Raw genomic sequence first — 170,240 nt, forward strand, 5'->3', positions numbered from 1 at the left:
CGGACGCGCCCGTGGTGGCCCGCGAACTGATCGCCACCTCGATCGCCAGCGACGGCGACGGCTACCGCGACCGCACCTGGATCGCCGAGTCCCTGGCGGAGAATCCGCACATCTCGTACATGGACCAGCGGCGCGGGTACCTCATGGCCCGGCTGACGGGCGACGAGCTGTCGGTCGACTTCCGCACCCTGGACTACGTCTCCCGCCGCGGCGCCCCCGCCCGCACCTCCCACCGCACCACCATCCCGGCCGAGTCCGCCTGAACGCCGCGGCCGCCGGTCACCGGGCGCCCAGCGCGTATCCGTACAACCCCTCGCCGGAGCCCATCTCGCGCGCCCTGCCGAACCGCGGCGCCGCCCTCTCGCCGCGCCTCCCGGGCAGGGACGTCACGACGCCCCTGCCCGGCGCGGCCACCACCAGCGTGGCGGGCCCCCCGCCCGGCGCGGGCAGCACCGACACCGTGCTGCCCTTCTCCTTGATCCGTACGTCCCCGTACCGGGACAGGCCGCCCCGCGGCGAGCCCGGCATCACCTGCACCGAGTCCTCGCCGGGCACCCCCACCGCCAGCTCGTCGTCCCCGTCGCCGTCGAGGTCGCCCGCCGCCAGCGACGCCCCGAACCGGTCGTAGTAGCGCGGCTCGCCCTTCAGCAGCCGCTGCGTCCACATCTCCGACCGGGCGCCGCGCAGCCCGTTCCGGGTCCCGTACACCACGTGCAGGGCGCCGTCGCCGTAGTCCATCGCCCGCTGCCCGGCGGTGAGCCCCTCGCCAGGGACGCCGATGGCCAGGTCGTCGCGCCCGTCGCCGTCGAAGTCGCCGGTCGCCAGCGCCGCGCCGAACGCGTCCCACTTCTCCGCCGAGCCCGCGACCCCCGGCGAGCTCTGGGTCAGCCGCAGCGCCCGCCGCCGGCGCGGGTCCAGCACGGTGACCGAGCCCTGGCCGTCCTTCGTGACCGTGTCGGCGGGCGCGCCCACCACCAGCTCGTCGCGCCCGTCGCCGTCGAAGTCGCCCGCGGCGAGCGTCTCTCCCCACCCGTCGGTGGATCGCGCCGCCTGCCGCACCCAGCCGGTGCGCTGGGTGATCGGGTACGGTTCGCGCCCCTTCATCCAGTACACCGTCACCCCGCCGCCCCGGCCGCGCCCGGGAGCGCCCACGGCCAGCTCGTCCCGGCCGTCGCCGTCGAAGTCGCCGGCGGCCAGCGACGCCCCGAACCGGTCGCTCGACGGTTCGTCCAGCGACAGCTCCTCGCCGGGCCGCAGCCCGCCGGGGGAGCCGTGGTAGAGCCGCACCACCCCGTTCCCGTCCGCGCCGGGCACCCGGTCGCCGAGGAACTCGTCCGGCACCCCCACCGCCAGGTCGGCGCACCGGTCGCCGTCGAAGTGGCCCACGGCCAGCGACGCGCCGAACGCGTCACCCGGCTCGGGCTCGTCCTGGGCCAGCCGCTGTTCGCGTCCCGACCCGTACAGGATGGTCACGGAACCGGACCGCCGGTCGTCGTACGGGGCGGCCACGGCCAGGTCCGGACGGCCGTCGCCGTCGAAGTCGGAGGGGGCGCCGGAACACGCCGGGAGCGCCGCGCCCGTACCGGTGACGAGGGGAAGAATCAGGCACGCGGAGAGCAGAACATTCACACCTCAAGTCATGTCGCGCCCAGCCGAACCCGGATTGAACGCCCCGGGAACGTGCCAGGATAGGCACGTGGACATCGACCTCGCTGATCTTGACTTCTGGCGCAGGCCGCTCAAGGAGCGGCACGAGGCGTTCGCCCGGCTCCGGCAGCTGGACCATCCGGTGTTCTTCCCGGAGAAGAAGGTGCCGTTCCTGCGCTCCGGCGCCGGCTTCTACGCCCTGGTGCGCCACGCCGACGTGGTCGAGGCCAGCCGCAACGCCAAGGTCTTCTCCAGCGAGCCGGCCGTCACCAACCCCGAGCCGCCCGGCTGGGTCAAGCAGGTGTTCGGCGAGTCGATGGTCAACATGGACGACCCGCGACACGCCCGGCTGCGCCGCATCGTGACCCGCTCGTTCAGCCCCAAGATGCTCGCGGGGCTGCAGTCCGACATCGAGTCGGCCTGCGGGCGCATCGTCGACGACGCCGTCGCGCAGGGGCCGCGCGACTTCGTCCAGCAAGTCGCCGCCCGGCTGCCCATCCACGTCATCTGCGACATGCTCGACATCCCGCAAGAGTGGCGCGAACGGGTCCACAAGCACGTCGACATCTCCACCGCCTACACCGGCATCCGGCCCAGCCTGGCCCGCACCGTCCAGATGGCCGGGCAGAACATGCTGGCCCTGCTCGCCCTCCAGCGCATGGTGATCAAGCTGGGCCACGAACGCGCCGCCGACCCCAAGGGCGACCTGGTCTCCCTCCTGGTCACCGCCAACCCCGACGGCGAGAAGCTCACCTACCGCGAGCTCGGCTCGTTCTTCGCGCTGCTGCTGGTCGCCGGCAACGAGACCGCGCGCAACACCATGGCCCACGGCATCAAGCTGCTCACCGACAACCCGGCGCAGCGCGAGCTGCTCATGAGCGACTTCGACGCGCACATCGGCAACACCATCGAGGAGATGGTGCGCCACGTCTCGCCGATCATGCAGTTCCGGCGCACGCTCACGCAGGACTACTCGCTGCGCGGGCTGGAGCTGAAGAAGGGCGACAAGGTCGTGCTCTTCTACGGCTCGGCCAACCGCGACGAGTCCGTCTTCCCCGACCCCGACCGGTTCGACATCACCCGCGACACCAAGCCGCACGTCGGCTTCGGCGGCCCCGGCCCTCACTTCTGCCTCGGCGCCAACCTGGCCAGGCAGGAGCTGCGCACCATGTTCAGGACGCTGCTGACGAGGCTGCCCGGCATCCGCACCGTCGGGGAGCCGGAGCTGCTGGAGTCCAACTTCGACAACAGCGTCCGCAGTCAGGCCTTCACCTTCTGAGGGTCGAGCACGTTCTCCCTGACGGCGACGGCCGTCACCAGCGCCGCCACGCCCATCATCACCGCGCTGACCAGCATCGCCCGGCGGAACCCCGCGTCGAACACCGCCGGGTTCCGGAAGGCGTCCCCGACCAGCCCCACCAGGGGCGGCACCGCGGCCACCGCGAGCAGCCCGCCGGTGCGCGCCACCGCGTTGTTGATCCCGCTCGCGGTGCCCGCGTGACGGTCGTCGGCGGTGGCCAGCACGGTCGCGGTCAGCGGCGCGACCGCCGCCGACAGCCCCAGCCCGAACACGGTGACCGCCGGAAGCACGACCAGCGCGTACGACACGTCGGCGCCGATCGTGCTCATGAGCACGAACCCCACGCCAGCCAGCAGGATCCCGCCCGTCATCGGCCAGCGCGGCCCGTGCCGCTTGGCCAGCTCGCCGGCGCGCGGCGACAGCAGCAGCATCAGCACGGTCACCGGCAGCAGCGCCGACGCCGCCGCCAGCGGCGAGAACCCCGACACCACCTGCAACTGCACGGCCAGCAGGAAGAACACCACGCCCATCGCCCCGTACATGACGAGCGTGACCGCGTTCACCGCCGAGAACACCCGGTCGGCGAACAGGCCGACCGGCACCAGCGCGTCCGGCGACCGGCGCCACTCCAGCACCACGAACGCCGCTCCCAGCACCACGCCCGCGACCAGCGGCACCGGCGCGTCCAGCTCGATCAGCCCGTACGTGATCCCGGCCAGCGACAGCGCGGCCAGCACCGACCCCAGCACGTCGAAACGGCCCGCCGCCTGCTCGTCCCTGCTCTCCGGCACGTGCCGGGCCGCCACCAGCAGCGCCGGCGCCGCGAGCGGCAGGTTGATCAGGAACGCCCACCGCCAGCCGGCCGTCTGCACCATCGCCCCGCCCAGCAGCGGCCCCACCGCGCTCGCCACCCCGCCCAGCCCCGACCAGACGCCGATCGCCCGCGGCCGGTCCGCCTTGGAGAACGACGCCTGGATGATCGCCAGCGAGCCCGGCGTGAGCAGCGCCCCACCCACCCCCTGCAGGGCGCGGGCCGCGATGAGGAACTCGATCGTCGGCGCCGCCGCGCACAGCGCCGACGCCAGCGCGAACCAGACCATCCCGATCAGGAACACCCGGCGCCTGCCGAACCGGTCGCCCAGTGAGCCGCCCAGCAGGATCAGACCGGCGAGCGTGAGCGTGTAGGCGTTCACCGTCCACTGCAGGCCCGCCATGCCGGCCCCCAACTCGGCGCCGAGGAAGGGCAGCGCCACGTTGACCACCGTGCTGTCGAGCATCGCCAGCCCCGACCCCAGCACGGTCGCCGCCAGCACCCACCGGCCACGCGCCGATCGGAGCTCGATGTGCCCGTCGTCCATTGCGAACCTCCCCAGGCAGCAGCACAGCCGGCGGCCTCAGGCATTCCCCGCAGCTCAACCCCGGGCACCAGGATCACGGGCGGCGTCCCTCGCGCATACGTCTCAGAGCCGGGCCGCCACTTTCGCGCAGGCGCGGCGGTATGCGGCTGAGAGCTGGGCCGTCACCTCGCGCAGGGGGGCGAAGGCGGCATGCGGCTCAAAGCCGGGCCGCCGCCTCGCGGAGGCGGCTAGCGGCTCAGAGCCGGGCCGCGACCTCGCGCAGGCGTCGCCGGAAATCGGGTCGCCGTGCCCGACGCAGACCAGGCCCAGGTCCAGGTCGGCCAGCCGACGGAAGGACGCGGCCGTCCTGGCCCGATCGGCGTTGAACACGCCCAGGATGACCTGCCCGTTCACGTTCGCGACGGTGTCGCCGGCGAACAGCAGCCGGTGCGCCGGCAGGTGCAGCGCGATGCTGCCGTCGGTGTGTCCCGGAATGGGGATCACCTCGGTGCCGCCCCCGAAGTCGATCACCTCGCCGCCCTCCAGCTCCCGGTCCACCCGGGCCGCGGGCACGGGAGGCATCGGAGGCAGGCTGTCGTAGATCTCCCGCTCCGACTCGGGCATGTCCGCCCGCTCCGGCGTCTGCTGCGCGGCCTCTCCCCGCACCACCGGCGCGTCGGCCCGGTGGACCATGACGGTGGCATCGGCCGCGATCTCCGCCAGCGCGCCGTGGTGGTCGTCGTGCCCGTGCGTCACGATCACGTGCCGCAGGTCGGCGAGGGTGAAGCCGAGGGAGCGGATCGCGCCTTCGACGTCCTTGCCCGACCCCGCCACGCCGGTGTCGATCTGGGTCAGCGCGTCGCGCTCGTGCCACAGGTAGGCGTTGCCGACGGGGAAACGGAGGAGACGCAACTGAGGGGTCAGCTCGATCAGTTCCATGCGGGCAACGTACGTCCGCCTCTCCGGTCCCGAGAGCTTCTTCACTAACGGCGATCCATTCCCTATCACTCCCTGGGATAGGGTAGGTTGAGGAAGTATATGGAACGATATACCGTCGAGCAGGTGGCCAACCTGCTCGACCTGCACGTCAAGACCGTCCGCGCGTACGTCCGTGACGGCCGGTTGAAGGCCGTAAAGATCGGCAAGCAGTATCGGATCGCCCGCGAAGACCTTGAGGCGTTCACCGGCCTGCCGATCGCCCCACCCCCTGCCGGTCGGCACGCCGAGGCGTCGGCCATCGTCAACATCGACGGCATCGACCGTGCCGAGATGGACCGGGTCAGCACCATGCTCCTGGCCTCGCTCGGCGGCCGGCCCACCGGCGTCCGCGCCGAATGCGTGTACGACGAGGAACGCGGCCGGCTGAAAGTCGTCGTCCTGGGCGACCTCGAGGCGACCGCCCAGGTCCTCCGGCTGATCGACGCCCTGGTCAAGCAGTAGCCCCGACCGACCGGCGTCACGACCGGCCCAGCCCACCAGGCGCATTATCGATCCGCCCGCCAGGCCACCGACCCGTCCGTTAGTCGCATTACAGCCCCGTCCGTTAGCCGCATCACCGACCCGCCCGTTGGGCGCATGACCTGCCCGGCCCGTGACCGGCCGTGACCTACTCCTGGAGATCCCACATGCCTGACCATCCCGCCCCCGCCACCCCGATGCCCGGTGTCCTGCTGTGTGAGGCGGACGGCCCGCCGGTGCGGACGGAGCGCGACGCCCTCGACCTGATCGGCGACGCCTGGTATCACCGCGCGCACTTCGTGGCCATCCCCGCAGGCAGGCTGCACGAGGATTTCTGGCGTCTCAGCACCCGCGTCGCCGGCGAGATCATCCAGAAGTTCGCCAACTACCGCATCAAGGTCGCCGTCATCGGCGACATCTCCGAATACGTGGCCTCCAGCGGTGCCCTCAGGGACTGGGTACGCGAAGCCAACCGAGGCGACGAGCTCTGGTTCCTCCCCGACCTGGAAGCCCTTCGCGCCCGGCTTCCCGACGAGCCCGCGGCTACGAACCTGTAGGGACGCCCTGGTGCGTACCGGCGGCTGCGGACGCCGGGTCTGGCCTTACTGGGCTCACCGGCCTTACTGGGCTCACCGGCCTTACTGGGCTCACCGGCCTTACTGGGCTCAGCAGGCTCAGCGGGCTCACCGGGCTCGTCAGGCCCACCGCCGACCCTCAGGGGTTCTCCGCAACTGGCCCGGCGAAGACGTCCCGTAGGCGTACTCAACGGCGTTGAACACTACGGCAGGCGGGTCGCCGCGGCGGCGGACAGGACATAGGTGACGCCGGTCAGCCGTTCGGAGCCGCCAGAGGTGAGCGGCCGTGGCGGTGTCGTGGATGGCGCGCTCGCGAGTACGGGGAGTCGGCTCGCCGCGCAGTTGCAGCGGCCCGTCCGGAACGATGTAGCTGCCGCCGGGCAGATCGGGCACGGTCGCCGCGTACAGGGAGGTCTTCGCGCCCTCCAGAGTGGGCAAGAAGGCGACGCGGACCAGCAGGCGCGTACGAGTCGCATGCAGCCGTTCTCTGCTGCCGTCGGCGCCTCCGGTGAGCACGTTGGTGCGGGTCAGCCCGGGCGCCACGGCCATGCTGCGCAGCTTCAGCCGGGCGGCGTCGGCCCGGCGCTGCAGTTCGACGGCGAAGTAGAGGTTGGCCCGCTTGGACTGCACATAGGCGAACGCCGTGCGGTAGCGGCGTTCGGCGTTGAGGTTGTCCAGGTCGAAGCGGGCGAAGCGTTGCCCCTCACTGCTGACGGTGACCACCCGTGGATCGGGTGCGGCGAGCAGGTGCGGCAGAAGCACGCCGCTCCAGTCGGCCAGCAGGATGTCGACCCCCGATCTCGCCGAGCGAACCGTCATGATGCGGACGTCGAGGACGGCATCGGTCATGGTGTGGGCCGACATACTCCAACTCATCGCCGTGCTCACTCGGATCGAGGCCGCGAGCACAGCAAGCATGGCCGGTCGGAGTAAGGACTGCACCCTCCAGTGGTGGCCTGCCGGGAACGGTGCCGCGTGTGCCGGAGGCAAGCGGTGGCCTGCCGGAACAGCGCCGCATGCAAGCGATGGCCGTCCGGGGGACGGCGCTCCATGTGCCGGAGGCAAGCGATGGTCTGTCGGGGACGGCGCTGCATGTGCCGGAGGCAAGCGGTGGCCTGCCGGAACAGCGCTGCATGTAAGCGGTGGCCGTCCGGGGGACGGTGCCGCATGCGCCCGGAGAGGTGATCGCGCGGGTCATGGCCCAGTGGTCGTCTTCCCGGGCGGAGGACGGCCGACCTCCTCAATGTGGCCGAGAGCTATCCGGGTGAGGTTGCGGAGGGACGTGGAGCCGGGGCGGAAGTAGTCGCTGTGGCCGGCCTCGCCCGCGTCGAACAGCCGGGCGCCGTAGGCGGGGTCCGTCGGGTCCTGGCCGAAACCCAGGGGGCCCAGCTTGGTCTTCGGGACGAACCTCATCCAGTCGTCCGAGCCCAGGCCGGCCCAGACCCGCGCGGGGCTGAACGTGGCGGCGGGGAACTCCACGCCGGGGCTGGCGACGAGGGCCAGATCCGCGATCGGGAGGCCGGAGGCGGCGGCTTCGGCGCAGACCACCGAGCCGTAGCTGTGGCACAGGAGCGCGATCGGGGCCGCGGTCCGGCGGCGGAGGTCGGTGACCATGCCGCGGAGCGCCCGCGCGCCCTCACCGGCCGATGAGTCGGTCATGACCTTCAGGCTCCAGGTCGGTGGGGAGTCGTATCCCAGCCAGGCGACGACCGCCAGGCGCGTGCCCGGTGACTGGTCGGCCGCCTCGGCCAGGAGGGCGCGGGCCGAGCCGCCCGGCCGGTGGCTGCCGGTGTCGAAGGTCTCCGCCGTGATGTCGGCGCCCGGCACGATGACCGCCACCCGGTCGGCCGTGGCCACATCGCCGTAGACCCGGACCAGCCGTCCGCTGGACTGGGCGGGTGGGGCCAGCAGCGCGCCGAGCGCCAGCATGCCGAGGATCCCGTGCCTGAATCGCATGGCGTCGAAGGTACGGATCCGGACCCGGATTCCGCGTCACCGCACGGGCTGATCTTGCGGGTAGTACCGGAGTCGGATCGCGACGCCGGAAGGATGACCGGCCGGCCCCCGCGTCAGGGGTGGGGCCCGCCACCTCCGGGACGCCAGCGGGTGTGGCGGTGCTTGGCCTCCGGGGGAGTCAGCGGGTGTGGCGGTGCTTGGCCTCCGGAGGAGTCAGCGGGTGTAGCGGTGCTTGGCCCCCGGGGGGAAGTAGTCAGGGTCGCCGGTCTCCCGCAGCCGGATCACCGGCGTCTGGCGCACCTCCGGCACGTAGTGGGCGAACTCGCTGTTGAGCCGCCGCAGCTGGGACAGGATCGACGCGCCCACGGCCTCGGCCGTGCCGTCCGACGGCTTCTCGCCGGGGGCCAGCTCCACCGTCACCGTCAGGTGCCGGTCGCGCCGCTCGTCCTCCGCCACCTCCATCACGAACTTGCCCGTCACCAGCCCGGCCACCTCCGGCTGCTCCAGCCCCACGGAGATGTTCTCGGGGTACACGTTCGCCCCGTAGTACGACACGGTGAAGCGGCTGCGTCCGAAGACGTACGCGAAGGGCCGTTCGGGGCCGGGCGCCGACGGCTCCAGCCCGTGGTCGCGGACGAAGGCCAGCATCCGCTCGTACGGGATCAGGCCGCCGTCGTCGGCGATGTGGTAGCGGATCAGCGGGATGCCGTTGTCGCCGGAGAACAGCAGGGTCCCCTCGTGCTCCTCGAAGAAGCGCGCCCCCGGGTCGTACTGGACCAGCGTGGGCAGCCGCGACTCGCCGAACAGCTCACGCGCGACCGTCGGCCGCTCCGCCAGGAAGCGGCGGATCTCCACCGACAGCGGCGTCTCGTTGCCGAGCACGCCCGCGTCGGCCGTCCCGTACAGGGAGGCGATCCCGCGCACCGGATCGGCGATGCCGGCGCGGGAGGCCACCAGCGTGCGCCACTCCTCGCTGAAGACCTCGCCGGCGGTGACCAGCTTGACCTGCCAGCGGGACCAGGGCAGCCCGGCGTCGATCACGTCCTTGAGGAAGGGCGGGTAGCCGAGCAGCACCACCTGGTCGAAGTGCGGCGCCAGCTCGGGCACCACCCGCAGGATCTCCCGCTTGTCGCCGCCCGGCGCCACCACCGTCACCGGGTAGCCGAGCTCGGCCAGCCGGCGGCAGCAGGCGAGCGTGAACAGCCCGCCCACCCAGGTGCCGAGCGCGAAGCAGACCACCGCCAGCGTGCGCCGCTCGTGGGCGGCGAAGGAGTCGCGGAACACCTCCTCGAAGCGGGCCGCGACGGCGTGCTCGTCGGCGGCGGTGCGCGGCCAGAACGCGGGCTCACCCGTCGACCCGGACGACACCGCGACGATGTCACCGATCACCCCATGACGGCACAGGTCAGGGAGCGGGTGGCGTCGCGTGTACGTGTCCTTGCTTGTCATCGGCAAGCCCACAAAATCCTGAAATGTCCGGATCTGGGCGGGGTCGATGTCGTGCTCCGCCAGGAACGCCCGGTACGCGGGCACCGTCTCCACCACGTCATGGAACAGCTTGACCAGGTCCACCAGCCGACTGTACGACCGGAACCCCGGCCCGTCACTCGCCCGGCCGCACCAGCCCGGTCTCGTAGGCGTACACGATCGCCTGAGCGCGGTCGCGCAGCCCCAGCTTCATCAGCACCCGCCCGACGTGCGTCTTGACCGTCTGCTCGGCCAGCACCAGCTTCCGCGCGATCTCCTGGTTGGACAGCGCCTGCGCGACCAGCGTGAGCACCTCGCTCTCGCGCTCGGTCAGCAGGCTCAGCCGGACGGCCGAAGGCGCGGGCCGCGGCCCCAGCCGGGCGAACTCGTGGATGAGCCGCCTGGTCACGCCCGGTGAGATGAGCGCGTCGCCGGCCGCCACCACCCGGACGGCCTCGGCGAGCTGGGCGGCCGAGGCGTCCTTCAGCAGGAACCCGCTGGCGCCGGCCCGCAGCGCCTCGTAGACGTAGTCGTCGAGGTCGAACGTGGTCAGGATGAGCACCTTGGACCGCGAGCCGGGCGAGCACAGCCGCCGGGTGGCCTCCAGCCCGTCCATCACCGGCATCCGCACGTCCATCAGCACCACGTCGGGCGCCAGCTCGGCGGCCCGCTCGATCGCCTCCCGCCCGTCGGCCGCCTCGCCCACGACCACGATGTCGGGCTGGGAGCTCAGGAACACGGTGAAGCCCGTGCGCACCATGCCCTGGTCGTCGGCGATCAGAACCCGTATCACCCTGAACCCCGTCCGGTCGGCAGCACCGCGGTCACCTGGAAGCCTCCCACCGGGACCGGCCCCGCCTCCAGTGTGCCGCCGAGCAGCGCCGCCCGCTCACGCATGCCGACGAGCCCGTGACCGGCGCCCGGCGAGTGGGCGGGGGAGGAGCCGGGGCCGTTGGTGATGTGCAGGCGCACGCCGTGGTCGTCGCGGCCGATGTCGAGCACGACGGTCGCGCCGGGGGCGTGGCGCATCGCGTTGCTCAGCGACTCCTGCACGATCCGGTAGGCGGACATGCCCACCGCCTGGGGCACTCCCTCCAGCGACTCGGGCCGCCTGACCAGCACGGACAGCCCGGCCGCCCGCGCGTTGGCCACCAGGTCGTCCACCTGCTCCAGGCCGGGCTGCGGGGCGGTGTCGGTGCGGCCCTCCTCGTCGCGCAGCACGCCGAGCACCTGCCGGAGCTGGGCGATCGCCTCCAGCGACAGCGCGCGGATGCCGGCCAGCCCCGCCTCCAGCTGGGCTGGGTCGCCCGCCGCCTTGAGCGGCACCGCCTCGGCCTGGATCGCGATCACCGACATGTGGTGGGCCACCACGTCGTGCAGCTCGCGGGCGATGCGGGCGCGCTCCTCCAGCACGGCCTGCGCGCCCATGGCCTCCTGGCTGCGGCGCTCCTCCAGGGCGAGCCGCTCGGTGGCGCTGCGCCGCACCCGGACGTTGTAGCCGAGGAGCATGACGGCGCCCACGATGACCGACCCGAGCGGCATGCCGTTGGGGAAGGCGATCCACATCACCAGCACGCTGATCACCCAGGCGGCGCCGGTGATCCGCCGATCGCAGCGCACCGCCACCGAGTAGGCCACGAGCAGGTAGGAGATCACCATCTCCGGGGTGTAGGGGTTGTCCTCGTAGTCGATGCCCAGCTCGAAGGAGACCCAGAGCCCGGCGGGCAGCAGGGCCAGCGAGGCGCGCCAGGCCGCCAGCGGCCTGCGGTCGCGCAGCACGAGCGGCACCGCGACCCCCAGCGCGGCCAGATAGGCGACGGCCAGGCGTCCGTCATGCTGGAGGACCCGGTCGTAGGTGGTCAGGAACAGGACGAGGGCCAGCAGCGCGTCGGCCGTCCGCACCAGGTCGAGCGTGCGGAACGGCAGCAGCCCGAGCCAGCGCGGCACCGGCATGGCCAGCCGGCGGGACCGGGGCGTGGGCGGGTCGGCCTCGCCCTTGTAGAGCACGAGAGGGATGGGGCGCAGCACGGCCGAGAACACGGTTGAAGACTACGAGCCGGGTGCGCGCCGCGCGTCGCACCCAGGTCTGATCCGCTCTCACCCTTAGGTATCGCTTACATGATTACGCTCGCTCTGAGCGAACATCGGCAAGCAAGGGAACATTACGAGGCTCCGATGAATTGAGTCGGTATAACTCAACCCTTTGGAGTTCGCATGAGTGAGAGCTTGATCCTGCCGGTTCTGCCGCTGGACGACGCCGTCGTGCTGCCGGGCATGGTGGTTCCCCTGGACCTGTCCGACTCCGAGGTGCGCGCCGCGATCGACGCGGCCCAGGCATCCGGTGGCAACAAGCCCCAGGTGCTCCTCGTTCCCCGCATCGACGGCCGCTACGGCGCCGTCGGCGTGCGCGCCGTCGTCGAGCAGGTCGGGCGGCTGCCCGGCGGCGAGCCCGCCGCCGTGGTCCGCGGCGTCGACCGGGTGCGCATGGGCGCCGGCACGACCGGCCCCGGCGCGGCGCTGTGGGTGGAGGCCGTGACCGTGGACGCGGTCCCCGCCGGTGAGCGCGCCACCGAGCTGGCCAAGGAGTACAAGGCCCTGGCCACCACCATCCTGCAGAAGCGCGGCGCCTGGCAGGTGGTCGACCAGGTCAACCAGATCGACGACCCCTCGGTGCTGGCCGACAGCTCCGGCTACACCCCGTGGCTGTCCACCGCCCAGAAGGTGGAGCTGCTGGAGGCCGGCGATCCCGCCGACCGGCTGGCCAAGCTGGTCGAATGGTCCCGCGAGCACCTGGCCGAGCTGGACGTGGCCGAGACGATCCGCAAGGACGTCCAGGAGGGCATGGAGAAGCAGCAGCGCGAGTTCCTGCTGCGCCAGCAGCTCGCCGCCGTCCGCAAGGAGCTGAAGGAGCTCAACGGCGACTCGGCCGAGACCGAGGAGGAGGACTACCGCGCCCGCGTCGAGGCGGCCGACCTGCCCGGGAAGGTGCGCGAGGCCGCACTCAAGGAGGTCGACAAGCTGGAGCGGACCTCCGACCAGTCCCCGGAGACCGGCTGGATCCGCACCTGGCTCGACACGGTCCTCGACCTGCCGTGGAACGTGCGTACCGAGGACAACTACGACATCGTCGGCGCCCGCGAGGTGCTGGACGCCGACCACACGGGCCTGTCCGACGTGAAGGACCGCATCATCGAGCACCTGGCCGTGCGCAAGCGCCGCCAGGAGAAGGGGCTCGGCGTGGTGGGCGGCCGGCGCAGCGGCGCCGTGCTCGCCCTGGCCGGCCCTCCCGGCGTCGGCAAGACCTCGCTCGGCGAGTCGGTCGCCCGCGCCATGGGCCGCAAGTTCGTCCGCGTCGCGCTCGGCGGCGTCCGCGACGAGGCGGAGATCCGCGGCCACCGGCGCACCTACGTGGGCGCGCTGCCCGGCCGCATCGTCCGCGCCGTCCGCGAGGCCGGCTCGATGAACCCGGTCGTGCTGCTCGACGAGGTCGACAAGGTCGGCGCCGACTACCGCGGCGACCCGACGGCCGCGCTGCTGGAGGTGCTCGACCCGGCGCAGAACCACACGTTCCGCGACCACTACCTGGAGGTCGAGCTCGACCTGAGCGACGTGCTCTTCCTGGCCACGGCCAACGTCCTGGAGGCGATCCCCGGCCCGCTGCTCGACCGGATGGAGGTCGTCACGCTCGACGGCTACACCGAGGACGAGAAGGTCGCCATCGCCCGCGACCACCTGGTGCCCCGCCAGCTCGGGCTGGCCGGCCTGACGGCCGAGGAGGTCACCGTCGAGGACGAGGCGCTGCGCAGGCTGGCCACCGAGTACACCCGCGAGGCCGGCGTCCGCTCCCTGGAGCGGTCGGTCGCCCGCATCCTGCGCAAGGTCGCGGCCGGAGACGAGCTCCCGGTCACGGTCGGCGCCGACGGCCTGACCGCCTATCTGGGCAGGCCCAGGTTCGTGCCGGAGTCGTCGCTGCCGGAGAACGCCCAGCGCACCTCGGTGCCGGGCGTGGCCACCGGCCTGGCGGTCACCGGCGCGGGCGGCGACGTGCTCTACGTGGAGGCGTCGCTGGCCGACCCGGAGACCGGCGAGACCGGCCTGACCCTGACCGGCCAGCTCGGCGACGTGATGAAGGAGTCGGCCAGGATCGCGATGTCCTACCTGCGCTCCCACGGCGCGGAGCTGGAGCTGCCGGTCACCGCGCTGAAGGACCGCTCGGTGCACGTCCACTTCCCGGCGGGCGCCGTGCCCAAGGACGGCCCGTCGGCGGGCGTGACGCTGACGACCGCGCTGGCCTCGCTGCTGTCGGGCCGGCAGGTCCGCGGGGACGTGGCGATGACCGGCGAGATCTCGCTCACCGGCCGGGTGCTGCCGATCGGCGGCGTCAAGCAGAAGCTGCTGGCGGCGCACCGGGCGGGCATCTCCACGGTGCTCATCCCGGCGCGCAACGAGCCGGACCTGGACGACGTGCCCCAGGAGGTCCGCGACGAGCTGACCATCCACGCGGTCAGCGACGTGCGCGAGGTCCTGGACATCGCGCTCGTCCCGGCTCAGGTGGCCGGCAGCGTCGCCGCCTGATCCCGTACGAGGACGCCCCGCTCCGGCGGGGCGTCTTCCGTATGGGGAGGTCTCAAGGGAGGGAGGCGGTGAACTCCAGCACGCTCTCGTTCACCTCGGCCGCGAAGTGGCCGGAGATCGAGTGCGTCGCCTCCGGCCACAGCTCGGCGCGCACGCCGGGGATGAGGTCGCGCGCCCGCCGGATCGCCAGGGCCGGGTCGTGGATGACGCTGCGCCCGGCCACCAGCACCAGCGCGGGCACCGTGATGGAGCGCAGCTGCTCGTCGGTGAAGCGCGCGGGAGGCGGGAGCGCGGGCCGGTAGTGCGCCATCGTCGCGGAGATGAGCCGGGCCACGGGGTCGTCCGGCGCGATCTCGCCGCCGGTGCCGTCGATCCACCTGAGAAAGCGCGGCCGCGCCCAGCGCGAGACGAACGGCAGCATGACCGGGATCGTCCGCAGGATCAGCCCGGCCGGTATCGGGGCCAGCGTGCCGGCCGGGTCGATCAGGCTGATCGAGGCCACGCGGCGCGGATCCCGCACGGCCTGGTTGCACGCCAGCCAGCCGCCGATCGACATGCCGACCAGGTGGGCGGCGCCGATCCCGAGCCCGTCGAGCGCGGCCGACAGCCAGGCGGCCTGGTCGCGGGCGTCCTTGATCGGCGCGGTCTGCTCGCTGCGGCCGCCCTCGCCGAGCAGGTCGAGCACGAACACGGGGCGGGCCGCGGCCAGCCCGGGGAGGTTCGGCAGCCACATGACGCCGGTCGCCGACTTGCCGTGCAGCAGCACCAGCGGCGTGCCGCCGCCCTCGCCGAACCGGTACGCGCGCACCCGCCCGAACGGCGTCGCCACGTCATGCGTCCCGGCCGGTGACGGCAGCGCGGCCAGCGTCTCGTCATAGACCTTCTCGTACGCCGCCCGCGCGGCGGGCGTGGCGAAGCGGCCGATCTCCGGCATCTCACCCTCCTTTGCCATACGATCATATTGCGTTCTTTGTCGTACGATCATATGGCGAAAATCGGGAAGGCGGGCGGATGCCGAAGAAGGTCGACCACGAGCAGCGGCGCGAGCAGATCACCGAGGCGCTGTGGGGCATCGCCGCCTCGCGCGGCCTGGAGGCGGTCAGCATGCGCGAGGTGGCCGCGGCGGCGGGCATGTCCATCGGGCTGGTCCAGCACTACTTCGCGAGCAAGGACGAGATGCTCCTGTACGCGACCGCCCGCCTGCGCGATCAGCTGAGGGAACGCCTCGGGCGCAGCTTGGCGGGGATGGAGTCCGCCACGCCCCGCGACCTGGTGCGCGCCCTGCTCCTGGCGATGCTGCCGCTGGACGCCGAGGCCCGGACGGCGACGCTGGTCGGGGTGGCGGTCTTCTTCCGCGCGCTCAACGACGACACCATGGCCGCCCGCTACCGGGAGGGCCGCGCCCTGCTGTCCGCGGCGGTGGCCGAGCGCCTGGAAGGGCTCACCGCCGATCCCGCGACGGCCGCGGACGCCCTCCTGGCGCTGACCGACGGGCTGGCCTCCGACCTGTTGCTCGGTCACCTCACGGCGGATCGCGCGATACGCATCCTCGATCGACAGATCTCCCAAATGACCGAATCATCCGCTCATTTGACCGAATGATTCGGTCATGCTTCCATGGTTCCATGCTGTACGGGACGCCCGAGCTGGAGCCGGCCGACAAGGCCGTGCTGGTGGAGATCGAGGACATGCGCCGCGATCTCAAATACCGGCTGGCCGAGACCCACCGCTGGGACGGCCAGTTGCGCCGCCAGCTGCGGGCGCGGGCGATCCAGGGCTCCAACTCGATCGAGGGCTACCACGCCAGCGTCGAGGACATCGAGTCGATCATGTCCGGTGAAGACCCGCTGGAGGCGTCAGGTCAGGTGGCGCGCGAGATCGCGGGCTACCAGCAGGCGCTCACCTATATCCAGCTCCTGTCGAGGGCCCCGGTGTTCCGCTACGACATCGGCCTGCTCAACGCGCTCAATTTCATGATGATCGGCCACCACCGTGACAAGACCCCGGGGGTGGTGCGCCTGGGCGGCATCTACGTCCGCAGTGCCGCGACGGGCGAGGTGGTGTACGAGGGGCCGGACGTCGAGGAGGTGCCCGGCCTGCTCGACGAGCTCGTCGACTGGCTCAACTCCGGAGATCTCGACGCGCCGAGCTATGTCCGGGCTGCCATGTCGCACTTCAACCTGGTGGCGATCCACCCCTGGCGTGACGGGAACGGCAGGATGTCACGGGCCCTGCAAACCCTGGTGCTGGGGCGCGACCAGATTCTCACGCCCGAATTCTCCTCGATCGAGGAATGGCTCGGCACGGGCGAGAACACGACCGACTACTACCGCGCGCTCCGGGAAGTGCAGCACGGGGCGTGGGGGCCGCACGGCGACACCCACTCCTGGGTGCGGTTCTGCCTGCGTGCCCACCACATGCAGGCCCAGCGCGTCCGTCAGCGGCTCACCCAGGCAGGGGAGATCTGGATGCTCCTCGAAGAGCGGGTCGACGCCGACGGGCTCAACACCCGCTCCGTGTCCGCGCTTTACGAGGTGTTCGTCAACCGCAGGCTGCGCCGGAGCCGCTACCAGGCCGACGAGGGGCTCAGCCAGGGGCAGGCCGCCCGCGACCTGCGGGAGCTGGCCGCGAAGGGCTGGCTCCAGCCGTACGGGGAGACCAAGGGACGCTTCTACGAGCCGGGCCCGCGCATGCGCGCGATCAAGGCCGACTTCGCCCGGCGGGCCGAGCCGCTCCGCGACCCCTACCGAGTGAGCGACGTCACCCCCTGAGTCAGGAATAGCCGCGCCGCGGGGCGTCGTTGGCATGAGCATGACCGAGGGACACGAGCATCGCCGATCCGGCCGGTGTTGTCGCCTGCGCATGGGGCGGATGACCGCCCGCCAGGCCCGATAACCGCCCGCCCTCCCTCGAAGGTCTTCCCGTGATCATGCCCTGTTACGTGCTGCGCCGGCTGAGCCATCTGCCGTTCCATCCGGGTTCGCGATAGAGCGACCGGCTCTCGTACGGGATCGTTTCCAGCTCCGCGGCCATGGGCCGCCTTTCAGCCATGGGGAAGTGTCGTGATCGAGGTTTCCGGCCTGCGCAAGGCGTACGGCCGCACCGTCGCGCTGGACGGCGTGGACCTGAGCGTGCGCGAAGGCGAGGTCTACGGCGTGGTGGGGCGCAGCGGCGCCGGCAAGAGCACGCTGCTGCGCTGCGTCAACCTGCTGGAACGGCCCGACTCCGGCACGGTGAGGGTGGCCGGCCAGGAGCTCACCGGGCTCGGCGGCCGTGACCTCAACCGCGCCCGCCGCCGCATCGGCATGATCCACCAGCATTTCGCGCTGCTCTCCTCGCGGACCGTGGCGGGCAACGTGGCCTTCCCGCTGGAGGTCATGGGCGTGCCCAGGGCGGAGCGCCGCCGCCGCGTCGCCGAGCTGCTGGAGCTGGTGGGGCTGAACGGGCGCGAGCGCGACCACCCGCACCAGCTCTCCGGCGGGCAGAAGCAGCGCGTCGGCATCGCCAGGGCGCTCGCCGGCAAGCCGGCCGTGCTGCTGTCGGACGAGGCCACCTCCGCGCTCGACCCTGCCACCACCCAGTCGATCCTGGACCTGCTGAAGCGGCTCAACACGGAGCTGGGCCTGACGATCCTGCTCATCACGCACGAGATGGACGTCATCAAGAGCGTCTGCGACTCGGCCGCCATCATGTCCGGCGGGCGCGTCGAGGAGTCGGGCGCCGTCGCCGACCTCATCAGGACCCCCGGCTCGCGCCTCACCCGGGAGATCTTCCCGCTGCCCGGTCCCGCGCCCGCGGGCTCGGTGACGCTCACCTTCACCGGCGACCCGCAGCGGCCGCTGGTGTCGGAGGTGGTGCGCAAGTTCGACGTGGACGTGAGCATCCTGGGCGGCGCGATCGAGGAGATCGCCGGCGGCTCGGCCGGCCGGCTGCGGGTCGCGCTCACCGGTGACGAGGCTCCGGCCGCGCTCGACTATCTCCGCGAGAGCGGGCTGCTGGTGGAGGTGTCATGACCTGGGAAGAGATGGCGCCCCTGCTGGTGGAGGCCACCGTCGAGACCGCGATCATGGTCGGCTGGTCGGCGCTGCTGACCGTGCTGCTCGGGCTGCCGCTGGGCGTGGCGCTGGTGGTGTTCGACCGCGGCGGGCTGCGGCCGCTGCCCGCTCTTAAGTCCGTGCTCGGGATGGTCGTGAACGTGGGCCGGTCGCTGCCGTTCATCGTGCTGATGATCGCCATCATCCCGTTCACCCGGCTGGTCGTCGGCACCACCATCGGGACCGCCGCCGTGGTGGTGCCGCTCACCGTCGGCGCCGTGCCGTTCTTCGCCCGGCTGGTGGAGACCTCGCTGCGCGAGGTGGACCGGGACGTGATCCAGGCCGCGCAGGCGATGGGGGCGGGCCGCGCCACCGTCGTGGCCAAGGTGCTGCTGCCCGAGGCGCTGCCCGGGATCGTCGCCGGGATCACGGTGACGGTGGTCGCGCTCATCGGCTACACGGCCATGGCCGGGACCATCGGCGGAGGCGGGCTGGGCGACCTGGCCATCCGGTACGGCTACCAGCGGTTCGAGACCGGCGTGATGGTGGCGACCGTCGTGCTGCTGGTCGTGATCGTGCAACTCATGCAGAGCCTGGGCGACTACGCCGCCCGGCGTCTATCGCACAAGTAAAGGAAAGATCATGAAATTTGGTCGAATAGTGGGTGCTGCTGCGCTGGCTCTGTCGCTCGCCGCATGCGGTGCGTCGCAGTCCGCGACCAGCGAGCCGGACGGCGCGCTCAAGGTCGGCGCCAGCCCGGTGCCGCACGGCGAGATCCTCGCCTACATCGACGAGAACCTCGCCCAGGCCGCCGGCCTGGACCTGGAGATCGTCGAGTTCACCGACTACGTGCAGCCGAACGTCCAGCTCAGCGAGGGCAAGCTGGACGCCAACTTCTTCCAGCACAAGCCGTACCTGGACGACTTCAACGCCTCCAAGGGCACCGACCTGGCCTTCGTCACGCCGGTCCACCTGGAGCCGCTCGGCCTGTACTCCAAGAAGGTGACCGAGCTCGGCGGCCTGGCCGACGGCGCCACCGTGGCCGTGCCGAACGACGCCACCAACCTGGGCCGCGCGCTCAAGCTGCTCGCCGACAACGGCGTGGTGACGCTCAAGGAGGGCGCGGGCACCGCCGCCACCGAGCGCGACGTCACCGGCAACCCGAAGAACCTGAAGTTCGAGCCGCTGGAGGCCGCGCAGCTGCCGCGCTCCCTGGACGACGTGGACGCGGCCGTGATCAACGGCAACTACGCCATGGAGGCCGGACTCAAGCCCGCGTCCGACGCCCTGACCCTGGAGAAGGGCGAGGACAACCCGTACGTGAACGGCCTGGTCGTCGCCGCCGGGCAGGAGCGGGACCCGGACATCGTCACGTTGGGCAAACTGCTCCAGGACCAGAAGGTGAAGGACTTCATCGCGCAGAAGTACGCGGGTTCGGTGACCGCCGCCGGATAAGGCGACGTTAAAGCGGCTTGCAAGCCGGGGGCAATCGGTTCCGCTTATCAATGACCCGACAGCAGAACCGACCTCTTCCCGAGGAGCCCTCAAGTGCGATTCGCAACTCGAATCCTGATCGGCGTCGCGGCCGCCTCCATGGTGGCCGTCGCCGCCCCCGCCGCGGCGAGCGCGACGACGACGACCAGTGCCTCCGCCTCCTACGACAGCTGGGGCCCGTACCACTCCAGTGACCACAACGCCAAGGCCGAGGGTCATGTGAAGGTGGAGAAGAAGACCTACAAGCACTGGTACTGGAAGACCGTCTGGACCCCCAAGAAGGTCTGCAAGTGGCACGACGGGGAAAAGAAGTGCTGGTGGGTGAAGAAGAAGGACAAGAAGCGTGTGTGGGTGTGGAAGCACGTCGACACCTTCGACGTCCACAGCAAGCTCCACAACGACAAGTGGTGGGGCAAGAACAAGTGCGCGTGGGAGACCTTCAAGGTCGTCACCAACGACGGCGACACCTCCTTCGAGCGGTTCAAGAACTGCCACAAGCACCCGAAGCACTTCTCGTTCTCCGGTAAGGACGTCGCTCACATCTACGTGAACGTGAGCCGCGGCGACCACTGGGGCCCGAAGGGCTGGCACTCCGGCTGGCAGGACGTCTACCACGCCGTCTGATCCATGACAGCGAGCCGCGGCCTCGAAGGCGAGGTCGCGGCTTCGCCCTGTGCGGAGGCTGGCGTTTCCCGGCGAGAACAGAATACTGTTCGGTCATGTACCCGGGAGCCATCGCAGCCGTCACCCCCGACAAGCCCGCTGTGATCATGGCGGGCTCCGGTCAGGTCGTCACCTATCGCCAGCTCGACGAGGAGTCGAACCGGCTGGCCCACCTGTTCCGCGCCGCGGGCCTGCGGCCGGGCGACCACATCGCCTTCATGTTGCCCAACCATCCGCTCTTCCTGGCCATCGCCTGGGCCGCGCACCGGTCCGGCCTCTACTACACGGCGATCAGCTCGCGGCTGCAACGCGAGGAGCTGGCCTACATCGTCGACAACTGCGGCGCCCGGGTGTTCGTCTCCAGCGCCGCCCTCGCCGAGGTCGCCACCTCCATCACCGCCGACACGCCGGGCGTGGAGCTGCGGCTGATGCTCGACGGCACCGCCGAGGGCTTCCAGTCGTACGAGGAAGCCGTCGCGGACCATCCGGTCACCCCGATCGACGACGAGGTGCAGGGCACCGACATGCTCTACTCCTCCGGCACCACCGGCAGGCCCAAGGGCGTCAAGCCCGCCCTGGCGCTGGAGCCGCTGACCGAGCCGGGCGCCCTGTTCGGCCTCATCCAGTTCCTGTTCGCGCCGTCGGCCGACAGCGTCTACCTGTCGCCCGCCCCGCTCTACCACGCGGCCCCGCTGCGTTACTGCATGACGTTCCAGCGCATCGGCGCCACCCTCGTGGTCATGGAGCGCTTCGACCCCGAGGAGTACCTGCGGCTGGTCGAGAAGTACCGGGTGACGCACTCGCAGCTGGTGCCGACCATGTTCATCAAGATGCTCAAGCTGCCGGAGGAGACCCGGGCGAGATACGACCTGTCGTCGCTGGAGGCCGCCATCCACGCGGCCGCGCCCTGCCCGATCCCGGTCAAGGAGAAGATGATCGAGTGGTGGGGCCCGATCATCCACGAGTACTACGCGGGCACCGAGGGCAACGGCTTCCTGTACGTCGGATCGAAGGACTGGCTGGAGCACAAGGGCACGGTCGGCCGTTCCCTGCTGGGCCCGGTGCACATCTGCGACGAGGAGGGCGAGGAACTGCCGCCGGGCGAGCACGGCACGATCTACTTCGAGAGCGCCGCCGCCTTCGAGTACCACGGCGACCCGGACAAGACCCGCTCGGTGCAGGACCCCCGGGGTCGCGGCTGGACCACCCTCGGCGACATCGGCTACCTGGACGAGGAGGGCTTCCTCTATCTCACCGACCGCCGCTCGTACATGATCATCTCCGGCGGGGTGAACATCTACCCGCAGGAGGCCGAGAACGTCCTGTGCGTGCACCCCAAGGTCGCCGACGTGGCCGTGCTGGGCGTGCCGGACGAGGAGATGGGGGAGCAGGTCAAGGCCGTGGTGCAGCCGGTGTCGATGGACGAGGCGGGGCCGGAGCTGGAGAAGGAGCTGATCGAGTACTGCCGTTCGCAGCTGGCTCACTACAAGTGTCCCAAGTCGGTCGACTTCAGGGCGGAGCTGCCCCGGCATCCCACGGGCAAGCTCTACAAGCGGCTGCTCAAGGACGAGTACGGGAAGTGATTTTTCCGCGCCGGGCAACGGGCTTCGAGCAGGGAGGATAAAGTCGTCGTTTACGAGTTCAGCCGCCGTCGATCATCGGCTTAACCAGGACTTACGCCTGCTGCGGCACCCTTGGGTAAGAGGAACTCGAGGGAGATGACGATGAACGCGAACGAGCCTCGCGAGCAGGGCGCCGGCGGCTGGAGCCAGTTCGGCGACACGCCGCCCTCCGCCGGGGGCTTCCCCCGGCGGGACACCATGATCATGGGTCAGCCGGTGCCTCCGCCTCCGCCTCCGCCGAAGAAGCCCGGCTTCACGGCCGGGCGGAAGGCGATCGCCGGGCTGGCCCTGGCGGCCGTGGCCGTCGGCGGCGGCGTAGTGGGCGCCACCGTCGCCACCGCGTTCCAGGATCCCGTCGTGACGACCGTCAGCGCCCCGAGCCCCACGTTCAGCCAGGCGTCCAACTCGCTCAGCGTGGCGCAGGTCGCGGAGAAGGTGCAGCCCTCGGTCGTGATGATCCAGGGCTCGACGGGCGAGGGCTCCGGAGTGGTCCTCACCGCCGACGGGCTGATCCTCACCAACAACCACGTGGTGGAGGGCGCCGGCCAGGGCGGCGGCCGGATGAGCGTGAAGTTCAGCGACGGCAGGACCGCCGCCGCCACCGTCGTCGGCACCGACCCGGCCACCGACCTGGCCGTGATCAGGGCCGAGGACGTGTCGGGGCTGTCCCCGGCCACCCTCGGCGACAGCGGCAAGCTCAAGGTGGGCGACTCCGTGCTCGCCCTCGGCAGCCCGCTCGGCCTCGACGGGTCGGTCACCCTCGGCATCGTCAGCGCGCTCGACCGCACGCTCACCGTCGGCGGCGAGCAGGAGCAGGCCCCGCCCGGCTGGCCGCAACAGCAGCGCGGAGGCGGCGGCGCGGTCTCCACGATCGGCGGCGCCATCCAGACCGACGCCGCGATCAACCCGGGCAACTCGGGCGGCGCGCTGGTCAACGCCGCGGGGGAGGTCGTGGGCATCAACACGGCGATCGCCACCGCGGGCAGCAACGGCAGCATCGGCCTCGGCTTCGCGATCCCGATCAACACCGCCAAGCACGTGTCCGACCAGCTGATCAGCACCGGCAAGGTGACCCACGCGTTCCTGGGCGTGAGCGTCACCGACGCCACCGGCGACGTGCCCGGCGCGCTGGTCCGGCAGATCACCGCGGGAAGCCCCGCGGAGAAGGCCGGACTGCAGTCGGCCGACCTCATCACCAAGATCGACGGCAAGGCCGTCGACGGCGGAGATGACGTCGTCGGGCAGATCAGAGGTTTCAAACCGGGCCAACAGGTTCAGATCACATATATGAGGGACGGCGCGGAGAAGACCGTCACCGCCACCCTCGCTGAAATGCAATAACAGGACCCCCACACGGACGGGTGTGCCGTCGAGATCGCTGCGGACTCGGCGGCACACCCCCTTCCGTTCACCGGGAAATCCCGGCCGATCAGGTGAACCGGCGGCCCTCGTCACGCCGGTAGGCCCACGCGGCGGCGGCCCCGGCCACCACGGTCCACCCGGCCAGCACCACCAGCGCGAGAGTGTCCGGGGCGGCTCCGGTGCCGGCCCACCAGACCAGCTCGCCGCCGCCCCGGCTCGGCACGTACGGGGAGATCGCGGTCAGGAACTCGGGCATGACCTGCGGCGGCAGCATCAGCCCGCCCACGATCGCGAACGGGAAGAACAGGATCTGCGACACCGCGATCGCCGCCTTCGACGGCAGCACCAGCCCGAGGAACAGCCCGATGAGCATGAACGGCAGCGACCCGGCCAGCGCCGCGCCCACGATCGCGGCCAGCCGCGCCGGGGCGAGGTCGGCCTCGGTGAACAGCCCCGCCACCAGGATGACGGGGAACGTCGAGACCACCATGAGCGCCGTCGTGGTGAGGATCCGCCCGGCGAAGTGCGGGAACGGCCCCGCGGGGAGCGTGCGCAGGTAGGGGTTGAACGGCTGCTCGCGGTCCATCGCCACCGAGATCGACAGCCCCATCAGCGCCGCCGACATGGCGCCCACCAGCATCATCGAGCCCATCGACAGGGTCGAGGCCACCGGGTCGTCGCCGACGAACGGCACCGCGAACGCCAGCATCGCGATGGCCGGGAACAGCCCGCTGGCCAGCAGGCCGATCGGCACCCGGATCTGCTCGATGACCTGATAGCGGGTGTGGGCCAGGACGAGGCTAGGCATGGGCGTGCTCCTTCGCGGCGGTGATGGTCAGGAAGGCCTCCTCCAGGGAGGTGGGCCTGATCTCCAGGCCCGAGAACGGCGTGCCGCTGCGCACCAGCTCGACCACGAGCCGGTCGGGGTCGGGGGTCACCAGGTGGACCCGGCCGCCCTCGCGCTGGACGCCGGCCACGCCGGGCAGCTCCGGCAGCTCGCCCGCGTCGAACGAGACCCGCCGCGCGCCGACCACGTCACGCACGGCCGCCACGGTGTCGTCGGCGAGCACGCGGCCGTGGCCGACGACCACCACCCGCTCCGCCAGCGCCTCGATCTCCTCCAGGTAGTGGCTGGTCAGCAGGATGGTGCCGCCGCCCTCGTGGAAGGCCCTGATGCCGTCCCACAGCGTACGCCTGGCCTCGACGTCCAGCCCGGTGGTCGGCTCGTCCAGGAACACCAGTCTCGGGTCGCCGGCGAACGCCAGCGCCACGGCCAGCCGCCGCTTCTGGCCGCCGGACAGGCCGCCGATCTGCCGCTTGACCAGCTCGCCCAGGCCGAACCTGTCCAGCAGCTCGGCCTTGGCCACCGGCTTCGGGAAGTGGGAGGAGACGAAGTCCACGACCTCGCCCACCCGCAGCACCTCGGGCAGCCCGGTCTCCTGCGGGGTGACGCCGATGCCGCGCCGCACAGCCGGGTCGGACGGCGAGCCGCCGAGCAGCTCGACCGTGCCGGAAGTGGGCCGGCGCAGCCCCACGAACAGGTTCATCAGCGTGGACTTGCCCGCGCCGTTGGGGCCCAGCAGGCCCACCAGCTCGCCGGCCCGGATCTCGACGGAGACCCGGTCGAGCGCGACCACGTCGCCGTAGCGCCGGGTGGCCTCGACCGTTCTGGCGAGGACTGTCATGGATTTCCTCCTGCGGAGTCCAGTAGGGAACGGATGGCCTTGGTGTAGTCCTCGAGCGCGAGCCGCCCCCGCGTGGTCATCGAGACGTAGGTGACGGGGGTGCGGCCCCTGTGGGTCTTGGTGATGCGCACGTAGCCCGCTTCTTCGAGCTTGGTCAGATGGACGGACAGGTTGCCCGCGGTCATGCCGAGCAGGTCCTTGAGTGAGGGGAAGGCGATCTCGTCGCCCTCGCCGAGGGCGCTGAGCGTGACCATCACCCTCAGCCTGGCCTGGGCGTGGATGACCGGGTCGAGCTCGGGCGCGGCGTCGCCGGAGGTCATGCGCGCCGCCGCAGCAGGATCCCGGTGACGATCTGGCCGCCGCCGAGGAGGACTGCGGTGAGCAGCGCGTGCCAGCCCGGCCCCAGGATGACGCCCAGGCCGTTGACGGCGGCGACCCACACCCCCATGAAGAACATCGGCCACTGCGTGTAGAGGGCGCCGCAGGCCATGTAGAGCACGGCCACCACGAGCAGCGACACGCCCGACCACATCAGGCCCCTCTCCTCAGGGGGCAGCATGGAGCTGAACCGGATGTTGATCACGGTCATCAGCACCATGCCGACGAACCAGGCGTAGCCATACATCATGCCCTTGGCCGAGCTCTCACCGCGGATGGCGGAGCTCAACCTGACGAGCCCGGTCGCCATGAACGCGCCCGCCACCAGCTGCGCGGCGAGGAGGATGCCCAGCGCGAGCTGCCAGGTGATGGGCGCGTAGGGCACGCCGTGCAGCCCGTAGTGCAGGAAGAACGCCCCGAAACCGAGCAGCCAGGCGACGCCCCACGGCGTGTAGAGCAGCAGCGGGTCGCCGTTCAGCGCCTTCACCGCGGCGGCGCGCTGCCGCTCGATCAGCCGGAGCGTCTCCTCGGGGGAGGAGGCCCGCTCGCCGTCGTCTGTCATCGCAAACTCCTCGGAACACCAAACTGGTTTGTACTGTAAACCAGTTTGCCATGCCCGTACAACGGGCGGCGGGCCCGCGGAGTTCCCTAACGCCGGGTGAGCACCTCCGACTCCCACAGATCCCGGTAGTAGCCGGGCCGGGAGACCAGGTCGTCGTGGGCGCCGCGCTGGATCACGCGGCCGTCCTCCAGCACCACGATCTCGTCCACCTGCTCCAGCCCCTTGAGGCGGTGGGTGACGAGCAGCGTGGTCCGGTCGTGCGTGACGTCGAGCAGGTCGGCCATCAGCTCGTCGGCCGTCTCCTCGTCCAGCGCCTCGGCCGGCTCGTCCAGCAGCAGCACGGGCGGGTCGAACAGCAGCGCCCTGGCCAGCGCCAGCCGCTGGAGCTGGCCGCCGGACACGGTGCTGCCGTCCTCGCCCAGCTCGGCGTCCCAGCCGGTGCGCTCCACCCAGTGCTCCAGCCGCGCGTCCCGCACGGCCCGCGCGAGCCGCTCGTCGTCGGCCTCCGGGCCCGCCAGGCGCAGGTTGTCGCGGAGCGAGGTACGGAAGAGGTACGGGTCCTGCGTGAGGCCGGTCATCATGGCCCGCACGTCGTCGGAGTCCAGGTCGGCGATGTCCACACCGTTGATCCTGATATTTCCGGACTCGGGCTCGACGAGCCGCATGAGCGCCGCCAGGATCGTGCTCTTCCCCGCGCCGCTCGGCCCCACCAGCGCCACCCGCCTGCCCGGGGCCAGCGTGAGCGACACCCCGTCCACGGCCGGCCTGCCGCCGGGCGCGTGCCGTACCACGAGATCCTCGACCTCGACCGTCAGCGGCGGCGACGGGGGAGCGGCGGGCGTGGCCGGCTCCGTGACGGCCGGGGAGGCGGAGCGGACCTCGCGCAGGCGGCGCAGCGCCGCCGCGATGCCCGCGTACCGCTCGCCGGCGGCGGCCAGCGGCAGCACCGGCTCGAACGCCACCAGCGCCGTCAGCGCGAGCACGGCCGTGCCGACCGTCCCCACGCCGCCCGCCTGCGCGACCAGCACGATCGCGACCACGGTCAGCACCTGCACCAGCGTGCCGCCGGCCAGCGCGGTGGCGTGCACCCGGGCCTGGCGGCGCTCCAGCCGGCCCAGCGCGTCGCCCGCCTCCCCGGCGTCCCGCAACGCCCGGTCCCCGGCCCCGTACGCGGACAGGTCGGCCGCGCCGTGCACCAGGTCGGCGACCCGGCCGGCCAGCTCGGCCCGCGCCGGCGCCATCCGCGCCGACCAGCGGCGCGCCGCGGCGGCGGTGGCCGCCGGCAGCAGCGCCCCGGCCAGCAGCAGCCCGGCCAGCAGGACGAGCGCCGTGACGGGCAGGATCGTCAGGCCGATCACCACCGCGGTGAGGCCCGCGATGGCGGCCGCCGCGGCGGGCAGCAGGCAGCGCACGAGCAGGTCCTGCACCGCGTCGGTGTCGTCGACCATGCGGCTGAGCAGGTCGGCGCCGCCCACCCTGGGCCGCTGCGGCGGGATCAGCGACTCGTACAGCCGCTCCCGCGTGCCGGCCTGCGCCCGCAGGGCCACGTCGTGGCCGGTCAGCCGCTCGGCGTAGCGGAACACGCCGCGCCCGGTGGCGAACGCCCGGGTGGCCACGATCGCCACGCTGAGCGCGGCCAGCGGCGGCTGCTCCGCCGCCCGCGTGATCAGCCAGGCGGCCGCGGCGATCAGCCCGAGGCCCGCGAGATCGGCCGCGGCCCCGGCCAGCACCGCGTACACCAGCCGGGCCCGCATCTGCCCCTTCATCGCTCCACCCGCCCGCTCGTCGGAATCTCGTCGCCGGTCTTCTCCTGCTGAGGCGAGGCCGCGCCGGGACCCGGGGGAGCGAGGGCGGGTTCCGTGCGGGTGGTGTCCGCGACGACGCGGCCCTCGTGGACGCGGATGACCCGGTCGGCCAGCTCGATCATGGCCGGGCGGTGGGCCACGATGACGGCGGTGCGGTCCTTGCTCAGCTCCGCGGTCGCCGCCACCACGGCGGCCTCACTGCGGCCGTCCAGCCGGGCCGTCGGCTCGTCCAGCAGCAGAACCGAGGTCGACGGGCGGCAGAAGGCGCGGGCCAGGGCGATGCGCTGGCGCTGGCCGGCCGAGAGGTTGGCGCCCCGCTCGCCGACCCGGGTCTCGTAGCCGTCGGGCAGCTCCCCGACGAACTCGTCGGCGTAGGCGGCGCGGGCGGCCCGCCGCACCTCGTCCATGGAGGCGGCGGGCGCGCCGAGCCGGATGTTGTCCGCCACCGAGGTGGTGAACAGGTGCGCGCGCTGCGGCACGAACGCCAGCCGGGCCCGCCACGTCTCCAGGTCCAGCGTCCGCAGGTCGGCCCCGTCGACCAGCACCCGGCCCTCCGACGGCGGCACGAAGCCGAGCAGCAGGTTGAGCAGCGTGCTCTTGCCGCTGCCGCTCTCACCCACCAGCGCCACCCGCTCGCCGGGCTCGATGGTGAGCGTGACACCGTCCAGCGCCGGGTCGGCACGGCCGGGATAGCGCACGGTGACGTTCTCCAGCTCGATCCGCGGCCGCCCGGACACGGCCGCGGTGCGTCCCGGGGCCGGCGCGGCGGGGTCGTCCGAGCGGTCCAGGACGGAGAAGGCGGCGTCGGCGGCGGCCACCCCCTCCATCGAGGCGTGGAAGCGCGTGCCCATCGCGCGCAGCGGCAGATAGGCCTCCGGCGCCAGCAGCAGCACCAGCAGCGCCGTGGACAGGTCCAGCGTGCCGCCGAGCAGCCGCAGCCCGATCGGCACCGCCACCAGCGCCAGCGACAGCGACGCGCACAGCTCCAGCACCAGCGACGACAGGAAGGCGACCCGGAGCGTGCGCATGGTGGCCGAGCGGTGCGCGCCGGCCACCTCCCGGATCACCGTCGCCTGGTAGCGGGCCCGGCCGAAGGCGCGCAGCGTGGGCAGGCCGCGCACCACGTCCAGGAAGTGGCCGCCGAGCCGGGTCAGCGCCCGGTACTGCCGCTCGGTGACGGCTTTGGTGGTCATGCCCACCAGCGCCCCGAAGATCGGGATCAGCGGCAGCGTGACCAGCACGATGACGGCGCTGGCCAGGTCGGCGGCGAACAACCGGACCAGCACCGCCAGCGGCACCACCGCGGCCACCGCGATCGACGGCAGGTAGCCGGTCAGGTAGTCGTCCAGCCCGTCCAGGCCGCGCCCGGTGAGCGTGACCAGCTCCCCGGAGCGGTGACCGGCCAGCCGGACGGGGCCGAGCTCGCGGAACCTGGCCAGCAGGCGGTGCCGCAGCGCCGACTTGACGCCGGTGGCGGTGCGCCCGGCGAAGACGCCCTGCGTCCAGGCCAGCAGCGCCCGCAGCGCCACCACGCCGGCCACGGCCGCCAGCGCGACCGCGGTGAACCTGCCGGACAGCACCCCGGCCAGCAGCTCCGCCTGCACGAGGACGAGCAGCCCGGCCGCCATCGCGGCCGCGAACGTGACGGCCAGATGACGCAGGACCGGCTGCTCTCCCCGGATCAGGCGGAGTAGATCCTTGTGCACGGGCGCCTCAGAAGAAGGATGGGTTCAGGTCGGCGCCCTTGCCGGGACGGAAAGTGCGCCATATCCATACTTGCGCGCCCACCATGATGGGTGCGAACGGCAGGACCATGAGACTGAGCACATTCAGCGTGGCCGCCGGCGCGCTGTGCTCCAGCATGTAGGACATCCCCCCGCCGAGCAGGGCGAGCGCCGGCGTCGCGGCCAGCGCCCCCGACGCCAGCAGGGCCCGGCCGGTACGCGCCGGTCCGGCGAACCCGGGCAGCCGCCAGCCCAGGAACACGCGGCCGTGCCAGGCGAACAGCAGGGTCACCGCCGCGCCGAGCAGCAGCCCCAGCGGGTGCATGAGCGGCCCGTCGAACCCGGTGGCCGCCGCGTAGATCACCAGCCCCCAGCCGAACGACAGCCAGAGCGAGCCCAGCACGATCATCAGGTCCCAGAACGCCCGCCACCGGGCACCGCCGATCCTGCGCCGGAACCACAGCCCGGCGTCCCGCACGATCCACGCCAGCAGCATGGCCACCACCAGCGGGTAGATCGCGGGCAGCAACTCGCCCTCCAGCAGCGGGTAGACGCCGAACAGCGTCCCGGCGACGGCGACCAGCCACACCTCGTTCGCGAGCACGTACGGCCCGATCGCGGCGACCATGCGGTCCCGGTCGTCGCGGTTCCTGCCGAGGACCGGCAGCAGCAGCCCGACCCCGAGGTCGAAGCCTTCCAGCGCGAAGTAGCCGGCCAGCAGCAGGGCGAAGACGGCGAACCAGATCAGCTCCATCGGGGCACTCCTAGTGGCTCAGCGCGGGCGAGCGCTGTTCGGTGGCGGTGGCGCCGAGGGCGAGGTCGCGCGGTCCGCGCCTGACCACCCGGGCGATGAGCACGTAGTCGACGACGGCCAGCAGCCCCAGCACGGCCACGAACCCGGTGAGCGAGGCGGTGACCATGCCGGTCGTGAGCCCCGGCGTCATGGCGTCGGCCACGGTCAGCTTCTCCCAGATCATCCACGGCTGCCGCCCCAGCTCCCTGGCCAGCCAGCCGAGGATGGCCAGCACGAACGGCACCGGCGTCAGCGCCATCAGCAGGGGATGCGCCCACCGCCAGCGCGGCAGCTTCCTGATCAGCGGCAGCATGAAGAGCAGCACCACCATGGACAGCAGGTTGCCGCCCTCCATCATCAGCCCCAGCGGCACCGCGGCGGCCGGGTTGTCGTCGAACTTGCCGTCCTGGATCCCGCCGAACTGGGCGTAGCCGTACGCCACGGTCAGCGTGATGCCGACGGCCGCGGCCACGATCCCCGTCTTCATCGACCTGGTGAAGAACTCCTGCTCGTGGGTGCGCCGCCGCAACTGGTAGGCGCTGGCCCCGACGAGCACCATCGCCCCGGTGAACAGCCCGGCGCCCAGCACGTGCGGCAGCGCGAACACCAGCGTCTTGTTGGTGAACAGCGCGCCGGCGTCCACCAGGGCCAGCCGGTCGCCCGCGTCCACCGCGCCGGCCGGGTTCTGCAGGAACGAGTTGGCCACCATGATGAAGAACGCGCTGGCGTACGCGGTCGCGGTGACCGCCCAGATGCAGGCCACGTGCGCCCATTTCGGCAGCCGCCCCCAGCCGAAGATCCACAACCCCAGGAACGTCGACTCCAGGAAGAACGCCACCAGCGTCTCCATGGCCAGCGGCGCCCCGAACACGTCGCCCGCGTAGTGGGACAGACCGCTCCACGACAGGCCGAACTGGAACTCCATCACCAGGCCGGTGACGATGCCCAGGGCGTAGTTGATGACGTAGATCTGCCCCCAGAAGCGGGTCATCCGCTCGAACAGCGGCCTGCCGGTGCGCGCCCACCGGGTATTCATGATCGCCACCAGCGGCGCCAGCCCGAGCGTGAGCACGACGAACAGGAAGTGCAGGCTCCCCGTCAGGGCGAACTGTAAGCGGGCCAGATCGAGTGCGTCCATCTCTCCACTCCGTCGTTGTGCCTGTCTACATATAGACAGCCTACATGTAGACTGCCTACATGCGAGACGGTGCTTAGGATCGTTGCCATGAACCCCGACGCGCTGCGCGGCCACATGGACGCTCTGCTGCTCTCCGTGCTGGAGCGGGAGCCGCTGCACGGCTACGCCATCATCGAGGCCCTGCAGGAGCGGAGCGGGGGAGCGCTCAACGTGCCGACCGGCACCGTCTACCCGGCGCTGCGCAGGCTGGAGCGCACCGGCCACCTGGTGAGCGAGTGGGCGACGGTGGGCGGGCGCAGGCGGCGCACCTACCGGCTCACCGACTCCGGCAGGAAACAGCTGGAGGGGGAGCGGTCGGCCTGGCAGGCGTTCACCAGCGCCATCGGGAGCGTGCTGGGGCCCGGGGAGGTCAGGCCCTCCGGGTCAGCCTGACGCACCGGGTCGCGCAGTAGAGCTGCAGCCCGGCGAAGGCGTAGGTCATCAGGTTGGCGAGGACGACGGGAAGGGAGAGCCCCATGCTCGCCGACACGTACGAGCCCTGCGAGAGCACCAGGCCGAGCAGCGAGGTCAGCGGCAGCATCAGCCAGACCGCCAGGCCGAGCGAGCGCGTCACCAGCCGCGCCTTCGGGATCCAGCGGGCGCCCCGGCCCAGCGCCAGCAGCGCGAGCCCGCCGTACAGGCCGGTGGCGAGCTGGATGACGTCGAGCAGCCGGGAAGCGGGCATGAACCAGCTCGGCCGGCTCTCCCACACGACCGGATCGGCGGGGGCGAAGTTCCAGACCAGGCCCCACGCCAGCACGGTCGCCGGCACGCTGACGAACAGCAGCAGCCCCAGCCTGCGCCCCGCAGAGGCGGTCAGCTCCTCCTGGTAGCCCGGCGCCACCTCCTGGACCGGCCCGAACTCCTCGACCGCCCGCCGCTCCGCGTCGGCCCGGCGCAGCCCTTCGGCCTCGTAGGCCTCGGCGCAGTCGACCAGACTGTCGCGCGCCTCGACGACCATGTCATGTTTCGGCCCGTACGGACCCGACAGGGACCGGCGCAGCTCGGTCACGTAGTCGTCGATGAGCATGGAATCAAGTCTACGAAGCGGCACCCCGGGGCCCCATCGGGGATCTCCCTGATATGCGGTCACGCTAGCCGTGCTGCGCCGGCGCGCGGCGGCGGGAGAACCAGCGCAGCATGGGCAGGCGCATGCTCACCCGCATGCCGCGCGGGGTGAGCGCGAACGTGCACTCCTTCAGCCGCACCCCCGCCGGATGCGCCAGCCCGGTGAAGAGGCAGGCCGACAGGTCGAGCCCCGTCAGGGCCAGGCTGGCCGCGTCCACCTCGCGCAGCGACGTCAGCGTGGACGTGCCGCCCCCGGTGACCGTCGCGGGGCCGCGCAGGACCGCGCCCTCCAGGTCGGCCTGCGAGTCGGTCAGCCGCACCGTCGTGGCCCCCGCCACCACCAGCCGCCGCAGGTCGACCCCGCACCCGCGGACGGCCAAGTCCAGGGTGCCGCCCGCCTGCGCCCGCGTGGCCGAGAACCTGCCGGTGGCCGACAGGTAGGCGTCGGCGGCGAAGCGCACCGAGTCGAACCCGGCGCTGCCGCTCACCTTGCGGAACGAGAGCGTGCGGCCGAACCGGGCGCCGCGGAAGTGCGCCGCCTCGCCCATCCGGGCCCCGTCGAAGGTCGCGTACCCCTCGAACCTGGCGGCCTCGCAGGACAGCCCGTGCTCGAACACCGCCTGGCTGAACAGCGCGTCCCTGGTCATCACCGCCCCGTCGAGCGAGGCGTGCCCGCGCACCGTCACCCCGTGGAACGACAGCTCCCTGGCGAACCTGGCGCTCGCCAGCGACACGTTGCCCTCGAAGCGGGCGCCGAAGAACGACGCGAGCCGCTCGAACCGGGCGCCGTCGAGCGACACGTCGCCCGTGAACGTCACCCCCGCCAGCCGCACGTCGCCGGTGAAGCGGGCGCGGTCGAGCCGGGCGCGACCGGGCCGGCCGAGGGTGGCCTCCACGACCCTGCCCAGCAGGTCGCCGCTGAGCGTCGTGCCGCGCAGGTCGAGCAGCCGGCCCGGAGCCATGCCCGCCAGCACGGCGGAGACCTGGTCGGGGGAGAGGTGGGCGAGGCAGAGGCCGTACGGCCGGCGGGCGATCCCTGTGCAGGCCGCCGATTGCGCGCAGGTGACCCAGTCCATGCCCTGCTCATACCCGGTGGGCCGCACTGTCAAGGTTCGGCGATGGAAGCTTGAGGTCACATCTCTGTAGACACCTGTCACGGACCCTGGCTCTAGAGTGCGGCTTATGCATGCTTTACCCCGGGCTTCCTGGGCCGCGATCACCGCGGCCGCACTCACCGCCGGCCTCCTGTCGGCCCCCGCCGCCGCGACGCCCGCCGGCCCCTGCGACACCCCGCCCGACCGGGAGATCGCCGAGGTCCAGGGCAGCGGCGCCGCCACCCCGCTCGCCGGGCAGACCGTCCGCGTCGAGGGCGTGGTCACCGCCGACTTCCAGCGCACCGACCAGCTCAGCGGCTTCTTCCTGCAGGACCCGACGCCGGACGCCGATCCGGCCACCTCCGACGCGCTGTTCGCCTTCGCCCGCGAGTCCTTCAAGGACGTCAAGGTCGGCGACCGCGTGCTCGTCACCGGCCGGGCGATCGAGTTCAACGGCTGGACCGAGCTGTCGCCCGTCACCGCCGTCGACGTGTGCGGCACCGGCTCCATCGCGCCACAGCGCCACCGGCTGCCCAGCGCCGACCTGGAGCCGGTGGAGAACATGCTGCTCACCTTCCCCCAGCGGCTGACCGTCAACGACAACTACAACCTGGGCCGCTTCGGTGAGGTCACGCTGTCCTCCGGCGGCAGGCTCTTCCAGCCGACCGACCGGCCGGGCGTGACCGCCGACGCCAACGCCCGCCGCTCCCTGCTCGTCGACGACGGCTCCAACCAGCAGAACCCGGCCACGCTGCCGCCCGTCGTGCGCGCCGGGGACAGCGCCGCCGGCATCGCCGGCGTGCTCGGCTACGGCTTCGACCGCTACCGGCTGCAGCCCACCGAGCCGATCCGCTACCAGAGCACCAACCCGCGCCTGCCCCGGCCGTTCCCGGTGATCGGCAACGTCACGGTGGCCTCCTTCAACACGCTCAACTGGTTCACCACGATCGGCTCGCGCGGCGCGAGCACCGCCGAGGAGCAGCAGCGCCAGCTCGCCAAGCTCGTCTCCGCGCTCAAGGGACTCAACGCCGACGCCGTCGGCCTCATGGAGGTCGAGAACAACGGCCAGACCGCCCTGCAGGCCCTGGTCGACGCGGTCAACGCCGAGATGGGCGCGGGCACGTACGCGGCGCTCACCCACCCCTACCCGGGCACCGACGCGATCCAGGTCGGGCTCATCTACAAGCCGGGCAAGCTGACCCCGGTGGGTCAGGCCCGCTCATCAGAGGACCCGGTGTTCAGCCGCCCGCCGCTCGTCCAGAGCTTCCGCCGCAAGCACGGCGGCCAGCCGTTCACGATGGTGGTCAACCACCTCAAGTCCAAGGGCTCCTGCCCTGACAGCGGGCCCGACGCCGACCAGGGCGACGGCCAGGGCTGCTGGAACCCCACCCGGGTGGCGCAGGCACAGGCGCTGCTCGGCCTCATCGAGGACCTGCCGGCCCCGCTGGTGCTCGGCGACCTCAACGCCTACGGCGAGGAGGACCCGATCGAGACCCTCGAAGCGGGCGGCCTCACCAGCCTCACCAAGCGGTACGTGCCCGCCCCGCTGCGCTACAGCTACCTCTTCGACGGGCTGGCCGGCGAGCTCGACCACATGATGGCGAGCAAGCAGCTGCTCAGGCGCGTCACCAGCGCGGCCATCTGGCACGTCAACGCGGACGAGCCGCGCATCCGCGACTACAACACCGAGTTCAACCCGCCCCACCTCTACCGGCCGGACGCCTACCGGTCCTCCGACCACGACCCCCTGGTCGTCGGCCTCACCCTGCCCGGCCGCTGAGCCGCGCCCGTCCCCGTGCCCGTCCCCTGGCCGGGCCGCGTGCGCGCGGCCCGGCCCGGAGCATGGAATGCTGGTGAAGGGTACGTGGTTGTCACGGAGACAATCACCGGAAGCGGACCGACGTCAGAGGAGCCACTTGTGGCGACCATCGAAGTAACCGAGACCAACTTCAACGACATCGCCGACAAGGGGATCGTCCTGCTCGACTTCTGGGCGGAGTGGTGCGGTCCTTGCAAGATGTTCGGGCCGATCTTTGAGAAGGCCTCCGAGAAGCACGAGGACATCACGTTCGGCAAGATCGACACCGACCAGGAGCAGGCGCTCGCGCAGGGCTTCGAGATCAGGTCGATCCCGACCCTGATGGCCATCCGCGACGGCATCGTGGTCTTCGCGCAGCCCGGCGCCATTCCCGCGCCGGCCCTCGACGACCTGATCCGTCAGGTGCGCGCGCTCGACATGGACGAGATCAGGGCGGAGCTCGACAAGGAGCTCAAGAACGCCCAGAAGAACTGACCCACTCCGGCACGGCCCCGCCCTCGGGCGGGGCCGCCGTGCTTTTTAGGCCTTGCGGCCGACGCCCGCGTATCCAGGGCTGCGCCGTCCCGAGGCGGCCAGCTCGTCGTCCGGACGCCAGTCCTTCGGGTCCACCAGGCCGGGCTCCAGCAGCTCGTAGCCCTCGAAGAAGCGCAGGATCTCCTCGTGCGTGCGCAGGTTGAGCGCCGCCGTGGACTGCTTGTAGACCTCGAGCGCCTGCGGCGTGAGATCGGTGTTGTCGTCGATCGCGTGGCTGATCACCAGGTGGCTGCCGGGCACGCTGACCTCGCGCAGCCGGGCGATGAGCCCGAACGCCTCCTCGTCCGACAGGAAGTGGAGGATCGTCAGCATCATGAACGCGACCGGCCGGTCGAAATCGATCAAGGGCTTGAGCTGCTCCAGCAGCTCATCCGGCTTGCGCGCGTCACCCTGGAGGAAGTCGACGTCGTCGCCGCGCGCCAGCAGCGCCCGGCCGTGCGTGCACACCACCGGGTCGTTGTCGACGTACACCACCCGCGAGCCCACCGCGATCTCGTGCGTGTTGCCCTGGGTCGGCAACCCCGCCCCCAGGTCCACGATCTGGTCGACACCGTTCTCGGTCACCAGGCGTACGGCCCTGCGCAGGAAACCGCGGTTGACCGCGGCCGAGGTCTTGGTGTTGGGGAACAGCTTCAGGATGCGCTCGGCCGCCTCCCGATCCGCCGCGAAGTTGTCCTTGCCGTCGAGGTAATAGTCGTACATCCTCGCGACGTTGGGCACGTTCGGATCGACGCCATCTGGAGCTCTGTCCACCACATCTCCCAATATTCCCGGCCTTTAGCCGCTGATCATAGAAGATGTTCCGGGCCACCGCTCGGCGATGGCCCGGAAAGGTGAGAGTCACTCAGCCGCGGTACAGCTCGGCCACCCGGAAGGCCAGATCGAGCGACTGGCTCCGGTTGAGCCGCGGGTCGCAGGCCGTCTCGTAGCGGGTCGCCAGGTCGCCCTCGGCGATCTCGTGGCCGCCGCCGACGCACTCGGTCACGTCGTCGCCGGTGAACTCGATGTGGATGCCGCCGGGGTGCGTGCCGAGCGCGCGGTGCACCTCGAAGAACCCGGCCACCTCGTCGAGCACGTTGTCGAAGCGCCGGGTCTTGTGGCCGCTCGGCGCCTCGAAGGTGTTGCCGTGCATCGGGTCGCACACCCAGGCCACCTGCGCGCCCGCGGCCGTGACCTCCTTGACCAGCGGCGGCAGATGCTCGCGGATCTTGGACGCGCCCATCCGCGTGACGAACGTGAGCCGCCCCGGCACGTTGTCCGGGTTGAGCTTCTCCACCAGCGCCAGCGCGTCCTCAGGAGAGGTGGACGGGCCCAGCTTGACGCCGATCGGGTTGCGGATCCTGGAGAAGAACTCCACGTGCGCGCCGTCGAGCTGGCGGGTGCGCTCGCCGATCCAGACCATGTGCGCCGACACGTCGTAGGGCAGGCCCGTGCGCGAGTCGATGCGGGTGAGCGCCTGGTCGTAGTCGAGGATCAGCGCCTCGTGGGAGGAGTAGAACTCCACCGACTGGAACTCCTCCGGCTCGGCCCCGCAGGCCCGCATGAAGGCCAGCGCCTGGTCGATCTCGCGGGCCAGCCGCTCGTAGCGCTGACCGGCCGGCGACCCGGCCACGAAGTCCTGGTTCCAGGCGTGCACCTGGCGCAGGTCGGCGTAGCCGCCCTTGGTGAACGCCCGGGCGAGGTTGAGCGTCACCGCCGAGGAGTGGTAGGCCTTGAGCAGCCGCCACGGGTCGGGCCTGCGCGACTCCGGGGTGAAGTCGAACCCGTTGACCATGTCGCCCCGGTAGGCGGGCAGCTCCACGCCGTCGCGCACTTCGGTGCCCTTGGACCGCGGCTTGGCGAACTGGCCGGCGAGCCGGCCGATCTTGACCACCGGCACCTTGCCCGCGTAGGTGAGCACGATCGCCATCTGCAGCAGCGTCTTGAGCTTGTTGCGCACGTTGTCGGCCGTGGCGCCGGCGAACGTCTCGGCGCAGTCGCCGCCCTGCAGGACGAACGCCTCGCCCCGGGTGACGGCCGCCAGCTCCTCCTTGAGCTGGTCACACTCTCCCGCGAAGACCAGCGGGGGCAGGCCGCCGAGCTCGGCGACGACCTTCTCGAGCTCGTCGCGCTCAGGCCAGTCAGGCTGCTGGGCCGCGGACAGGGCTCGCCAGGAATCGAGATTCAGCGAATTGCTCAATGCGCTCACGAGATACGAGGGTATTCCACCGGATCCCTCTGGCCGACCTCCATGTCCACGTTGTGAGAAGGCGGTCAAAGCTTGACGGCATCCATGAGCGCCGAGCGCCCGAATCACCGGGTGTGAGCCGCCTCTCACCACCTCGGGAGTGGACATGGACGACGAACTCCACGCCCTGTCCGGCGCCTACGCCGCGCACGCGTTGCCGCCGGCCGACGTGGCGTCGTTCGAGGAGCACCTGTCGAGCTGCCGCACCTGCCCGTCCGAGGTGAGCCGCCTCCGGGAGACCGCCTCCCGCCTGGCCCTCGCCGTCGCCACCCCGCCGCCCGCCTCCCTGCGCCCCCGCGTCCTGACCGCCGCCCACCGGCGGCACGACACGGTCCGCCCGGCGGCGGACCGGACTCCGCGTGCCGACGTCCTTCCCCCGCGGCGCGAGTGGCGGGCCAAGGCGGTGGCGGGGCTCGCCGCCGTGTCCGCGGCCGCCGCCGTCGCGCTCGGCGTGGTCGCCTTCGACGCCCGCCGCGACCTGGGCGACCTGCGGGCCGGGCACGGCGCGCTGGTCACGGAGGTGGCCGCCGTCCTGGCCGCCCCGGACGCCCGTACGGTACGGCACCGCATCGCCTCGGGCGGCACCGGCGTCGCCGTCGTCTCCCGCGAGCGGGGACGGATACTGTTCACTTCATCGGGAATGCCGGAGTTGCCGCCGTCCAAGGTCTACGCTCTGTGGCTGATGAACCCGGACGGCGTCCGCCCGGCCGGGCTGCTCGACCGGGGGGAGGACGGCCTCACCGCACCCGTCGTCGCCGACCTCCGCGACGACGTCCGCCTCGGCCTCACCGTCGAGCCCGCGGGCGGCTCCGACCGGCCGACCACCCGCCCCATCCTGTTCGCCGAGCTTCCCGCGGCCTGAGCCGGACCGTCGCCCAGGCCGCGGGGAACCCCAGCCCGAGTTGTGACCATGAAAGGTGAAGACGAGACGCGTTTTCTGGCGGATAGTGCGGTGCATGCGGATCTTAGCGGTGCTGGTGATGATGCTCGCCGCCGCCGTCCTGGGCGTGTCCCCGGCCGGAGGAGTGCTCGCCGACGCGGCGGAGCCGGGCGCGGCGACCGTGGTGCCCGTCCAGGTGACGGGCGCGCCGGAGAAGCGGTTCAACCTGATCGTCATGGGAGACGGCTACACCGGGGCGGAACAGGAGAAGTTCCGCCAGGACGTGGACCGCCACGTCAACGTGATGTGGTCCATCGAGCCGTTCAAGTCCTACCGGAATTACCTGAACGTCTACCGGATCGACATCGTCTCCGGCGAGTCCGGCATCAGCTGCGACCCCGGCCTGTCCTCGCCGCGCAGGACCACCCCGCTCAGCATGGGATTCTGGGGCCGCTGCAACCCCGGCAGCGTCCAGCGCCTCATCACCATGGACAACACCGCCGCCACCCGCTACGCGAACCTGGTCACCGGCACCTCCTCCGCCAACCGCCAGATCCTCGCCCTGGGCAACAGCGGCACGTACGGGGGAGCGGGCGGCGCGTACGCGACCGCCTCCGGCAGCAACGCCATGTCCGCCCTGATCAGCCCGCACGAGCTGGGCCACTCGCTGGGCGGGCTGCAGGACGAGTACGACTACTACCAGCGCGGCGTCCCCGGCGGCCCGTACACCGGCCGGGAGCCGGACTCGGCCCATCACACGCTGCTGACCGAGCGGGAGATGCTCGACCGGCGCGCGAAGTGGTGGCGCTGGCTGGGCGAGCCCAGCGAGTCGGGCGGCCCGATCGCCCGCTACGAGGGCGGCCTGTACGCGGGCACCGGCGTGTGGCGGCCCAGCGCCCACTCGATCATGAAGAGCCTCGGCTATTACTTCGACCAGGTCGGCCGCGAGGTCATGACCGAGCGGATCACCGCCAAGACCATGGTCATCCAGGACGCCACGCCCACCGGCGCCCCGGTCGGCGCCGACCGGGTGCTCTGGGCCGAGCCGATGCGCCCCGTCAGCCACGGCCTGGTCACCACCTGGACGGTCGACGGCGAGGAACTGGACGGCGACCGCGACGCCCTCGACCTGCGCACCCTCGGCCTGGCCCCCGGCACGCACACCGTCACCGCCACGGTCACCGACCCGACGGACTTCGTCCGCGACCCCGCCGTCCGCGACTCCATGACGCGCACCCGTACCTGGACCGTGGACACCTCGCTCACCACCCCGCCGGACGGCGTCGAGCCGGGGTTCGTCTCCTCCACCCCGGTGCACCGGCCGGTCGGCAGGGACGAGGTCGTGTACGTGGAGACCACCCACCCGGTCGCGACCGTGCCCGAGGTCACCTGGCGGCTCGACGGCGAGCGCGTCGGCGGCTCCGGCACCGACCTCGACCTGGGCGCGCTCGCCCTGAGCGCCGGCGCCCACGAGCTGACCGCCTCGCTCGGCGGCGACACCCTCACCTGGACGGTCGACGCCACCCCGCCCACCACCGCCTACGAGCTGTCGGAGCCGCTGGCCCGGGCGGGCGACACCTACGTCTACAACGGCCCGTTCACCATGCGGCTCACCGGCGCCGACGACCGCGACGGCCACGTGGTGCCGGAGTCACGGGTGGACGGAGACGGCTGGTTCAATTACTTCGGCTGGCCCACCTCATCCGAGCTGCCGTGGACGTTCAGCGAGGACGGCACCGTCATCGACCACCTCGTCTTCGGCAAGTTGCCGCGCGGCCGGCACACGGTCGAGTACCGCTCGATCGACGCGGCCGGCAACCACGGCGAGCCGGGGGAGTTCACCGTCACCACGATCGCGCCGCCGCCCGCCTGCACCCGCACGATCACCGGCGAGCACCGCGGGCCGCTGGCCGTCACCGGCGGCGTCACCTGCCTGGACGGCGCCCGCGTGACCGGCCCGGTCGTCGTGGGGCGCGGCGCGTCCCTCGTGGTCACCGGCGGGCGCGTCACCGGCACACTCACCGCGTCGGAGGCCGCCGCCGTGCACCTGCTCGGCGCCCGCCTGGACGGCGCGTTCAGCGCCGACCGCACCGGCTCGCTGCACATCGTCTCCGCCGACGTGCGCGGCGCCGTCCTGCTCACCGGGAACGACGCGCCGGTCCTGTCGGGCAGCACCGTCAGGGGCGCGCTCGCCTGCACCGGCAACACGCCCGCGCCCGCCGACCTGGGCGTGCCCAACGCGCTGCGCGGCGCGGGCGCCGGGCAGTGCCGCGAGCTACGCGACGGTGCCAGGGGCGAGAGGTACGAGGCGGTCCAGCACCTCGGCGAGTGAGGCCGTGGCCTGGTCGCGCACGCGGGCGTACTCGGCCTCCGGATACTGCCGGGGGCCGTTCTCCACCAGCAGGATCAGGTAGAGGTACGCCCGGTACAGGTCGAGCCGTACATGCGCGGCCGGGGTGAGCTCGAACGGGGTCACCTCGCGGTAGCCCGCCACCAGCGGGTCGTCCTCACGCAGCTCGGCGAAGATCGTCGGGGTGATGAACTCGGCCAGCGGGTCGCCCCAGAACGCCCGCTCGTGGTCGATGATCGCCTGGATGCGGGGCGGCCCCGACAGGTCCAGGAACACGTTGCCCGGCCAGATGTCGAAGTGGACCAGGTGGGGCGTGGTCACCTCGTCGAGCGCGGGCGCGGCCGCCGCCAGCAGCGCGCGGATGCGCGGCACCGGCGCGGGCAGCGCCGTCGGGTAGCGGACGGTGTCGCCGAGCAGCGCGTCGACCATGGCGAGGTACGCCTCGCGCCAGGTCGAGCCGGTGATGCCGGCGTGCGGGTAGCCGAACACGGGGCCGGTGACCGCGTTCAGCCGGGCCAGGAGGCGGCCCAGCTCGCGGCGGAGCCTCGCCTCGTCCTCGGGCGTGACCTTCGGAGAGCCCTCGCCCAGGGAGCCGTCGCGCCGTGAGACGTGGTTCCAGGAGACGCCGTCGAGCGCCGCCAGCATGAGGTAGTCGCCGCCCAGCACCGGGTCGTCGAACCCGGCCCGCAGCAGCGCCGCCACCGGCACGCCCGCCGCCGCGGCCAGCTCGCAGGCCGCCGCCTCCGTCCGCAGCAGATCGCGCTCGTAGCTCAGCTGGTCGAGCTCCGGCGGCGGCGACAGCTTGCAGACCACGTCGCGGCCGTCGTCCAGGCGCAGCCGCCACACCGCGTTCGCGAAGCCATCGGTCAGCTCGGCGTGATCGAGCACGCCCGCGCCGAGCGCCCTGCGGGCCAGCGCGTCGAGCTCCTGCCGCGATAAGCGGCGCTTGGTCCTGCTGTCCACCCGCGCCCTCCTCAGACCGGCCCTCGCCGCACCAAGCTCATCCGCGCTACTCGCGCCGCGCCTCAGGCCGACTCGCGCCGCACCAGGTGGGTGTCGAGGATCACGACCGGCTGGCGCAGCTCCTCGCCGTTGATGCGGGCCACCAGCAGCAGCGCCATCTGGCGGCCCATCGCCTCCGTCGGCTGGTGGACGGTCGTCAGCGGCGGGTCGGCGTGCAGGGCGGCCTTCGAGTCGTCGAACCCGATCACCGCCACGTCGCCGGGGATCGCCCGGCCCGCCGCCTTCAGCACCCGGACCGCGCCCAGCGCCATCGGGTCGGAGGCGGCGAACACCGCGTCGAGGTCGGGATGGGCGGCCAGCAGCTCGGCCATCGCCGCCTCCCCGCTCTCCTCGGAGAAGTCGCCGTACGCGACCAGCTCGGGAAAGCCGGAAGGCAGCAGCGCGTCGCGGTAACCCGCCAGCCGGTCGACGCCCACGCCCATGTCCTGCGAGCCCGCGATGGCGGCGATGCGGGTGCGGCCGAGGCCCAGCAGGTGTTTGACCGCCTGCCGGGCCCCTGCCCTGTTGTCCATGTCGACGTAGCTGTAGGGGGACAGGCCGACGGGGCGGCCGCCCAGTACGGTCGGCACGCCCATCGCCTCCAGCCTGCCCGGCAGCGGGTCGGCGCCGTGCAGTGACAGGAGCAGCACGCCGTCGACGTGCTGCCCCGTCAGGTAGTGCTGCAGCCTGGCGTGCTCCTGGGGGGTGCGCGCCATGGCCAGCAGGAGTTGCAGGCCGGTCTCCGACAGCGCCGAGCCGATGCCCCGGATGGTGCCGGCGAAGTAGGGCTCGTCGAAGAGCCGGCCTTCGGACTCGGAGACGACCAGCGCGACGGTGTCGGTGCGGCGGGTCACCAGGGTGCGGGCCGCCCGGTTGGGGACGTAGCCCAGCTCCTGGATCGCCGCCTGCACCGCGTCGCGCGCTCGCTGGCTCACATTGGGGGAGCCGTTGATGACTCTCGACACCGTGCCTCGGCCGACCCCGGCCCGGGCGGCGACTGCCTCAAGAGTCGGTCGGTTCATGGTTCCTATTCTGCCGGATGATCTCGGCATACCATGTCGCGCTGTCCTTGGGCAGCCGCTCCTGCGTCTCGTAGTCGACCCGGACGATGCCGAAGCGCTTGCCGTAGCCCCAGGCCCACTCGAAGTTGTCCATGAGCGACCAGGCGAAATAGCCCTCCAGCGGCACTCCGGCGTCGATCGCCTCGCGGCAGGCGCCCAGGTGGGCCTCGAAGTAGGCCCGCCGCTCCTCGTCGCGCACCCGGCCGTCGGCCAGGACGTCCTCGAACGCGGCGCCGTTCTCCGAGACGACCAGCGGGATCCGCGGGTAGTCGCGGGCCACCCTGGCGAGCACCTCCACCAGGCCGTCCTCGTCGATCTCCCAGCCCATCGCGGTGACCGGGCGGCCGCCGTTCACGAACGAGACGTGCTCGCTGCCCACCCAGGGCGAGGCCGAGTCGGTCGGCGCGGCCGCCGCCGAGGCCCTGCCGCCCGGCGCCCCGGACACCGTGAACCGGCTGTAGTAGTTGACCAGCAGCACGTCGATCGGCGCGTTGATGGTCTTCAGGTCGCCGTCCTCGATGAAGGCCAGGTCCATCCGCAGGTCGTCGAGGACGTCCTGCGGATAGCGGCCGGTCAGCAGCGCGTCGAGGAAGAACCGGTTCTGCAGCCCGTCGATGCGACGTGCCGCGTCCTGGTCAGCCTCGCTGGCCGTGGCCGGGGTGATCGCGTAAAGGTTCACGCAACCTCCCACCCGGCGCGCGCCCATGGCCTGGACCCCTAGTCCATGGGCGAGGTTCAAGTGGTGCGCGGCCCGGATGGCGTTCTCGGGCTCGCGGCGTCCCGGAGCATGCTCACCCGAGGCGTATCCGAGGAAGGCCGCGCACCACGGCTCATTGACGGTGCTCCACGTGTGCACCCTGTCGTGCAGCGCTTCGTGCACGATCGCCGCGTAGTCGGCGAAGCGCAGCGCCGTGTCCCTGGCCGGCCAGCCGCCTCTGTCCTCTAGGGCCTGCGGCAGGTCCCAGTGGTAGAGCGTCAGCCACGGGTCGATCCCGTGCGACAGCAGCTCGTCGACCAGGCGCTTGTAGAAGTCCAGCCCCTTCTGGTTGACGGCCCCGGATCCGTCCGGCTGCACGCGCGGCCAGGACACCGAGAAGCGGTAGGCGCTCAGACCCAGATCCGCCATGATCCGTACGTCGTCGCGGTAGCGGTTGTAGTGGTCGATGGCGACGTCCGCGTGTTCGCCGCCCACCACCCTGCCCGGCGTCTTGGTGAACGTGTCCCAGATCGACGTGCCGCGGCCGTCCGCCGTCACCGCGCCCTCGATCTGATAGGCCGAGGTTGCCGCGCCCCACGCGAACCCGGTAGGGAATCGCAGCTCGGAGCGGGTCTGTTCCTCCTGAGTCGTCACGCCTTGACCGCACCTTCCATCAGGCCGCCCACGATCTGACGGCCGAACAGTACGAAAACTACGAAGAGAGGGAGTACCGAGGCGGCGGTGCCGGTGAACAGCATCACGTAGTCGGTGCCGTGGGCCTGGTTCAGCGCCGCGATCGAGGTCTGCACCACCGGGTTCTCCGGCAGCAGCACGATGAGCGGCCACATGAACTCGTTCCACGTCTGCATGAACACCAGCAGCGCGAGCACCGCCATGCCCGGCCGGAGCGCGGGCAGGATGACCTTGCGATAGATGCCCAGTGTTGACGCCCCGTCGACCCTGGCCGCCTCGACCAGCTCGTCCGGCACCGCCTGGGAGGCGTACTGGGTCATCATGAACACGCCGAACCCGTTGACCAGGAACGGCAGGATCACCGCCTGGAGCTGGCCGGTCCAGCCGAGCGTCACCATGAGCTCGTACAACGGCACGATGCCCATCTGCTGCAGCGGCACCATCATGGTGACCAGGATCAGCCCGAGCAGGATCTTCGAGCCGCGGAAGCGCAGCTTGGAGAAGGCGAAGCCGGCCAGGGTGGAGATGAACACCACCGACACGGTCACGGTCGTCGCCACGATCGCCGAGTTGATGAGGCCGGTGAGGAAGTAGGCGTCCTCGGTGGCGAGCAGCCGCTCGACGTTCTCGCCCAGATGGCCGCCCGGCAGCATCGGCGGCGGGGTGTCGAGCGCGTCGTCGTTGGTCCGCGTCGCCATGATGAACATGTAGTAGACGGGATAGGCCGACAGCAGCAGCGCCAGGGCGAGCACGACCTTAGTGAGAGCCCCCGCGTCCCACAGCCGGTTGACCGGTTGCCTGGTGGTCATCGTGCACCCCCGATGCGGCGCGTGAACCAGTAGTTGATCATGGTGCCGAAGAGGATCAGCACGAACAGCAGCCAGGCGGCGGCCGAGGCGTAGCCGATCTCGAACCCGCCGCGGAAGGCGGCCTCGACGATGAACATCGCCACGGTCTGGTACTGGCCGGTGGTGCCGCCGGTCATCATCTGCTCGCCCTCGAACATCACCGGCTCGGTGAACAGCGTCAGGCCGCCGATGGTGGAGATGAAGACGACGAACACGATGGTCGGCCGCAGCATCGGCAGCGTGATCTGCCAGAACTGCCGGCGCGCCGAGGCGCCGTCGATGGCGGCGGCCTCGTACAGGTCCTTGGGGATCGTCTGCATGGCGGCGAGCAGGATGATCGCGTTGTAGCCGGTCCACCGCCAGTCGACCATGGTGGCGATGGCGATCCAGGCGGACCACTTCTCGTTCTGCCAGGCGATCGGCTCGATGCCGGCGAACCCGAGTATCCAGTTGAACAGGCCGTAGTCACGGCTGTAGAGCTGGCTGAAGACGACCGCCACCGCGACCACCGAGGTGACCATCGGCAGCAGCACGCCCAGGCGCAGCAGCAGCCTGCCGCGCAGGCGCTTGTTCAGCGCGTTGGCCAGCACCAGGGCCATGATGATCTGCGGCACGGTGGCCAGCACGAACATGCCGACCGTGTTGAACACCGCGTTCCAGAACTCCGCGTCGGCGATCAGCTCGGCGTAGTTCGCGAGGCCGGCGAACTCCCGCTTGCCGGCCAGCTCGGCGTCGTGCAGCGACAGCCAGAGGGTGTAGAGAAGAGGGAAGACGCCGAAGACGGCGAACAGCAGGAAGTAGGGCGAGACCAGGAGGTAGGGCATGCCCCTGAGGTCGAAGCGCCCGGCCCGCCTGCTCGGCCTCGCCCGCCTGGGCGACGCGTGCCGGGGCGGCGGCGCGAGTTGGAGAGTCATGGAAGCCTTTCGAGCCAGATCGGGAGTGGCGCCCGCCCGGAGCGGGCGCCACCCGGTCCAGTGGGAGCGTCAGCCCGCTGCCTTGACGCCCGCCTCGACGAACTTCGTCCAGGCCTCGTCGTAACCCACCGCGCCCTGGTCCATGCCCTCCAGCACCTTCTCCACCGAGGTCTTCACCTGGGCGTGCTTCTCACCCAGGAAGACCGGCTGCAGGTCCTTGACCGAGGCCGAGAAGATCTCGCCGGTCGGCACGTCGTTGAAGTACTCGTTCTTGAGGCCCGCGACCTCGGGGTCCTGCTGGGCGGGGATGGAGCTCGGGAAGGCGCCCGCCTCCTTGAAGGCCGCGATGTGGCCGTCCTTGCCCGTCAGGTAGTTGAGCACCTCGGCGGCTTCCTTCGGGTGCTTGGTCTGCTTGGGGACGGCCAGCCACGAGCCGCCCCAGTTGCCCGTGCCGCCCGGCACCGCCGCGACGTCCCAGTTGCCCTTGTTCTCCTCGCCGGCCGCGCCGGAGATCACGCCGAGCATCCACGACGGGCAGCCCATGGTGGCGAAGTCGCCGCCCTTGATGGCCTTGTTCCACGGCGGGGTGAACGCCTGGAGCTTGGCCGTCAGGCCCTGCTGGCTGAACTTCTGCACCCAGTCGAAGGAGGTCTTGACGGCCGGGTTCGTCTCCAGGACGAGGTTGTTCTCCTTGTCGAAGTACGAGATGTTGCCGTTCTTCGGCGCCTCCTGCGACAGGATCACGTTGTAGATGGTGTTCGGGCCGTCCATCCACTTCGCGCCGGTGTCGGCGGCCGAGAACTTCTTGCCGGCCTCGAGGTAGGCGTCCCAGGTCGGCCAGAGCTTGGCGACCTCCTCACGGTCGGTCGGCAGCCCGGCCTTCTCGAACAGGTCCTTGCGGTAGCACATGGTCATGCCGCCGATGTCGGTGCCCAGCGCGAACAGCTTGCCCTCGGCGTTGACGCCCGTCTCCCACTTGGCCGCGGGGAAGTCGGCCTTGCGGTCCTGCAGGCCGTACTCGCCCAGGTCGGTGAAGAACTGCGGGCGGGCGGCCATCAGGCCCATCGCGCCCTCGTCGATGCCGACGATGTCGCCGGCGCCGCTGCCCGCCTGCAGGCGCTGGAGCAGCTGCGGCAGATAGACGTCTTCGAACCTGTCGGTCAGGTTCGAGTACTTGACCTGGATGTTCGGGTGCTCGGCGTTCCACTTCTTCACGGCCTCGTCGTAGCCGAAGTTCTCGCCGCCGCCGAAGGTGTGCACGTTGATGGTGACGGGCTCCGCCGGCGTGCTCGCATCGGCTGAGGGGGCCGGAGCCTCACCGCCACCACAGGCGGCGGTCATCGCGGCCAGGGCTGTGACCAGGACTCCGGTTACTGCAAAGCGCTTGTGGTTCGTCATACCGTACCCCTCTTGGGTGTGGATCTTGGGAGGTGCATCGCGACAGTCCCGCGATTGGAGTGTCTTTGGGAGCGCTCCCACAAAGAGTGCCCGTAGCGCGTCCAGGCGTCAACGTCCCGAAACTCAACCGTTACCTCTGGGGTATTTTGTGACCCTAGAAGTAGCCGTACGGGGATATATCGCCCAAAGCGCTACTTGGGAGCGCTCCCATCCCACGGGCACCGTTTCTCCCGCACACCGGCACAAAAGCGCACCAGAACCAGAGGCGTCTCACCGGCAGGCCGCGGCCCGCGCCTCCATGAGAACGCGTTCGCGCTCGTTGCGGGTCAGCGCGGCCGCGCGCTCGAACTCGGCGCGGGCCTCGCCGAGCCGGCCCAGTTTGAACAGCAGGTCGCCGCGTACGCCCGGCAGCAGGTGGTAGTCCCGCATGGCCGGCTCGCCGGCGATCTGGTCGACCAGCTCCAGGCCCACCTCGGGGCCGTACGCCATGGCCAGGGCCACCGCGCGGTTGAGCTCGACCACCGGCGAGCCCGACAGGGCCGCGAGCCGCGCGTACAGGTCGGCGATGCGGACCCAGTCGGTCTCCCCGGGCGTGAACGCGCGGGCGTGGCAGGCCGCGATGGCGGCCTGGAGCGTGTACGGGCCCATGGTGCCGGTCAGCTCCTCGGCCCGCTCCAGCGCGGCCAGGCCGCGGCGGATGAGCAGCCGGTCCCACCGGGCGCGGTTCTGCTCCAGCAGCAGGATCGGCTCGCCGGACGGGCCCAGCCTGGCGGCCGAGCGGGACGCCTGGATCTCCATGAGCGCCACCAGGCCGAACACCTCGGGCTCCTTCGGCATCAGCCCGGCCAGCACCCGGCCCAGGCGCAGCGCGTCCTCGCAGAGGCCGGGCCGCATCCAGTCGTCGCCGGCGGTGGCCGAGTAGCCCTCGTTGAAGATCAGGTAGATGACCTCCAGCACGGACGACAGCCGTCCGGCCAGCTCCTCGCCCGCGGGGACCTCGAACGGCACCTTCCGCGTGGCCAGGGTCCGCTTCGCGCGGACGATCCGCTGCGCCACCGTCGGCTCGGGCGTCAGGAACGCGCGCGCGATCTCGTCGGTGGACAGGCCGCCCAGCACCCGCAGCGTCAGCGCGACCCGGGCCTCGGTGGACAGCACCGGATGGCACGCGGTGAACACCAGCCGCAGCAGGTCGTCCTCGATCTCCTCGGGGCCGGGCGGCTCCTGCCCGGGGTCGTCCTCCAGGGCGCGGCCGATCTCGGCGAGCTTGCGCTCGTAGCGTTCCCTGCGGCGGATCAGGTCGACGCCCCGGCGCTTGGCCACGGTCATCAGCCAGGCGCCCGGATTGCGTGGCACGCCCTCGCGGGGCCACTGCTCCAGCGCCGCGACCAGCGCGTCCTGTGCCAGCTCCTCGGCCAGGCCGACGTCGCGCACCAGCCGGGCCAGCCCGGCGATCAGCCGCGCCGCCTCGATCCGCCACACGGCCTCGATGGCCCCATGCGTCTCCGAAGCTGTCACGGGCCCATCGTATGGTCACCCCGTCCGGGACATGCCCGGCACTCACCTCAGCGCGGGAAGCGAGAAACGCTTTCAACAAGGAGCGGCGTCCCGGGCATGTGTGCCGGGCTCCTGGCTGAAGCGGTGATGGTCGTCCACGGCGGGCGTGGGTGGCGCGTTTCCGGCAGGCGTGCGGGGGGTCGCCCTGGGCCGTCAGGCGTCCGGGGGGTTGGTCTCCAGGGACTCGCGGAGGGCTTTGTCGCGCTCGGCGGTCTCCGGGGTGAGGGAGGTCTCCGGCATGTCGGCCGCGTCGAAGACCTCCCAGAGCTCCAGGCCGACCCCTTCGCCGCCCTCGGGGACGGGGACGCGCAGGGCCCATTCGACGGCCTCTTCGCGGGACTTGACCTGGATCAGCCAGAAGCCGGCGATGATCTCCTTGGTCTCCGCGAAGGGCCCGTCGATGACCTTGGGCTTGCCGGGGCCGTAGGCGATGCGGGCGGCGCGGGAGCTGGGGGCCAGCCCTTCCGCCGCCAGCAGGACACCGGCCTTGGCCAGCGACTCGTTGTAGGCCATCATGTCGTCGACGAGTTGCCGGCTCGGCATGACGCCCGCCTCCGTCTCGGCGCTGCCCTTTCCGATGATCATGAACTTCACGGTGCTTCTCCTTCGAATCCCGGTCTCGCCGACGCGTCGAACGAGCGGCGCCCGCATCGACACCTCAGGGATTCTTCCGGACAATCAGGCGGCGTACTCGGGGTAGCCGTAGCCGACGACCTGAGACTTGGGACGGATGCGCTCCTCGACGAGCCCGTTGCCGGTGTTGCCCTCGATCGTGGAGATCGTCCCGTCGCGGTTGTCCTTGACCACGAAGCCGACGTGCTGGATGGAGCCGAGGCTCTTGCTGCCGTTCCAGGCGAAGAAGACCACGGCGCCCGGCTTGGCCAGGGTGCCCCAGCGGCCGTTGTTCTGGAACCACCGCGCGTGCGTCACCGTGTAGGCGTCCCAGCCCACCTGCGCGCGGGCGCCGGTCTGCTCGCCGACCCAGGAGACGAACATCGCGCACCAGGGGGCGTTCAGGTAGGCGGCGGGGTGGCCGCCGTCACGGGCGATGGTCTCCTGGGCGCGCTGCGAGTTCGCGTACCACTCCTGGAACTTCGTGCCGCCACCCCGCGCGTTCTCCCTGATGCCGATCTGCTCCCTGGCCAGGGCGAGCACCTGGGCCGCGGTGACGTCGATCTTGTCCTTCTCGGCGGGCTTCGCCTCCTGGGAGGCGGTCTGGCCGGTCTCCGCCTGGGCCGTCAGCGAGAGATCGTCTCCGTTGACGGGGTCGGCGTGGGCGGGGAGGGCGGAGCCCATGAAGCAGGCGACGAAGGTGGCGCCGAGGGCGGCGCGGACGTAATGCGGTTGGGTGGCACGGGGGAGGCGATGCATGACCATCGAGGGGATGTACTCCTTGCTTCCATGCCGCTTACCGGGTTAGCTGACGGGTTCGGGCGTGGAAGCTGCCCTACGGCGCGCGAGGCGCCGATTCACCCCGGAAGAAGTGGGTCCCCGGTTCCGCGCAAGGCGGATTCAGCGGTCGCAGGACGATCCTGCGATACGACGGTGTTCTCGGACACGACCGGACAAATCGGACGTATGCCGTGAATGCGGAGTAAAGTAACGCATCTGGCAAGAAACTGGCAAGTCTTCAAAGCCGCGGCTAGCGGATCTGCGCCCGCGCCTCCGCCAGAACCCGCATGATGGCAAGGCTCTCGTCAAGCGGCATGATCGCGCTCTCGGTACGACCCCGCGCCAGGCAGTCGCGGACCTCGCGCAGCTCGCCCGCGTACCCGTTGTCCGCCGGATCGTCGAGCACGTGCTCCTCCGGCTCCATCCCCGGCCCGCTGAGCACGACCCGCCGCGGAGCCCAGAACGGGGCGTCGATGTCGGCCCGCATCCCGGTGCCGACGACGGTGGCGTCGTTGGAGTAGGCGCCGAGCAGCGAGCACTCCACCAGCGCCCGCCTGCCGCCCGGATAGCTCATCAGCCCGCCCGCCTCGGCGTCGACGCCGCCCGGGGACAGCGACCCGGTGAGGTGCGTGCTCTCCGGCGTCCCGAGGAACAACTGGGCCAGCCCCATGGGGTAGATTCCCAGGTCGAGCAGGGCGCCGCCGCCCAGCTCCGGCGCCCAGAGCCGGTGCGCGGGATCGTACGGGTGCGCGAAGCCGAACGAGGCGCGCACCGAGCGGATCTCGCCGAAACGCCCGTCGCCGGCGAGCATGCGGATCAGCGGGTTGAACCGCATCCACATCGCTTCCATCAGGAAGACCCCGGCCTCGCGGGCCAGCCGGACCATCCGCTCGGCGTCGGCCGTGGTGGCGGCGAGCGGCTTCTCGCACAGCACGGCCTTGCCCGCCGCGATGGCCGCCTCGGCCACCTCCAGGTGCTGGGCGTGCGGGGTGGCGACGTAGACGGCGTCCACGGCCGGATCGGCGCACAGCTCGGCGTAGGAGCCGTGGGCGGACTCGGCGCCCAGCGTCGCGGCCAGCGCCTTGGCCCGGCCCAGGTCGCGGGAGCCGACCGCGGCCACCCTCATCCCCGGCTCGGCGGCGATGACGGCGCCCACTGTCCTGGCGATGCCGCCGGTCGCCGCGATGCCCCACGATAAGTCACGCACGCGGAAGATCGTACAGATTCATCCGCGAAAGCGATATGTGAGGCGAATTCACCCGCTGGTCTCGGGGTCGAGCCCCAGGCGGCGGCCGGCGTTCATCGCCCCGATCGCGGCCATGTCCTCGCGGTCCAGGATGAAGTCGAACACGTCGATGTTCTCCTTGATCCGCGACGGGGTGACCGACTTCGGGATCACCACGTTGCCGATCTGGATGTGCCAGCGCAGCACGATCTGCGCGGGCGTGCGGTTGTGCTTGTCCGACAGCACCGCCAGCGCCGGGTCCTCCAGCAGGCCCCGGCCGGAGCCGAGCGGGCTCCACGCCTCGGTGAGGATCCCGTTCTTGTCGTGGAACTCGCGCATCTCGTGCTGCTGGAAGTACGGGTGCAGCTCGATCTGGTTGATGCAGGGGACGATGTCGGTCTCGTCCATGAGCCGGGTGAGCGTGCCGACCGTGAAGTTGGACACGCCGATGGCCCTGGCCCGGCCGTCCCGGTAGATCTTCTCCAGGCCACGCCAGGCCTGGACGTACTTGTTCTGCTTCGGCGCCGGCCAGTGGATCAGGTAGAGGTCGACGTGGTCGAGGCCGAGCCTGGCCAGGCTCTCGTCGAAGGCCCGCTCCACCCGGTCGTGGTCGGAGTTCCACAGCTTGGTGGTGACGAAGAGCTTCTCGCGCGGGATGCCGGAGGCGCGCACGGCCCGGCCGACGCCCTCCTCGTTGCGGTAGAGCGTGGCCGTGTCGATGTGGCGGTAGCCGGCCTCGAGCGCGGTCAGCACGGCCCGCTCCGCCTCGTCGTCGGTCACCTTCCAGACGCCGAGGCCGAGTTGCGGGATCTCGACACCGTCTCTGTAAAGCCGTAGCGAGTTCATACTTCCCATTGTTCACGTCTCGTTCCGCACGGCTTAAGCCGCCCGGGCTAGCTTGAAGCGGTCGTGAACGGGCCATCACCTGGCTGGGAGAGCAAACGTGGTCAAACAGGCGTCGGCCTGGGTGGAATCCCCGCTCCAGATGCTGTGCGCCGTCGAGGCCCATCACGCGGGGCTGCTCGGCCCGGCCACCATCGTGGTGCCGCGGGCGCGGCTGCGCGCCCTCAAGGCGACCGGGCGCGAGCTGCGCGGCCTCGACCTGCCCGCCGGGCTGGAGCTGGCCGAGCCGAGCGAGCGCATGCCGCGCCGGCCGGCCGCCGTCGGCGACGCCTTCTCCGGCCGGGTGCAGCTGCGCTGGCTCGCCGCCTTCCCCGGCAGGGTCGTCGTGGTGGACGACGGCATGGCCACGATCCGGCTGCTGGAACTGCTCGCCGCGAAACCGTACCGGCCGCTGCTGCGGGCCCGCGCCCAGCCGGGCGCGCTGCGCGCGGCGCTCGGGCTGGCCGCCGCGATCAGGCTGCGCGCGGGCGGGGTCACGGTCTTCACCGCGCTGCCCGTCCCGCCTCACCTGGCGGAGGCGGTTCGCCGGGCGGGCGTCGACCTGGTACGGCACGAGTTCGCATGGCTGCGCGGCCAGCCGCCCAGCGAGCCGGGGCCCGCCGAGCGGACGGTCGTGCTCGGCACCTCGCTGGTGCGCAACGGGCTGGTGCACCGCGAGCGCTACCTGCGCTGGCTGACCGACCTGGCGGCCGAGGAGCCGCTCGCGTACTACCCGCACCGGCGGGAGGACCCGGTCGACGTCGCGGTCATCCGCGAGCGGCCCGGCATCACCGTGCACGACGCCGGCGCGCCCGCCGAGCTGACGCTGCGCGGCCTCGACCCGGGCCAGCGGGTGGTCAGCCTGCCGTCGACCGCGATCTCCTCGCTGCGGGTGCTGCTCGGCCCGCGCGGAGTGGCGGTGGAGCCGGTGGACGTGCCCGACGACTGGTGGACGAGCAGGGCGGCCCCCGCGCTGCGCTCGCATCTGACAGGAGTGACAGGAGTGACCGGTTGAGAGTGCTGGCGGTGGCCGACTCCGACTCGTACCTGAAGTGGGCGGCCTGCCTGCTCCAGGACCTGCCGGACGGCTGTGACACCGAACTGGTGGTGGTGCGCACCCCGATCGCGCCGTCGGCCGAGCAGATCGCCGCCGCCGTGGGGGACCGGCCCGCGCCGCCGGTGCTGAGCGCCCGCGCGCTGCGCCGCCTGGCGGAACGGTCCAGGCCTGACGTGATCCTGGTGTCCTGCACGGGTCCGGTCGTGGACGTGCTGGTGTCCGGCGTGCTGGACGGGCTGCGCCCGCGGCCGGTGTTCGCCACCGGGCTGCCCGGCATCTCGGTGCCCGCGACGGAGAAGGCGTGGCTGTTCCGCAGCGGCTGCGACCTGTTCGTGGTGCACAGCGAGCGCGAGGTGGCCGAGTTCGCGGCCATCGCGGCCCGGCTCGGCGGGGGAGGGGCGGTCGGCCTGGCCAGGCTGCCGTTCCTGCGGCCCCGGCAGGAGCGGTCCGGCGGCGACCGGGTGGTCTTCGCCACCCAGGCCAAGGTGCCGAAGGCGCGCGAGGACCGCGAGCGGATCCTGCTCGCGCTGGCCGAGCTGGCCGTCCGCGAACCCGGCCTGGACGTCGTGGTCAAGCTGCGCGCGCTCGAAGGCGAGCGGCAGACCCACCGCGAGCGCCACCACTACCAGAAGCTCTGGCGGGAGCTGGGCGAGCCGGGCCGGCTGCGGTTCGCCGCCGGGTCGATGCAGGACCAGCTCTCCCGGGCGGCCGGGTTCGTCACCGTCAGCTCCACGGCGGCGCTGGAGGCCATCGCCATGGGCGTGCCGTCGCTGGTGCTGAGCGACTTCGGGGTGAACGCGGAGATGATCAACCTGGTGTTCGAGGACAGCGGCCTGCTCGGCACGCTCGACGACCTGGCCGAGGGCGGCTTCCGGCAGGCGGACCCGCGGTGGTGCGCGGCCAACTACTTCCACCCGGACGAGCGCGGCGACTGGACCGGGCTGCTGACCGGGCTGGTGCTCTCCCGCTCCCGGGTGCCGGCCGCGTCCCTGCTGGACGGCCCCGAGCACGCCGCCGCCCGCCGCCGCGCCCGGCTGCGGGTCGAGGTGCCGCCGAACATGCTGCGCGCCGGCTACCGCGCCAAGCGACGCGTCCGCCGCTACCTCAAAGTCCTGACCTGACGCGGACGGCGCGGAGGTCGCCACAGGTGGAGCGGGGTCAGCGGGTGGTTCGGAGTTTTCTGCGCAGGCGGTCCAGCGGGCCCGGCGGGGCCTGCTCGGGCTTGCCGGGCTTTTCGGGCTTGTCGGGTTTGTCGACGAGGCCCAGGGCCTCCAGGCGCCTGCGCTTGAAGTAGCGGGCGTCGAAGGAGAAGCCGTCGGGCCGCAGGTCCGGGTACGCCTCGGCCTGCATGCAGTAGCCCACCGCGCGGACCAGCTCCGGCAGGTCGGCCGCGGGCGGCTCGTCGACGAAGCCGTCCTCCGACAGCCGGGGGAGCAGCGCGTCCACGATCGTGGCAGGGATCCGGTTGCTGTTCTCGTACGGGGTCAGCCGCTCCAGCACCAGGCCGGTGCCGTGGGAGACGGCGCGCAGCCCGTAGTGGCGGCGCGCCGTCACCAGGGCGGTGGAGAAGCAGCCCACCACCAGCTCCGGCCGGAGCGTGGCGAAGCAGACTTCGGCGGGCACGCTCTCCCCGGCCACCGTCACCTGGACGCCGAGCGGCCCGGCGGCGGCGCGCAGCAGCCGGGCGTGCTCACGCCCCGCCGAGGGATGCGGCTTGAACAGCACGCCCGTGTAGCCGCGGGCGGCCAGGCCGCGCAGCATCGCCTCGTGCAGCCCGGCCTCCTCCTCGGGGGTGACGACGCCGAGCGCCGACAGGTACTGCCCGAGGATCATCGCCTGGCCGCCCGCCATGGCCGGCGCGGTCGCGGCCACCTCGCGGACGACCGACAGGAACGGCTCCTCCGGCAGCCTCACGGCCGGCACCCCGTACTCGCTCAGCAGCAGCGGCGCCAGCCCCGCCACCAGGTCGAGGTGGAGCAGGCGGGTGACGCGGTGGGAGATCTCGGCGGGCAGCGGGTCACGGGTCGGTCCGTAGCTCATCAGCCCGTCGGAGTAGACGGTGATCGGGCAGTCGCGGACCAGCCCGGCGATCGTGCGGGCGGGCGCGACCGCGATCGACTCGACCACCAGCTCGTCGACCACGTCCAGCCGCAGGTGGGAGCGGACCAGCCGCTCCAGCATCGGCGCCTCCACGATCCTGGGCCGCCACTCCGCCGGATGCAGCGGCGCGATCAGCTCGTTCCACGAGCGCACCTCGTCGAACCGGGAGGCGAGCGCGGCGAAGCCCGGGGTCGCGTCCAGCGGCGTGGAGACCTCGGGGACCGGCGTGTTCGAGGACACCAGCAGCACCTTGCGGCCGTCCCCGAACAGGCCGGCGTCGATGCCCGCCGCCAGCGACATCGCGCCGAACAGCGTCGAGGCGTAGAAGACCGTCGTCGGGTGGCTCGTCATGAATCCTCCCCATCGGGGCGCGGCCCGCGGGCCGGGACGGGCAGACCGGGCAGCAGCTCGCGCAGCACGGCCGAACGCTCGGCGGGCATCGCCGCCGCGGCCTCCGCCACCAGCTCACGCGGCAGCGCCTGCGCCATCCGCGCGCCGCGCTCGGTGAACCGGGCCCGCAGCTCCGGCGGGAACCGGTCCGCGAGCTCCAGGTGGTGGGCGAGCAGACCGCAGAAGTTGCGCACCGCCTTCGGCAGGTACTTCTCCTCCAGGTCCGCGAAGACCAGCTCGAACGCGTCGAAGAAGTGCAGCTGCCGCTCGTCGCCCACCTGGGTGAGCGAGCCGGCCACCTGCCGCCGGTAGAACACGCCCGCCATCGACACCGCGGCGAACGTCACCGCCTCCCGGTGCAGCCGCCAGATCCACGGCCGGTCCTCGGCGGTGTGCAGCCCGGAGGGGAAGCGCAGCAGGTCACCCAGCGACCGCCGGTAGACGCCCGCCCAGGCGTACGGGTAGTCCACCATCGTGCGCGCGCCCGCCGGCAGGATCGCCCCGCGCGGGTCGAGCACCGCGCCCCGCCGCGCCGCGGGGGCCCGGTGCACGACCCGCTTGCGGCCCTCGACCTGTACGTGGTCGGCGCGTACGAAGTCGCAGCCGAGCCCGTCGATGACCGCGACCAGCCGCGCCAGGTAACCGGGAGCCAGCCAGTCGTCGCCGTCCAGGAACGTGACGTACCGGCCGGAGACGGCCGCAAGCCCGGCGTTGCGCGCGTCCGCCAGCCCGAGCGGCTCGGGGTTGCGGATCACGGCGAGTCCGGGCAGGTCGGCGCGGAAGTCCTCGACGACGGCGGCGGTGCCGTCCACCGACCCGTCGTCGACCACGACGAACTCGAAGCCGGGCCGGAAGTTGCGGGCCAGCGAGGCGAGCGCGTCGGAGATGAAGCGCTCGCCGTCGCGGACCGGCACGATGACCGAGAGGGTGATCACCGAGGTCAGACGGTGATCCGGCGCAGCCGCGCCTTCGGGGCCTCCTCGCCGGGGAAGACCCGCTTGACGCCGTCGCCCATGGCCTGCTCGATGATCCGGATGTCGCGCACCAGGTGCTCCAGGCCCGACGGCTCCAGCGAGGCGGCGTGGTCGGAGCCCCACATGGTGCGGTCGAGGGTGATGTGCCGCTCCACGCAGACCGCGCCGAGCGTCACCGCGGCCAGCGAGATCTGCAGGCCCCGCTCGTGCCCCGAGTAGCCGACCGGCACCCCGTACCGCTCCTTGAGGGTGGTGATCGTGCGCAGGTTGGCCTCCTCGGGAGGCAGCGGGTACGTGGACGTCGCGTGCATCATGATCAGCTTGTCGGTGCCGAGGATCTCCACGGCCTCGTCGATCTCCCGCAGCGTGGACATCCCGGTCGACAGGATGATCGGCTTGCCGGTGGCGGCCAGCGCGCGCAGCAGCTGGTGGTCGGCGACGCCGGCCGAGGCCACCTTGTGCGTCAGGACGTCCATGTCCTCCAGGAACTCCACCGACGGCACGTCCCACGGGGAGGCGAACCAGTGCAGGCCGCGCTCGTCGCAGTACTCGGCGATCTGCCGGTACTCGTCGGCGCCGAACTCGGTGCGCTCCTTGTACTCCAGGTAGGTCATCTCGCCCCACGGCGTCTGCCGGATCTGCCCCTTCTGCGCCTCGGGCACGCAGATGGCCGGGGTGCGCTTCTGGAACTTCACCGCCTGGCAGCCGGCGTCGGCCGCCACGTCGATGAGCCGGCGGGCGATGTCGAGGTCGCCGTTGTGGTTGATGCCGATCTCGCCGATCACGTACACCGGCTCGCCGTCGCCGACCGGCACGTCCCCGATGGACACCGGGCGGAACCTGAGCCGCGGCGGCGCGGCCGGAGCCGGCTCCTCCGGGACCGGCCGGGCCGCGACCACCCGGTCGCACAGCTCGCGCACCGCGCCGTCGCCGCCCGCCCTGGTCAGCACCACCCGGGCCGCGGCGCGCACCCGCGGGTGCGCGTCCGGCACCGCGACCGGCCAGCCCACCTCGGCCATCGGGCCCAGGTCGTTGACGTCGTTGCCGACGTACGCCACGCGGGCCGGGTCGAGGTTCTCGATGGCGAGCCAGTCGCGCAGCACCGTCCGCTTGTCGGCCAGCCCCTGCAGCACCGGCACGCCGAGCTTGCGCGCCCTGGCCGCCACCACCGGGTTGTGCTCGGTCGACATGACCAGCACCTTCACCCCGGCGCGGCGCAGCAGCGACACGCCCATCCCGTCCGAGCGGCTGACCAGCACCATCTCGCGGCCCTCGGAGTCGACGTAGGCGCGGTCGTCGGTGTGCACGCCGTCGAAGTCGGTGATGACCGCGTCCACGTCGATCGGCTCGGGCGCGTCCACGAACGGGGCCAGCGCCCTTACGATCTCCAGGTCCTCGGGCGTGTCCACCTCGACCGCGTGCCGGGCCGGCACCGCCTGCACGGCCACGTCGCCGAAGAAGCGGTGACCGCGCTCGCGGAACCCCGCCGCGCGCATCACGTAGAAGGCGCCGGTCTCGCGGAACTGCGGCTCCATGTCCTGCCTGCGCGGCCGGGACGCCGGGTCGTGGTTGACGCCCGCGCCGGCCGGGGTCCACAGGAACTCGTGCGTCGGCGTACCGGAGAAGACCGCGTCGGCCTCGCCGTCGAGCACCCGGCGCACGGCCGCCGACAGGTCGGCGGGATCGATGAACGCGCTCGTGCACTGCACGAGCACGACGACCTCGGGGTCCTCGCCCAGGGCGTCGAGGGCGTGCAGCACGGCCGACTCGCTGGAGGCCGTGGCGCCGCTCAGCTCGGCCGGCCGCTCCACCACCCGCGCGCCCGCCCGCTCGGCGGCCTCGGCGATGCCCGGGTGATCGGTGCTCACCACCACCTCGTCTACCAGCTCGGCCTGCAGGCACGCGCGGACCGCGCGGGCCACGAGCGGGGTGCCCCCGACGGGGGCGAGGTTCTTCAGTGGTACGCCCGCCGAACCTCCACGGGCGGGAACTACGGCCAGGACTCGCAACGTATCTCCTCTATCCTCCGGGTTGCATCCAGAAGCTAGAGGCGCTGGTTGAACTGGCAGCGTCCCCGTTCTTAACTTTCCGGGGGCATCGGGTTGCGTCACCCGGGCCAGGTGGCCGGCAGGCGCAGCACGAACCTGGCGCCGTGCGGGCTGTCCTCCACCCGGATCTGCCCGCCGTGCGCGAGCGCCACGTCGCGGGCGATCGCCAGGCCCAGCCCGGTGCCGCCCGCGTCCCGGCTGCGGGCGGCGTCCAGCCGGGTGAACCGCTCGAAGATGCGCTTGCGGTCGCCGACGGCGATCGGCGCGCCGTCGTTCTCCACGCAGAGCACGGCCTGGCCGTCCTGCCGCCGCACCTCGACGGACACCTGCTTCTCGGCGTGCCGCTGGGCGTTGTCCAGCAGGTTCGTCAGCACCCTGGCCAGCTGGAGCCGGACGCCGTGCACGGTGACGCCCTCGGCGAGCTCGGTCCTCACCGGGACCCTGTCCGTGCGCCTGGCGAGCTCCTGGCGGACCAGCTCGGCCAGGTCCACCTGCTCCCTGGCGGCGGCGTCCTCGCCGGAGCCGATCCTGGCCAGCAGCAGCAGGTCGGTGATGATGGCCTCCAGCCGGTCGGTGTCGCGCAGCGCGGACTTCACCAGCGTCCGCACGTCGGCCTCGTCCGGGTAGAGCTGGGCGCTCTCCAGCTGGGCGCGCAGCCCGGCGATCGGGGTGCGCAGCTCGTGCGAGGCGTCGGCGGCGAACTGGCGCTGCTGCAGCCCGGCGCGTTCCAGGCGGGCCAGGGTGCCGTTGACGGAGCGGGCGAGCTGCGCCACCTCGTCGTCACCCGGCGGCTCCGTCACACGGCGGCTCAGGTCGCGGGCGGTGATGTGGTCCAGCTCCCGCCGCATCCGCGCCACCGGGCGCAGGGCCGAGCCGGTGACCACCCAGGTCGCCCAGGCGGTGAGCGCGAGGATCGCGGCGAGCTGGACGGCCGCGCTGATCTCCATGCTCCGGGTGGAGAGCAGGGGCGGGGTGCGCCGCGCCGCGTAGACGATCGGCGCCTCGGCGGTCAGGCCGGCCCGCATCACGGTGATGTGCATACACATGGCGGGCAGGCAAGCGGTGACGTCGACGTCCCGGCCGCCCGGCCGCGGCCGCACGCCGCTCAGCATCGGCAGTTTCCTGGCCGCGTCGCTCGCCGCGAGGATCCGGCCGTCGTGCGCGACCAGCTGGATCAGGTCGACGTCGCTGTCGAGCACCGGCAGCCCGTGGCCGGCCCCCAGCTCGCCGCCGCGCACCCGGGCGGCGATGCGGGCGGCGGTGTCTCCCGTGGAGTCCCAGGTCGCCTGCGCGATCAGATGGCGGGTGATGAGGACGCCCGCGATCGCCACGGGGGTGAGCACGAGCGCGGCGACGACCGTGGCGATGATGGTGACGCGTCCCCGCAGGGATCGGGCCCACAGGCGCACCTCACCGACGCTACCGACCGTATTCTTCGCGGACTGCCGCGCCGAGGGAAAGAAAGGTCAAATGCTCCCGATCCTCATCAAAGGCGGGCCCGCACCGGCCGGCGCGGGAGAATCGGGTGGGACCCCGCCGGCTTCCGCCGGGTGGGGATGCAAGCTTGCCGAAACTTGCACACCGGTCGGACGCTGGAGGTTGAGCCTCCCCGGAATGCCTCTGGATGAGGATCGGGTAACGCCCTCTTGCAAAATCTTCCAAAAATTGCAAAATCCAGCTAACGTCCCGGAAACAAGAGCCGCGAAAGCGGTCGATCACTGATCTTTCGGGAGGTCTCATGAGCAAGCGAGCCCTGGGCGTGGCCGCTCTCGCGACGCTGGCCTTAACCGCCTGTGGCGGCTCCGACCCCGCTGCCCCCTCCGCGGCGCCGAGCGAGTCCGCCTCGGCCGCCCCCGCGTCGGGCAACCTCGTCATCTGGGCCGACCCCAACCGGGTCAAGGCCCTCACCCCCTTCGCCGATCAGTTCGGCACCGAGAACGGCGTGACCGTCGAGGTGAAGGAGATCAGCAAGGACAACCAGCAGACCTTCCTGACCGCCTCCCAGCAGGGCAGCGGCCCCGACGTCATGGTCGGCGCGCACGACTGGATCGGCAACCTGGTGCAGAACGGCGCCATCGAGCCGGTCAACCTGACCGAGGAGCAGAAGGCGGCGTTCTCCGACATCGCGATCAAGGCGGTCACCTTCGACGGCCAGATCTACGGCGCCCCGTACGCCGTCGAGAACATCGCCCTGATCCGCAACACCGACCTGGCCCCCGACGCGCCCGCCACGATCGAGGACATGGTGGCGACCGGCAAGAAGCTCAAGGACGACGGCAAGGTCCAGGAGATCCTCTGCCTGCCCGTGGCCCAGAAGGGCGACGCCTTCCACGTCTACCCGCTGTTCGCCGCCGGCGGCGGCAAGCTGTTCGGCTCCACCCCGGCCGGTGACCCCGACCCCAAGCAGGTGCTGGTCGGCTCCGAGGGCTCGGTCAAGGCCTTCGGGAAGCTGCGCGAGCTGGGGGAGAAGGGCGACGGCGCGCTCAAGACGTCGATCACCAACGAGAACTACATCCCCAGCTTCGCCGGCAAGAAGTGCGCCTTCCTGATCTCCGGCCCGTGGGCCATGACCGACGTCAAGAAGGGCGGCTTCGGCTACGACATCACGCCCGTCCCGTCGTTCGAGGGCGGCGAGCCCGCCACCCCGTTCGTCGGCGTCCAGTCGTTCTTCGTCGCGGCCAAGGGCCGGAACAAGACGCTCGCCCAGGAGTTCGTCACCAACTACGTGACCAACAAGGACGTGGCCAAGGCGCTGTACGACGCCGACCCCCGGCCCCCGGCGCTGACCGCCGCCCTGGAGGAGGTCAAGGCGGCCGACGCCGACGCCGGCAAGTTCATGGACGCGGGCAAGGACGGCATGCCGATGCCCGCCATCCCGGAGATGCAGGCCGTGTGGGAGCCGTTCGGCATCGCCGAGGCGGGCGTGGTCAAGGGCGGCGACCCGGCCAAGGCGGCCGCCGCCGCGCAGAAGACCATCGACGGCTCGCTCAAGAACTGACGCCCCATGTCGCTCGACGTGCGCGAGACCGCGGAGGCGTCACAGGCTCCGCGGCCCCGCCGCAACATCACCACCGCCTTCGTGGTGAGCAGGATCGCGGTGCTCGCCGTCGCCGCCGCGATCCTGCTCTACGCCGCGCCGCCGCTGGTCGCCACCGGGTCGTGGATCGGGCTGGCCGTGCTGCTCGGGGCCACCGCCGTCATCGGCTACCTCTACCTGACCCGGCGGTACGTCCCGGCCAAGTATCTCGTCCCCGGCACCGTCTTCCTCATCGCCTTCCAGGTGTTCCCGGTGCTCTACACGGTGACCACCGCCTTCACCAACTTCGGCGACGGCCACCGCGGTGACAAGGCGGCGGCGATCACCGCCATCGAGCGCGGCTCCGTACGGCAGGCGCCCGGCTCGCCCGAGTACCAGCTCACCACCGCGCTGCGCGGCGGCGAACTGGTGTTCCTGCTCGTCGACCCCGCCACCAAGCAGGTCCGGCTCGGCGACGCGGGCGGGCTGTCGCCGCTGCCCGGCGCCGAGGTCGGCGTCACCGGCAAGGTGCTGCGCGCGCCCGGCGTCACCGTGCTGACCGCGCCGCAGGCCGCCGCCCGCGGCGAGGAGATCGCCGCGCTGACCGTGCCCACCGACGGCGGGGCCATCAAGGCCAACGGGCTCAGCCGCGCCGTCGAGGGCAGGGCGGCGCTCGTCTACGACGCGGGCTGCGACTGCATGCGGGGCGAGGGCGGCCCGTGGCGCGCCGACGGGTCGCAGGGCTACTTCGTCAACGCCGCCGGCGAGCACCTGGCCCAGGGCTGGCAGGTCAACGTCGGCCTGGCCAACTTCGCCAGGGTGCTGACCAACCCCACGATCTCCGGCTACTTCCTCGGCGTGTTCGGCTGGAACGCGGTCTTCGCGCTGGCCTCCGTAGCCGGCACGTTCGGGCTCGGCATGGCCGTCGCGCTGGCCCTGCACCACCCGCGCATGCGCGGCACCAAGGCCTACCGGATCGCGCTCATCCTGCCGTACGCCATGCCGTCGTTCGCGATGCTGCTGGTCTGGCGTGACATGTTCAACCGCGACTTCGGGCTGGTCAACCAGATGCTCGGGCTGAACGTGGACTGGCTCGGCGAGGTGACCACCGCCCGGCTCGCCGTCGTCCTGGTCAACCTGTGGCTGGGCTTCCCGTACATGTTCCTGGTCACGACCGGGGCGCTGCAGGCGATCCCGCGGGAGCTGACCGAGGCCGCCGCCATCGACGGGGCCACCCCGTGGAAGGCGTTCCGGCGGGTGACGCTGCCGCTGCTGCTGGTGGCGCTGACGCCGCTGCTCATCTCGTCGTTCGCGTACAACTTCAACAACTTCAACGCCATCCAGCTCACCACCGAGGGCGGGCCGTTCCCGCCGGAGAACCCGCAGGTGGGGGGCACCGACCTGCTCATCACCTACACGTTCAGGCTGGCCTTCGGCACCGGCGGCGCGCAGTTCGGCTTCGCGGCCGCGATCTCGGTGTTCATCTTCGCCATCGTGGCGATCGTCTCGGCCGTGGCGTTCCGCCGTACCCGCAAGCAGGAGGAGGTGTACGCGTGAAGCTGGCGCTCAGGCACGCGTTCGTGCTCGCCGTGTGCGCGTTCGCGATCTTCCCCATCCTGTTCGTCGTCTCGGCGGCGATCAACCCGCTGGGCACCCTCGCCTCGACCGAGCTGCTGCCGACCGGAGCCGGCCTGGACAACTTCGGCGAGCTGATGACCTCGGACGTCTACCCGTTCGGCCGGTGGTTCTTCAACTCGGTGTTCATCGCGCTGCTGTCGTCGTTCGCCAGCCTGCTGCTGTCGATGTTCGCCGCCTACGCCTTCAGCCGGATGCGCTTCGCCGGGCGCCGGGTCGGGCTGCTGGCGCTGCTGCTCATCCAGATGTTCCCGCAGTTCCTGGCCATCGTGACGATCTTCATGATCTTCACCAGGGTGACCGAGCTGTACCCGGCGTTCGGCTTCGACACCGTGTGGGGGCTCATGCTGCTCTACCTGGGCGGCGCGCTCGGCGTGAACACCTGGCTGATGAAGGGCTTCCTGGACACCGTGCCGAAGGAGCTCGACGAGGCCGCCACCGTGGACGGCGCCACGCACGCGCAGGTCTTCTGGAAGGTCATCATGCCGCTGGTCACGCCGATCCTCGCGGTGACCGCGCTGCTGGCGTTCATCACCACCATGAGCGAGTTCCTCATGGCGAACGTCTTCCTGCGCGACCCGGAGAGCAAGACGCTCGCCGTGGGCATGTACGGGATGATCGCCGGCGACCGGCGCAACGAGAACTTCGGCATGTTCGCCGCCGCCACGCTGCTCACCGCGATCCCGACCGTCAGCGTCTTCCTCTGGCTGCAGAAGTACATCGTCTCCGGACTCACCTCCGGCGCCGTCAAGGGGTGACTCATGCGCTTCCTGGATCTGCCGCACCACGACGGCTCCCCGCTGTACGTCTCCACGCAGGCGCCCGAGCCCGGCGCCCCGGTGACGCTCTGGCTGCGCGCCCCGCGCGCCGCCGGGGTCACCGCCGCGCACGTGCGCGCCGTCCACGACGGCGAGCCGCGCTACGCCCGCGCCGCGCCCGACCCCGCCAGGACCGGCCGCCCCGTCGGCGGGTACGGTGCCGGCGACGACTGGTGGCGGGCCGAGGTCACCCCGGTGAACCCGGTCACCCGCTACCGCTTCCTGCTGGAGACCACCGGCGGCCAGGCGTGGCTGACCGCCGCCGGGCTGTTCGCGCACGACCTGCCCGACTCCGGGGACTTCCGCCTGGTCTGCCACGAGCCGCCCCCCGCGTGGATGGCCGGCTCGATCGTCTACCAGATCTTCCCCGACCGGTTCGCCCGCTCGGGCCCCATGCCGGACCCGGCCCCGGCATGGGCGCTGCCCCGCGACTGGGACCGCGACCCGGTCATCCCCAGCGGCCCCGGCACCGCCGAGCAGTTCTACGGCGGCGACCTCGACGGCGTCGTCCGCCACCTCGGCCACATCGAGAGCCTCGGCGCCGACACCGTCTACCTGACCCCGATCTTCCCGGCCCGCTCCAACCACCGCTACGACGCCGCCGACTTCGACCGCGTCGACCCGCTGCTCGGCGGCGACGCCGCGCTGCGCCGGCTGGCGGACGCGCTGCACGGGCGCGGCATGCGGCTGCTCGGCGACATCACCGCCAACCACACCGGCGACGCCCACGCCTGGTTCACCGCCGCCGTCTCCGACGTGCGCGCCCCCGAACGGGACATGTACTACTTCGACCCCGACACCGGCGACTACGAGTCCTGGTGGGGCTTCAAGTCGCTGCCCAAGCTCAACTGGGGCAGCCCGCTCGTCCGCGACCGCATGCGCCAGGTGCTCACCCGCTGGACCGGGCCGTTCGACGGCTGGCGGGTGGACGTGGCCAACATGACCGGCCGGTTCGGCGCCGACGACCACAACCACGAGGCCGCGGCCCTGCTGCGCCGCGCCCTGCCGCCCGGCGCCGCGTTCGTCGCCGAGCACAACCACGACGCCTCGTCCGACCTGGACCGCGACGGCTGGCACGGCACGATGAACTACGGCGGCTTCACCCGCCCCGTCTGGTCCTGGCTGCGCGCCGGCACGCTCGGCCTGGAGCACTTCCTCGGCGTGCCCGGCGGCGTGCCCCGCCGCGACGGCCTCGCCGCCCTGGCCACGCTGCGGTCCTTCGCCTCGCACATGTCGTGGCGCTCGCTCGTGCACTCCTGGCAGCTGCTCGACTCGCACGACACGCCGCGGATCCGCACCGTCACCGGCTCGCGCGAGCGCCACCTCGTCGCGCTCGGCCTGCAGGCCACGCTGCCCGGCACGCCCATGGTGTTCGCCGGCAGCGAGTTCGGCCTCACCGGCGTCAACGGCGAGCACTCCCGCACCCCCATGCCCTGGAACCGCCCCGCAGACCGGGACCCGGCCACCCTCGCCGCCTACCGCGACCTGCTCGGCCTGCGCCGCCGCGAGCCCGCGCTGCGCCACGGCGGGCTGCGCTGGCTGCACGCCGACGCCGACTGCCTGGTGTTCGCGCGCGAGACGTACGAGGAGACGCTGCTCGTGTGCGCCCGCCGCGCGCCGGGGGCTCCGCTGGCCCTGCCCGCCCGCGCCGACCTCGTCCATAACGGCGGCGACACGAATGACGGAACAGGTGATGGACCGTCGCTGTCCGTGTGGCGGGTCATCGGCCGATGACGCTACGGTTGGGGCCGCCCCGTCAGAGTTGATCGAGTTATAGGTGTGCCCGATGAGGTTGCTGTCCGTGGCCGTCCTGGCTTCGCTCCTGCCCGCCCTGCCGCTGCCGGCCCAGGCGGCCGCCCACGCCGGCACCACCTACTACGTGGACTCCAAGGCGGGTGACGACGCCGCCGACGGCACCGCCGCCGACCGGGCGTGGCGGTCGCTCGACGCGGTCAACGCCGCCGACCTCAAGCCCGGCGACACCGTCGCCGTCAAGCGGGGCAGCAGCTTCACCGGCTCGCTCGTACTCGCCGCGAAGGGCACCGCCCGATCGCCCATCACCGTCAAGGCCTACGGCAAGGGCGCGCTGCCCAGGATCGGCGGCCGGGACGCCAACTGCGTGGTCGTCTCCGGCGACCACTGGCGCATCAGCGGCCTGCGCGCCAGCAACTGCGCCTGGGCGGGGTTCGAGATCAAGGGCGACCACAACGTGCTGTCCAAGGTGCAGGCCGACCGCAACGTGACCGGCGCGACCGTCACCCCCAGCGGGTCCCGCAACACGATCAAGGACAGCACCTTCACCAGGAACAACCGGATGAGCGTCAACGACAAGGGCGGCGACAACGACTCCGGCGCCTTCGGCATCCTGCTCAACGGCGACGACAACCTCGTCACCGGCAACACGATCACCGGCAGCCACGCCAAGAGCTACGACTACGGCGTCGACGGCGCCGCCATCGAGATCTTCGGCGGCAACCGCAACCGGATCACCCACAACCGCACCCACGACAACAACACCTTCAGCGAGCTCGGCGCCAAGAAGGGCGACACCGCCACGGGCAACGTGTTCGCCTTCAACGTCGTCACCTCCTCGCTGAAGACCGGCTCCTTCCTCGTCACCCGCGGCGCCCGCCACGTCGTCGGCCCGGTCAAGGGCACCACGGCCGTGCACAACTCCGTCTACATGCCGGCCCGCGACACCATCGGCTGGTCCTGCCACGACGGCTGCTCCCCGTCGATCCTGAAGCTGCGCAACAACGTCATCGTGGTGGGCGGCACGGCCGGCTACGAGGACGCCAAGGGCGCCGACGAGGCGAGCAGCGTCTACAAGGCGCGCAAGGCCGAGTTCAAGCTCGGCTCCGGCTCCGTCATGGCCGACCCGCGCTTCGTCTCGCGGACCAACCTGCGCCTGGCGCCCTCGTCGCCGGCCCGTGGCCGCGCGGTCCGCCTCGGCCCGTCGTGGTTCGGCGGCGCCGCGCTGGCCAAGGACATCACCGGCAAGCCGCTGCCCTCCTCCACCCGCCACGCGGGCGCCTACCAGTAACGTCAGCCGATGCCGTAACGGCTCGACATCCAGTCGTAGACCTGGCGGGCGGCGGGCTCGTCGCCGCCCAGCAGGGTGATCAGCCTGCCGGTGCGGCGGGTCAGCACGCACGCGAAGCTCTCCGCGAACAGCTCCGACACGTCCTGCCGGTACGGCGACTCCAGCCGGGGCCGGCGCAGCGCGTGCAGGAAGGTCCACCAGCGGTCGGCCGAGGGCCGGCCGTCGGAGTGGTCGATGGCGTGGCCCAGCTCGTGACCGCACACGTTGACCGACGGCGAGGGTACGCTGCCGACCGCGATGCGGCGCAGGACCGGGTCGTAGACGCCGGCGCTCCGCTCCCACGTGCCCTCCTGCTGCGGCAGCGGGATGGCGCGCAGCTTCTCGAAGGCCGGCAGGTCAGGAACGGAGCCGGGGCCCACCACCAGGCCGCCGTCGAGGTGGTCGGCCAGGCGGGCGCCCAGGGCGCGCGGCACCGCCGCGAGCGTCATGACGGCCACGAGTGACTCCGGCGGCGGCAGCGTCCCCGGCTCCCACATCCGCGTCAGCCTGTGCTCCAGCACGCCGACATGCAGCCATCCAGGCCATCCTCTGCGCCTCACCGTACCGCGCTCTCTGCAACCGTTCTCAGGCCACCCTCGTGACCGAGATCAATGATTACCTATCCGCGACCCTGTGGTGGTGTCGAAACGGGCGCGATCCGCACGACGCTTCCTGTGAAAGCGACGAGAGGGAGACCCATGGGCTGGAAGATCGAAGTCGTCCCCATCCCCGTCGCCGACGTGGAGAAGGCCAAGGGGTTCTCCAGCGAGCGGCCGGGGTTCAATGTGGACCACGACTCGCGGGTGAACGAGGAGACGCGGGTGGTCCGGCTGACGCCGCCCGGCTCGGGCTGCTCCATGTGAGCGCGGTCAAGCACTACGAGCGGGACGGCACGCTCGCCGAAGGGCGGGGCGGCCGCTGGAACTCGTGTTCTTCGACGACCTCGACGGCGACGGCCGGGTGCTGCAGGAGCGCGCCTGACGGCGGCTTGGCGCAATACGCGGTCAGTCTTGCCCGGTTCTTGGCGGCGTGAACCGGTATGGAAGCTGCATGCTGGGATTAAGCGCAGCAAGCGTGACATATCCGTGGAACATGCCGGAAACCTCTCCGCGGCACTGTGAAAGCCTCGGAAAAGGGGAGGGGCAATGCTGCTGCGACTGAGGGTGTCGCTAGCCGACCGGCCGGGAGGGCTCGGCCAGGTCGCCAAGGTGCTGGGCACGCTGGGCGCCGACATCCTCCAGGTCACCGTGCTCGAACGTGAGATGGGCAGGGCGGTGGACGACTTCGTGGTGTCCTGGCCGGGCCCGGCGGGCGCGGACGAGGTGCGGGAGCGGTTCTCCGCCGTGCCAGGCGTGCGGGTGGAGGGCGTGTGGCCGACCCGCGAGGTCCCCGGCTCCGCGCCCGACTACGACCTGCTCATGCACGTGGCCGCCGAGCCGTCGCGCGGCCTCGCCACGCTGGTGGACGCGCTGCCTGGCCTGTGCGGCGCGGAATGGTCGGTGGCCTACGCCGGCGGCTCGGTGGTGCACAGCTCCATCGCCGCGCCCGAACTCGTCGACCTGCCCGAGCCGCCGCCGCGCGCCGCCACGCTGGACGGCGAGAAGGTGCGGCTCATGCTGCTGCCCATGACCGCGTACCAGCTGCACCTGCTCGTGGCCCGGGCCGACGGGCCCGGGTTCCACCGCGCCGAGCTGGAACGGGCCGTGCGCATCGTGGACGTCGTCTCCGCCCTGGCCGCCCGCGTCTGACCGCCCGTACGCCCGCGGGCCCGTCCACACGCTCCGGACGGCCCTCCGGCACCGTCCACCCACCGCTGACGCGGATCCGGAAGTCGGACGGTCCTCCGCCACCGACCACCCCGCCTTTTCGTCCACCCACCGCTGAGGCGGACCCGGTAGTTCGTCCGGGATGGGAAGACTGTGGCTTTAGGGAGAAGATTTCGGGGTTGTTGTTGATCGCCGAGCATTTCTCCTATGGGTACGGGTAGGTTTGGGCGGGTGTCAGAAGCCTCCGCTCCGGCCCAGCCACGCCTGGCGTGGCTGGACGCGCTGCGTGGCATCGGCGCGCTGGCCGTGGTCGCCGAGCACATGACCCCGTGGTTCCTGCCTTCCGTGCGCCCGCAGTGGTTCCATCTCGGCGTGTACGGGATCTTCGTGTTCTTCCTGGTCAGCGGCTACATCATCCCGGCGTCGCTGGAGCGGCACGGCGACGTGCGCACGTTCTGGCTCAGCCGCGTGTTCCGCCTCTACCCGCTCTTCCTGGCCGTCGGCCTGCTGGTGGTCGCGCTCCACTGGTGGGTGCCGGTCCGCGAGGCGGTCGAGCGCGACTGGGCGTCGGTCGCCGGCCACGCCACCATGCTGCTCGACGTCGTGGACGTGGCCGGGGTCGCCGACACCATGTGGACGCTCTCGTACGAGATGGTGTTCTACCTGATGGTCACGGCCCTGTTCATGGTCCGGCTGCACCACCGCAGCGGGCTGCTGGCGATGCTGTTCGCGGCCGGGGCGGTGGCGACCGGGGTGCTGATGACGCGGGGGGTGCTGACCGGCGGCTGGGTCGCGTACGTGTCGTGCGCGGTGTTCGTGACCGGCCTCGTCTGCCTGATCACCGGGCGGTTCCGCCGGACGGCCGCGGCCGTGCTGGGCGTGATGGCGCTGACGCTGCTGGTGCTGGGCAGCCGGGTGCCATGGGTGGGGGTGGCGGTGCTGGCGCTGATGTTCGCCGGCACCGCGATCTACCGCTGGGAGCGGGGCGAGGGCCGGTTGTGGCCGGTGGCGGTCACGCTCGTGGCGGTCGCCTGCGTGCCGTTCTGGGCGATCATGGCCGGGTGGTGGTGGGTCCAGCCCGACATCTGGATCACCACGATCGTGCTCGTGGCCGCCACGTTCGCGGCGGGTATGGCGCTGCGCGGGCGGCGGGTGCCCCGGGTGCTCGTCTGGCTGGGGCTCGTCAGCTACTCGCTCTATCTGGTGCACCACCCGCTGCTGAGGTACTTCACCTGGGTGTCCGGCGACCTCCGGGCGGAGCCGCTGCCCTACCAGCTCGCCATGACGGCGCTGGCGCTGACGATGGTGGTGCTGGTGAGCGCGTTCACGTACCGCTTCGTGGAGCGGCCCATGCAGGAGCTGGGCCGGCGGATCGCGCGGTCGAGGTCGTCCACCGTTCCAGCGCGGGGGCCAGCAGAGGATGCCTCAGCAACGTCCGCCGCACGATAGGGTCCTCCGTCATCAGGAACGCCAGGTGGCGGACCGCGTGCGCGGCCACGTGGGCCACCTCCACCCGCTCCGGCGAGGGCCGGGCGGGAGCCGCGCCCATGGCGAGCTCCAGCCGGGGCAGCGCGACGGCGGGCAGCCACGGCGCGGGGTCGGGGCACACCGCGTAGGTGAGCACGATCTCGCCGCCCGGCAGGTGGCGCCAGCTCGTGGAGTGGACGACGGTGAGCGGGTCGCCGGCGGAGATCCCGCAGGCGCGGCGCGCGGCCTCGTCGGGGCTCTCGCCGGGCTCCGGACGCGTCTCGGCGCGCCGGTAAGCCCACGAACTGTCGGCGTCCGCCCTTAGCATGAGCGTCTCGACCCAGACCACGTGTCTTCCCGTCACCGTCCGCAGCTTACTGCCAATCATACGCAATAACGTAAATCCCGCATGTGTGTCGCCTCTCTTGCGGTAGTGGTCGGGAGGCGGACGACGGAAGGGGGAGGGCCCATGCCCGGCTTGCTCGTGCTGATGGGATCGGGAGAGACGAGCCCGACCATGGTGGAGGTGCACCGCGCCGCCGCGCGCCGGCTGCGGCCGGGGGCGCGGGCCGTGCTGCTCGACACGCCGTACGCGTTCCAGGAGAACGCGGCCGACATCTCCGCGCGCGCCCGCCGCTACTTCGCCCGCAGTGTCGGCCTGGACGTCGAGGTGGCACCCGGCGTCGCCGGGGCCGACTGGGTGTTCTCCGGGCCGGGCAGCCCCACCTACGCGCTCGACCGCTGGACCCACTCCGGCGTGGCCGGCGACCTGCGGGCCAGGGTGCGGGCGCGGTCCGGGGTGACCGTGCTCGCCTCCGCCGCCGCCTGCACGGCCGGCCTGGCGACGGTGCCGGTGTACGAGATCTACAAGGTCGGCGCCGAGCCCTGCTGGCGCGAGGGCATCGACCTGCTGGAGCCGCTCGGGCTGCACGCCGTGCTGATCCCCCACTTCGACAACGCCGAGGGCGGCACCCACGACACCCGCTACTGCTACCTGGGGGAGCGGCGGCTGTCGCGGATGGAGCGCGAGCTGCCGCCGGGCACCGCCGTGCTCGGCGTCGACGAGCACACCGCGCTCGTCATCGACCTGGAGACGGAGGCCGTCGAGGTGGCGGGCCGCGGCGGCGTCACGGTCCGGCTGCCCGGCTCGGTCACCGTGCTGCCCGCGGGCACCCGCACCGGGCTCGCCGAGCTGCGCCGCCTCGCCGAGGGCGGCGCCGGCGCGCCCGTCCCGGCCCCGCCGCCGGCGGTCCGGCAGGCCGGGGTGACGCTGGAGGAGACCATGAGTGCCGCCGAGCGCGCCTTCGCCGCGGCGGTGGCCGCGCCCGACCTGGCAGCGGCCGCCCGCGCGGTGCTGGAGCTGGAGGCCGGGATCGTCTCCTGGGCGGCCGACACCGAGGAAGACGCGGGCGGCGTCGACCAGGCCAGAGAGCTGATGCGGCTGCTGATCGCCCGGCTCGGCGAGCAGGCGGCCACGGCGGGCGTCCACACCGTCATGGGCCCGCTCCTGGCGCTCCGCGGCGAGCTGCGCGCCCAGGGCCGCTACGAGGTGGCCGACGCGCTGCGCGAGGCCCTGCTGGAGGGCGGCGTGCTGGTGGAAGACACCCCCGACGGCCCGCGCTGGTCGGTCGTGCCCCCGCCGCGCCCTCGGTGAGCCATCGCGGGATCGAACCCCGGGGCGCGCGGGCGCGTACCTGTCTGCGAGGGCTCCGGCGAGGGAGGCGGCGACGTGCGGTGGCTAGCGGCGCGGCTTGTCGATGCGGGCGCCGTCGGGGGTGAAGATCATCAACCGGCTCATGTCCACGCCCACCTTGGCCGCGTCGCCCGTACGCCACACCGGGCGGTTGCCCAGCCGGACCGTCAGGTCGGCGCGGCGGTGCACGCCGTTGCCGACGTTCTGGCCGACCTGCTCCTGTTCCTGCGGCTCCTCCTCCCGCTGCGGGAACATGCGCCGCATCAGCGCGCCGATCCCGCCCGAGGCGGCGTGATGGCCGTTGCGCCCCTCGCGCGGGTCCGGCGGCTCGGGCACCGGCACGGCCGGCACCCCGCACTCGATGTAGGCCATCCACTCGTGGCCGTGATACTCCAGCGTGCGCACCCGCCCGTAGAAGGCCGGTCCGTCGTACGACTCCGGCACCGGCGCCAGCCCGTCCGGCCGCATGCCGACCAGCACCTGCCCGCCGGTGTGCTGCGAGATCGCGTACGCGCGCGGGTCGCTCCACGGGATGGACAGCCGGTGCGGGCCGAAGTCCAGCAGGACGAACTGGTTCTGCGGCGTGTGCACATTGGCCGAGAGCAGGTTGAGCTGCTGGGAGTTGAGGAACGCGGCGACGAAGGCGGTCGCTGGATCGTTGTAAATCTGGGCCGGAGTGCCGACGTCCTGCAGCACGCCGCGGTTCAGGATCGCGATGCGGTCGGCCAGCGTCAGCGCCTCCACCTGGTCGTGCGTCACGTAGATGGTGGTGATGCCGAGCGACCTGACCAGCGCGGAGATCTCCATGCGCAACTCGGTCCGCATCCCCGCGTCCAGGTTCGACAGCGGCTCGTCCATCAGGAACAGCTTGGGCTGCCTGACGATCGCGCGGCCCATGGCCACCCGCTGGCGCTGGCCGCCGGAGAGCGTTCCCGGCCGCCGCTCCAGGGTCTCGTCGATGTGCAGGGCCTTGGACAACTCGGTGACGCGGTCGCGCACCATCTGCGGATCCGCCTTGGCGATCTCCAGGGGGAAGGCGATGTTGCCGCGCACGGTCCGGTGCGGGTAGAGCGCGCCGCTCTGGAACACCATGGCCACGTCGCGGTCGCGGGGGGCCACGTGGTTGGCGAGCTGGCCGTCGAGCCAGAGCTCGCCCTCGGTGATGTCCTCAAGGCCGGCGATCATGCGCAGCAGTGTGGACTTGCCGCAACCGGACGGGCCGAGGAGGACGAGGAACTCGCCGTCCTCGGCCCTAAGGCTCAGCTTGTCGACCGCCAGGTAATCACCTGGATACACCTTGGTCACGTTGTCGAGAACGACTGAGCTCATGGGCCCACACCTTGCGCGCGTGTCACCTGTGACGGGGACGGATTGAAGAGGTAGTACATCGCGCATTAACACTGCATGTCCACCCTTGACATAAAAGTTCTGCTGATACCTGGTTTCGGTCGAGAGTTTTGGGGTGCCTTACGCCGTTATTTCCGAAATGTGTTACTTGGAAGGGCTTGCGAAAACTTGCGGTAAGGTCTTTCAATGGTCGGGACTCAGGGGGTGGCTTATGGCGACGTGGTGGCGGGACGCCGCGATCTACCAGGTGTACGTGCGTAGTTTCGCCGACGGCGACGGCGACGGGGTCGGCGACCTGATAGGCGTCCGTGATCGCCTGCCCTACCTCGCCGCGCTCGGCGTGGACGCGATCTGGCTGACGCCCTTCTACCCCTCGCCGATGGCCGACTTCGGCTACGACGTCGCCGACTACCGCGACGTAGACCCGCTCTTCGGCACGCTCGGCGACGCCAAGGCGCTGATCGACGAGTCGCACGGGCTCGGCCTGCGGGTGATCGTCGACATCGTGCCCAACCACACCTCCGACCAGCACCCCTGGTTCCAGGAGGCGCTGCGCGGGGCCAACCGCGACCGCTACGTCTTCCGCGACCGGCCCAACGACTGGGAGTCCATCTTCGGCGGCCCGGCCTGGACCCAGGTCGCCGACGGCCAGTGGTACCTCCACCTGTTCGACCCCTCCCAGCCCGACCTCAACTGGGAGCATCCCGAGGTGCGGGCCGAGTTCGAGTCGATCCTGCGCTTCTGGCTCGACCTGGGCGTCGACGGCTTCCGGATCGACGTGGCGCACGGCATGGTCAAACCGGCCGGCCTGCCCGACATCGGTCACTCCGGGCAGACCCGGCTCATCGGCAACGACGTGGTGCCGTACTTCGACAATGACGGCGTGCACGAGATCCACCGGTCGTGGCGGCGCATCCTCGACTCGTACCCGGGGGAGCGGATCGGCGTGGCCGAGGCCTGGGCGCCCACCCCCGAGCGCCTGGCCCTCTACGTGCGGCCGGACGAGCTGCACCAGGCGTTCAACTTCCACTACCTGTTCGCCCCCTGGGAGGCTCGGGCGCTGCGCGAGGTGATCGACAGCTCGCTCGCCACCGCCGCCTCGGTCGGCGCGCCGACCACCTGGGTGCTGTCCAACCACGACGTCAAGCGTCACGTCACCCGCTACGGCAGCCTGGCCAGGGCCCGCGCCGCCGCCCTGCTCACGCTCGCCCTGCCCGGCTCCGCCTACATCTACCAGGGCGACGAGCTGGGCCTGCCGGAGGTGCTCGACCTGCCGGAGGAGGTCCTGCGCGACCCGCAGCGGCTGCGCGACCCCGACAGCGGCCGCGACGGCTGCCGGGTGCCGCTGCCCTGGACGCGCGACCTCGGCTGGCGTGAGCCGTGGCTGCCCATCCCCGCCGCGTGGGCCGGGCTCAGCGTGGAGGCCCAGCAGGGCGTGCCCGGCTCCACCCTGGAGCTCTACCGGGAGGCGCTCCGGCTGCGCCGCTCCTTCGACGGCGACCTGACCTGGCACGACTCTCCCGAGGGGACCCTCGTGCTGTCGCGGGGCGACCTGCTGTGCACCGTCAACCTGACCGGGTCACCGGTCGGCTTCGCCGTCGACGGCGACCTCCTGCTGGCCTCGGACGAGCCCGGCGCGCCCGATTCGGCGGCCTGGTGGAGAATGAGGCATCCGGCCTGACGGGTTCCCGCTTCACGGCCCGTCGCCCGCGCGAGAGGATTCTCGTTGAGGTCCCACACCGGCTCCACAGGCCTTCCGGCGCTCCGCCGGCCCGTCGGCGAGCGCCTCGGACCGTCTGCCGGACGATCGAGGCCGGTTCGCACTGCTGTTCGATATGAGACGATGTGCCGGACCGTGAATCGCCTGCCTCTTGTGATGCTCCGCAAGGGTCCGATTCCTCCCTCGCCTGAAGGCGGGGGCTTACTCGGAGGTTTCTGATGAACGGACCCGCCCGCCTTGCCGACATCGCGGCCCAGGCCGGGGTGAGCGAGGCCACGGTCAGCCGCGTGCTCAACGGCAAGCCGGGCGTCTCGGCGACGACCCGCCAGGCGGTCATGACCGCGCTCGACCTCATGGGCTACGAGCGGCCGCCCCGGCTGCGCCAGCGCAGCAACGGCCTCATCGGGCTGGTCACCCCCGAGCTCGACAATCCGATCTTCCCGGCGTTCGCGCAGGCCATCGAGAAGGCGCTGACCCAGCACGGCTACACGCCCGTGCTCTGCACGCAGCTGCCCGGCGGCGCCCCCGAGGACGAGTTCACCGAACTGCTGGTCGACCGCGGGGTGAGCGGCATCGTGTTCGTGTCAGGGTTACACGCCGACACCACCGCCCGCATGGACCGCTACACCCGGCTCACCGACCGCGGCCTGCCGATCGTGCTGGTCGACGGCTACAACGAGCACATCGACGCCCCGTTCATCTCGGCCGACGACCGCATGGCCGCCCGCCTCGCCGTCCGTCACCTGGCCGACCTCGGCCACGAGCGCATCGGGCTGGCGCTCGGGCCGCGCCGGTTCGTCCCCGTCATCCGCAAGATCGAAGGCTTCCGCGAGGCCATGAGGGTGCTCCTCGGCGCCGACGACGTGGACGACCTCATCACCCACTCGCTGTTCTCCGTCGAGGGCGGCCAGGCCGCCGCCACGCAGCTCCTCGACCGCGGCTGCACCGGCATCGTGTGCGCCAGCGACCTGATGGCGCTGGGCGCGATCCGCGCCTGCCGCCAGCGCGGGCTCACCGTGCCGGGCGAGGTGTCGGTGGTCGGCTTCGACGACTCGCCGCTCATCGCCTTCACCGACCCGCCGCTGACCACCGTGCGCAAACCGATCGGCCCGATGGCCACGGCCGCCGTGCAGACCCTCCTCGAAGAGGTCGGCGGCGCGTCCGCCAAGCACGTCGAGCTCATCTTCCAGCCCGAGCTGGTGGTCCGCGGCTCCACAGGCTCCGGCCCGCTGGTCAACCGGTGATGGTTCTGGCAACCCCTGGCCGGGTGCCGCTCCTTGTGTCCGGTGGCTCGCTGTCGGTTTCGGGTGATGCTTCCGGAGGGTGCCGCTCCTGGTGTCCAGGAGCTCGCCGTCAGGGGAGTTGAGGGTTTTGCGGGTGATGGTTCTGGCAATCTCCGGCCGGGGGACAGCCGCCGGGGCATTTGAGGGTCTTTTCGGGTGATTCTTCGGGGAACTTCCGGCTGGGTGCCGCTTCGGGTGGCCGCGGACCGTCGTCGGGGCAGGCAAGGGCTTTTTGGGAAACCCCTCGGGCCGGGCGCCGTCATGCGTGCCTTACGGCCCGCTGTGCCCGCCGTAAGTGCGCGTGCGAGGAGGAGGGCGGGACTGTGACGTGTGACGTGCTCGTGCTGGGTGGGGCGGGGGTCGACACCACCGTTTACGTGCCGGAGCTGCCGCTGCCCTACCGTGACACCTACCCGGTGCCGCCCGTGGTCGATCGGATCGGGAACACCGGGTCAGGGGTGAGCCTCGGGTGCGCGGCCCTCGGGATGGACGTCGCCTTCGCCGACCTGATCGGTGACGATCCGCAGGGCGCGCTCGTCCGTGACGCGCTGCGCCACGTCGCCTGCGCGTGGGGCACCGCCGCCGGGGGCACCCGGCGCAGCGTCCTGCTGGTCGCCCCCGACGGCCGCCGCACGTCGTTCTTCGACGCCAAGGCCACCCCCGGCGAGCGCCTGCCCCGCGCGCTCTACGCCGGCGTCCAGGCCCGTCACGTGCACGTGTCGCTCTCCGACATCTGCCGCGACGTCTTCGATGACCTCGGCGGCGTGCCCGTCTCCACCGACCTGCACGACTGGGACGGGGCCGACGACTTCCACCGGGACTTCGCGTACCGCTCCGACCTGGTGTTCCTGTCAGCCACCGCGCTGGAGGACCCGGTGGCGGCGATGCGCGGCATCCTGGCCCGCGGGCGTGCCCGCACCGTCGTCTGCACCCGCGGTGCCGGCGGCTGCCTCGTCCTGACGCGCGGCGGCGAGGTGCGCGCCTTCCCCGCCGCCCCGCTGCCGGCACCGGTCGCCGACAGCAACGGCGCGGGGGACGCGTTCGTCTCCGGCTTCCTGTACGGGACGCTCAACGGGCTGCCGCTGGAGCGGTGCGTGACGCTGGGGGCGGTCGCCGGGGCGCACGCCTGCACGGTGCCGGGCACCCACGAGTCCCCGATCACCGAGCCCGTCCTCCTGGCTCGCGCCTCAGCAGACACCTGAGCCTCGGTCGAGACCTTAGCGTCCGCCGATCACCTGACTCGGTCGAGTGCTACGCGGCAGGCGGGCGGCATCCCGGACGAGGGCGGCTCGGCGCACTCGGTGTCGCTGACGGTTAAGGTCAGCTTGCCGTCCTGCACCGGGTTGCCCGCCTCGCCCGCCGACGGGCCGCGGGACATCCACACCAGCACGGCGACCAGCAGCGCGAGCAGCACCAGCATGATCACCACGGCGGCCAGGCAGCCGGTGAACAGGTTCCGGCCCGGCTTGGCGGGCCGGGCGCCCGGCGGCAGCGGGCCACGGCGGGGCAGCGGGCCCTGCCCGGTCTGATGCGGACCCAACTGCGGCGCCTGACGCCCCGGCCGCGGGAAACGCCCGGACGTCTCGGCGGGCGCCATGGGCGCCGCCTGCCGCGGCCCCTGGAAGGTCCCCGTCTCGCCGGGCGGCCCCTGACGCGGCCCACGCCCCCCGGACCTCGGCACGTTCCCCGACGTCTCCGCAGGCGGCACGGCGGGGCGCGGCCCCTGATGCGGCCCACCCGGCCCCGGCCGCGGCACGTTCCCGGACGTCTCGGCAGGCGGCGCCTGGTACGGCCCCCCGGGCCCGGAGCGCCGGAAGTTCCCCGACGTCTCGGCAGGCGGAACGGTGGGGCGCGGCCCTTGATGCGGCCCGCCCGGCCCCGGCCGCGGCACGTTCCCGGACGTCTCGGCAGGCGGCGCCTGATGCCCGCCCGGCCCGGAGCCTGGGAAGTGTCCGGGTGCTTCGGCGGGCGGCGCCTGGTGCGCGCCCTGCCCCGAGCCTGGGAAGTGCCCGGACGTCTCGGCAGGCGGTGCCTGGTGCGCGCCCGGGATGTTTCCGGGGGTTTCGGCTGGGGGTGGGGCTTCGGTGGTTCTCGGGGCGGGGCCTGCGGGAGCCGGTTGACGGGACGCGTCGGGAGCCGGCATGGGGAAGCGGCCGGAGGTGTCGGCGGGCGGGGGGCCGCTGGGGGCGCCCGGCAGGGGCTGGTGGGGCGCGCCGGGCTCGGGGCGGGCGAAACGGCCGGAGGTCTCGGGGTGCGGCTCCGCCCTGCCGCCCTGGTGCGGGGCACGCGGGCCCGGGTGAGGGTGCGCGCCGGGACGGTGGGCCAGCGGGGGGAACTCCGCGGGGTTCCAGGAGTCCGTGAGATGGCGGGAGGCCGCGAGCTGGGCCGTCGGCTCGTCGGTGGCGCTCACCAGCTCCAGCAGCAGCTGCTTGGCCGTCGGCCGCCGCGCCGGGTCGGGATGGATGGCCGCGGCCACCAGCCGGTCGAGCGGCGCGGGCAGCCCGCGCAGGTCGGGCGGGGCGGTGCGGGCCCTGGCCGCCATGACGTAGGCGTCGCCCTCGCCGAACGGATGCCCGCCCAGCCCCGCGTACGCGATCAGCGACCCCCACGCGAACACGTCGCCCGCCGGGCTGGTGCGGCCCTCGAAGACCTGCTCGGGAGCGATCCACCCCGGCGTGCCCATCACCATGCCGGCGTTCGTGTGACGCGAGCTGACGTGCGTGGACCTGGCCAGCCCGAAGTCGATCACCCGCGGCCCGGCCAGCGTCAGCATCACGTTGGCCGGCTTGAGGTCGCGGTGGACCAGCCCGGTCGCGTGGATGGCGGTCAGCGCCGCGGCCACCCCCACGGCCGCGGAGTGGAGCATCGACGGCGACAGCCGGCCGTGCTCGATGAGGTGGTCCTCCAGCGAGACGCCGTCGATGAACTCGGTGACGAGGTAGAGCACCCCGTCGTGCTCACCGTGGTCGAGCACCCGGGCCGTGCAGAACGACGCGACCTTGCGCGCGTTCGACACCTCCTCGTGGAAGCGCGCCCGGTAGACGGGGTCGGCGGTGAAGTCACGCCGGATCGCCTTGAGCGCCACCGTCGCGCCGTCCGGCCCCTTCGCCAGATAGACGGTGCCCATGCCACCGGACCCGAGCCGGCCGGCCAGCTCGTACGGCCCGATCGCGGGCGGGTCCTCTGGCGTCAGCGGAGTGCCAGCGGAGCGGCCCTGCTGCCCCAACGTCGCTGTCCTCTCGCCGTCGTCATCCCGTCGACTCAACCGACCGTTTCCTCCGCCCGGCATGCCTTTGTGCACCCCAGACTCTAACGGAGTAAGGGCCTGCCCGCTGGCCGGGAGCTAGGACCGGACGCCGAGCTGGATGATCTCCGCGTGGACCGACACCGCCACCTCTCCCGGCGTCCGCGCGCCGATGTCCAGCCCGGCCGGCACGCGCACCCGGTCGCCGCCGTCCACCCCTGCCAGCACGCCTGCTCCCCGCCTGCGGCTGGCGATGAGACCCACGTACGGGACGCCGGCCGCCAGCGCGGCCCGCAGCACCGGTTCCTCGGACACGCCGTGCGAGGCCACCAGCACCGCGGTGGTGTCGGCGGCGATCGCGGCCCACGGGTCGGCCGACGCCTCCACCTGGTAGCCGAGCGCCCGCCCGACCTCGGCGAACGCCCGCGCGATCGGCCCGTCACCGTACACGTGCACGAGCACCGGCGGCAGCACGGCCTCCAGGAAGATCTCCAGCGTGCCGCCGGACAGGCACGGCTGGCCGACGGCGACCAGCCCCTCCTCCTCGCGCGGCTCGCCCTCCTCGGGCGTGATGCGCAGCAGCGTCGAGTGCCCGGTGCGCCTCGGCTCCAGCAGCCGCAGCCCCTGGGCCCGTACCGTGTCGAGCGCGCAGTGCCCGCCGACGAACCCCTCCACGGTCCCGTCGGCCAGCACCAGCGCCCGGTCGCCGGCCTTCGCGCTGGTCGGCCGCTGCGCGCGCACGACCGTGGCCAGCACGTACGGCTCCCGCCCCGACCGCAGCTCGGCGGCCCGCTCCCGCACGTCACGCGGCGGGGCCGGCGCCCCGCCCGTCCGATCACGGCGGCGGGGCGCCGGCATGCCGATGAACTCGCTCATGAGATGGCCAGATCCGTCCTGAACGGCCGCCCGTCGATGGTCCGCCACACGTTCGCCGGGGTCAGCGGCATGTCCGCGTGCCGGATCCCGTACGGCGCGAGCGCGTCCACCACGGCGTTGACCACGGCGGCGGGGGAGCCGACGGTGGCCGACTCGCCGACGCCCTTGGCCCCGATCGGGTGGAACGGCGACGGGCTGACCGTCTCGCCCAGCTCCCACGACGGGCACTCCATGGACGTGGGCAGCAGGTAGTCCATGAAGGAGGCGCCCAGGTGGTTGCCGTCCTCGTCGAACGCCATCACCTGCATGAGCGCCATGCCGACCCCGTCGGCCAGGCCGCCGTGCACCTGCCCTTCGACGATCATGGGGTTGATGCGCACCCCGCAGTCGTCCACCGCCACGAACCGGCGCACCTTCACCTGCCCGGTGCCCGGGTCGACGTCGACCACGCAGATGTAGGCGCCGAACGGGTAGGTGAGGTTCGGCGGGTTGTAGACGGTCACCGCGTCCAGGTGCCCTTCGACGCCCTCGGGCAGCTCCAGGTTCGAGTGCGCGGCCAGCGCGATCTCCGCGAGCGACTTGGCGGTCGACGGGTCGCCGACCACCGACCACTTGCCGTCCTGCCACTCCAGGTCGTCCGGGCTGGCCTCCAGCATGGCCGCGGCCACCAGCTTGGCCCGGTCGCGCACCTTCCTGGCCACCACCGCGGTCGCCGCGCCCGACACCGGCGTCGAGCGCGACCCGTACGTGCCGAGACCGAACGGCGTCTGGTCGGTGTCGCCGTGCACCACCTCCACGTCGTCGGCCGGGATGCCCAGCTCGTTGCCGACGATCTGGGCGAACGTGGTCTCGTGCCCCTGGCCCTGCGACTGGCACGACACCCGCAGCACCGCCTTGCCCGTCGGGTGCACGCGCAGCTCGGCGCCGTCGGCCATGCCGAGGCCGAGGATGTCCATGTGCTTGCGCGGCCCGGCGCCGACCGCCTCGGTGAAGAAGCTGATGCCGATGCCCATCAGCTCGCCCCTGGCCCGCTTGGCGGCCTGCTCGGCGCGGAGCTCGTCGTAGCCGGCCATGTCCAGCGCCAGCCTCAGCGTCTTGGGGTAGTCGCCCGAGTCGTACTCCCAGCCGGTGGGTGAGGTGTAGGGGAACTGGTCGGGCTTGAGCAGGTTGCGCATGCGCAGCTCGGCCGGGTCCACGCCCAGCTCGGCCGCCAGCACGTCCATCAGGCGCTCCACCAGGTAGACGGCCTCGGTGATGCGGAACGAGCACGCGTACGCGACGCCTCCTGGCGCCTTGTTCGTGTAGACGCCGGTGACCTCGCAGTGGGCGGCTTCGAGGTCGTACGAGCCGGTGAAGACGTGGAAGAACCCGGCGGGGAACTTCGTCGGCTGGGCCGTGCCGTTGAACGCCCCGTGGTCGGCCAGCACCTTCACCCGGATCGCCTTGATCCGGCCGTCCCGGTCGGCGGCGATCTCGCCGTGCATGTGGTAGTCGCGGGCGAAGGAGGTGCTCATCAGGTTCTCCGAGCGGTCCTCCATCCACTTGACCGGGCGGCCGGTGACGATCGAGCCGACGATCGCGCACACGTACCCGGGGTAGATCCCGACCTTGTTGCCGAACCCGCCGCCGATGTCCGGCGAGATCACCCTGATCTTGTGCTCGGGCAGGCCCGCCACCATCGCGTACAGCGTCCGGTGCGCGTGCGGCGCCTGCGTCGGGCACCACACGGTCAGCTTGCCGGTCACCTTGTCGAAGTCGGCGAGCGCGCCGCACGTCTCCAGCGGCGCCGGGTGCACGCGCGGGTAGAGCATGTCCTGCGCGACCGTCACCTCGGCCCGCTCGAACAGCTCGTCCGTCCTGGCCCTGTCGCCCGCCTGCCAGTCGAAGATGTGGTTGTCGGCCTTGCCCTCCAGGTCGTCCCTGATCACCGGGGCGCCGGCGTCGAGCGCGGTCCTGGCGTCGATGACCGCGTCCAGGGGCTCGTACTCGACCTCGATCAGCTCCAGCGCGTCGCGCGCCGCGTAGCGGTCCTCGGCCACCACGAACGCGACCTCCTGCCCCTGGAAGCGCACCTTGTCCGTGGCGAGCACCGCCTGCACGTCGTTGGACAGGGTGGGCATCCAGGCCAGGTTCAGCCCGGCCAGGGTGGCGCCGGTGACGACGGCCTTGACCTTGGGGTGCGCCTCGGCCGCCGAGGTGTCGATCGACACGATCCGCGCGTGCGCGTAAGGGCTGCGCAGGATCGCGCCGTGCAGCATGCCGGGCAGCTTGACGTCGTCGACGTAATTGCCGCGGCCCCGGATGAAGCGGGCGTCCTCCTTGCGGTGCATGCGTCCGAAGCTCATGACTTGGCCTCCGCCTCTGCCGCCCAGCGGATGGACCGGACGATGTTCTCGTAACCGGTGCACCGGCAGAGCTGGCCGGAGATCGCCTCGCGGATCTCGCCCTCGTCCGGGTCGGGCTTGTTGTCCAGCAGCCACCGCGCCGTCAGCAGCATCCCCGGCGTGCAGAACCCGCACTGCAGGCCGTGGCACTCCACGAACCCCTTCTGCACCGCGTCCAGCTCGCCGTCCTTCTCCAGCCCCTCGACAGTCGTCACCTCGTGGCCGTCGGCCATCACCGCCAGCACCGTGCACGACTTGACCGGCACCCCGTCGAGCTGGACCGTGCACACCCCGCAGTTGGAGGTGTCGCAGCCCCAGTGCGTGCCCGTCAGGTCCAGCTCGTCGCGCAGGAAGTGGGTCAGCAGCAGCCGCGGCTCCACGTCGCGCTCGTACGGCTGCCCGTTCACCGTCACCGTGATCCGCATGTCAGATCCTCTCCACAGCCCTGGCCAGTGCCCGCCGGGTCAGCTCGGCGGCCAGGTGGCGCTTGTAGTCGGCGGGTCCGCGCTGGTCGGAGTGGGGTTCGCAGTGCTCGGCGGCGATCCGGCCCGCCTCCGCGAACACCTCCGCGCCCGGCGGCTTCCCGATCAGGTGCGCCTCCGCCTCGGGCGCGCAGAAGTGCTCGGCGCCCACCGCCGTGAGCCCGATCCCGGCCCGCGCGATCACCCCGCCGTCCAGCTGGAGCACCGCCCCGGCCGCCGCCACCGGCCAGTCGCCGACGCGCCGCTCCACCTTCTCGTACGCGCTCCCCGCCCCGTCCAGGATCGGCACCCGGAGCGCGAGCAGCAGCTCCCCGTCGCCGACGGCGGTCTCGTACGGTCCCTCATGGAACTCCCTGACCGGGACCTTCCGGACACCCGCCGGGCCCTGGATGACCGCGGTGGCGCGGAGCGCCGCGAACACCGCCGCCAGGTCCTCCGACGGGTCGCCCTGGCAGAGCGAGCCGCCCACCGTGCCCCGGTTGCGGACGATCGGGTCGGCGATCACCCGTTCGGCGTCCTCGAAGATCGGGTACGGGCCGGTGGCGACCGCGCCGGCCAGGAGCTCGGCGTGGCGCACCATCGAGCCGATGACCAGCTCGCCGTCCTCCACCGAGAGCTGGGCCAGCTCGGACAGGCCGTTGATGTCGATCAGCGCCTCGGGCTGGGCCAGGCGCAGTTTCATCATCGGGATCAGGCTGTGGCCGCCGGCCACGACCCGGGCGTCGGGGCCGTACCTGTCCAGCAGCTCTAACGCGTGCGGGACGCTGCCCGCTCTTTCGTACGCGAACGTCGCGGGAACTTGCATGCCTGCACAGTGCTGTCACCCTTTCGGCTGGACAATCCAGAAATAAGGGATTCCTTAATCCGTGCCGGGAATCTATGAAGAAAGGGTGACCCTGAGCCAGCTCGGCGCATTCGTCTTCGTGGCCCGCCTCGGTTCCGTCAAGGCCGCCGCCCGCGCGCTCGGCATCAGCGAGCCCGCCGTGTCGCAATCGCTGGCGCAGCTCCGCCGCCACCTCGGCGACCCCCTGCTCACCCGCTCCGCCGGCGGCATGGTGCTCACCGAGGGCGGCCGCCGCCTGCTCGGCATCGCCTCCCAGATCGTCGCACTCGGCGCCGAGGCCGTCGCCGCCGTCCAGCCCGGCGGCCCGGCCCGGCTGCACGTGGTCATGGACGGCGTACTCGCCGAGCACGTCGCAGGGCCGCTGGTCTGCCTGTTCAACCAGCGCAAATCCATGGACGCCAGCACCGGCGTCGCCGCCACCGCCGAGATGCCGCTGCTGCTCACCAGCCGCCTCGCCGACGTCGCCGTCGGACCGCAGCTGACCGGCCCCGGACTGGTCAGCCGGCCGGTCCTGCGCTGCCGCCTCGTCGCCGTCGCCGCCCCGCACGGCCACCGCGACCACTGGCTCGTCGGTCCCTCCGGCACCGACCCGGCCGGCGACAGCGGCCGGCTGCTGCGGCTGCTGCGCGTACCGGAGTCGCACGTACGCGTCTTCGCCAACCAGACGGCGGCCTGGAAGGCGGCGGCGGAGGGCGCCGGCGTCGCCCCCGCCGTCGCGCACCTGGTGGCGTCCCAGGTCCGGCGCGGGGAACTGGTGGCCGTGGAGACGGCGGCCACCCCCATGCCGGTCTCCTGGTACGCGACCGTCCTGGAACCCGGCACCCGATCGGCCTCGGCGGACGCCTTCCTGGACTTCCTCACGACCCCGGCGGCCACCCAGGTGATGCGCTCCCCGGACGAGGGCATCCCCCGAGCCCGCTTCCGCCCCCCGGTGCACGTGTCGATCTGGAGCTGACCGTCACTCCCTCCTCAGAAGTGCCAACCTTCCACGGCGGCCACGGCGTCTGGGGGGTATCGACCTGAGGAGAGACGTTGGATCGCGATGCCGGTTTCCGGGCGTTCGTGGATGCTCACCAACGCCCGTTGATGCGCCTGGCCTACCTGCTCACCGGAGAGGTCCACCTCGCGGAGGACCTCCGGCAGAGCGTGCTGGTCCGTATGATCGGGCGGTGGCCGAAGTTACGCCACATCGACAACCTCGACGCCTACGCGCGCAGGATCATGGTGAACCAGTACATCTCGTGGCGACGGCGGCGCGGTTCCGGCGAGGTGCCGAGCGCCGAGCCGCCCGAGCGCGCCTACTCCTGCGAGGACTCCGCCGTCCTGCGGATCGTCCTGCGCCAGGCGCTCATGCGGCTGACGCCCAAGCAGCGCGCCGTGCTCGTCCTGCGCTTCTACGAGGACCGTACCGAACGTGACGTCGCCGACCTGCTGGGATGCTCCGTCGGCACCGTGAAGAGCCAGGCGCACCACGCCCTGGCCCGCCTGCGCGCGCTCGCGCCGGAACTGGCGCCCAGACTGCCCGTTCTGGAGGACCCGGCCCGAAGTGAGGGGGCACGCCGATGACCTGGCTCGGAGAACAGCTCGGCCGCATCGCGGACGACATGCCGGAGCGCGACCTGGCCGCCCGGGCGATCGCCGTCCATCAGCGCAGGCGGCGCAACGTCATGGCGTTCGCCGCCGCCGCGGTGGTCGTCGTCACCATGATCGCGGTCACCGTCGCGGTGCGGGCGCTGCCCGGTGAGCCGCGCGCCGCCGCCCGCCCGTCCGCCCCGCCGGAGCTGCCGGTCATCAAGGTCGGGACGGTGCCGACCGTGGAGTCGGCGCCCGTGTTCGTGGCCCAGTCCGAGGGCTACTTCCAGGAGGAGGGCCTCACGGTGCAGCCGGTGGTCGTCACCGGCGCGGGGGCCGCGACGCCGCAGGTCGAAGTCGGCGCGCTGGACCTGGCGTACACCGACTACGCCACCCTCTTCCGGGCGAACGAGAAGGGCAAGGACTTCAGGATCGTCGCCGGCCTGTACCGGTCCTCGCCGGGAGACCTCGCGATCGTCGTGAGCGCCAAGTCGAGGATCAGGACAGTGCGCGACCTGAAGCGCAAGCAGATCGCGATCCCGAACCTCGGGGGCCTCGGGCAGCTGACGGTGACGGCCGCGCTGAAGCGGGCCGGGCTGAAGCCGCGGGACGTCGTGATGGTCGAGAAGCCCTATCCCGAGATGCTCCACGCGCTGAACAGCGGGCAGTTCGACGCCGCCCTGCTGGCAGAGCCGTTCGTCACCGTGGGCCGCGAGCGCTCGCGGATCCTGACGGACGCGATCCCCCGGGAGTTCGCGGACCTGCACACCGCCGGCCTGGCGGCCACCGCCGAGTGGGTCCGGAAGCACCCGCGCACGCTGGCGGCTTTCCAGCGCGCGCTGGCCAAGGCGCGGCACCTGATCGCGAGCGATCCCCGGCAGGTGCGTGAGGTGGTGCCGACCTACACGAAAACCTCCCCCGAGGAGGCGGCCGCCATGACGTTCGGCTCCTATCCGGCCGAACTCGACATGACGGAGCTCAAGCGGGTCGCCGACCTGACCCACGCCCTCGGGTTCACGGAACGCCCGGTGGATCTCGGCGGTGCGGTCGGCGGCTGATCCGGCCTGAGACCCAGCCCGTGCCGCGTCGTACAGGAGGGTGGGTGGTCGCCCGATGCGAACAGAGCCCCGTCGACTGTCGTACCGCGGGATGGCCGAACAGGCCGCCCCGGGCGGGCCTCGTGGTCCGCTCACTTGAGCCCGCCATCAGACGCGTGATCGACAGGCGCTGGGTGCGGCTAGCCTCGGGCGCATGCCGCGCCTGGTGTTCTCCGACTCGGATCTCGGACGTGTCCGGTTCGCCATCATGCCCTTCCAGGAGACGCTGAAGGCGGCGCGCGGCCTCGGACTGCCGCAGCCGCCGCCCGGCCTGGCCGCCTGGCGGCACGCCGGCCGGGCGGCGCTGCCCGCGGCGGCCCGGCCGGTGGTGGCCCTGTGCTCGGCGCACCCCAGGCATCTGCCCGACTTCCTGACGCCGCAGCCCGCCGCCGGCCCGATGACGTTCGAGGACGAGCTTCACGCGGCACTCGACGACCCGGCCGCGCCGGTGCTGCAGGACACCGCCGCGTTCGCCGGGGTGCTGGATACCGTCCCGCCGGTCGTCGGCACGCTGCTGCGCCAGCCCACCCGGGCCCGGCGAGCGCTGCGGGACGCGTTCGCGGCGTTCCACCGGGCGGTGCTGGCCGCCGACTGGCCGCGGCTGCGCGCCCAGCTCGCGGCGGACGTGGCCTATCGTGCCCGGCTCGCGGCGCGGCACGGGGTGGAGGCCATGCTCGCCACGCTCTGCCCTCCCCACGTGCGCTGGGAACACCCGTACCTGGAGTTCGCCGGGCCGGTCGCGCCCGACTACGCCCTCGGCGGCCGGGGGCTGGTCCTGGTGCCGAGCATGTTCCTGACCGACGGGGTGCACCGGCAGCTCAACGACCGGCAGCAGCCGATGCTCTTCTACCCGGCGCGCACCGCCGGGGCGTTCTGGCGCGACAGCGGGGGACGCGACTGGCCGGACGGACGCCTGGCGGGCGCGGTCGGCGAGCGCCGGGCGGCCGTCCTGCGGGCTCTCGCCCGCGGTTCCGGCCGCGGCACCGCCGACCTCGCCTCGGCGCTGGGCGTCACGCCGGCGACCGCCTCGGCGCACGTGGCCAACCTGCGGCGCGCCGGGCTGGTCGTCACCACCCGGGTGGCGCGCACGGCCCGGCACGAGCTGACCCCGCTGGGCTGGGACCTGCTGGACCTGAACGCCGGCTAGCCCTCGACGGCGATCGCCTCGATCTCCAGCAGCCATTCCTCGGCGTAGATGCCGGTGATGACGATGGTGAGGGCGGGCCGGTGGTCGCCGAGCACCTCCTGGCGGATGCGGCTGTTGGCCTCGCGATACCGGCGGTCGGAGAGGTACGTCGTGACCTTGGCGAGGTTGCGCACCCCCATGCCGGCCTCGGCCAGCACGGCGAGCACGTTGCGCCACGTCAGCCGGCACTGGGAGTCGAAGTCCTCCGGCAGCGGGCCCGGCCCGCCCCAGGGGACCTGGCCGCTGACGAACAGGGTGCGCCGGGCACCGGTCACCACGGTGCCGTGCGTGTAGTCGCCCGTCGCCGCCGGCAACGACGCGGGATCGACGGGCCGTACCAGAAGATCGTCCATGGCGGTGACCCTAGGAACCCGCCCGCGCGGGCCGCAAACCCTTCGCCGATCCGTCTAATCGAGACCCGGTCAGGGCCGGGCGGCGTCGAACAGGAGCTGACGCAGCCAGGCCATGAAGGGGTGGTCACCCAGATGCGGGTTCCAGACCATGTCGATGCCCAGCCCGGGGATCGGGAACGGGAACTCCTCGATCCGCAGGCCGACGAGCGCCCGCATCTCCGCGGCGACCCGGTGGCGCAGCAGGGCGACCCCGCCCGCCCGTCCGACCAGGTACGGGACGAGCAGGAAGTCGGAGACCCGCAGCCCGACCCGGTAGGGGACGCCCTGCTCGTCGAGCACCGGATACGGGAAGACCCGCCGCTCCGCGTCCACGACGACGTGCGGCTGCGTGGTCAGCAGGTCGAGCGCGCTCACCTCCGGCGGCGTGTCCGCCGAGGCCACCACCACGATGCGGTCGTCGTACAGGCGCTCGCGCGGGTGCGGCGACGCGAACGCCTCGGAGATCAGCACGACGTGCACGCCGTGCTCGGTGAAGGCCGACTCGGCCGGCACGGTGATCGTGCGCAGGCGCAGCGTCGCGTGCGGCGCCCGCTCCGCCACCAGCCGCCCCAGCCGCGCGCCGAGGACGAAGGCCGTGCTGGTGGTCATCGCGACGGTGATGACCCGGCGATCGGTCGCCGGGTCGAAGACGGGCAGGCTGACCAGGTCCGCGGCCTGCTGGAGCGTCGCCCGCAACGGGGCGATCAACTGCACGGCGCGCGGGGTCAGCGTGACGGCGTTGCCCTGCCGGACGAGCAGGTCGTCGCCGAGCAGGCGTCGCATGCGGCCCAGGGCGTGGCTCATCGCCGACTGGGAGAGCCCGACGCGCTCGGCGGCCCTGGTCACCGAGCGCTCCTCCAGCATCGCCAGGAGGGGCACCAGCAGGTTGAGGTTGACCGACGCCAGCCGATCCAGCCCCGAAACCGTGGTGTCCGCACCCTCGCCGCTCATCGTGAGGAAACTCTACGCGGCGGCCCGGCGCAGCCGCGGGATCGGGATCCGGTGGTTCAGCGCCACGGCCACACCGGCGCGGGACCAGCGCATCAGGCCCGGCTCCAGGTGCTCCGGCTCCCCGTCCACCGGGAGATAGCCCACCGCCTTGAGGCTGAGCCCGAACTGCTCGGTCCAGAAGTACGGCTGGAACCGCAGCGGCGGCGCCCCGTCCCCGCGCACGAGGGCGGCCGCGGCCACCTTCGCCTGCTCGATCGCGCTGTTCCACAGCGGGACGCGGCGCGGCCCGTACGGTGTCGGGAACGCCGCCAGGTCGCCGACCGCCGCGACGCCGGGGCGGGCCAGCCCGCGCGCGTCGACCCGGACGACCCCGCCCGCGGCGAGGCCCGTGCCCGCGAGCCACTCCGTGTTGGGGACGTCACCGGCGGCAGACACCAGCAGCTCGGCCTCGACGACCGCGCCGTCGTCCAGGACGACGCGCACGCCGCCCCCGCCCCGCTCGACCCGCGCGGCGCCGGTCTCCACGACGGTGAGCCCACGCTCCCGCGCGGCCTCGCCGAAGACCCCGGCCAGGTACGGTCCCAGGTGCCCGATCAGCGGCACCCCCTGGGAGACGAGCGTGACCTCGCACCCCGCGGCCAGGCACGCCGAGGCGATCTCCATGCCGAGCGGGCCGCCGCCGGCCACGACCACGGACGGGCTCGCGGCCAGCCGGTCGCGCAGGGCCAGCGCGTCGTCCAGGCCACGCAGCGTGTGCTCCTCGGGCAGGCCGGACAGCCGCCGCGCGCGGGCCCCGGTGGCGATCACGAGCCGGTCGTACGGCAGCTCGGTGCCGTCGCCGAGGGTGACGAGCCGGCGCTCCAGGTCGAGCCCGCGAGCCCGGACCCCGAGAAGCTCGGTCGCCCCGTGCGTGGCCGGCGGGAGCTCGTGGGCCGTTCCGCCTCCGTCGAGCAGGAGCGCCTTCGACAGCGCCGGACGGCTGTAGGCGGCGTGCGGCTCGTCACCGACGACGGTCAGCTCCCCGTCGAACCCGCTCGCGCGCAGCGAGTCGGCCGCGGTGAGCCCGGCGACGCCGTTGCCGACGACGACGACCCGCCTGATCCGCGTACTCACGCGAGCCGCAGGGCCGCCACCGGGCAGACCCGGACGGCGGCGTTGGCCAGCGGGACCTCGGCGTCGCCGATCTCCTCGCGGTCGAGGACGAGCTCGCCGTCGTCGTCGAGGTGCATCAGCTCCGGCGCGGCCTCCTCGCACAGGCCGTGTCCTTCACAGCGGGGACGGTCGAGGACGATCTTCATACCGGGACCACCTCCAGGACGGGGAGCTCCTCGATGCTCCGGGTGACGTTGCTCGGCACCCGGACCTCGGGGCCGACGACGAGCCGCCGCACGCGGCGCGCCAGGGCCTCGATGACCGCGTGCGCCTCCAGCCGGGCCAGCCCCTGGCCGGCGCAGCCGTGCGGGCCGTAGCCGAACGACAGGTGGTCGGCCGGGTTCCGCTCGACCAGGAACGCGTCGGGGTTCTCGTAGTGGCGCGGGTCCCGGTTGCCGGCCCCGAACAGGATCGCCACCTGCGCCCCCGCCGGGACCACGACGCCGTCGATCTCCACGTCCCGGGTCGTACGACGCCCCCAGGCGTGCAGCGGTGCCCAGTAGCGGAGCACCTCGTTCAGCGCGGCCGGCACCAGCGACGGGTTCTCCCGCACCAGCGCGAGCTGGCCGGGGTGCGCGGCGAAGAGCGCGACGACGTTCCCGATGGCGGCGATCGTCGTGTCGACGCCGGCGCCGAGATACTGGTGGATGATGTGGCCGGCCGTGTCCGGCGGGATGTCGCCGCGCGCCTCGGCCTCGAAGATCCCCCGCCCCACCGAGCCGGGCGCCAGATCCTCGGCGGTCACGCCCGAGCACCAGCCGTACAGCTCGCCCGCGATGGGGAAGCTCTCCGCGGTGCGCCGGTTCATCGGCCCGATCACCTGCATCGCCGCCTGTCCCCAGCGCAGCATGTTGTCGCGGACGTGACCGGTGAACCCGATGAGATCCGCGACGACCTCCAGCGGGAACGCGCGGGCCAGCGCGTCGATGGCCTCGAACGAGCCCCGGTCGACCAGCTCCCCGACCAGCGCGTCGGCCTTGGCGTCGATGCCGGCCTTGAGCCCGCGCAGCGCCCGCGGCGACAGGTTGGCGGTCAAGGTCGCCCGCAACTGGGTGTGCACCGGCGGGTCCGAGGACAGGGACGTGCCGGTCAGCGCCTCGTTGACCATCGGGTTGAAGCCGATGGCCCCGGCGGAGGAGAAGCTCTCCCAGTCGCCCAGGGCGTTGCGGATCACGTCGTACCTCGTGAGCGCGTACACGTCGTTCGCCGGAAGGCGGACGACGCCTCCCAGGTCGCGCAGCGCCGCGTAGGAGGGGTAGGGGTCGACGAGCACCGTGTCGTCGAACAGGTCGAGATCGGAGACGGGGGCGGAGTCGGTCATCGTTCACCTCGGGTCGGTCATCGCGTAACCCAGTGAAGCGATCGGCGTCACATCAGGCAAACGCATGTTCTGTATGGACGGACATGAATATGATGCATGGCGAATGCGCCAAACACCTCAAAACGGTGCGAAGCGGACACGTTCGGGTAGGGAGCAGCTCACAGCCACCGGGGGAAAGGACGAGAGTCTTGGCGGCCATCGAGGAACTGGATGACAAGGCCCTGCTGGAGCTGTCGGGGCGCACCGACGCGGCCGGGGTGCTGTCGGTGTACGTGAACGCCGATCCGGGCGGGGACCGGAACGCCGCGGCGATCGACCTGAAGAACCGCTACCGGGAGCTGCGGCGCCGGGTGGCCGAGGAGGGACCGGCGGAGCGCCGTCGCGAGGTGGTCGCCGCGCTGGACCGGCTCGGTCCCGAGGTGGAAGAGCTCGCCACACCCATCGAGTCCGGCCGCGGCCGGATCGCCTTCGCCGCGCTCGGCGACGACTGGGTGGTACGCCTGGACAGCCAGATGCCGGTGCCGAATCGGGTCGTGCTCGACGACGGCCCGTTCGTCCACCCGTTGCTGGAGTTGCTGGACGAGGGCCGGCCGGCCGGGGTCGTGCTCGTCTCCAGCGACGAGGCCCGGCTGCTGGAATGGCGGCTCGGCCGCTTGCGGCAGGTGAGCCAGTTGGAACAGGAGGACCTGGAGGCGCCGCACGAGCGGGCCGGCCAGATCGGCGGTGGACCGGCGGGCCAGTACAACACGCCGATGCGGGAGCAGCGCAAGGCCCGCGAGCGGGCCTGGGCGCAGCGGTTCCTGGACCGGGTGGCGGAGACCGTCACGAACCTGACCGAGGAACGGCGGTGGGAGCGGATCCTGGTCAGCGGCGGCGATCAGTGGGCCGAGATCCTCGCCGGCAGGCTCCCGGAGCCCTTGCGGGACCGGGTGATCCGGGACACGCGCGTGCTCGCCGGGCTCGACGACTCAGGGCTGCTGGCCGCGGTGACCGAACGGCTCCACGCCGAGCACACCGCGAGCGAGCGCCGGCTGCTCGAACAGGTCCTGGACGCCGGGCTGAGCAAGAAGGGCGCGCTGGGCCTGTCCCAGGTGGCCGGGGCGCTGAACGAGGGCCGGGTCGCCCACCTGGCATACGACCCGGAGGTGCGCTACGTCGGCTCGGTGGACGCCGACGGCACCCTGTACGCCGACACCGAGACCGGCGTCCGGCGGCACACGCCCGAGCCCCGGCTGACCGAGCGGCTGGTGGAGCGGGCCCTCGCCACCAGCGCCCGGGTCAGCCCGATCGAGGGGGCCGGCGCCGGAGTCCTCGGCGACGCCGGAGGCATCGGCGCCCTGCTGCGATGGTGAGGCATGCCGCGGGCCCCGGGATCGTCCGCCGTCACGATTGACTCGCTGGTTCCTGAGGGAGCGAGCGGGATACCCTGCCTGCGGTGCCTCCAACCACGCGACCGGAGGAGTCGATGCCGGGATGACGGCAGGGCGACCGGTGCCCACGCAGGACGACGTGCTCGGATACTTCGACACGCTGTCGAACTGGGGACGGTGGGGCGACGACGACGAGCTCGGCACGCTGAACCACATCACCGACGACGTCCGGCTGGCGGCGGCGCGGGCCGTGCGCCACGGCAGGAGCGTGTCGTGCGCATGGGAGGTCGCCGTACCGGAGGACATGGAGCGGTCGACGACGACCTGCCCGTGCGCCGCCGACATGCCGGGTGCCGAGAACATGCCGGCGCCCGGATTCCGTCATGACCGGCACTGGGGCTTCTCGTCCGAGCGGATCGGCGTCACGTTCCACGGCAACACCATCACCCACGTCGACTCGCCGTGCCACATCTTCTGGGACGGCGCGATGTACAACGGGCGGTCGCACGCGCTGGTCGACGCCGCGACGGGCTCGGCGTGGGCGGCCGTCACGGCGGCGGCGAACGGGATCGTCACGCGCGGTGTCCTGCTGGATGTCGCGAGCGCGCGGGATGTGCCGTGGCTGGAACCGGGGCAGGGGGTGTTCCCCGACGATCTGGAGGAGGCCGAGCGTCGCCAGGGTGTGCGGGTGCGATCCGGCGATGCGGTGCTCCTGCGGACCGGCTACGGCCGCGTCCGGCACGAGACCGGTGCGGTCAGCGGTTTCTCGCAGGCCGGGTGGCACGCGTCCTGCCTGCCGTGGCTGCACGAACGGGAGGTCGCGCTGATCGGCGCCGACACCCCGCAGGACGTTCTGCCATCGGGTTACGAAGGCGTGCTGATGCCGGTCCACGCCGTGAGCCTCGTCGCGATGGGTCTGTGGATGCTCGACAACTGCGACCTGGAGGCGTGCGCGACGACGGCTGCCGAGCTCGGCCAGTGGGACTTCCACCTCACGGTCGCGCCGGTCCGCTTCGCCGGCACGTCCGGCAGCCCGGTCAACCCGATCGCCACATTCTGACCGCGTTTCTACGACGAGGACGCCCGAGGACCCGGCCCAGGCCGCCGTACGCGACAGCGGTCAGCGGCCCGACTCGGCCGGGGCGCCGTCGCGGGCGTGGCCGAAGACCTCGTCCCTGACCCGGGCCAGTGCCAGGTCCAGCCCGCCCACCAGCACCGGGTTGCCGTCGACGGCGGAGAGCCGGACCTGCGGCCGGTCGACGTCGAGCACCCGCAGCTCGCGCTCGACGAGGTCGCGCAGCGGCTCGCCCCCGGCGGACATCAGGCCCCCGGCCAGCACCACGAGCCCCGGGTCGACGACCGCGGCGATGGTCGCCAGGCCGAGCGCGACCCGGGAGGCCACCGTCCGCAGGCCCGCCGCCGCTTCCTGGGCGGCTCTCCCGGTGCCTTCGGCCAGGCGTGCCGCGGTCGCCACCGACTCGCGGAAGTCGGCCCCGCGCACCCCGTACGAGCGCAGCAGGTCCTGCAGCGCCGGCCCACCGGCCAGCGCCTGGTAGCCGTGGTGGCCGAACCGGCCGCCGTCGCGGGCCGTGGCCGCGCCGGGGATCGGCATGTAGCCGACCTCGCCGGCGCCGCCGAAGAAGCCGCGGTGCAGCCGCCCGCCGATCACGAGGGCGGCGCCCAGCCCTTCGCCGGCCCAGAGCAGCACGAAGTCCGGGCAGCCGGCCGCAGCCCCGTGCGCCTGCTCGGCGAGGGCGGCGAGGTTGACGTCGTTCTCCACGTCGACGGTGACGCCGAGCCCGGCGGTGAGCGTGGGCACCAGATCGGGGATCTGCCAGCCGGGCATGTCCTCGGCGGCGGCGTGGTCGAGCCTACCGGTCGTGGGGTCGACGGCGCCCTGCACGCCGATCACGACGCGGCGCAGTGGGCCCGGTGGCCGTGCCGCCTCCACGGCCGCCCGCAGCCGCTCGACGAGACCGCCCCCCTCAGGCGGCTGTACGGGGGAAGACGCGGGAAAGGGTGCCGGTGAAGACGCGGGTGAAGGTTCGGGGAAAGGCGCGGGGTAGTCGGCCTCGCCGACGACGGCGCCGGTGATGTCGGCCACCCGGACGCCGATCCTCCCGGGGGTGACGTCCAGCGCGGCCACGTACGCGGCGGCGCCGTTGACCCGGTAGACCTCGGCCGTGCGCCCGGCCTGGCCCGTGCGGACGCCGTCGTTGACGACCAGGCCCGCCTCCTGCAGGCGGGCCAGGAGCTGGAACGCCGTCGGCTTGGACAGGCCGGTGAGCCTGCTCAGCTCGGGGCGGGTCAGCGGGCCCTTCTCCAGCAGGATGCGGAGCGCGGCGCGGTCGTTGATCGCGCGCATCAGCCGCGGCGTCCCGTGGACAGGGGGCTTCACGTCACCTCCGGGGTGAGCGGCGTCACGTCAACGTGAGAGCGTACAGGGCGATCGCCGCGAAATCGTCGGCCGGTTCGGAGGCCTGCCAGGAGCGCACGTCGTCGACGAAACGGCTGCCGTGGCCGGTGAACCGCTCGTAGCGGTCCGTGCCGTCCGCCGGGCAGGGCGGCATCTCCTCGAAGTGCCCGCCGAGGCCGTCCTCGAACAGCCCGGCGTCGTTGGGCCCGTTGACGACCGCGCCGGTGGCGGGCCTGCCGGTGATGTTGGCGATCTGGTGGTGCGGGCAGGCGATCGCGTTCTCGCCCACTCCGGCGACGAAGGACACGCCCCACGGGTTCGCGCCGAGCGCCCAGTTGCGCTGCGCCGTGCCGAAGGCGTCGTAGGAGCGGTCGCCGGTCACCGACCGGTACAGGTGCGCGGTGGCGGCCAGGCCGAAAGCATGCGGTACGGAGTCGAACGTGTCATAGAGAGCCCCCGCCCGGAACGGGTCGGCGGCGGCGCGGCGGGCGCCGAGGTCGAGCTGGGCCCGCAGCCCGGCGACCAGGTCGGCCTCGGTGACGGCGAGTCCCTCGGCCCGGGAAGCGCGGATGGCCCTGATCAGGTCGGCGTGGGCCAGAGCGCTCACGTCGTAAAGGTTGAGCGTGTCGCCCTGCTCCTCGTCGAGGTAGCCGCGCGCCCAGCGGGCCGACTCCGCCAGCCACCGTCCGGCGCGCGGGTCGCGCAGGCGCTGCGCGGCCAGGGCCAGCTCGGCGGCGCCGAGCTGCATGTCGTCGCGCCACACGCTCTCCGGGTAGAAGGCGTGCGGCAGGGAGGTCACCAGCCGGTCCACGCCGGTGGTCCGGGCCATGGCGTAGACGGACGCGGCCTGGTCGAGCAGGCGGGCGGCGCGCGGCCTGGACGGTTCGAGCTGGGCGGCCAGCGCGAAGGCGGCGGCGGTGCGCCCGGCCAGGTTCGGGCTGATCGGCTCGCCGGGATCGGCGGCGCGGAAGACCGGGCGGTCGCGGATGAACTGGTGCCCTTCGGCACCGTCGTGGTCGTCGGCCTCGGGCAGCCGCCAGATGTCGTGGTCGCCGACGAACGTGCCCTCGGCGTCGCCGGCGCCGATGCCGACCTGGATGTAGAGCGTCTTGGACTCCTCATCCCACATCTTGTCCAGATATTTCAGGCCATGAGCTGCTTCCTTCCTCAAGGCCGGGCTGCTCGCGCCGTCCCGCTGGGCCGCCCACAACAGCGTGTCCACGTACGCCAGGATGTGGGTGAACTTGAGGTAGTCGCCCGCGTCGAACCAGCCGCCCTCGACGTCGACCGGGCCGCCGATCCGCGTCAGACCGCCCTTGATCTGGTCGGTGTCCGGGCCGGTGAACTCGGGCCACGCGTAGACGGAGGCGGCCCGGTCGTTGAGATGGCTCGGCCGGCGCACCGCGTCGGCGCCGTCGCGCTGCAGGCCGAGGAAACCCAGCACCTTGGCCGCCGGGTTCCGCGACGGCGCGATCTCGAACTCGGCCGACGTGGCCCCTCCCGCCTTGATCCGGTAGCGGCCGGGCGTGCGCAGCCGGGTCAGGTCGAGGTCGTGGACGTGTGGGTAGCGGCTGTTCCAGGCGCCCCGGTCAGGGCCGGCCCGCCCGGTGAGCACCGTCCGCCCGCGCCCGTCGACCACGGTGAAGCGCCCGGCGGGGCCGCTCGTCATCAGGTACGCGTGCTTGCTCTCGCCCGGCAGGTAACCGACCTGATCCACCCGGATCAGCCCGGTCGCGTCGGCCTGGCGGGCGGGCTGGTCGGTGGCCGCGGCGGGACCGTTCACGGTGGCCAGCAGCGCCAGCGCGAGCGCGGCGGGGATCAGCTTCCTCACGTGCTCCTCCTGAAGTGTTCGCGAACTCGGGTGTGCGCGGCCTCGGCCGCGCCGAGCAGGTCCAGCCCGGCCAGGGCGGCGCCCGCGACCGGGGGAAGGGCGGTGACGAGGACGCGCGCGTGCGGCGCGCTCGCGCCGAGCGAGGTCTCGATCAGTCCGTGCAGGTACGGGTCGCGCGCGGTCAGCACGCTGCCGCCGAGCACGACCTCGGCGGGCGTGTCCAGCAGGCCGAGCCGGTCCAGGCACACCCTGGCCATCACCGCGACCTCGTCGGCCTGCCGCGCGACCAGGCCCCTGGCCACGGCATCGCCGCCTGCCGCGACGGCGAACAGGCCCGGCACCAGTTCGTGGAGCCGGGCCGGGTCCAGCTCGCCGAAGTGCAGGGCGAGCACCACCTCCGTGACGCTCGCCGTGCCGAACCGCGTGCGGACCAGCTCGGCCAGCGCCGTGTCCGGGCCGCGCCCGTCCTCCGCGCGGGCGGCATGCCAGAGCACGTGCTCGGCCAGGTCCTCGCCGCCGCCCCAGTCGCCGCTGCGCCTGCCGAGCGCGGGGAAGCGGGCCACCTCGCCGGTGGGGGAGACGCCGGCGGCGTTCATGCCGGCCCCGCACACCACGACGACGCCCCACGGCCGGGACGCGCCCGCGCGCAGCACCGCGAAGGTGTCGTTGGCCACCGACACCTCGCCCGCGCACCCGCGCGCCAGGAACTCCGCGCGCAGCGCCTCCTCCTCGCGCGGGAAGTCGGCGCCGGCCAGGAAGGCCGCAAGGACGTCGGCGTACGGCGCGGCCATGCCGTCGCGCAGCGCCAGGGCGGCGCGCTCCACCACGTCGGCGGCGGCGCTCACTCCGGCGCTCTGCGGCACGAACGGCCCGGCCCGGCCGGTGGCGAGCACGGTGCCGTCCTCGGCCACCAGCGCGAGGTCGGTCTTGCTGTTGCCGCCGTCGACCGCCAGGATCGTCCTCAACGGGTCCCCACCCAGGGCAGATGCGCGCGGTTGGCCTCCAGCAGCAGCCCTGTCAGCTCGCGCGCCAGATGCTCCTGGCCGACGAGCGGATGGGCGAGCAGCGCGTCGGCGACCCGTTCGCGCCCGCCGCGCAGGGCGGCTTCCAGGGCGAGCGTCTCGTACGCCGAGACGTGTGCGACGAGCCCGGCGTACAGCGGCTCAAGAGGGGCGACCGGCAGCGGCTCCGCGCCCGAAGCGGTGATCCTGGCGGGCACCTCGACGACCGCCTCGTCCGGCAGGAACGGCAGCACGCCGCCGTTGCGCGCGTTGACGACCTGGACGTCGCCGCGGTCGCCGAGCAGCGAGGCGATGAGCGCCACCGCGGCCTCGGAGTAGAACGCGCCGCCCCGCTGCCCCAGCAGCTCCGGCTTGGCCGTCACCGCCGGGTCGGCGTACAGGGCCAGCAGCTCCCGCTCGATCTCCGCCACCCGCGCCGCGCGCGACGGCTCGGTCCGCTGCTCGGCCACCACCAGGTCGTGAGCGTAGAAGTAGCGCAGGTAGTACGACGGCACCGCGCCCAGCCTGGTGATCAGCTCGACCGGCAGCCCGACGTCGGCCGCGATCTCCCGGCCGTGCTCCCGGATCAGGCCGGGGAGCACGTCTTCGCCGTCCAGGAGGACCGACCGCACCCAGGTGAGGTGGTTGAGCCCGGCGTGCCCGAGCGACACCCGCGACGGGTCGGCGCCCAGCGTGGCCGCGAAGCGGCGCTGGAAGCCGATCGCCACGTTGCACAGCCCGATCGCGCGGTGCCCGGCGTCCAGCAGTGCCCTGGTGACGATGCCGACCGGGTTGGTGAAGTCGACGATCCACGCGCCGGGGGCGTGCCGGGCGACCGTCTCGGCGATGTCCAGCACCACCGGCACCGTCCGCAGCGCCTTGGCCAGCCCGCCCGCGCCCGTCGTCTCCTGGCCGACGCAGCCGCAGCGCGGCGGCAGCGTCTCGTCCACCTCGCGCGCCGCCTGCCCGCCCACCCGGAGCTGCAGCAGCACGACCGTCGCCCCCTCGACCCCCGCCCGCACGTCGCCGGTCGCGGTCACGGCGGCCGGGTGCCCGGCCGCCCGCAGCATCCGGCGGGCCATGCCCGCCACCGGTTCCAGCCGCTCCGCGGCCGGATCGACCAGGGCGAGCTCGGTCAGCGGCAGATCCTCACTCAGCCGGGCGAACCCGTCGACCAGCTCCGGCGTGTACGTCGAGCCGCCCCCGACCACGGCGAGCTTCAACCCTTCACCCCCGTCAATGTCACGCCCTCGATGAAGACCCGCTGGGCGAAGAGGAAAACGATGATCACCGGGGCGGTCACCAGCAGGGTGGCGGCCATGGTGAGGTTCCACTGCACGCTGTGGAAGGCCTTGAAGGTGGCCAGCCCGAGGGACAGGGTCCACCCCTCCTGGTCGACCCCGGCGTACAGCAGCGGCCCGTAGTAGTCGTTCCAGCAGTAGAAGAACGAGAACAGCGCCACCGCCGCGATCGCGGGGCGGGCCATCGGCAGGATGACGCGGAACAGGATCCGCACGTCCGAGCAGCCGTCCACCTTGGCCGCGTCGGTGTAGTCGCGCGGGATCGTGATGAGGAACTGGCGCAGCAGGAAGATCGAGAACGCGTCGCCGAAGAGCATCGGCAGGATCAGCGGCCACAGCGAGTCCGTCAGGTCCAGCCGCGCCCACACCAGGTAGATCGGCACCGCCACGACCTGTGGCGGCAGCATCATCGCGCTGATCACCACGAGGAACGCCGCCTTGCGGCCGCGGAAGCGGAAGCGGGACAGGGCGTAGGCCGCCGGGATGGACGACACCAGCATGAACACCGTGGCCAGCGACGCGTACAGGAACGTGTTGAGCGTCCAGGTGAGCAGCTCCGAGCGGGCGAAGACGTCGGCGAAGTTGGCCCAGTTCCACTGTTCGGGCCAGAGCCGGCTGGTGAGAGCCTGCTCGTCCGTCATGAGCGCGGTCAGGGTCACGAACGCGACCGGCCCGAGGAACATCAGCGCCAGCGCGATGGCCAGCGAGTGCTGGGCGACCCACATCAGGCGGCGCCTCACGACGTCACCTCCGCCTTGCCGAACTGCCGCAGCAGGATCAGCGTGAACAGCATCGCGACCGCGAACAGCAGCAGCGCGTGCACGCACGCCAGCCCCATCGACCAGTCGCGGAACCCGGTGTGGAACAGGTGCTGGGGCAGGGTGAGCAGCGAGCCGTCCGGATAGCCGGGGGTGAACGTGGTGCCGGCCGAGTCGGTCGCGCCGGACGCCACCCGGGAGGCGATCATCGCCTGGGTGAAGTACTGCACGGCGTAGATCACGCCGGTGACGGCGGAGAACATCAGCACGGGGGAGATCGTCGGCAGCGTGATGCTGCGGAACTGCCGCCAGGCGCCCGCCCCGTCGATCGCGGCGGCCTCGTACAGATGCCTGGGCACGTCCAGCAGCGCCGCCAGGAAGATCATGATGGTGTTGCCGGCGCCCCACAGGGCGAGCAGGGTGAGGCTGGGCTTGGCCCAGGCGGCGCTGCCGAACCAGTCGGGGCCGGCGATCCCGAACCAGGCCAGCAGCTGGTTGACCGGGCCCGTCGCCGGGTTGAGCAGGTAGACGAAGGCGACCGTGCCCGCCACCATCGGCACCAGCGACGGCAGGTAGAAGATCGTCCGCAGGATCCCGCCGCCGCTCTTCAGCTTGGCCAGCAGCTGCGCCACGCCCAGCGCGAACACCACCTGGGCCGGGACCATGAACACCACGAGCCAGAGGGTGTTCAGCGCCGACTGCAGCACGCGGGGGTCGGAGAAGGCGTAGCGGTAGTTGTCCAGGCCGATGAACTCCAGCGTGAACAGGTCGTACCGGTGGAAGGAGAAGTAGACCGTGGACAGGAGCGGGTAGACGAAGAAGACCGCCACGCCGGCGATCCACGGCGACAGCCACAGCAGGGCGCGCAGGCCCTCGCCGGGCCGCCGGCGCGACGGCCGGGCGAGGGCGTGCCCGCGCCGCGCGACGTGGGTGGAGGCCATCATCAGCCCCCGGACAGCTTCAGCTTGTCGTCGATCCGCTTGTCCACCCCGGCCAGCCCGGCGTCGAGGTCCTTGACCGCGCCCTTCTCCCACTGGATGAGGAAGGTGGAGAAGGCGTCCTGGTTGAAGACGCTGTTGACGCTGGCCGGCATCGACGTCGTCTTCGGGTGGTTGAAGATGTCGAGGAACGTCGCGAAGTTCGCGTCCTTGGCCAGGTCCGGGTGCTCCATGGCGGCCTTGGTGGTCGGTACGTTGCGTAGCGCGTTCGACAGCGTCACCAGCGACTCGGTGTCCGTGGTGAGGTGCTTGACCAGCTCCCAGGCGTGCTGCGGGTGCGCGGCGCCCCTCGGCACGCCGATCACCGTGCCGGCGGTGAAGCCGCTGCCGTACAGCTCGGGCTTGTCGTCGGCGACGGGCAGCGGGGCGGTGCCGTAGTCCAGGTCCTTGGCTTCGGGGTCGTTGGCGATCATGGCGTTGCGCCACTCGCCGTCGAGGATCATGGCGACCTTGCCCTCGAAGAACGGGTGCTCGGCGCCCCACTCGTCGCCCAGGCCCTTGCGGAACTTCTCCAGCTTGTCGTAGCCGTACCAGTCGACCAGTTCCTTCTGCCACCGCAGCAGCTGTTTCCACGCCGGGTCGGAGCCGATGGCCGAGGTGCCGTCGTCCTCGTACCACTTCGCGCCGACCATCGGGCCGAGGTGGCTGGGGGAGTTCTCGTAGTACTGGAAGCTCGGGATGAACCCGGCGACCTCGATGTTCCCGTCGGCGTCGCGGACCGTGAGCTTCTTGGTCAGCTCGGTCAGCTCCGACAGGGTCTTCGGCGGCTGCTCGCCCTTCATCAGCGCCTTGTTGTAGTAGAGCCCGTACGCGTCCGCGAGCAGCGGCATCGTGCACCGCCTGCCCTCGAACTCGGTGTAGGCGCGGGCCGCGGCCGGGAGCACGCCCAGATCGATGCCGTCCTGCTCGATGACCGCGGTGAGGTCCTGGAACGCGCCGCTCCTGCACCACTGGGCGACGTTGTCGGTGGTGAACGAGGCCGCCACGTCGGGCGCCTTGCCGCCGCGGATCGCCTGGGTGATCTGGGCGTCCTGGATGCCCTTCTTCGTGGTGACCTTGATCTGCGGGAACTTCGCCGTGAAGCCCGCGACCGCCTCCTCGAAGGCCTTCGTCTCGACGTCGGTGGAGAAGCCGTGCCACAGCTCCAGCGTGGCGGGGGGCAGCGCGGCGGCGGCGGGGCCGGTGCCGCTCGCGGCGGGCCGGGCGCCGAGCGACGGCGGTGCCTCCTTGCCCGCGGTGCATGCGGTGAGCGACAGGGCCAGCAGCCCGGCCGCCACGAGAGGGACGAAGCGCACGAGAGTCTCCTATGAGCTGGTGTGGGGGGTTACGTCGTCCATCAAGAGATAGTAAAGCTTCCTAACTCAACGGTGACGGTAAGCGGGCAGCCCGAAGCGGTCAAGGCCCGAAACCAACTCGTGACGCCACCCAAGGCGAGCGGTACGGAGCGTCAAGGGTAAGAATGTTGACTATCGAGAGGCCGGTCAGCCGATGACGAGGAAGTCGGACCCATCAGCGGACCGGCGCAGCCGGCCGACGGCGCGGAAGAAACGACGCCCGTGCGGATAGCGGGTCTGCAGCCAGCCGTCGGACCGGGTGATGCCCGCTTCCTTGAGGTCGTGCCGGATGCGGTCCGCGAGCATCGCGGCGACGGCCGGGCCGTGGCTCGTGCGGGTGATCTGGAACTCGGTGAACCTGCACGAGTCGGGCGCCGGCTGCTGGAACTGGACCTCCACCGCGCCGAGCACGTCGCCGGCGGTCACCTCGCCGAGCGGTCGCCTGCTGTGGTGCCAACGGTAGAACTTCCAGAACCGCTCGTCGTCCATCGGCCCCGCCTCGCGCACCCGTACCCGGCCATCCTCGTCCATCACGGCGATGTAGAGCACGCGGTTGTCAGAGCACGGCTTGTCTCTGAAGTGGTGGCGCGAGCAGAGAGGATCCCAGTGGTAGGCGAACCACATCAGCGACGCGGCGAGATCGGGATGGCCGCCGGCCCACCGGTCGTCGAAGAAGAACCACTGCTCACGTGTCTCGCCCCATTCCGCGATGAGCATCTGGACCACATGCTCGTCCACGTGGATGACCGTGCCTTCGCGGCCGCGGGCGGTCCGGATCAGCTCCAGCGCCGCCGCGTGGGAGCTGAGGTCGGCGAGGTAGTCGTCCGGCGGCTCGGCATAGCCGGGCCATCGGTTGCAGCGCTCCAGCGCCGCCGCGATGCCGTCCTCGTCCGGCGCGATCAGCGACCGTAACACCATCAGTTCCAGCGGCCATTCGCCGGTGGTGCCGAGCGAGCGCAGCGCGGCGGCGAACTCCGGGAGCCGGACGCCCCGGAAGGCGTAGGTGTCGTCCCGTCCGATGCTGAAGTGTCTCGCCCTGCAGGTGAGCAGGACCGCGTAGACGGTGCCCGTCCCGGACGATCCGGCCAGGTCGACGGTCTTCCACGGTGGTGTGAACCCGCCGGCGGGGGTGTTCACGGTCGCGGGCAGCGGCCCGTCGTGCACGGCGTAGGACCAGAGGCCGGGGCTGGCCGCCACGGCGGAGTCGTCGACGAGGTAGTACGCCACCTCATACCAGAGGGAGTCGGCGAGCACGCGCACGCTCCGGGCGTCGACGTTGCACTGCTGGAGTTCCGACACCCGGGTCCGGGCCAGGGTGCGCAGTTCCTCCATGCTCCGCGGCGGTGCGCCGCCTTCGAAGAGGGCCGCGAGATACCAGACGTTCGTGCCCAGTTCGCGCTCGAACCACTCGTACGGGTCCCCGGCGGTGGCGTCCTCCCATACGTCATGGACCCACTCCAGCACCGTCGGCTGGGGCATCCGCCACACGCGCTTGCCGAGAACGCCCTGGTCCCATGAGCGGTAGATCAGGTACACGGTGGCCTGCCCTGGAGATCGCCGGAAAGGCGATCTTAACCGTGCGGGTAGTCGCCGGCCGCTTCCTGGAACGCCGGGGGATCTCCACGCGGGCGTATCAAGATCGGCAGGAGGCGTTTCTGGACCCGGCCCGGCGGCTCGGCGAGGATGAGGCCATGGCGGAGAAGCGATCAGCGCGGCCGAAAGGTGGCCCGGACTGGACGGCCGTGAGCGCTATGGCGACCGCGGCTGCCGCCGTGGTCGCCCTGGTCGCGTACCTGATGCCGCAGCCCCCGCAGCCCGGCCCGGAACCCACCCCCTCGGCCACCCAGTCCTCACCGGATCCCGCGCCCATCTCGCCCGCACCGCAGACCTCGAGCCCTCCGCCCGAGCCCAGCACCCCCGAATCCAGCACCCCCGAAACCCGCACTCCCGAACCGCCGGTGCCGAGCTCCACCCCGGTGGCCGAGGAGCCCCCCGCAACGCTGTCAGCGGTCCGGCCCGCCGGTTGCGACGAAACGGAGACGGCGCTGGCCACATACCGCCGGGACGCCGGGACCACCCGCGCAGGCCAGGCAGCCGCGGCCCGCCAGGCATACCAGGACCTGATGGGCGCGGGCCTCGACGCGCAAGGAGCGGTGGGAGCGACCATCCGCCGGCTGGCAGCCGAGTTCCAGGAGCTGAACTTCCGCCTGACCGGTATGACGGGCGGCGATCCCAACCAGGTGATCGCGGACATCAACGCGGACTTCGCCGACCTCAGGAGACTGTGCTGACATGACGGCAGGTCGCAGCCCGCACTGGCCGTACGCGGAGAACGCCTCCGGCATCACTACCGGAAGCACTCTCCCTTCTGAGGGCTATGGCTGAGGACGTTGGATGCCGTGGTGATCGAGCAGCAGGCCCACGCCGTATTCGAGGCGGACCAGCCGCTCGTCCATGCCGGTCAGTCGTTCGTCCATGGCCGCGAGCCGATTCGTATGCTCCGCCTGAACCGCTTTGATCTCGGCGAGGTCCCGGCCGGTTTGGAAAGCCCAAGACTCCAAGGCGCTCACACGCTCCTCCGTGCTCTTGGTGCTCAAGTCGATCTCCCTTACCGTGGGGGGCAGGGACCTGGCTGATGACCGCAGTCAGGTCCCGGCTGTCGTCAAGGTTAGTCGGTGCCTGGCTGGTCGCCGAGAGACCATGAGGCGGCAGTCCGGTGCGGTCGCTCGGCGACCGTCGCCGGGCGCCTGAGGTAATGAACACTTTACCCAACGTGACGACAAGCTCGGGCGCGTCACCGCCTGCTGCGCCGCTTGGCGGCATACGGCAGGACGAACAGGTACAGGCCGGTGGGCAGGAGCAGGGCAAGGGGCAGGAGCGGCAGGTAGTAGATCCACTCGGCCGGCCCCTCCTGCCCCGCGACGGCGATGGCGACGACGGTGACGACGACGGTCACCGTGAAGGTCATGGACAGCCAGCGGTGCGCCCGCCGGACCCACGTGTTCCCGTTCATGGCTCTCCTTGCGAGACGAGCGACCCCGCTCCGGTGAGCGGGGACATCCATGACGATCACGCTAGGCGCGGCGCGGTGGCCGCCGCTTCTCCGTTCCTGACCGTTCCGCTGGGCGCGCGGGCGGCTCAGGGGGCGAGGATACGGCGGAGCCAGCGCATCCGGGGCACACCGGCGTCCTGGGAGATCGCGGCGTGCGGGACGATGCCTTCGAAGCCGTGGAACCCGCCCGGCCAGACGTGCAGCTCGGCCTGGCCGCCGGCCTGCCAGATGCGGGTGGCGTAGGCGACGTCCTCGTCGCGGAAGGTCTCGGCCGAGCCGACGTCGATGAACGCCGGGGGCAGCCCCGACAGGTCGGTGGCCCGGGCCGGGGCCGCGTAGGGGGAGACGTCGGGGCCGCCGCGCCGGTCGCCGAGCAGGGCGGTCCAGCCGATCTCGTTGGCCGCGTGGTCCCAGATGCCGAGACCGGCCATCTGCAGGGACGAGGGGGTGTCGTTGCGGTCGTCCAGCATCGGGCACATCAGCATCTGCCCCACCAGGGCCGGGCCCTCGCGGTCGCGGGCCAGCAGGGCCACGGCCGCCGCGAGCCCGCCGCCCGCGCTGCCTCCGGCCACGAGGATGCGGGCCGGGTCGATGCCCAGTTCGGCGGCGTGCTCGGCGGTCCACGCCAGGCCCGCGTAGCAGTCTTCCACCGGGGCCGGGTGCGGGTGCTCGGGCGCGAGCCGGTACTCGACCGACACGAGCACCAGACGCAGTTCCTGCGCCACGTCCAGCAGCGAGTCCAGGCCGACGAGCCGGTTCCCGCCGATCATGCCGCCTCCGTGGATGTTGTAGATGGCCGCCAGCGGAGTGGTGGCGCCGGTGGGGCGGCAGATGAGCAGGGTGACATCGGGCGCTCCGGCCGGGCCGGGCACCTCGCGCTCCTCCACGTCGAACGCCCCGTCGCGACTGAGCTGCTCGGCGGTGGGCACCGGCATCAGGGCCGAGTTCGCGCGCAGCGCGGGGATCTCGTCCAGCGACGTGAGCGGGGGCATGTGCTGCTGGATCAGGGTCAGGGCCGCGCCGAGTTCGGGGTCGAACGGCACCGGCGCGGCCGGCCGGGCGGGGGACTCATCGATGCTCATCGGAGAACCTTTCGGTCGGACGTCGCGGCCGACTTGCCGCTGGGACCATGGTGGCCACGGCCGGGCCGGTGGATCGACCGCCAGATGGCGGGCCTTACCCGCCACTCGGCGGGTTTACCCGGCGACCCCGCCGATCGGCGGGCCTGCCCGGCTCGGGGTGGCGGGCCAGCCGCCGGAGTGCGAACGCGAGCTGCAGGCGCAGGCGGCCCTGCGGGGTGCGTACGTCCCAGCCCAGCAGGTGCTCGGCGTGGGTCATCCGTTCCTGCAGGGTGGAGTGGTGGATGGTCAGCTCCGTGGCGGCCGCGCGCAGGCTCTGGGCGTAGGCGACGGCGTGGAGGGTGACGAGAGTCCAGGGCGCCGCCGATCCGGCCCGCTCCAGGGCGAGGACGTCGGGGACCGCCTCGCCGTCCGGGCGGGCCGCGGCGGCGAGCACCATGAGCCCGCCCAGCTCGTCCGCGAACACCACGCGCGGGCCGGGATCCTGGGCGGATCCCTCGGCCGCCAGGCGCAGCGCGACGCGGGCCAGCCGCCACGACTCGGGAAGCTCCGGCACGGGCACGGCGGGGCCGACCCCCTGGCGCTTCTCGGCGGGCCGGTCAGTGATGATCACCGGGTCACGCTCGATCCGGGCCCGCCCGCCCTCCTCCGCGACCGCGCGGACCCGTACGTCACCTGCCAGGTTGAGCCGCCGGGCGGCGATCAGGCGGGCCTGCGGCGGCGCGGCCGCGTCGAGGAGCAGCTCGACCAGGGCGGGATCCTCACCCGGCCGGGCGGGCGCGCGGCCCCAGGTGCGGTCGAGCACGTCGCGCGCCGCGGCGGCGGCCCGTTCGAGCACGATGGCGTCGACGGGCCCCGCTCGTCCGGGACGCTCCAGCCGGAGCGCCGCCGCTCCGCTGCCCACGTGGTGGGCGGGCCAGCCCGGGTCGGGCGCGGTCCGGGTGTCCTCGCGCTCGCCGTCGGCCCGTACGCGGATCCGCAGGTGGCGGTCGGGGTCGGAGAGGCAGGCGGGGCAACCGGCCAGCATGGCGGCGCCGCGCACGATCGCCTCCAGACCGGCATGGGCCTGGACGAGACGGTCGAAGTAGGCGATGACCCGCACCGCGGCCCCGGCCTCGGTGTCGAGCGCCGACACCCGGCCCACCAGCTCTCTCATCCCCTCAGCCTAGGTGGGCCGGGCCACAGCGGTAGCGATCCGTGACGACCCGCTCTCACCCGGTCCCACACAGACCGGGCCACAGCTTGCCGGGAACGAGCCGGATCGTCCCGAGATTGCGCTAGTGTGCGGCGATGATCGCCAAGCCGCCCGGATGGCCCTTCGTGATCGTGTGGTCCACCTTGGCCCTAGTGATCATGTACTGGGCGAGCGTGCCCTTCTGGTACGGGGTCGAGATGTTCCTGGCGGTCGTCCTCGTCGGTCTTCCTCTGATGGTCTACTGGGCGCTGCGGTTCTCGCTGTCGGCGCCGGCCCTGGGCGCCTACGCGGAGAGGATCATGGAACGAGGGCCGATCCACTACGAGTCCTGCGAGTGGGCGGGGCTGTACCGGGTGTGCGGTGGAGGAGCCGAGCACGGAAGCCTGGACGGCGTGCCGGTCCCTGGCAGCGCCGGCTTCACGACGACGGAATGGGCCATCTACAGCAACACCGGCTTCGCCTGGCATCCAGGAGCCGTCCCGCAGGAAACCGCCGACGACATCTACGTGCGCATCGTGGGCGACTGGTACGGCTCCCGCGGCTGGGACGGGTGGTGATCACCTCAGGGCGGCGGCCTCCGAGGCGAGCTTCTCGACGCGGGACCAGTCGCCGGCGGACAGGGCGTCGGCCGGGGTGAGCCAGGTGCCGCCGACGCAGCCGACGTTCGGCAGGGCGAGGTAGTCAGGGGCGGTGGCCGGGCGGATGCCGCCCGTCGGGCAGAAGCGGACGTCCGGCAGCGGGCCCTGCAGGGACTTCAGGTACGCGACGCCGCCCGCCGCCTCGGCCGGGAAGAACTTCAGCTCCTTGATGCCCCGCTCCGCCAGCGCCATCGCCTCCGAGGCGGTGGCGGCGCCCGGCAGGTAGGGCAGGCCGCTGGACTCCATCGCCTCCACGAGCGACAGCGTCGTGCCGGGGGACACGAGGAAGCCCGCGCCGGCCTCCAGGGCGGCCGCGATGTCCTGCGAGTTGCGGATCGTGCCCGCGCCCACCTTGGCCTCGGGGACCTCGGCGGAGATCCGGGCGATGGCCTCCAGCGCGGGGGCCGTACGGAGCGTCACCTCGATCACGGGCAGGCCGCCGGCCACCAGCGCCCGCGCCATCGGCACGGCGGTCTCCACGTCGTCGATCACCACGACGGGGATCACGGGGGCGAGGTCGAGCAGGCTCATCGGGAACTCCTCAGGTACGGAAAACGCCCGGGACGCGGCGAGGCGCCCGGCGCACGGTGGTCGATCGGGACGGGCCACGCCGGCCGCCAGACCCGCCACCGCGTGGGCCGGTGGGTGGCGTGGGTGGTCATCGGGCCGCCGGCGCGTGCTTGGTGAGCCAGGCGGCGGCGCCCGTCAGGGCGGGCTGCGGCGCGACGATGAGCGAGGTGCCGATCTCCGCCAGGTATGCGGACATGTCGGGATTAGTGGCGAACCTGGCACGGAAGTTGCTGGCGCACACGCGCTCCACGATACGGGGAAGGACGCCTCCGCCCAGGTAGACACCACCCCGCGCGCCGAGAGTCAGCGCGACGTTCCCGGCGAAGCTCCCCAGCATCCCGCAGAACACCTCCACCGTCTCCGCGCACAGCGGGTCGCCGAGCCGCGCCACGATCTCCGAAGCGGCCAGGGACGGCGCCGCGACGCCGTTGACCCGGGCCAGCGCCCGGTGCAGGCGGGCCAGGCCGGGCCCCGACAGCACGTGCTCGGCCACCACCTGGTCCAGGCCCTCCGCACGGAGCGCCCGGACGATCTCCAGCTCCCTGTCGTCGGCCGCGGGCACCGTGACGTGACCGCCCTCGCCGGGGATCGGCACCCAGCCGTGATCGGTCGGCACCAGCCCGCCCACGCCGAGCCCGGTCCCGGGGCCGAGCACCGCCTTCACCCCGTACGAGGGCTCGGGGCCGCCCAGCGGCACCAGCTCGTCCGCGCGCAGGTGCGGCAGCGACACGGCCAGCGCCTCGAAGTCGTTGAGCAGTTTCACGTACGGGACGTCCAGATCTCGCGTGGACCCGGCCCAGGGCGAGTTCGTCAGCCGGTAGCGGTCCCCGTCGATCGGCCCGGCCACGGCCAGGCACGCCGCACCCGGCCGCACCCCGCCCGCATGCTCGGAGAGATAAGCGGCCACGGCGTCGGGCAGCGTCGGGTAGACGGCCCCGGACAGCACCGCCACGTGTGACGGCGCGGCTCCTGGCGCCGTGACGAGACCGAACCGGGCGTTCGTCCCCCCGATGTCGGCGACCAGCCACGGCAGCTCCGGCGCCCTCATCGCGACCGTCCGGCGCGTGCCGAACAGCCGCAGGGCCGGGAGAAGCGCATGCCCCGCGAGAGCATGAGGCTCCCGCCGCCGAAGGCCCGGAGGACGGACCCGGCCAGGCGGTCGCCGCCGTGGATGCTTTCCGAGGGGTGGTGGCCGGGCGCGGCCGGGAGTTCCCCGCCGCGGGAGATGCCCTCCGAGGGCCGAAGGGCGGGCGTGCCCTCGGAGGGAGACCAGGAAGGAGTCACCGGGAGGCTCCCGAGGGAGCGGGCAGCGGGATGCCCGTCTCCAGGTGGGAGGCGCCCGACTCGGCGGGGAACGCCAGCCCGGGGCCGTGGTGCGGCGACTCGGCGCCGCTGACGCCGAAGATGCCGGCCCCCTGCTCAGCGTGGCCCGCCATGCGGCGGAAGGTGGCGAACAGCTCGCGGCCGGTGCCGACCCATTCGGCGTCGCTGAGCGCGCGGCCCGCGGGGGTACGACGGGCCAGCTCCTCGACCGGCACGAGCAGCTCCAGGGTGCCCGCGGCCGAGTCGAGGCGGACCACGTCGCCGTCGCGGACCAGCGCGATCGGCCCGCCGTCCGCCGCCTCGGGCGACAGGTGGATGGCGGCGGGCACCTTGCCGGAGGCACCCGACATGCGGCCGTCGGTGACGATCGCCACCCGCTGCCCCCGGTCCAGCAGCACCGCCAGCGGCGGCGTGAGCTTGTGCAGCTCCGGCATGCCGTTGGCGCTCGGCCCCTGGTAGCGGATGACCGCGACGAAGTCCTGCCCGTCCAGCTCGCCCGCCTCGAAGGCGCGCAGCAGGTCGAGCTGGTCGTCGAAGACCTTCGCCGGCGCCTCGATCACCAGGTGCTCCGGCTTGACCGCCGACACCTTGCTCACGGCCGTGCCCAGGTTGCCGGAGAGCACGTGGATGCCGCCGTCGGCCGCGAACGGGTCCGACACCGGGCGCAGCACGTCCAGGTCGGAGCTGCCGATGACCGGCTCCCATGCCAGCTCGCCGTCACGCAGCTCCGGCGCCGACCGGTAGCGGTCCAGGCCGGGCCCGGCCACGGTCATCACGTCGGCGTGCAGCAGGCCCGCGTCCAGCAGCTCGCCGATCAGCACCTGCATGCCGCCCGCCTCGCGGAAGTGGTTCACGTCCGCCTGGCCGTTCGGGTAGATCCTGGTGAGCGACGGCACCACCTTGGACAGGCACGACAGGTCATCCCAGGTCAGCACGATCCCGGCGGCGGCCGCCATGGCCACCAGGTGCAGCGTGTGGTTGGTGGAGCCGCCCGTGGCCAGCAGCGCCACGCACGCGTTCACGATCGCCTTCTCGTCGACCAGTTCGCCGATCGGCGTGTACTCGGCGCCGTGCGCGGTGATCTCGACCGCGCGGCGGCCCGCCGCAGCCGTCAGCGCGTGCCGCAGCTCGGTGTGCGGGTTGACGAACGTCGAGCCCGGCAGGTGCAGGCCCATGACCTCCATCAGCGCCTGGTTGGAGTTGGCGGTGCCGTAGAAGGTGCACGTGCCGGGGGAGTGGTAGGACTTCGCCTCGGCGTCCAGCAGCTCGCCCCTGCCGAGCTTGCCCTCGGCGAAGAGCTGGCGGGTGCGGGCCTTGACCTTGTTCGGCAGGCCCGACGTCATCGGCCCGGCCGGCACGAAGATCGCGGGCAGGTGGCCGAAGTGCAGCGCGCCGATCAGCAGGCCCGGCACGATCTTGTCGCAGACGCCCAGCAGCAGGCTCGCGTCGAACATGTCGTGCGACAGCGCGATGGCCGTCGACATCGCGATCACGTCGCGGCTGTAGAGGGACAGCTCCATGCCGGCCCTGCCCTGCGTGATGCCGTCGCACATGGCGGGCACGCCGCCCGCCACCTGGGCCACGCCCCCGGCCGCGCGCACCGCCGCCTTCAGCTCCGGTGGGTACGTCTCGTACGGCTGATGGGCGGAGAGCATGTCGTTGTAGCTGGTGACGATCGCCACGCCCGGCTTGGCCGTGCCGCGCAGGGCGGGCTTGTCGGAGTCGGGCGCGGCGGCGAAGCCGTGCGCGAGGTTCGCGCAGCCCAGGTGCGCGCGGGCCGGGCCCTTCGCGCGGGCGTTCTCGCCGTCGCGGCGGATCCTGGCCAGGTACGCGGCCCGGCTGGTCGCGCTGCGTCCGGCGATGCGGTCGGTGATCCGCTGGATGACGGGGTGCATGGAAGTCATAGAAGTCACGCCTCCTCCTCGTGCCAGGCGCGGCCACTGCGGCCGAGGAGCTCGTGCGCGCCTGCGGGGCCGGTCGTCCCGGCGGGATACGGTTCGGGCAGTTCGGGGGAGGAGCGCCAGGCGTCCAGGATCGGGTCGATCCACCGCCACGCGGCCTCCACCTCGTCACGGCGCATGAAGAGCGTCGGGTTGCCGGCCAGCACGTCGCTCAGCAGCCGCTCGTACGCCTCGGGAACGCGGGCGGGGAACGTCTCGCCGAAGTTCAGGCTGAGCGGCACCGGCTTGAGCGACACCTCGCCCGCGCCCGGCTCCTTGGCCATGATGTGCAGCTCGATGCCCTCCTCCGGCTGCAGCCGCAGCACCAGGCGGTTCGGCGAGCCGCCGGGGAAGATGGAGTGCGGCACGTCCTTGAACTGCACCACGATCTCCGAGCGCCGGTTCGGCAGCCGCTTGCCGGTGCGCAGGTAGAACGGCACCCCGGCCCAGCGCCAGTTGCGGATCTCGGCGCGGATCGCGGTGAACGTCTCCACCCGCTCCGACGACTCGGTCGGCGGCGTCGAGCCGGGCTCCTCCAGGTAGCCGGCCATGCCGTCGGCGGCGGTGTACTGGCCGCGCACGGTGAACCGGCCGACCTCGCCGCCGGTGATCGGGCGCAGCGCCTGCAGCACCTTCACCTTCTCGTCGCGGATCGCCTCGCGGTCGTTGCGCGCGGGCGGCTCCATCGCGGTCAGCGTCAGCAGCTGCAGCAGGTGGTTCTGCACCATGTCGCGGAGCGCGCCGGCGTGGTCGTAGTAGCCGCGCCGGCCGGGCGTGCCGACGGTCTCGGCGGCGGTGATCTGTACGTGGTCGATCCAGAGGGAGTTCCAGATCGGCTCCAGGAACGCGTTGGCGAAGCGGAGCACGAGCAGGTTCTGCACCGTCTCCTTGCCCAGGTAGTGGTCGATGCGGAAGATCTGGTGCTCGTCGAAGATGGCGCCGACCTCGTCGTTGATCCGCTGGGCGCTCGGCAGGTCGTGGCCGAGCGGCTTCTCCAGCACCACCCGGGAGCGCGGGGTCACCAGCCCCGCCCGGTCCACCTCCCGGCAGAACGGGCCGAACGTCCTGGGCGGGCTCGCCAGGTAGAACACGCGGTCACGGTCCTCGGCCAGCGTCGCGCGCAGCGCGTCCCAGCCGGTGCGGTCCTGCCCGCCCACGTCCACCGTCAGATGGTGCAGGCGGCCCAGGAAGCGCTGCCACATGGCGTGGTCGTCGACCGGCACCACGTCGCGTACCTGGGCGTCCACCTTGCCGCGGAAGTCCGCGTCCGTCAGCCCGCCCCTGGACAGGGCGATGACGCGCGTCTCCGGCGAGAGCCGGCCGTCCCTGTCGCTGTGGTACAGCGCGGGGAGCAGCTTGCGCATGGACAGGTCACCCGTACCGCCGAAGACCACCAGGTCGGCGGTGTGGGCGGCCGGGGAGGGCGAGAGCGGGGACACGAACACGACTCCGATGATCTACCAATGCGGGGACAGAACGGACACTAGCTAGGGTTTCGGTCCTACACAAGCATAGTTTTGCTATTTGAGATGAAAAAGTAGCGACTTTTCATGACACAACTAGGTGTGGTTCACTTAGCCGATGTCTCGACGTACCGCAGCCACCCTCGCCACCAGCGGTGACGTACTGCAGCTGATCCGCACCGGTACGGCCGTGACGCGGACCGACATCGGCCGGGTCACCGGCCTGTCACGCCCCGCTGTGCAGCTCCGCGTCGACGAGCTGCTGGAACGCAGCCTGGTCGTCGAGCGCGCGGACGCTCCCTCGACCGGCGGGCGCCCGCCGGTGCGGCTGGAGTTCAACGCGTCCGGCGGCGTCGTCCTGGTCGCGGCGCTGGGCGCGAGCCGCACCCGCGTGTCCATCTGCGACCTGAGCGCCCGCGAGCTCGCCGGGCAGGACTTCGCGATCGACGTCGAGCAGGGCCCCGACGTGGTGCTGCCCCTCGTCATGGACACCTGGGACGAACTGCTCGGCGACCGGCCCCGCTCCATGGTCAAGGGCGTCGGGATGGGCATGCCCGCCACCGTCGAGTTCGCCGAGGGCCGCACCGAGAGCGCCAGGGTGATGGCGTCCTGGACGGGCGTGGTGATCCCGCCGCTGGTCCGGGCCCGCTTCCCGGTGCCCGTGCTGGTCGACAACGACGTGAACGTGCTGGCCATCGGCGAGCACCGGGGCGCCTACCCCGACCTGGACGACCTGATGTTCATCAAGGTGTCCACCCGGATCGGCGCCGGCATCATCGCCGGGGGCGGCATCCTGCGCGGCGCGCTCGGCGCGGCCGGCGAGATCGGCCACATCCCGGTACGCGACGGCGGCGGCGTGCTGTGCCGGTGCGGCAACGTCGACTGCGTCGACTCTGTCGCCAGCGGCACCGCGCTCCTGCGTGACCTGCGCGCCGCCGGCAAGGACGTCAAGAACATCGCCGACGTGACCCGCCTGGTGCGGGCCGGCGACGCCGAGACGATGGCGACCGTGCGCGAGGCAGGGCGCCGGATCGGCGAGGTCGTGGCCGGGGCGGTCAACATACTCAACCCGTCGGTCGTGGTGCTGGGCGGCGACATGGCGGAGGCGTTCGGGCCGCTGGTGTCCAGCATCCGCGAGGTCGTCTACCGCCGCTCCACCGCGCTGGCCACCAGACGGCTGCGCATCGAGCCGAGCCGGCTGGGCCCGGCCGCCGGCATCAGCGGCTGCGCCGTCATGGTCCTCGACCACGTACTCTCACCCGAGGCCGTCGACGAATCCCTCGCCACCCGCCGCCCCCTGCACCCCACGAAACCCCTCTGACGACCCCCGATCCACCAGGGCGTCGCACGCGTCAGGGAGAGAAATCTCTTCGGGACTCTCGGGCTGTGCGTCGTACGTGCCGGGGAGGGAACCTCCGTGGGAACCCCCTCGGGCCGGGCGCCGCAGGCTGGATCTTTCTGCCGTCGGGAGAGCCCTCTCAGGGAACCCCCTCAGGCTGGGCGCCGCACGTGTCGGGAGGGAAACCTCCGTGGGAACCCCCTCAGGCTGGGCGCCGCACGTGTCGGGAGGGAAACCTTCGTAGGAACCCCCTCAGGCTGGGCGCCGCACGCGTCGCCGAGAGAAACCTCTGTGGGGACTCCGGGCTGGGCGCCGCAGGCGTCGGGGAGGGAACCTTCGGGCGAACCCCCCTCCGGCTGGGCGCCGCAGGCTCGATCTCTCTGGCGTCGGGGAGAGAAAACCTTGTGGGAACCCCCTCGGGCTGGGCGCCGTCGTGCGTGCCTTTGGCCCGCTCAGCTCGCCGTAGTGCCGGGTTGGGGAGGGTTGCTCTCCCGGGTGCTCAGCGGTGGCCGGGGATGCGGTTGGGGCGCGTGAGGCGCTTCTTCGTCTTGGTCTTGGTGGCCGTCGGGGTGGGGCGGGTGCCCGGGGCGGGGTAGGCCGTGGTGAGGGCCGGGCCGGCGGGGGCGAGGGCGCCCGCCCGGCTTTCCCTGTCCGTACGGGAGGACGGGGTGGCAAGGGAGGTCTCGCCCGGGGACGGCGCCACCGAGGACGGTGCGGACGACGGCGAGGGGCGGGGGGAGCTCCGGGCGGTGGGCCGGTCAGGGGTGCCCGTCGGGGACGGGCGCGCGTCACGGCGGGGCATCGACAGGTGACGCGGGTCGGCCCGGCCGGAAGCCGACTCGATCGCCCCTCGCGGCTCGGCGAGACCCGGCACGCCCGGCTGGGGCATGCTGGCGGTGGAGAGCGACGTGCCCGGCGACCCGGCGGCGGCCAGGACGCCGGCGAGGACGAGCATGAGGGTGCCGGTCAGCGTGCCGGCGATCTGCAGGATCCGCCCGCGCCGTTCGGTCTCTCTCACAGAGGCAGATGATAGTCAGCCCTGGCGGTGCTCGAACGGCGAAGCGGAGAATCGTGATCAACAAGGACGTCCCGGTTCAGGCCGCCGGGTGGTGGCCGCAGGTGCAGAGCAGGCCGTTCAGCGCCGCCTCCAGGTCGCTCCCGCTGCTCGTGGGCGCCGGGAAGAGGAAGCGGACGAGCGAGCCGTCCGCCCGCACCGTGACCCCCCGGCTGTCCAGCTCCCACAGCCACACCTCCCCGGCGGGCCTGCCGAGATGCCGGGACACCCCGTTGGCCAGCTGCTCCCGGTGCGCGGCGTTGACGTGCGCCAGCACCCGCTCGGCCGGTTCGGCGAGCGGGTCGGGCTCGGCGTCCAGGTAGTCGTCGGCGTCCAGCACCCCGGACTCCTGCCCGGTCAGGTACACCACCTGGGCCACGTCCACCCGCAGCAGCCGGGGCGCGTCCGGCCGCCCGTAGCGCTCCAGGGCGTCGAACAGCGCCTCGTCGGCCGTGTTCGCCGCCACCGCGACCGCCGCCGCCCGCGCCTCGCCCGCCGGCACCGGCTGGGCCCAGCCCTGCACCTCCATCAGCCCGCGCGGGTGCTCGTCGTCCCCGAGCCTGCGCATCGCCGCCAGGTTGACCGCCACCACGGCGTCCTGGTGCAGCCGGTGCAGCCCGTGCAGCGGCTCGCCGGGCAGCGCCAGCAGCACCGGCCTGCCCCGCTCGTCGACCCCGCCCCTGGCGCGGGCAGGGACGCCGTCGACGGTCAGCTTGACCACCGAGGCGGTCGCGGCGAGAGTGCGGATCCGCTGCGGGATGGGCAGCATGGCGCCTCCTTGGCGTGTAGGTTAGCCTTACCTAAGTAAGCATTACCTAAGCACAATGAGGTGAACGTGCGCTACACCGGTCCCAAGGTGCGCCTGTCGCGCCGCGCGGGAGTGCCGCTGACCAGGAAAGCCGTCCGCTACTTCGAGCAGCGCCCGTACCCGCCGGGCGAGCACGGCCGCAAGACCAACCGCCGCAACACCGGCGACTACGGGGTCCGCCTGCTGGAGAAGCAGAAGCTGCGCTGGTACTACGACGTGTCGGAGCGGCAGCTGCGCCGCTACTGGGACCTGGCCGAGCGCCGGCCGGGGGCCTCCGGCGCCGAGCTGGTCTCCATCCTGGAGTCCCGGCTGGCCTCGCTGGTGATGCGCTCCGGGCTGGCGCCGTCGATCTACGCCGCCCGCCAGTACGTGGCGCACGGGCACATCGCGGTGGACGGCCGCAAGGTGGACATCCCCAGCTACCTGGTCAAGCCCGGCCAGGTCGTGTCGGTGCGGGAGCGGTCACGCCGGATGCAGCCGTTCGTGGCCGCCGCCGAGGGGATCCACGCGGACGAGCGCACCGCCCCGTACCTGAGCGTGGACCTGCCCGCGCTGACCTTCACCCTGCTGGCCGTCCCGATGCGGGAGCAGGTGCCCGTGCCCGTGGACGAGCTGCTCGTGGTCGAGTTCTACTCCCGCTGACCCTCGCGGCGCGCGCGTGCCCGGCGGGCCGTCAGGCGCTGGTGCGCTTCTTGGCCCGCGGGGTGACGCGGCGCAGCGCCGCCACCTCCTTGCGCAGCTCCGCCAGCTCGTCCAGGATGCGCTGGGTCGAGGCGGCCGACAGGTCCTCCATCTCGGCCCGCTCCTCCTTCGCCTCCTCGTCCATGGCGCTCACCACCACCGCCATGAACAGGTTGAGCACCACGAACGTGCAGAGCAGTATGAAGATCGTGAAGAAGATCCAGGCCGACGGGTGGACCTCCATCACCTCACGCGCGATGTTGCCCCAGTCGTCGCCCGTCATCGTCTGGAACAGCGTGAACAACGACGTCGGCAGGCTGCCGAAGCGCTCCGGCGCCGTCTGCCCGTACAGCTTGGTCGCCAGCACCGCGGCCACGTAGAGCACCAGCGACAGCAGCACGACGATCGAGCTCATCCCGGGCATCGCGCGCAGCAGGGCCGAGACCACCTTGCGCAGGCTCGGCACCGCCGACAGCAGGCGCAGCGCGCGCAGGATGCGCAGCGAGCGCAGCACCGACAGGCTGCTCGCCGTGGCGGGCGCCACCGCGATCAGGACGATCACCGTGTCGAAGATGTTCCACGGGTCGCGGTGGAACCGTGAACGCTCCACGTAGATCTTGGCCGCCAGCTCGACCACGAAGATCGCCAGCGCGAGCTGGTCCAGCAGGGCCAGCAGGTCGCCGTAGCGGGACGCCACGGAGGGAACGGTCTCCAGACCGAGGACCGCGGCGTTGACCAGGATCACGGCGACGATGAACCGCTGGAAGTGCCGGTGCGCCAGGACGGCGCCGAGGCGTTCACGCACGGGGGAGGGCTCCTCCTCGAAAGGGATGGATTGCCCGACTATTTTGGCGTAAAAGGATCACTGCTCCGGTATCAGCCGGAAGACCCGCAGTTCCCGCCCGGACCTGGCCGTGTAGCGCTCGTAGAACGGCGAGCCCGCCACCAGTCCCGGCCACACCGCGGCCCGCTCGTCACCGGTCAGCAGGCGCGCGCTCACCGGGATCTCGCGCCCCTGGAAGGACACGGCCGCCTCCGGACGGGCCAGCAGGTTGGCCGTCCACGCGGGGTGGCGCTCGGCGCCGAAGTTGCTGCCCACGACCAGTAGCGACCCGTCGGGCTCGCGGACGCACGCCAGCCGGGTGCGGCGCGGCTCCCCGGACCGGGCGCCGGTGGTCATCAGGACCAGGGAGCGGTCGCCGCCGACCGGCTTGCCGCCGGACATCTTGTCGATCAGCCGCTCGACCTTCGGCACCATCCTCGGACCGGCTCGCATGAACCACTCGGTACCGGCCAGCCACTGGAACGCGCCCTTGATCATTCAAGCAGTGTACAAGCGGCTGGCAATGAGGCTGCTGTGGTATAAAACCCACCTGATTGCCTGACAACCGAGGGGTCAAGTCACCCATGTCCTATCCCCACTACGGCCCCGGCTACTACGGCCCGCCACCGCAGACGCACCCCAACGGGACGACCATCCTGGTGATGGGCATCCTCAGCCTGGTCATCTGCCAGATCCTCGGGCCGTTCGCCTGGAACATGGGCACCAAGGCGCTGCGGGAGATCGACGCCAGCGGTTACGTGTACGAGAACCGCGGCATGGTGCAGGCCGGCCGGATCTGCGGCATCGTCAGCACCTGCATCATGGGCGGGATCATCCTCATCTACGGGGTGTTCATCGTGTTCGCCATCGTCATGGCGTCGGTCAGCTAGCGCCGCACGCAGTAGTCGCCGATGCCCGACTCCAGCAGGCCGAAAGCCGCCTCGGCCTGCGCCCGGAGCTCGGGCGCTATCGTCTCCCACGGCTCACCGGCCAGCGAACGCCGCACGGCGTAGTCCGACAGCAGCCGGGTCGTGGTGAGGATCTGGGCGGCCACCAGCCGCGGGGCCAGATCGTCGGCGTCCGCGTCGAGCTCGTCGGCCAGCGCCTCCGCGAGCGCCTCCTCCCGCTGCTGATGGATCTCCCGCATCCGGGCCAGCAGTGACGGGCTCTCGCCCACCATCCTGGCGAACACGTCGGCCCCGTCCTGCAGGCCGTACTGCCACCCCCGGGTCCCGACCGCCGCCACGAAGTCGCGGCGGAACGCCCGCACCGCGCTCTCGCCCTTCTCCCGCGCGCGCAGCACCTCCACCGGCAGGCTCTCGACGAACTCCTGCCGGTCGGCGAACAGGTCCTCTTTCGTGCGGAAGTAGTTGAACACCGTGTTCACCGACACGTCGGCGGCCCGAGCCACCTCGGCCACGGTCACGTTGTCGAACCCGCGCGTCATGAACAGCCCCATCGCCGTGTCCGCGATGCGCTCCCGGGTCTCGCGCTTCTTCCGCTCCCGCAGCCCTTCTTCCATGCCTTCATCGTACCAATATTGCAGTGACATCAAAATTGTGTCTACTCTAAATTTGGAGGCGATGAAGTGATCGAGACATCAGGTCTGAGCAAGACCTTCACCGGCGGCGTCGAAGCCGTCAGGAACGTGACCATGTCCGTGCGGAGCGGCGAGATCGTCGGCTTCCTCGGCCCGAACGGCGCGGGCAAGACCACGACCATGCGCATGCTGACCACCCTGCTGCCGCCCACCGGGGGCACCGCGACCGTGGCCGGTCAGGACCTGCTGGCCGGCCCGAGAGAGGTGCGGCGCCGCATCGGCTACGTGTCCCAGTCCGGCTGGACGGACCCGACCGTCCCGATCGGCGACGAACTGGAGCTGCAGGGCATGCTGTACGGGCTCTCCCGCGTCGAGGCGCGGGCCCGGGCCGCCGAGGTGCTGGCCATGCTCGGCCTCGACGGCGTGCGGGACAGGCCGGGCGGCGCGCTCTCCGGCGGGCAGCGGCGCCGCGCCGACATCGCGTTCGCGCTGCCGCACCGGCCGGCGCTGCTGTTCCTGGACGAGCCGACCACCGGGCTCGACCCGCAGACCCGGGCCCACCTGTGGGACCACATCCGCGCGCTGCGCGACCACCACGGAGTGACGATCTTCTTGACCACCCACTACCTGGACGAGGCCGACGCCCTCTGCGACCGGCTGCTGATCATCGACCACGGCGAGATCGCCGCCTCGGGCACCCCGGCCGAGCTCAAGGCCGGGCGCACCCTCGACGCGGCGTTCCTGGACATCACCGGCAGGAGCCTGCGTGAGGAGGCCGGCGTCCGATGATCCGCGACACCTGGGTGCTCTTCCGGCACAACCTGCGGATCACGCTCCGCCAGAAGGTCGGGATGATCTTCGGAGCCATCCAGCCGCTCTTCTTCCTCGTGCTGTTCGGCCCCATCTTCGCCACGTTCGGCACCTGGGAGGTGCTGGTGCCCGGGCTGATCATCCAGCTCAGCCTGCTGAGCACGGGCATGGCCGGGTTCGGCGTGGTCTTCGAGAGACGGACCGGCGTGCTGGAGCGGATGCGGGTCACCCCGGCCTCCCGCCTGGCGCTGCTGCTCGGCCGCGTGCTCACCAACGTGGTCACGCTGGTGGTCCAGGTCGTGCTGCTGGTCGCGGTCGGCTACGCCTTCGGGCTGCGCGCCCCCGCCGCGGGGCTGCTGGCCGGGCTCGCGCTGATCGTGGTGCTCGGCACCAGCATGGCCGCGCTCTCGTACGCGATCGCGCTCACCATGGACGAGCAGCTGTTCGCGCCCGTGATGAGCACCGCGGTGATCCCGCTGGCGCTGCTGTCGGGGTCGTTCCTGCCGATGTCGATGGCCCCCGGCTGGCTCGACGCGCTCTCGTACGTCAGCCCGTTCAGGTATGCGGTGGAGGCGCTGCGCGAGCTGTTCGCCGGCCACTACCTGACGGGCACGGTGCTGGCCGGAGTGGTGGTGACGGCGCTGTTCGCCGTGGCCGGCCTGGCGGTCGGCACCCGCGTGTTCAACCGCCAGGCCGCGTAGCGACGGCTCAGGCCGCGCTCCTGGCCCGCCGCCCCAGCGCGGCCAGGATCGCGGCCGGGTCCACGATGCCGTAGCCGTAGTCGTAGTCGAAGCCCACCGTGCTGCGGTCCTCTGCGGTGCGGCGCAGCAGGGCGCGCAGCTGGGCCGGCGACAGCCGCGAGGCGGGCCAGCGCGTCCGCACCGCCGCCACCAGCCCGGCCGCGACCGGGGCCGCCGCCGACGTGCCGGAGTCGGGTTCGTCGCCGTACGCGCCGGAGCCGGCGAAGTGCGTGTACGCGCACACGTCCGGCTTGCGCTCGGCCAGCCGTCCCGGGCCCTGCGAGGAGTAGCCGACGCGCTCGCCGCGCACGTTCACGCCGCCGATCGACAGCACCCGCGGATGGGAGTTGGCGCCGGTGATCGGCCGCTCGGGGAAGGCGCAGCGCCCGTCGGGGCAGTCGCGCCCGCAGTTGCCCGCCGCGAACAGGATGTCCGCGCCCGCCTGGTCGAGGCTCGCCACCATCAGGTTGAACGGGTGCGCCCCGTTGTCGGAGTAGTTGCCCGGATGCCCCACGGGGAAGTCCCACTCCGGGGAGAAGGACCCCCACGAGTTGTTGACCACCAGTGCCCGCGACTCCTCGGGCTGGGCGTCGAGCACGCCGCGCAGGTGCGCGAACGCGGCCACCGCGTCGGACAGCAGCCCGTCCATGACCGAGCCGCCCGGCCGGGTGGAGCGCAGCAGCGGCAGGTCGAGCAGGGTCGCCGCCGGGGCGCCGATGAGCGCGTCGAACGCGCACATCGTGCCATGGTCGACAGGGAACTCCCCTGGCGTGCCCGGCACGGTCGGCGGCAGCCAGCTCCGCCCGGCGTCGAGGCGCACGTCGCGCCCCAGCTTGCCGCTCAGGTGGTCCAGGTTGACGCCGGTGTCGACCACGGCCACGTGCACGTCGGACCCGTCGAGGCCCTCGGCGCGCATCCGGGGCCCGTCCAGCAGCCGCTCCACGTCACGCCAGGTGCCGGCCGGCGGGTCGCCGCCACACGTCGGGCAGGTCTCGATGACCGGGTCGGAGAACACCCCCACCACGTCGGGACGCAGCCCGGGCAGCAGCGAGACCCTGGTGGCCACCTCGTCGTCGGAGATCGTGCCGCGGACCAGCACGGAGGCGTCCGTTGCGGCCATCGAGAACCGCAGCGGCTGATTGAGCGAGAGCGGATCGCCGCCCGTGGCGGGCACCGGGCGCGGCAGCGCCACGGGCGCGAACCCGGTGTCGAGCTCGACACCGGGCAGGCCGTCCGCGACGTCGGCCGTGGTCACGGCGCGGCCGGGGTCGGCCACGGCCGCGACGAGGTCAGGGGAGGGGCGGAGTTGGATGAGGACCCGCATGATCACCACCGAGCGTGTATGGATGGAGCGACTCCCTTACCGTGCGTCATCGCGCCGTCGCCGTCCAGGGCTTTGCCAAGCCTGTGACCTGCGGAAACGCCGCAAAATGCGACGAATGGGACGACATCCTCGCGTAATCGTGAGGCTTCCGTGCGGGCGATCTGTTGACTAGGTTGAGTCACCATGACGCTTCAGGCGCGCAAGCCCGTCGAAAGCGGTGGCACGGGCGGACACTGGCTGGCGGTGCGGCCCCGGCTGATCCTCGCCAGCGCGTTCATGCTCTTCCTGGAGCTGGCGCTGATCCGCTGGACCGGCTCCAACATCGTGCACCTGAGCTACTTCACCAACTTCGTGCTGCTCGGCTCGTTCCTCGGCATCGGGCTCGGGTTCCTGCGCGTCGGCCGCACCACCGCCCAGCCCTACTACTCGCCGGTCGTGCTGTTCGGGCTGGTCATGGTGGTGCTGGCGTTCCCGGTGACGGTCGACCGCGACACCGACGGGGTGCTCTACTGGACGAGCCTGTCCACGGTCGGGCCGCCCGCCTGGATCAGCCTGCCCATCGTCTTCTGCGCCGCCGCGCTCGTCCTCATGGGCCCCGCCGAGCTGGTCGGGCGCTGCTTCCCCGAGCTGCCCCGGCTGGAGGCCTACCGCTACGACCTCATCGGCAGCCTGACCGGCATCGCGGTGTTCACCGGGCTGTCGTTCCTCAGCGCGCCGCCCGTCTTCTGGGGCATCCTCGCCGCCGCCGCGTACGCGGTGCTGCTCGTGCCCCGGCCCCGCGCCGCCTACATCGGGCTGGTGGCCGTCCCCTCGCTCGCCGTGGTCGGCCTGCTGCTGGCCGAGACGCTCACCGCCGGGGCGCTCTGGTCGCCGTACTACAAGGTGACCCACCGCCAGTTCGAGCAGCTCGGCGTGCCGGTGACCGACATCTCCGTCAACGGCATCCCCCACCAGCAGGCCGTGCCCGCCCACGCCCGGCTCCAGTGGGAGGCCCAGTACGGGCTGCCCTACGAGCGGGCCGCCGCCCGGCCCGACGACGTGCTCATCATCGGCGCGGGCAGCGGCACCGACGTCTCCATCGCGCTGTCCAAGGGCGCCCGCCACGTCGACGCCGTCGAGATCGACCCCAAGCTGCGCGAGCTCGGCGGCTCCACCCACCCGGACAAGCCGTACGACGATCCCCGCGTGACCACGCACGTCACCGACGGCCGCGCCTTCCTGGAACAGACCGATCGCTCGTACGACCTGATCCTGTTCGCGCTGCCCGACTCGCTCACGCTCGTGTCGGGGGCCAGCTCGCTGCGGCTGGAGAGCTACCTGTTCACCGAGGAGGCCATGCGGGCCGCCCGTGAGCGCCTCAAGCCCGGCGGCGCGTTCTCCATGTACAACTACTACCGCGAGAGCTGGCTGGTGGACCGGCTCGCCACCACCGCCCAGCGCGCCTTCGGCCACGCCCCCTGCGTGGACGTGGTCAGCACCACCGGCCAGCAGGCGGTCATCACCGCCGGGGCGACCCCCGAGGCGCAGCGCTGCGGCGCCCCCTGGGCGGGCGCGGCCGCCGGCACCCCGCCGCCCGCCGACGACGACCGGCCCTTCCTCTACCTGAAGGACCGCACGATCCCGTCGCTCTACCTCGTCACGCTCGGCCTGATCCTCGCGGTCAGCCTGCTCGCCGTCCGCGTCGTGGCCGGCCCGTACCGCAGGATGCGCCCGTACGCCGACCTGTTCCTGCTCGGGGTGGCGTTCCTGCTGCTGGAGACCAAGAGCGTGACCGGGTTCGCGCTGCTGTTCGGCACCACCTGGGTGGTCAACGCCATCGTGTTCGCCGGGGTGCTCGTCGCCGTGCTCGCCGCCGTCGAGGTGACCCGCCGCTTCCGCACCCCGCCGCTGCCTGTCATGTACGGGGTGCTCTTCGCCGGCCTGCTGCTGGCCTGGCTGGTGCCGAACGCGTGGCTGCTGTCGCTGCCCGTGCCGGTGCGCGCGGTGGCCGCCGTCATCGTCGCCTTCCTGCCGATCTTCGCCGCGAACGTGGTGTTCGCCAAGCGGTTCGCCGACACCGCCGACGCCACCACCTCCTTCGGCGCCAACCTGCTCGGCGCCATGGTCGGCGGCTGCCTGGAGTACCTGGCGCTGGTCATCGGCTATCAGGGGCTGCTCGTCGTCGCCGGCGTGCTTTACCTCGGCGCGTTCCTGCTGTTGCCCCGGCGGGCGCTCGCGTAAGCCCCTGTTTGCCCGGCCATTCGAGGCTTTACCTGCGGTTTTGGAATGCCTGGGAAAGCCGCGCCGTTGTAACCAACATCTGAGCGCCCATCAATCTGACAGCGGCCGCTCCACTCCCAGCGCACCTCGCTCCGCAGCGTGTCCCGCAGAGGTGCTCACGTAGCTCTATGCGTACGAATGATCACTCAGCGTGCGCGACTCTGGAGGAACACCATGACGATCACCCGTACCCTGCGCAAGTTCGGCGCCACCGCGGCCCTGGCCGTCGCCACCACCGTGGCGGCTCCCGCCTTCACCGCCCCCGCCCAGGCCGCCGAGCTCCCGTACGGCCAGGATGTCTCCAACTACCAGCCCACCCACGACTGGGGTGCCAGCGGCGCCGACTTCGGCATCGTCAAGGCCACCGAGGGCCTGGACTTCAAGGACAAGACCTTCGCCCGCCACTGGAAGGAACTCGACAAGCACGAGGTCGTGCGCGGCGCCTACCACTTCGGGCACCCGAAGAACGACCCCGTCGCCGAGGCCGACTTCTTCCTGTCCGTGGTGAACAGCCAGCCCGCCGAGAAGGGCGACCTGCTCGCCCTCGACCTGGAGACCAGCGACGGCAAGTCGGTCGAGCACGTGAACAAGTGGGCCAAGACGTTCCTGGAGCGGGTCAAGGCCAAGACCGGCGTCACCCCGCTGTTCTACAGCGGCTACGCCTTCGCCGACCAGTACGGCAAGGGCCTGGGCGAGTACCCGCTGTGGGTCGCCCACTACGACAAGGCCAAGGGCACGGTCGCCACGCCGGCCGACTGGAAGTCCTGGACCATCCACCAGTACTCCGACGCGCCGGTCGACCAGAACGTCTCCGCGCTGAGCATCGACCAGCTGCGCGCCCTCGGCCGCAGCTGACCCCCCGGGGTACGCCGACGCACCTCGCCCCGCCTCCCGCCGACCGGCAGGAGGCGGGGCGAGGTCGTTTCATCCGCACAGCTCGTCGAGCGACTCGGCGCTGTCGTTCGCCTTCTGCGAGTTGCGGGTCGGCGTCTCGGTCGGCTGGGCCGCCCGCACCTGCGTACGCGAGACCGACGGGGAAGCCGACGCCGTCGGCGCGGCCTGCGTGGCGGCCTTGGCGCGACGCGGCTTGAGCGAGTCCTGGACCGCCTTGGCCGACGCCCGCCGGATCTTGACCCAGTCGGGGCTGCCCGGCCAGTACTTCGGCGGCACGAACTGCAGGCTGCTCATCTTCGCGTCCTTGACCTTGAGCGCCAGGTCCAGCAGCGGTTCCAGGAGTTCCTCGGGGATGTTCGTCTCGGCCAGCCGTTTGGTCGCCGTGGCGATGCTGTTGAAGTTCGCCAGGATCTTCTGCGGCGTCGCCTGCTGCGCGAACGCGCCGATGACGCAGCGCTGGCGGCTCATCCGGGAGAAGTCGTCGCTGCCCACCCGGGACCGGCCGTACCAGAGGGCCTCCTCGCCCGACAGCCGCCGGGTGCCCGCCCTGATCGTGCCCGCGGTCCCGTACAGGCCGCCCCACTTGACGTCCTGCTCCACGTGGATGGTCAGCCCGCCGATGGCGTCCACCAGGTCGGCGAACCCGTACATGTTCATCAGCACGTAGTAGTCGATGTCCAGGTTGAGCGTGTAGCTGATCGCGTCCATCAGCGCGCGCGGGCCCCGGTTCTTGCCGCCCGCCTGCTCCGGGTGGTCGTTGGCGTACTGCCACACCTCGTTCAGCAGGCCGCCGTTGGGCAGCTCCGCCATGAAGCCGTTCGGGAAGTGCCTGCGCAGCGGCGACGACGGCGGGAAGCGCACGTGCTGCAGGTTGCGGGGCAGGCTGAACAGCACCGTGGCGCCCGTCGGGATGTGCACGCTGGCCACGTTCATGCTGTCGGTGCGCACGCCGGTGCGGTTGCCCGCGGCGTCACCGCCGACCAGCAGGAAGTTGACCCGGTCCTTGCCGTTCCACGGGTCCTCCTCCTTGATCGGCGCTACGTCCGGGTTGTCCTCCGCGCTCTTGAAGACGTGCTTCTTCGCGTCCCACACCGCGTAGACCGACGTGGCCGACAGCGCGAACGGGGCCATCACCACCACACACAGCAGTCCCACCGCGACGCCGGAGATGATCTGGCCCTGCTGGGTGAGCCGGCTCGGGCCGAGCGCGACGTACGAGGAGACCGCTAGCGCGAACCAGCTCAGCGCGCCCACGGAGGCCAGGACCACGACGGTCATCATCACGCTGTCGCGCGTGACGATCCCCGCGTTGTCCAGGTTGGCCAGCACGAACACCAGCAGGCCGAGCAGCACGGCGACGAAGACGCCGACGAGGACCAGACCGGTGCGCCGGTGCCCGGCCCGCAGGTGCGCGGCGCCCGGAACGAAGATCGACAGCAGGGTCCAGCCCAGGATGGACGCCGGCGTGAGCGGCTTCGCGAACCGCGGCGCCGCACTCCCCCCACCGATCCCGGCAAGCCTCCCCGCGATCCCCCCACTCCGGTTGCCGCCCGAACGTGCCCGCCCGTCATCGCCACGACCTGGCCCCGAGCCACCCCCGGCGCCAGAGCCACCGCTCCTGCCGGAACCGCCTCCGGCCCCTGAGCCTCTGCCAGAGCCGCCACTGGGCCCTGAGCCTCTGCCAGAGCCCCTTCCCGCACCTGAGCCTCTGCCAGAGCCGCCGCCGGCACCTGGGTCCCTTCCGGAGCCGCCGGCGGCACCTGGGCCGCTGCCGGAACCACCTCCGGCGCTGGGGCCTCTGCCGCTACCGGCACCGGCGCTCCTGCCGGAGCCGCTCCCGGCACCGGAGCCGCCGCTCCTGCTGGAGCCGCCTCCGGCGCCAGAGCCTCTGCCCGAACTGCCTCCGGCCCCAGAGCCTCTGCCGCTACTGGCACCGGCGCTCCTGCCGGAGCCGCCTCCAGTACCGGAGTCGCCGCCGGCACCGGCTCCGGCACCCATGCCGGAGCCTGCACCTGAGCCTCTGCTGGAGCCGCCGCTGGGGCCCCTGCCGGAACCGTCTCCGGCACCAGAGCCGCCGCTGTCGGCACCGGCGCTCCTGCCGGAGCCCCTTCCTGTGCCGGCGCCGGAAGCGGCGCCGCCGCTGAAGCCGGAGCCGCCCTCGCCAGAGACTCTGGCTGAGTCGGCGCCGGGGTGGACGCCCCTGCCGACGATGCCATGGCCAGAGCCGCCTGTGACAGGGCCCTCGCCCGCGCTTCTGCCGCTCAGGCCCGGGGCGGAGCCCGCGCCTCTCCCGGCCGCCTCTTCGCGGGGGCGGCCGGTTCCGCCGGAGCTTCCTCTCCCGGCGGAGCCGTGGTCGCCGGAGGTTCCCCCTGCCGGGTGGTCGCCTCTGCCGGAGGTTCCCCGTACCGAATGGTCGCCTCTGCCGGAGGCTCCTCCTGCCAGGTGGTCGCCTCTGCCGGAAGCTCCCCGTGCCAGATGGTCGCCTCCGCCGGAGGTTTCGCCCCGGGCGGAGGTTTCACCCCGGGTGGGGGTGCCGGGGTGTGGGGTTTCGCGGGTGTCCGGGGTTTGGCCCGGCGCGTCCGCGGGGTCCCTGCGGGGGCGTGGGGTGCCTGACGCAGGGTCGCCGGAGCGCCGGGTCCTGCGGGTCCGCCCGCTCCGCGGCTCGCCGGCTCGCGGTTCGGCGGCCCTGGGGTCGACGGCGCCGGACGGGTCCGGATGGGGGGCGGCCGGGTCGGGCGAGGGGTCGGCGGAATTGCCCGGCGCGGGCCGGGGTCGGCGAGGGGGGCGCCGTTTCCGGCCTCCGGGCACGGCGTCCACCCCATCGCGATTGCTCACACCGGCTCCTTCGCACGCCTACCAGGCATAACCCGCTGGGTTTGCCCCCCGATGGCACAAGATTGCCAGGATTCTAGTCGCCATATATGGACATCAAAGACATGTGCCCAACATGAGATGAACCTCAAGTAACCATCAGGAGGTGGTCGAAGACGGCGCGGCCCACGTGTTGCACTGGTAGGCCTTGTTCTTCTCCCAGCCCTGCCGGAACCACCGGTGGTTGTTCGCCGTCGACCCGTGGTCACGCGGGTATCCCGGATGGTCGCCCACCTGGCCGTAGAACCAGAACAACCGCTGCCGGCTGCTCGTGCTCACCGGGTACGAGGCCGCGACCGACCGCATCCACATCCCGCCGAAGCAGGTCGCCTGGAGCTCCAGCCGTCGGCTCAGCGCCAGTTTGCCGTTCTGGTTCGAGGTCTCCAGCGTCTTACCCCACCAGGAGTCCAGCAGCCCGGTCAGGTTCTGCACGTGGTGCCCGTACTCGTGGGCCATCATGCTGATGATGCCGCCGTGCCAGCTGATGATCTGGCCGTAGCCGCGCGAGTTCCCGTTGCCCCTGGCCATGGCCGAGGTGGAGGCGTAGATCGTGTTGTTGCGCGGGCAGTAGTACGGCACGATGCTGCCCCGCTGGGGGTAGTCGCCGCAGGCGCCCCTGCCGCTCCTGGCCGCGATGGCGTACCTCGGCGGGCTGAACGGGATGCCCTGCTTCTGCAGGATCGGGCCCCACGCCTGGTCCATGCACTTGCCGGTCTTGAGGATCAGCGACTTGAGCTGGCTGTGGCTGAAGATGCTCACGTTGCCCGCCCGGCAGGTGAGCCTGGGCAGCACGCCGGCCCGGTAGACGGTGTTGTTCTTCAGGCTGCGGTCGAGCGTCACCCGCCTCGGCGGGTCGTCGTCCGGCTCGTCGTCCTGCGTGGGCCGCTGGGTCGGACGCTCGGTGGGCACGTCGTCCCGGGTGGGGCTGCTCGTCGGCTCACCTCTTGACCGCGTCGGCTCGTCGTACGGGGAGTACGTCGGCTGCGCGATCGGCGTCGTCGTGTCCGAACCGGACGACGAGCCCAGGAACGCCGCCCCGACGATCACCAGCACGAACAGTCCCGCGATCGTCCCGCACACCAGCCCGAGCACGCCGACCACACCCATGCCGGACTTGCGGCGCGGCCGGTGGTGCCACTGCCCGTGCGGCGGGAAGGACGGCTGCCCGCCCGGCCAGGGCCCCTGCGGGGGCGGAGGGCCGCCTGGGTACCCGCCGCCCGGCGGATAACCGCCGCCCTGCCCGGGGTACGGCCCCTGCCCGGGCGGTGTGCCCTGGCCCGGGTACGGTCCCTGCCCGGGATAGGGCCCCGCGCCCGGGGGCGCGCCCTGCCCGGGATGCGGCCCCTGTCCGGGCGGTGTGCCCTGGCCCGGGTACGGTCCCTGCCCGGGATAGGGCCCCGCGCCCGGGGGCGCGCCCTGCCCGGGATGCGGCCCCTGTCCGGGATACGGCTGTGAGGGATACGGCCCCTGGCCCGGGTACGGCCCCTGGCCGGGTGGTGGCTGGCCCGGGTAGGGGCCTTGCCCCGGCGGTGGGGCGCCCCCTCCGGGGTACGGTCCCTGACCCGGATGAGGTCCGCCAGGATTGGGAACGCCTTGACCGGGGTATGGGTTGCTTTGCGGCTGTGGCTGGCGGTGGCCAGGCGGCGGCCATGGTAGCGAGGGCGGCCTCTGGGGCTGTCCTGGCCCCTGTGGCGCGGGAGGATATTGCCCGTTCCCTGTCACCGTGTCGCCCCTTTACTCGGTTGTCCGAGATGCGCGACCTCTCCTGTCACACATCGTGCCTTTGCCGAATATGGGGCAGAAGCATACTGATTTCCCACCCGTCACGGATGTAGCGGTACTCGGTTACGGTCCGAAATCATTCGAGGTGATCTCAGTCATGTTCCGGACCACGGACCTGCCGTTGTCCTAGCGTTCTTTGCCATGAACCTCCAGCAGCTCCGCTATGTGGTCGCGACTGCGGAGCACCGCACCATGACTGACGCGGCAAGGTCGCTCTATATCGCACAACCTGCGCTTTCGCGTGCGATCCGCGATCTGGAACGAGAGCTCGGAATGACGCTCTTCGCGCGTTCGGGGCGGGGGGTAGTGGTGACCTCGCAAGGTCGCCGCGTGGTGAAGCTGGCTCGGGAGGCGCTCGACGCCGTCCGCGAGATCGAAGGCCTCGCCAACCACGGCGGCGCCGGCGAAGCGGAGCTCCGCATCGCCTCCACCCCCAGCCTGGAGCCCGGTCTGGCGGGGCGGCTGTTGCCCGCCTACGCCTCCGAGCACCCCGGCGTCCGCGTGCACATCGTCCGCTGCGAGGGCCGCGAGGCCGTCGTCAGCGCCATCCGGGACCAGCGGGCCGACCTCGGCCTGACCGATCTGCCCGTCCCCGGCGACCTGATCACCCACCCGCTCGAGCGCCAGGAGATCGTGCTGATCTCCCCGCCCGGGCTCGAACTCCCCAACCCCGTTCCCATGGGCAGACTCCACGGCATGCGCCTGGCCCTGCCCGCGCGCGGCAGCGTCCGCCGCAGGGAGCTCGACGCGATGTTCGGCAAGTTCTCGGTGAGCCCCGTCGTGGTGCTCGAAACCGACGAACGCAACGGCTGGCTGAACGCGGTGCGCGCCGGGAAGGCGTCGCTGCTGTGGTACCGCGGGATGGCCGAACAGGCCGCCCGTGCGGGCCTCGTGGTCCGCTCGCTGGAGCCCGCCGTCAGACGCGTGATCGCCGTCGTGCACACGCGCCGCCGCCTCCCGCTGATCGCCCAGGACTTCCTGGCGACCGCCGAGAGGGGCACGACCGCCTAGCGCGGTCGGATTCTCAGCACCTCGCCGGTCGCCGGCCCGTGTGCCCCCGTGGACACGTGGCAGGCGCCGTCAGGCTCCACCGTCACACCGGTCGGCGTGCAGTCGTGCCGACGCGCTCCTGGTGAACGCCCCGGTGACGGACGTCCCGTTCAGAGGGACGGGGGGAGGGAGACGACGGCGCGGAGGCCGGGGGAGGCGTCCTCCAGGTGGACGGTGCCGCCGTGCGCGCGCACCGTCTCCCGGACGATGGCCAGCCCCAGCCCCGCACCGCCCTCGTCACGGCTGCGCCCGGTGTCGAGCCGGGTGAACCGGTTGAACACCCGCTCCCTGTCCTCCTCCGGGATGCCCGGCCCGTCGTCGGTGACGGTGAGGATCCCGTCGGCGGTCAGCGCGACCTCGACCTTCGACGCGGTGTGCCGCACCGCGTTGTCGATCAGGTTGGTCAGCACCCGGCTGAGGTCCATGGCGTCGCCGCGCACCTCCACCGGGTCGCAGGCGGCCAGCCTCACCTCGGCGTACCGCTCGGCCGTCTGCCGCACGACCTCGTCCAGGTCGACGGGCTCGCGCCGGGCCGGGACGCCGCCGCGCTCGTCCAGCCTGGCCAGCGCCAGCAGGTCCTCGGCCAGCCGCGACAGCCGCAGGGTGTCCTCCAGCACGCCCTCGGCCGTCTCCGGCCAGTCCTGCCCCTGCGGGTGCCCGAGCGCCACCTCCAGCTGCAGCCGGATGCTGGCGAGCGGGCTGCGCAGCTCGTGCGCCGCGTCGGAGACCAGCGCCCGCTGCCGCTTCTCGGCCTCCTCCAGCCGCGCCAGCATGTCGTTGAGCGTGGTGGCCAGCGAGTGCACCTCGTCGCGCGACTCCGGCACCGGCAGCCGGCGCGACCGGGCGGTGTGCGTGATCTCGGCCGCGCCCCTGCGCAGCGCCGTGATGGGCCGCAGCGTACGCCCGACGATCATCCAGCTGGCGCCCGCGAGCAGCACCACCAGCAGCGGCGTGCCCACCAGCAGCACCCGCCCGGCCGTGCGGACGCTCGTCTGGATCTCCGACACCGACCGGGCCGCGATCACCGTCTGCCCGCGGTCGGCGCTCAGCACCACCACCCGCAACTGCGCCGGGATCGCGTACGGATGACCGTCGACGAACGTGGCCCGCCCGTCCTCCAGCGCCCGCGCCCGGCCCCGCGCGTCCAGCAGCGGCACCAGCCGGTCCGCGCCGTAGGTGACGTGCGTGATCCGCCCGTCCGCGCCGATGACCTGCACGATCGTGCCGTCGTGGGTGGTGATCGGGGTGGTCAGCGTGCCGGCGTCGGCCTGCACCCGCACGGTGTGCGCCTGCCGGCTGACCGACTCGTCCACGGTGGCCAGGAGTGTCCGGTCCAGCACCGAGAGCAGCACCGACGCCGACACCGCCAGCGCCACCGCCAGCACGGCGACGGCCACCACCGTCAGCCGGAACCGCAACCCCTGCCGCCGCCACCAGGCCGACGGGCGCGCGGCCGGGAACTCAGCCACCGTCGCCGGCCAGCCGGTAGCCCGCGCCGCGCACGGTCTGCAACGCGTTCCTGCCGAACGGGGCGTCGATCTTGCGCCGCAGGTAGCCCACGTACACCTCGACCACGTTCGGGTCGGTGTCGAAGGTGTCCCAGACGTGCTCCAGGATCTCCGACTTGGACACCACCTCGTCGCGCCTGCGCAGCAGGTACTCCAGCAGCGCGAACTCGCGCGGCGTCAGCTCGACGTCGCGTTCGCCGCGCCGCACCCGCCGCCGCGCCGGGTCCAGCGACAGGTCGCCGGCGGCCAGCACGGCCGGCCGCCGCCCCGAGTCGCGCCGCAGCAGCGCCCGCAGCCTGGCCACCAGCACCACGTACGAGAACGGCTTGGTCAGGTAGTCGTCGGCGCCCAGGTCGAGGCCGTCGGCCATGTCGTACTCGCCGTCCTTGGCCGACAGCATGAGGATCGGCACCCAGTTCTCCTCCGCGCGCAACTGCTTGCACACGTTGTAGCCGGACAGCCTGGGCAGCATGATGTCGAGCACGACCACGTCGTAGTCGCCGTGTCTCGCCTCGTGGAGCCCCTGCTCGCCGTCGTGGGCGAGGTCGACGGCGAACCCCTCCGCCTGCAGCCCGCGCTGGAGCGCGGCCGCCATCCGGCGTTCGTCCTCGACGACCAGTACCCGCATGTGCCGATTCTCCCGTCCGTGCGCTGAGAGCCCGCTGAGAACGCTGAGAGGGATCTCAGCCCGTCTCAGGTTCGCCTAAGGATGCATCACGCAGGCTGCGTGTATCGACATACCGTTGAGGAGTGACATGCGTAGAGGCACGTACGTGAGGTGGGGAGTGCCGATCGCGGCGGCGGCCGTGATCGGCGCGGCGATAGGCGCCGGGCCGGTGATCGCCGCGGTGAGCGGCGACCCCGTGCTTCCCGAACGGTCGGCCCAGCAGCTGCTGGCCGACGCCGCCGCGGCGGCGGAGAAGAGCGAGGGCATGCCCCCCATGTCCGGCACCGTCCAGCAGACGGCCTCGCTCGGCCTGCCGGCGCTGCCCGACACGGGCGACGGCTCGCCGCTGTCGCTGCTGTCCGGCTCCCACGAGGTGAAGCTCTGGTACGGCGACGAGGACAAGATGCGGCTGGCGCTGCCCACCCAGTTCAACGAGACCAACGTGATCGTCAACGGCGACCAGGTGTGGTACTGGGACAGCGACAGCAACACCGCCACCAGGGTCAAGCTGCAGGGCGAGCACCCCCGGGAGGGCCTGCCCACGGCCGCCCCGACCGTCATGACGCCCGACCAGGCGGCGCAGCGGCTCCTGGAGCAGGTGGACGAGTCGACCACGATCTCGGTGAGCAACACCGCCGAGGTCGCGGGCCGCCCGGCCTACCAGCTCACGCTCACCCCGAAGGACCCCGCGTCCCTGGTCCAGGAGGTGCGCCTGGCCATCGACGGCGAGCACTACGTGCCGCTGCGGGTCCAGGTGTTCGCCAAGGGCTCGGCCGAGCCGGCCTTCCAGGTCGGGTTCACCCAGCTGACCTTCACCCCGCCCGCCGAGGAGAACTTCGCCTTCACCCCGCCGGCCGGGGCCAAGGTGGAGGAGAAGACGTTCGGGCCGTCCGACGTGCGACAGGAGCACGCCGAGGAGGCCAGGCGCACCGCCGGGGACCTGAAGGTGCGCGGCGAGGGCTGGACCGCGGTCGCGGTGCTGCCCGCCGACGCCGCGATGCCGCAGGGCGACGCGGACGGCGCTCCCGGCGCTCCCGGCGGCGAGGGCGCCGACGCGCGGGCGCTCTTCGACAACGTGCTGAAGACGGCCACCCCGGTGAGCGGCACCTGGGGCTCCGGCAAGATGATCAGGACGAAGCTCGTCACCGTGCTGCTGACCGACGACGGCCGCCTGCTGGTCGGCGCGGTCACCCCGGAGGAGATCATGAAGGCGGCGGGCGTCAGGTGACGACCGTCGCGCAGGAAGCGGGGGCGCCCACCGGGGCGGCCCCGCCCTCCGACCCCGGCGCCGCCATCGTGACGTCCGGGCTGACCAAGCGCTTCCGCGGCGGCCAGACGGCCGTCGACGCGCTCGACCTGACCGTGCCGCGCGGCTCCGTCTACGGCTTCCTGGGGCCGAACGGCTCGGGCAAGACCACCACGATCCGGATGCTGCTCGGTTTGATCACGCCCACCGGCGGCACCTGCTCCCTGCTCGGCCTGCCGCTCGCGCTGGCCCTGCCCCGGGTGGGCGCGCTGGTCGAGGGACCGGCCTTCTACCCCTACCTGACGGGCGAGGCCAACCTGCGCCGGTTCGACGCCGCCGACCCCACCGCCTCCGGGGCGACCGTCCGGCGGCGCGTCGGCGAGGCGCTGGAACGCGTCGGCCTCACCGCCGCGGCGGGCAAGCGCTACCGCAACTACTCGCTCGGCATGCGCCAGCGGCTCGCCATCGCGGCCGCCCTGCTCGGGCCGCGCGAGCTGCTCATCCTGGACGAGCCCACCAACGGGCTCGACCCGCAGGGCACCCGCGAGGTGCGGGCACTGGTCAAGGAGATCGCCGCCGGCGGCACCACCGTGTTCGTCTCCTCCCACCTGCTGGCCGAGGTCGAGCAGATGTGCACGCACGCCGCCATCATGCGCACCGGCCGCCTCGTCGCGGACGGCACCATCGCCTCGCTGAGCGGCGGCCTGGCCACCCGCGTCAGCGTCGAGACGCCCGACGCGGCCGACGCGGCGCGCGTGCTCGCGGCGCTCGGGCTGGCCGACGTGCGCTCCGCCGCCGGCGCCGTGACCGCCGAGCTGGGGGGCCACGCTCCCGAGCGGGTCAACGCCGCCCTCGTCGGCGAGGGCGTGGCCGTACGGGGGCTCGCCGTCGTGCGGCCGAGCCTGGAGGACGTGTTCGTCGGACTGACAGGAGAGGGATTCGATGTCGACGGCTGACACGGGCACCCGCACCCGTCGCACCCCCGGGCTGGTGCCCGTGACCGAGACCCTGAGCACCGTCGAACGCCGCCCGGAGGAGCCCTCCGACCGGCCCGCCCCGCCCGCTCCGCAGGCCGGGCGCCGCGCGGGCGCGTTCTGGCGGCTGCTCGTCTCCGAGCTGAGCCTCACCTTCCACCGGCCGCGCAACCTGGCCATGCTGGCCGCGCTCGCGACGGTGCCCGTGATCATGGGCGTGTCCCTGCGGCTGTTCGCCGGGGACGACCAGGTCGGCGGCATGATCGCCGCCGTGGCCGGCAACAGCCTCATGCTGACGTTCCTCGCGCTCTCGGCCCTGGTGCTGCTGATGATGCCGATCGCGGTCAGCGTGGTGGCCGGCGACGCGCTCGCCGGCGAGGCCGGCGGCGGCACGCTGCGCTACCTGCTCGCCGCGCCCGCCGGGCGCACCCGGCTGCTGGCCGTCAAGTACCTGAACGCGGTCGTGTACGCGTACGCGGTCACCGCGGTCGTGGCGCTGTCGGCGCTGGTGACCGGGCTCGTGCTGTTCCCCGCCGGTGACGTGGTCCTGCTGTCGGGCACCACCGTCACCATGACCGACGGGCTGCTGCGCATCGCGCTCACCGTCGGCTACGTCGGCTTCGCCCTGTCGGCGGTCGCGGCGGTGGCGCTGGCCATCTCGGCGTTCACCGAGGTGCCCATCGGGGCGATCGCGGGCACCGTCGTGCTGATCATCGCCTGCCAGGTGCTGCGGGCCATCCCCGCGCTCGAAGCGATCGCGCCCTACCTGCTGCCGACCAGGTTCACCGGCTTCGACGCGGTCCTGCGCAGCCCGATCGACACCGGGGCGCTGACGGAGGGCCTGCTGACGTTCGGCGCCTACATCGTGATGTCCCTCTCGATCGCCTGGGCCCACTTCACCGGCAAGGACGTCACGTCCTGACCCCCACAGGGCCGGCGCGAGGGTAAGGGCTTCGCCCCGTACGGGTCGCGTACGGGGCGAAGGTGGCGATCAGGAGGGGCGGCGGCGGAGGGCCAGGGCGGCGATCACCACGCCGGCGACGCCGACGGCGAGGCCGGCGCCGCCCAGCAGGCGGGCCGTCCCGTCCGAGGAGGCGGGGGCCGCGCCGGACGCGGCCGGCGCCGCGACGAGGCCGGCGGAGGCGGACGGGGAGGCGGACGCGGCGGGGGAGGCGTCGGCGGGCGGGGTCAGCTTGAGCACGGGCGCCGGGTGCTCGGGCTCGGACCCGTCGGCCGCCGGGGCGTCGGCCCAGGAGACGACCTCGCCGCTGGAGTACGTCTGCTTGGTCGGGAACACCAGCTGGTCGACCCCGGTCGGCAGCCGTCCCATCGACACCTCGAACTCCTGGAACTCGCCCTGGCCGATCTCACCTCCCGACCAGGCGATCGTGGTGACGGCCTCGGTGAGCTCGCCGTGCTCGGTGGTGACGGGCTTGGGCAGCTTGCCCTCGGTGACCTTGACGGTCCAGCCGGGCACCGGCCTGACGGAGACGAACGCCAGCGGATGATCGGTGGGGAAGGTCACCTCGATCTTGGTCGTCCTGGCGTCGTCGCGCTCGTTCGGCACCCGGAAGGCGACCTTGGTGAACCCGCCCGCGACGGCGGTGCCGGGGTTGATCGTGACGTGCGCCAGCGCGGGCAGGGCGAGCGCGGCGGTGAGAGCGGTGGTGGCGGCGAGCACGGTCGCCGCACGTCTGAAGAAGGACATGTCGATAACTCCACTTGGTGGGCATAGGGGATGAGAGGTGTCAGCAGGTCAGGCGGGAAGTGGAGGACCTCGCCTGGTGACGCTGTGGCGGACCGCCGGGTCCGGCGGCACGTCGCGCACCCGTACGACGGGCACGGGCGGCCGGGCGGCGGGACGCGCGGGGACGGGCCGGGGGAGCAGGAGGCGGCGGGCCAGGCGGCGCAGCAGCGCCCAGAGCGCGGCCTCGCCGCGCGACAGCCACCAGCCGGTGAGGAGCGTGGCCGTCAGGTGGGCCACCAGCATGCCGAGCGCCTCGCCCAGCCCCTGCCCGTGGATGTGGGCGGCGACGTAGCCGGTGCCGTCGCCGCCGAACAGCTCGTGCAGCCCGAGCTGGGCCGCGACCAGCAGCCAGCCGACCTGGGCCGGTGAGCGCTCCCTGCCGCCCAGCGCGGCGGCGAGCCCGAACACCGCGCCGCCCCCGGCCGGCAGGGTCCACGGCGGGGGCCGCGATCCGCCGCTCAGCCAGTGGGCCAGGGCCGCGAGGAGCACACAGACGGCGGCGAAGGCCGCCGTCCGGATGAGCCGGAAAGGCAGGTGCGCTCGCATGAGTGTGCTCATGGTGCCACGGGCAGAAGACGTGCGAAAGCTCAAGCGGGAAGCCGCGTGATGACCGGGTGATTCGCGGCGTTTGTTCGCTAGGGTCGTGCCGACCACGTCGACATGAGGTGAGAACGTTGCGGCACTTAGGTGGTTTGCTCCTCGGGCTTGTGGTGACCGCGGCCGTGCTGGGAGGTGGCGGCTGGGCGGTGCGGCAGACGATGGCGGACGTCCAGGCCGCACCGCCGGTCGGCCCGTCGCTCTGGATCGCGCTGGGCTCCATGGCCGCCGTCGGCCTCGTCGTGGGGCTCGTGGTGGCGGGCCGGGTGTCACCGGTCGCCACCTTCATCCCGTCGATGGTCCTGCTGGCCTGGACCGTGGTGTACGCGCTGGACGCGAACCGGGCGCTGACCCTGCTGCCCGACGGCCCGGCGGTGAACGGCGTCGTCAGGGAGATCGTCTCCGGCGCCCACATCCTGCTCCGCGGCGGCGTGCTCGCGCTCCTGGGCGTCGCGCTGTTCATCCCGGTGCTGATGCCCTCGCGCTGGGCGCGCCGCTACGACGAGGACGACGACGACTACGAGGAGCAGACCCGGGAGGGCAGCTACTACTAGCGCCCGGTGGTGTAGAGGTGGGTGACCACCTCCTCGATGGAGGAGAGACCGGGAGCGCTCGCCATCAGGTCGTCCAGCGTCCCGTCGAAGGCCAGCCGGCCGTGGTCGATCAGCATCACGCGGCGGCACAGCCGCTCGATGTCGCCCAGGTCGTGGGTGGTCAGCAGCACGGTCGTGCCGCGCTCGGCGTTGATCCTGGCCAGGAACTCGCGGATGCCGGCCTTGCTCACGACGTCGAGCCCGATCGTGGGCTCGTCGAGCACGAGCACCTCCGGCGCGTGCAGCAGCGCCGCGGCCAGGTCGCCGCGCATCCGCTGGCCGAGGCTGAGCTGGCGCACCGGCGTGCTCATGAACGGGCCGAGGTCCAGCGTCGCCGTCAGCTCCGCCAGCCGTTCCGCGAACACTTTGCGATCTACTACTTTGTAAAGGAGCCGGATCAGCTCGAAGCTGTCCTTGAGCGGCAGGTCCCACCAGAGCGTGGTGCGCTGGCCGAAGACCACGCCGATGTGCCGGGCCAGCGTGGTGCGCCGGCGCGACGGGTCGAGCCCCGCCACCCGCACGGTGCCGGAGCTGGGCGTCAGGATGCCGCACAGCATCTTGATCGTGGTGGACTTGCCGGCGCCGTTCGGGCCGAGGTAGCCGACGAACTCCCCGGGTGCGACGGTGAAGGTCAGGTCGCGTACGGCGTGCACGGTCCGCCGCTTCACCTTGAAGGTGCGGCCCGCCTGGTTCAGTTCGATCATGGTCATGGTCAACTCCCTGTCGATCGGTAACGGCGCAGCCCCTGGCGCCAGGCGAGCGCGGCCAGCAGGGCGAGGACGAGGGCCGCGACGGGCCCGAGGAAGCGCATGAAGCCGGGCGTGCCGAACGGGTCGTCGCGGCCCAGCGCGTACAGGCCCGGCTGCCAGTTGATGAAGGCCAGCGGGAGCACGTACGTGACGCCGCGGACGAGTTCGCGGCCGTAGACGCTGAACGGGTACTGGGCGAGCTGCGCGCTGCCGTAGGTGAAGGCGCTGCTCACCTCCGGCGCGTCGACCAGCGCGAACTGGAGAGCGGCGGCCAGCGTCCAGAGCGAGGTGAAGATCACCACGCCGGAGAGGATCATGACGGGCACCATCCAGAGCCGCCGCGGGTCCAGGTCGAGCGCGGCGAGGGCGTAGCCGAGGGCGGCGGCGGCCTGCAGGACGCGGCCGATCCTGGCGGGCACGAACCGGTCGGTGGCGATCTGGATCCAGGCGTTCACGGGCCGGATCAGGAACGTGTCGAGCGTGCCGTCCCTGATGTGCGCGCTGACCCGGTCGAGGTTGCTGAACAGCAGGTCGGTGAGGGTGAAGGCGATCCCGGCGGTCCCGTACAGGAAGAGGACCTCCTCGCGGGTGAACCCGCCGAGCGAGGTGGTGTTGGCGAAGACGATCAGGATGGCGGCGAGGTCGAGCGCGGCGGTGGCGCAGCCGAGCACCAGGAGCAGCGCGAAGGAGGCGGGGTAGGCGGCGGCGGCGCGGGTCCAGGTCCAGGCGAGGAGCAGGTAGGTCCTAACCACCCTGGATCACCACCTTGTGGCGGATGGCGCGGGTGCCGAGCGCGCCCAGGGCGAGCAGCGCGGCGGCCCAGAACGCCTGGAAGGCGAGGGTGTCGAGGACGGGGGCGGTGCCGAGGTAGAGGTCGGCGGGGGCCTGCGCCATGGCGGCCCAGGGCAGCACCCTGGCGACGTCGCCGAGCCAGCCGGGGAAGATCGTCAGCGGCAGGACCAGGCCGCTGAGGAAGGTGGTGAGCACGGTGGAGGCGACGTTGACGCCCCGGTCGTCGGCGAGCCAGCAGGCCGACAGCGCCACCAGGTAGCGCCAGCCGAAGCTGGTGACGACGCCGAGGAGCAGGCCGGCGAGCAGCCCCGCCCAGCGGCCCGGTCCGTCGGGCACGACGATGCCGAACAGGGCGGCGCCGACGAGCATCGGCGGGATGCCCCGGACGAGCAGGAGGTAGCCGGCGCGGCCGAGGTCCTCGGCCAGTGTCCAGAGCTGGAGCGGGGCGGGGCGGACCAGGTCGAGCGCGATGTCGCCGCTGCGGATGCGCTGGGGGATGGCGAGGCCGCCGCCGAACAGCTGCATCGGCCCGATGAAGGCCTGGGTGACGAAGCAGAAGGTGACGGCCTGGGCGACGTCGTAGCCGGCCAGGCCGGGCCTGGCCTGCCAGAGGGCGATGAGGATGTAGGCGCGCAGGATGCCGAACACGGTGTTGGTGAAGGCGCCGGCGAGCGCGGCCCAGACGTAGGTGGCGTGCTTGCGGAAGCCGTACCGGGCGAGCCGCAGGTAGAGGGGTATGGTTTGGCACCTCCGGAGGGTGAGGGCACGGTGACGGCGCGTGCCCGGGACCGTGCGCGCGCACGGGCCGGTCGGATGGAAGGCCTGGAATTATCCAACCGGCGGTCAGCGGTTGGCAACGGGATAGATGGCGCCCCGGCGTCGGCGGGCATAACCCTCTAGCAGGCAGCATTGCCGAAATGTCCGGGAAAAGCGATGAGATACTTACCGACGGGTAGAGCGATGTTCTGGCGGGGAATCAACATGCCGGAGGCCCGAAATGCACCTGGACAGGGATGTCGCTCCCGAGTATCCACTGAGCTGGCAGGCCCGCGCTCTCACCGGCCTCATGCGTCACACCCTCAAGCCGGCCTCCCATCTGTTCCTGCGCCACGCCCTGGCGCTGACCGCCGCGTCCCAGCTGGGAGAGCTGGTCAGGCTGCTCCCCGCGGCGACGCCCGACCACGTCTCGCTGGTTCCCGCCGCGTTCTCCGCGTGCGGCGGCGAGTGGGTACGCGGGCGTGACACGCTGGACGAGCACAAGGTGGTGCTGTATCTGCACGGCGGCGGCTACTTCTCGTGCTCACCCCGCACGCACCGGCCGATCACCTGGCGCCTGTCGGCGGTGGCGGGCCGCCCGGTGCTGGCGCTGGACTACCGCCAGGGTCCGGTGCACAAGCTGGCCGACTCGCTGAGCGACTCCCTCGAAGCCTACGACTGCCTGCTGGGGCGCGGGTACGAGCCGGAAGACATGATCATCGCAGGCGACTCCGCGGGCGGGCACCTGACCCTGGCGACGCTGCTGGCGCTGCGTGACCGCGGCCTGCCGCTGCCGTCGGCGGCCCTGTGCCTGTCGCCCTGGGCCGACCTGACCGACTTCCCCCGGCGCGCGAACCGCTGGCAGGACCCGATGCTGCCGGCCGGGCGGGTGCGCTGGCTGGCCCGCCGCTGGACCGACGGGCTGGACCCGCGCGACCCGCTGGTCTCCCCGGTGCTCGGCGACTTCACCGGGCTGCCGCCGCTGATGATCGTCACCGGGTCGACCGAGGTGCTCAGGGACGAGGCCCGCCGCGTCGCCGAGCGGGCCAGGGACGGCGGCGTGCCGGTGACCTACGAGGAGTGGCCGCGCATGCCGCACGTGTTCCCGATCCTGGCGGACGTGCTGCCGGAGGCGCGGCTGGCGTTCCGGCACATGGCGATGTTCCTGGCGGCCGTGGCCGGTCTGGAGGAGCTGGCGGCGGAGGACGAGGCCGCCGCCTGAAGGTCGCGCACGGGGTGAATCGGCTGCCGGGACAGGGGCAGAGGGGCGAGAGTGACATTTCGCATCGCGCTGACGCCGCGCGGGGAGCAGAGTGTAGGTTAGGCACCCCTAAGCAAGGAGCTGTTCCGCATGACCGGTAAGCCGAGGGATCACCACCGAGGCGTCGTGCTGCGTACCGAGCGCATCGCGCCGCACATGATCCGGGTCATCGTCGGAGGTGACGGACTCCGCGACTTCGAGACGTCCGGCCACACCGACACTTACGTGAAGATCGTGTTCCCGCACGAGGGGGTCGACTACCCCCAGCCGTTCAGCGTCAAGCAGGTACGGGAGACCATGCCGCGCGAGTTCTGGCCGCGGCTGCGCACCTACACCGTGCGCGCATGGGACCCCGACACCCGCGAGCTGACGCTCGACTTCGTCTACCACGGCGACGAGGGCCTGGCCGGCCCGTGGGCGGCCAACGCCGGACCGGGTGACGAGCTGCTCATGATCGGACCCGGCGGCGGCTACGCGCCCGGCCCGGAGGCCGACTGGCACCTGTTCGCCGGTGACGAGAGCGCGCTGCCCGCCATCGCCGCGTCCCTGGAGGCGCTGCCCGAGGGGGCGCGGGCGTTCGCGTTCATCGAGGTGGCGGGGCCGGAGGAGGAGATCAAGCTGAGCACGCCCGGCGACGTCGAGGTGGTCTGGCTGTACCGGGGCGACCGCCCGGTCGGGCAGGCCCTGGTGGAGGCGGTGTGCTCCTTCGGCTTCCCGGCCGGGCGGGTGCAGGCGTTCGTGCACGGCGAGGCCGGGTTCGTCAAGCAGCTCCGCCGCCACCTGCGGGTCGGCCTGGGCATCCCGATGGCGCACCTGTCGATCTCCGGTTACTGGCGGGCCGGAGCGGACGACGAGTCGTGGCGCGCGGTCAAGAAGGACTGGAACAAGCAGGTCGAGGCCGAGGAAGCCGCCATCCTCACTTGATCTTCGTGACGTCGATCACGCGCAGGGTGTCCCCGACCGGGTAGGCGAGCAGCCTCCCGTCGTCGTCGAAACCGGGCCTCATGAGGCTGAATCCGCCCGCCGTACGCTTCGACGGGATGCCGAGGTCGGCGGAAGCCCCGGTGCGCAGGTCGAAGAGCACGACGCCGCCCGCGTGCCGGCCGTAGCGGACCGAGGCGACGTGGAAGCGATCCAGGGCGGGCGGCGTCCTGGCCATGCCGCCGGGCAGCTCCTGCTGCTGGGAGCCGTCGCGCATCCGGTGGAAGGGGACCGCCCCGGAGCTGCCTACGCAGAGCGTCACGCCGCAGGCATGCACCCGCTCGCCGTCCCGTACCAGGGCCCGGTCGGTCTCGCCGGTCCGCAGGTTGCGGATCAGGCCGTAGTGCTCGCCTTCGTGCCCGCTGTACGGGCCGGGAGTGCCGATCCACGGCCAGGACAGCAGGTGCATGCCCGCCCCGTTCGCGACCGGCTCCACCTCACCGCCGCCGAGCGGGACCGTGAACACGCCCCCGGAGCGGGCGGAGAACGCGACCCGGTCACCGACGATCTCGACCTTGTCCACGCCGCGCTCGTCCAGCTCGCGGCTCCCGATGACCCGAGCCTCGCCGCCCGTCAGGGGAGCCGCCCAGATCTGGGCGGTGCCGTCCTTGAGCTGCGTCCACCAGGCGACGTGCCCGCCGGCGGCGTCGAAGCCCGACGCGAACAGCACGGTCCCCTTGGGGGTCACCACGTGGGTGATCTCGCGCAGGGCGAGCGTGTCCAGGTCGTAGGCGTACAGGGCGTCGGTCTTCTCGAACGAGGCCCAGGTGGAGACGAGCAGGGTCCGGTCGTCGAGGAGGAGGATCGGCTGGATCTTCTTGCCGTCGGGCGTCTTGGCGGGAACCTCGCGCAGCGCCTCCGGCCACACCGATCCGATCGGCTCCGGCTTGACGTCGTAGGACGGGGCGTGGGACTGGGCCGGCGACACGGGCGGCGAGACTGCCGCCGTCGCCGTCGCGTCCGGGGTCACGGTGGCGGCCCGGTCGGCGGCCCGGTCGGCGGCTCTGTCTGCGGCGCGCAGGCCGCCCGCGACCCCGCCCGCGATCACCACGACCGCCGCGCCGGCGAGCAGCGCCTGCCTGCGCTGCCTGCGCCGCCGGTAGCGGGCCTCCACCTGGGAGGCGGCCGCATCAGCGGGCAGTCCGGGCGCCTGGCCTGCGGCCTGCCGCAGCGTCCTGCGCAGGGTGTCCTCCACGTCGGGCGTCCGGTTCATCGCGCTCCCTCCCCGACCGCGCTCCACTCGGCGGGGACGGCGGCGCGCAGCTTGTCCAGCGCCCGCGACGCCTGGCTGCGCACGGTGCCGCGGGAGACGCCGAGCACCTTGGCGATCTCGGCGTCGTCGAGCTGCTCGTAGTAGCGCAGCACCAGGACGGCGCGCTGCTTGCGGGGCAGGCCGGCCAGCGCCAGCCACATGGCGCGCTCGTCGCCGCTGGGCAGCGCGTCGCGGTGCTCCCTGTCAGGTGGCTCCCAGGTGAGCTGTTCGCGTCTGCGCCGCCGCCAGGCCGCGATGTGCAGCCGTGCCATCGTGGTGCGCGCGTAGCTCTCGGGGTTGTCCTTCGAGCGCAGCCGCGGCCAGGCGGCCCGCACCTTGAGCAGCGCCTCCTGCACCAGGTCGGCGGCGTCGTGCGGGTTGCCCGCGAGCACGTAGCCGTAGCGCATCAGCGCCTCACCCCGCTCGGCGACAAACTCCGCGAATCGGGCGTCTCCATCCACCTGCTCCAGCCTTCCGTCGATTCCTTCCACCTCTCAGAGAAGGAACGCGGCCGATCCGTTGCACGGGCTGGCGGACATGGGTCGGCCGCGCCAGGCCGGGGAAGGTCTGGCGCGGCCGTTCGCCGGGGGGAACCACCCATGCCCTGGAGGTAACCGGCGAGCTCATGCGGTCAGTGGGCGAACTGCTCCTCCTCGGTCGACCCCTTGAGCGCGGTGGTCGAGGAGTCGGGCGAGATGGCCGTGCTGACCAGGTCGAAGTAGCCGGTGCCGACCTCGCGCTGGTGGCGGGTGGCGGTGTATCCGTGCGCCTCCGCGGCGAACTCCGCCTCCTGCAGGTCCACGTACGCGGTCATGCCGTCGGTCGCGTACCCCTGGGCGAGGTGGAACATCGAGTAGTTCAGCGAGTGGAACCCGGCGAGGGTGATGAACTGGAACTTGTACCCCATGTGCCCCAGCTCGCGCTGGAACTTGGCGATGGTGGAGTCGTCCAGGTGCTGCTTCCAGTTGAAGGAAGGCGAGCAGTTGTAGGCCAGCATCTGGTCCGGATACCGGGCCTTGATCGCCTCGGCGAACTCGCGGGCCACGTCCAGGTCGGGCGTGCCGGTCTCCATCCAGAGCAGGTCGGAGTGCGGGGCGTAGGCGAGGCCGCGGGCGATGCACGCCTCGATGCCGTTGCGCACCCGGTAGAAGCCTTCGGCGGTGCGCTCGCCGGTGCAGAACTCCTGGTCGCGCGGGTCCACGTCGCTGGTCAGGAGCGTCGCGGCCTGGGCGTCGGTCCGCGCGATGACCAGTGAGGGGACTCCCGCGACGTCCGCGGCGAGGCGGGCGGCGTTGAGGGTCTTGATGTGCTGGCCGGTCGGGATGAGCACCTTCCCGCCGAGGTGGCCGCACTTCTTCTCGGAGGCGAGCTGGTCCTCCCAGTGCACGCCGGCGGCGCCGGCGGCGATCATGCCCTTCATCAGCTCGAAGGCGTTGAGCACGCCGCCGAACCCGGCCTCGGCGTCGGCCACGATGGGCGCCAGCCAGTGCGGCGCGTCCTCCCGGCCCTCCGACCAGGTGATCTGGTCGGCGCGCAGCAGCGCGTTGTTGATGCGGCGGACCACGGCCGGCACGGAGTTGGCCGGGTAGAGGCTCTGGTCGGGGTAGGTCTGCGCCCCCAGGTTGGCGTCGGCGGCGACCTGCCAGCCGGACAGGTAGATGGCCTTCAGCCCGGCCTTCACCTGCTGCACGGCCTGGTTGCCGGTCAGCGCGCCGAGCGAGTGCACGTACTCCTCGGTGTGCAACAGGCTCCACAGCCGTTCGGCGCCGAGCCGGGCGAGCGTGTGCTCCTCCTGGACGCTGCCACGCAACCGGATCACGTCCTCGGCGCTGTAGGTGCGCTCGATGCCGGCCCAGCGCGGGTCGTTCTCCCACTCGTCCCGCAGCTGCTCGGCGGCTCCCTTGAGGCGATCGTTCATCGTTCACTCCTTTGTCGTCCCCTGGGGCGTATGCCGAGTCTGTGCCCCCGTGACCCCCGGCAACAGCCAGAACAGGAGAGAAAAAACAGCAAATTTCCGCGACATGCAACTACTGGTCGGTATTCACGGCAGAAAAAATCGAGAGTTTTCCCTATGGACTAGACCACTGGTCAGAGGTGGTGCGCCCGGCCTCACAGGGCCTGCGGGCGCCTCCCGTACGTCTAGAAGATGAGCGGAATTTCCGACTAAGATGCGTGCATGGCGTCCTTGCTGGGTGAAGAACCGCTGACTTTGACGCATGAGCTCGATCTCATCGCGTTCGGGCAACGCCTGCGCCACCTCCGCAAGCAGCGCGGGCTCACCCTCTCCGACCTGGGCGAACGGGTCAGCAGGGCGCCCAGCCAGCTCTCCCTGCTGGAGAACGGCAAGCGCGAGCCCAAGCTCTCCCTGCTCAAGTCGCTCGCCTCGGCGCTGAACGTGCCGGTCGAGGAGCTGCTGCGCCGCCAGCCGCCCAACCGCCGCGCCCAGCTGGAGATCGCCCTCGAAGAGGCCCAGCGCGACCCCATCTACGCCGATCTCGGGCTGCCGCGTCTCAAGGTCTCCGCCCGCGTGCCCAACGACGTGCTGGAGCACATCCTCGGCCTCTACGGCGAGCTGCGCTCCCGCGAGGCGCGCGGCACCGCCACCCCCGAGGAGGCCAGGGCCGCCAACGCCGAGCTGCGCCGCCGCCAGCGCGAGCTGGGCAACTACTTCCCCGAGATCGAGCAGGCCGCCGCCGAGGCGCTCGGCGCCGTCGGCTACCGCGCCGGCGCCCTGTCGCAGAGCATGATCCAGAGCCTGGTGACCCACTTCGGCTACACCGTGCACACCGCCCAGGACCTGCCCCGGTCGGTGCGTTCCATCACCGACATGCGCAACCGCCGCATCTACGTCAAGCACGAGCAGCTCGGCATGCACACCCCGCGCACCATCCTGCTCCAGACGCTCGGCCACCTCGCGCTCGGCCACAACAAGCCCCGCGACTTCGCCGACTTCCTGCGCCAGCGCACCGAGGCCAACTACTTCGCCGCCGCCGTGCTCGTGCCGGAGAAGGCCGCCGCCGTCTACCTGCAGGAAGCCAAGGCCGACCGGGCGCTGTCGGTGGAGGACCTGCGCGACGTGTTCGCGGTCTCGTACGAGATGGCCGCCCACCGCTTCACCAACCTCGCCACCCACCACCTCGACCTGGTCTGCCACTTCGTCCGCAACGACGCCGGCGGCATCATCTACAAGGCGTACGAGAACGACGGCATCGTCTTCCCCGCCGACGAGCAGGGCGCCATCGAGGGGCAGCGGATGTGCCTGCAGTGGTCGGGCCGCCAGGTGTTCGCCTCGCCCGACCGCTTCTCCGTCTACTACCAGTACTCCGACTCGCCCACGGGCACCTACTTCTGCGTCGCGCACGTCGACCCGTCACGGGAGCGCGACTTCGCCATCACGCTCGGGGTGCCGTTCAAGGAGTCGCGCTGGTTCCGCGGCCGCGAGACCACCAACCGCACCAAGTCCACCTGCCCCAACGGCGACTGCTGCCGCCGCCCGCCCACCGCGCTGGCCGAGCGCTGGGAGGGCTACGCCTGGCCGTCGGCCCGCGCCAACTCACACGTGCTCGCCGCCCTGCCGCCCGGCTCCTTCCCCGGCGTCGACGAGGCGGATGTTTACACATTCTTGGAGCGCCACGCCGTCACGGGTTGACCCCCGGAGGGCAGAACTCAGGGGATGAACGGGGGTGGTCGCATGCTGCCTGAAGTTCGGACCTGGTTGCGGCGCCGCACCACACGCACGACCGACTGGCCGGTGCGCGAGCTGGCCGAGGCGAAGGGCCGCACGTCTGTCAGCGTGGTTCTACCCGCGCGTGACGAACGCGACACCGTGGGTCACATCGTCGGCGTCATCCTCGACGAGCTGGGCGGCCTCGTGGACGAGGTCGTGGTCATCGACTCCTGCTCCACCGACGACACCGCCGCCGTCGCCGCCCGCGCCGGCGCCGACGTGCACGCCCAGGACGCCATCCTGCCCGAGTTGGGCCCGCTCGACGGCAAGGGCGAGGCGCTGTGGAAGTCCCTCGCCGTCACCAGCGGCGACATCGTGGCGTTCGTCGACGCCGACATCCGCGGCTTCCAGTCGTCCCTGGTGAGCGGACTGCTCGGCCCGCTGCTCACCGACCGCAGCGTCGCCTACGCCAAGGGCTGCTACGACCGGCCGCTCGACGGCGCACCCAACGGCGGCGGCCGCGTCACCGAACTGGTCGCCCGCCCGCTCATCAACCTCCACTGGCCCCAGCTCGCCGGGTTCGTCCAGCCGCTCGCCGGCGAGTACGCCGGCCGCCGCTCCGCGCTGGAGCGGGTGCCGTTCCTCACCCGGTACGGGGTCGAGCTCGGGCTGCTCGTCGACCTGCTCGACCTGGCGGGGCTGGACGCGTTCGCCCAGGTCGACCTGGGCTCCCGCGAGCACGCGCCGCAGTCGACCGAGGCCCTGGGCAACATGGCGGCCCAGATCATGCTGGCCGCCTACTCGCGGCTGCTCCGCCAGGGCAAGCTCGGCCGCTGCCACGACCTGTCGTCCTGCCTCGACCAGTTCCGCCGCTGCGCGGGCGGCCACCGGGTGGTCAGCAGCGACGTCTCCATCGCCGAACGACCCCCGATGCTGACACTGCGGTGAGGCAGGACGACGCCGGGTCCTACGTTCCGAAGGCCTTCACCTCCAGCAGGCCCACGGAGGACGAGCCGTTGCCGGTGAGCAGCACCCGCAGGCGGGTGGTGTTCACCGAGGAGAAGGTGACGGTGTTGTACTGGTTCTTGGCCAGCCCGTAGGCGCTCGCGCCCGGGACGTCCGCGTACGCGCTGCCGTTCCAGTACTGCAGCTTCCACGACGCCGGCATGTCGATGCCCTGCTCGTCATCGAAGAAGTACACGTCGGCACGGTTGAGCGCCTGCGCCGACGACCAGGTGAGCTCCGCCCAGTGCTGGCCCGTCTCGGGCCAGGTGCCCCAGCGGGTGCCCTGGTTGGGGCCGGGGATGTTGGAGCTGGCCGGCTCGCCGCCGTCGTTGACGGCGGCGCAGCTCTCCCACGCCGAGGTGTAGGAGCAGGACGCGGTGGCCGACAGCGCCCGGTTGGCCGGAGGCTGGACGCCGCCCCGGTTGACCACCTTGAACTCGGTCAGGCCCACCTTGGACCCGGAGGCGTTCGCGGCCAGCATCCGCACCCGCTGGGCCGTGACCGGGGTGAACGTGACCTTGTTGAGGTTCGCCCGCGGGCTGCCGGGCGACTTGACCTGGCTGCTCACGGTCACCCAGGAGCTGCCGTTCCAGTACTGGATGTCGTAGGACGCGGGCGCCCGGTAGGTGCCGCTGGCCGGCCGGCTGTCACGGAAGTGGAGCCAGACCTCGTTGAAGGTCTGCGGCGACCCGAAGTTGACCTCGTACCAGTCCTGGCTGTTGGGCGAGCCGCCCGCGCCCCAGAACGGCTCGTTGGTCGGCAGGCCGTCGCGCGCCCCGGCCACGCTGGTGCCGGACCCGGTGTGGGAGGCGGTGGCCGAGCCCATGGCGGCCAGGTTGGTGAGGCCGGCCGTCAGGTCGACGCCCGCCTTGGCGAGCATGTCCACCATGCGGGCGCCGGTGTGCGATACCTGCGCGGGCGCCTGCATGCCGGACGCGGCGCTGCTGTAGAGGACGGTCGCCGAGGTGGTGACCGCGCCGGTGGCCGGGTTGTAGGTCAGCGGCGCCAGCCGGTCGATCGTCGCCCGGCGGACCCCGTTGACGTAGATGGAGTAGCCCTGCGGGATCCCGGCGTAGCGCACCACGCCGTCGGCCGGATCGTCCCAGACGATGGTCAGGTCGCTGTTGCGGTAGCGCAGGTTGTTGACGGTGAAGTGGGACCAGCCGATGTCGATCGGGCTCAGCTCCACCTGGGCGTCCGAGCGGGGGCGCAGGCCCGCGACGTCCTCGATCACGGTCCAGTTGCTGCTGCCCAGGATGTTGTGGTGGATCCAGGAGCGGTACTGGATGCTGCTGCCGTTCCAGTCGGCCCAGAACTCGTTGGCGTCGGGCCACTGGGTGTTGCCGCCGACGTACTGCGCCCAGGCGTTCCAGTAGAGCAGCTTCTTGTACCAGGTGGCGTCGATCCACTCGTTGGGGTAGTTGCGCAGCACCGAGGAGAGCAGCCGGAACTGCACCGTCGAGTTGATCGTGGAGAAGTTGTTGCTGCCCGTGCCCGAGGCCGCCTTGTCACGCTGGTTGGCGGTGTAGAACGGGAAGATCGGATACTCGGCCGGGTCGTCGAACAGACGCAGCGCCTGCCGGTAGGTCGCGGTGTTGGGCACGGCGCCCACCGCGAACGGGTAGTAGTTGTTGATCTCCTTCCACGGCACCCACTCGTTGGTGGAGACGTGCCGGTGCTCGAACAGCTGCCGGTTCGGGTTCCACAGCACGTTGACCAGCGCGTTGCCGATGTCGGTGGCCAGGGTGTTCATCTCGTTGGCCTTGGCGGTGTTGCCGAGCAGCGCGTACGCCTGCGCCGCGGCCTTCGCCCCGCTGTACTGGTAGGCGCCCTCGGCCCGGTCCAGCCAGCCGGAACGCCAGTGGAAGGAGACGGCGTCGGCGTCGTTGCCGGTCAGCGCGCCCCAGTCGTACTCGATGACCTTGTCGTTGTCGTGGTCGTAGAAGGACAGCTGACCCTTGACGTCCTGCTCGGCGTAGCGGGCCAGGTTGCCTGCGATGCCCGGCTGGCCGCCGTGGATCTGATAGCTCTTCCACGCCGCCTCGGCGACGTACTGCGTGTAGCTGTTGGACCAGTTCTCCGGGTCGCCGGGGTTGTCGGCGAACCGGCCGCTCTTCGAGGTCTGCCCGATCGACAGCCACGGCCCGTACGACCACACCGGGTCGCGCAGGTACTTCAGGTCGTCGATGTGCATCGGCTGGGTGAGCACGATCGCGTTGTTGTAGCCCAGCACCCCCTCCATGGAGGTGGGGAACTGGAAGGTCTGCCCGGGGATGTCGGCGTCGAGGTGGTTGTAGCGCATCAGCCACCAGCGGTAGTAGACGTTCTTCTTGATCGCCGGCTCTGGTACGTCGATGTAGGGCACGTTGTCGGCCCACCACCGGTTGTACTCCCGCACGTGGGTGGCGAACGCGGTGGCGGGGGAGTGGCCGCGGTAGGCGTTGTACTCGGTGAGCGACCCGGGCAGCTCGTTGGTGACGAACCCCATCTGCACCTTGACCGTCACCGTCTGCCCGGCGGCCACGGTGACCGACCGGTTCAGCCCGCCGGAGCTGACGGTGAACCCGTCCCCGGACAGCCGCGGGTAGATCGTGGTCAGGTTGTTGTAGGCGTTGACCTGCCCGGTCAGCTCGCTGCCGCTGCCGGTGGTGGCGTAGGGCGAGGTGGCGCGCAGGTTCAGCGTCGCCGACGAGCCGCCGTTGTTGGTGACGGCCACGTTGGTGACCGCGACGTTCTCGTTGGTGATGAACTTGGTGACGTTGGCGACCAGCGAGCCGCTGGTGTGCACGCTCTTCCAGTGGCTGGGCGCCTGCCAGCGCTGGCCGGGCTGCTCGGTCCAGCTGCCGGAGCCCAGCGCGATGCTGTAGGCGCTCTGGTTGCTGATGCTCTCCCAGTACGCGACCTGCCCGCCGAACCCGATGACCGACGGGGTGTGCGTCTTCATGAACAGGGCGCGGCCCCGCGTCATCAGCCAGGTGCCCGCCGGGTCGTTGCCTGGCCTGGCCAGCAGCCGGTCCATCCAGAAGTCGGTGCCGGAGCTCTCGGCGTCGTAGATGGCCCGCATCATGTCGCCCGCGGTGTACGCGGCCGGCACGGCGGGGATCGCCGGGCCGCCGAAGGTCGGATAGCCGATGGTCTGGTCGGCCCGCGCCGGTGCGCCGGCCACGAGCGTCGCCGCGACCAGCAGCAGGGCGGTGAGGATCCGTCTCATGACAGCGCCCTCCATTCCAGGACACCGGTCGAGTAGCCGCTCTTCGAGGTGATGTTCAGCCGCAGCCGGGTGGTGGTGACCGCGTTGAACGTGGTGACGTTGAAGGTGTGCGGGGCGACGCCGCACGCCGACTGGCCGGGCACGTTCACGTACGCGCTGCCGTTCCAGTACTGCACCTGGCAGGAGGCGGGCAGGTCGATGCCCAGGTCGTCGTCGAACCAGTACGTCTCCACCCTGCTGACGCTCTGGGCGGCCGGCCACTGGTACTCGACCCACTGGGTGCCCTGCTGCGGCCAGTTGCCGTAGGCGCCGTGGCTGTGGTCGGCCGAACCGGTGGGCGCGTACCCGTCCTTGATGGCGCCGAGCGTCTCCCACGGGGAGACGTAGGAGGTGGACGGCGTCGCCGACAGGGCCAGGTTCTGCGAGCCTCCCGGCCCGGTGGTCTGGACGACCTTCTGCATGGTGCCGTCGGCGTTCCAGTAGAGCTTGTCGAGGGTGACGGAGCGGCGGAAGTTCCCGCCGCCGGGCGCGGCGGCGTTGTGGTAGACCATGTACCACTGGCCCTTGAACTCGATGATCGCCGGGTGGTTCGTCGTCGAGCTGACCTGGTCGAGCACGACCCCGCGGTGCGTCCACGGCCCGAGCGGGTTGCTGGCGGTGGCGTACCGGATGCAGGCGTAGTTCGGCGCCGAGCACCCGGAGTCGTTGGCCGCGTAGGCGAGGTAGTAGGTCCCGTTGCGCTTGAACATCCAGGGCGCCTCCCAGAAGTTCGACACGCCCTGCGGGGTGACGACGGGGCCGTCCAGGGTGACCATGTCCGGCCTGAGCTTGGCCGCGCGCAGCCCGTAGTACGAGCCCCAGTACATGTAGACCTGACCGTCGTCGTCGGTGAACACGGTCGGGTCGATGTTCAGCGGGGACGAGTTCGGGGTGCTGTCGCTGATCAGTGGCCCGCCCTTGGCGTCGGTGAACGGGCCGAGCGGGCTGTCGCCGACGGCCACGCCGATGTTCATCCAGCCGGGTCCGTTGCCGTTGACGGAGACGTACCAGTAGTAGCGGCCGTCGGCGCCGCGCTCGACCTCGCTGGCCCAGGCGTCCGCGCCGGCCCAGGGGAAGCTGGAGACCGAGAGGCGGGCGCCGTGGCCGGTGAAGGACGTGCCGTCGGTGGAGCTGAAGACGTGCCAGTCGCGCATGACGAAGTTGGTGCCGCCGGCCGGGGCCTCGTCACGCCCGGTGTAGAGGTACAGGGTGTCGCCGGCGACGAGGGCGGCCGGGTCGGCGGTGTAGATCGAGGTGGTGATCGGGGCCGCCGCGGAGGCGGGCACGGCGAGGACGGGGAGCAGGGCGACCGCGAACAGCGCGGCCAGGGCTCTTAATCGGGACATGGACGGGTCCTCCTACCTGGGGGGTCTTGAGGCGATCGTGTTAGCGCTAACATCACGGTTCGCCTCGGAAGGCAGGTGCGTTCTTGGTTCACCCGAGTGTTCGCGGCACCGCAGAAACCGTCAAGACCCAAGTTTCGAGAAGTCATGTTCGAGCAGGTCAGAGGCTAGTGAAAGGTTTTCGAAGCCGCCTTCTTTCCAGGGCCGGCCCCGCTGCCGGAGGAAGCGGCCAGGGGGCTCAACAGCGGCTGGTGGACCGAAAACCTTTCACCGCGTTCAGGAGAAGGCCTTCACTTCCAGCAGCCCGACCGACGCCGGGCCGCTCTGCAACGCGACCCTGAGCCTGGTGGTGCTGACAGGGTCGAACGTGACGCGGTTGTAGGCGTTCGGCGCCACCGGGTAGGTGCCGGGGATGTCGGCGTACCCGCTGCCCGTCCAGCGCTGGAGCTTCCAGGAGGCCGGCAGCCGCACGCCACCGCCGTCGTCGAAGAAGTAGACCTCGGCGGAGCGGATCGTCTGGCTGCCGGGCCAGGTCAGCTCGGCCCACTGGGCGCCGGTCTGCGGCCAGGTGCCCCAGCGCGGGTTGGCGGTGTCGTTCGAGCGCGGCGGGTCGATCCCGTCGTTGATCGCCGCCACGCTCTCCCAGGGCGAGGTGTACGAGGCCGTCGGCGTGGCGGTCCTGGCCAGGTTCGCCGCGCCGCCGCCGCCCACGGTGATCGTGAACGTCCTGGTCACCGGTGTGCTGAGCCGGTCGTAGTCGCGGAGCCGGACGGTGAACGTGGACGTGCCGGCCGTGGTGGGGGTGCCGGTGATGGCGCCGGTGAACCGGTCGAGGCTCAGTCCGGCCGGCAGCGCGCCGCCGTCGATCTGCCAGTCGTAGAACGGCACGCCGCCCTTGGCGGTCAGCCGCTGCTGGTAGGCCGCGCCCGGGGTGGCCTGGGGGAGCGAGGTGGTGACGATGGACGGTGGCAGGAACGGGGTGAGCTCGCGGTTGAGCCGCCACCCTGCGTTCTCGGCCACCAGCAGCGCGAGCTTCGTCAGCATCCACCGGCGGGTGGGGAACAGATGGGTCCAGCCGCCGCTCTGGCCGCTGAGCCGGTCCCAGTACCGCTGCTCGCCGGGGATGTGGTAGCTCGAATCGAGCGGCACGGGGTAGCCCTGGTAGGCCGAGACGTCCGGGTCGTTCCCGCCGCCCTGGACGTAGGCGCGCATGCCCGCCCAGTCGCTGTGGAAGGCGACGGCGTGGCCGTACTCGTGCATGACCAGGCCGTGCACGTCGAGCACGTCGCCCTGGATCTCCGTCCGGTACCAGTCCTCGTCGGCGAGCGAGGTGAACAGCCGCTTCCCCGCCTCGTCGTACTCGAAGATCATGGACGTGGAGCGGTGGAGCGGGCCCGGGAGCCGCTGCCCGTTCCTGGCGCTATAGCGGCCGTTGGCGGCGGGGTAGCCGGTCGAGTACGGGGTCTGGATGCCTCTGAAGAACACGTACATGCCGTTGTAGGCGGTCTGGTTCGTGACCGTGATCGTGTTCTGCCAGTCGTCGCCCGGCAGGTGGTTGGTCTCCGCGCCGGCGGCCACGGTGTCGAACGGCGCCATGTCGAAGAACCGGAACCAGTCCTTGACCGCTTCCTCCGACGCCGTCCTGAACGCGGGGTCCGAGAAGTAGCCGGTGATCGTGTCGAACCGGTAGTCGAACGTGACCGGCAGCGTCGGCTCCAGCGGCGTCTTCTCGTCCTGCTGCACCCGGATCGGCATCGACTGCTGGGACGTCGCGCCGCCCGCCTCCCTGACGGACAGCCGCAGCGTATGGGTCTCGTCCTGGCCGGGGCCGCGCCTGGAGTGGATCGCGAGCTTGAACGTCTTCCGCTCGGCCGCGCCGGCGAAGGTGAGCGTCTTGGTGGCGCCGGTCGCGGTGAGCCGGCTCGGCAGGTCCATCATCAGCCGCGAGGTGCCCTCGGCCTTCAGGTCCACGGTGACGGGGTAGCGGGCGTCGGCCGGAGGCTTGACGGTGAGCTCGACGTACGGGTTGGCCAGGTAGCCCTGCCAGTCGACCAGCTGGACGCCGTGGCCGTTGACGGTCCTGCCGAACAGGTCGATGACCTCGGCGGGGGAGGCGGCATGCGCGGGTGTCGTCACACCGCCGGTGAGTAAGGAGCTGAGCAACAGCGCCGCCACGGCCGAGCGCGTGCGGCGGGATCCACGGTCCATACTGGACTCCTCGTGAGTTGGGAATAGGTTTTCCCAACCGGGACCGTAAGATGTCCCACAGCGCCCGTCAACCGTCAGCCCGTCCGCCGGGTCGACTCGCGGATCACCAGGCTCGCCGGGACGACCGTCACCCCGCCCGCCGCCGGGCGCCCGTCGATCGCGTCCATGATGTGCCGGGCGGCCAGCCGGCCGATCTCGCCCAGGTTCATGTCGACCGTGGTCAGCGGCGGGCGGCAGCCCAGCGCCATCGGCTCCCAGTTGTCGAACCCCACGAGCGCCACGTCGTCGGGCACCCGCCGGCCCCGCTCGCGCAGCGTCTCGGCCACGCCTCTGGCGATCTGGTCACTGCCGCAGAAGACGGCGTCGACGTCGGGCGCGGCGTGCAGCAGCACGTCGGCGGCCTGCCTGCCCCACTCCTCGCTCCACTGCCCGAACAGCACCTCCCCGGCCGGCCGCAGCCCGGCCTCGGCCAGCGCGGCGGTGAGCCCCTGGGCGCGCCGCCGCGCCGCCTGGAACCGACGCGGCCCGGTGATGTGGCCGACGCGGGTGCGGCCGGTGGCCAGCAGGTGGCGCGCGGCCAGCGCGGCGCCGCCCTCGTCGTCGGGGACGAGCGACACGTCGCCCTCGTCGGTGGACTGCGTCATCGCGTAGACGACGGGGACGGGCAGCCGCCCGATGCCGGGCCTCGGCTCGGTGCGCCGGCCGGTGACGATGATCGCCTCGACCCGCCTGGCCAGCAGCCGCTCGACGTAGTGGCGCTCCCTGATGGGGTCGTCGCGGGTGTCGCACATGAACACCGAGATCTGGCCCGCGTCCAGCGCGTCCTCGGCGCCGAGCATCACCGGGATGCTGAAGCGCCCGAAGCTGTCGCCGGTGACCAGGCCGACCGTGTAGGTGCGCCCGGCCAGCAGGCCCTGGGCCAGCGGGTTGGGGCGGAAGCTGAGCCGCCGGGCGGCGGTGAGGACCCGGTCGCGGGTCTCGGCGCGCATGCGGCCGCGGCCGTTGAGCGCCTTGGACGCGGTGCCGATCGACACCTGCGCGGCCGCGGCGACGTCTCTGATCGTGACGGTCTTCGCCGTCCGCTCGGATGGGCTGGCCAACCGACTCCCCCTTCGCGGTCACACCTTAGCGTGGCCGTCCACCTCTTGACCCGTGGTGTATCACACCTTACCCTCCGGGTTGAGAAAACCTATTCCCACCGTTTTCTCTCTCCCGGTGAGGAGCTCGATGGATCAGATCCCCGGTCCCGCCGTCCCTTCCGCCCGCGCCGTCCTGCGGCCGATCGGCCTCCGTGACGCCCGCGTCACCGGCGGGCCGCTCGCCCGGTGGCAGCGGGTGAACCGTGAGACGAGCATCCCGCTCGGCCTGGAGCGGATGGAACGATCGGGCGCGCTGCCCAACCTCCGCCGCGCGGCGGGGGAGCGCGACGGCCAGTTCCAGGGATACCGGTTCCAGGACTCCGACCTCTACAAGCAGCTGGAGGCCGTCGCCTGGGAGCACGCCCGCGCTCCCGACCCCCGGTACACGGCGTTCATCGAGCGGGCCGCGGCCGTGCTGGCCGCCGCGCAGCGGCCCGACGGCTACCTCAACTCCCACTACCAGGTCGTCAAGCCCGAGAAGATCTACGCCGAGCTGGAGTACAGCCACGAGATGTACTGCGCCGGACACCTGCTCCAGGCGGCGGTGGCGGCCAGCCGCGCGGGCGCCGGGGACACGCTGCTCCCGGTCGCCCGCCGCCTGGCCGACCACCTCGTCCAGGTGTTCCTCACCGATGGGAACGACGGCATCGACGGCCACGCCGAGGTCGAGACCGCGCTGGTCGAGCTGCACCGGCTGACCGGCGATCCCGCCTACCTCGACCTGGCGGCCAAGCTGGTCGACAACCGCGGCAAGGGGCTGATCCGCGACAGCGGCATGGGCCCGCTGTATGCCCAGGACCATCTGCCGGTACGGGAGGCGGACACGCCGGTCGGTCACGCCGTACGCCAGCTCTACCTGGAGGCCGGCGTCGTCGACCTCTACCTGGAGACGGGCGACGAGTCGCTGCTGGAGTGCTCGGTGCGCCGGTGGGAGGACATGGTCGCCACCAAGACCTACGTCACCGGCGGCAACGGGTCGCGGCACGACGGCGAGGCGTTCGGCGAGCGCTACGAACTGCCGCCCGACCGCGCCTACAGCGAGAGCTGCGCGGCCGTCGCGAGCATCCACTGGAACTGGCGGCTGCTGCTGGCCACCGGCCACGGCCGCTACGCCGACCTGCTCGAACGGGTGCTGTTCAACGCCTTCGCGGCGAGCACCTCGGCCGACGGCCGGCGGTTCTGCTACGTCAACCCCCTGCAGCGCAGGAACGACCTGGTCGAGGACGCCTACCTCGGGCGGCGCAGGGACTGGTTCGCCTGCGCCTGCTGCCCGCCGAACATCATGCGGCTGGTGGCCTCGCTCGGCGGCTACCTCGCCACGTGGAGCGAGGCCGGGCTGCAACTCCACCAGTACGCCGAGGGCGTGGTGAGCGGAGGCGGCGGACGGGTGCGGGTGGACACCGACTACCCGTGGGACGGCCTGGTCCGCGTGACGGTCGAGGAGGCGCCGGCGGGGGAGTGGGAGCTGGCGCTCCGGATCCCTTCCTGGAGCGAGACCACGTACGTCGACAGCCACCTCGCCCAGCCCCACGAAGACGGATATTTCAGGATTCGTCGCTCGGGTTGGCGGGCCGGCGACACCGTTGAGCTGAACCTCGACCTGACCCCCAGGCTCCTGCGCCCGCACCACCGCGTCGACGCCGTCAGGGGCAGCGCCGCGCTGCAGCGCGGCCCTCTCGTCTACTGCTTCGAGCAGGCCGACCAGCCCGGCCGCGTCGAGGTGGACGACCTGGCCATCGCCCGTGACGCCGTGCCCCGCCCGGTCCCCAGGGACGACCTGCCGGGCGTCGGCCGCACCGTCCTGCTCGACGTCGACGCGGTCGTGGTGCACGAGCCGCGCGACGGTCTCCCGTACACCAGCAAGTCCCTCGCGACCAGCACCCGCGTGACCGCGACGGCAGTCCCCTACTTCCAGTGGGACAACCGCGACGGTGGCGCGATGCGGGTCTGGATCCCCCTCGCGTAAGGAACACGCCGATGAGAAGACGCGACCTGTTGAAGCTCGGCGGCCTCGCCGCTCTCGGGGCCACGGCCGTGGCCTGCGGGGGTGACCAGGAGCGGGCCGGCAGGACACAGCTGCAGTTCATGTTCTGGGGCTCGACGTTCGAGAAGAAGGCCGTCGAGAACATGCTCAAGCAGTACGAGCAGAAGAACCCGGGCGTCACGGTCAAACCGCTCTACACCCCCGACGAGTACGACGTGAAGCTCAACACCCTGGTGGCGGGCGACCGCCTGCCGGACGCCGGCTACGTCCCGATGGCGATGTCGTTCCGGCTCGGCGAGCAGGGCAAGCTGGTCAACCTGTTCCCGTACCTGAAGAAGTATCCGCAGCTGGCCGGCTACCTCCCCGACGCCTACCTGTGGAGCGGCCGGGACGACCTGCACGGTCTCGCCACCGCGAACGAGTCCATGCTGCTGTGGTTCAGCAGGTCCGCCGTGGCCGCGGCCGGCGTCACCCCGCCGGCCGCCGCCGCCTCGGCCTGGACGTGGGACCAGCTCGTCGAGAACGCCTACAAGCTCACCGTCGACCAGAACGGCAGGCACCCGGACGAGTCCGGCTTCGACCCCGGGCAGGTCAGGCAGTTCGGCGTCTCCAGCAGCATCACCTACGGCGCGGCCTGGTACGGCTACCTGCGCTCCAACGGCGGCGACATCGCCGACGAGACCGGCAGGACCTGCCGGCTGGACACGCCCGAGGCGATCGAGGTGTTCCAGAACCTGCAGGACCTCATCTACGAGCACCGCGTCGCGCCCGGCCCCGGTCAGCTCGCCGCCACCGGCGACGACGTGCCCGGCACCAACATCCTGCTCAAGACCAAGCGGGTGGCGATGGTCGTGGACGGCCACTGGAGCCTGCTCGACATGAACGAGAGCGCGGTCGACTACGGCATCGGCGTGCTGCCGAAGTACGCCGAGCCGTACACCGCCACCCAGGTCGCCGGGGCGTCGGCGGTGTTCGCCGGCACCGCGCACGAGCAGGAGGCGGTCGAGCTGTTCGCCTTCCACAACGACCCCCGCTACGTCGACCTGTACGCGCGAGGCCTGTGGATGCCGCAGGAGAAGAAGTACTACGAGGACCAGGCGGCGATCGACGCCTGGACCAAGAACGACCAGCACCCGCCGGAGTTCCGCACCGCCGTCGTCGACTACACCCGGGAGCACGGCGTGCCCGACTTCCGCAACCGGCTCAGGAACCTGTCGGCCATCGCCGGCGACGTGCTCACCCCCGCCCTGCAGGAGATCGAGACCGGCAAGCGTCCGGCCGGCGAGATCCTCAAGGCCGCCACCCCCAAGATCACCGGCATGCTGCAGGGCTGGCACCACACCCAGGAGGTGTGATGCGCCGCCTTGAGACGCGCTGGGGCATCCTCATGGCGCTGCCCGCCATCCTCGGATTCCTGATCTTCACGATCGGCCCGATGGCGGCCTCGGCGTTCTTCAGCCTCACCGACTGGCGGATCGGCGCCGCCCCGGTGTACGTCGGGCTCGGCAACTACGCGGCGATGGCCGGCGACGAGCTGTTCTGGAAGTCGCTGACCACCACCACGTACTACACGCTCGGCTCGGTCCCGCTGGTGCTCATCGTCAGCTTCGCCGTGGCCATGCTGCTCAACCAGCGCGTCCGCGGCCTGTCGGTGTGGCGGACGATCTTCTACCTCCCGACGCTGGTGCCCGCGATCGCCAACGTCGTGCTCTGGATCTGGATCTTCAACCCGGACTTCGGGCTGCTCAACTCCCTGCTGCGGCAGGGCGGGCTGCCCACTTCCCAGTGGATCTACGCCGAGTCCACCGCGGTGCCGTCGCTGATCATCATGAGCACCTGGGCCTTCGGCAACACCATGGTGATCTTCCTGGCCGGGTTGCAGGGCGTGCCGCGGCACCTGTACGAGGCCGTCTCGATCGACGGCGGCGGGCCGTTGCGGCGCTTCTGGCACGTGACGCTGCCGATGATGACGCCGACCATCTTCTACAACCTGGTGGTCGGCGTGGTCGGCACCTTCCAGGTGTTCAACCAGGCGTACGTGATGACCGAGGGCGGACCCAACCACGCCACCCTCTTCTACGTCTACTACCTGTTCCGCAAGGCGTTCAACGAGAGCGAGATGGGCTACGCCAGCGCGCTCGCCTGGACCCTTTTCATGATCATCATGGTGGTGACGTTCCTCCTGTTCAGGAACGCGCGCCGCTGGGTCTACTACGAGATGGCAGGCGCCCGGTGACTCGCGGGCCGCGCCGGCTCCTGCTCTACCTGGCACTCCTGGCCGGCGCCGTACCGACGCTGCTCCCGTTCGTGTGGCTGGTGCGCAGCGCGCTCATGCGGGACGCCCAGATGTTCGTCGCCCCGCCGGAGTGGATCCCCTCGCCGTTCCAGTGGTCGAACTTCAGCGAGGCGCTCACCACCCAGCCTTTCGGCCGCTACTTCGTCAACACGCTGGTCATCGCCGTCGTCAGCGTGCTCGGCACGGTGCTGACCTGCTCGGTGGCCGCCTTCAGCTTCTCCCGGCTGCGCTGGCGTGGCCGCGACGTGGTCTTCGCGCTGCTGCTGACCGGCGTCATGCTGCCGTACGCGGTCACGCTCATCCCGACGTTCGTGATGTGGCAGCGGCTCGGCGCGCTGGACACGATCGCGCCGCTCACCGTCCCGAGCTGGTTCGCCGGGGCGGGCGGGGGCGTGTTCAACGTCTTCCTGCTGCGGCAGTTCTTCCTGACGATCCCGTTCGAGCTGGACGAGGCCGCCTACATCGACGGCGCCTCGCCCTGGCGGGTGTTCTGGACCGTCGTCATGCCGCTGTCCAGGCCCGCCATCATCGTGGTCACCATCTTCGCGTTCATCGGCACCTGGAACGACTTCCTCGGGCCGCTGCTCTACCTGCAGAGCGAGGAGAACTACACGCTGTCCCTGGGCCTGGCGTCGTTCCAGAGCATCTACCTGACGCAGTGGGGCTATCTCATGGCCGCCTCGGCGGCGGTGATCGCGCCGATCATCGCGCTGTTCTTCCTCCTGCAGCGGTACTTCATCGAGGGGGTCACGCTGACCGGGATCAAGAACTGAAGACGGTCGCGCGCCGCGGCCCGTCACGCCGGCCTGCGACTACTGGCCGGTAGCATACTGGCGTCGGGCCAGGCCTCACCGGAAGATCTCAGGGAGCGACCACATGAGCGGCTTCAGTCTGGACCTCAACCAGGACGTGATCGAGGTCCGGGACTGGGTGCACGCCTTCGCCCGCGACGTGGTCCGCCCCGCCGGCGCCGAATGGGACGAGCGCGAGGAGACCCCCTGGCCGGTCATCCAGGAGGCGGCCAAGATCGGCCTCTACTCGCTGGACTTCTTCGCCACCCAGTGGTTCGAGGGGAGCGGCCTCGCGCTGCCCGTGGTGTTCGAGGAGCTGTTCTGGGGCGACGCCGGCATCGGCCTGTCGATCGTCGGCAGTTGCCTCGCCGCCGCGGCGCTGTCCGGCAGCGGCACGCCCGAGCAGGCGGGCCAGTGGCTGCCGGAGATGTTCGGCACGGAGAACGACGTCAAGCTGGGCGCCTTCTGCGCCTCCGAGCCCGACGCCGGCTCCGACGTGGGCGCCATCCGCACCAGAGCCGTGTACGACAACGGCGACTGGGTCATCGACGGCGTCAAGACCTGGGCCACCAACGGCGGCATCGCCGACGTGCACATCGTCGTCGCCTCCGTGGACCCCGGCCTCGGCACCCGCGGCCAGGCCTCCTTCATCATCCCGCCCGGCACCCCGGGCCTGTCCATGGGCCAGAAGTTCAGGAAGCACGGCATCCGCGCCTCCCACACGGCCGAGGTCGTCCTCGACGGCGTCCGCGTACCCGGCTCGTGCCTGCTGGGCGGCAAGGAGAAACTGGACGCCCGCCTGGCCCGCGTCCGCAACGGCGAGCGCGCCGGCGAGCAGGCGGCGATGGGCACCTTCGAGACCACCCGCCCCACGGTCGCCGCCATGGCCGTCGGCATCGCCCGGGCCGCCTACGAGTACGCCCGCGACTACGCCCGCGAACGCGAGCAGTTCGGCCGCAAGATCGGCGAGAACCAGGCCATCGCCTTCCTGCTGGCGGACATGGCCACCCGGGTCGACATCGCCCGCCTGATGACCTGGCGCGCGGCCTGGATGGCCCGGCAGGGCAAGCGCTTCGAACAGGCCGAGGGCTCGATGTCGAAACTGGTCGCGGGGGAGACGGCGGTGTGGGTGACCGAGCAGGCCATCCAGATCCTGGGCGGCGCGGGGTACACCCGTGATCACCCGGTGGAGCGCTTCCACCGCGACGCCAAGATCTACACCATCTTCGAGGGGACGTCGGAGATCCAGCGGCTGATCATCGGGCGCGCCGTGACTGGCCTGCAGGTTCGCTGAAAACGGCCGCCTTGGGAAGCCGACCCTGAAGACTGTCTTGAGGCTCTGTTCCGTCACTGTTCCGTCAGAGTTCCGCGCCGGTGTCGCGCGTAGATCGATCACGCCGGCTCCTATGGTTACGGAGCGTGATCTCAGCCGCATGGCCGGGGTGCGGCTGGAAGTCGTCTCGATACCGGCTTACCGCCGCAGGCAGAGCCTCACGCGGTGGTGAATTTCGGATTCGGCCGCCTCGCGTTGTGGTTTGGCGTCTGCAGTCTTCACACCGAAGAGGTCACTGGTTCGATCCCAGTATCGCCCACCACATAGCAGCAGGTCAGAGGCCGGTTCTCCAAGGGAGCGACCGGCCTTTTCGCTGTCTGGACCGTCGTTGGACCGTGGCCCGGGTCGTCACCCGCCCGGGTGGACCGTCACGGGACGGCAGGTCCCGGCACCCGCGCCGCGGTCCAGACGGTCCGCGATGTTCAACTGGCCGGTCTTCGCTCGGGGCCTCTAGCCGTGAGCGTGGGTATCGGCGAGGGATGCATACGACGAGATCTACAGTGTAAAGCTGTCGGCCATGCTTAGCGAGTACCTTCCACAAGCCCTTGGCGTGATCCATCAGATTGCCGTCGGGCACGGGAGGCCGGGCGGGTCCTCGACGCCCCGGCGCACCCCGTCTTGTAGGCCATCCTCCACGCCGGCGGGCGAGATCAGAAACTTGGTGAAGGTGTGGAGATGGCTCGCCACCTCATCGGTAACCCGCTGCGTCTGCCCGCCCAGGCCGACGGCTCGCGAGTCGCTTCGTCCGGGAGAGATTCGTGCGGAACTGACGTTTCCTCCTCGGGCTCCTGGTTCGCCTCGCTGAGCTATTGGCCGGGCCTCAGGTCAGAACCTGGCGACAAGCACGCCCTGCAGGATTTCGAACCTGATGACTTCGTACATCTTCGAGGGTCGCCGACTCGGGCACTCGCCCCAGAAGCCTCGATTCGAACCGGAGCATGACTCCTGACAGCAGGCCGTGCGAATGGGGCAAAGCCCTGGCGGATGGCGGTCGGCGGGGAGCGAGTGGACGCCTGAGTCGATACTGCACCTGGAGTCCTCTGCTGAGGCCGTGCACCTTGGTCCCTCTCGACCGCCACCCGTCAGTTGCTCCTCTTCACCAAGATCGTGGTGTGAGCCAGCCGCAGGAGAGAGAGGCTGGCTGCTTCACCAGCTTCCCGGGCCTGGTCGATCTGACCGGTGCCCGGGTTTTCGCCGAGCTTGGCGGCGACCGCTTCGCTTCGCCGACGCCCCGCGACTTGAAGGCGTATGCGGGGTCGGCGCCCATCACCCACGTCTCCGGATAAGGGCGTGGGCGTCTGGACACGTGACGATTGAGTGGTCTCGGCAGGAGGTCCTGGTGGCGGTCAGGACGCGCTTGCTACGTCCGGGCGCTGTGACGAAGGGGTACTCCGCCGTCGATGTCGTGGCGGAGCCCGACGCCATGTTGGTGATCTTCCGCTGGCGGCGAGACCCGAACGTCTACGCCATCAAGGTCGAGTTTCCGGCAGCGTCGAAGAGCCCGTGGACTGGCCTGCTGGCGTCCTCGATCGATGGATGGGCCACAGACGTCGAATATCTCCTTACGGAGGAACTCGATACCCGACTGGTCCGTCGGAGCCGCCGGACGGTCCGGGAGGGCCACGTCCTGTTGGACATCCGCGATGCTCCCGGCCCCTGGCCCGCGGGGTTCTTCATCAGCCTGGTCCTATGCGGTGACGACGTCGTGCTCCTCCTGCGCCAGTTGAAGGACGACTGGGAGAGCGCCTGCGCCATCCGGAGGTCGCCGCCGGCGTCGGTTCTCCCACATGCGGCCAAGCCGGGCCGCTGGCTGGCCGAGGAGGGGATGGATATCACTGTTCCCCGGCGGCTGATCGTCGAGGCCAGGCTTGCCTGCTGGCTTCAGGCCTACGCCGACAACGCCCGCGGGAGACCTTTCGTCGGTCATGCAGTCGCATCCTGGCAGGACAAGCGGCACACCATCGCCCGTCTCGACGTGGTGCACGTCCAGCCCGGCATCACATCAGAGGTACGCGAGGCGCTGGTGCCTGTTGCGGTCCGCGAGGTCGCCGAAGCTGGTGCCCTGCGCGTGGTCACGGCGATCGACGACCCGAGCTCCGTGGACTGGGGTTCCGGCCCACGGACTATGGCGGCCTTATGCTCCACACCAGGGAGCGCTGAACCGCAGATCGGATGTCTGCGACCGTCGGATTAGAAGTCCGTGGATCACCGTGTCGGGTGATGTCGAGCCTCGCCGCTTTCTGACATTACTGCAGGTAGGTGCTACGTGAGTGGGACCGGACAGTGTCGGAAAGACCGTGGTGAAGCGGGGGTGTCCGAGACTGCCGGTCCCCCTACGGTCCCCCAAACAATGGGCGTCGCGATCGTGGCGGCAGCCGTAGAAGGTTGTCGACCGCGAGCACAGGGCCGATGTTTCACGTCCCGGCGGCGTGGGCCCAGCCTCCACACGCGGAAAGCGCCGACGAGATCGAGGTCGGATGGTGCTAGCAATCACGGTAAGGGATTGCTGGCCACCAGTTAGGGCAAACGCTGGCCGCTCACCTGGACGTCGGCGCATCCCCGCACTCGGGCGGGACTGTCACTTGTGCGGGGCCGGCGGTGAGCACGCCCACCTGGTAGTGGCCGACCTGGGGCCATCCCCGCTCGCGCGGGGCTGACGCTGGAGAACCTGGCCGTGCTGGCGAGGGTGAGGGCGTCCAGCGGCTTCGAGATGGACGTGACGGCCAGGTGCTGAGTGGCATGCCATCACTGCTGGCATGCCACTCGGGACATCCACTAGTTGCTGGTCTATTGTTGTTGCAATATATATGCAGTTACGTAGCTGGGGAGATAACTCATGGGTGAGTACACCCTTCCAGACATGCCGTACGACTATGCGGCCCTGGAGCCCGCCATCACCGGCGAGATTCTTGAGCTGCACCACGCCAAGCACCACGCCGCCTACGTCAAGGGCGCCAACGACACGCTGGAGAGGCTGGCCGAGGCTCGCGACAAGGGCGAGTTCGACGGCCTGGTCGGACTGGAGAAGACGTACGCCTTCAACCTGTCCGGCCACGTCCTGCATACGATCTTCTGGCAGAACCTCTCGCCCGACGGTGGCGACCGCCCCGACGGGGAGCTCGGTGAGGCCATCACCGAGCACTTCGGCTCCTTCGAGGCCTTCCAGAAGCAGCTCACCACGGCGACCACGATGGTGCAGGGGTCCGGCTGGGGTGTGCTGGCCTGGGAGCCTCTCGGCCGCCGCCTGGTGGTGGAGCAGGTCTACGACCACCATGGCAACGTCGGCATGAACACCACCCCGCTGCTCGTCTTCGACGCATGGGAGCACGCCTATTACCTGCAGTACCGCAACGTGCGCCCGGACTACGTCGAGAAGCTCTGGGGCCTGATCAACTGGATGACGTCATCGCCCGTTACGACGCCGCCCGCGGCGCCTGACGTCCCCATGCCAGCGACGCCCGCCCAGTCACAGCTTGGTCCGCCGGGCCGGGCGGGCGCCGCTTCCCTGAGGATCTGTCTCGTCCCGGCGCACGAGGCGCACACCTTCCTGGCCGGCGTGGCGGAGGTCGCGGGTCAGGTCTTCACCCTTCCCCCTTGGGGCGAGCCGCTCGACGAGGCGCGCGCGGTCGCCGAGCGCCTGGCCGGCGACACGCAAGCACCAGGGTTCACCTTCGCCGCCGCCCTGCACGGCGATCAGCTCCATGGCTTCGCCTACGGCGTGCGCTGCTCCCGGTTGGCCTTGCTCGCTTCACGGGTGCCACGTCGTGACTTCACCCTCAAAGAACTGGCCGTCGCGCCTCAGGCACGCGGATTCGGAGTCGGCAGGATCCTGCATGACATGATCCTGGCCGCGGCTCCGGCGACCTCCTGGTGGCTGGTCACCCACACGCGCCGATGCGGCGCTCGCCCTGTACCGAAGGCGCGGCTGGCGCGCAGCAGCGCTGCACCCGGGAAAAACCGGAACCAGGTTGATCATGTTCCGCGGGCATGGCCCGTCTCGCCATAGAGATAGATCTCAGCAGGAGGTTCAGCCTATACCGAGGCCTACATCACCTTGATGCAACTTGATTGCAATTGCACCATATAGGCAGAATGAGGTGCTTCGCCCACCTTTGTTCGAACTCACCACCGGAGCTTCACCGCATGAGCCGCCCCCGTTCCACCGCCATGACCCCCACGTCGCCGAAGGCGGTGGCCGGATCATGAGGAAGCTGCTCGTCCTGGCGGCGGCCCTGACGCTGACCGCCTGCTCGCAAGCACCCACCGCCCAGGAGCCCGCCCAGCGGGCGGCGCCGCAGGCCGGCTTCCCCGTCACGGTCGAGAACTGCGGGCGCACCCTCACCTTCGACCGGCCGCCGGCCAAGGTGGTGACCGGCTACCACCCGTCCCTGGAGACCCTGTTCGCGCTCGGCCTCGGCGACCGGATCGCGGGGCGGACGAACTTCTCCGAGAGCGCGTTCCTGCCCGGTCACAAGGAGCAGTACGACAAGATCCCGGAGATCTCCGACACGATCATGATGCCGCAGAAGGAGATCATGCTCTCCCAGGGCGCCGACTTCATCGTGGACAACCAGATGGCCAGCTTCGACGCCGCCGGTGGTTACGCCACCGTGGAGGAGCTGGACGCGGCCGGCAGCCCCGTCTACATCCTGGGCGGCTGGTGCAGCCCCGAGGAGGTGCTGCAGTTCACCCTCGACGACACCTTCGA

151 protein-coding genes, 1 pseudogene and 1 riboswitch (1 of these 153 only partly in view) are annotated in these 170,240 nt (G+C 71.7%); of the genes and pseudogenes, 65 read left to right on the plus strand and 87 right to left on the minus strand.

What is annotated here, in order from left to right:
• Positions 1-263: the 3' end of an alkaline phosphatase D family protein gene (locus ACZ6YG_RS06845; RefSeq protein ID WP_466017400.1), read on the plus strand. It extends 1,246 nt beyond the left edge of the window; only the last 263 of its 1,509 coding nucleotides appear in the window; its start codon lies beyond the left edge, outside the window; its stop codon occupies positions 261-263.
• A 16-nt stretch (positions 264-279) separates the two neighbouring features.
• On the opposite strand, the gene ACZ6YG_RS06850 is transcribed toward ACZ6YG_RS06845, so the two are convergent.
• Positions 280-1,629 (minus strand): FG-GAP-like repeat-containing protein, encoded by a 1,350-nt coding sequence (locus tag ACZ6YG_RS06850; RefSeq protein ID WP_466017401.1) that lies wholly within the window; start codon positions 1,627-1,629, stop codon positions 280-282.
• 67 nt (positions 1,630-1,696) lie between these two features.
• Here ACZ6YG_RS06850 and ACZ6YG_RS06855 point away from each other — a divergent pair, with 67 nt between their 5' ends.
• Positions 1,697-2,926 (plus strand): cytochrome P450, encoded by a 1,230-nt coding sequence (locus ACZ6YG_RS06855; RefSeq protein WP_261808643.1) that lies wholly within the window; start codon positions 1,697-1,699, stop codon positions 2,924-2,926.
• Here ACZ6YG_RS06855 and ACZ6YG_RS06860 read toward each other — a convergent pair.
• Together ACZ6YG_RS06860 and ACZ6YG_RS06865 are read right to left on the minus strand one after the other, a co-directional pair.
• On the minus strand, positions 2,908-4,305 hold the full coding sequence (locus ACZ6YG_RS06860) for an MFS transporter (protein ID WP_397197048.1): 1,398 nt from the start codon (positions 4,303-4,305) through the stop codon (positions 2,908-2,910). The genes ACZ6YG_RS06855 and ACZ6YG_RS06860 overlap by 19 nt on opposite strands.
• Positions 4,306-4,407: 102 nt before the next feature.
• On the minus strand, positions 4,408-5,223 hold the full coding sequence (locus tag ACZ6YG_RS06865) for an MBL fold metallo-hydrolase (protein ID WP_466017402.1): 816 nt from the start codon (positions 5,221-5,223) through the stop codon (positions 4,408-4,410).
• A gap of 99 nt (positions 5,224-5,322) precedes the next feature.
• On the opposite strand from ACZ6YG_RS06865, the gene ACZ6YG_RS06870 reads away from it, so the two are divergent.
• Together ACZ6YG_RS06870 and ACZ6YG_RS06875 are read left to right on the plus strand one after the other, a co-directional pair.
• The gene (locus tag ACZ6YG_RS06870; RefSeq protein ID WP_148032487.1) at positions 5,323-5,724 is read left to right on the plus strand and encodes a helix-turn-helix domain-containing protein; all 402 of its coding nucleotides are present in this window, start codon (positions 5,323-5,325) and stop codon (positions 5,722-5,724) included.
• A 185-nt stretch (positions 5,725-5,909) separates the two neighbouring features.
• Positions 5,910-6,299 (plus strand): DUF4180 domain-containing protein, encoded by a 390-nt coding sequence (locus tag ACZ6YG_RS06875; protein ID WP_466017403.1) that lies wholly within the window; start codon positions 5,910-5,912, stop codon positions 6,297-6,299.
• Between the two features lie 138 nt (positions 6,300-6,437).
• On the opposite strand, the gene ACZ6YG_RS06880 is transcribed toward ACZ6YG_RS06875, so the two are convergent.
• The 5 genes from ACZ6YG_RS06880 to ACZ6YG_RS06900 form a co-directional block, all read right to left on the minus strand.
• Entirely contained in the window at positions 6,438-7,181 is a 744-nt protein-coding gene (locus ACZ6YG_RS06880; protein ID WP_222709011.1) for an SDR family NAD(P)-dependent oxidoreductase, read from the minus strand.
• Between the two features lie 330 nt (positions 7,182-7,511).
• A complete protein-coding gene (locus ACZ6YG_RS06885) occupies positions 7,512-8,273 on the minus strand; it encodes an alpha/beta hydrolase (RefSeq protein ID WP_466017404.1) in 762 nt (253 codons plus the stop codon).
• 213 nt (positions 8,274-8,486) lie between these two features.
• Complete coding sequence (locus ACZ6YG_RS06890) at positions 8,487-9,845, minus strand: phenylacetate--CoA ligase family protein (protein WP_466017405.1); 1,359 nt, start codon at positions 9,843-9,845, stop codon at positions 8,487-8,489.
• Positions 9,846-9,876: 31 nt separating this feature from the next.
• Positions 9,877-10,533: a response regulator gene (locus tag ACZ6YG_RS06895; RefSeq protein WP_148032483.1), complete on the minus strand. Its 657-nt coding sequence runs from the start codon at positions 10,531-10,533 to the stop codon at positions 9,877-9,879.
• Entirely contained in the window at positions 10,530-11,780 is a 1,251-nt protein-coding gene (locus tag ACZ6YG_RS06900) for a sensor histidine kinase (protein WP_466017406.1), read from the minus strand. Before ACZ6YG_RS06900 ends, ACZ6YG_RS06895 begins: the two co-directional genes overlap by 4 nt.
• 174 nt (positions 11,781-11,954) lie before the next feature.
• On the opposite strand from ACZ6YG_RS06900, the gene lon reads away from it, so the two are divergent.
• A complete protein-coding gene (lon, locus tag ACZ6YG_RS06905; protein ID WP_466017407.1) occupies positions 11,955-14,315 on the plus strand; it encodes an endopeptidase La in 2,361 nt (786 codons plus the stop codon).
• Between the two features lie 52 nt (positions 14,316-14,367).
• On the opposite strand, the gene ACZ6YG_RS06910 is transcribed toward lon, so the two are convergent.
• Positions 14,368-15,249 (minus strand): alpha/beta hydrolase, encoded by an 882-nt coding sequence (locus ACZ6YG_RS06910; protein WP_466017408.1) that lies wholly within the window; start codon positions 15,247-15,249, stop codon positions 14,368-14,370.
• A 77-nt stretch (positions 15,250-15,326) separates the two neighbouring features.
• Between ACZ6YG_RS06910 and ACZ6YG_RS06915 the strand changes: the two genes are divergently transcribed.
• The 8 genes from ACZ6YG_RS06915 (at position 15,327) to ACZ6YG_RS06950 (ending at position 23,469) form a co-directional block, all read left to right on the plus strand.
• Positions 15,327-15,917, plus strand: coding sequence for a TetR/AcrR family transcriptional regulator (locus ACZ6YG_RS06915; RefSeq protein WP_466017409.1), 591 nt, complete (start codon positions 15,327-15,329; stop codon positions 15,915-15,917).
• Positions 15,918-15,940: 23 nt separating this feature from the next.
• Positions 15,941-17,086 carry a Fic family protein gene (locus tag ACZ6YG_RS06920; RefSeq protein WP_466017410.1) on the plus strand — a complete coding sequence of 382 codons (1,146 nt, stop codon included), beginning with the start codon at positions 15,941-15,943 and terminating at the stop codon, positions 17,084-17,086.
• A 291-nt stretch (positions 17,087-17,377) separates the two neighbouring features.
• Positions 17,378-18,328 carry a methionine ABC transporter ATP-binding protein gene (locus tag ACZ6YG_RS06925; RefSeq protein ID WP_148032477.1) on the plus strand — a complete coding sequence of 317 codons (951 nt, stop codon included), beginning with the start codon at positions 17,378-17,380 and terminating at the stop codon, positions 18,326-18,328.
• On the plus strand, positions 18,325-18,981 hold the full coding sequence (locus ACZ6YG_RS06930) for a methionine ABC transporter permease (protein ID WP_219544527.1): 657 nt from the start codon (positions 18,325-18,327) through the stop codon (positions 18,979-18,981). Before ACZ6YG_RS06925 ends, ACZ6YG_RS06930 begins: the two co-directional genes overlap by 4 nt.
• A gap of 10 nt (positions 18,982-18,991) precedes the next feature.
• Entirely contained in the window at positions 18,992-19,804 is an 813-nt protein-coding gene (locus ACZ6YG_RS06935) for a MetQ/NlpA family ABC transporter substrate-binding protein (RefSeq protein WP_466017411.1), read from the plus strand.
• 93 nt (positions 19,805-19,897) lie between these two features.
• Complete coding sequence (locus ACZ6YG_RS06940; RefSeq protein ID WP_271276457.1) at positions 19,898-20,467, plus strand: hypothetical protein; 570 nt, start codon at positions 19,898-19,900, stop codon at positions 20,465-20,467.
• Between the two features lie 95 nt (positions 20,468-20,562).
• Positions 20,563-22,089, plus strand: a complete 1,527-nt coding sequence (locus ACZ6YG_RS06945) for an AMP-binding protein (RefSeq protein ID WP_466017412.1) — start codon at positions 20,563-20,565, stop codon at positions 22,087-22,089.
• A 141-nt stretch (positions 22,090-22,230) separates the two neighbouring features.
• Positions 22,231-23,469 carry a S1C family serine protease gene (locus ACZ6YG_RS06950; RefSeq protein ID WP_271276456.1) on the plus strand — a complete coding sequence of 413 codons (1,239 nt, stop codon included), beginning with the start codon at positions 22,231-22,233 and terminating at the stop codon, positions 23,467-23,469.
• Between the two features lie 88 nt (positions 23,470-23,557).
• Here the strand turns inward: ACZ6YG_RS06950 and ACZ6YG_RS06955 are convergent, their stop codons facing one another.
• The 8 genes from ACZ6YG_RS06955 to ACZ6YG_RS06990 form a co-directional block, all read right to left on the minus strand.
• The gene (locus ACZ6YG_RS06955) at positions 23,558-24,298 is read right to left on the minus strand and encodes an ABC transporter permease (protein WP_271276455.1); all 741 of its coding nucleotides are present in this window, start codon (positions 24,296-24,298) and stop codon (positions 23,558-23,560) included.
• Positions 24,291-25,175, minus strand: a complete 885-nt coding sequence (locus ACZ6YG_RS06960) for an ABC transporter ATP-binding protein (protein ID WP_271276454.1) — start codon at positions 25,173-25,175, stop codon at positions 24,291-24,293. Before ACZ6YG_RS06960 ends, ACZ6YG_RS06955 begins: the two co-directional genes overlap by 8 nt.
• A complete protein-coding gene (locus ACZ6YG_RS06965) occupies positions 25,172-25,495 on the minus strand; it encodes a winged helix-turn-helix domain-containing protein (RefSeq protein WP_148032469.1) in 324 nt (107 codons plus the stop codon). The genes ACZ6YG_RS06960 and ACZ6YG_RS06965 overlap by 4 nt, the downstream gene beginning before the upstream one ends.
• A complete protein-coding gene (locus ACZ6YG_RS06970; protein ID WP_148032468.1) occupies positions 25,492-26,115 on the minus strand; it encodes a hypothetical protein in 624 nt (207 codons plus the stop codon). The genes ACZ6YG_RS06965 and ACZ6YG_RS06970 overlap by 4 nt, the downstream gene beginning before the upstream one ends.
• An 86-nt stretch (positions 26,116-26,201) precedes the next feature.
• Complete coding sequence (gene cydC / locus ACZ6YG_RS06975; protein ID WP_397197033.1) at positions 26,202-27,881, minus strand: thiol reductant ABC exporter subunit CydC; 1,680 nt, start codon at positions 27,879-27,881, stop codon at positions 26,202-26,204.
• Complete coding sequence (cydD, locus tag ACZ6YG_RS06980) at positions 27,878-29,626, minus strand: thiol reductant ABC exporter subunit CydD (RefSeq protein WP_148032467.1); 1,749 nt, start codon at positions 29,624-29,626, stop codon at positions 27,878-27,880. The genes cydC and cydD overlap by 4 nt, the downstream gene beginning before the upstream one ends.
• 7 nt (positions 29,627-29,633) lie before the next feature.
• Positions 29,634-30,398 carry a cytochrome d ubiquinol oxidase subunit II gene (locus ACZ6YG_RS06985; RefSeq protein ID WP_148032466.1) on the minus strand — a complete coding sequence of 255 codons (765 nt, stop codon included), beginning with the start codon at positions 30,396-30,398 and terminating at the stop codon, positions 29,634-29,636.
• A gap of 10 nt (positions 30,399-30,408) precedes the next feature.
• Positions 30,409-31,575, minus strand: coding sequence for a cytochrome ubiquinol oxidase subunit I (locus ACZ6YG_RS06990; protein ID WP_148032465.1), 1,167 nt, complete (start codon positions 31,573-31,575; stop codon positions 30,409-30,411).
• Between the two features lie 87 nt (positions 31,576-31,662).
• On the opposite strand from ACZ6YG_RS06990, the gene ACZ6YG_RS06995 reads away from it, so the two are divergent.
• Complete coding sequence (locus ACZ6YG_RS06995; RefSeq protein WP_148032464.1) at positions 31,663-32,007, plus strand: PadR family transcriptional regulator; 345 nt, start codon at positions 31,663-31,665, stop codon at positions 32,005-32,007.
• Here the strand turns inward: ACZ6YG_RS06995 and ACZ6YG_RS07000 are convergent.
• The gene (locus ACZ6YG_RS07000; protein WP_466017413.1) at positions 31,985-32,644 is read right to left on the minus strand and encodes a permease prefix domain 1-containing protein; all 660 of its coding nucleotides are present in this window, start codon (positions 32,642-32,644) and stop codon (positions 31,985-31,987) included. The genes ACZ6YG_RS06995 and ACZ6YG_RS07000 overlap by 23 nt on opposite strands.
• 64 nt (positions 32,645-32,708) lie before the next feature.
• Entirely contained in the window at positions 32,709-33,758 is a 1,050-nt protein-coding gene (locus tag ACZ6YG_RS07005; RefSeq protein WP_219544538.1) for a pentapeptide repeat-containing protein, read from the minus strand.
• A gap of 106 nt (positions 33,759-33,864) precedes the next feature.
• Between ACZ6YG_RS07005 and ACZ6YG_RS07010 the strand changes: the two genes are divergently transcribed.
• Together ACZ6YG_RS07010 and trxA are read left to right on the plus strand one after the other, a co-directional pair.
• On the plus strand, positions 33,865-35,556 hold the full coding sequence (locus tag ACZ6YG_RS07010; RefSeq protein ID WP_466017414.1) for an ExeM/NucH family extracellular endonuclease: 1,692 nt from the start codon (positions 33,865-33,867) through the stop codon (positions 35,554-35,556).
• 138 nt (positions 35,557-35,694) lie between these two features.
• The gene (gene trxA, locus ACZ6YG_RS07015; protein ID WP_148032460.1) at positions 35,695-36,069 is read left to right on the plus strand and encodes a thioredoxin; all 375 of its coding nucleotides are present in this window, start codon (positions 35,695-35,697) and stop codon (positions 36,067-36,069) included.
• Between the two features lie 45 nt (positions 36,070-36,114).
• On the opposite strand, the gene ACZ6YG_RS07020 is transcribed toward trxA, so the two are convergent.
• Together ACZ6YG_RS07020 and ACZ6YG_RS07025 are read right to left on the minus strand one after the other, a co-directional pair.
• On the minus strand, positions 36,115-36,882 hold the full coding sequence (locus tag ACZ6YG_RS07020; protein ID WP_148032459.1) for an SAM-dependent methyltransferase: 768 nt from the start codon (positions 36,880-36,882) through the stop codon (positions 36,115-36,117).
• A gap of 91 nt (positions 36,883-36,973) precedes the next feature.
• Entirely contained in the window at positions 36,974-38,308 is a 1,335-nt protein-coding gene (locus ACZ6YG_RS07025; RefSeq protein ID WP_246639746.1) for a class II 3-deoxy-7-phosphoheptulonate synthase, read from the minus strand.
• A 154-nt stretch (positions 38,309-38,462) separates the two neighbouring features.
• On the opposite strand from ACZ6YG_RS07025, the gene ACZ6YG_RS07030 reads away from it, so the two are divergent.
• Together ACZ6YG_RS07030 and ACZ6YG_RS07035 are read left to right on the plus strand one after the other, a co-directional pair.
• Entirely contained in the window at positions 38,463-39,218 is a 756-nt protein-coding gene (locus ACZ6YG_RS07030) for an anti-sigma factor (RefSeq protein ID WP_466017415.1), read from the plus strand.
• A gap of 94 nt (positions 39,219-39,312) precedes the next feature.
• Positions 39,313-41,568 carry a M64 family metallopeptidase gene (locus ACZ6YG_RS07035; RefSeq protein ID WP_466017416.1) on the plus strand — a complete coding sequence of 752 codons (2,256 nt, stop codon included), beginning with the start codon at positions 39,313-39,315 and terminating at the stop codon, positions 41,566-41,568.
• Here ACZ6YG_RS07035 and ACZ6YG_RS07040 read toward each other — a convergent pair.
• The 11 genes from ACZ6YG_RS07040 to ACZ6YG_RS07090 form a co-directional block, all read right to left on the minus strand.
• Positions 41,512-42,549 (minus strand): phosphotransferase family protein, encoded by a 1,038-nt coding sequence (locus ACZ6YG_RS07040; protein ID WP_466017417.1) that lies wholly within the window; start codon positions 42,547-42,549, stop codon positions 41,512-41,514. The genes ACZ6YG_RS07035 and ACZ6YG_RS07040 overlap by 57 nt on opposite strands.
• A 62-nt stretch (positions 42,550-42,611) precedes the next feature.
• Positions 42,612-43,610, minus strand: a complete 999-nt coding sequence (locus ACZ6YG_RS07045) for a LacI family DNA-binding transcriptional regulator (RefSeq protein WP_148032452.1) — start codon at positions 43,608-43,610, stop codon at positions 42,612-42,614.
• The gene (locus ACZ6YG_RS07050; RefSeq protein ID WP_148032451.1) at positions 43,591-45,000 is read right to left on the minus strand and encodes a GH1 family beta-glucosidase; all 1,410 of its coding nucleotides are present in this window, start codon (positions 44,998-45,000) and stop codon (positions 43,591-43,593) included. Before ACZ6YG_RS07050 ends, ACZ6YG_RS07045 begins: the two co-directional genes overlap by 20 nt.
• Complete coding sequence (locus ACZ6YG_RS07055; RefSeq protein ID WP_148032450.1) at positions 44,997-45,848, minus strand: carbohydrate ABC transporter permease; 852 nt, start codon at positions 45,846-45,848, stop codon at positions 44,997-44,999. The genes ACZ6YG_RS07050 and ACZ6YG_RS07055 overlap by 4 nt, the downstream gene beginning before the upstream one ends.
• Positions 45,845-46,801 carry a carbohydrate ABC transporter permease gene (locus tag ACZ6YG_RS07060; RefSeq protein WP_148032449.1) on the minus strand — a complete coding sequence of 319 codons (957 nt, stop codon included), beginning with the start codon at positions 46,799-46,801 and terminating at the stop codon, positions 45,845-45,847. Before ACZ6YG_RS07060 ends, ACZ6YG_RS07055 begins: the two co-directional genes overlap by 4 nt.
• A gap of 69 nt (positions 46,802-46,870) precedes the next feature.
• Entirely contained in the window at positions 46,871-48,199 is a 1,329-nt protein-coding gene (locus tag ACZ6YG_RS07065; protein WP_148032448.1) for an ABC transporter substrate-binding protein, read from the minus strand.
• Between the two features lie 270 nt (positions 48,200-48,469).
• On the minus strand, positions 48,470-49,714 hold the full coding sequence (locus ACZ6YG_RS07070; RefSeq protein ID WP_466017418.1) for an RNA polymerase sigma factor: 1,245 nt from the start codon (positions 49,712-49,714) through the stop codon (positions 48,470-48,472).
• 192 nt (positions 49,715-49,906) lie between these two features.
• Positions 49,907-50,338: a YciI family protein gene (locus ACZ6YG_RS07075; protein WP_466017474.1), complete on the minus strand. Its 432-nt coding sequence runs from the start codon at positions 50,336-50,338 to the stop codon at positions 49,907-49,909.
• A gap of 93 nt (positions 50,339-50,431) precedes the next feature.
• Positions 50,432-51,130 (minus strand): CHAP domain-containing protein, encoded by a 699-nt coding sequence (locus tag ACZ6YG_RS07080; protein WP_261808641.1) that lies wholly within the window; start codon positions 51,128-51,130, stop codon positions 50,432-50,434.
• 13 nt (positions 51,131-51,143) lie between these two features.
• Positions 51,144-51,281: riboswitch (cyclic di-AMP (ydaO/yuaA leader) on the minus strand.
• 114 nt (positions 51,282-51,395) lie between these two features.
• Positions 51,396-52,352 (minus strand): Gfo/Idh/MocA family protein, encoded by a 957-nt coding sequence (locus tag ACZ6YG_RS07085; RefSeq protein WP_397197027.1) that lies wholly within the window; start codon positions 52,350-52,352, stop codon positions 51,396-51,398.
• A gap of 48 nt (positions 52,353-52,400) precedes the next feature.
• Positions 52,401-53,216: an aldo/keto reductase gene (locus tag ACZ6YG_RS07090; RefSeq protein ID WP_397197026.1), complete on the minus strand. Its 816-nt coding sequence runs from the start codon at positions 53,214-53,216 to the stop codon at positions 52,401-52,403.
• A gap of 97 nt (positions 53,217-53,313) precedes the next feature.
• On the opposite strand from ACZ6YG_RS07090, the gene ACZ6YG_RS07095 reads away from it, so the two are divergent.
• A complete protein-coding gene (locus ACZ6YG_RS07095) occupies positions 53,314-54,267 on the plus strand; it encodes a hypothetical protein (protein ID WP_466017419.1) in 954 nt (317 codons plus the stop codon).
• A 2-nt stretch (positions 54,268-54,269) separates the two neighbouring features.
• Complete coding sequence (locus ACZ6YG_RS07100) at positions 54,270-55,430, plus strand: DUF6716 putative glycosyltransferase (protein ID WP_261808868.1); 1,161 nt, start codon at positions 54,270-54,272, stop codon at positions 55,428-55,430.
• A gap of 37 nt (positions 55,431-55,467) precedes the next feature.
• Here ACZ6YG_RS07100 and ACZ6YG_RS07105 read toward each other — a convergent pair whose 3' ends face one another.
• The 4 genes from ACZ6YG_RS07105 to ACZ6YG_RS07120 form a co-directional block, all read right to left on the minus strand.
• Positions 55,468-56,760, minus strand: a complete 1,293-nt coding sequence (locus tag ACZ6YG_RS07105; RefSeq protein ID WP_466017420.1) for a polysialyltransferase family glycosyltransferase — start codon at positions 56,758-56,760, stop codon at positions 55,468-55,470.
• The gene (locus tag ACZ6YG_RS07110) at positions 56,757-57,734 is read right to left on the minus strand and encodes a glycosyltransferase family 2 protein (RefSeq protein ID WP_466017421.1); all 978 of its coding nucleotides are present in this window, start codon (positions 57,732-57,734) and stop codon (positions 56,757-56,759) included. The genes ACZ6YG_RS07105 and ACZ6YG_RS07110 overlap by 4 nt, the downstream gene beginning before the upstream one ends.
• 5 nt (positions 57,735-57,739) lie before the next feature.
• Positions 57,740-59,782, minus strand: a complete 2,043-nt coding sequence (locus ACZ6YG_RS07115; RefSeq protein WP_148032440.1) for an N-acetylneuraminate synthase family protein — start codon at positions 59,780-59,782, stop codon at positions 57,740-57,742.
• Between the two features lie 98 nt (positions 59,783-59,880).
• A complete protein-coding gene (locus ACZ6YG_RS07120; protein ID WP_148032439.1) occupies positions 59,881-61,230 on the minus strand; it encodes a sensor histidine kinase in 1,350 nt (449 codons plus the stop codon).
• Positions 61,231-61,559: 329 nt separating this feature from the next.
• Between ACZ6YG_RS07120 and ACZ6YG_RS07125 the strand changes: the two genes are divergently transcribed.
• Genes ACZ6YG_RS07125 through ACZ6YG_RS07145 form a run of 5 tightly spaced genes read left to right on the plus strand, consistent with a single transcriptional unit; the run spans position 61,560 to position 68,333 of the window.
• A complete protein-coding gene (locus tag ACZ6YG_RS07125) occupies positions 61,560-62,819 on the plus strand; it encodes a sugar ABC transporter substrate-binding protein (protein WP_271280181.1) in 1,260 nt (419 codons plus the stop codon).
• A gap of 6 nt (positions 62,820-62,825) precedes the next feature.
• Complete coding sequence (locus ACZ6YG_RS07130; protein ID WP_466017422.1) at positions 62,826-64,394, plus strand: ABC transporter permease subunit; 1,569 nt, start codon at positions 62,826-62,828, stop codon at positions 64,392-64,394.
• Entirely contained in the window at positions 64,391-65,230 is an 840-nt protein-coding gene (locus tag ACZ6YG_RS07135; RefSeq protein WP_222709008.1) for a sugar ABC transporter permease, read from the plus strand. Before ACZ6YG_RS07130 ends, ACZ6YG_RS07135 begins: the two co-directional genes overlap by 4 nt.
• A gap of 3 nt (positions 65,231-65,233) precedes the next feature.
• Positions 65,234-67,024 carry a glycoside hydrolase family 13 protein gene (locus tag ACZ6YG_RS07140; protein WP_345482620.1) on the plus strand — a complete coding sequence of 597 codons (1,791 nt, stop codon included), beginning with the start codon at positions 65,234-65,236 and terminating at the stop codon, positions 67,022-67,024.
• A gap of 52 nt (positions 67,025-67,076) precedes the next feature.
• Positions 67,077-68,333 (plus strand): right-handed parallel beta-helix repeat-containing protein, encoded by a 1,257-nt coding sequence (locus tag ACZ6YG_RS07145; protein ID WP_246639715.1) that lies wholly within the window; start codon positions 67,077-67,079, stop codon positions 68,331-68,333.
• Positions 68,334-68,335: 2 nt separating this feature from the next.
• Here the strand turns inward: ACZ6YG_RS07145 and ACZ6YG_RS07150 are convergent, their stop codons facing one another.
• Positions 68,336-68,893, minus strand: coding sequence for a hypothetical protein (locus ACZ6YG_RS07150; protein WP_148032436.1), 558 nt, complete (start codon positions 68,891-68,893; stop codon positions 68,336-68,338).
• Between the two features lie 177 nt (positions 68,894-69,070).
• Between ACZ6YG_RS07150 and ACZ6YG_RS07155 the strand changes: the two genes are divergently transcribed.
• The 4 genes from ACZ6YG_RS07155 to ACZ6YG_RS07170 all read left to right on the plus strand — a co-directional run bounded on the left by ACZ6YG_RS07155 (position 69,071) and on the right by ACZ6YG_RS07170 (position 73,259).
• A complete protein-coding gene (locus ACZ6YG_RS07155; protein WP_466017423.1) occupies positions 69,071-69,235 on the plus strand; it encodes a VOC family protein in 165 nt (54 codons plus the stop codon).
• 282 nt (positions 69,236-69,517) lie between these two features.
• The gene (locus ACZ6YG_RS07160; protein WP_187281236.1) at positions 69,518-70,120 is read left to right on the plus strand and encodes an ACT domain-containing protein; all 603 of its coding nucleotides are present in this window, start codon (positions 69,518-69,520) and stop codon (positions 70,118-70,120) included.
• 249 nt (positions 70,121-70,369) lie between these two features.
• Entirely contained in the window at positions 70,370-71,587 is a 1,218-nt protein-coding gene (locus ACZ6YG_RS07165; RefSeq protein ID WP_261808638.1) for an acyltransferase family protein, read from the plus strand.
• A gap of 487 nt (positions 71,588-72,074) precedes the next feature.
• Positions 72,075-73,259: a type 1 glutamine amidotransferase family protein gene (locus ACZ6YG_RS07170; protein ID WP_466017424.1), complete on the plus strand. Its 1,185-nt coding sequence runs from the start codon at positions 72,075-72,077 to the stop codon at positions 73,257-73,259.
• An 84-nt stretch (positions 73,260-73,343) separates the two neighbouring features.
• Here the strand turns inward: ACZ6YG_RS07170 and ACZ6YG_RS07175 are convergent, their stop codons facing one another.
• A complete protein-coding gene (locus ACZ6YG_RS07175) occupies positions 73,344-74,627 on the minus strand; it encodes an ABC transporter ATP-binding protein (RefSeq protein WP_271279751.1) in 1,284 nt (427 codons plus the stop codon).
• A gap of 229 nt (positions 74,628-74,856) precedes the next feature.
• Between ACZ6YG_RS07175 and ACZ6YG_RS07180 the strand changes: the two genes are divergently transcribed.
• The 3 genes from ACZ6YG_RS07180 to ACZ6YG_RS07190 all read left to right on the plus strand — a co-directional run bounded on the left by ACZ6YG_RS07180 (position 74,857) and on the right by ACZ6YG_RS07190 (position 78,850).
• Positions 74,857-76,326, plus strand: a complete 1,470-nt coding sequence (locus ACZ6YG_RS07180) for a glycoside hydrolase family 13 protein (protein ID WP_466017425.1) — start codon at positions 74,857-74,859, stop codon at positions 76,324-76,326.
• A 257-nt stretch (positions 76,327-76,583) separates the two neighbouring features.
• On the plus strand, positions 76,584-77,609 hold the full coding sequence (locus ACZ6YG_RS07185) for a LacI family DNA-binding transcriptional regulator (RefSeq protein WP_271279752.1): 1,026 nt from the start codon (positions 76,584-76,586) through the stop codon (positions 77,607-77,609).
• A gap of 362 nt (positions 77,610-77,971) precedes the next feature.
• The gene (locus ACZ6YG_RS07190; protein WP_466017426.1) at positions 77,972-78,850 is read left to right on the plus strand and encodes a carbohydrate kinase family protein; all 879 of its coding nucleotides are present in this window, start codon (positions 77,972-77,974) and stop codon (positions 78,848-78,850) included.
• A 29-nt stretch (positions 78,851-78,879) separates the two neighbouring features.
• Here the strand turns inward: ACZ6YG_RS07190 and ACZ6YG_RS07195 are convergent, their stop codons facing one another.
• The 5 genes from ACZ6YG_RS07195 to ACZ6YG_RS07215 all read right to left on the minus strand — a co-directional run bounded on the left by ACZ6YG_RS07195 (position 78,880) and on the right by ACZ6YG_RS07215 (position 85,439).
• Positions 78,880-80,874: a serine/threonine-protein kinase gene (locus ACZ6YG_RS07195; protein ID WP_466017427.1), complete on the minus strand. Its 1,995-nt coding sequence runs from the start codon at positions 80,872-80,874 to the stop codon at positions 78,880-78,882.
• Between the two features lie 117 nt (positions 80,875-80,991).
• Positions 80,992-81,768 carry an XdhC family protein gene (locus ACZ6YG_RS07200; RefSeq protein WP_219544565.1) on the minus strand — a complete coding sequence of 259 codons (777 nt, stop codon included), beginning with the start codon at positions 81,766-81,768 and terminating at the stop codon, positions 80,992-80,994.
• Positions 81,765-84,113 carry an aerobic carbon-monoxide dehydrogenase large subunit gene (locus tag ACZ6YG_RS07205; protein ID WP_148032427.1) on the minus strand — a complete coding sequence of 783 codons (2,349 nt, stop codon included), beginning with the start codon at positions 84,111-84,113 and terminating at the stop codon, positions 81,765-81,767. Before ACZ6YG_RS07205 ends, ACZ6YG_RS07200 begins: the two co-directional genes overlap by 4 nt.
• Positions 84,110-84,577 (minus strand): (2Fe-2S)-binding protein, encoded by a 468-nt coding sequence (locus ACZ6YG_RS07210; protein ID WP_148032426.1) that lies wholly within the window; start codon positions 84,575-84,577, stop codon positions 84,110-84,112. The genes ACZ6YG_RS07205 and ACZ6YG_RS07210 overlap by 4 nt, the downstream gene beginning before the upstream one ends.
• 1 nt (position 84,578) lies before the next feature.
• On the minus strand, positions 84,579-85,439 hold the full coding sequence (locus tag ACZ6YG_RS07215) for an FAD binding domain-containing protein (RefSeq protein WP_148032425.1): 861 nt from the start codon (positions 85,437-85,439) through the stop codon (positions 84,579-84,581).
• An 85-nt stretch (positions 85,440-85,524) separates the two neighbouring features.
• On the opposite strand from ACZ6YG_RS07215, the gene ACZ6YG_RS07220 reads away from it, so the two are divergent.
• The 4 genes from ACZ6YG_RS07220 (at position 85,525) to ACZ6YG_RS07235 (ending at position 89,294) form a co-directional block, all read left to right on the plus strand.
• Positions 85,525-86,433: a LysR family transcriptional regulator gene (locus ACZ6YG_RS07220; protein WP_466017428.1), complete on the plus strand. Its 909-nt coding sequence runs from the start codon at positions 85,525-85,527 to the stop codon at positions 86,431-86,433.
• 77 nt (positions 86,434-86,510) lie between these two features.
• A complete protein-coding gene (locus ACZ6YG_RS07225) occupies positions 86,511-87,044 on the plus strand; it encodes a SigE family RNA polymerase sigma factor (protein WP_466017429.1) in 534 nt (177 codons plus the stop codon).
• On the plus strand, positions 87,041-88,108 hold the full coding sequence (locus ACZ6YG_RS07230; protein WP_466017430.1) for an ABC transporter substrate-binding protein: 1,068 nt from the start codon (positions 87,041-87,043) through the stop codon (positions 88,106-88,108). The genes ACZ6YG_RS07225 and ACZ6YG_RS07230 overlap by 4 nt, the downstream gene beginning before the upstream one ends.
• 193 nt (positions 88,109-88,301) lie before the next feature.
• The gene (locus ACZ6YG_RS07235) at positions 88,302-89,294 is read left to right on the plus strand and encodes an ArsR/SmtB family transcription factor (protein ID WP_466017431.1); all 993 of its coding nucleotides are present in this window, start codon (positions 88,302-88,304) and stop codon (positions 89,292-89,294) included.
• On the opposite strand, the gene ACZ6YG_RS07240 is transcribed toward ACZ6YG_RS07235, so the two are convergent.
• The 5 genes from ACZ6YG_RS07240 to ACZ6YG_RS07260 all read right to left on the minus strand — a co-directional run bounded on the left by ACZ6YG_RS07240 (position 89,291) and on the right by ACZ6YG_RS07260 (position 93,149).
• Positions 89,291-89,686, minus strand: a complete 396-nt coding sequence (locus tag ACZ6YG_RS07240; protein WP_271280169.1) for a RidA family protein — start codon at positions 89,684-89,686, stop codon at positions 89,291-89,293. The genes ACZ6YG_RS07235 and ACZ6YG_RS07240 overlap by 4 nt on opposite strands.
• A gap of 69 nt (positions 89,687-89,755) precedes the next feature.
• Complete coding sequence (locus ACZ6YG_RS07245; protein ID WP_466017432.1) at positions 89,756-90,676, minus strand: LysR family transcriptional regulator; 921 nt, start codon at positions 90,674-90,676, stop codon at positions 89,756-89,758.
• 12 nt (positions 90,677-90,688) lie between these two features.
• Positions 90,689-91,789, minus strand: coding sequence for an NAD(P)/FAD-dependent oxidoreductase (locus ACZ6YG_RS07250; protein ID WP_466017433.1), 1,101 nt, complete (start codon positions 91,787-91,789; stop codon positions 90,689-90,691).
• Positions 91,786-91,974: a ferredoxin gene (locus ACZ6YG_RS07255; protein ID WP_148032417.1), complete on the minus strand. Its 189-nt coding sequence runs from the start codon at positions 91,972-91,974 to the stop codon at positions 91,786-91,788. Before ACZ6YG_RS07255 ends, ACZ6YG_RS07250 begins: the two co-directional genes overlap by 4 nt.
• The gene (locus ACZ6YG_RS07260; RefSeq protein ID WP_466017434.1) at positions 91,971-93,149 is read right to left on the minus strand and encodes a cytochrome P450; all 1,179 of its coding nucleotides are present in this window, start codon (positions 93,147-93,149) and stop codon (positions 91,971-91,973) included. Before ACZ6YG_RS07260 ends, ACZ6YG_RS07255 begins: the two co-directional genes overlap by 4 nt.
• Before the next feature lie 188 nt (positions 93,150-93,337).
• Between ACZ6YG_RS07260 and ACZ6YG_RS07265 the strand changes: the two genes are divergently transcribed.
• Both ACZ6YG_RS07265 and ACZ6YG_RS07270 read left to right on the plus strand, forming a co-directional pair.
• A complete protein-coding gene (locus tag ACZ6YG_RS07265; RefSeq protein ID WP_466017435.1) occupies positions 93,338-94,501 on the plus strand; it encodes an MSMEG_1130 family ribosome hibernation factor in 1,164 nt (387 codons plus the stop codon).
• Positions 94,502-94,622: 121 nt separating this feature from the next.
• Positions 94,623-95,579 carry a cyclase family protein gene (locus tag ACZ6YG_RS07270; protein WP_466017436.1) on the plus strand — a complete coding sequence of 319 codons (957 nt, stop codon included), beginning with the start codon at positions 94,623-94,625 and terminating at the stop codon, positions 95,577-95,579.
• Positions 95,580-95,639: 60 nt separating this feature from the next.
• Here the strand turns inward: ACZ6YG_RS07270 and ACZ6YG_RS07275 are convergent, their stop codons facing one another.
• From ACZ6YG_RS07275 to ACZ6YG_RS07310, 8 genes are all read right to left on the minus strand, one after another.
• Positions 95,640-96,917 (minus strand): ROK family transcriptional regulator, encoded by a 1,278-nt coding sequence (locus tag ACZ6YG_RS07275; protein ID WP_466017437.1) that lies wholly within the window; start codon positions 96,915-96,917, stop codon positions 95,640-95,642.
• 22 nt (positions 96,918-96,939) lie between these two features.
• Positions 96,940-98,766, minus strand: a complete 1,827-nt coding sequence (locus ACZ6YG_RS07280) for a glycoside hydrolase family 9 protein (protein ID WP_466017438.1) — start codon at positions 98,764-98,766, stop codon at positions 96,940-96,942.
• On the minus strand, positions 98,763-99,731 hold the full coding sequence (locus tag ACZ6YG_RS07285; protein ID WP_345482617.1) for an N-acetylglucosamine kinase: 969 nt from the start codon (positions 99,729-99,731) through the stop codon (positions 98,763-98,765). Before ACZ6YG_RS07285 ends, ACZ6YG_RS07280 begins: the two co-directional genes overlap by 4 nt.
• Complete coding sequence (locus ACZ6YG_RS07290; protein ID WP_466017439.1) at positions 99,728-100,990, minus strand: 6-phospho-beta-glucosidase; 1,263 nt, start codon at positions 100,988-100,990, stop codon at positions 99,728-99,730. Before ACZ6YG_RS07290 ends, ACZ6YG_RS07285 begins: the two co-directional genes overlap by 4 nt.
• Positions 100,987-101,808, minus strand: a complete 822-nt coding sequence (locus tag ACZ6YG_RS07295; protein ID WP_271277653.1) for a carbohydrate ABC transporter permease — start codon at positions 101,806-101,808, stop codon at positions 100,987-100,989. Before ACZ6YG_RS07295 ends, ACZ6YG_RS07290 begins: the two co-directional genes overlap by 4 nt.
• Positions 101,805-102,770 (minus strand): carbohydrate ABC transporter permease, encoded by a 966-nt coding sequence (locus tag ACZ6YG_RS07300; RefSeq protein ID WP_261808636.1) that lies wholly within the window; start codon positions 102,768-102,770, stop codon positions 101,805-101,807. The genes ACZ6YG_RS07295 and ACZ6YG_RS07300 overlap by 4 nt, the downstream gene beginning before the upstream one ends.
• Positions 102,770-104,119, minus strand: a complete 1,350-nt coding sequence (locus tag ACZ6YG_RS07305; protein ID WP_466017440.1) for an extracellular solute-binding protein — start codon at positions 104,117-104,119, stop codon at positions 102,770-102,772. The genes ACZ6YG_RS07300 and ACZ6YG_RS07305 overlap by 1 nt, the downstream gene beginning before the upstream one ends.
• A 186-nt stretch (positions 104,120-104,305) precedes the next feature.
• Positions 104,306-105,694 (minus strand): hypothetical protein, encoded by a 1,389-nt coding sequence (locus tag ACZ6YG_RS07310; RefSeq protein WP_466017441.1) that lies wholly within the window; start codon positions 105,692-105,694, stop codon positions 104,306-104,308.
• Positions 105,695-105,909: 215 nt separating this feature from the next.
• On the opposite strand from ACZ6YG_RS07310, the gene ACZ6YG_RS07315 reads away from it, so the two are divergent.
• The gene (locus tag ACZ6YG_RS07315; protein WP_466017442.1) at positions 105,910-106,449 is read left to right on the plus strand and encodes a hypothetical protein; all 540 of its coding nucleotides are present in this window, start codon (positions 105,910-105,912) and stop codon (positions 106,447-106,449) included.
• 84 nt (positions 106,450-106,533) lie between these two features.
• Here the strand turns inward: ACZ6YG_RS07315 and ACZ6YG_RS07320 are convergent, their stop codons facing one another.
• From ACZ6YG_RS07320 to ACZ6YG_RS07335, 4 genes are all read right to left on the minus strand, one after another.
• Positions 106,534-106,755, minus strand: a complete 222-nt coding sequence (locus ACZ6YG_RS07320) for a hypothetical protein (RefSeq protein ID WP_466017443.1) — start codon at positions 106,753-106,755, stop codon at positions 106,534-106,536.
• Between the two features lie 197 nt (positions 106,756-106,952).
• Complete coding sequence (locus tag ACZ6YG_RS07325; RefSeq protein ID WP_364227684.1) at positions 106,953-107,171, minus strand: hypothetical protein; 219 nt, start codon at positions 107,169-107,171, stop codon at positions 106,953-106,955.
• A gap of 125 nt (positions 107,172-107,296) precedes the next feature.
• On the minus strand, positions 107,297-108,292 hold the full coding sequence (locus ACZ6YG_RS07330; RefSeq protein WP_466017444.1) for an alpha/beta hydrolase: 996 nt from the start codon (positions 108,290-108,292) through the stop codon (positions 107,297-107,299).
• 94 nt (positions 108,293-108,386) lie between these two features.
• Positions 108,387-109,445: a helix-turn-helix domain-containing protein gene (locus ACZ6YG_RS07335; protein WP_466017445.1), complete on the minus strand. Its 1,059-nt coding sequence runs from the start codon at positions 109,443-109,445 to the stop codon at positions 108,387-108,389.
• A 134-nt stretch (positions 109,446-109,579) separates the two neighbouring features.
• On the opposite strand from ACZ6YG_RS07335, the gene ACZ6YG_RS07340 reads away from it, so the two are divergent.
• The gene (locus ACZ6YG_RS07340) at positions 109,580-110,041 is read left to right on the plus strand and encodes a hypothetical protein (RefSeq protein ID WP_466017446.1); all 462 of its coding nucleotides are present in this window, start codon (positions 109,580-109,582) and stop codon (positions 110,039-110,041) included.
• On the opposite strand, the gene eda is transcribed toward ACZ6YG_RS07340, so the two are convergent.
• The 4 genes from eda to zwf all read right to left on the minus strand — a co-directional run bounded on the left by eda (position 110,042) and on the right by zwf (position 115,400).
• Complete coding sequence (gene eda / locus ACZ6YG_RS07345; protein ID WP_148032403.1) at positions 110,042-110,653, minus strand: bifunctional 4-hydroxy-2-oxoglutarate aldolase/2-dehydro-3-deoxy-phosphogluconate aldolase; 612 nt, start codon at positions 110,651-110,653, stop codon at positions 110,042-110,044.
• A 127-nt stretch (positions 110,654-110,780) separates the two neighbouring features.
• Positions 110,781-111,740 carry a glucokinase gene (gene glk, locus ACZ6YG_RS07350; RefSeq protein ID WP_466017447.1) on the minus strand — a complete coding sequence of 320 codons (960 nt, stop codon included), beginning with the start codon at positions 111,738-111,740 and terminating at the stop codon, positions 110,781-110,783.
• Between the two features lie 232 nt (positions 111,741-111,972).
• Positions 111,973-113,919 (minus strand): phosphogluconate dehydratase, encoded by a 1,947-nt coding sequence (gene edd, locus ACZ6YG_RS07355; RefSeq protein WP_466017475.1) that lies wholly within the window; start codon positions 113,917-113,919, stop codon positions 111,973-111,975.
• Positions 113,920-113,924: 5 nt separating this feature from the next.
• Positions 113,925-115,400, minus strand: coding sequence for a glucose-6-phosphate dehydrogenase (gene zwf, locus ACZ6YG_RS07360; protein ID WP_271277664.1), 1,476 nt, complete (start codon positions 115,398-115,400; stop codon positions 113,925-113,927).
• Between the two features lie 136 nt (positions 115,401-115,536).
• Here zwf and ACZ6YG_RS07365 point away from each other — a divergent pair, with 136 nt between their 5' ends.
• Complete coding sequence (locus tag ACZ6YG_RS07365; protein WP_466017448.1) at positions 115,537-116,739, plus strand: ROK family protein; 1,203 nt, start codon at positions 115,537-115,539, stop codon at positions 116,737-116,739.
• A 517-nt stretch (positions 116,740-117,256) separates the two neighbouring features.
• On the opposite strand, the gene ACZ6YG_RS07370 is transcribed toward ACZ6YG_RS07365, so the two are convergent.
• Both ACZ6YG_RS07370 and ACZ6YG_RS07375 read right to left on the minus strand, forming a co-directional pair.
• A complete protein-coding gene (locus ACZ6YG_RS07370; protein ID WP_466017449.1) occupies positions 117,257-117,775 on the minus strand; it encodes a hypothetical protein in 519 nt (172 codons plus the stop codon).
• Positions 117,776-117,851: 76 nt separating this feature from the next.
• Positions 117,852-118,580, minus strand: a complete 729-nt coding sequence (locus tag ACZ6YG_RS07375) for a DUF2470 domain-containing protein (protein WP_466017450.1) — start codon at positions 118,578-118,580, stop codon at positions 117,852-117,854.
• 66 nt (positions 118,581-118,646) lie between these two features.
• Between ACZ6YG_RS07375 and rpsD the strand changes: the two genes are divergently transcribed.
• Positions 118,647-119,261: a 30S ribosomal protein S4 gene (gene rpsD, locus ACZ6YG_RS07380; protein ID WP_148032396.1), complete on the plus strand. Its 615-nt coding sequence runs from the start codon at positions 118,647-118,649 to the stop codon at positions 119,259-119,261.
• 31 nt (positions 119,262-119,292) lie between these two features.
• Here rpsD and ACZ6YG_RS07385 read toward each other — a convergent pair whose 3' ends face one another.
• Together ACZ6YG_RS07385 and ACZ6YG_RS07390 are read right to left on the minus strand one after the other, a co-directional pair.
• Complete coding sequence (locus ACZ6YG_RS07385) at positions 119,293-120,105, minus strand: ion transporter (protein ID WP_271277667.1); 813 nt, start codon at positions 120,103-120,105, stop codon at positions 119,293-119,295.
• A 57-nt stretch (positions 120,106-120,162) separates the two neighbouring features.
• A complete protein-coding gene (locus ACZ6YG_RS07390; protein WP_271277668.1) occupies positions 120,163-120,621 on the minus strand; it encodes a nitroreductase family deazaflavin-dependent oxidoreductase in 459 nt (152 codons plus the stop codon).
• A gap of 86 nt (positions 120,622-120,707) precedes the next feature.
• On the opposite strand from ACZ6YG_RS07390, the gene ACZ6YG_RS07395 reads away from it, so the two are divergent.
• Positions 120,708-121,013 (plus strand): DUF4190 domain-containing protein, encoded by a 306-nt coding sequence (locus ACZ6YG_RS07395; protein ID WP_148032393.1) that lies wholly within the window; start codon positions 120,708-120,710, stop codon positions 121,011-121,013.
• On the opposite strand, the gene ACZ6YG_RS07400 is transcribed toward ACZ6YG_RS07395, so the two are convergent.
• Positions 121,010-121,645, minus strand: coding sequence for a TetR/AcrR family transcriptional regulator (locus tag ACZ6YG_RS07400; RefSeq protein ID WP_466017451.1), 636 nt, complete (start codon positions 121,643-121,645; stop codon positions 121,010-121,012). The two genes, ACZ6YG_RS07395 and ACZ6YG_RS07400, sit on opposite strands and share 4 nt — an antisense overlap.
• A gap of 66 nt (positions 121,646-121,711) precedes the next feature.
• On the opposite strand from ACZ6YG_RS07400, the gene ACZ6YG_RS07405 reads away from it, so the two are divergent.
• Entirely contained in the window at positions 121,712-122,452 is a 741-nt protein-coding gene (locus ACZ6YG_RS07405; RefSeq protein ID WP_466017452.1) for an ABC transporter ATP-binding protein, read from the plus strand.
• On the plus strand, positions 122,449-123,174 hold the full coding sequence (locus ACZ6YG_RS07410; protein WP_148032391.1) for an ABC transporter permease: 726 nt from the start codon (positions 122,449-122,451) through the stop codon (positions 123,172-123,174). The genes ACZ6YG_RS07405 and ACZ6YG_RS07410 overlap by 4 nt, the downstream gene beginning before the upstream one ends.
• 7 nt (positions 123,175-123,181) lie before the next feature.
• Here ACZ6YG_RS07410 and ACZ6YG_RS07415 read toward each other — a convergent pair whose 3' ends face one another.
• Positions 123,182-124,537, minus strand: a complete 1,356-nt coding sequence (locus ACZ6YG_RS07415) for a S8 family serine peptidase (protein ID WP_466017453.1) — start codon at positions 124,535-124,537, stop codon at positions 123,182-123,184.
• 183 nt (positions 124,538-124,720) lie between these two features.
• Here ACZ6YG_RS07415 and ACZ6YG_RS07420 point away from each other — a divergent pair, with 183 nt between their 5' ends.
• Both ACZ6YG_RS07420 and ACZ6YG_RS07425 read left to right on the plus strand, forming a co-directional pair.
• On the plus strand, positions 124,721-126,757 hold the full coding sequence (locus ACZ6YG_RS07420) for a spermine/spermidine synthase domain-containing protein (RefSeq protein ID WP_148032389.1): 2,037 nt from the start codon (positions 124,721-124,723) through the stop codon (positions 126,755-126,757).
• 213 nt (positions 126,758-126,970) lie between these two features.
• The gene (locus ACZ6YG_RS07425; protein WP_187281232.1) at positions 126,971-127,651 is read left to right on the plus strand and encodes a glycoside hydrolase family 25 protein; all 681 of its coding nucleotides are present in this window, start codon (positions 126,971-126,973) and stop codon (positions 127,649-127,651) included.
• A 69-nt stretch (positions 127,652-127,720) separates the two neighbouring features.
• Here the strand turns inward: ACZ6YG_RS07425 and ACZ6YG_RS07430 are convergent, their stop codons facing one another.
• The gene (locus tag ACZ6YG_RS07430; RefSeq protein WP_466017454.1) at positions 127,721-129,043 is read right to left on the minus strand and encodes an LCP family protein; all 1,323 of its coding nucleotides are present in this window, start codon (positions 129,041-129,043) and stop codon (positions 127,721-127,723) included.
• A gap of 1,617 nt (positions 129,044-130,660) precedes the next feature.
• The gene (locus ACZ6YG_RS07435; RefSeq protein WP_466017455.1) at positions 130,661-131,668 is read right to left on the minus strand and encodes a neutral zinc metallopeptidase; all 1,008 of its coding nucleotides are present in this window, start codon (positions 131,666-131,668) and stop codon (positions 130,661-130,663) included.
• Positions 131,669-132,484: 816 nt separating this feature from the next.
• Between ACZ6YG_RS07435 and ACZ6YG_RS07440 the strand changes: the two genes are divergently transcribed.
• Positions 132,485-133,354 (plus strand): LysR family transcriptional regulator, encoded by an 870-nt coding sequence (locus ACZ6YG_RS07440; protein ID WP_148032386.1) that lies wholly within the window; start codon positions 132,485-132,487, stop codon positions 133,352-133,354.
• Positions 133,355-133,503: 149 nt separating this feature from the next.
• Here the strand turns inward: ACZ6YG_RS07440 and ACZ6YG_RS07445 are convergent, their stop codons facing one another.
• Both ACZ6YG_RS07445 and ACZ6YG_RS07450 read right to left on the minus strand, forming a co-directional pair.
• A complete protein-coding gene (locus ACZ6YG_RS07445) occupies positions 133,504-134,862 on the minus strand; it encodes a sensor histidine kinase (RefSeq protein ID WP_148032385.1) in 1,359 nt (452 codons plus the stop codon).
• A complete protein-coding gene (locus ACZ6YG_RS07450) occupies positions 134,855-135,529 on the minus strand; it encodes a response regulator transcription factor (RefSeq protein ID WP_148032384.1) in 675 nt (224 codons plus the stop codon). Before ACZ6YG_RS07450 ends, ACZ6YG_RS07445 begins: the two co-directional genes overlap by 8 nt.
• 127 nt (positions 135,530-135,656) lie before the next feature.
• Between ACZ6YG_RS07450 and ACZ6YG_RS07455 the strand changes: the two genes are divergently transcribed.
• The 3 genes from ACZ6YG_RS07455 to ACZ6YG_RS07465 are packed head-to-tail and all read left to right on the plus strand — an operon-like array spanning position 135,657 to position 138,710.
• Positions 135,657-136,796 (plus strand): LolA family protein, encoded by a 1,140-nt coding sequence (locus ACZ6YG_RS07455; RefSeq protein WP_466017456.1) that lies wholly within the window; start codon positions 135,657-135,659, stop codon positions 136,794-136,796.
• The gene (locus tag ACZ6YG_RS07460; RefSeq protein ID WP_148032382.1) at positions 136,793-137,770 is read left to right on the plus strand and encodes an ABC transporter ATP-binding protein; all 978 of its coding nucleotides are present in this window, start codon (positions 136,793-136,795) and stop codon (positions 137,768-137,770) included. Before ACZ6YG_RS07455 ends, ACZ6YG_RS07460 begins: the two co-directional genes overlap by 4 nt.
• Positions 137,757-138,710, plus strand: coding sequence for an ABC transporter permease (locus ACZ6YG_RS07465; RefSeq protein ID WP_148032381.1), 954 nt, complete (start codon positions 137,757-137,759; stop codon positions 138,708-138,710). The genes ACZ6YG_RS07460 and ACZ6YG_RS07465 overlap by 14 nt, the downstream gene beginning before the upstream one ends.
• A gap of 69 nt (positions 138,711-138,779) precedes the next feature.
• Here ACZ6YG_RS07465 and ACZ6YG_RS07470 read toward each other — a convergent pair whose 3' ends face one another.
• Entirely contained in the window at positions 138,780-139,496 is a 717-nt protein-coding gene (locus ACZ6YG_RS07470; RefSeq protein ID WP_148032380.1) for a YcnI family protein, read from the minus strand.
• A gap of 48 nt (positions 139,497-139,544) precedes the next feature.
• Positions 139,545-140,081 (minus strand): MFS transporter, encoded by a 537-nt coding sequence (locus ACZ6YG_RS07475; RefSeq protein ID WP_148032379.1) that lies wholly within the window; start codon positions 140,079-140,081, stop codon positions 139,545-139,547.
• 146 nt (positions 140,082-140,227) lie between these two features.
• Here ACZ6YG_RS07475 and ACZ6YG_RS07480 point away from each other — a divergent pair, with 146 nt between their 5' ends.
• Positions 140,228-140,686, plus strand: a complete 459-nt coding sequence (locus tag ACZ6YG_RS07480) for a hypothetical protein (RefSeq protein WP_466017457.1) — start codon at positions 140,228-140,230, stop codon at positions 140,684-140,686.
• On the opposite strand, the gene ACZ6YG_RS07485 is transcribed toward ACZ6YG_RS07480, so the two are convergent.
• From ACZ6YG_RS07485 to ACZ6YG_RS07495, 3 genes are read right to left on the minus strand one after another with little or no spacing between them, the layout of a single operon-like run.
• Positions 140,683-141,435, minus strand: coding sequence for an ABC transporter ATP-binding protein (locus tag ACZ6YG_RS07485; protein ID WP_261808632.1), 753 nt, complete (start codon positions 141,433-141,435; stop codon positions 140,683-140,685). The two genes, ACZ6YG_RS07480 and ACZ6YG_RS07485, sit on opposite strands and share 4 nt — an antisense overlap.
• Positions 141,436-141,437: 2 nt before the next feature.
• Positions 141,438-142,226 carry an ABC transporter permease gene (locus ACZ6YG_RS07490; protein WP_148032378.1) on the minus strand — a complete coding sequence of 263 codons (789 nt, stop codon included), beginning with the start codon at positions 142,224-142,226 and terminating at the stop codon, positions 141,438-141,440.
• Positions 142,219-142,914 (minus strand): ABC transporter permease, encoded by a 696-nt coding sequence (locus ACZ6YG_RS07495; protein WP_466017458.1) that lies wholly within the window; start codon positions 142,912-142,914, stop codon positions 142,219-142,221. Before ACZ6YG_RS07495 ends, ACZ6YG_RS07490 begins: the two co-directional genes overlap by 8 nt.
• 349 nt (positions 142,915-143,263) lie before the next feature.
• Between ACZ6YG_RS07495 and ACZ6YG_RS07500 the strand changes: the two genes are divergently transcribed.
• Together ACZ6YG_RS07500 and ACZ6YG_RS07505 are read left to right on the plus strand one after the other, a co-directional pair.
• Entirely contained in the window at positions 143,264-144,244 is a 981-nt protein-coding gene (locus ACZ6YG_RS07500; RefSeq protein WP_219544604.1) for an alpha/beta hydrolase, read from the plus strand.
• A gap of 129 nt (positions 144,245-144,373) precedes the next feature.
• On the plus strand, positions 144,374-145,207 hold the full coding sequence (locus ACZ6YG_RS07505; RefSeq protein WP_148032375.1) for a siderophore-interacting protein: 834 nt from the start codon (positions 144,374-144,376) through the stop codon (positions 145,205-145,207).
• Here the strand turns inward: ACZ6YG_RS07505 and ACZ6YG_RS07510 are convergent.
• The 3 genes from ACZ6YG_RS07510 to aceA form a co-directional block, all read right to left on the minus strand.
• A complete protein-coding gene (locus ACZ6YG_RS07510) occupies positions 145,200-146,477 on the minus strand; it encodes a TolB family protein (RefSeq protein WP_466017459.1) in 1,278 nt (425 codons plus the stop codon). The two genes, ACZ6YG_RS07505 and ACZ6YG_RS07510, sit on opposite strands and share 8 nt — an antisense overlap.
• Entirely contained in the window at positions 146,474-147,007 is a 534-nt protein-coding gene (locus ACZ6YG_RS07515; protein WP_364227758.1) for a SigE family RNA polymerase sigma factor, read from the minus strand. Before ACZ6YG_RS07515 ends, ACZ6YG_RS07510 begins: the two co-directional genes overlap by 4 nt.
• A 140-nt stretch (positions 147,008-147,147) precedes the next feature.
• The gene (gene aceA / locus ACZ6YG_RS07520; protein ID WP_148032372.1) at positions 147,148-148,434 is read right to left on the minus strand and encodes an isocitrate lyase; all 1,287 of its coding nucleotides are present in this window, start codon (positions 148,432-148,434) and stop codon (positions 147,148-147,150) included.
• Between the two features lie 258 nt (positions 148,435-148,692).
• Between aceA and ACZ6YG_RS07525 the strand changes: the two genes are divergently transcribed.
• Positions 148,693-150,165, plus strand: coding sequence for a helix-turn-helix domain-containing protein (locus ACZ6YG_RS07525; RefSeq protein ID WP_372452420.1), 1,473 nt, complete (start codon positions 148,693-148,695; stop codon positions 150,163-150,165).
• Between the two features lie 42 nt (positions 150,166-150,207).
• Positions 150,208-151,131, plus strand: a complete 924-nt coding sequence (locus ACZ6YG_RS07530) for a glucosyl-3-phosphoglycerate synthase (protein WP_219544607.1) — start codon at positions 150,208-150,210, stop codon at positions 151,129-151,131.
• Between the two features lie 19 nt (positions 151,132-151,150).
• Here ACZ6YG_RS07530 and ACZ6YG_RS07535 read toward each other — a convergent pair whose 3' ends face one another.
• From ACZ6YG_RS07535 to ACZ6YG_RS07550, 4 genes are all read right to left on the minus strand, one after another.
• A complete protein-coding gene (locus ACZ6YG_RS07535) occupies positions 151,151-154,399 on the minus strand; it encodes a discoidin domain-containing protein (RefSeq protein WP_466017460.1) in 3,249 nt (1,082 codons plus the stop codon).
• The gene (locus tag ACZ6YG_RS07540; RefSeq protein WP_466017461.1) at positions 154,396-155,784 is read right to left on the minus strand and encodes a glycoside hydrolase family 43 protein; all 1,389 of its coding nucleotides are present in this window, start codon (positions 155,782-155,784) and stop codon (positions 154,396-154,398) included. Before ACZ6YG_RS07540 ends, ACZ6YG_RS07535 begins: the two co-directional genes overlap by 4 nt.
• 273 nt (positions 155,785-156,057) lie before the next feature.
• Positions 156,058-157,989 (minus strand): Ig domain-containing protein, encoded by a 1,932-nt coding sequence (locus ACZ6YG_RS07545; RefSeq protein ID WP_466017462.1) that lies wholly within the window; start codon positions 157,987-157,989, stop codon positions 156,058-156,060.
• 74 nt (positions 157,990-158,063) lie between these two features.
• Complete coding sequence (locus ACZ6YG_RS07550; protein ID WP_219544610.1) at positions 158,064-159,089, minus strand: LacI family DNA-binding transcriptional regulator; 1,026 nt, start codon at positions 159,087-159,089, stop codon at positions 158,064-158,066.
• Between the two features lie 127 nt (positions 159,090-159,216).
• On the opposite strand from ACZ6YG_RS07550, the gene ACZ6YG_RS07555 reads away from it, so the two are divergent.
• The 8 genes and pseudogenes from ACZ6YG_RS07555 (at position 159,217) to ACZ6YG_RS07590 (ending at position 168,970) form a co-directional block, all read left to right on the plus strand.
• On the plus strand, positions 159,217-161,094 hold the full coding sequence (locus ACZ6YG_RS07555) for a glycoside hydrolase family 127 protein (protein WP_466017463.1): 1,878 nt from the start codon (positions 159,217-159,219) through the stop codon (positions 161,092-161,094).
• 11 nt (positions 161,095-161,105) lie between these two features.
• Positions 161,106-162,467 (plus strand): extracellular solute-binding protein, encoded by a 1,362-nt coding sequence (locus ACZ6YG_RS07560; protein WP_466017464.1) that lies wholly within the window; start codon positions 161,106-161,108, stop codon positions 162,465-162,467.
• A complete protein-coding gene (locus ACZ6YG_RS07565; RefSeq protein WP_271277130.1) occupies positions 162,467-163,348 on the plus strand; it encodes a carbohydrate ABC transporter permease in 882 nt (293 codons plus the stop codon). Before ACZ6YG_RS07560 ends, ACZ6YG_RS07565 begins: the two co-directional genes overlap by 1 nt.
• The gene (locus tag ACZ6YG_RS07570; RefSeq protein ID WP_219544614.1) at positions 163,345-164,181 is read left to right on the plus strand and encodes a carbohydrate ABC transporter permease; all 837 of its coding nucleotides are present in this window, start codon (positions 163,345-163,347) and stop codon (positions 164,179-164,181) included. The genes ACZ6YG_RS07565 and ACZ6YG_RS07570 overlap by 4 nt, the downstream gene beginning before the upstream one ends.
• A gap of 103 nt (positions 164,182-164,284) precedes the next feature.
• Positions 164,285-165,493 (plus strand): acyl-CoA dehydrogenase family protein, encoded by a 1,209-nt coding sequence (locus ACZ6YG_RS07575; RefSeq protein ID WP_466017465.1) that lies wholly within the window; start codon positions 164,285-164,287, stop codon positions 165,491-165,493.
• A 977-nt stretch (positions 165,494-166,470) separates the two neighbouring features.
• Complete coding sequence (locus ACZ6YG_RS07580; protein WP_148034686.1) at positions 166,471-166,818, plus strand: transposase; 348 nt, start codon at positions 166,471-166,473, stop codon at positions 166,816-166,818.
• A gap of 53 nt (positions 166,819-166,871) precedes the next feature.
• Positions 166,872-167,726, plus strand: a complete 855-nt coding sequence (locus ACZ6YG_RS07585; RefSeq protein WP_466017466.1) for a hypothetical protein — start codon at positions 166,872-166,874, stop codon at positions 167,724-167,726.
• A gap of 642 nt (positions 167,727-168,368) precedes the next feature.
• Positions 168,369-168,970, plus strand: a pseudogene (locus tag ACZ6YG_RS07590) (superoxide dismutase).
• A gap of 28 nt (positions 168,971-168,998) precedes the next feature.
• Here the strand turns inward: ACZ6YG_RS07590 and ACZ6YG_RS07595 are convergent.
• Positions 168,999-169,235: a hypothetical protein gene (locus ACZ6YG_RS07595; RefSeq protein WP_466017467.1), complete on the minus strand. Its 237-nt coding sequence runs from the start codon at positions 169,233-169,235 to the stop codon at positions 168,999-169,001.
• A gap of 499 nt (positions 169,236-169,734) precedes the next feature.
• Here ACZ6YG_RS07595 and ACZ6YG_RS07600 point away from each other — a divergent pair.
• On the plus strand, positions 169,735-170,240 hold a 506-nt coding region (locus ACZ6YG_RS07600; RefSeq protein ID WP_466017468.1), incomplete at its 3' end, for a TroA family protein.

The sequence above is a fragment of the Nonomuraea sp. NPDC054003 genome, from assembly GCF_055585125.1.

Excerpts from the sequence above, each read along its gene's own strand:
- ACZ6YG_RS06860 (WP_397197048.1), bottom strand. The coding sequence starts at position 4,305 with ATGGACGACGGGCACATCGAGCTCCGATCGGCGCGTGGCCGGTGGGTG.
- ACZ6YG_RS06865 (WP_466017402.1), bottom strand. The coding sequence starts at position 5,223 with ATGGAACTGATCGAGCTGACCCCTCAGTTGCGTCTCCTCCGTTTCCCC.
- ACZ6YG_RS06870 (WP_148032487.1), top strand. The coding sequence starts at position 5,323 with ATGGAACGATATACCGTCGAGCAGGTGGCCAACCTGCTCGACCTGCAC.
- ACZ6YG_RS06875 (WP_466017403.1), top strand. The coding sequence starts at position 5,910 with ATGCCTGACCATCCCGCCCCCGCCACCCCGATGCCCGGTGTCCTGCTG.
- ACZ6YG_RS06880 (WP_222709011.1), bottom strand. The coding sequence starts at position 7,181 with ATGTCGGCCCACACCATGACCGATGCCGTCCTCGACGTCCGCATCATG.
- ACZ6YG_RS06885 (WP_466017404.1), bottom strand. The coding sequence starts at position 8,273 with ATGCGATTCAGGCACGGGATCCTCGGCATGCTGGCGCTCGGCGCGCTG.
- lon (WP_466017407.1), top strand. The coding sequence starts at position 11,955 with ATGAGTGAGAGCTTGATCCTGCCGGTTCTGCCGCTGGACGACGCCGTC.
- ACZ6YG_RS06910 (WP_466017408.1), bottom strand. The coding sequence starts at position 15,249 with ATGCCGGAGATCGGCCGCTTCGCCACGCCCGCCGCGCGGGCGGCGTAC.
- ACZ6YG_RS06915 (WP_466017409.1), top strand. The coding sequence starts at position 15,327 with ATGCCGAAGAAGGTCGACCACGAGCAGCGGCGCGAGCAGATCACCGAG.
- ACZ6YG_RS06920 (WP_466017410.1), top strand. The coding sequence starts at position 15,941 with ATGCTGTACGGGACGCCCGAGCTGGAGCCGGCCGACAAGGCCGTGCTG.
- ACZ6YG_RS06930 (WP_219544527.1), top strand. The coding sequence starts at position 18,325 with ATGACCTGGGAAGAGATGGCGCCCCTGCTGGTGGAGGCCACCGTCGAG.
- ACZ6YG_RS06935 (WP_466017411.1), top strand. The coding sequence starts at position 18,992 with ATGAAATTTGGTCGAATAGTGGGTGCTGCTGCGCTGGCTCTGTCGCTC.
- ACZ6YG_RS06945 (WP_466017412.1), top strand. The coding sequence starts at position 20,563 with ATGTACCCGGGAGCCATCGCAGCCGTCACCCCCGACAAGCCCGCTGTG.
- ACZ6YG_RS06950 (WP_271276456.1), top strand. The coding sequence starts at position 22,231 with ATGAACGCGAACGAGCCTCGCGAGCAGGGCGCCGGCGGCTGGAGCCAG.
- ACZ6YG_RS06955 (WP_271276455.1), bottom strand. The coding sequence starts at position 24,298 with ATGCCTAGCCTCGTCCTGGCCCACACCCGCTATCAGGTCATCGAGCAG.
- ACZ6YG_RS06960 (WP_271276454.1), bottom strand. The coding sequence starts at position 25,175 with ATGACAGTCCTCGCCAGAACGGTCGAGGCCACCCGGCGCTACGGCGAC.
- ACZ6YG_RS06965 (WP_148032469.1), bottom strand. The coding sequence starts at position 25,495 with ATGACCTCCGGCGACGCCGCGCCCGAGCTCGACCCGGTCATCCACGCC.
- ACZ6YG_RS06970 (WP_148032468.1), bottom strand. The coding sequence starts at position 26,115 with ATGACAGACGACGGCGAGCGGGCCTCCTCCCCCGAGGAGACGCTCCGG.
- cydC (WP_397197033.1), bottom strand. The coding sequence starts at position 27,881 with ATGAAGGGGCAGATGCGGGCCCGGCTGGTGTACGCGGTGCTGGCCGGG.
- ACZ6YG_RS06985 (WP_148032466.1), bottom strand. The coding sequence starts at position 30,398 with ATGGAGCTGATCTGGTTCGCCGTCTTCGCCCTGCTGCTGGCCGGCTAC.
- ACZ6YG_RS06990 (WP_148032465.1), bottom strand. The coding sequence starts at position 31,575 with ATGGACGCACTCGATCTGGCCCGCTTACAGTTCGCCCTGACGGGGAGC.
- ACZ6YG_RS06995 (WP_148032464.1), top strand. The coding sequence starts at position 31,663 with ATGAACCCCGACGCGCTGCGCGGCCACATGGACGCTCTGCTGCTCTCC.
- ACZ6YG_RS07000 (WP_466017413.1), bottom strand. The coding sequence starts at position 32,644 with ATGCTCATCGACGACTACGTGACCGAGCTGCGCCGGTCCCTGTCGGGT.
- ACZ6YG_RS07005 (WP_219544538.1), bottom strand. The coding sequence starts at position 33,758 with ATGGACTGGGTCACCTGCGCGCAATCGGCGGCCTGCACAGGGATCGCC.
- ACZ6YG_RS07010 (WP_466017414.1), top strand. The coding sequence starts at position 33,865 with ATGCATGCTTTACCCCGGGCTTCCTGGGCCGCGATCACCGCGGCCGCA.
- ACZ6YG_RS07030 (WP_466017415.1), top strand. The coding sequence starts at position 38,463 with ATGGACGACGAACTCCACGCCCTGTCCGGCGCCTACGCCGCGCACGCG.
- ACZ6YG_RS07035 (WP_466017416.1), top strand. The coding sequence starts at position 39,313 with ATGCGGATCTTAGCGGTGCTGGTGATGATGCTCGCCGCCGCCGTCCTG.
- ACZ6YG_RS07045 (WP_148032452.1), bottom strand. The coding sequence starts at position 43,610 with ATGAACCGACCGACTCTTGAGGCAGTCGCCGCCCGGGCCGGGGTCGGC.
- ACZ6YG_RS07055 (WP_148032450.1), bottom strand. The coding sequence starts at position 45,848 with ATGACCACCAGGCAACCGGTCAACCGGCTGTGGGACGCGGGGGCTCTC.
- ACZ6YG_RS07060 (WP_148032449.1), bottom strand. The coding sequence starts at position 46,801 with ATGACTCTCCAACTCGCGCCGCCGCCCCGGCACGCGTCGCCCAGGCGG.
- ACZ6YG_RS07065 (WP_148032448.1), bottom strand. The coding sequence starts at position 48,199 with ATGACGAACCACAAGCGCTTTGCAGTAACCGGAGTCCTGGTCACAGCC.
- ACZ6YG_RS07075 (WP_466017474.1), bottom strand. The coding sequence starts at position 50,338 with ATGATCATCGGAAAGGGCAGCGCCGAGACGGAGGCGGGCGTCATGCCG.
- ACZ6YG_RS07080 (WP_261808641.1), bottom strand. The coding sequence starts at position 51,130 with ATGGTCATGCATCGCCTCCCCCGTGCCACCCAACCGCATTACGTCCGC.
- ACZ6YG_RS07090 (WP_397197026.1), bottom strand. The coding sequence starts at position 53,216 with ATGAACTCGCTACGGCTTTACAGAGACGGTGTCGAGATCCCGCAACTC.
- ACZ6YG_RS07105 (WP_466017420.1), bottom strand. The coding sequence starts at position 56,760 with ATGACGAGCCACCCGACGACGGTCTTCTACGCCTCGACGCTGTTCGGC.
- ACZ6YG_RS07125 (WP_271280181.1), top strand. The coding sequence starts at position 61,560 with ATGAGCAAGCGAGCCCTGGGCGTGGCCGCTCTCGCGACGCTGGCCTTA.
- ACZ6YG_RS07130 (WP_466017422.1), top strand. The coding sequence starts at position 62,826 with ATGTCGCTCGACGTGCGCGAGACCGCGGAGGCGTCACAGGCTCCGCGG.
- ACZ6YG_RS07140 (WP_345482620.1), top strand. The coding sequence starts at position 65,234 with ATGCGCTTCCTGGATCTGCCGCACCACGACGGCTCCCCGCTGTACGTC.
- ACZ6YG_RS07145 (WP_246639715.1), top strand. The coding sequence starts at position 67,077 with ATGAGGTTGCTGTCCGTGGCCGTCCTGGCTTCGCTCCTGCCCGCCCTG.
- ACZ6YG_RS07155 (WP_466017423.1), top strand. The coding sequence starts at position 69,071 with ATGGGCTGGAAGATCGAAGTCGTCCCCATCCCCGTCGCCGACGTGGAG.
- ACZ6YG_RS07160 (WP_187281236.1), top strand. The coding sequence starts at position 69,518 with ATGCTGCTGCGACTGAGGGTGTCGCTAGCCGACCGGCCGGGAGGGCTC.
- ACZ6YG_RS07170 (WP_466017424.1), top strand. The coding sequence starts at position 72,075 with ATGCCCGGCTTGCTCGTGCTGATGGGATCGGGAGAGACGAGCCCGACC.
- ACZ6YG_RS07175 (WP_271279751.1), bottom strand. The coding sequence starts at position 74,627 with ATGAGCTCAGTCGTTCTCGACAACGTGACCAAGGTGTATCCAGGTGAT.
- ACZ6YG_RS07180 (WP_466017425.1), top strand. The coding sequence starts at position 74,857 with ATGGCGACGTGGTGGCGGGACGCCGCGATCTACCAGGTGTACGTGCGT.
- ACZ6YG_RS07185 (WP_271279752.1), top strand. The coding sequence starts at position 76,584 with ATGAACGGACCCGCCCGCCTTGCCGACATCGCGGCCCAGGCCGGGGTG.
- ACZ6YG_RS07200 (WP_219544565.1), bottom strand. The coding sequence starts at position 81,768 with ATGAGCGAGTTCATCGGCATGCCGGCGCCCCGCCGCCGTGATCGGACG.
- ACZ6YG_RS07205 (WP_148032427.1), bottom strand. The coding sequence starts at position 84,113 with ATGAGCTTCGGACGCATGCACCGCAAGGAGGACGCCCGCTTCATCCGG.
- ACZ6YG_RS07210 (WP_148032426.1), bottom strand. The coding sequence starts at position 84,577 with ATGCGGATCACGGTGACGGTGAACGGGCAGCCGTACGAGCGCGACGTG.
- ACZ6YG_RS07215 (WP_148032425.1), bottom strand. The coding sequence starts at position 85,439 with ATGCAAGTTCCCGCGACGTTCGCGTACGAAAGAGCGGGCAGCGTCCCG.
- ACZ6YG_RS07230 (WP_466017430.1), top strand. The coding sequence starts at position 87,041 with ATGACCTGGCTCGGAGAACAGCTCGGCCGCATCGCGGACGACATGCCG.
- ACZ6YG_RS07235 (WP_466017431.1), top strand. The coding sequence starts at position 88,302 with ATGCCGCGCCTGGTGTTCTCCGACTCGGATCTCGGACGTGTCCGGTTC.
- ACZ6YG_RS07240 (WP_271280169.1), bottom strand. The coding sequence starts at position 89,686 with ATGGACGATCTTCTGGTACGGCCCGTCGATCCCGCGTCGTTGCCGGCG.
- ACZ6YG_RS07245 (WP_466017432.1), bottom strand. The coding sequence starts at position 90,676 with ATGAGCGGCGAGGGTGCGGACACCACGGTTTCGGGGCTGGATCGGCTG.
- ACZ6YG_RS07255 (WP_148032417.1), bottom strand. The coding sequence starts at position 91,974 with ATGAAGATCGTCCTCGACCGTCCCCGCTGTGAAGGACACGGCCTGTGC.
- ACZ6YG_RS07260 (WP_466017434.1), bottom strand. The coding sequence starts at position 93,149 with ATGACCGACTCCGCCCCCGTCTCCGATCTCGACCTGTTCGACGACACG.
- ACZ6YG_RS07270 (WP_466017436.1), top strand. The coding sequence starts at position 94,623 with ATGACGGCAGGGCGACCGGTGCCCACGCAGGACGACGTGCTCGGATAC.
- ACZ6YG_RS07300 (WP_261808636.1), bottom strand. The coding sequence starts at position 102,770 with ATGATGGCCTCCACCCACGTCGCGCGGCGCGGGCACGCCCTCGCCCGG.
- ACZ6YG_RS07315 (WP_466017442.1), top strand. The coding sequence starts at position 105,910 with ATGGCGACCGCGGCTGCCGCCGTGGTCGCCCTGGTCGCGTACCTGATG.
- ACZ6YG_RS07325 (WP_364227684.1), bottom strand. The coding sequence starts at position 107,171 with ATGAACGGGAACACGTGGGTCCGGCGGGCGCACCGCTGGCTGTCCATG.
- ACZ6YG_RS07330 (WP_466017444.1), bottom strand. The coding sequence starts at position 108,292 with ATGAGCATCGATGAGTCCCCCGCCCGGCCGGCCGCGCCGGTGCCGTTC.
- ACZ6YG_RS07335 (WP_466017445.1), bottom strand. The coding sequence starts at position 109,445 with ATGAGAGAGCTGGTGGGCCGGGTGTCGGCGCTCGACACCGAGGCCGGG.
- ACZ6YG_RS07340 (WP_466017446.1), top strand. The coding sequence starts at position 109,580 with ATGATCGCCAAGCCGCCCGGATGGCCCTTCGTGATCGTGTGGTCCACC.
- eda (WP_148032403.1), bottom strand. The coding sequence starts at position 110,653 with ATGAGCCTGCTCGACCTCGCCCCCGTGATCCCCGTCGTGGTGATCGAC.
- glk (WP_466017447.1), bottom strand. The coding sequence starts at position 111,740 with ATGAGGGCGCCGGAGCTGCCGTGGCTGGTCGCCGACATCGGGGGGACG.
- edd (WP_466017475.1), bottom strand. The coding sequence starts at position 113,919 with ATGACTTCCATGCACCCCGTCATCCAGCGGATCACCGACCGCATCGCC.
- ACZ6YG_RS07365 (WP_466017448.1), top strand. The coding sequence starts at position 115,537 with ATGTCTCGACGTACCGCAGCCACCCTCGCCACCAGCGGTGACGTACTG.
- ACZ6YG_RS07375 (WP_466017450.1), bottom strand. The coding sequence starts at position 118,580 with ATGCTGCCCATCCCGCAGCGGATCCGCACTCTCGCCGCGACCGCCTCG.
- ACZ6YG_RS07390 (WP_271277668.1), bottom strand. The coding sequence starts at position 120,621 with ATGATCAAGGGCGCGTTCCAGTGGCTGGCCGGTACCGAGTGGTTCATG.
- ACZ6YG_RS07395 (WP_148032393.1), top strand. The coding sequence starts at position 120,708 with ATGTCCTATCCCCACTACGGCCCCGGCTACTACGGCCCGCCACCGCAG.
- ACZ6YG_RS07400 (WP_466017451.1), bottom strand. The coding sequence starts at position 121,645 with ATGGAAGAAGGGCTGCGGGAGCGGAAGAAGCGCGAGACCCGGGAGCGC.
- ACZ6YG_RS07410 (WP_148032391.1), top strand. The coding sequence starts at position 122,449 with ATGATCCGCGACACCTGGGTGCTCTTCCGGCACAACCTGCGGATCACG.
- ACZ6YG_RS07415 (WP_466017453.1), bottom strand. The coding sequence starts at position 124,537 with ATGCGGGTCCTCATCCAACTCCGCCCCTCCCCTGACCTCGTCGCGGCC.
- ACZ6YG_RS07420 (WP_148032389.1), top strand. The coding sequence starts at position 124,721 with ATGACGCTTCAGGCGCGCAAGCCCGTCGAAAGCGGTGGCACGGGCGGA.
- ACZ6YG_RS07425 (WP_187281232.1), top strand. The coding sequence starts at position 126,971 with ATGACGATCACCCGTACCCTGCGCAAGTTCGGCGCCACCGCGGCCCTG.
- ACZ6YG_RS07435 (WP_466017455.1), bottom strand. The coding sequence starts at position 131,668 with ATGGGTGTGGTCGGCGTGCTCGGGCTGGTGTGCGGGACGATCGCGGGA.
- ACZ6YG_RS07440 (WP_148032386.1), top strand. The coding sequence starts at position 132,485 with ATGAACCTCCAGCAGCTCCGCTATGTGGTCGCGACTGCGGAGCACCGC.
- ACZ6YG_RS07450 (WP_148032384.1), bottom strand. The coding sequence starts at position 135,529 with ATGCGGGTACTGGTCGTCGAGGACGAACGCCGGATGGCGGCCGCGCTC.
- ACZ6YG_RS07455 (WP_466017456.1), top strand. The coding sequence starts at position 135,657 with ATGCGTAGAGGCACGTACGTGAGGTGGGGAGTGCCGATCGCGGCGGCG.
- ACZ6YG_RS07465 (WP_148032381.1), top strand. The coding sequence starts at position 137,757 with ATGTCGACGGCTGACACGGGCACCCGCACCCGTCGCACCCCCGGGCTG.
- ACZ6YG_RS07470 (WP_148032380.1), bottom strand. The coding sequence starts at position 139,496 with ATGTCCTTCTTCAGACGTGCGGCGACCGTGCTCGCCGCCACCACCGCT.
- ACZ6YG_RS07475 (WP_148032379.1), bottom strand. The coding sequence starts at position 140,081 with ATGCGAGCGCACCTGCCTTTCCGGCTCATCCGGACGGCGGCCTTCGCC.
- ACZ6YG_RS07485 (WP_261808632.1), bottom strand. The coding sequence starts at position 141,435 with ATGACCATGATCGAACTGAACCAGGCGGGCCGCACCTTCAAGGTGAAG.
- ACZ6YG_RS07500 (WP_219544604.1), top strand. The coding sequence starts at position 143,264 with ATGCACCTGGACAGGGATGTCGCTCCCGAGTATCCACTGAGCTGGCAG.
- ACZ6YG_RS07505 (WP_148032375.1), top strand. The coding sequence starts at position 144,374 with ATGACCGGTAAGCCGAGGGATCACCACCGAGGCGTCGTGCTGCGTACC.
- ACZ6YG_RS07510 (WP_466017459.1), bottom strand. The coding sequence starts at position 146,477 with ATGAACCGGACGCCCGACGTGGAGGACACCCTGCGCAGGACGCTGCGG.
- aceA (WP_148032372.1), bottom strand. The coding sequence starts at position 148,434 with ATGAACGATCGCCTCAAGGGAGCCGCCGAGCAGCTGCGGGACGAGTGG.
- ACZ6YG_RS07525 (WP_372452420.1), top strand. The coding sequence starts at position 148,693 with ATGGCGTCCTTGCTGGGTGAAGAACCGCTGACTTTGACGCATGAGCTC.
- ACZ6YG_RS07530 (WP_219544607.1), top strand. The coding sequence starts at position 150,208 with ATGCTGCCTGAAGTTCGGACCTGGTTGCGGCGCCGCACCACACGCACG.
- ACZ6YG_RS07535 (WP_466017460.1), bottom strand. The coding sequence starts at position 154,399 with ATGAGACGGATCCTCACCGCCCTGCTGCTGGTCGCGGCGACGCTCGTG.
- ACZ6YG_RS07540 (WP_466017461.1), bottom strand. The coding sequence starts at position 155,784 with ATGTCCCGATTAAGAGCCCTGGCCGCGCTGTTCGCGGTCGCCCTGCTC.
- ACZ6YG_RS07545 (WP_466017462.1), bottom strand. The coding sequence starts at position 157,989 with ATGGACCGTGGATCCCGCCGCACGCGCTCGGCCGTGGCGGCGCTGTTG.
- ACZ6YG_RS07555 (WP_466017463.1), top strand. The coding sequence starts at position 159,217 with ATGGATCAGATCCCCGGTCCCGCCGTCCCTTCCGCCCGCGCCGTCCTG.
- ACZ6YG_RS07560 (WP_466017464.1), top strand. The coding sequence starts at position 161,106 with ATGAGAAGACGCGACCTGTTGAAGCTCGGCGGCCTCGCCGCTCTCGGG.
- ACZ6YG_RS07565 (WP_271277130.1), top strand. The coding sequence starts at position 162,467 with ATGCGCCGCCTTGAGACGCGCTGGGGCATCCTCATGGCGCTGCCCGCC.
- ACZ6YG_RS07575 (WP_466017465.1), top strand. The coding sequence starts at position 164,285 with ATGAGCGGCTTCAGTCTGGACCTCAACCAGGACGTGATCGAGGTCCGG.
- ACZ6YG_RS07580 (WP_148034686.1), top strand. The coding sequence starts at position 166,471 with ATGACTCCTGACAGCAGGCCGTGCGAATGGGGCAAAGCCCTGGCGGAT.
- ACZ6YG_RS07595 (WP_466017467.1), bottom strand. The coding sequence starts at position 169,235 with ATGGAGCTGATCGCCGTGCAGGGCGGCGGCGAAGGTGAACCCTGGTGC.